Source organism: Flagellimonas taeanensis, assembly GCF_003584105.1.
Taxonomy (GTDB): domain Bacteria; phylum Bacteroidota; class Bacteroidia; order Flavobacteriales; family Flavobacteriaceae; genus Flagellimonas; species Flagellimonas taeanensis.
Map to the genome: position 1 here is coordinate 57,672 of NZ_QXFO01000028.1, position 185,610 is coordinate 243,281.

The 185,610-nt window shown below is 45.1% G+C and carries 188 protein-coding genes; 90 read left to right on the plus strand and 98 right to left on the minus strand.

Annotation, left to right across the window (positions count from 1 at the left end):
* Positions 1-85 precede the first annotated feature (85 nt).
* Genes D2V93_RS17605 through uvrA form a run of 3 tightly spaced genes read right to left on the minus strand, consistent with a single transcriptional unit; the run spans position 86 to position 6,501 of the window.
* Complete coding sequence (locus D2V93_RS17605; RefSeq protein WP_182850024.1) at positions 86-2,890, minus strand: gluzincin family metallopeptidase; 2,805 nt, start codon at positions 2,888-2,890, stop codon at positions 86-88.
* A gap of 44 nt (positions 2,891-2,934) precedes the next feature.
* On the minus strand, positions 2,935-3,621 hold the full coding sequence (locus D2V93_RS17610) for an LOG family protein (protein ID WP_119620359.1): 687 nt from the start codon (positions 3,619-3,621) through the stop codon (positions 2,935-2,937).
* Positions 3,622-3,639: 18 nt separating this feature from the next.
* Positions 3,640-6,501 (minus strand): excinuclease ABC subunit UvrA, encoded by a 2,862-nt coding sequence (gene uvrA / locus D2V93_RS17615; RefSeq protein ID WP_119620360.1) that lies wholly within the window; start codon positions 6,499-6,501, stop codon positions 3,640-3,642.
* Between the two features lie 179 nt (positions 6,502-6,680).
* On the opposite strand from uvrA, the gene D2V93_RS17620 reads away from it, so the two are divergent.
* Positions 6,681-7,202, plus strand: coding sequence for a hypothetical protein (locus D2V93_RS17620; RefSeq protein ID WP_119620361.1), 522 nt, complete (start codon positions 6,681-6,683; stop codon positions 7,200-7,202).
* Positions 7,203-7,300: 98 nt separating this feature from the next.
* Here D2V93_RS17620 and D2V93_RS17625 read toward each other — a convergent pair whose 3' ends face one another.
* Together D2V93_RS17625 and D2V93_RS17630 are read right to left on the minus strand one after the other, a co-directional pair.
* Positions 7,301-8,074 (minus strand): TIGR03915 family putative DNA repair protein, encoded by a 774-nt coding sequence (locus D2V93_RS17625; RefSeq protein WP_119620362.1) that lies wholly within the window; start codon positions 8,072-8,074, stop codon positions 7,301-7,303.
* Between the two features lie 111 nt (positions 8,075-8,185).
* Entirely contained in the window at positions 8,186-9,448 is a 1,263-nt protein-coding gene (locus tag D2V93_RS17630) for a putative DNA modification/repair radical SAM protein (RefSeq protein WP_119620363.1), read from the minus strand.
* 147 nt (positions 9,449-9,595) lie between these two features.
* Here D2V93_RS17630 and D2V93_RS17635 point away from each other — a divergent pair, with 147 nt between their 5' ends.
* Positions 9,596-10,348 carry an XRE family transcriptional regulator gene (locus D2V93_RS17635; RefSeq protein ID WP_072881704.1) on the plus strand — a complete coding sequence of 251 codons (753 nt, stop codon included), beginning with the start codon at positions 9,596-9,598 and terminating at the stop codon, positions 10,346-10,348.
* A gap of 4 nt (positions 10,349-10,352) precedes the next feature.
* Here the strand turns inward: D2V93_RS17635 and D2V93_RS17640 are convergent, their stop codons facing one another.
* From D2V93_RS17640 to D2V93_RS17655, 4 genes are read right to left on the minus strand one after another with little or no spacing between them, the layout of a single operon-like run.
* On the minus strand, positions 10,353-11,348 hold the full coding sequence (locus D2V93_RS17640) for an SMP-30/gluconolactonase/LRE family protein (RefSeq protein WP_119620364.1): 996 nt from the start codon (positions 11,346-11,348) through the stop codon (positions 10,353-10,355).
* Positions 11,349-11,354: 6 nt separating this feature from the next.
* Positions 11,355-12,311: an ATP-grasp domain-containing protein gene (locus D2V93_RS17645; RefSeq protein ID WP_119620365.1), complete on the minus strand. Its 957-nt coding sequence runs from the start codon at positions 12,309-12,311 to the stop codon at positions 11,355-11,357.
* Between the two features lie 10 nt (positions 12,312-12,321).
* Positions 12,322-14,004: a gamma-glutamyltransferase gene (ggt, locus tag D2V93_RS17650; RefSeq protein ID WP_119620366.1), complete on the minus strand. Its 1,683-nt coding sequence runs from the start codon at positions 14,002-14,004 to the stop codon at positions 12,322-12,324.
* Positions 13,992-14,585, minus strand: a complete 594-nt coding sequence (locus D2V93_RS17655) for an acyl carrier protein phosphodiesterase (protein WP_119620367.1) — start codon at positions 14,583-14,585, stop codon at positions 13,992-13,994. The genes ggt and D2V93_RS17655 overlap by 13 nt, the downstream gene beginning before the upstream one ends.
* Before the next feature lie 91 nt (positions 14,586-14,676).
* Here D2V93_RS17655 and glmM point away from each other — a divergent pair, with 91 nt between their 5' ends.
* Positions 14,677-16,068, plus strand: a complete 1,392-nt coding sequence (gene glmM, locus D2V93_RS17660) for a phosphoglucosamine mutase (RefSeq protein WP_119620368.1) — start codon at positions 14,677-14,679, stop codon at positions 16,066-16,068.
* Here the strand turns inward: glmM and D2V93_RS17665 are convergent.
* From D2V93_RS17665 to D2V93_RS17675, 3 genes are all read right to left on the minus strand, one after another.
* The gene (locus D2V93_RS17665; RefSeq protein WP_119620369.1) at positions 16,065-16,577 is read right to left on the minus strand and encodes a YybH family protein; all 513 of its coding nucleotides are present in this window, start codon (positions 16,575-16,577) and stop codon (positions 16,065-16,067) included. The two genes, glmM and D2V93_RS17665, sit on opposite strands and share 4 nt — an antisense overlap.
* A gap of 79 nt (positions 16,578-16,656) precedes the next feature.
* On the minus strand, positions 16,657-17,640 hold the full coding sequence (locus tag D2V93_RS17670) for a sterol desaturase family protein (protein WP_072881720.1): 984 nt from the start codon (positions 17,638-17,640) through the stop codon (positions 16,657-16,659).
* A gap of 116 nt (positions 17,641-17,756) precedes the next feature.
* Positions 17,757-18,653 (minus strand): lysophospholipid acyltransferase family protein, encoded by an 897-nt coding sequence (locus D2V93_RS17675; protein ID WP_072881722.1) that lies wholly within the window; start codon positions 18,651-18,653, stop codon positions 17,757-17,759.
* A gap of 52 nt (positions 18,654-18,705) precedes the next feature.
* On the opposite strand from D2V93_RS17675, the gene D2V93_RS17680 reads away from it, so the two are divergent.
* Positions 18,706-19,356 (plus strand): rhomboid family intramembrane serine protease, encoded by a 651-nt coding sequence (locus D2V93_RS17680; protein WP_072881732.1) that lies wholly within the window; start codon positions 18,706-18,708, stop codon positions 19,354-19,356.
* 58 nt (positions 19,357-19,414) lie between these two features.
* Here D2V93_RS17680 and D2V93_RS17685 read toward each other — a convergent pair whose 3' ends face one another.
* Together D2V93_RS17685 and D2V93_RS17690 are read right to left on the minus strand one after the other, a co-directional pair.
* Entirely contained in the window at positions 19,415-20,530 is a 1,116-nt protein-coding gene (locus D2V93_RS17685) for a TlpA disulfide reductase family protein (protein ID WP_119620370.1), read from the minus strand.
* A 104-nt stretch (positions 20,531-20,634) separates the two neighbouring features.
* The gene (locus D2V93_RS17690) at positions 20,635-21,135 is read right to left on the minus strand and encodes a hypothetical protein (RefSeq protein ID WP_072881736.1); all 501 of its coding nucleotides are present in this window, start codon (positions 21,133-21,135) and stop codon (positions 20,635-20,637) included.
* 102 nt (positions 21,136-21,237) lie between these two features.
* Here D2V93_RS17690 and D2V93_RS17695 point away from each other — a divergent pair, with 102 nt between their 5' ends.
* Positions 21,238-24,132 carry an FAD-binding and (Fe-S)-binding domain-containing protein gene (locus D2V93_RS17695; protein WP_182850019.1) on the plus strand — a complete coding sequence of 965 codons (2,895 nt, stop codon included), beginning with the start codon at positions 21,238-21,240 and terminating at the stop codon, positions 24,130-24,132.
* Here the strand turns inward: D2V93_RS17695 and D2V93_RS17700 are convergent.
* Complete coding sequence (locus D2V93_RS17700) at positions 24,103-25,020, minus strand: UDP-2,3-diacylglucosamine diphosphatase (RefSeq protein ID WP_119620372.1); 918 nt, start codon at positions 25,018-25,020, stop codon at positions 24,103-24,105. The two genes, D2V93_RS17695 and D2V93_RS17700, sit on opposite strands and share 30 nt — an antisense overlap.
* Positions 25,021-25,214: 194 nt before the next feature.
* On the opposite strand from D2V93_RS17700, the gene aroC reads away from it, so the two are divergent.
* The 3 genes from aroC (at position 25,215) to D2V93_RS17715 (ending at position 28,911) form a co-directional block, all read left to right on the plus strand.
* Positions 25,215-26,279 (plus strand): chorismate synthase, encoded by a 1,065-nt coding sequence (gene aroC, locus D2V93_RS17705; protein WP_119620373.1) that lies wholly within the window; start codon positions 25,215-25,217, stop codon positions 26,277-26,279.
* A 56-nt stretch (positions 26,280-26,335) separates the two neighbouring features.
* A complete protein-coding gene (locus D2V93_RS17710; protein ID WP_119620374.1) occupies positions 26,336-27,655 on the plus strand; it encodes a dicarboxylate/amino acid:cation symporter in 1,320 nt (439 codons plus the stop codon).
* 83 nt (positions 27,656-27,738) lie between these two features.
* Positions 27,739-28,911 (plus strand): flavohemoglobin expression-modulating QEGLA motif protein, encoded by a 1,173-nt coding sequence (locus D2V93_RS17715; RefSeq protein ID WP_119620375.1) that lies wholly within the window; start codon positions 27,739-27,741, stop codon positions 28,909-28,911.
* A gap of 125 nt (positions 28,912-29,036) precedes the next feature.
* Here the strand turns inward: D2V93_RS17715 and D2V93_RS17720 are convergent, their stop codons facing one another.
* From D2V93_RS17720 to D2V93_RS17755, 7 genes are all read right to left on the minus strand, one after another.
* Complete coding sequence (locus D2V93_RS17720) at positions 29,037-29,444, minus strand: thiol-disulfide oxidoreductase DCC family protein (protein WP_072882066.1); 408 nt, start codon at positions 29,442-29,444, stop codon at positions 29,037-29,039.
* A 191-nt stretch (positions 29,445-29,635) separates the two neighbouring features.
* Positions 29,636-30,370 (minus strand): DUF2268 domain-containing putative Zn-dependent protease, encoded by a 735-nt coding sequence (locus tag D2V93_RS17725; RefSeq protein WP_119620376.1) that lies wholly within the window; start codon positions 30,368-30,370, stop codon positions 29,636-29,638.
* Positions 30,371-30,593: 223 nt separating this feature from the next.
* Complete coding sequence (locus D2V93_RS17730) at positions 30,594-32,048, minus strand: Gfo/Idh/MocA family protein (RefSeq protein WP_119620377.1); 1,455 nt, start codon at positions 32,046-32,048, stop codon at positions 30,594-30,596.
* Positions 32,049-32,201: 153 nt separating this feature from the next.
* Entirely contained in the window at positions 32,202-32,567 is a 366-nt protein-coding gene (locus tag D2V93_RS17740) for a VOC family protein (protein WP_119620379.1), read from the minus strand.
* 7 nt (positions 32,568-32,574) lie between these two features.
* Entirely contained in the window at positions 32,575-33,108 is a 534-nt protein-coding gene (locus D2V93_RS17745; RefSeq protein ID WP_119620521.1) for a dihydrofolate reductase family protein, read from the minus strand.
* Between the two features lie 69 nt (positions 33,109-33,177).
* Positions 33,178-33,915, minus strand: coding sequence for a helix-turn-helix domain-containing protein (locus D2V93_RS17750; protein WP_119620380.1), 738 nt, complete (start codon positions 33,913-33,915; stop codon positions 33,178-33,180).
* 161 nt (positions 33,916-34,076) lie between these two features.
* Positions 34,077-36,248, minus strand: coding sequence for an endonuclease MutS2 (locus D2V93_RS17755; protein WP_119620381.1), 2,172 nt, complete (start codon positions 36,246-36,248; stop codon positions 34,077-34,079).
* Between the two features lie 228 nt (positions 36,249-36,476).
* Here D2V93_RS17755 and D2V93_RS17760 point away from each other — a divergent pair, with 228 nt between their 5' ends.
* Complete coding sequence (locus D2V93_RS17760) at positions 36,477-37,142, plus strand: uracil-DNA glycosylase (protein WP_119620382.1); 666 nt, start codon at positions 36,477-36,479, stop codon at positions 37,140-37,142.
* A gap of 2 nt (positions 37,143-37,144) precedes the next feature.
* On the opposite strand, the gene D2V93_RS17765 is transcribed toward D2V93_RS17760, so the two are convergent.
* The 5 genes from D2V93_RS17765 to D2V93_RS17785 all read right to left on the minus strand — a co-directional run bounded on the left by D2V93_RS17765 (position 37,145) and on the right by D2V93_RS17785 (position 41,288).
* Entirely contained in the window at positions 37,145-37,993 is an 849-nt protein-coding gene (locus tag D2V93_RS17765; protein WP_119620383.1) for a substrate-binding domain-containing protein, read from the minus strand.
* 44 nt (positions 37,994-38,037) lie between these two features.
* Positions 38,038-38,922 (minus strand): nucleoside phosphorylase, encoded by an 885-nt coding sequence (locus D2V93_RS17770; RefSeq protein WP_119620384.1) that lies wholly within the window; start codon positions 38,920-38,922, stop codon positions 38,038-38,040.
* A 4-nt stretch (positions 38,923-38,926) separates the two neighbouring features.
* Entirely contained in the window at positions 38,927-39,859 is a 933-nt protein-coding gene (locus tag D2V93_RS17775) for a DUF1835 domain-containing protein (RefSeq protein WP_072881766.1), read from the minus strand.
* Between the two features lie 143 nt (positions 39,860-40,002).
* Entirely contained in the window at positions 40,003-40,332 is a 330-nt protein-coding gene (locus D2V93_RS17780; protein ID WP_072882068.1) for a translation initiation factor, read from the minus strand.
* A gap of 5 nt (positions 40,333-40,337) precedes the next feature.
* Complete coding sequence (locus D2V93_RS17785; RefSeq protein WP_119620385.1) at positions 40,338-41,288, minus strand: isopenicillin N synthase family dioxygenase; 951 nt, start codon at positions 41,286-41,288, stop codon at positions 40,338-40,340.
* Positions 41,289-41,398: 110 nt separating this feature from the next.
* Between D2V93_RS17785 and D2V93_RS17790 the strand changes: the two genes are divergently transcribed.
* The 3 genes from D2V93_RS17790 to D2V93_RS17800 all read left to right on the plus strand — a co-directional run bounded on the left by D2V93_RS17790 (position 41,399) and on the right by D2V93_RS17800 (position 44,753).
* On the plus strand, positions 41,399-43,375 hold the full coding sequence (locus D2V93_RS17790) for an alpha-ketoacid dehydrogenase subunit alpha/beta (RefSeq protein ID WP_119620386.1): 1,977 nt from the start codon (positions 41,399-41,401) through the stop codon (positions 43,373-43,375).
* Between the two features lie 89 nt (positions 43,376-43,464).
* Positions 43,465-43,950, plus strand: a complete 486-nt coding sequence (locus D2V93_RS17795) for a lipocalin-like domain-containing protein (protein ID WP_072881773.1) — start codon at positions 43,465-43,467, stop codon at positions 43,948-43,950.
* Positions 43,951-44,060: 110 nt separating this feature from the next.
* Positions 44,061-44,753, plus strand: coding sequence for a YiaD family glycine zipper/OmpA-like lipoprotein (locus D2V93_RS17800; protein WP_119620387.1), 693 nt, complete (start codon positions 44,061-44,063; stop codon positions 44,751-44,753).
* Between the two features lie 86 nt (positions 44,754-44,839).
* On the opposite strand, the gene D2V93_RS17805 is transcribed toward D2V93_RS17800, so the two are convergent.
* On the minus strand, positions 44,840-45,757 hold the full coding sequence (locus D2V93_RS17805; protein ID WP_147377430.1) for a hypothetical protein: 918 nt from the start codon (positions 45,755-45,757) through the stop codon (positions 44,840-44,842).
* 279 nt (positions 45,758-46,036) lie between these two features.
* On the opposite strand from D2V93_RS17805, the gene D2V93_RS17810 reads away from it, so the two are divergent.
* From D2V93_RS17810 to D2V93_RS17825, 4 genes are all read left to right on the plus strand, one after another.
* A complete protein-coding gene (locus D2V93_RS17810) occupies positions 46,037-46,369 on the plus strand; it encodes a hypothetical protein (RefSeq protein WP_072881777.1) in 333 nt (110 codons plus the stop codon).
* A gap of 115 nt (positions 46,370-46,484) precedes the next feature.
* Positions 46,485-47,402: an EamA family transporter gene (locus tag D2V93_RS17815; protein ID WP_072881779.1), complete on the plus strand. Its 918-nt coding sequence runs from the start codon at positions 46,485-46,487 to the stop codon at positions 47,400-47,402.
* Between the two features lie 67 nt (positions 47,403-47,469).
* A complete protein-coding gene (locus D2V93_RS17820) occupies positions 47,470-48,030 on the plus strand; it encodes a DUF4251 domain-containing protein (protein ID WP_147377431.1) in 561 nt (186 codons plus the stop codon).
* Positions 48,031-48,165: 135 nt separating this feature from the next.
* Positions 48,166-49,365 (plus strand): PQQ-dependent sugar dehydrogenase, encoded by a 1,200-nt coding sequence (locus tag D2V93_RS17825; RefSeq protein ID WP_119620390.1) that lies wholly within the window; start codon positions 48,166-48,168, stop codon positions 49,363-49,365.
* 7 nt (positions 49,366-49,372) lie between these two features.
* On the opposite strand, the gene D2V93_RS18565 is transcribed toward D2V93_RS17825, so the two are convergent.
* Entirely contained in the window at positions 49,373-49,615 is a 243-nt protein-coding gene (locus D2V93_RS18565; RefSeq protein WP_143070728.1) for a hypothetical protein, read from the minus strand.
* Between the two features lie 663 nt (positions 49,616-50,278).
* Between D2V93_RS18565 and D2V93_RS17835 the strand changes: the two genes are divergently transcribed.
* From D2V93_RS17835 to D2V93_RS17850, 4 genes are read left to right on the plus strand one after another with little or no spacing between them, the layout of a single operon-like run.
* Complete coding sequence (locus tag D2V93_RS17835) at positions 50,279-50,740, plus strand: hypothetical protein (protein WP_220473649.1); 462 nt, start codon at positions 50,279-50,281, stop codon at positions 50,738-50,740.
* The gene (locus D2V93_RS17840) at positions 50,737-52,050 is read left to right on the plus strand and encodes a nucleoside 2-deoxyribosyltransferase (protein ID WP_119620393.1); all 1,314 of its coding nucleotides are present in this window, start codon (positions 50,737-50,739) and stop codon (positions 52,048-52,050) included. The genes D2V93_RS17835 and D2V93_RS17840 overlap by 4 nt, the downstream gene beginning before the upstream one ends.
* A complete protein-coding gene (locus D2V93_RS17845) occupies positions 52,043-52,660 on the plus strand; it encodes a 7-cyano-7-deazaguanine synthase (protein WP_119620394.1) in 618 nt (205 codons plus the stop codon). Before D2V93_RS17840 ends, D2V93_RS17845 begins: the two co-directional genes overlap by 8 nt.
* Positions 52,661-53,320, plus strand: coding sequence for an HhH-GDP family DNA glycosylase (locus D2V93_RS17850; RefSeq protein ID WP_119620395.1), 660 nt, complete (start codon positions 52,661-52,663; stop codon positions 53,318-53,320).
* Between the two features lie 5 nt (positions 53,321-53,325).
* Here the strand turns inward: D2V93_RS17850 and D2V93_RS17855 are convergent, their stop codons facing one another.
* On the minus strand, positions 53,326-53,946 hold the full coding sequence (locus D2V93_RS17855; RefSeq protein WP_119620522.1) for a JAB domain-containing protein: 621 nt from the start codon (positions 53,944-53,946) through the stop codon (positions 53,326-53,328).
* A 374-nt stretch (positions 53,947-54,320) separates the two neighbouring features.
* On the opposite strand from D2V93_RS17855, the gene D2V93_RS17865 reads away from it, so the two are divergent.
* The 20 genes from D2V93_RS17865 to D2V93_RS17960 all read left to right on the plus strand — a co-directional run bounded on the left by D2V93_RS17865 (position 54,321) and on the right by D2V93_RS17960 (position 75,842).
* The gene (locus D2V93_RS17865; RefSeq protein WP_072881807.1) at positions 54,321-54,866 is read left to right on the plus strand and encodes a carboxymuconolactone decarboxylase family protein; all 546 of its coding nucleotides are present in this window, start codon (positions 54,321-54,323) and stop codon (positions 54,864-54,866) included.
* A 37-nt stretch (positions 54,867-54,903) separates the two neighbouring features.
* Complete coding sequence (locus tag D2V93_RS17870) at positions 54,904-55,167, plus strand: hypothetical protein (RefSeq protein WP_220473650.1); 264 nt, start codon at positions 54,904-54,906, stop codon at positions 55,165-55,167.
* A gap of 3 nt (positions 55,168-55,170) precedes the next feature.
* A complete protein-coding gene (locus D2V93_RS17875) occupies positions 55,171-55,362 on the plus strand; it encodes a hypothetical protein (RefSeq protein WP_119620398.1) in 192 nt (63 codons plus the stop codon).
* A gap of 59 nt (positions 55,363-55,421) precedes the next feature.
* Positions 55,422-55,838, plus strand: coding sequence for a nuclear transport factor 2 family protein (locus D2V93_RS17880; RefSeq protein WP_119620399.1), 417 nt, complete (start codon positions 55,422-55,424; stop codon positions 55,836-55,838).
* Between the two features lie 159 nt (positions 55,839-55,997).
* Complete coding sequence (locus tag D2V93_RS17885) at positions 55,998-56,879, plus strand: helix-turn-helix domain-containing protein (RefSeq protein WP_072881814.1); 882 nt, start codon at positions 55,998-56,000, stop codon at positions 56,877-56,879.
* An 84-nt stretch (positions 56,880-56,963) separates the two neighbouring features.
* Complete coding sequence (locus tag D2V93_RS17890) at positions 56,964-57,287, plus strand: ArsR/SmtB family transcription factor (RefSeq protein WP_119620400.1); 324 nt, start codon at positions 56,964-56,966, stop codon at positions 57,285-57,287.
* Positions 57,288-57,289: 2 nt separating this feature from the next.
* Entirely contained in the window at positions 57,290-57,757 is a 468-nt protein-coding gene (locus D2V93_RS17895) for an SRPBCC domain-containing protein (RefSeq protein WP_119620401.1), read from the plus strand.
* Positions 57,758-57,824: 67 nt separating this feature from the next.
* The gene (locus D2V93_RS17900) at positions 57,825-58,202 is read left to right on the plus strand and encodes a DoxX family protein (RefSeq protein WP_072881820.1); all 378 of its coding nucleotides are present in this window, start codon (positions 57,825-57,827) and stop codon (positions 58,200-58,202) included.
* Between the two features lie 11 nt (positions 58,203-58,213).
* The gene (locus tag D2V93_RS17905; RefSeq protein ID WP_119620402.1) at positions 58,214-58,795 is read left to right on the plus strand and encodes a YdeI/OmpD-associated family protein; all 582 of its coding nucleotides are present in this window, start codon (positions 58,214-58,216) and stop codon (positions 58,793-58,795) included.
* Positions 58,796-58,807: 12 nt separating this feature from the next.
* Positions 58,808-59,431, plus strand: a complete 624-nt coding sequence (locus D2V93_RS17910; protein ID WP_119620403.1) for a YdeI/OmpD-associated family protein — start codon at positions 58,808-58,810, stop codon at positions 59,429-59,431.
* 119 nt (positions 59,432-59,550) lie between these two features.
* Entirely contained in the window at positions 59,551-64,659 is a 5,109-nt protein-coding gene (locus tag D2V93_RS17915) for a BspA family leucine-rich repeat surface protein (RefSeq protein ID WP_119620404.1), read from the plus strand.
* Positions 64,656-65,351, plus strand: a complete 696-nt coding sequence (locus D2V93_RS17920; protein WP_119620405.1) for a hypothetical protein — start codon at positions 64,656-64,658, stop codon at positions 65,349-65,351. The genes D2V93_RS17915 and D2V93_RS17920 overlap by 4 nt, the downstream gene beginning before the upstream one ends.
* Positions 65,352-65,410: 59 nt before the next feature.
* The gene (locus D2V93_RS17925) at positions 65,411-66,688 is read left to right on the plus strand and encodes an aminotransferase class V-fold PLP-dependent enzyme (RefSeq protein ID WP_119620406.1); all 1,278 of its coding nucleotides are present in this window, start codon (positions 65,411-65,413) and stop codon (positions 66,686-66,688) included.
* 51 nt (positions 66,689-66,739) lie between these two features.
* On the plus strand, positions 66,740-68,752 hold the full coding sequence (locus D2V93_RS17930) for a M13 family metallopeptidase (protein ID WP_119620407.1): 2,013 nt from the start codon (positions 66,740-66,742) through the stop codon (positions 68,750-68,752).
* Positions 68,753-68,883: 131 nt separating this feature from the next.
* Entirely contained in the window at positions 68,884-69,486 is a 603-nt protein-coding gene (locus D2V93_RS17935; RefSeq protein ID WP_119620408.1) for a YkgJ family cysteine cluster protein, read from the plus strand.
* 157 nt (positions 69,487-69,643) lie between these two features.
* Positions 69,644-70,072 carry an FKBP-type peptidyl-prolyl cis-trans isomerase gene (locus tag D2V93_RS17940; RefSeq protein ID WP_119620409.1) on the plus strand — a complete coding sequence of 143 codons (429 nt, stop codon included), beginning with the start codon at positions 69,644-69,646 and terminating at the stop codon, positions 70,070-70,072.
* A 291-nt stretch (positions 70,073-70,363) separates the two neighbouring features.
* Positions 70,364-71,422 carry a DNA (cytosine-5-)-methyltransferase gene (dcm, locus tag D2V93_RS17945; RefSeq protein WP_119620410.1) on the plus strand — a complete coding sequence of 353 codons (1,059 nt, stop codon included), beginning with the start codon at positions 70,364-70,366 and terminating at the stop codon, positions 71,420-71,422.
* Entirely contained in the window at positions 71,422-74,109 is a 2,688-nt protein-coding gene (locus D2V93_RS17950) for an EcoRII N-terminal effector-binding domain-containing protein (protein ID WP_119620411.1), read from the plus strand. The genes dcm and D2V93_RS17950 overlap by 1 nt, the downstream gene beginning before the upstream one ends.
* A gap of 6 nt (positions 74,110-74,115) precedes the next feature.
* On the plus strand, positions 74,116-74,850 hold the full coding sequence (locus D2V93_RS17955; RefSeq protein ID WP_119620412.1) for a hypothetical protein: 735 nt from the start codon (positions 74,116-74,118) through the stop codon (positions 74,848-74,850).
* Positions 74,851-74,852: 2 nt separating this feature from the next.
* On the plus strand, positions 74,853-75,842 hold the full coding sequence (locus D2V93_RS17960; RefSeq protein ID WP_119620413.1) for a ComEC/Rec2 family competence protein: 990 nt from the start codon (positions 74,853-74,855) through the stop codon (positions 75,840-75,842).
* Between the two features lie 158 nt (positions 75,843-76,000).
* Here D2V93_RS17960 and D2V93_RS17965 read toward each other — a convergent pair whose 3' ends face one another.
* From D2V93_RS17965 to D2V93_RS17975, 3 genes are all read right to left on the minus strand, one after another.
* A complete protein-coding gene (locus D2V93_RS17965; RefSeq protein ID WP_182850020.1) occupies positions 76,001-76,762 on the minus strand; it encodes a universal stress protein in 762 nt (253 codons plus the stop codon).
* A 137-nt stretch (positions 76,763-76,899) separates the two neighbouring features.
* Positions 76,900-78,270, minus strand: a complete 1,371-nt coding sequence (locus tag D2V93_RS17970; protein WP_119620415.1) for an aldehyde dehydrogenase — start codon at positions 78,268-78,270, stop codon at positions 76,900-76,902.
* Positions 78,271-78,521: 251 nt separating this feature from the next.
* Positions 78,522-79,313: a hypothetical protein gene (locus D2V93_RS17975; RefSeq protein ID WP_119620416.1), complete on the minus strand. Its 792-nt coding sequence runs from the start codon at positions 79,311-79,313 to the stop codon at positions 78,522-78,524.
* A gap of 160 nt (positions 79,314-79,473) precedes the next feature.
* Between D2V93_RS17975 and D2V93_RS18725 the strand changes: the two genes are divergently transcribed.
* Positions 79,474-79,617: a hypothetical protein gene (locus D2V93_RS18725; protein WP_182850021.1), complete on the plus strand. Its 144-nt coding sequence runs from the start codon at positions 79,474-79,476 to the stop codon at positions 79,615-79,617.
* 11 nt (positions 79,618-79,628) lie between these two features.
* Here D2V93_RS18725 and D2V93_RS17980 read toward each other — a convergent pair whose 3' ends face one another.
* From D2V93_RS17980 to D2V93_RS18010, 7 genes are read right to left on the minus strand one after another with little or no spacing between them, the layout of a single operon-like run.
* Positions 79,629-80,222, minus strand: a complete 594-nt coding sequence (locus D2V93_RS17980) for a nucleotidyltransferase family protein (protein ID WP_119620417.1) — start codon at positions 80,220-80,222, stop codon at positions 79,629-79,631.
* A gap of 1 nt (position 80,223) precedes the next feature.
* Positions 80,224-81,225, minus strand: a complete 1,002-nt coding sequence (locus tag D2V93_RS17985) for an XdhC family protein (RefSeq protein ID WP_119620418.1) — start codon at positions 81,223-81,225, stop codon at positions 80,224-80,226.
* Complete coding sequence (locus tag D2V93_RS17990; protein ID WP_119620419.1) at positions 81,226-82,422, minus strand: molybdopterin molybdotransferase MoeA; 1,197 nt, start codon at positions 82,420-82,422, stop codon at positions 81,226-81,228.
* Entirely contained in the window at positions 82,419-83,477 is a 1,059-nt protein-coding gene (locus D2V93_RS17995; RefSeq protein ID WP_119620420.1) for a HesA/MoeB/ThiF family protein, read from the minus strand. Before D2V93_RS17995 ends, D2V93_RS17990 begins: the two co-directional genes overlap by 4 nt.
* Complete coding sequence (locus tag D2V93_RS18000) at positions 83,467-84,072, minus strand: NTP transferase domain-containing protein (protein WP_119620421.1); 606 nt, start codon at positions 84,070-84,072, stop codon at positions 83,467-83,469. Before D2V93_RS18000 ends, D2V93_RS17995 begins: the two co-directional genes overlap by 11 nt.
* 4 nt (positions 84,073-84,076) lie before the next feature.
* Positions 84,077-85,063 (minus strand): GTP 3',8-cyclase MoaA, encoded by a 987-nt coding sequence (gene moaA / locus D2V93_RS18005; RefSeq protein WP_119620524.1) that lies wholly within the window; start codon positions 85,061-85,063, stop codon positions 84,077-84,079.
* A gap of 48 nt (positions 85,064-85,111) precedes the next feature.
* On the minus strand, positions 85,112-85,366 hold the full coding sequence (locus D2V93_RS18010; RefSeq protein WP_072881863.1) for a MoaD/ThiS family protein: 255 nt from the start codon (positions 85,364-85,366) through the stop codon (positions 85,112-85,114).
* Between the two features lie 214 nt (positions 85,367-85,580).
* Between D2V93_RS18010 and D2V93_RS18015 the strand changes: the two genes are divergently transcribed.
* Both D2V93_RS18015 and D2V93_RS18020 read left to right on the plus strand, forming a co-directional pair.
* The gene (locus D2V93_RS18015; RefSeq protein WP_119620422.1) at positions 85,581-86,663 is read left to right on the plus strand and encodes a vWA domain-containing protein; all 1,083 of its coding nucleotides are present in this window, start codon (positions 85,581-85,583) and stop codon (positions 86,661-86,663) included.
* 116 nt (positions 86,664-86,779) lie between these two features.
* A complete protein-coding gene (locus tag D2V93_RS18020; RefSeq protein ID WP_245978301.1) occupies positions 86,780-87,679 on the plus strand; it encodes a 3-keto-disaccharide hydrolase in 900 nt (299 codons plus the stop codon).
* Positions 87,680-87,734: 55 nt separating this feature from the next.
* Here the strand turns inward: D2V93_RS18020 and D2V93_RS18025 are convergent, their stop codons facing one another.
* The 5 genes from D2V93_RS18025 to D2V93_RS18045 form a co-directional block, all read right to left on the minus strand.
* A complete protein-coding gene (locus D2V93_RS18025; RefSeq protein WP_119620424.1) occupies positions 87,735-88,346 on the minus strand; it encodes a 3-keto-disaccharide hydrolase in 612 nt (203 codons plus the stop codon).
* Between the two features lie 313 nt (positions 88,347-88,659).
* Positions 88,660-90,105, minus strand: a complete 1,446-nt coding sequence (locus D2V93_RS18030; RefSeq protein ID WP_119620425.1) for a M14 family zinc carboxypeptidase — start codon at positions 90,103-90,105, stop codon at positions 88,660-88,662.
* Positions 90,106-90,243: 138 nt separating this feature from the next.
* Positions 90,244-90,903, minus strand: coding sequence for a peptidoglycan recognition protein family protein (locus D2V93_RS18035; RefSeq protein ID WP_072881873.1), 660 nt, complete (start codon positions 90,901-90,903; stop codon positions 90,244-90,246).
* Positions 90,900-91,334: a 3D domain-containing protein gene (locus D2V93_RS18040; RefSeq protein WP_245750704.1), complete on the minus strand. Its 435-nt coding sequence runs from the start codon at positions 91,332-91,334 to the stop codon at positions 90,900-90,902. The genes D2V93_RS18035 and D2V93_RS18040 overlap by 4 nt, the downstream gene beginning before the upstream one ends.
* Before the next feature lie 40 nt (positions 91,335-91,374).
* Positions 91,375-92,247 carry a pirin family protein gene (locus D2V93_RS18045; RefSeq protein ID WP_119620426.1) on the minus strand — a complete coding sequence of 291 codons (873 nt, stop codon included), beginning with the start codon at positions 92,245-92,247 and terminating at the stop codon, positions 91,375-91,377.
* A gap of 51 nt (positions 92,248-92,298) precedes the next feature.
* Between D2V93_RS18045 and D2V93_RS18050 the strand changes: the two genes are divergently transcribed.
* Positions 92,299-93,633, plus strand: coding sequence for a serine hydrolase domain-containing protein (locus tag D2V93_RS18050; protein WP_119620427.1), 1,335 nt, complete (start codon positions 92,299-92,301; stop codon positions 93,631-93,633).
* Positions 93,634-94,420: 787 nt separating this feature from the next.
* Here the strand turns inward: D2V93_RS18050 and D2V93_RS18060 are convergent.
* A complete protein-coding gene (locus D2V93_RS18060) occupies positions 94,421-95,263 on the minus strand; it encodes a 1,4-dihydroxy-2-naphthoyl-CoA synthase (RefSeq protein ID WP_119620429.1) in 843 nt (280 codons plus the stop codon).
* A gap of 304 nt (positions 95,264-95,567) precedes the next feature.
* On the opposite strand from D2V93_RS18060, the gene D2V93_RS18070 reads away from it, so the two are divergent.
* The 6 genes from D2V93_RS18070 (at position 95,568) to D2V93_RS18095 (ending at position 101,111) form a co-directional block, all read left to right on the plus strand.
* Positions 95,568-96,149 (plus strand): porin family protein, encoded by a 582-nt coding sequence (locus D2V93_RS18070; protein WP_119620431.1) that lies wholly within the window; start codon positions 95,568-95,570, stop codon positions 96,147-96,149.
* A 144-nt stretch (positions 96,150-96,293) separates the two neighbouring features.
* The gene (locus tag D2V93_RS18075) at positions 96,294-96,623 is read left to right on the plus strand and encodes an ArsR/SmtB family transcription factor (protein WP_119620432.1); all 330 of its coding nucleotides are present in this window, start codon (positions 96,294-96,296) and stop codon (positions 96,621-96,623) included.
* 16 nt (positions 96,624-96,639) lie between these two features.
* Positions 96,640-97,248, plus strand: a complete 609-nt coding sequence (locus D2V93_RS18080; RefSeq protein WP_119620433.1) for an arsenate-mycothiol transferase ArsC — start codon at positions 96,640-96,642, stop codon at positions 97,246-97,248.
* A gap of 113 nt (positions 97,249-97,361) precedes the next feature.
* Entirely contained in the window at positions 97,362-99,116 is a 1,755-nt protein-coding gene (locus D2V93_RS18085) for a serine hydrolase (protein ID WP_119620434.1), read from the plus strand.
* 67 nt (positions 99,117-99,183) lie between these two features.
* Positions 99,184-100,071, plus strand: a complete 888-nt coding sequence (locus tag D2V93_RS18090; protein ID WP_119620435.1) for a carbon-nitrogen hydrolase — start codon at positions 99,184-99,186, stop codon at positions 100,069-100,071.
* Positions 100,071-101,111: an agmatine deiminase family protein gene (locus D2V93_RS18095; RefSeq protein ID WP_119620436.1), complete on the plus strand. Its 1,041-nt coding sequence runs from the start codon at positions 100,071-100,073 to the stop codon at positions 101,109-101,111. The genes D2V93_RS18090 and D2V93_RS18095 overlap by 1 nt, the downstream gene beginning before the upstream one ends.
* Before the next feature lie 52 nt (positions 101,112-101,163).
* Here the strand turns inward: D2V93_RS18095 and D2V93_RS18100 are convergent, their stop codons facing one another.
* Both D2V93_RS18100 and D2V93_RS18105 read right to left on the minus strand, forming a co-directional pair.
* Entirely contained in the window at positions 101,164-102,402 is a 1,239-nt protein-coding gene (locus D2V93_RS18100) for a glycosyltransferase (RefSeq protein ID WP_119620437.1), read from the minus strand.
* A gap of 112 nt (positions 102,403-102,514) precedes the next feature.
* Entirely contained in the window at positions 102,515-104,026 is a 1,512-nt protein-coding gene (locus D2V93_RS18105) for a DEAD/DEAH box helicase (protein WP_072882070.1), read from the minus strand.
* Positions 104,027-104,272: 246 nt separating this feature from the next.
* Between D2V93_RS18105 and D2V93_RS18110 the strand changes: the two genes are divergently transcribed.
* Positions 104,273-105,136 (plus strand): sigma-70 family RNA polymerase sigma factor, encoded by an 864-nt coding sequence (locus D2V93_RS18110; protein ID WP_119620438.1) that lies wholly within the window; start codon positions 104,273-104,275, stop codon positions 105,134-105,136.
* 399 nt (positions 105,137-105,535) lie between these two features.
* Here the strand turns inward: D2V93_RS18110 and D2V93_RS18115 are convergent, their stop codons facing one another.
* Entirely contained in the window at positions 105,536-105,889 is a 354-nt protein-coding gene (locus D2V93_RS18115) for a hypothetical protein (RefSeq protein ID WP_072881899.1), read from the minus strand.
* A 12-nt stretch (positions 105,890-105,901) separates the two neighbouring features.
* Positions 105,902-106,681, minus strand: coding sequence for a hypothetical protein (locus tag D2V93_RS18120; RefSeq protein ID WP_147377432.1), 780 nt, complete (start codon positions 106,679-106,681; stop codon positions 105,902-105,904).
* Between the two features lie 131 nt (positions 106,682-106,812).
* Here D2V93_RS18120 and D2V93_RS18125 point away from each other — a divergent pair, with 131 nt between their 5' ends.
* The gene (locus D2V93_RS18125; protein WP_119620440.1) at positions 106,813-108,096 is read left to right on the plus strand and encodes a dipeptidase; all 1,284 of its coding nucleotides are present in this window, start codon (positions 106,813-106,815) and stop codon (positions 108,094-108,096) included.
* Positions 108,097-108,099: 3 nt separating this feature from the next.
* On the opposite strand, the gene D2V93_RS18130 is transcribed toward D2V93_RS18125, so the two are convergent.
* The 3 genes from D2V93_RS18130 to D2V93_RS18140 form a co-directional block, all read right to left on the minus strand.
* On the minus strand, positions 108,100-108,510 hold the full coding sequence (locus D2V93_RS18130; protein WP_072881906.1) for an acyl-CoA thioesterase: 411 nt from the start codon (positions 108,508-108,510) through the stop codon (positions 108,100-108,102).
* A 167-nt stretch (positions 108,511-108,677) separates the two neighbouring features.
* On the minus strand, positions 108,678-109,577 hold the full coding sequence (locus D2V93_RS18135) for a DUF72 domain-containing protein (RefSeq protein WP_119620441.1): 900 nt from the start codon (positions 109,575-109,577) through the stop codon (positions 108,678-108,680).
* 42 nt (positions 109,578-109,619) lie between these two features.
* Positions 109,620-110,384 carry a 3-keto-disaccharide hydrolase gene (locus D2V93_RS18140; RefSeq protein WP_119620442.1) on the minus strand — a complete coding sequence of 255 codons (765 nt, stop codon included), beginning with the start codon at positions 110,382-110,384 and terminating at the stop codon, positions 109,620-109,622.
* A 165-nt stretch (positions 110,385-110,549) separates the two neighbouring features.
* On the opposite strand from D2V93_RS18140, the gene D2V93_RS18145 reads away from it, so the two are divergent.
* Positions 110,550-110,963 (plus strand): glyoxalase, encoded by a 414-nt coding sequence (locus D2V93_RS18145; RefSeq protein ID WP_119620443.1) that lies wholly within the window; start codon positions 110,550-110,552, stop codon positions 110,961-110,963.
* Here the strand turns inward: D2V93_RS18145 and D2V93_RS18150 are convergent.
* Positions 110,952-111,632, minus strand: coding sequence for a DUF2461 domain-containing protein (locus D2V93_RS18150; protein ID WP_119620444.1), 681 nt, complete (start codon positions 111,630-111,632; stop codon positions 110,952-110,954). The genes D2V93_RS18145 and D2V93_RS18150 overlap by 12 nt on opposite strands.
* Before the next feature lie 92 nt (positions 111,633-111,724).
* Between D2V93_RS18150 and epsC the strand changes: the two genes are divergently transcribed.
* From epsC to D2V93_RS18165, 3 genes are all read left to right on the plus strand, one after another.
* Positions 111,725-112,516 carry a serine O-acetyltransferase EpsC gene (epsC, locus tag D2V93_RS18155; protein ID WP_119620445.1) on the plus strand — a complete coding sequence of 264 codons (792 nt, stop codon included), beginning with the start codon at positions 111,725-111,727 and terminating at the stop codon, positions 112,514-112,516.
* Positions 112,509-113,393 carry a cysteine synthase CysM gene (gene cysM, locus D2V93_RS18160; protein WP_119620446.1) on the plus strand — a complete coding sequence of 295 codons (885 nt, stop codon included), beginning with the start codon at positions 112,509-112,511 and terminating at the stop codon, positions 113,391-113,393. Before epsC ends, cysM begins: the two co-directional genes overlap by 8 nt.
* 153 nt (positions 113,394-113,546) lie before the next feature.
* Positions 113,547-114,029 carry a hypothetical protein gene (locus D2V93_RS18165; protein WP_072881921.1) on the plus strand — a complete coding sequence of 161 codons (483 nt, stop codon included), beginning with the start codon at positions 113,547-113,549 and terminating at the stop codon, positions 114,027-114,029.
* A 9-nt stretch (positions 114,030-114,038) separates the two neighbouring features.
* Here D2V93_RS18165 and D2V93_RS18170 read toward each other — a convergent pair whose 3' ends face one another.
* The 4 genes from D2V93_RS18170 to D2V93_RS18185 form a co-directional block, all read right to left on the minus strand.
* Positions 114,039-115,508 (minus strand): magnesium chelatase, encoded by a 1,470-nt coding sequence (locus D2V93_RS18170; protein ID WP_119620447.1) that lies wholly within the window; start codon positions 115,506-115,508, stop codon positions 114,039-114,041.
* 7 nt (positions 115,509-115,515) lie between these two features.
* Positions 115,516-116,682 carry a vWA domain-containing protein gene (locus D2V93_RS18175; protein WP_119620448.1) on the minus strand — a complete coding sequence of 389 codons (1,167 nt, stop codon included), beginning with the start codon at positions 116,680-116,682 and terminating at the stop codon, positions 115,516-115,518.
* 119 nt (positions 116,683-116,801) lie between these two features.
* Entirely contained in the window at positions 116,802-117,650 is an 849-nt protein-coding gene (locus tag D2V93_RS18180; protein WP_119620449.1) for a DUF4249 domain-containing protein, read from the minus strand.
* A 3-nt stretch (positions 117,651-117,653) separates the two neighbouring features.
* A complete protein-coding gene (locus D2V93_RS18185) occupies positions 117,654-120,056 on the minus strand; it encodes a TonB-dependent receptor (RefSeq protein WP_119620450.1) in 2,403 nt (800 codons plus the stop codon).
* Between the two features lie 183 nt (positions 120,057-120,239).
* Here D2V93_RS18185 and D2V93_RS18190 point away from each other — a divergent pair, with 183 nt between their 5' ends.
* The 6 genes from D2V93_RS18190 to D2V93_RS18210 all read left to right on the plus strand — a co-directional run bounded on the left by D2V93_RS18190 (position 120,240) and on the right by D2V93_RS18210 (position 124,042).
* Positions 120,240-120,782 carry an RNA polymerase sigma factor gene (locus D2V93_RS18190; protein WP_245750703.1) on the plus strand — a complete coding sequence of 181 codons (543 nt, stop codon included), beginning with the start codon at positions 120,240-120,242 and terminating at the stop codon, positions 120,780-120,782.
* Positions 120,782-121,321, plus strand: coding sequence for a hypothetical protein (locus D2V93_RS18195; protein ID WP_119620451.1), 540 nt, complete (start codon positions 120,782-120,784; stop codon positions 121,319-121,321). Before D2V93_RS18190 ends, D2V93_RS18195 begins: the two co-directional genes overlap by 1 nt.
* Complete coding sequence (locus D2V93_RS18200) at positions 121,305-122,390, plus strand: hypothetical protein (RefSeq protein ID WP_182850022.1); 1,086 nt, start codon at positions 121,305-121,307, stop codon at positions 122,388-122,390. Before D2V93_RS18195 ends, D2V93_RS18200 begins: the two co-directional genes overlap by 17 nt.
* A 75-nt stretch (positions 122,391-122,465) precedes the next feature.
* A complete protein-coding gene (locus D2V93_RS18205; protein ID WP_090336597.1) occupies positions 122,466-123,131 on the plus strand; it encodes a hypothetical protein in 666 nt (221 codons plus the stop codon).
* A complete protein-coding gene (locus D2V93_RS18730; RefSeq protein WP_177190079.1) occupies positions 123,131-123,274 on the plus strand; it encodes a hypothetical protein in 144 nt (47 codons plus the stop codon). Before D2V93_RS18205 ends, D2V93_RS18730 begins: the two co-directional genes overlap by 1 nt.
* Positions 123,275-123,319: 45 nt before the next feature.
* Entirely contained in the window at positions 123,320-124,042 is a 723-nt protein-coding gene (locus D2V93_RS18210; RefSeq protein ID WP_119620453.1) for a head GIN domain-containing protein, read from the plus strand.
* 13 nt (positions 124,043-124,055) lie between these two features.
* Here D2V93_RS18210 and hisIE read toward each other — a convergent pair whose 3' ends face one another.
* The 23 genes from hisIE to D2V93_RS18325 all read right to left on the minus strand — a co-directional run bounded on the left by hisIE (position 124,056) and on the right by D2V93_RS18325 (position 144,367).
* Positions 124,056-124,652, minus strand: a complete 597-nt coding sequence (hisIE, locus tag D2V93_RS18215; RefSeq protein ID WP_119620454.1) for a bifunctional phosphoribosyl-AMP cyclohydrolase/phosphoribosyl-ATP diphosphatase HisIE — start codon at positions 124,650-124,652, stop codon at positions 124,056-124,058.
* 80 nt (positions 124,653-124,732) lie between these two features.
* Positions 124,733-125,488, minus strand: coding sequence for an imidazole glycerol phosphate synthase subunit HisF (hisF, locus tag D2V93_RS18220; protein WP_072881942.1), 756 nt, complete (start codon positions 125,486-125,488; stop codon positions 124,733-124,735).
* A gap of 151 nt (positions 125,489-125,639) precedes the next feature.
* Entirely contained in the window at positions 125,640-125,948 is a 309-nt protein-coding gene (locus D2V93_RS18225; protein WP_417935375.1) for a GIY-YIG nuclease family protein, read from the minus strand.
* A gap of 4 nt (positions 125,949-125,952) precedes the next feature.
* Positions 125,953-126,468, minus strand: a complete 516-nt coding sequence (locus D2V93_RS18230; RefSeq protein WP_119620456.1) for a DinB family protein — start codon at positions 126,466-126,468, stop codon at positions 125,953-125,955.
* Positions 126,461-127,192, minus strand: coding sequence for a 1-(5-phosphoribosyl)-5-[(5-phosphoribosylamino)methylideneamino]imidazole-4-carboxamide isomerase (gene hisA / locus D2V93_RS18235; RefSeq protein ID WP_119620458.1), 732 nt, complete (start codon positions 127,190-127,192; stop codon positions 126,461-126,463). The genes D2V93_RS18230 and hisA overlap by 8 nt, the downstream gene beginning before the upstream one ends.
* A gap of 3 nt (positions 127,193-127,195) precedes the next feature.
* On the minus strand, positions 127,196-127,612 hold the full coding sequence (locus D2V93_RS18240; RefSeq protein ID WP_119620459.1) for a GNAT family N-acetyltransferase: 417 nt from the start codon (positions 127,610-127,612) through the stop codon (positions 127,196-127,198).
* On the minus strand, positions 127,613-128,197 hold the full coding sequence (gene hisH, locus D2V93_RS18245; protein WP_119620460.1) for an imidazole glycerol phosphate synthase subunit HisH: 585 nt from the start codon (positions 128,195-128,197) through the stop codon (positions 127,613-127,615).
* Between the two features lie 48 nt (positions 128,198-128,245).
* Positions 128,246-128,599 (minus strand): four helix bundle protein, encoded by a 354-nt coding sequence (locus D2V93_RS18250; protein ID WP_119620462.1) that lies wholly within the window; start codon positions 128,597-128,599, stop codon positions 128,246-128,248.
* Between the two features lie 35 nt (positions 128,600-128,634).
* Entirely contained in the window at positions 128,635-129,771 is a 1,137-nt protein-coding gene (gene hisB / locus D2V93_RS18255) for a bifunctional histidinol-phosphatase/imidazoleglycerol-phosphate dehydratase HisB (RefSeq protein ID WP_119620463.1), read from the minus strand.
* Between the two features lie 2 nt (positions 129,772-129,773).
* Positions 129,774-130,820 carry a histidinol-phosphate transaminase gene (hisC, locus tag D2V93_RS18260; protein ID WP_119620465.1) on the minus strand — a complete coding sequence of 349 codons (1,047 nt, stop codon included), beginning with the start codon at positions 130,818-130,820 and terminating at the stop codon, positions 129,774-129,776.
* 34 nt (positions 130,821-130,854) lie between these two features.
* Complete coding sequence (gene hisD / locus D2V93_RS18265) at positions 130,855-132,144, minus strand: histidinol dehydrogenase (RefSeq protein ID WP_119620466.1); 1,290 nt, start codon at positions 132,142-132,144, stop codon at positions 130,855-130,857.
* 1 nt (position 132,145) lies between these two features.
* The gene (locus D2V93_RS18270) at positions 132,146-132,577 is read right to left on the minus strand and encodes a GNAT family N-acetyltransferase (protein WP_119620526.1); all 432 of its coding nucleotides are present in this window, start codon (positions 132,575-132,577) and stop codon (positions 132,146-132,148) included.
* A gap of 6 nt (positions 132,578-132,583) precedes the next feature.
* The gene (hisG, locus tag D2V93_RS18275; protein WP_119620468.1) at positions 132,584-133,441 is read right to left on the minus strand and encodes an ATP phosphoribosyltransferase; all 858 of its coding nucleotides are present in this window, start codon (positions 133,439-133,441) and stop codon (positions 132,584-132,586) included.
* A gap of 203 nt (positions 133,442-133,644) precedes the next feature.
* On the minus strand, positions 133,645-134,460 hold the full coding sequence (locus D2V93_RS18280; RefSeq protein ID WP_072881954.1) for a prohibitin family protein: 816 nt from the start codon (positions 134,458-134,460) through the stop codon (positions 133,645-133,647).
* Between the two features lie 11 nt (positions 134,461-134,471).
* Positions 134,472-136,502 carry a VWA domain-containing protein gene (locus D2V93_RS18285; protein ID WP_119620469.1) on the minus strand — a complete coding sequence of 677 codons (2,031 nt, stop codon included), beginning with the start codon at positions 136,500-136,502 and terminating at the stop codon, positions 134,472-134,474.
* A gap of 5 nt (positions 136,503-136,507) precedes the next feature.
* Entirely contained in the window at positions 136,508-137,257 is a 750-nt protein-coding gene (gene fabG, locus D2V93_RS18290) for a 3-oxoacyl-[acyl-carrier-protein] reductase (RefSeq protein WP_072881957.1), read from the minus strand.
* A gap of 196 nt (positions 137,258-137,453) precedes the next feature.
* Positions 137,454-138,326, minus strand: coding sequence for a succinate--CoA ligase subunit alpha (sucD, locus tag D2V93_RS18295; protein ID WP_072881959.1), 873 nt, complete (start codon positions 138,324-138,326; stop codon positions 137,454-137,456).
* 61 nt (positions 138,327-138,387) lie between these two features.
* On the minus strand, positions 138,388-139,323 hold the full coding sequence (locus tag D2V93_RS18300) for a UDP-3-O-(3-hydroxymyristoyl)glucosamine N-acyltransferase (protein WP_119620470.1): 936 nt from the start codon (positions 139,321-139,323) through the stop codon (positions 138,388-138,390).
* Positions 139,324-139,326: 3 nt separating this feature from the next.
* Positions 139,327-139,893, minus strand: a complete 567-nt coding sequence (gene efp, locus D2V93_RS18305) for an elongation factor P (protein WP_072881962.1) — start codon at positions 139,891-139,893, stop codon at positions 139,327-139,329.
* Between the two features lie 4 nt (positions 139,894-139,897).
* Positions 139,898-140,683 carry an acyl-ACP--UDP-N-acetylglucosamine O-acyltransferase gene (lpxA, locus tag D2V93_RS18310; protein WP_108425573.1) on the minus strand — a complete coding sequence of 262 codons (786 nt, stop codon included), beginning with the start codon at positions 140,681-140,683 and terminating at the stop codon, positions 139,898-139,900.
* Positions 140,684-142,096 (minus strand): bifunctional UDP-3-O-[3-hydroxymyristoyl] N-acetylglucosamine deacetylase/3-hydroxyacyl-ACP dehydratase, encoded by a 1,413-nt coding sequence (locus D2V93_RS18315; RefSeq protein WP_072882073.1) that lies wholly within the window; start codon positions 142,094-142,096, stop codon positions 140,684-140,686.
* Positions 142,077-143,117 (minus strand): UDP-3-O-(3-hydroxymyristoyl)glucosamine N-acyltransferase, encoded by a 1,041-nt coding sequence (lpxD, locus tag D2V93_RS18320; protein WP_072881964.1) that lies wholly within the window; start codon positions 143,115-143,117, stop codon positions 142,077-142,079. The genes D2V93_RS18315 and lpxD overlap by 20 nt, the downstream gene beginning before the upstream one ends.
* Positions 143,118-143,140: 23 nt before the next feature.
* A complete protein-coding gene (locus D2V93_RS18325; RefSeq protein WP_119620472.1) occupies positions 143,141-144,367 on the minus strand; it encodes an HD domain-containing protein in 1,227 nt (408 codons plus the stop codon).
* A 36-nt stretch (positions 144,368-144,403) separates the two neighbouring features.
* Between D2V93_RS18325 and porX the strand changes: the two genes are divergently transcribed.
* From porX to D2V93_RS18350, 5 genes are all read left to right on the plus strand, one after another.
* Positions 144,404-145,948: a T9SS response regulator signal transducer PorX gene (gene porX, locus D2V93_RS18330; protein WP_072881967.1), complete on the plus strand. Its 1,545-nt coding sequence runs from the start codon at positions 144,404-144,406 to the stop codon at positions 145,946-145,948.
* 7 nt (positions 145,949-145,955) lie between these two features.
* Positions 145,956-146,372: a tRNA (adenosine(37)-N6)-threonylcarbamoyltransferase complex ATPase subunit type 1 TsaE gene (gene tsaE / locus D2V93_RS18335; RefSeq protein WP_119620473.1), complete on the plus strand. Its 417-nt coding sequence runs from the start codon at positions 145,956-145,958 to the stop codon at positions 146,370-146,372.
* A 484-nt stretch (positions 146,373-146,856) separates the two neighbouring features.
* Positions 146,857-147,318, plus strand: a complete 462-nt coding sequence (locus D2V93_RS18340) for a hypothetical protein (protein ID WP_245750702.1) — start codon at positions 146,857-146,859, stop codon at positions 147,316-147,318.
* A gap of 43 nt (positions 147,319-147,361) precedes the next feature.
* Positions 147,362-148,561: an alanine dehydrogenase gene (locus D2V93_RS18345; RefSeq protein WP_072881972.1), complete on the plus strand. Its 1,200-nt coding sequence runs from the start codon at positions 147,362-147,364 to the stop codon at positions 148,559-148,561.
* Between the two features lie 6 nt (positions 148,562-148,567).
* Complete coding sequence (locus tag D2V93_RS18350) at positions 148,568-148,942, plus strand: DUF4258 domain-containing protein (protein ID WP_119620474.1); 375 nt, start codon at positions 148,568-148,570, stop codon at positions 148,940-148,942.
* Here D2V93_RS18350 and D2V93_RS18355 read toward each other — a convergent pair.
* Positions 148,939-150,111: a proline dehydrogenase family protein gene (locus D2V93_RS18355; protein WP_119620475.1), complete on the minus strand. Its 1,173-nt coding sequence runs from the start codon at positions 150,109-150,111 to the stop codon at positions 148,939-148,941. The two genes, D2V93_RS18350 and D2V93_RS18355, sit on opposite strands and share 4 nt — an antisense overlap.
* A gap of 91 nt (positions 150,112-150,202) precedes the next feature.
* Between D2V93_RS18355 and aroB the strand changes: the two genes are divergently transcribed.
* Positions 150,203-151,258, plus strand: coding sequence for a 3-dehydroquinate synthase (aroB, locus tag D2V93_RS18360; RefSeq protein WP_119620477.1), 1,056 nt, complete (start codon positions 150,203-150,205; stop codon positions 151,256-151,258).
* A gap of 94 nt (positions 151,259-151,352) precedes the next feature.
* Positions 151,353-151,691, plus strand: a complete 339-nt coding sequence (locus tag D2V93_RS18365; RefSeq protein WP_119620479.1) for a hypothetical protein — start codon at positions 151,353-151,355, stop codon at positions 151,689-151,691.
* A 1-nt stretch (position 151,692) separates the two neighbouring features.
* Here the strand turns inward: D2V93_RS18365 and D2V93_RS18370 are convergent, their stop codons facing one another.
* The 3 genes from D2V93_RS18370 to D2V93_RS18380 form a co-directional block, all read right to left on the minus strand.
* Positions 151,693-152,211 carry a DinB family protein gene (locus D2V93_RS18370; RefSeq protein ID WP_119620480.1) on the minus strand — a complete coding sequence of 173 codons (519 nt, stop codon included), beginning with the start codon at positions 152,209-152,211 and terminating at the stop codon, positions 151,693-151,695.
* An 18-nt stretch (positions 152,212-152,229) separates the two neighbouring features.
* Entirely contained in the window at positions 152,230-152,709 is a 480-nt protein-coding gene (locus tag D2V93_RS18375) for an Lrp/AsnC family transcriptional regulator (RefSeq protein ID WP_072881995.1), read from the minus strand.
* 100 nt (positions 152,710-152,809) lie between these two features.
* Complete coding sequence (locus D2V93_RS18380; protein WP_119620482.1) at positions 152,810-153,913, minus strand: M14 family metallopeptidase; 1,104 nt, start codon at positions 153,911-153,913, stop codon at positions 152,810-152,812.
* A gap of 280 nt (positions 153,914-154,193) precedes the next feature.
* Between D2V93_RS18380 and D2V93_RS18385 the strand changes: the two genes are divergently transcribed.
* Together D2V93_RS18385 and D2V93_RS18390 are read left to right on the plus strand one after the other, a co-directional pair.
* The gene (locus D2V93_RS18385) at positions 154,194-154,586 is read left to right on the plus strand and encodes a helix-turn-helix transcriptional regulator (RefSeq protein ID WP_119620483.1); all 393 of its coding nucleotides are present in this window, start codon (positions 154,194-154,196) and stop codon (positions 154,584-154,586) included.
* 31 nt (positions 154,587-154,617) lie between these two features.
* Positions 154,618-154,995 (plus strand): DNA topoisomerase IV, encoded by a 378-nt coding sequence (locus D2V93_RS18390; protein ID WP_119620484.1) that lies wholly within the window; start codon positions 154,618-154,620, stop codon positions 154,993-154,995.
* A gap of 12 nt (positions 154,996-155,007) precedes the next feature.
* Here D2V93_RS18390 and D2V93_RS18395 read toward each other — a convergent pair whose 3' ends face one another.
* From D2V93_RS18395 to D2V93_RS18420, 7 genes are all read right to left on the minus strand, one after another.
* Positions 155,008-155,964 carry a sterol desaturase family protein gene (locus D2V93_RS18395; RefSeq protein ID WP_072882003.1) on the minus strand — a complete coding sequence of 319 codons (957 nt, stop codon included), beginning with the start codon at positions 155,962-155,964 and terminating at the stop codon, positions 155,008-155,010.
* Positions 155,965-156,034: 70 nt separating this feature from the next.
* Positions 156,035-158,662 carry a DNA gyrase/topoisomerase IV subunit A gene (locus D2V93_RS18400; RefSeq protein ID WP_119620485.1) on the minus strand — a complete coding sequence of 876 codons (2,628 nt, stop codon included), beginning with the start codon at positions 158,660-158,662 and terminating at the stop codon, positions 156,035-156,037.
* Positions 158,663-158,687: 25 nt separating this feature from the next.
* Positions 158,688-160,547 carry a DNA topoisomerase IV subunit B gene (locus D2V93_RS18405; RefSeq protein ID WP_119620486.1) on the minus strand — a complete coding sequence of 620 codons (1,860 nt, stop codon included), beginning with the start codon at positions 160,545-160,547 and terminating at the stop codon, positions 158,688-158,690.
* Positions 160,548-160,653: 106 nt separating this feature from the next.
* Positions 160,654-161,556, minus strand: a complete 903-nt coding sequence (locus D2V93_RS18410) for a DMT family transporter (protein WP_119620488.1) — start codon at positions 161,554-161,556, stop codon at positions 160,654-160,656.
* Between the two features lie 67 nt (positions 161,557-161,623).
* Positions 161,624-162,718, minus strand: coding sequence for a redox-regulated ATPase YchF (ychF, locus tag D2V93_RS18415; RefSeq protein WP_072882010.1), 1,095 nt, complete (start codon positions 162,716-162,718; stop codon positions 161,624-161,626).
* A gap of 55 nt (positions 162,719-162,773) precedes the next feature.
* Positions 162,774-162,902, minus strand: coding sequence for a hypothetical protein (locus D2V93_RS18915; RefSeq protein WP_256621109.1), 129 nt, complete (start codon positions 162,900-162,902; stop codon positions 162,774-162,776).
* 51 nt (positions 162,903-162,953) lie between these two features.
* Positions 162,954-163,307 (minus strand): 4Fe-4S dicluster domain-containing protein, encoded by a 354-nt coding sequence (locus D2V93_RS18420; RefSeq protein WP_119620489.1) that lies wholly within the window; start codon positions 163,305-163,307, stop codon positions 162,954-162,956.
* Between the two features lie 97 nt (positions 163,308-163,404).
* On the opposite strand from D2V93_RS18420, the gene D2V93_RS18425 reads away from it, so the two are divergent.
* The 8 genes from D2V93_RS18425 to D2V93_RS18460 all read left to right on the plus strand — a co-directional run bounded on the left by D2V93_RS18425 (position 163,405) and on the right by D2V93_RS18460 (position 171,009).
* The gene (locus D2V93_RS18425) at positions 163,405-164,430 is read left to right on the plus strand and encodes an acyl-CoA reductase (protein ID WP_245978303.1); all 1,026 of its coding nucleotides are present in this window, start codon (positions 163,405-163,407) and stop codon (positions 164,428-164,430) included.
* A 71-nt stretch (positions 164,431-164,501) separates the two neighbouring features.
* Positions 164,502-165,566, plus strand: a complete 1,065-nt coding sequence (gene serC, locus D2V93_RS18430) for a 3-phosphoserine/phosphohydroxythreonine transaminase (RefSeq protein WP_072882074.1) — start codon at positions 164,502-164,504, stop codon at positions 165,564-165,566.
* A gap of 6 nt (positions 165,567-165,572) precedes the next feature.
* Positions 165,573-166,526 carry a D-2-hydroxyacid dehydrogenase gene (locus D2V93_RS18435; protein ID WP_119620492.1) on the plus strand — a complete coding sequence of 318 codons (954 nt, stop codon included), beginning with the start codon at positions 165,573-165,575 and terminating at the stop codon, positions 166,524-166,526.
* 78 nt (positions 166,527-166,604) lie between these two features.
* Positions 166,605-167,246: a DUF937 domain-containing protein gene (locus D2V93_RS18440; protein ID WP_119620493.1), complete on the plus strand. Its 642-nt coding sequence runs from the start codon at positions 166,605-166,607 to the stop codon at positions 167,244-167,246.
* Between the two features lie 70 nt (positions 167,247-167,316).
* Complete coding sequence (locus D2V93_RS18445; RefSeq protein WP_119620495.1) at positions 167,317-167,775, plus strand: DUF6146 family protein; 459 nt, start codon at positions 167,317-167,319, stop codon at positions 167,773-167,775.
* 32 nt (positions 167,776-167,807) lie between these two features.
* Complete coding sequence (locus tag D2V93_RS18450) at positions 167,808-168,323, plus strand: DUF6787 family protein (protein WP_182850023.1); 516 nt, start codon at positions 167,808-167,810, stop codon at positions 168,321-168,323.
* A gap of 53 nt (positions 168,324-168,376) precedes the next feature.
* Positions 168,377-168,712 carry a hypothetical protein gene (locus tag D2V93_RS18455; RefSeq protein WP_119620496.1) on the plus strand — a complete coding sequence of 112 codons (336 nt, stop codon included), beginning with the start codon at positions 168,377-168,379 and terminating at the stop codon, positions 168,710-168,712.
* 44 nt (positions 168,713-168,756) lie between these two features.
* On the plus strand, positions 168,757-171,009 hold the full coding sequence (locus tag D2V93_RS18460) for a TonB-dependent receptor (RefSeq protein WP_245978305.1): 2,253 nt from the start codon (positions 168,757-168,759) through the stop codon (positions 171,007-171,009).
* 36 nt (positions 171,010-171,045) lie between these two features.
* Here the strand turns inward: D2V93_RS18460 and D2V93_RS18465 are convergent, their stop codons facing one another.
* The 3 genes from D2V93_RS18465 to msrA are packed head-to-tail and all read right to left on the minus strand — an operon-like array spanning position 171,046 to position 172,544.
* Positions 171,046-171,351, minus strand: a complete 306-nt coding sequence (locus tag D2V93_RS18465; protein ID WP_072882028.1) for a hypothetical protein — start codon at positions 171,349-171,351, stop codon at positions 171,046-171,048.
* Between the two features lie 42 nt (positions 171,352-171,393).
* A complete protein-coding gene (folE, locus tag D2V93_RS18470) occupies positions 171,394-171,993 on the minus strand; it encodes a GTP cyclohydrolase I FolE (protein ID WP_072882030.1) in 600 nt (199 codons plus the stop codon).
* Positions 171,993-172,544: a peptide-methionine (S)-S-oxide reductase MsrA gene (msrA, locus tag D2V93_RS18475; RefSeq protein ID WP_119620499.1), complete on the minus strand. Its 552-nt coding sequence runs from the start codon at positions 172,542-172,544 to the stop codon at positions 171,993-171,995. The genes folE and msrA overlap by 1 nt, the downstream gene beginning before the upstream one ends.
* Before the next feature lie 159 nt (positions 172,545-172,703).
* On the opposite strand from msrA, the gene D2V93_RS18480 reads away from it, so the two are divergent.
* Entirely contained in the window at positions 172,704-173,372 is a 669-nt protein-coding gene (locus D2V93_RS18480; protein WP_119620500.1) for an ABC transporter ATP-binding protein, read from the plus strand.
* A gap of 1 nt (position 173,373) precedes the next feature.
* Positions 173,374-174,138, plus strand: coding sequence for a TIGR02757 family protein (locus tag D2V93_RS18485; RefSeq protein WP_119620501.1), 765 nt, complete (start codon positions 173,374-173,376; stop codon positions 174,136-174,138).
* 70 nt (positions 174,139-174,208) lie between these two features.
* Here the strand turns inward: D2V93_RS18485 and D2V93_RS18490 are convergent, their stop codons facing one another.
* Positions 174,209-175,024 (minus strand): hypothetical protein, encoded by an 816-nt coding sequence (locus D2V93_RS18490; RefSeq protein ID WP_119620502.1) that lies wholly within the window; start codon positions 175,022-175,024, stop codon positions 174,209-174,211.
* Between the two features lie 77 nt (positions 175,025-175,101).
* On the minus strand, positions 175,102-176,241 hold the full coding sequence (locus D2V93_RS18495; protein ID WP_119620504.1) for a Gfo/Idh/MocA family protein: 1,140 nt from the start codon (positions 176,239-176,241) through the stop codon (positions 175,102-175,104).
* 147 nt (positions 176,242-176,388) lie between these two features.
* On the opposite strand from D2V93_RS18495, the gene D2V93_RS18500 reads away from it, so the two are divergent.
* The 8 genes from D2V93_RS18500 (at position 176,389) to D2V93_RS18535 (ending at position 184,403) form a co-directional block, all read left to right on the plus strand.
* The gene (locus D2V93_RS18500) at positions 176,389-177,873 is read left to right on the plus strand and encodes a S10 family peptidase (protein ID WP_072882042.1); all 1,485 of its coding nucleotides are present in this window, start codon (positions 176,389-176,391) and stop codon (positions 177,871-177,873) included.
* Positions 177,874-178,004: 131 nt separating this feature from the next.
* Positions 178,005-178,673: an SGNH/GDSL hydrolase family protein gene (locus D2V93_RS18505; RefSeq protein ID WP_245978307.1), complete on the plus strand. Its 669-nt coding sequence runs from the start codon at positions 178,005-178,007 to the stop codon at positions 178,671-178,673.
* Positions 178,670-179,062, plus strand: coding sequence for a hypothetical protein (locus D2V93_RS18510; RefSeq protein WP_119620507.1), 393 nt, complete (start codon positions 178,670-178,672; stop codon positions 179,060-179,062). Before D2V93_RS18505 ends, D2V93_RS18510 begins: the two co-directional genes overlap by 4 nt.
* A gap of 42 nt (positions 179,063-179,104) precedes the next feature.
* Positions 179,105-180,112, plus strand: coding sequence for a glycosyltransferase (locus tag D2V93_RS18515; RefSeq protein ID WP_119620509.1), 1,008 nt, complete (start codon positions 179,105-179,107; stop codon positions 180,110-180,112).
* A 127-nt stretch (positions 180,113-180,239) separates the two neighbouring features.
* Entirely contained in the window at positions 180,240-182,162 is a 1,923-nt protein-coding gene (locus D2V93_RS18520) for a BatA domain-containing protein (protein ID WP_245978309.1), read from the plus strand.
* On the plus strand, positions 182,159-183,424 hold the full coding sequence (locus D2V93_RS18525) for a dihydroorotase (RefSeq protein WP_119620512.1): 1,266 nt from the start codon (positions 182,159-182,161) through the stop codon (positions 183,422-183,424). The genes D2V93_RS18520 and D2V93_RS18525 overlap by 4 nt, the downstream gene beginning before the upstream one ends.
* Positions 183,411-183,734 (plus strand): DUF4870 domain-containing protein, encoded by a 324-nt coding sequence (locus D2V93_RS18530; protein ID WP_119620513.1) that lies wholly within the window; start codon positions 183,411-183,413, stop codon positions 183,732-183,734. Before D2V93_RS18525 ends, D2V93_RS18530 begins: the two co-directional genes overlap by 14 nt.
* A 9-nt stretch (positions 183,735-183,743) precedes the next feature.
* Positions 183,744-184,403: an alpha/beta hydrolase gene (locus D2V93_RS18535; protein WP_119620515.1), complete on the plus strand. Its 660-nt coding sequence runs from the start codon at positions 183,744-183,746 to the stop codon at positions 184,401-184,403.
* 481 nt (positions 184,404-184,884) lie between these two features.
* Here D2V93_RS18535 and D2V93_RS18920 read toward each other — a convergent pair whose 3' ends face one another.
* On the minus strand, positions 184,885-185,010 hold the full coding sequence (locus D2V93_RS18920) for a hypothetical protein (RefSeq protein WP_262696655.1): 126 nt from the start codon (positions 185,008-185,010) through the stop codon (positions 184,885-184,887).
* Between D2V93_RS18920 and D2V93_RS18545 the strand changes: the two genes are divergently transcribed.
* Positions 185,009-185,610: Ig-like domain-containing protein (locus tag D2V93_RS18545; RefSeq protein ID WP_147377373.1), on the plus strand; the 602-nt coding region annotated here is incomplete at its 3' end. The two genes, D2V93_RS18920 and D2V93_RS18545, sit on opposite strands and share 2 nt — an antisense overlap.

The window sequence follows — 185,610 nt, forward strand, 5'->3', positions numbered from 1 at the left end:
CAATTTGACAAAAAATAAATCAAAATAAAACGTAATAATCAGAAAAACATGCTTTTTGCTTCATGTAATTGTGAATGTGATAAAATCAGAACCATTTCCTGGTAAATAGCCCGGTGAGTGTCCGAGGACTAATGGTGACCACAAATCGTATCCGCTGGCCATAATTGTCTTGCCCAATTTCCCAACCTCTATTGGAATAGATGGGAAAGTAAAGCTCAAAATAATCGGTGACCAAGTTGAGACGTACCCCCGAGTCGTATAAAAAACGGGTGCTGTCTCCCTTGCTCTTGATGAACCCTAAGTCCCCGTACGCTTCCACCCATCTCCATATGTTGGTACTGGCATTGGTGGTCGCTATCCAATCGTTGGCGAAGGGATTTTCCAATTTGGATTTGAACCCTCCTTCTGAAATGATGATCTGCTGACTGTAGATCCCGGAACTTTCGGAACGACCCAAATAGGAAAGATCGTACATATAATCGGTAGGGCGGTCAAGGGCAAAGCTGAAAAAGTCGGATTCGGTCTTGTTCCTCAAGAATTTTCCGGCGTAGAACCTAAGGTTGAACTGCCGGTTGCTGTGGAACAATTTTCTATACTCCATTTCAAAGGCCAGTTTGGTGAAATCGCTGGAATGTTGTGCATCCACAAACCACGAAGTGTAGTTGAGGATGTTATTGTCCACATCCACAAACCGGACGTTCATTACATTATAATCCGGATTTGTATCGATTTCCCCAATCAGATTATCATCAATGTTCCTAAAAACGTTTCTATACCTGAACGTCAAATACTGCCTGCGGTTGGACAGGAGATCATTGGGCCGCCATCCAAAACTTATGGCAGGAGTCAGTGTTGAAAAGCGAGAATTCTGCTGGAAATGGGAGGTGGATCCCGAAATGGAGTAATCGGTATAGAACAGTCCTGTTTTTTTATGGTATTTGCGGTACTTGAAACTGGCCTTGCCCACCAAGGTACGCTCCAAAAAGGAATAGGTAGGCGAAATGTCATACTGGAAAGGCCGTTCCAGAAACGTTTTGTTGTAGAGGCGCATCCCTGGTGTCACCCCATCATAAATATTGAAATTGGCAATAGGGACATAGAAGATCTGATTGTAATAGGGGTCTTCGGTATCCTTGAAAAACTGGAATTTCAATTTTTTGTTGCTGGAGAAGAAACCGTTCAGGGTCTTCCAATTGTCTCTCTGGTTGAATTCCGGGATTTTTTGGTCATAGTTGAGCACCAATCGGTCCTCACCGTTTCGGGGTATGGTGACCGTTTTTGTCGTATCGATATCGGTGAACCAATATTGGGAAACCACGGAATCATTTTGAAGGCCAAAAAGGGAGATGGGGACATTGGTTCCCTTCTTGTTCTTAAGTACCAACGTGATGGAATCATCGGTCTTTCGTAATTTTTTGATCTTGAAATCAATCTTTTTGTCCGTGGATACATACTCATCAAAAAACCAATCGATGTCCTTATCCGCATATTTTTCCAGGGTCTCCCTAAAATCTTGCGCTGTGACACCCTGTTTCAACCGATGGTTTTGGTAAAAATCAAGGATGCTACTGTCCACTTTTGTTTCATTCAAGTAGGCCGATAGATAGGACATTCCAAGTCCGGCCTTATAGCCATTGGCTATCTTTTCGTTGAATTTGATAAGGGAATCGTTCCTTGTGGTCAAGGCCTGGTCTATGTTCTTTCGGGCAGACAGCATGCTGAAGAGGGCATATTGCTCATTGAAGTCCATTTGGGCCAAATGGAAGTTTTTGACGCCCCAGATCCTGGAGAGTTTACCGATAAGTTTCTGATCGGGATAGTGTTCTTCCACATATTTGATCATGAGGTAATATCCAATGGCATCATTGACCCATCGTTCCTGTCTAGGGTCCAAGTAGAGGGTTTCCTCCAGATAATTGCGGATGGCCGTTTTCAGGAACTTCATCTCAAACTGGAACTGCTCTTCGTAGGGCCTTATAAAAGAGGGGAGCTGTCCTATGCCATACAAAGGGGACTTATTGTAGTCAAAATCACTTACCAAAAGGTTTTCATGTGGATATTCCCCCAAATTCTCATAGAGGAACCGGGCTATTCTATCAATGGAAATCCCTTGTGATATTTCATCATACTTATTGGACTCAATATCGGTGATCACGGTTAGGGGAGCGGTGACATGTTTGGTAAAGGTCTCTTCCAAGGTAAGTATGATCTCACAGCTTTTCCTATTGTCCCCAAAGAGTTGGGTATGCTGCCCACCAGGAAACCTTGAAACGTTGGATTGCCTGTAATTGGAGGCCAAGAACAACTTTTCGGGATAGGTCATGTTGATGGAGGTCTGTACAACGTCCGTGTAGATATCGTCCAGGTTCATGTTGTCGTACAATCTCCAATCCTCGCCATCAAAAACGGCGGGGGTAAGATACCAATCCTTCAGGTTGTACCCGCCATTCGGGGTGTAACCGTAGGAGGTGAATTTTGACGAGGGAAGTTTTACGGTATAGGTAAAAAACAGTTGTATGGATTCCCCGGGGCGTAGGATTTCAGCCAGGTTTACGGCAATAAGATCCCTGTTTTCGACCCTTTTCCAATCCAATCCTCCGTAGTTGTCATCCACCAGGGTCTTGATGGTGGTCTGTCCCCTTTCCCTATCCTTGGCCAAATGGAGACCCCTGTTGAACTCTTCTGCAAAACGCTTGGCAAGGGCCGTGTTCTTGTTGGAATAAGCATGGTTCCAGTCGTTGAAATAGAGCGTGGTGAGCCCTTTGTCGGAACGGTTCACATAAGTGAAATGCTGGCGTATCCTGATTTGCTGCGTCCGGCCATCCAAGGTGGCCACGATCTCATTTTTATGCTGTCCCCAAACAGGGGCGCACAGGATGAGCAACAGCAAAGGAAACCGTAAAAGGAACCGTTGGATAATCAAATGGATATGGATTAAAAGTTGGGACTAAGATTGCGGCCTTTGTAGAAGGCATCGATGATCTCCACCACCTCGTCCTCGGTGTCCACCAATTGGATAAGGTCCAGATCTCTGGGGCTAATGTTTCCAGCCTTCAGCATGGTGTTCTTGATCCAATCGAGAAGGCCTTTCCAAAAATCGGTGCCCACCAATATAATGGGAAAGGTATGTATTTTATGGGTCTGGATCAGGGTAATGGCTTCAAAAAGTTCATCCAAGGTGCCGAAGCCCCCCGGCATCACCACAAAACCTTGTGAATATTTGACGAACATGACCTTACGGACAAAAAAATAATCAAAATCCAGGCTTTTGTCCTCATCGATGAACGGATTGTCGTGCTGCTCAAAAGGAAGGTCGATGTTCAGCCCCACGGATGTTCCCCCGGCCAGATTGGCCCCTTTGTTTCCTGCTTCCATAATTCCAGGGCCACCACCGGTGATGACGCCATAACCCGCTTCGGCAATTCGTTGGGCAATCTTCACAGCAAGATCGTAATAGTGGTTGCCTTCCCGTACCCGTGCAGAACCAAAAATGGATACGCAGGGACCTATGACACTCATTTTCTCAAATCCGTTGACAAATTCGCCCATAATCTTGAATATGGCCCACGAATCGTTCGTCTTGATTTCATTCCATCCCTTGGAGTGTTGTTCTTTTCTCATTTGTTCAAGTTATATTTTTTAGACCGCCTTGGCAATCTTTTCTTTTGTGTTTTCCAGTTCCTTCTTCAAAAACTTGGCCGTATAGCTTTTTTTGTCCTTGGCCACTTCCTCTGGGGTTCCTATGGCGACCACCATACCGCCGCCCCGGCCTCCTTCGTAGCCAATGTCTATGATATGGTCCATCATTTTGATGACATCCATGTTGTGCTCTATCACCAAGATGGTATTTCCTTTGTCCACCAACTGGTTGAGCACTTCCATAAGCACCCTGATATCTTCAAAATGCAGCCCTGTGGTAGGTTCGTCCAAGATGTAAAAGGTGTTTCCAGTGTCGCGTTTGGAAAGTTCTGTGGCCAGCTTCACCCGTTGTGCCTCACCTCCGGAAAGGGTGGTGGACTGCTGTCCCAATGAGATATAGCCCAATCCGACATCTTTGATGGTCTTCAATTTTCGATGGATTTTAGGGATATTCTCAAAGAAATCGACCGCTTCGTTGATGGTCATTTCCAGTACATCGGAAATGGATTTTCCTTTGTATCGGATTTCTAGGGTCTCCCTGTTGAACCGTTTGCCATTGCAGGTCTCACATTCGACATACACATCGGGAAGAAAGTTCATTTCGATGACCTTCAATCCACCGCCCTGGCAAGTTTCGCAACGCCCTCCGGCCACATTGAAGCTAAAACGTCCAGGTTTGTACCCGCGGATGGTCGCTTCGGTGGTCTTGGCAAACAGGGTCCGGATCTCGCTGAAAACCCCGGTGTAGGTCGCCGGGTTAGATCGCGGTGTTCGTCCAATGGGGGACTGGTTGATGTCGATGACCTTGTCGATATGCTGTAGTCCGGTAATTTTTTTATAGGGCATTGGTTTTTTTACGCCGTTGAAATAATGGGCGTTCATGATAGGGTAGAGGGTCTCGTTCACCAAGGTGGACTTTCCGCTGCCCGATACGCCCGTTACGCCGATGAGTTTTCCCAAAGGGAACTCCACGGTGACATCCTTCAGGTTGTTTCCCGAACAGCCCGAAAGGACAATTTTTTTGCCCGTTCCCTTTCTTCTCGTTTGGGGCACTGGGATTTCCAGTTCGCCCGTGATGTATTGGGCGGTCAAGGTGTGATGGTCCTTCAGTTCGGATGGTTTTCCTTCAGAAATGATTTCCCCGCCATGTTTTCCGGCCTTTGGACCGATATCGATCACATGGTCGGCACGTTCGATCATGTCCCGATCATGTTCCACAACAATCACGGAATTCCCAATGTCCCTGAGCGATTCCAAGGAATGGATCAAGCGTTCGTTGTCCCTTTGGTGAAGACCGATACTGGGCTCGTCCAAAATATAGAGCACGCCCACCAATTGGGAGCCTATCTGCGTGGCCAAGCGGATACGCTGTGCCTCGCCTCCGGATAGGGATTTGGAGCTTCGGTTCAGGGAAAGATAATCCAGTCCCACATCCAACAAAAAACCGATCCGGGCCTTGATCTCCTTGATGATTTCCTCCGCGATTATCTTTTGGTTGCCCTCAAGGGTCTCTTCCAAATTCTTGAAAAAAGTGGCCAGTTCGGTAATGTCCATTTGGGCCAGTTCGGCAATGTTCTTTTCACCCACTTTAAAATAGAGGGATTCCTTGCGCAAACGGGCACCTTCGCAGGTGGGACACTTCACTTTGTCCATGTAGTCCTTCGCCCATCGTTTTATGGACGTGGAGCTAGCTTCTTCAAATTGGGTCTTGATGAAGTTGGAAATACCCTCATAATCAATCTTGTACTGCCTTTTTACGCCTAGGGATTTGGAATCGACCTCAAAACTTTCCTTCCCCCCGTTGAGGATAACGTTCATGGCCTCCTCTGGGATTTTTTCGATGGCGTCCGATAGGTCAAAACCATACCGCTGCCCAATGGTCTCCAACTGTTTGAAGGCCCAGGATTTCTTGTATTCGCCAAGCGGGGCAAGTCCACCCGCCTTGATGGACAATTTGGGGTTGGGGATGATCTTCCGTTCGTTCACCTCGTAGATATGGCCCAGACCACTGCAATCGGGGCACATGCCCTTGGGCGAGTTGAACGAAAAGGTGTTGGGTTCCGGTGTGGGATACGAAATACCCGTGGAGGGACACATCAGGTCACGGCTAAAATAACGGGGTACTTTCTCTCCCTCTTCCAATACCATCAATACGTTTTCGCCACTGTACATGGCCGTGTTGATGGTTTCCGAAAGGCGTTTGTGGAAATCTTCACTGTCCGATACCATGAGCCGGTCGATCACGATCTCGATGTCGTGGGTCTTGTAGCGGTCCACTTTCATGCCCTTGGTGATGTCCATGATCTCACCGTCCACCCGCACTTTTACGAAACCTTGCTTTGCAATCTGTTCAAAAAGCTCGCGGTAATGGCCTTTTCTCGATTTGATTACCGGGGCCAGCACATTTATTTTTTTATCGAGGTAGGATTCAATGATAAGCTCCTTGATCTGCTCATCGCTATAGCTCACCATTTTCTCGCCCGTGTTGTAGCTGTAGGCATCCCCGGCACGTGCAAACAACAGTCGGAGAAAATCGTACACCTCCGTGATGGTGCCCACGGTGGACCGTGGCGATTTGGAGGTGGTCTTCTGCTCTATGGCGATCACGGGTGAAAGACCATCTATCTTATCCACATCGGGGCGTTCCAGCCCGCCCAAGAACTGTCGGGCATAGGCCGAAAAAGTCTCAATATAGCGTCGTTGGCCCTCGGCATATATGGTATCGAAGGCCAGGGAGGATTTTCCACTGCCCGATAGTCCGGTAATTACTACGAGTTTTTCACGCGGAATGGTGACGTCGATATTTTTCAGGTTATGCACCCGGGCACCTTTGACCTCAATATGTTCTTCGTAGTGGATCATAAATTCATAGCAAAGCTTCAAAAGTAGCGATTTGGGATGTAAAAAAGAAAGGGGTTGGATTTTCGTTATTGTTAATTGATGGTGTATTTTTGAATTTGTAAACCGTCATTTCGACCGGATGGGAGAAATCTAGATTTCTCAGTCGCAAAGCTTCATCGAAATGGCATTAATTGCACTACATGAAACTACTGGGCATTGGCTCTCGCATAGGCCATCCTGAACACGGAAAAGGGGTGGTGACCAACGTATCATCCAAGTATTATTGGGTCACTTTTTTGGAAAGCGGACTGGAAACCATTGACCTTGATGCCGATTTTGAGGTGATCGAGGCGGTGGAGGACGAAGTGGACACCGTCAGTTTTTTTGAGGTGGAACGTTCCTTGGTCAAGATTCTAGAGAAATGGAGCGATACCCATGAGAAAGTGGCCATTGCCGATAAGTGGAAGGGTGGAAAATTGATTTTGGACCCTGGGGATGCCACCCAGAACAAGGAAATGCCCATCGATACCTTTTTCCACAAGATCGTGATGGTGCGCGACCGTATCCGTGTGATGGAACAAAAGATCAACAGCAGTACTCTGGACGATCAGGATAAAATTGATCTACAGCAATACATCACCCGCATTTATGGCAGTTTGACCAGTTTTAATGTGCTCTTTAAAAACAAGAGCGACCATTTTGTGGGGGAGAAGGGGAAGTGAAGTCACACCGCCTCCTTTTTCCCATCACCCTTCGACTTCGCTCAGGGCTCCATATAACCCATCTCGGCTAAAGGTTAGCCACGTAGGGATTACGTTGCCTAACTTGCTTTCTTTTCAGAAAGGTACTTCCAATACCGTTTGGGCACATGTTGCGTATGCAATTTGGGGTTGATTCGGGACTTGATGCCCGTGCTTTTGAAATAATCGTTCCAAAGGGTCTGGTAATCGTATTCCTCGCTCAGGAAAGCATCACTTTTGTGGATTTTGTTGAAATGCACTTCCCGTAGGTTCAGAGATACCATTTCCACATGGTTCAGGTCGTAATAGATGCCATATTTACGCTTCACGTCATAAATGAGCCATTGCTGGTCCGCATAGCGGTCCCGAAAATGCTTGGAAATGAGGGGCAGCACATCAAAATCGGGTTCTATGTTCGCAAAATAGATGTTGTCCTTCGTCAACTGGAATCGCACAAAGGCCTCCATGCGGTGTTTTTCCCGACCCACCTTCCGTGCCAATTGGCTGATGTGCAACACCGTACTGTCCGAATAGTCCAGATACTTGCCGGTCTGGGTACGCATCAGTTTTTGGATGTAGGTGTACAGCATCATTTCCACCCCTTCGGTTTCACTCAGAAAAGCAAAATACACATTGGAAATGGCATTGTGGCTTTTGCCCTTGATACCGTTCCATACCCGTTGAGCCTTTTCCACATGGGTGAAAATGGTCTCCGTGTCCGAGAAAAGTCTATTTTGGCACTGACCGTTCCTTTGGATGTCGGCCACATTGATCTTCTCGTCAAAAGCGACAAACACAGCTGTGAGAAATCCGTTGAAGCTGCCGTCATAAATTAAGGTTGTTGAAGCATTCATAACGTTTGAATTTTGTTTTTGCTGTCATTTCCAACGAATGCGAGTAATCTAGATTTCTCAGTCGTGAACTCTTCCGAAATGACATGATTGTTTATTGTCAACTGTTCATAGTTAATTGAACAATGACAATTGGTTACTGTACTGGTTCCTGAACTTGCCGGACGAAGTCTGCAAGATCATCCCCTTGATTTTCTCCGCATCCAGATCACGGCGTTCCCAATGGCGGGAATCACATACCATGAAATACTGGGCGCGGTTGAGGGCCACTCCGATTTTTTTGAGATGGTCCCAGTTCAACCTTCGAAATTTTCGAGCTTTCATTATTTTTTCCACGGATTGCATGCCTATACCGGGTATGCGAGCCAGGAGACGTTTATCTGCCATGTTTACATCTACCGGAAAATGGTGTAGGTTGCGCAACGCCCACGAAAGTTTGGGATCTACGTCCATATCCAGATTGGGGTGTTCCTTGTTCAAAATCTCGTTCACAGCAAAGCCGTAAAAACGCAAGAGCCAATCGGTCTGGTACAATCGATTTTCCCGAAGCATGGGCACCTGGGAACCAATGGCCGGCAAACGGACATCATCCGCAACGGGTACATAACCGGAATAATACACCCTTCGCATTTGATAGGTCTTGTAATAATAAGTGGCGGAGTACATGATGTCCTTGTCGGTTTCCCCGGAAGCGCCCACGATCATTTGGGTGCTTTGCCCGGCCGGGGCATATTTTGGGGTGCTTTTGATAATCTTTCGTTCGGTTTGGAAGCGCACAATCTCATTCTTTACCTTGAGCATGGGCTTGGTGAAATCCTCATGCTTTTTATCTGGGGCCAAGAGTTTCAGGCCAGAAATTGTGGGTACTTCAATGTTGACGGAAAGGCGGTCCGCGTACAATCCTGCTTCATACATGAGTTCATCACTCGCCCCAGGAATAGATTTTAAATGGATATAACCGTTGAAATTTTCCTCTTCCCGCAGTTTTTTGGCCACCGCTACCAAACGCTCCATGGTATAATCCGCATTTTTAAAGATGCCGGAACTCAAGAACAATCCCTCGATATAGTTTCTCCGATAAAAATTGATGGTCAGATCCACCACTTCCTGGATCTTAAAAGCCGCTCGCTTGATGTCGTTGCTTTTGCGGGTAACGCAATACGCACAATCATAGATGCAATGGTTGGTCAGCAAGATTTTCAATAAGGAAATACAACGTCCGTCTTCGGTGTAGCTATGGCAAATACCCATTTTGGAAGCATTGCCCAGACCCTTTGCTTTATTGGTCCGGTCACTACCGCTACTGGCGCATGACACGTCATATTTGGCCGCATCGGCCAGAATGTTCAGTTTTTCCCGTATTCTGTCAAAATCCATAACTTGGAAATATTCCAATCAAAAATATGGAAATATTCCAATAAATGGAAATAATCCATAAAAAGTTTTGGAAATAATCCAAAAAGGCTATATTTGGATGATATTGTCAGCTTGACTGTACTCAATCTGACTCTAATGACCTCTGCCATGGAAAACGAACTGACACTGAAACGATTTACGGACATCCGAAGGGAGCTGGGGTACACGCAGGCCGAGTTTGCCGAATTGTTGGGCGTGAAGAACACTACGGCCGATATTGAACGGGGGAGGACGAAACTATCGGGAAAGGTGGTCTCGGAATTGTTGAAACAGTTCAAGATCAACCCCATGTGGTTGTTCGGGGAGAGTGACCAAAAATACTTGGACACCTCTAGGACCAGTGTGATTCCCAAGGTGGTCACCGTGGACAATTCCGACCAAGACAACATGGTCCTGGTGAACGCCAAGGCTGCTGCGGGCTATCCCCAGAATATTACCGATACGAGCTGGTACCGACAGTTGCCCGCTTTTGATATGCCCATACCCGAATTCCGAAATGCCACTTACAGGGGGTTTCAGGTGGAAGGGGACAGTATGTTGCCCAATCTAAGACCCAACGACTGGGTATTGGCGCGTGCCATTGAACATATTGACCACGTGAGCCCCAATAAAATGTATGTGGTGGTGCTCCAAGATTCCGTAATGGTCAAGAAAATAGAGCGGAGACCCAATTCCAACAACATCACTTTGGTTTCTTTGAACGAGACTTATCCTCCCTACGAGATCAAGCCGTTTCAGATCCAAGAAATTTGGGAGGTGAGCAGCAAATTGACCTTCAATGTGGACGCTACCACGGAAACTGGCCTGTTAAAGCAGTTACAGCAGTCCATGGAGGAATTAAAACGGCAAATTGCCAAGTAGCATTTCAGAACCCGTTCCCCACAGTTTTGGTCTGGATTCTCATCAGAAAATTATGGGCGGTCATATAGAGCACGGAACCATTGTTTCCCCATGCGCAATTGGCCGTCCGCTGCCCCGTTTCAATGCGTCCCAAAAGCTTTCCTTCGGAGGTGATGATCAGAACACCGCCCGGCCCCGTGGAAAAAATAGTTCCATCCTTTGCAACCTTGAGACCATCCAAAGAACCTACCAGTCCTTCTTTCCGTAGTTCAGTGGCGTCAAAGAAAATAGTCCCCTCATCCAATGACCCATCATTTTGGACGTTGTATGCCATAATGTAGGGCGCGTTGCCATCCGATTGGTTCACATAGAGTATTTTTTCGTCAGGAGAAAGCGCAAGCCCATTTGGGCGTGAAAGATTGCCGACCACCATGTCAACTTTGCCCTCAACATTGACTTTGAAGACACCAAATGCATCAATTTCCCGAGATTTGGAATTTTCCTGCTCTGGCAGTCCATAGGGAGGGTCTGTAAAATAATAGATGCCTTTGGAGGTCTGTACAATGTCATTTGGGCTATTGAAACGCTTTCCATTCCATTTGTCGGCCACCGTTACTTTTCCGCCAAAGGATAATGGCATCCGGGATATTCTTCGGTCGCCGTGTTCGCAGGCGACCAACTCCCCTTCGTTATTGATGATAAGTCCATTGCTGCCGGGTTCCCTACTGTATGGCAAAATACCCGTGTAGCCAGAAGGTTCTAAAAATTGCGTAATCCCTTCCTTCTCATCCCATTTAAAAATGGTGTTTTGCGGAGCATCTGAAAAGAGGAGGAATCCACCTTCCTTGACCCAAACGGGACCTTCGGACCATATAAAGCCCTCGGCGAGCACCTCTATTTTTGCCTCTTTGTCCAGATAATCATAAAAAGAATCATCCAAAGCGATGAGCTTACCAGTAGTTTTCTGTTGGGCGGAACACCCTAAGCCAATACTTAATAACAGAAGTGTTAATTTTTTCATTTTGAATCAGTTATCATTATGTGTTATTCCAATAGCTTTGATTTGAATGGACAGACAGGTGTCCTTTATGGTCTTGGCCAACTTTTGTGCAGCTGATGGATTACGTCGAAACCACAGCTCGGGCTCAAAAATCTCCAATTCGGCCAGGGCCCAATTCCCCTCATTGTCCCGGAACATATCCACCCGAGCATAAACGGGAAGTTCGGGAGCAGCCCCGACCACTTTTTCAGCAAAAGCAATTTGTTCCTTGGACGGTGTATATTCGTGGACGCTGCCGCCAAAATCGTCCTGCACCCGAAAATCGCCAGGTTTGGCAATTTTAAGCACGGCATGTGTGAACTCCCCATGGAACAGCATCATTGAAATTTCCCCTTCGGAAACGATGTTCTCTTGAAATTCCTGGAGCATCATGGCTTCTTCGGAAATCAATTGTCCAAATAGGTCTTCGTACTTTGAAATCTCATTCGTATTAATCTTGTACGTATGTCGAGCGGCACCGGACACACAAGGTTTCAATATGAATTGGTCCTTCCTGAACCCGTGACCATGCACCGCTGTGGAAAAAAGGGCCTGCAATGTGGTTTGGGTCCCCTTTTCCACAAAGATAGTCTTGGGAATGGTGATGCCCGCCCTAGAAAGGTCTTGGAGGTAGTGTTTGTCTATGTTCCATGTGATCAATTCTTTGGAATTGATGAACCGGGTCAGTTTGGAAGTGTTTTCAAACCATTTTGAAAATTCAGGGAATCGGTCAAAATAGTCCCAAGTGGTGCGGAAGAGGGCCAATTTGGTGGAGGACCAATCAAAATGGGCATCATCCCACGATTTTCGGACGACCTTCAAACCTTCTGCTTGCAAGGCCTCCACAACCAAACGATCTTCCAAGAGCACGTTGTCTATATAAGGGCTCCTTTTCTCGGGGGAGATGTACCTTGGGTCTGTCAACACAACAATATCGAATAGCATAGGGCAGAGATTAAAAACCGATTGCTTTGTCATCACCCCGTTTGTCGGCCCCACCTTCCAGTTTGCCATCGGGCAATACACGTATGGCATCCACTTTGCCAATAATGGGGGTGCGTTCCTCGTTGATGATGTATCCTTTGGATTTTAGCTCGGATATGAGTTCCTCGGAAAAGCCTTCAGGCTCAAAAACGACTGCATCGGGCAACCATTGATGATGAAAACGGGCCGCATTTACGGCATCCTGCATGCTCAGGTTGAATTCATATACGTTCAAAATGGTCTGGGCCACCGCAGTGATGATGGTGGAACCTCCAGGGGTTCCTACAACCATGTACAGTTTCCCTCCTTTTTCTACAATGGTAGGTGTCATACTACTCAACATCCTTTTTTCCGGGGCAATGCTGTTCGCTTCGGCACCGACCAGTCCGAACATATTGGGCACACCGGGTTTGGCACTAAAATCGTCCATTTCATTGTTCAAAAAGAAACCGAGCTCGGCACAATAGAGTTTGGAACCATAGCCGCCGTTCAAGGTGGTGGTGGCAGAAATGGCGTTGCCCTCACTGTCCACGATGGAGTAGTGGGTGGTTTCGGAACTTTCGATGATCTCCACTTCACCATGGCTCACATCGGATGACAACGTTGCTTTGTCAAAGGAAAAATCGGCCATACGTCCTTGCAGGTAGGCATCATCTAGAAGGACATCATAGGGAATATCGACAAAGTCGGGGTCGCCCAAAAAGTAATTCCGATCCGCGTAGGCACGACGGGACGCCTCGGTGAACAGTTGGATGGTCTTGGCGGAATTGTGTCCAAATTTGGACACTTTGTAAGGCTCCATCATCTTGAAAATCTGGTTGATGGTGACGCCTCCGCTACTTGGGGGACTCATGGATATCACATGGAGGTCCTTGTAATCGAACTCGATGGGATTTCTCCACTTGGCCTCATATCGTGAAAGGTCTTCCTCGGTGATATAGCCGCCATTTTCCTGCACAAAGGCGGCCAGTTTTTGGGCCACCTCACCTTTGTAGAAACCATCTTTTCCTTTTTCCATGATGATTTCCAAGGTTTGGGCCAATTCGGGATATTTTATGGTGTCCCCAGCCTTGAAAGGGCCTGCAAACTTGGTACTGTCGCCATTTGCCTTGATGAAACTTTCCCGATAGCCTTCCAATCGTTTAGCCTGTTTTTCGGTGACGATTACCCCTTTTTTGGCCAAGGCAATAATGGGCTGCATGATTTCGGATAGGGGCAGGGCGCCAAACTTTTTGTGTACTTCCATGACGCCGGCCACGGTGCCGGGCACCCCAACAGCGGTACCACCCGAGGTGCTCATATCGGGGATGACATTGCCCAACGAATCCAGGTACATGTCCTTGTGGGCCGCCATGGGTGCTTTCTCCCGATAATCGATGCCACCTACCTCGCCGTTGCTCTTTCGGTAGACCATAAAGCCACCACCGCCCAAATTTCCGGCAAATGGGAAGGAAACGGCCAAGGCCAGTTCTGTGGCTACCATGGCATCAAAGACATTGCCTCCTTTTTTCATGATGTCCACCCCGATTTGGGAAGCTTCTTCTCTGGCCGAGACCACCATGGCTTTTTCCGTGACAAGTCCCGTAGGTTCGGCAGGCTTTTGTTTGCAATGGATGAACAAGGCCAAAGGAAGGAGCAGTATCAGTCTTCGCATAGGGAGTTAAATTTTTGACGGGAAAAGGTAATCAATTCTTCAAAAAAAGCGGTGAACTCGTTTTCAAAATCCGTGTAGTGTTCCTCAAGATCGAAAATGGCAAAATTCATCTTGGACTTGTTCTGGGTCCTTCGGTTCATCCCGTTGAGCACCCTGCCGATACCGTCAAGGTTGGCATAATCCAAGAGCCAGTTGTCCGCGATCATATAGGGCATCATCCGCTTGGTGGCCACGGGAAGCAGCTCGTAATTTTCTTCCAACAGGTCATAGAACCGGTCCACATATTCTTCCAGGGGAACATTGGAATAATCGCTCCAGTTCTTGGCCAGGAAATGGTCGTAAAAGATGTCCACGATCACCATGCTATAATGGCTGTAGTTCTTGTGCAACCGTTTGCTGCTCTGTCTAGTAATGGGATGGGCGTCCGTGAAAGTGTCAATTTCCCGATGTAGCAAGATGCCCTTTTGGATCTTATCGGGAAAATGTTTGTAGCGGTTCCCACGGATATGGTCGGCAAAAAAATTGCCCAAAGTGATCTCCTTGTCATCAAAGGAAAGGTAAATATGTGCCAAGAAGTTCATCGGGGCAAAATCCTTTTGTGTCGAAATTTACAAATTCAAAACATGGAATAGGGGATGCTGGGTTATATTTGCACAAACTTTTTTAACAATTATGACACTGATCAAATCTATTTCTGGAATTAGAGGAACCATAGGCGGAAAAACAAACGATAACCTGACCCCATTGGACGCCGTGAAGTTTGCGGCAGCATATGGGAGCTGGTTGAAGGACTATTCCAAGAAGGAGAAATTGAACGTTGTCATAGGCAGGGATGCGCGTTTGTCGGGCGAGATGATCCAAAATTTGGTAGTGTCCACCTTGGTGGGACTGGGGATTGATGTAGTGGACCTTGGGTTATCCACCACCCCTACAGTGGAGATAGCCGTTCCTTTGGAAAAGGCCGATGGAGGTATTATCCTGACCGCCAGTCACAATCCAAAGCAATGGAACGCCCTGAAACTGCTCAATGAGCGTGGTGAGTTTTTGGATGCGGCCCAAGGAGCCAAGATTTTGGAACTTGCCGAAAGAGAGGATTTTGATTTTGCAGTGGTCGATGACCTTGGAAAAATAACCACAAACGATTCCTACATCGATATCCATATTGATGAAGTACTGGAACTTCCCTTGGTGGATGCCGATGTGATCAGGGGCAAGGGATTCAAGGTGGTCGTGGACGGGGTCAACTCCACAGGAGGCATTGCCATTCCCAAATTACTGCAAGAACTTGGGGTGGAAGTGGTGAAACTCTACTGTGATCCCACAGGCCATTTTCCACACAATCCAGAACCCTTGAAAGAGCATTTGGGGGACATCTGCAAAAAAGTAGTGGAAGAAAAAGCCGATTTTGGTATCGTGGTGGACCCGGATGTGGACCGCTTGGCCTTTATCAGCAACGATGGGGAAATGTTCGGTGAGGAATACACCTTAGTGGCCTGTGCCGATTACGTACTGGGCAAGACCAAGGGCAACACGGTGTCCAACCTGTCCTCTTCACGCGCCCTTCGCGACATTACCGAAAAGCATGGAGCAACTTATGAGGCTGCCGCTGTGGGCGAAGTGAACGTAGTCGCCAAAATGAAGGCGAGTAATGCCATTATTGGCGGTGAGGGCAATGGCGGTATCATTTACCCAGAGAGCCACTATGGGCGCGATGCCTTGGTGGGCACGGCCCTTTTCTTGATGTTGATGGCCGAACGAGGCGGTACCGTGGCAGAGCTACGGGCGAGCTACCCCAGCTATTTTATGGGCAAAAAGAAGATAGAGCTTACCCCCGAACTGGATGTGGATGCCCTTCTTGAGGCCATGCATGACAAATATAAGGGAGAGCAGGTTTCCACCATTGACGGGGTAAAAATCGATTTTCCAGAAAATTGGGTACATCTTCGCAAATCCAACACAGAACCTATCATTCGAATTTATACAGAGGCCAAATCGCAAAAAGAAGCGGATGCCTTGGCGGACCGTATCATTGCTGAAATCAAGGAAGTGGCGGGATTGAACTAGTTCTCGATCAGTTCATATCGGATTTTTTGGGAATTGAATTCCTCATGGGAAATGGAAGCGTGCTTGTCCGAGTCCAACCAGATTTTCCATGAACCGTTTTCTTTGCGTAGCCCTACATTGAATTCCCCATAGCCCCTTATCACAAGGTCATCATCATTGTTGCCTTTGGAACTGAACCGATAATACCCATTTTGGTAGGCCAGTTCACCATTTTGGTCCACGGAAGTGGAAAGGATGACAAAGGCGATACCAACCCGGTTGGTGGCCACAAAATCCGCAAAATTTTCCAGATAGCTTTCGCCGGTCTTGATTTCACCTTGCTCCATGATGACCCGTATGATGTCTTTCGTGTGGATGGATTTCAATTTTTCTGGGTCCGATTCGTCATAGGCTTCCATGAAAGGGAGCCATACGTCTTTTTTGATTTCTTCAAGGATTTCGTCTGTGGCCTGCCCGAAGGAAAATAAGCTAAGGCAGCATAAAACTGCTGTGAGGATTGACTGCTTCATTTTTTGATGATTTGAATGCTGCTGAAGATATAAAATAACTTGAAGTCTGCTTGCAGGATATATAAAAAATGTAGTTGGCTCACATGGACTCCAAATAACTTTTCCGGGCCACTTTGGCGGTCTTGTGTTCGCCGGTATGGTTCCATCCAGGGGGCATTATAAGGTAGAGGAACTTGTTTGCAAGTCCCGGAGCCCTCCACACATCTTTGGCCAAAGCCACGATTTCACCAAAGTAGACATCCATGAAGTTCCCCGAGTCCATCTCCCGTGTTATACCGTATTCTATTTTTATGTCGTGTTTCTCCTCTTGATAGGTTTTGAACACTCGGTCCCAAATGTTCAATAAATTACAAAAATTGGTGTCCATGTAGAGTGGGTTCTTGGCATGGTGAACCCGATGGTGGGAAGGGGTGAGGATAATTTTGTTCAAAAAGCCCAACCGACCATTTTTCAACAGGTTTTCCCCTACATGTATAAAAGCACCATAGGTGCCATCAATGAACATGATCAAAAACAACAACTCAGGGTGTACGCCCAAAAGGATACAGATGGTGGTCCGGATGGTATCGGCATAGGGTGCTTCCAAGAAGAAATGGGCATGGGTCACGGACAGGTTCATGTCTTCAGGGGCATGATGGGTAGAGTGCAGGCACCAGAACAGACGCACTTTGTGACCCAAGTAATGATAGACAAAATGCCCGAGTTCCCATACTACGTAACCATAAACGATCCAATACCACTTCATCGTGGTCTGGAACGGAGCGTACTGTTGAAACAGGCCAATGCATAGGGCAACCATGGCAATGGCAATAAATCGCCCTATAAATCGATTGAAAACATAGATCAAAAAATTCACCTTATACACCTTTGTCTGGGGTTTTTTATAAATCAATCCCAAAATGAGTTCAAGGATGATGAGCAAGGGAATAATAGGATAGATCAAGGAGACAATACCCTCATAAGTGGTAAAAGAGGAGAAATCGCCAGACCTAAGGATTTCAAGGGCTTGAGATATACCCAGAAAGCCTATGATCTCATCGAAAAGTGTCTGTAGGAATTCCATTTGAGTTTGTTCAATTGGTACAGAAAATAGAAAAATAAGGAAAAATTTAAATAAAAATTTCGACCAATGGCAATCCTGGCTCTATTTATACCTTCAAAAAGATGTTTTGAGGAAATTTATGGATTTTGAAAAGCCTTAGGCACCTTGTTCCTATGCTTCCACCGTTTGTGGGTCCAGAAATAATATTCTGGGGCCTCCTGTATGGATTCCTCTACATGCTTTAGAAAAGATTCGGTAATCTTATAATCTTCCACCTCTGTAGGGTTTTCAGTAAGGACAATAAATGTGCTTCTGTAGAGTCCCCTGCCCGTTTTCCTCACTTTGAGATATACAGGGACAAAATCGTTGGCCTTGCAGATTTCCTCACCTCCCACATGCACCGGAACCGTGATGCCCATAAATTTTGTCCAGTGGCGCGCACGTTGGACCATGGGGGATTGGTCACTGATGATCCCCACCATCATCAATTCCCTACTTTCCTTTGCCGCTTTCAACAATTTTTTGCTTTCCTTGGTCGCAATCAATGTTGTGCCGTACTTGCTCCTGATGCCACGGACCAATCTGTCAAAATATTTGTTCTGGATTTTTTGGTAGATGCCATAGCCCTTCGATGTTATTCTGGTGTTTAGGGACAATACCCATTCCCAACTGGCATAATGTGGCAACATTATCATAGTGTTCTTTCCTTCCGCTTCAAGATTTTGGAGCACTTCTATATTTGTGTAACTGAAGCGTCTTTGCATTTCTTCGGTGCTGATGCCCAAGGTCTTTATCATTTCCAAAAAGATATCGCACATATGGCGAAAGAATTTTTTTTCGATAGCCAAGCGTTCGGCCTTTGATTTTTCGGGAAAAACGAGCGCTAAGTTATTGCGCACTACTTTTTTACGGTATCCGATGACATAGTACAGCAATAGGTAAACACCATCTGAGATTGTGTACAAAATTGGGAAAGGTAGTCTGGAGACCAACCAGAGCAATGGGTAAACGAGGATATATACGGCCAACTGCATAAGCGATTCTTGTGTGCAAATATAGCTATATTTGAAACCAAACTTTTATTGCATGTACAATTTACATATTGCCACGATTGCCATAATAGCCATCAATGTAATAGTGTCCCTGCGGGGATTCAGCGATGCCGCTTTTTTTGATAGGTATAAGTTCAGCATTGGGGGCATACAGGCAGGGCAACGGGAGCGGATGGCCACATCCGGGTTTTTACACGTGGATATTTCCCATCTTTTTTTCAATATGTTCACCCTGTATTTTTTTGCCAATGTGGTCATCAGTTGGTTTGGCCCGGGCAAATTTTTGATCATTTATTTTGTCAGTTTGATGGGGGGGAGCCTATTGGCCCTGTTTTTTCACAAGAACGAACCTTTTTATAGTGCGGTGGGGGCCAGTGGCGCCGTTACAGGTATTTTGTATGCCGCTATTTTATTGAACCCTGATATGCAATTGGGTATTATGTTCATCCCTATTCCACTGCCGGCCTACGTATTGGGTATTGGGTACCTGTTGTATTCCATTTATGGGATGAAGAGCCGATTGGGAAATATTGGACACACGGCACATTTTGGCGGGGCCATTGGCGGATATGCCACCACCTTGTTGTTCAAGCCTGAACTGTTCGTCACGGACACACTGATTGTTGTACTATTGGCCATCCCTATAATCATACTTTTTGTATTGGAGAAAATGGGGAAGATTTGATCCAAAAGAAAAGCCCGGACACAATGCCGGGCTTTTCTTTTTTACTATTTGTGTTGGCCTAATTCAGCAGTTCGGCCACTTTTTGTTCAAGGGCAGGTCCCCTCAGGTCCTTGGCCACGATCACACCGTTCTCATCCAACAAAAAAGCAGCTGGTATGGCGTTGATGTTGTAGAGCCTCGCTATAGGGTCTTGAAAACGCTGAAGATTGGAAATATGGTTCCAGGCCAGCCCATCGGCCTCAATGGCACCTTTCCAGTCTTCGGCACGGGTATCCAAGGAAACCCCGATGATATTGAATCCTTTGTCTTTATACTTTTCGTAAACGGAGACAATGTTTGGATTTTCAGCTCGACAAGGTTTGCACCAAGCGGCCCAAAAATCCACCAATGTAAGTTTGGATTTATCCGTGACCTGGCTCAGGGCCAACATATTCCCAGTAGGCGTTGGCGCCGAAAAGTCAGGGGCCGTGGAGCCAACCTCGGTGGATTTCATTTTGTCCAACTGTTCCTTGATCTTTTTGCCGGGCTCGGTGGCCTTCATTTCTGGGGAAAGACCTTCAAAAAGTGATTTTACCTCATCCAAGGGAAGGGCCTTGCTCGCCATTAGGTTGCCGATGATCAACACAGAGATCAGTGCATTGGGATTGTTCTTTGCATAGTCCACGTTGAAGTTTTTAGCCTCTTCCTGGAACTCCATGAACTCTTCACGTAGGGAGGTAACAGTGGCCGTATCCATTTTTTGGGCCGCATCACGCATATCGTTCTGCATGGACATGGCCCTTTCGGACAATTTTCTCGATTCATCCAAAAAATCCATGAACAATTCGTTCTGCTCGGTTCCCTTCAATTTGGCATAGTTCAGACTATCTTTTTGAAATTCCATTTCGATGGTGCCATTTTCCAACACCACAGGAATGTTTCCGCGGTTGGATTCCATAAATATGTAGTGCAATTTGGGCTCGACTTGGTTCCCCGTAAAGATGAACTTGCCATTTTCCACTGTCGCGGTATCTACCTCCACCAACTGGTTAAGGGTGTCCGTAGTCTTTAGAAATACCTTGATGCCATTCTCAGGTTCACCGGTGATCGTTCCGCTCAAGGTGTATCCTTTGGGGTCTGAGTTGCAAGCTGTCAAAAACAGTATCCCAAGGGCGATCGCAAATATTTTTTTCATGTGTTGCTATTTAAGCTGCTAAGGTATTCATTCCTTATGGCATAAAAAAACCCTTGGTACTTCTATGAAGCGCCAAGGGACTATAATTTAATGGATTTGTTGTATTAGAACTGGTATCTTATACCCAATGCAATGTCAAAATCAAAATCATTGTCGAACCCGTCGTAGCCCACAAGGCCCAGTTCGGGTCTGAAATCCAGGGATAAGAGTAGGGGAATGTCAAAATTGTACTCAATACCGATGTTACCGGCGGCAAATACAAACAGACCATCATAATCATCATCAAAGTCTGGATCTGGATGGTCAAAATCAACACTGCCCAATCCACCACCTACGCCATAGTACCAATTAAAGTCTCCGTCCAATGGACGTACCCACTGGTACACGCCGGTCAATTTGAACGCATCAAAATGGCGGCTGTCGCGCCAACCGAGATCAAATTCCGCTCGATTGGAAGCGCCTATGGCCTTCTGATAGGAAATTTCGGCACCAAAACCGTCGCTGTCACCCAATCGGAGACCTAGGGCATGGTTGGAAATTTCCTGCGCACTCATGGATGCTGTTACAAATAAAAAAAGCGCTGCAAATAATGTGGTAATCTTCATGTGTTTCTCTTTTAAGTTAAAAATTAGAGATAGTTTTGTAGTTACATTTACGTTTGAAAAACTGATTTAGTTCCCGAAAACCATTCCAAATTGAATAAAAAAATGTTAAAAGACCTTGCCGATGGGTTGCAAGGTGACCTCTTGACCGATGATTTAAGCAGGGCCCTATATGCGACCGACGCCTCTGTTTATCGCAAATTGCCGATTGCGGTGGCCTATCCTAAAAATGTAGCGGATATCAAACTGCTGATCACTTTTGCCAATAAAAATAAGTTGGGGCTTATTCCAAGAACGGCCGGTACATCCTTGGCGGGCCAATGCGTTGGAGAAGGCATTGTTGTCGATGTCAGCCGTGAGTTCACCAAGATCATCGCATTTGATAAAGAAAAGAAACAAGTGACCGTGCAGCCTGGTGTGGTACGGGATGAACTGAACCAATACCTTAAGCCCTTCGGTCTGTTTTTTGGGCCCAATACCTCAACGTCCAACCGATGTATGATCGGGGGCATGGTGGGCAACAACTCTTCGGGCACCACATCCATACAATATGGGGTCACAAGGGACAAAGTGGTATCCATGCACTGTGTCTTGTCGGATGGCAGCGAAGCTTTCTTTGGGGCTGTTTCAAGGACTGAATTTGAAAAGAAGAAATCGGAACGCACCTTGGAAGGAAAGATCTACGCAACCTTGTTTGAGGAGCTTTCCAATGAGGCGACCCAAAAGAACATAGAAACGGAGTTTCCCAAACCCAGCATACACCGAAGGAACACAGGATATGCCGTAGATGAACTCCTTAAGAACGATATATTCGGAAATGGCCAGGAAAACTTCAACCTGTGCAAACTATTGTCCGGGAGTGAGGGGACTTTGGCCTTTACCACGGAGGTGACCCTGCAACTGGATGACTTACCTCCTTCCTTTTCGGCCATGGTTGCCACACATTACAGAACGTTGGAAGAGTGTCTAATGGATGTTGCGCCAGTGATGCAGCACAATCTCCATACCTGTGAAATGATGGACAAGGTGATCCTGGACTGTACCAAGAACAACAGGGCACAGTTGGTCAACCGTTTTTTTGTGGACGGAGATCCTGCTGCGATTTTGATGTTGGAAGTACGGTCCCATTCCGAAGAAGACCTTCAGCAACAATTGGAAGGACTGTTGGGCACCATAGAAAAATCGGGGCAGAGCTACGCCAACCCCGTGCTTTATGGAGATGACATCAACAAGGCCATAGAACTACGCAAAGCAGGACTTGGATTGTTGGGCAACATGGTCGGGGACCGAAAGGCCGTGGCCTGTATTGAGGATACAGCGGTAGCCTTGGAAGACCTGAAGGATTTTATTGGGGAGTTTTCCCAGATCATGAAGGGATACCACCAAGATGCGGTGTACTATGCCCATGCCGGGGCAGGGGAGTTGCATTTGCGTCCCATCCTCAACCTCAAAAAGTCGGAAGATGTGGTCCTGTTCCGTTCCATCACTACCGATGTGGCCAAACTCACCAAAAAATACAACGGCAGTTTCAGCGGTGAACATGGTGACGGTATTGTCCGGGCCGAGTTTATCCCGTTGATGATCGGAGAGGAGAATTATGCCTTGTTGAAAAGGGTGAAAGCCCTTTTTGACCCCAATTACATCTTCAATCCCGGAAAAATAGTGAATGCCTTCCCCATGGACGAATCCTTGCGTTACGTCGTGGACCGAAAAGAACCCGAGATCAAGACCTTGATGGATTTTTCGGATAGCGAGGGAATCCTAAAAGCGGCCGAGAAATGCAACGGAAGTGGGGACTGTAGAAAGAGCCACCACATGAACGGGGCGATGTGCCCCAGCTATCAGGCCACCAAAAATGAAAAGGACACCACAAGGGGGCGGGCCAATGCGCTCCGTGAGTTTTTGACCCATTCCGAAAAAGCCAATCAGTTTGACCATCAGGAACTCAAGCAGGTTTTTGACCTCTGCCTCAGCTGTAAGGCCTGTGCCAGTGAATGCCCCAGCAATGTGGACATAGCGGCACTGAAAGCGGAATTCCTCTACCAATACCAAGAGACGAACGGATACCCGCTTCGGAGCAAGTTGTTTGCCCATAATACACGTTTGAATGCCTTGGGGAGCAAAGTTCCGTGGTTGACCAATGCTATATATGATTCAAGCTTTTTGGGTGGATTGGCGAAAAAAATGTCGGGCGTGGCTCCGGAAAGAAACCTCCCCAAAGTGTACCGTTTCAATTTTGAAAACCATCTGAACAAGTTCAAGGGACGACCAACCAAAAAGAAAGTGGTGCTCTATGTGGACGAGTTTGTAAAATATTTGGATGTGGAAGTGGGCAGGGATGCCATAGAACTGCTCTGTAAATTGGGCTATGATGTGGAATTGTTCCATGCCGAAAGTGGTAGGACCTATCTCTCCAAAGGATTTTTGAAAGAGGCGAAAAGATTGGTGGACAAGAACATGGAAAAGCTAAAGCCATATTTGGATGATGGTGTTGTCCTAGTGGGACTCGAACCTTCCGCTATCCTTTCTTTTAGGGACGAATACCAGCGTTTGCACGACGATAAGGAACTGTTGAAAAAATTGGCCGTCAATTCACTATTGATTGAAGAGTTTCTGGCCTTGGAGATTGCTGCCGGGCGCATTACATCGGAAAGTTTCACAACCGAAGAGCGCACGGTCAAGATCCATAACCATTGCCACCAAAAAGCATTGAGCAACCAAAAAGTGACTTTTGACGTCTTGAACTTGCCCAAAAACTACAAGGTTTCCATTATTGCATCAGGTTGTTGCGGTATGGCCGGGTCGTTCGGGTATGAAAAGGAGCATTATGGGACCAGTATGCAAGTGGGGAACCTGAAATTGTTCCCAGCGGTCGCCAAAAGCGCCGAGGATACCATTATTGCGGCCAACGGCACCAGTTGTAGGCATCAGATTAAGGATGGCACCAAACGGGAGGCGCAGCACCCAGTCTCAATCCTGAGAGAGGCCTTGGTTGTCTAAGGTCTTTGTGTTTGGGGTTTCCTCTGCATCGTCGAGGTATTCTTCGGTCACGTCTTCCACATCCACTTCCTTGTCGGTTATGGAAGCGATGAGTTCGTTCATGTCCATTTCCTTGAGGTCTTCGTCCACAAAGAAAGGGGAGAGCCTATCATGGTTATAGTGGTAAATTTTCCAACGCTTGAACGAATACTCCAGTGCGGTCAGGTTTTCCACCCAATCCCCAGAGTTCAGGTAGGTGCAGCTCCCGTTCTTGTTCTCGTAGATTTCTTTTTTGGGTTGATGGATATGGCCGCAAATGACATAGTCATATCCATTTTCGATGGCAAGATCCGCAGCGGTCTTCTCAAAATTGTTAATGTATTTCACGGCACTTTTCACGCTGTTCTTGATGCGTTTGGACAAGGAATATTTTTCCCTTCCCATTTTCACCAACCACCAGTTCACGAAGCTGTTGATCACAATGAGCAGGTCATATCCATATCCGCCCAGCTTGGCGAGCCACTTGGCATTTTGGATGGACACGTCGAACACGTCCCCGTGGAATATCCATGCTTTTTTTCCATCCAGGTTGAGGACCAACTTGTTGGAAATCTTAAAATTGCCCATTGAAGTATCACTGAACTTACGGAGCATTTCATCATGATTTCCAGTGATATAGTACACTTCCGTACCCCTTGAGGCCATACCGATGATCTTTCGCAGCACTTTGAGGTGGGAGGGAGGGAAATACCGTTTGCTGAACTGCCAAATATCAATAATGTCCCCGTTTAAAATGAGTTTTTTTGGCTGTATACTGTTCAGGTAAGCAATGAGTTCGTCGGCGTGACAACCGTAGGTCCCAAGGTGGACATCGGAAATCACGGCCAATTCTATCTTCCTTTTTTTCAATCGTATAGGGTTTGACTGCAAATTAAAACAGTAGGTATAAACTTAAAATCAAATCCAAATCATCAATACATAACATTATTGTTAAAAAATCATCAATCACCATTGGAAAATGTTACAATAACATTAAGTGCATTGGGGGTTTTTGAATTAGGCTTACAACATCTACCTTTGTACTTCATACAACTTTGGTATAAATGGCGGGAAATTCTTTTGGACAACTCTTTAGGCTCACCACCTTTGGTGAATCGCACGGAAAGGCACTTGGGGGCGTAATCGATGGTTGTCCTGCCGGAATAGCATTGGACCTGGAACAGATCCAAGCAGAACTGGATAGAAGAAAGCCCGGACAATCTGCCATTGTGACCCAACGGAAGGAGCCCGATACCGTGGAGATCTACTCCGGTATCTTTGAAGGAAAGACGACGGGAACCCCCATCGGTTTTGCCATCCACAACACCAACCAAAAATCTCAGGATTATTCGCATATCAAGGACTCTTACCGACCTTCACATGCCGATTATGTGTACGACCAAAAATACGGCTTCCGTGATTACCGTGGAGGGGGCAGGAGCTCGGCCAGGGAAACGGCAAGCAGGGTCGTGGCGGGGGCCATTGCAAAGCAATTCTTGGGCAATATCCAAATTAATGCCTTTGTGTCCCAAGTGGGTGAAATGAAATTGAACAAACCCTACCAAGAACTTGATTTTTCCAAGATCGAGTCCAATCCTGTCCGCTGCCCAGATCCGGAAATGGCCCAGCAGATGGAAGCTTACATCAAGGCCATAAAAAAAGAAGGGGATACCATTGGCGGGGTAATCACCTGTGTGGTGCAAAATGTACCGGTCGGTCTTGGGGAACCGGTTTTTGACAAGCTCCATGCCCGTTTGGGAGAAGCCATGCTGTCCATCAATGCCGTGAAAGGGTTTGAGTATGGCAGTGGTTTTGAAGGAGTGAAAATGAAGGGAAGTCAGCATAACGATGCCTACAACATGGACGGGACCACCCAGACCAATCGGAGTGGGGGAATCCAAGGGGGCATCAGCAATGGAATGGACATCTATTTCAACGTGGCCTTCAAGCCGGTAGCGACCGTGCTCCAATCCTATGAGACCATCAACAAGGAAGGGGAGAAGGTAACGGCGCAGGGCAAGGGAAGACACGATCCCTGTGTGGTGCCAAGGGCTGTCCCTATTGTGGAGGCCATGGCCGCTTTGGTCCTTGCCGATTACGCCCTTTTGGCGCGTACCAACAAAATCTGAGGGCATTTTAGGGAGTTTCCGATCAAAATAGTATCTTCCTCTCCTAAAAATCACTTATGCGTAAATTAGAATTGCACTGGCAAATCCTTATTGGGATGCTTTTGGGTATTCTTTTCGGGTTTGCAATGACCTATGTGGATTGGGGCAAGGATTTTGTTTCCGATTGGATCCAACCACTGGGTACCATCTTCGTAAAATTGCTCAAACTCATTGCCATTCCCCTTATCGTGGCATCCCTCGTAAAAGGCATCTCCGATCTCAAGGACATTTCAAAATTCAGGAATATAGGGCTGCGTACCATCGGCATCTATATCATTACCACTGTTTTCGCCATCACCATTGGGCTGGTACTGGTCAATTTGATGCAACCCGGTAATGGGATTTCACAAGAGACCGTGGAAAAACTTACCGATACCTATGCTGGCGATGCCGGTGTGACTTCAAAAATTGAAGAAGCATCACGGCAGAAGGGCAGTGGCCCCCTACAATTTATAGAGGACATGGTGCCCGATAATGCCTTTGCGGCCATGAGCGACAACGGTTTGATGCTCCAGGTCATCTTTTTTACCATCTTTTTGGGCATTTCCATGTTGCTGATAGGAGAGGAAAAATCAAAACCGCTAAAGGACTTTTTTGATTCTATGAACGAAGTGGTGCTCAAAATGGTAGATCTCATCATGCTCACTGCCCCGTATGCTGTTTTTGCCCTCTTGGCAGGTGTTGTGGTCTCTTCCAGCGACCCCGATCTCTTGTTGGCCTTGTTGAAGTATGCCTTGGTGGTGGTACTTGGCTTGGCATTGATGATCATTTTTTATGGCATTCTGGTATCCGTCTTCACCAAGAAAAACCCATTTTGGTTCTTGAAAGAGATGAGTCCGGCCCAATTATTGGCCTTTTCTACCAGTTCCAGTGCGGCGACATTGCCCGTGACCATGGAGAGGGTGGAAGAGCACATTGGTGTTGACAAGGAAGTGTCCAGTTTTGTATTGCCCGTCGGGGCGACCATCAACATGGACGGTACCAGTCTTTACCAAGGTGTGGCAGCGGTCTTCATTTCTCAGGCTTTGGGCTTTGATCTTACCTTTGCTGACCAATTGACCATAGTACTTACCGCGCTATTGGCCTCTATTGGATCGGCAGCGGTGCCCGGCGCGGGCATGGTGATGTTGGTCATCGTGCTGGAATCCATCGGTTTTCCTTCGGACAAACTGGCCATTGGTCTGGCGCTGATCTTTGCGGTGGACCGACCTTTGGACATGTGCCGGACCATCGTGAACGTTACGGGTGATGCCACGGTTTCCATGCTGGTGGCCAAATCTGTAGGCAAGCTAGGAGAACCTAAGGTAAAGAACTGGGACGATAACCTAAAAAAGTAGCCAACCCTTAGTGCACATGATCGGTGAAGGAACAGTCAAAGGGGTGTTCCCGAAAAAGTACATGCATTTGAAAAAGATAAGGTATGATCGGTGAAAAACAACCGGAACAACTGGTGCAACAATATCCTTATGTGTTCGAAATAGACGCCAACCTGGACCGGTTGGTGCGGAAGATAGAGTTGCTGAGTTACATCAATCCGCAGAACATTGAAAAGGAAAAGCAGCGTTTTTTTGCTTCAAAATATACCGTGGAGCCAGAGTTCAAGTATCCCAAGCTCAAGTTCGACCCCTATAAGTTGCACCGCCTGTTCTTTTCCCAACGCCTGGAACGAATAGGGGACGACCGCCTCCGCAAACTCTACCAAGATATCATCTACTACTACGCCAACATGGTGCAGTGTATCGAGACCATAGGAAAGGGCAAGAATTTCTATTACAATTCGCTTCGGGTCTATGGGACCCCTACCGAAAAAGACGTACAAAATGCCCGATTCATCCTTCATTTTGCCGATGAACCAGTGGTTTCCGACATGGAAAAGGTATTCTCGGCCGAAGAGGCCCGCAGGTATTTTGAGGGTTTTGTGCAGCAGTATAATTTTCCGCTGAACATCAGGTATTCTACCAATATTGCGGCAGAGGCCATGGTGAGCAACAGTACCCAATCACTGTTGATCAAAAAGAACACCAAGTTCAGTAAGAACCAACTGCTCACCCTTGCCAACCACGAAATCGGCGTGCATTTGGTGACCACCTACAATGGCCTGCAACAGCCCCTGAAGATTTTTTCCAACGGCTTGCCCAAAAATGTGGAAACCCAGGAAGGATTGGCAGTTTTCAGTGAGTACATGGGCGGGGCGCTGACCCTGAAACGCCTCAAGGAGATAGCTTACCGGGTGCTTGCAGCCGATAGTTTGATCAAAGGCTACTCCTTTGCCGATACGTTCGACCTGATCCACGGGCAGTACAAACTGAACCGGGACGATGCCTTTACCATCACGCTTCGCGTGCACCGGGGCGGGGGCTTTACCAAGGATCGCTTATACCTCAGCGGACTTCGAAAGATATACAAGCGCTACCAAAGGGAGGAATCCATGGATACCTTACTAACGGGCAAGGTGGCCTTGGAGTATGAGGAGACCATCAACTACCTGAAAGAGCTGGGATTGGCGCACCCCTTGACGCATAAAAGTTATTCGTTCGACCAGAAATTGAACACAAACAAGACCTTGGATTTTATCTTGAACAATTTGAAATAACAGGGTTTTCGATACATTTTCCATCCACCTTGTTTCGGGAAAACACTCGAACTGACAAACGATGCTATTATGTTGTCACTTTGAGTGATTTTCGAAGAAAATCGTACCGAGAAGTAGTTGAAGCATTACCCCAAAAACTTGGCCCTCAATTCAGGGGTGGGGACCATGCAGGCCTCTTTTTTTCCAAACCATTTGTAACGATTACGCGCCACAAAGTCATACACCACATCCCGGATGGATTTCGGTATCCAACTGAAGACGGAGGATAGTTTCCAGAGGCCACCTAGGTCTTGTGCGATTTCCAGGGCAGCGTCGGATTTGGTAAAATAGGCCACACCGGGCTCAATCAGGATGATGGAATCCACTTGGCTGGTGTCGATGCCCCGTTCGCGGACGAGTTGTTGCCCAATCTCACTTTGTAACGAGGCATAGCGGAACAGGTCCTTTTTGTCCCGTTTGATCACAAACAGCACACTATTGTTGCAGAGGTTGCAGACCCCATCGAACAAAATGATTTTGTTGTTTTCTTTCATACCGTTATTCCTGCAAAAGTGGGAATCTTTTTTATCATTGGTGTGTCTGTCATTTTGTGCAAACAATGCCACAAGAAATCCAAATGGGATTTCTCAATTGTCGTTGCCCTCCTCATTTCGAAATGACATTTGGTTTACAAAGATAAACCAGATTGGGATGAAAGCCTAGTATTGGATTTATAGGGTTTTTGCTAAAAGCCGGCCATTTTCCATATTTCATCAGGAGTATCATTGCTTAACTCAATAATACTTTTGCCTGAATTGGACATGGCCTTTCGGATGATATAATTTCCGGTTCGGTATCCTACGGATTGCCTTCCGTCAGGGTGCTCGAACATCCAATGCTGGTAGTTGGCATCTTCCGGAAGCGCCAGGATTTCCTTTGTCCATTGCTCTGCAACCGTGGCTTCTGGAGGGCTATCCGCTTCCATGGACTGATGGGTATATTCTTCGGAAAACACCACGGCCAAGCCTTCGTTCACCGCGGCAATGGGTATTCCTGGACCAAAAACGTTGTCCTGAATGGCCCAACCTCGGGATAAATGGTGAAATTCGTGAAAAATAGTATGCTTCAATGCGGTTTGGGATGCTACGGTCACACCTCCTGGGAATTTCTCCGAGATTTGTATGGCAACTAAGGGTGGGGAATTGGTATCTGTACGTCCGGTGACCCCGCCGACCACATCAAGGTCCCAATCCACAATTTCGACGGTCACTGTAATGCTATCAGTTAGTTGGGGTAAAAGTGTACGCACTTCATTTTCGGAATTTGAGATGATATTTTGTATCAACTCCTTTTGTTCATTTGAAAATGTTTTTTCTTCCTCCATAAAAGTAATGGTGGCACCTTTTGGCTGCAATGGACTAGTACAACTATTGATAAATAGAAGCCCAAGACAAAGAATAACGATTTTGATTGATTTCATTTTATGATATGCTTTCTTTGGAGACTTCCCAAGATTGAAAATGTTACAATAGGGTTCAAAAACCGCCCAGGTTCGTATCCTTGTCCAGTCGAAATTTCTTTTTCAATCGGAACTTCAGATTTCTCAATCTTCACTTCGTTTTTCATTTCGAAATGACCCTTTATAAAATAAAAAAGGGTCGCTTTGGCGACCCTTCAAATTCAGTTGGTTCGTTACAAGTACATTATACTTCCCATCCTTCACGATAGGTTCGGGTAACAAATTGGTTGGCGTCTTCAAAATTGGTGATCTTCATGTTCTCTCCGTCCCACAACAGTTTTTTACGGCCATAGAATTCAAAGTTGCCCTCAGCATTCGGTCTGCGCAACATATAACTGCGGATGGCCAAGTTGCCCATCAAAACGGTCTCCGTCATAGGCCCGGCATAGTCAAAGGAGGAGGTGAGATCCAAATGTTCCTGACTGCCAAAACCAGCTTTACAGGCATCCACCCATTTACGTTGGTGGCCATATTCGGGCTCTGGCATGTCCTCCACCTCGGGGCCGAACTCTGTAGTACCGTTGTTCAGATAGAGTTTGGGTGTCAATGGTGAACTGTCATTGATATTGGTGGAGATCACACCGTTTTCCCCATGGATCAGCACACCATTGTAGCTGCCTGGTCCACCAATATCACTGTCTGCTGGAATGATTTCTGGGTGGGAGGGACGTATGCCCCCATCGCTCCAAGTCATGATCAAAGGTGCTCCTGTTTTTTCGGTCGCTTCGTAGTTCAAGGTAATGAACGATGTGGCCGGACAGCCTTCTGGATGGTAATCGGGGTTCCACATTTGGGAGAACACTGTTCCAACACTGCATTCTGCAGCTGTAGGATAGCCCAGTTTCAAGGTTCTGTAGGGAATGTCCACCAAATGGCACCCCACATCGCCCAAGGCCCCAGTTCCATAGTCCCACCAGCCACGCCAGTTGAACGGATGAAGGTTAGGGATATAGGGCTTTTCGGGGGCAGGGCCCAACCAAAGGTCCCAGAACAAATCTTCAGGCTTGCCTTCGGGATTGGGTTCGGGCATGGCGTAGCCTTGTGGCCACACAGGGCGGTTGGTCCAAATTTCCACTTTGGTGATCCGTCCCAATGCTCCGGAATCGACCCATTTTTGCACCAAGCCCAACAACGGGTTGGACCCTCCTTGGTTGCCCATTTGGGTCACTGCTTTTTTGTCCCTCGCCATCTGGGTCAAGATGCGCGCTTCGCGGATGTTGTGGGTGAGGGGTTTCTGGACATAGACGTGCTTGCCGCGCTGCATGGCATAGGCCGCTGCAGGTCCATGTACGTGGTCCGGGGTACTGATGGTCACCGCGTCGATATCTTTTTCCTTATCGAGCATTTCACGATAATCGTTGTACAATTTGGCCTTGGGGAAACGTTCCACAGATTGTTTGGCCGACCCGGAAAAATCCACATCGCAAAGGGCCACTACGCGTTCGCGCCCGTTCACGGACGCATTGGCGATATCGCTGGCACCTTTACCGCCCGCACCGATTGCAGCTAGGTTCAAACGATCACTGGGGGCCAAAAAGCCCGGCCCACCCAACACGTGGCGGGGTACGATAAAGATACTGGAAGCCATTGCAGTGTTCTTCACAAAGTTTCTTCTACTTGAGGATGATTTTTTTTTCATTTTTGTTTACGTTGTTTTGGTCGTGAATTGCCAAACAAGATAGGAAAAAAATGGAAGGAGTTGGTTTCGGGTTGGGATGGGATAACAAAATGATAAAGGAGATGCTATTTTTCAAACTTATTTTAGCATAGGTCACAAATCCAACCCTCCGTCTCACTTCTTCTGCAAATTGAACACTGTTCCCGCAGGGTCCTGTATCCAATGCATATCATCCGGGAGTTCCTCTAGCTCGTCACAGGTTTCCACGCCCTTGGATTCCAGATAGTTCGTTGCTTCTTGTACATCGGGAACCGTCAGTTGCAACCAAGTCTCCGAATGGGTATAGTTGTCCACGCAGTCCAGCCATATGACGTTGTTGCCGAACTTCACTTCGTGTGTCCTGGAAACTGTTGGGTTGGTTATTGGTTTTTCCGCCACCTCCAACTTCAGTATATCCTTGTAAAAGGCAACTGTTTTTTCGTATTTGCTTTTGGGTATTTTTATGGCAATGTTGATTCCTGCTTCAAATTTTGTGTTCATGTTGCTTTTATTTTTTTCGTTTGTAATGCAATTGGACCAGCCCCGTGTCGAATGTTCTTGTACCCACGAGTTCAAGTATTTGTTCGGGTCTTCCGTCCTTAAAAAGGCGTGTGCCTTGTCCCAATAATATAGGAATGATGGATATGGTGAACTCATCGACCAAGTCGTGTTTCAATAATTCCGTGATCACTTCCGCGCCACCATCACAATAGATGTTTTTTCCATTTTCAGATTGAAGCCTTTTGACCAATCTGGCCAAGTCGCCTGTGTAAAATGTGGTTCTGCCCACGCTCGGTCTTTCGGTCCTTGTGATGACATATACATCCCTTTCGCCATTGTCGTAATGGGAAGCGCCTATTTCGCTGACCACATAGTCATAGGTTTTCCTGCCGATGATCAAGGTGTCTATGGTATCCGTGAACTTGGTGTATCCATAATCCTCACCCTCTTTTTCCACAATTTTCAAAAAACTAAGGTCGTCATTGGGTTTTGCAATGTATCCGTCCAAACTTGTTGCAATGAAAAGTGATAATTTTCGCATGTTCATTTTTTTTGTTTTTGCAAAACTAGTTGTGGACGATGGTGGCCACTTTGTAAGAATGCGACATTTTTAAAGTTGTGACGGGATCCGTCCTGTTTTTTGTTTGATTTCATTGGTTAGGTGTGAATGGTCATAGTAACCACATTCAAATGCTATGTCCAACAAACTTCTGCCTTTCCTTGGAGATTTAATTAAGTTTAATGCCTTTTGAAATCGAACTATACTCGAATACTCTTTCGGGGTTAATCCAATTGAATCCTTAAATATTCTTTCCAATTGCCTTACTGAAATGTTGCTGCTCTTGGATAATTCTTCAATGGATAAACTTCCCATTGAGTTTTGTATATGTTTAAGCAAGGGGGCTATTCTGTGCTTTTTACTGTTCTTTCTTCCAATAAAAAATTGGTTCAGGTAATCTGTATGGTTTTCACCGTTAAATTTGTCCTTGTCAAAAGAAAGGTTTTGATCAAATAGAACAGTCTGATTTTTTAAATCATTTAATGAAACATAGGAGTAAAAGGATGAAAATGCGGAAGGTTTAAGGCAGACTCCGATAAGGTGCGTATGCTCATCCATAAAACTCTCTTTGAAAGTTGTCATTGCACCAACTAGGTATGTTTTCCCATGTTCCATCGTTACGGAACCATTGTCGGTAATGCAACTGTCCCCAAGATTCATCACTAGGCCTGGACAACCGTCGGGAAATATGCGTTCCCAAACACGGTCATTTTCTTCACCCTTCAGTTCCCAAAATGAATGAATATGGCTTCTTAGCTGATTACACGGGTTTGTTTCTTTGTATTTCATTTGTTTGAATGACTACCAGTGTTAAAGATAGGACTCGTTACACAAATGATGATAATCAGTAACGAGGGACGTTGGAAAAAATAGAAAACCATTGATTTCCAATAAATTATAGATGTTAAAAAAACAAAAGAGATTCCACGTCAAGTGTGGAATAAAAGCATTTACCTCTTCGCCTCCACCAGTTCCAACTGCTCCACGCCCACATTGGTGGTAAACATTCCGTAGTTCACCACGGCCTTGCCCTTTTCCAGACTATCGATACTGCCCACGGCCTTGCCGTCCATCAAACGGACGCGGTCGCCCACCTTAAAGACAGGTCGGGGTTTGTTCTTTTCGGCTTGGACCTCTTTTTTCTTTTTCTCCTTTTTCTCCACCCGAACTTTTTGGATTTTCTGCTCCAGTTCTTGGGCCACCTGTTGCTGTTGTTCCTGCTTTTCCTTCGCTTTTTTGGCCGTGGTCTTTTTTCGCTTGCTGTTCTCGGTTTCCACGATCCGGAGCAGTTCCGAGATCAACGGTCGTTTTTTATTGTCGATGAAATAGCGTTCCGCAATGGTGTTCACCTTGTTGCCCAACTGGATCATCCGCTGGTTGTGGTCATATAGTTCCTGATAGCTCTCCAGCTTTGACTTGATCTTGGTGTTGAGTTGTTCCAGGCGTTCGGATTCTTCACGGGCCTTGGTTTCTTCTTCTTTAAGTTTGGAGCCGGTCTCCACCATTTTGCTACGCTCTTTTTGCAGTTTGGCTATGGTGGCATCAAACCGGACTTTCCCCCGCTCAATCTTCTTCTTTGCCTTGTTGATCAAGGAGTAGGGGATACCGTTCTTCTGCGCCACCTCAAACGTAAAGGAGCTTCCCGCTTCGCCCAGCACCAGTTGGAATGTGGGCTCCAGGGTCTTGGCATTGAAGAGCATGTTCGCATTGGTGGCATGGGGCAGCTCATTGGCCAGTGCCTTCAGGTTGGCATAGTGGGTGGTGATCACCCCATAGGCCCCACGCTCATAGAACACTTCCAAAAAGGCTTCCGCCAAGGCACCGCCCAGTTCGGGATCACTTCCGGTGCCAAATTCATCGATAAGGAACAGGGTCTCATCATTGCACTTTTTCAGGAACTGGTTCATGTTCTTTAACCGATAACTGTACGTACTCAGATGATTTTCAATGGATTGATTGTCCCCAATATCGGTCAAAATCTTTTCGAACAGACAGACCGAGCTACGTTCGTGCACGGGAATGAGCATACCGCTCTGCAACATCACCTGCAAGAGGCCAATGGTCTTCAGGGTGATGCTTTTTCCCCCGGCATTGGGACCAGAGATCACGATAATGCGGTTCTCCTTGTGCAGTTTGATGGTCTGCGGCCACGTTTTTTGCTGCTTTCTTTTATTGGAAAGGTAGAGCAAAGGGTGGTAGGCATCCCTTAGGAACAGTTCCCGCTCCCCGTTCATTTCTGGTAAAACGGCATTCATGTCCGAGGCGTATTTGGCCTTGGCCGCCGTGATGTCCGTGTCCACCAAATAGACCTGATAGGCTTTCAACAGATCCAAATAAGGCCTGATCTGGCCTGTCAACTGGTTCAATATTCGTTGGATTTCCTCTTTTTCCTCAAATTCCAGATTGTTCAGTTCACGGGCATAGGTCAGAGTCGCTTCGGGAACAATGTAAACGATACTGCCTGTTTTTGAGGCACCCATGACACTGCCTTTCACTTTTTTTCGGTGCATGGCCTTCACGGCCAAGACCCTTCGGTTTTCCATGACGGATTCCCGGATCTCGTCCAGATAATCCAGGGACTGACAACGGGCCAGTGCGGCACCGAAACTTTGGTTGATCTTCCCCCTGACCTCATTGATCTGGCTACGGATCTGCCTCAAATCCGTGGAGGCCGAATCTTTGATCTCGCCAAACTTGTCGATAACCGCATCAATGGCTTCTGAAATCTCCGAATTGGGTTCCAGTCCTTCCGATTTTTGAGAGAGCAATGGATAGTACTCCTTGAATTTTTTCAGAAATTTTTGATGGATGGTCACGGTTTTGCAAATGTTCCCGATTTTTCGGAAACCCATGATCTCCAGGGTGCTGTTGTCTATCTTCAACAGCCCAAGTTCCGGGTTGATCTGGTCAAAGCCGTGGTTAGGGATGCGATTGTCGTTGGTAAAAGAGGCAAGGTACTCAGAAGTTTGTCCCAAAACGTCCATCAACTCCTCCCTGTCATCGATAGGGACAATGTGCAGGGCATGTTCTTTGCCGAGTTCTGTGTTGCAGCGGGCCGATATTTGGTTCAAGACCGTTGGAAATTCGAGGTCTTGTAGTGTTTTGGGGTGAATGTTGCGCATCTTTTTCCGTTAGCAGGACAAATATAGGATTTTGCGGTTTTTGTTCTGCCCGTAAAAAGTAAAACCATGGCAATGCGTACATTTGACAATATGTACAATCCTTATTCAAAAAGATAGGCAATGAGAAACGACCATACCTTAATTTATGTGATTGCGGGGGTCATCCTGATTCATTTTATCGTTGGGATTGGCTATTTGATCTATAAATTGACCAAAAAGAAATAACATATGGATGTTGCCATTGAGCCCAGTTGGAAGGTTCATTTACATCAAGAGTTTGAAAAACCCTATTTTCAACAATTGACCCAATTTGTGAAGCAAGAATATCAGCAATACTCCTGTTACCCAAAGGGTAAGGATATTTTTGCCGCTTTTGACCATTGCCCGTTCAATGACACGAAAGTGGTCATCATCGGGCAAGATCCCTACCACGGTCCCGGCCAGGCAAACGGCCTCTGCTTTTCCGTAAAAGATGGTATTCCCCATCCACCTTCCTTGGTCAATATTTTCAAGGAAATCAAGACGGATGTGGAAAAGCCCTATCCGAAGAGCGGCAACTTGGAGCGCTGGGCCGACCAAGGGGTGCTCTTGCTGAACGCTACCTTGACCGTGAGGGCACATCAGGCCGGAAGCCACCAGAACAAGGGATGGGAAACGTTCACGGATGCAGTCATCCGAACGGTGTCTGAACACTTGGACGGGGTTGTTTTTCTGCTTTGGGGTGGTTTTGCCAAAAAGAAATCAGCCTTGGTCGATCAACGAAAACACCATATCCTGGCCTCCGGCCACCCCTCGCCCTTGAGCGCCAACCGTGGACTCTGGTTCGGGAACCGGCATTTTAGCAAAACGAACCAATTGTTGGCACAAATGGGGAAGACAGCCATTGAGTGGTAACCTTATTCCCAAAGAAACCGTGAGGGCTCTTTGATTTCTTCAACCAAATTGAGATGGAATAGGCGTGATTGGATCTCGTCCAAGGTCCTTGAAGTCATTTGTTGCTGCCCCCAGGTAGTTTTTCCGAGCCACTCCTGAATATCTTCCAATTGTTGTCCATATCGATTGGAAAGGGTCCTATCGATACTCGGGATTTCTTTGAATTCCAACGTATAGGTGTTGATGATTTCCAGAATGTGACCTAGAATCCCTCTGTTGTCTTTCAGAAACGAATCAGTGGCCGCAATCACAAAACAGGGCCAAGGGGTAGGGCAGTCGCCCAATCTTTTAAAGGTTCTATTGTCCACTAAGGGTTTTGTGGTGAAATGTTCCCACATGAAATAGGCATTGGAGCCTTCGGTCAGGTTTTTCACGGCACCGTCCAAGTTGTCCACGATTTCAAATTGGAGTTGTCCAGGGTCCCAACCTTGGTTTTGGGCATTGATGTAGGCCATCAAATGGCTTCCGCTCCCCATTCGGCTTATGGCCACCTTGTCATGCTGTACTGAAGCTATGGATGTCCTTTCACTGTCCGCCGCCACATGGATGCCCCAGAGCAGGGGAGACGAGACAAATTCTTGGACAATCTTGCTCGGGTTTCCTTGCGATATGCTCTTGATAATGCCCTCCGTTAGAATGATGGCCATATCGGTCTCGCCGGCATCCAATAGTTGGCACATTTTTCCGGTACCTTCGGGGACATCCGTCCAATTGAGCAAAATGCCCCTGTCCTCAAAAGCCCCATCTTCCATGGCCAAGTGCCAAGGCAGGTTAAAATGCTCTGGTACCCCAATGATGTTCACGTTCTTCATCTCTTTGTTTTGATAAGACAAAAATAAGTGTTCCACACGGTATTTTATACCGATGGATCATTCACTAGCCTTTCCAAGGCGAATTTGATCAAGGAGTCGATGGTCTTGCCGCCATCCGTGGAGAACTCCCCTGTGGCCCGGTTGGCCAAAATGGCGTTCAACGACACCGCTTTGTGCCCCATCAATTTGGCAAGTCCATAGATACCTGCAGTTTCCATTTCCAGATTGGTGATTTGTTGGCCTTCAAAGGAAAATGAAGTCAGTTTGTCCTGAAAATCAGACACTTTTGGAGCTAACCGAAGTATTCTTCCCTGTGGCCCATAAAACCCTGAATTGGTGACTGTTATCCCTGAATAAACATCAGGCGAAACAAACACTTTTCTCAAATGCGCATCGGAGTCCACAACATAGGGTATGATATGGTGTCCGCCCCAATCCAAATGCTTGATGAGTGCCTTTTCCATAGCCCTGTTTCTATGGCTGCTGTCTTCATAAAAATGTAGTAGCCCATCAAGACCAATGGCCGAAGTACTCATCAGGAATGAATCAATGGGAATTTCAGGACGGATGGTACCCGATGTACCAATCCGTATGATACCAAGTTGTTTTTTTTCGTTTTTGACCTGTCTTGAAGGAAAATCGATATTGGCCAGAGCATCCAATTCATTCAGTACAATGTCGATATTGTCCGTACCAATGCCCGTGGAAATCACTGTGAGGCGTTTCCTAGACAAGTGTCCTGTATGGGCCAGAAATTCGCGCTTTCCTTTTCGTATTTCGATGCTATCGAAATATTTGGAAACTTCGTGAACGCGTTCAGGGTCACCGACGGTGATGATGGTTTCCGCAATATCCTCTGGCAAGAGATTGAGATGATAAATGCTGCCATCAGGGTTCAGAATAAGCTCTGAGCTTCCTAATGAGGACATCCACTTAGAGTTTTAAGATGCGGTTTGTGTCGGTATTGTACAAGAAGTTATACTTTAATGAACCACCTAAATATAATTGACTATCACGTATTTGGGAGTAATAATTTGATTTGTTCTCCAAGACTTCCTTCCCTTTTTTTGTCAACTTTACAGGATTGAAAGAATTGAAGAGCGGTTTCAAGGAGGTGATGATTCTATCGTATTGTGTATCCCCAAAACCATAATATCCTTGGTCTGACAATAACTGACCCATCAAGTCGCCCCTTGATTCCGGTTTTTTGGTCACAGCTGTTTTCAAAACGTGGTTTTCCAGTTCGTTGAGGCCATTTTTAATGGTGGGGAATCGCTTCAGGTGGGTTTTTAGGGCGTCGTTCAGATACTCAAATTGAAAATCATTATTGGCAATCTGGTTTTCCAAACGTATGGGGTTGTCACTGCAATAGAGTTGCCAGATGTAATCCGCATACTCGATATCATCTTGGGAAAGCACGGTACGACTTTCATACAACTGCAGCAATCTTTCATCACTGAGTTCATTGAGTCCGTACAATTTGCCACTTTCATCTTCTTTACCGCTGCATACCAATGAAATTTCTGCGTGCCTTCTGTGTTCTTTCAGCCAACTCAGGACGGCCAACATGTTTATTTGACAGAAAAGATCGTATTCAAACCACAAAACGATGTGGTCCTGTTGTTTGTGGTTACATAATGAACGATATTCCTTGAGCGTCTTTTCAACGAACCAGGACTTGGAAATTTTGTAGTTTTTGTTGAGAAATTCAAACCGGGTCTTCCAGAAAGATTCGCTCCCCACAGCGCAAAGGGTCTTGCCCTCACATAGCATTTCCCTCCATGTGATGATGTCTCCCTTTAACGGCAAGGACTGCAATCTGGACGTGAAACTGTCCCCGTTGGTAATGTGCAACAGTGATTTCATTTTCAACTTTAGTTTTTGTTGGTTAGGAGGAATAAAATTAAAACTTAAACCAAGAACACAAAAATTTTTTCACAAAACATTGGTTTTCAGTATCTAATTTTAACACGCAAGAGCCAAGTAATTTCATTTTCGGGAAATTTCCATCATCCCCCGACCCGTTTCACCGAAAAACCATTCTCTTTCAGGAACGCCATGATCTTGTCCCTGTAATCCCCTTGGATAATAATCGTATCGTTCTTAAAACTGCCCCCAACTCCCAAGAAGGTTTTCAGGTCTTTGGCCAGTTTCTTAAAATCACTTTCGGCGCCATTGTAGCCTTCCAGTATGGTAATGGGCTTACCCTTACGCTTTTCATATTTACAGATAATGGGGTCGTCCTGCAACCAATAGGATGGGCCATCATTGCCTTTTTCGGGTTCCTCTTCGGGCACGTGGTCGGGAAAAAGATTCTTGAGCTGGTCTTGTAGATCCACAGACATTATTTTTTTACCAATCCCAATTCAATCAGCCTTTCGTGCAAAAAATCTCCTGCAGTAATGTCCTCATAAGCTTTGGGGTGTTTGTCATCAATACAGTTTTCCAAGCAGTTCAATGGCATTTCACTGATGGGATGCATAAAGAACGGAATGGAGTACCTGGAAGTGCCCCATAGCTCCCGTGGCGGGTTCACCACTTGGTGGATCGTTGATTTCAGTTTGTTGTTGGACAGTCGGGAGAGCATATCGCCTACATTGATCATCAATTGGTCGGGTCTGGCGATGGCGTCAACCCATTCCCCTTGGTGATTTTGCACCTGCAACCCTTTTCCATGGGCGCCCATAAGCAGGGTGATCAGGTTGATGTCACCGTGCGCTGCCGCCCTGACCGCATTTTTGGGCTCCGTAGTGATGGGAGGGTAGTGGATAGGCCTCAAGATGGAGTTCCCGTTCTTGATGAAGTCATCAAAATAGGTTTCCTCAAGGTCTAGGTGCAGGGCCAGTGCCCTCAACACATATTTGGCCGTTTTTTCCAGCATTTGATAGGTCTCCTTGCCAACGGCGTTGAATTTAGGGAGTTCCTTCACCATCACATTGGCCGGATACTCGGCTTCCAGTTTTGGGTTGTCCTCCACATATTGGCCAAAATGCCAAAACTCCTTCAGGTCACCCTCTTTTTTGCCTTTGGCATGCTCCTTTCCAAAGGAAGTGTACCCTCTTTGCCCTCCAATGCCCTCAATTTCATATTTGTCCTTTACCTCTTGGGGCAGTTGGAAGAATTTTTTGATTTCGGAATAGAGGTCGTCCACCAGTTCATCGGATAAAAAATGTCCACTGAGGGCGACAAAGCCGATGCCCTCAAAAGCGGCGCCTATTTCCTCGACAAACTTTTCCTTTCGGGCCGGGTCCCCAGAGATAAAATCCTCTAGGTCTACACTTGGAATCGCACTCATATCTAAATGGTTTGTAATAAGGTCAAAAGTAATGAATATTGCCGAAGATTTTTGAAGTTTACAGAAAGATGGGGGCGTTTTACTACTTTTAGGCCGTTGAATTTTATCACATGAGGTATCATATTGGCGATCTGGACCAACAGAAATTACTAGACCTGTACACTGGGATGCTCAAGCCCCGAATGATCGAGGAAAAGATGTTGATTCTTTTGCGACAGGGCAAGGTTTCCAAATGGTTCAGCGGCATCGGCCAAGAAGCCATTTCCGTGGGCGTGACCCAAGCCCTGAAAGGGGACGAATATATTTTGCCCATGCACCGCAACCTTGGGGTCTTCACCTCAAGAAACATCCCCTTGAACCGATTGTTTGCGCAATGGCAGGGAAAGCAGAGCGGTTTCACCAATGGCAGGGACCGTAGTTTCCATTTCGGAACCCAGGAATATAAGATTGTGGGCATGATTTCCCACTTGGGCCCCCAATTGGGGGTGGCCGACGGCATTGCCCTGGCCGATATGCTTCGGCGCAAGAAAAGGGTGACGGCTGTTTTTACAGGCGAAGGGGCGACCAGCGAAGGCGATTTCCATGAAGCGCTCAATGTGGCATCGGTATGGAACCTGCCTGTGTTGTTCTGTATCGAAAACAATGGCTATGGGCTTTCCACGCCCACCAACGAGCAATATAACTGTGAGAATTTGGCCGATAGGGCCAAAGGGTATGGTATGGAGTCCCGCATCATTGATGGCAACAATATTTTGGAAGTGTATGCTAAGGTAGACGAGATCTGCAAGGCCATCCGAAAAAGGCCAAGACCCATACTTTTGGAGTTCAAGACCTTTCGAATGCGTGGGCACGAGGAGGCCAGTGGTACCAAATATGTTCCGGAGAAGTTGATGAAGGAATGGGGCAAGAAAGATCCCATTGCCAATTATGAAGCCTTTTTATTGGAAAAAGGACTGCTATCCGAAGAAAAAATAAACCAGCTAAAAGCCAGTATCTCAGAAGAAATCGATGAAAATTTGAAACTTGCTTTTGATGAACCAACGATTTCGTTTAATGAAACCAAAGAATTAGGTGATGTTTATCAATCATTTGATTATCAAGAAATAAAACCTAAAGAGGAGAGGAAAAATATTCGTTTTGTGGATGCCATTTCGGAAGGACTGGAGCAATCCATGTACCGCCATAATGAATTGATACTAATGGGGCAGGACATTGCCGATTATGGTGGCGTTTTCAAGATTACGGAAGGTTTTGTGTCCAAGTTTGGAAAGAGCAGGGTTCGGAACACACCCATCTGCGAATCCGTCATTGTTTCTGCGGCGATGGGGCTTTCCATCAATGGCATGAAAGCTGTGGTGGAAATGCAGTTTGCCGATTTTGTGAGTTCCGGCTTTAACCCCATTGTGAACTATTTGGCCAAATCACATTACCGCTGGAACGAAAAAGCGGATGTGGTGATCCGCATGCCCTGCGGTGCGGGAGTAGGGGCAGGACCTTTCCATTCCCAGACCAACGAGGCTTGGTTCACGAAGACCCCCGGGCTCAAAGTGGTCTATCCCGCTTTTCCAGAGGATGCGAAAGGTTTACTGAACACGGCTATCAACGACCCCAATCCCGTGCTGTTCTTTGAACACAAGGGATTGTACCGAAGTGTGTACGGAGAGGTGTCTTCCGATTATTACACGCTGCCCTTTGGTAAGGCCAATTGGGTAAGGAAAGGGGGGACCATTTCCGTGGTCACCTACGGTGCCGGGGTGCATTGGGCCATCGAAGTATTGGAAAAACATCCCGAAATCGATGCAGATCTCTTAGATTTGCGGACACTTCAACCTCTGGATTTTGACGCCATCAAGGCTTCTTTGAAAAAAACGGGCAAACTGATCATTTTGCAAGAAGACACCCTTTTTGGGGGTATTGCGAGTGACATTTCTGCCATGGTCATGGAAGAATGTTTTGAGTATCTGGATGCCCCTGTAAAGCGAATTGGTAGTATGGAGACCCCGGTCCCCTTTGCAAAGGAACTGGAAGCAAACTACCTGCCCAAGAAGCGGTTCGAGGCTGCTTTATTGGAATTGTATGCGTATTGATTTGCAATATTTTAACCATTTTTTGATGGAGAAAACAACTTTATATTGACCCATTTCGTATCTTTTATTGAACATTAACTTTAAATCTTATGGTAAAACGATCATTATTATTCGTCGCAATAGCAAGCATTTTGCTTGTTTCGTGCTCAGTATCCAAAAGTGCCCGATCTCAAAGAGATATTTTCAGCGGTACTTGGAATTTGGACAATGTGTACTACGAAAACAACTCAGGCAATTTCAAGTCGGTCATCTTCAACGACGCAGAGGACATCTGCTTCGAGGACAGTGAGTGGTTCTTTAGGGACAACAACAGCACGGGAAGGTACACCATCAAACAGAGTTCCCTATGCCAAGGTGGCGACCGTTTCTTCAGATGGTCTGTGGTGGAGCCCACAGCCAATTATTCCAGCCAATTACAATTCAAGTTCATCGATGAAAACCGAAAGGATATTTCAGGAGGTTATGGGTATCGATTGAACATCGTAAGCCTAACAGAACAGGCCATGACCCTCAAATCCAACGTATCGGTGGACGGACAGCCCGTGACCGTAGTCTATGAATTCTCAAGAAAATAAAACAATATGAAACCGGCATGACCAAAATACTCTTTAGGGACATAGTGCAATGATTATTTTGGTCATCAAAGGTTCCATGTGACCATTGAAAAAACAATAAAAATAAACACATGAAAAATATCCTATTAAAAAGTACAACCGCATTCTTGGCCCTGAGCCTTATTTTGAGCTGTGATGCCGTAAAAAATGCAAATAATACCCAAAAAGGTGCTGCTATTGGCGCTGGTGGTGGTGCCGTCATTGGTGGTATCATTGGGAACAATGTAGGAAAAGGAAATACGGCCCTTGGCGCCATTATCGGTGCCGTGGTCGGTGGTGCGGCCGGTGGCTACATCGGTAACCGAATGGACCGTCAGGCCGAGCGTATCGAGGAAGAAATCCCTGGTGCAGAAGTGCAGCGGGTGGGAGAGGGCATCAACGTGACCTTCAGCGGAGAAAACGGAGTCTATTTCGATACCAACAAATCTGACATCAAAGGGGCTTCTGCCACTACATTGGACAAATTGGCCGGAATTTTCAAGGAATATCCAAAGACCAACATTCTGGTGGAAGGCCACACGGATTCTGATGGTGCCGCAGAATACAATTTGGGGCTTTCACAACGTAGGGCCCAAGCAGTAACCAATTATTTGGTGAGCAAGGGCATCTCCAGCGGTCGTTTTACCACTAAATGGTACGGTGAGGAGCAGCCTATTGAAAGTAATGATACGGCAGCCGGCAAAGCCAAGAACAGACGAGTGGAGTTGGCCATCGTTGCCAGTGAGGAACTGAAACAAGAGGCCTACGAGAAGACGGATAATTAAGCTAGTGACTAGTTAATTTAAAAAAGCGGCCCAAACTAGGGCCGCTTTTTTCGTTTCAAGCTTCAAGATAACATATTAAGTGGCTTTTACGGTCTCTTATACAGGTAATTAAACCTCCATTCCTCATAGCCGTAGCGAGGAAGGCCAATTGATTTTCTATTTCTGTTCAGCACTTCTACGGGCGGCAAACGTTCATCCATGCCCCTGAAAGTACCATAAAACCGGGATTGGTCAAGCGATTTCATCATGGTCAATTTATCAGCTACTGCGCCGTAGGTTTTGGGGTCACAAGTTCCTTTTTTCACGAACTCCAATAATTTGGGCAAAAAGTAGTGCTCCATGACAGAATCTTTCATGTGCAGTAAAATAGGATCCATCATTACTCTTTCTTCAGCCGTTGAGTGCCCAATGAGTTCTTTGCCCGGATAACCATATTTTTCAAAAATGACTTTTAGTGCCCTGCCGTTGGAAATGTCTATTGAATCCTGCTTTTCTAAGTTTTCCATATAACTCTTCCCCCTATACAACTGATCGGAACGTTTCATCTGTCGTATTTGCTCCCTTAGATCCATGTTTATGGTCGCTTCATACGTTTTTCGCATTTGCATGAACCTGAGACTGTCCAAACCGGATTCCAAGGCAATTGATGATAGAATGCTATCTTTTTTTATCTGCCTCCATGTAAGGCCATGTTCGGAGACCAGATTTTGAAGGTTTTCATATGCAATTTCCTTGTTCCCTACTTTGTAGGCGGAAGCGGTATATGTTTCCAACTCGTAGTAAATGTACATGTTTATCGGTTCCATTTTTTGGAACAATCCATGCAACAGCTCAAAGGATTGCCTGTAATTTCTGGTCAAAAACAGACTGTCTGCCTTGTAGACGACCTCATAATACCCGGATGACAGGTAATCTTCCGTATTCTCTTGTTCAACAGGACTGTTTTGCCCACTCACAAACTGGATGCACAACAGAACCAGACATGTTTGTAGTTTGAAGTTCATTTTTTTTTTGTGTATCAACTAACGGCGATGAAATGCCGATCAATTGAAGGATTGTTTAAAAAATGGGGGGAATGCTTTGAACTACAATATATGCATTTTCTCAACAAGATTGATTTTCACACAACGCTTCTCCAATTTTCCTGATTTCACCACTAAATCCTTTCCTACATTAGGATTTGGCCAACAAACCATTAAATGAAAGTTAATCCCAATCCAACTATCCCAGTTATTTCGTAACTTAATAGTCGTTACCGACTTCCAATCCCAAAACACGCAACCATGGACCCTATCAGTGAAAACAGCACATACCAAAAGCAGGAATTGCTGATCCGCATGGAACGGAACCACGAGGTCATACAGCGGTTGTCCAAAAAGTTGTGCTCCTACACCTGTGAACCCAAATGTCCCTCCAGTTTTGAGAAATACAATGACTTAAAGCGGAACTTCAAGCTGTTTGAAAAATACCAAAAGAACATTATGGATCTGATCCATAGAAAAAAGGCCGGTGCCGTTCAAGGGCTTGAAAGAGAGGTCCAACTCCACCTGAAGCGCTTCAGGGAATTGGAAGCGGATATCGCCTCATACCTTCTGGACACCTTGGAACATTCCTGATTTTTACTTTTTCGTTAAAAAGAAACCGGTCGTTTTTAATGTAAAAGATGCCCTCCAAGTATTTTTTACTCTTACAAACATGCGTAATATTGCAGGGCCATAAACTTGTGTTGGAATGGGAAAATCCTCTAAATCCGTCTTGGTTATCCTTGCTTTTTTTGCCATCTACGTGATATGGGGGTCCACCTATCTTCTGAACAAGGTAGCCGTGCAAGAACTGGAGCCCTTCATGTTGGCTTCGTGCCGTTTCACCACTGCTGGAATCTTGATCTTTATCTTGGCCAAGATCATGGGGATTCCCCTAAAGATCACCAAAAAGCAGCTATGGAACACCATCATTGCAGGCATCCTTTTTCTCAGTTTTGGGAACGGGGTAGTGGTGTGGGCCCTTAAATATGTGGACAGTGGGTTTGCTGCTTTGGAGATTTCCGCCCAACCGCTCATCATCTTATTGCTGATGCGGGTGCTCCAGGGAAAAAAGATACAGCCTATGTCCGTCATCGGTGTAATCCTGGGCATCGTGGGTATCTATTTGTTGGTGAGCCAGAAACAGATCATCGCCAAGGAAGAATCCATCATCGGCATGGTCATGATTTTCTTTTGTATGCTGAGCTGGGCCTACGGTAGTCTTTTTGTGGCCAAAGCGGACCTGCCCAACAACTATTTTGTGAACACCGGTTACCAAATGTTCACAGCGGGAATCACCTTGGCCCTGATGAGCTTGGCATTCGGCGAAAGTTGGTCGGCACCACTAAATTGGAGTGGGGGAGTACAGCTCTCCATGGTCTTGCTGATCGTTTTTGGGAGTATTTTGGCCTTCACCTCTTTCAATTATTTGTTGAAGGCGGTTTCCCCGGAAAAAGTGGCCACGTCCACCTACGTCAACCCCATTGTGGCCCTCTTGTTGGGCTGGTATTTTTTGGACGAACAGATCACGGCCCAATCCATTGTGGCCGCGACCATCCTGCTCACGGGTGTCTATTTTATCAACACCAAAAAGACACTCGCCATTTTTGAGCGGTTCAAACGTTAATGTTTCTGAAGGGTTCTGGGAAATCAACCCAAAAATCCGTATTTTCAACAAGGCTAATGATTTGAATATGAAAACTCGGATAACGTACGGTTTTGCCCTTTTGATGCTGTTTGCCATGGCTTGTGCCTCAGGACCAAGATCCCAGGCCACCCCGGCCGAGTTGGCAGCTTTTGAAAAAATGATCTCCGATAAAAGTTTTCAGATTGATGCAGGTTGGGCGCAACCCATGGCCAGCCAAGGTCTGAACAGCATTGCCAATGCAGGTTTGTTGCCGCGTGGGAGTTCTGCCAGCAGAATTGACATCGCCGGTTCAGGAGGATACTTGCGGATAGTGGGCGACAGTGTGATGGCCGACCTTCCCTATTTTGGGGAACGCCAGATGGGAGGGGCCTACAACCCACAGAAAGGCGGTATCCAGTTCAATGGCATTCCTAAAGAATTCACCATCGAACCGAACAAAAAAGGAGATGGAAAAACCCTGCGCTTCAATATCTCCCAAAATCAGGAGGGATACAGGGTAATAGCCCAAATCTACCCCTCTAATTATACCACCATCACTATTGCCAGCACCCACCGAACCACCATTTGGTATCAGGGAACCGTTTCTGAATATGAACGGGATAAGTGAGTAGGTCCAAAGTACATGTGTCAGACTTCAGACATCTGACCTCTGATTTCTGACTTCCGATACCGAACTTCTTCCTCTTTCCATCATTTTGTTTTAGCTTTATGGGTTTAGAAACCAAAACACCCATTCATTCCAATGAAGATGAACCATTTGCCCAAAAGCTCCATTTTTTTACTGATGCTTTCCCTAGCCGTGCTTTCCTGCAATGGCAAAAAGAAGGGGGACAACGAAGAAAATGCCAATGAAAAGACACAACAAGAAACGGACACCGCACAGTATGAGGCCTCCTTGCCCTTGGAGCGCCTAAAACTTCCCGAAGGCTTCCGAATAGAAGTCTTTGCCGAAGGCATTGATGGCGCCCGTTCCATGGCCATGGGTGACAATGGGACCCTTTTTGTGGGCACCCGAAACGAGAACAAGGTCTATGCGCTCCGTGATGAGGACGGCGATTTCAGGGCCGAGAAAATATATGAAGTGGACTCCGATCTGGAGCAGCCCAATGGAGTGGCCTTCAAGGACGGTGCCCTATACGTAGGTGCGGTGAGCCGTTTGTTCAAATACCCCAACATTGAGCAACAATTGGCCAGCCCACCCGAACCCGAACTGATCTATGACGATTATCCCACAGAATTCCACCACGGATGGAAATATATCGCCTTTGGCCCCGATAACAAACTCTACGTTCCCGTGGGCGCCCCCTGCAACATCTGCGACCGCACCAATGAGGATGAGCGTTTTGGCACCATTACCCGAATGGATGCCGACGGCAGCAACCGAGAGATTGTGGCCCGCGGAGTGCGGAACACCGTCGGCTTTACATGGCACCCGGACACCAAAGAACTTTGGTTTACCGATAACGGCAGGGATATGATGGGTGATGATGTTCCCCCTTGTGAGCTCAATCGTCTCACCGAGGTGGGCCAGCACTTTGGCTATCCATTTTGCCATGGGGGCACCATCAAAGATCCCGAATTTGGCGACAAGCGTCCTTGTTCGGACTTTGTGGCTCCCGTGCAGGCCTTGGGCGCGCACGTAGCACCCTTGGCTGTGAAGTTTGATACGGGTTCCATGTTCCCTGAAAGCTACAAGGGGCATGCCTTTATTGCGGAACACGGTTCTTGGAACCGCTCGTCCAAATCTGGCTATCGGGTCGCTTTGGTGAAACTGGACAACAACAAGGCGGTGAGCTATGAACCTTTCATTGAAGGATGGTTGGACGAGGAGACCCAAGAAGCTTTCGGGCGCCCTGTGGACCTGTTGTTTTTAAAAGACGGATCCCTATTGATCTCCGATGATGTGGGCGACGCCATTTACCGCGTTACCTACAAGGGCTAGATCCTGCTCATAAAAAATGACCTAAGTACTTGGGAAGTGGCCTTTCCTCCATTTTCCAAGTACTTTTTTGATTGTCCCTGTCCGAAACCTCCAAAAAAATATGGGTAGTTGCATGGTCACCCTTCGAGACGATGCGTTCGAGGCTATAGGTCAGGTCTCCATCCTGAAAGACATACTCGGCCTTGTCCAAACTGGGACTTTCCGTACACTTCCCGTTCCGGATGACCAAACAGGGCCTTTGCAAGATCATTTTGGGCTTTTGCCAACAGAGATATCGGATTTCACCGTCAGTGTGCTCGTCTACCCTGATGGTGTAATGCTGGTTATGGCACAGGATCAAAAAGCGTTTTATGCTCGGGTCTTGGGAAAGAATGGCTCAGTAGGTTTAAGTTTGGTTTGGGCATTAATTGAAACGGCCCTTGCCGCCCAGTATTGTGCTAGATCTTGTTTCTTTTCCACCAGCGGGCCCCATGAAGAAATCCCAACATATAAACGATAACGGCAATAAGCACCAAACTGATTTTCTGTAAGAGGTTTATGGTTTCCAGAGTCGTCATTTTCTTAAGTTTTGGGCTAAACTATAGGATGCGTAGGATTTTTACGCATCCAATTGACGGATGCTGGTTTTTAATTGACGGATAGGGGAGTTGGGTTGATGGATGAAGGAAATTCGGTGTGCAGGTTTTTCTTTTTTTGAAGTTAGGGGTGATATGGAACGGCAGCAAGAAAGACTTAAAAAGTAGCCGTGGTAAATGTCCTCATCAAGACCACAGGGCTACCGGAACTGTATATGCCTTAAAATTATAATTTGTTGTTGCATAGTGTTTGAAGGGGAAGGCCGAAGGGTCTTCCCTTTTTATGTTTTGTGGAAAACCCCCAGTTTTTTTAAGGTTTTTCCTTAATGAAGTTTTCTTTGAATTTAATACTTTTAAAAGGAGTTAGATTTACTTTCACGAAACTTCCCCCACCAAATAAATTATTAAATACTAAAAATATGGGTAGTACAGGTACAGGCCGTTTTACCGATTATTCTGGTGAAAAACCGGAAAGCGGAGATGGAAAGACTGGTGGTTCTAGTGAAGAGAACAGGTGTGAAAAAGCATTTAGTGCGATGCTTGAAGAAATTGAAAGATGCACATATTTTACTGAAAATGAAGATGTCCCAAAAGTTGGTGAAATCGTCACAATCAGTTTTGACAATCGACCAGTGGCCATCTCAGAGAGAGGTCTTGTCATTGGGTATTTGCCAACTAAATTCAATTACATTAAAATGTGTATGGATGATAGATATTCCTATTCCGGAAGAGTAGTTAGTTCTTCTAACGAGTTGGTTGCAGCAGTAACGGTTGATGTCCAACCTGACAACAAAGAATGAGTCAGAAAATATGTGTTTTAGGAGATATTGTCACGGATATCACTTTACCCCAAGATGGAAATGACACAAAGCTACGATTGGGTGGAATAATCCACTGTGTTAGAAGCTTATGGGCATTGGATTTGAAATATGACGTAAAATTTGCAGCTCCTGCATATCTCTCCGATTCCATCTTGAAATATTGTTCACATCATGGAGTAGTTAAAGCAGATCAAATAGGTGTAGTCAAAGGGTCTCCATATAATTTTCTTATTGGTAGTGTTAAGGAAACTGGAAATCAGAATTATAACTTTATCTTAAAAGATGAAGTCAAGATTGATTACATTCCAGATGAGCTAGATTCATTAAACAATGGGTACGATGATATTCTTTTAGTGTCAGGAAATTTTGAAATCGATTTGATTTTGGAAAAAATTGACACATCCCCAAGCATACATATTGACTTAAGCAACAATATTGAGAACTTTAGTAAGCTAAAAAGCATTTGTTGTCAAACTATTTTTTTATCGACATCATCAAGTCTTTTTCTAGAGAATTTTAAAGATTTCAAAGATTTTTCTAAAAGGTTCGAAAAGCACTGTAAAGTTCTAGTACTTAAAGAGAATAGAGGAGGGTCAAGAATTTATGATTTTGAAAATTCTGAGGTATATCAAATTCCTGCTATAACACAACCGATAGTGCATTCTGTTGGTGTAGGTGATGTTTTTGATGCATGTTTTGTGGCAAAATATCGGGAGCTGGGAATCGAAAAAGCTTCATATCTTGCTTCTTGGGTTGCTTCGGAATATGCCATAACAACATATCCAGATGATTTCAAAAATGGTGTAAAACGAGTGTTAGGTACTAATATTGATGATATTGTAACCATGGGTGGATGCGTATTGCCATGGGAAAAAAGAGCATTGCTTGATATTTATATTGCTGCACCAGACTTTGATTATATAGATACATCTAAGATTGATTTATTGGTAGAATGTCTTAAATATCATAATTTCAATCCAAGAAGGCCTGTTAAAGAAAATGGACAATTATCTATTGCCGACGATAAGCAAAAAAGAAGACATATTTATTCGAAAGACATTTCCTTATTGAATAAATGTAAGCTTTTAATTGCCGTTTACCTTAATGATGATCCTGGGACAATGATTGAATTGGGATATGCAAAAGCCAAAGGTATACCGTGTTTGGTATTCGACCCGTTTAATAAGGCTTACAATTGCATGTTGACGGAAATGCCAAATACTGTTTCAAGTGAATTGGACGTTATAATTTCAGAAGTATTCAACTGTTTATCTAAAGTCAATGCGTGAGAAGGTAATCTTATTGGCTTCTGGAGGATTGGATTCGACAACAATGGCGTTTTGGCTGCTACAGAATAAGATTGATTTCATCCCTGTATTCATTAATTATGGGCAACATTGTGCAGATACAGAGTTAAGTACGTTAAAAAATGTTCTGCCGAACGAGTACAAAGGAAAAATAGAAATTATAGATGTGAATGGAGTATATAAATATTCAAGAAGTAGATTCATTAAAAAAGCCAATTTATGGGAAGATAATATTACTGCTGATGATCTTTATATTCCATATAGGAATATTTTAATTCTTACTTTAGGCGCTTCTTTTGCACAATCTCTAAACATTGACCGGTTATATTCAGCCTTTATAAATAGTAATCATGCAAAGGAAATAGATTGCTCAAAGGATTTTTTTTTAAAAATGGAAGATATGTTAGGAGAGTATGGTTCAGTCAAAATGGAAATGCCCTTTTTAGAAATGTCCAAATTCGAAGTGGCCAAGTTGGGAATTGAATTAAATGCTCCAATAGGTAAAACCTTTTCATGTCAAGCTTCACCATATATTCCATGTGGAGCATGTCCCAATTGTGTAGATAGGCTAGAAGCATTAAAAAATTTATAGATGGCAGTGCAGACAATAGAATCAGCGAGATATTTAGTCCAATACATCAAGTCTGTTGAAGATTTAAAGCTAACCTTTGGAAAGACAAAACTTTCATATAATCACATCGGAGCCTTATTCACTGATATTGTTTTACAAGCGGGATTAAATTATGAAACCGTTGTAAAACCTAGAGTTAATAAGGTTTTGATTGAATATCCTCAAGCCACGAATCTCTCAAGTTTTAAATCCATAATAGATACCCATGGTTTAAGAAATGTGATTAATTGGAAGCATGAAACAAAAATAGAACGTTTTCATACTCTTATTGATTTTTGTGTAAATCGAGGTATAAATGACTGCTATGATTTGAAATCTTTCTTAAAAGAAAATGATAATAGGATTCTCTTTTTATCAATAAAAGGATTAGGACCTAAAACTCTTGATTACACCATGAAATTGCTTCAATTTGATACTATTGCAGTGGATAGGCACATTATTGGTTTCATTGAATTAGCAGGTCTAAAGCATACAAGTTATGATTACACAAAAAAAACGGTAGAATTTGCTGCTGATCTTTTGAATATTCCACGATCGACACTCGATCAAACAATATGGAATTACATGTCATCAAGAAGAGGTGTCTCAGACTCGTCTTCCCAATTAAGAATGACATTTTAGTGTTCTCACACCCCCCCAATCACCTTTAAACTCAACCCCGTATGCTTTTTAATGTCGGCATCTGACATGCCGCTTGCTTTTAAAGACTTCGCAATACTAATTGCCTTTTCCTTTTCTGCCCGTTTCCGTTCTGTTTCCAATTTAAAGGCCTCCAGTTCCTGCTTTTCGGGGCCCATGATCTCAAACAGGCCACTTTTGCGCAGTTCGTCCATCACGCCCTGGTCCTCAAAACTGGTGTAGTCGGTCTCGGTGATCACCAAATGGTCCAGCACTTCTATCTGGAGCAGTTTGCCCGCCTTTAGCATATGGTCGGTAAAGAGGATATCGGCATCCGTTCCCTTGAGGTTGCCGCTGGGGTGGTTGTGCACCAAGATGAGCTGGGAGGCCAGTTTGTAGATGGCCATGCGGAACACATCGGGCGGGTCGGCGTTCACCCGGTTGTGCGCACCAAGGCCAATGAGCTCCACAAACAGCACTTTGTTGGCATGGTTGAGGCCCACCACCCAAAAATGCTCTTGGTTGCGGCGTATCTTGTTCTCCCGCAGCAACACCTGTTGCATGATCGCATAAATGTCCGTGGAGTTCAGCACTTTGATCCGTTGTTCTTTGGTAAGCCGTACGTTCATGGGTAGGTGTTTGTAAATTTTGGGTCGGGGAAAGGTAGTCCAAGCTTTTGAAAAAAACAACAATGGACGTGGGGTATACAAAAACCGTCCCCACAAATCGCAAGGGACGGTTTTAGACGGCAACAATATCTTTCGCGATGCCATTCAATTTCTGCACCTGGGCCTCAAAGTTTTTGAAGTTTTGGCATGCACGGGAAAAAAGAAAATGTTTGGAGTGATGGTGGGGTGAAGGACAGGGCCAAACCTTGGTTTTTTTCGGAATAGGGCCATTTCGGGAAAAATGTCCAAGAGGATGTGAAGTTTGTCCATTTTATCCCAGCGGGCCGCACCGCAACTTTGTGCCATCAATTATTTACTAATTAAAAAACAAAATCATGACACGTTTACAAGCACTAGATCCAAAGGAGGCCACCGGACAAGCAAAGGAGTTGTTCAACGGCATCCAGAGCAAATTGGGAATGGTTCCCAACATGATGCGCACCATGGGGAATTCCCCAGCCGTGTTGCAAGGGTACCTCAACCTAAGCGACGCACTGGGCAAAGGTTCCTTGGGTGGTCGATTGGGCGAACTGATCGCCTTGGCCGTGGCCGAATCCAACAGTTGCAATTACTGTTTGTCCGCCCATTCCTTTATCGGGGAGAAATTGGTCCTCATTGATTCCGATTCCCTGCACATGGCCCGCGAGGGGAGAAACAAGGACCCAAAAATTGCCGCAGCACTGTTTTTTGCCCAAACCTTGGTGGAAAAACGTGGAAGGGTAGGTTCCGAAGATGTTGACACCGTTAAAGCTGCTGGCTATACCGACGGCGAAGTGGGTGAGATCGTGGCACATGTGGCCTTGAACGTTTTTACCAACTATTTCAACAACACCGCCAACACCGATATCGATTTTCCGGTAGTGGAAGCGGAAACCGTTTGATCCAGTAATTACAGTCCAATCCAAAATCATGAAAACAATGAAACAATTATTTCTATTGGCAATAGCCCTGGTGTGGGGAATTGTCGCACAAGCCCAAGTTGATCCCGTTGGCAAGGATGGCGTAGCCATTGGCGGGTATGATGTGGTATCCTATTTCTCTGGCGAGGCCAAACAGGGCAACAAAACCTATGCCGCCAAGCATGATGGGGTAACCTATTACTTTGCCAGCAAGGCCAACAAGGCCAAATTTGCCCAATCGCCCAGCATGTACCTGCCCCAGTTTGACGGGTATTGTGCCTAGGGTGTGGGTGAAAAGCAGGCCAAGTTTCCCATTAACCCAGAAACGTTTGATGTGATCGATGGTAAACTCTATCTGTTTTTCAATGGCGATTTCAATGGGGAACCTTTTAACACCTTACCCGATTGGAGTGCACGAACTTCCGAATTGAAGAAAGCGGCCCACGCCAATTGGCCAAAAATCAGGGACAGTAAATAATCCATCAAGGGCAGGTTGAGTTTGCAGCTTGCCCTTTTTTCATCTTAAAAACTAACACAATGGCACTAGAACAAAAATTTCCGTTACCTCCCTTTACCGAGGAAACGGCCCGAGAAAAAGTACAGTTGGCCGAAGATGCCTGGAACAGCCAAGATCCGGAGAAAGTATCCAAAGCCTACACCGTGGAAACGGAGTGGCGCAACCGCTCCCAATTTGTGAACGGTAGGGAAGAAGTGGTCGCTTTTTTGTCCGACAAGTGGAAAAAGGAAAAAAACTATAAATTACGAAAGGAATTGTGGGCCTTCACCGACAACAGAATAGCGGTTCGTTTTGAATACGAATACCAAAATGCCCAAGGTGCTTGGTTCCGCGCCTATGGAAATGAGAATTGGGAGTTCAACGAGCACGGCCTTATGCAAAAACGTTACGCCAGCATCAACGACTTGCAGATAACCGAAGCCGAAAGACGACTTTAATAAATCAATGTTTGTCAGGTCGAGCCTGCCTTTGTCGGCAGACAGGCGCAGTCGACACCTCATTTTTGAGCTGTTGAGATTAATGATTTCTCGATAGCTCCTTCGACTGCGCTCAGGAAGACAGCTCGAAGTGACATATTCAATTCACAAAATCAAAAAATGGACGTATTCAACACCAATACACTCATCAACGAACAGACCGGAAACCTTGCGTTTAAACTTTCCAATTTTGAAGACGATTGCCAGTTCTGTTCCCTAAAACGATTCAATTACTATTCCCTGATCTGGGTGAAAAAGGGGAGTGGAACGGCCAAAATAGATTTTACGGAGTCCGATTTTACGGCGGATACGCTATTTGCCATAACTCCCTACCAACCCTTCAGTCTAATGGAAAAGGAAAAAATAGAGGGTGTGGTGCTGCATTTTCATCCTGATTTTTTCTGTATCCATAAACACCAGGAACAAGTGGCCTGCAATGGGGTGCTGTTCAACAATATTTACAGACCACCCTATTTTTGTGTGGACGATGACATCCGCAGCAATTTTGAAATGGTGCTGGAACAGATGCGTACCGAAGTACAAAAAGCGGAGTTGGCCCAATATGAATTGTTGGTGTCCTACCTGAAAATATTCCTGATCATTGCATCACGGGCCAAAGCCAAACAACAACCGGAATCCCTAAAAGACGCTCCAGATGAAAAAGAGCCGTTCATCATCCAAAACCTGAAGGACCTTATTGAAACGCACTTTAAAACCAAGCATTCGGCAGGGGAGTATGCGGATCTATTGAACATCAGCCCCAAAACGCTTGCGAAGATTACCAAAAACCATTTCAACAAGACCATGACCAATCTCATCTCTGAACGTATCATTATTGAAGCCAAGCGGGAACTGTACCTCACCAACAAATCCGTTAAGGAGATCGCTTTTGATCTTGGGTACGATGATGAACACTATTTCAGCCGTTTTTTTAAGAACAATGCAGATATTTCACCCAAGGTGTATCGTGATACTGTGGGTTTTGCAAGGGCCATGGCTTGATTCTTAAGCCACTTAAAGTTTTTTTGTGATTTTTTTGCGCAGTCAAATAACTGCACATATATTTGCAGTCAAATAGCTGCATAAATGGAATTGCGTAGAGATGTTTTTCAGGCCATTGCCGACCCCACCCGGAGGGCCATTATTGCCATGGTGGCGCTGAATGCCATGACACCGGGGGCCATAGCCGCAAAGTTCGACTCGTCCCGGCAAACGATTTCCAAGCACATACAGATTCTTACCGAATGTGAACTACTGACCCAAGAACAGCAGGGGAGGGAGATCCATTACCATTTCAATCCCATAAAAATGAAGGAGATAGCCGATTTCATCGCACCCTTCCGTGATATGTGGGACGATAGGTTCAACACCTTGGAGGCCATCATGAAAAAACAACCCCCTAAAAACTGAGTATGGAACGAAAAACAAAAGTCCACGCTGAGGACGGAAAACAGGAAATCTGGATCACGAGGGAATTTGAACTCCCGTTGGAATCCCTTTTTAGAGCCTATGAAGACCCAGAAATCGTATCGCAATGGATGGGCACCCATGTTCTTAAGCTCGAAAGCAAAAGGCATGGCAGCTATCAGTTCGAGACTACCGACCCCATGGGGAACAAACACCGGTTCAACGGTACCATCCATGAATTTGTGCCCAACCAGAAGATCACCCGGACCTTTGAAATGGAAAATGCACAATTTCCCGTACAATTGGAATTTTTGCAATTTGAATCCCTCACCAATACAACAAGCAAACTTTCCATACACATGGTCTATAAATCGGTGGAAGACCGGGACAGAATGTTGAAACTGCCCTTTGCCCAAGGAATCAGCATGGCGCACGACCGCTTACAAAAGATAATGACGGGTGGTGTCAGGTGATGTTTTTCTGTCACATTGAGCGCAGTCGAAAGGAAAAAGAACACAATCCATAAATCAATACAAAACCATGACAAAACGAAACAAAATCATTTATTGGGTGGCCACCATTTGGTTGGCCTTGGGGATGGTCTCTACAGGAATCGTACAATTGATGGGTATGGACGAAGAGGTCCAAATGATGGAACATTTGGGCTATCCCATCTACTTTCTGACCATCATCGGAATCTGGAAACTTTTAGGTGTTGTGGCCATTTTGGCCCCCAAGTTTCCTGTGCTCAAAGAATGGGCATACGCCGGGTTTGTCTTCACCATGACCGGGGCCATTTTTTCCCATTTGGCGGTAGGCGATGGGGGCGTTGATTTTTTCGGTCCATCACTTTTGTTGGTGTTGACCGGAATTTCTTGGTATTTTAGACCTATTGGCAGAAAGATCACCGCAGCATAAAACCCATCATCATGAACCCCAAAGTGGATTTTTTCTTTGAAAAACCTTCCCAATGGCAAGAGGCCTATCGACAGTTGCGCAAAATTGTTCTGGACACGGGCCTCACCGAGGAACTCAAATGGGGCGTACCCTGCTATACCTTTCAGGGCAGCAATGTTGTCTTGATCCACGGTTTCAAGGAATATTGCGCATTGTTGTTCCATAAAGGGGTCCTGCTGAAGGATACCGAGGACATGCTCATCCAGCAGACCAAAAATGTACAATCGGCCCGCCAGATCAGGTTCACCGATGTCAAGGAGATCGTGGACAGAAAAAAAGCACTGACGGCCTATATCCATGAGGCCATTGAAGTGGAAAAAGCTGGTCTGGAAGTAAAGATGAAGAAAACCTCCGAATTTGACATGCCGGAAGAGCTTCAGGACAGGTTGGACAGTGATGCCGATTTCAAAGAGGCCTTCGAAGCCTTGACACCGGGGCGACAACGCGGGTACATGCTCCATATTTCCCAGGCCAAGCAATCCAAGACCCGCCTATCAAGGATTGAGAAGTCCATTCCCAATATCTTTGAGGGAAAAGGATATAACGAAACGTGAACCGTAGCCAATATGAACCCAGAAATTGATGCCTATTTACAAGAAGGCTGTGGCCGCTGCCCCTTGGGCGGCACCCCTGAATGCAAGGTGCACAGTTGGACAGCGGAGTTGAAATACCTGCGTAGGCTGGTGTTGGAGTGCGGACTTACCGAAGAACAGAAGTGGGGCGTGCCCACCTATACCCACAATGGCACCAACTTGGTCATGGTGGCTGCTTTTAAGGACAACTGTACCCTGAGTTTTTTTAAAGGGGCATTGCTGAAGGACGATCATCAGATCTTGGAAAAACCAGGGGAGAACACCCAATCGGGCAGGGTGATTCGGTTCACCGATGTGGCGCAGATCGCCCAACTGGAATCTGTGTTGAAAAACTACATCTTTGAAGCCATCGAAGTGAAAAGAGCAGGCTTGAAGGTACAACTGAAGTCGATTTCGGATTACGACATCCCGAAAGAGTTCCAACAACGATTGGAGGAAGACCCCGAACTGAAAGAAGCCTTTGAAAACCTCACCCCAGGTAGACAAAAGGGATATCTGCTCTATTTTTCCGGGGCCAAACAATCCAAGACCCGGGAAGACCGCATCGAAAAATACATCCCCAAGATTATGAAGGGTTTGGGGTTTCATGATAGATAACCCATAGTCCTAGACTTTGATCCTTAGAGGTTTATTGTGGGGGAAATAACACATGATATCGATTTGATTTTGCAATTCTATCGTATAAGAAGTATGTTAGCAATACCATACTTGATTTTATGAAAAACCTATACCTCACGTTTTATTTTATTTTATTTAGTTTTTCATTAACTGCGCAAACAGGATTCGTAACAACATGGAAAACAGACAATCCAGGAATTTCAGAACAAAATCAGGTCACAATTCCAACATATGCCTCGGAAACATACAATTACAATGTGGATTGGGGAGATGGCACATCAGATTTGGGGGTCACAGGCGAAATCACCCACACCTATAACACTTCTGGGGAGTATGGAGTTACAATAACAGGTCAATTTCCAGGGATCTCTTTTGGGAACTCTAGTGATACAGATCGGCAAAAACTATTGGAGGTTGGCCAATGGGGTTCAATTCAATGGAAAAATTTTCAGGGGGCATTTAGAGGTTGTGAAAATCTTCAGATATCGGCCACCGATACACCCGACCTAAGCCAAGTTACCAGTTTCAGATATGCTTTCTCCGGATGTACAAGCATGATTGGACATAGCAGTATGAATCTTTGGGATATGTCCAATGCTGTCAATCTAAATGCGATGTTCTATGCGGCATCTTCATTTAATGCTGATATTGGGGATTGGGACCTTGCAAATGCAGAAGATATTACAGAAATGTTTAGGTCCGCATCATCATTCAATCAAAATATTGGCAACTGGAGATTCCCCAAGGTAACCAGTCTTGCATGGATGTTTGACCGCGCTACCAATTTTAATGGTAATATAAGTGATTGGGATGTAAGCAATATTACTGCCATGGTCTTTACATTTGAAAATGCCAAGTCGTTTAATCAAAATATTTCCGATTGGGATACTAGCAATGTCACAAATATGGAATACATGTTCCGGTATGCTTGGGCCTTTAATCAAGATATTTCAGGCTGGAACGTCTCCAATGTGATGTCCATGACAGGCATGTTCAACAATGCCATATCCTTCGATCAAGATTTGGGATTTTGGGACATCCAAAGTTCCATAAGTCTTTCAAACATGTTCAACCAAGTCGGTCTTTCAACAAAAAACTACGACAACATTCTATCAGGTTGGGCATCATTACCTAACCTGCAGACCGGTATTGTGTTCAATGCTGGTCTCAGTCAATATTGTGCCGGGGAAACATCTCGCCAATTATTGATGGATAATTTCGGTTGGCAGATTGTTGATGAAGGGATGTCTTGTCCTGAACCCTTATCAATCAATGAGGTTTTGTTAATAGATGCCTTGCAGGATAATGTACTTTACTCGCTCAGGGAGAATGCATTGATCAACCAAAATTCATTGGTCAACAATCTATTGAATTTTGAAGTGGTAGCTACTGATGATGTTGGTAGCGTGCATATTGAATTACAGGACACCCAAAACACTTCAAAGATTTCCAATGATGCCCCGTATACCTTGTTCGGGAGCAATGGTACCGATTATTCGGGACAGGAACTCGCACTGGGAACATACACTCTGATCGCCACACCCTATAGTGGAGAAAATCTTACAGGTATAGCGGGCACTCCATATATCTTACATTTTAAAATTCTGAATAGGGTACAACAGCCATTCATCACAACATGGAAAACTGACGCCCCCGGTTCTTTACTTAATAATACAATCAGAATAGCAACACTCCCAGGCGAACATTATTATTATGATGTGGATTGGGGAGATGGATATATATCCGAAGGTTATTCCGGTAGTACAAACCATACCTATAGTGAATCTGGAACATATACTATTAAGATATCCGGAAATTTTCCGGGGATTGTTTTTAACGGGAACAACTATGGTTCGAAATTGATTTCCATAGACCAATGGGGGGACTTGGATTGGGTCACCATGAAAGATGCCTTTGTGGGTTGTACCAATTTGGATATTTTGGCCACTGATGTTCCTGATTTATCCAATGTAAAAGATATGTCAAGAATGTTCTTTAACTGTTCCAAGTTAAATGGGAATGACAGCATTGGAAATTGGGACACAGGGCATGTCACGGATATGAACAATATGTTCAAAGGAGCTCAAAGTTTCAACCAAAACATATCCAATTGGCAAGTAACCAATGTATCCAATATGGCAAGCATGTTTGAGGGGGCCACCGTATTCGATCAAGATTTAGGGGAATGGGAGGTTACCAATGTCTCCAACATGCAGAACATGTTTGCCACAAGTGGTTTTTCCAACAGCAATTATGAGGCAACGTTAATGGGATGGGGCCAATTATCATCATTGCAGTACAATGTTAAACTTGGGGCCCAACAAAACACCTATTGTATCTCAAGGAAAGCACATGAGTATTTGTCCGAAAATTTCGGGTGGATTATTCATGATGGAGGTTTGGCCTTGAATTGTGCCATTAATGGGCAAATGCCATTTTTGACCACATGGAAGACAAACAATTTTGGTGCCACCAATGGTAACCAAATTACCATTTACACGGATACTAGGTTCGTCGGCAGCAATTATACGGTAGAATGGGGCGATGGCACCAAAGATATAAATGTCCAGGGTGAGATTGTGCATACGTATGCAGACCCAGGCATTTATAGGGTTGCTATTTATGACCACTTTTTGGGGATGTATTTTAACAATGCCGGTAGCATGAGGGTCAGGGACGATGATAAGATATTGTCCATAGACCAATGGGGGGACATACAATGGGAGGCCATTCATCTTGCCTTTGCAGGTTGTAGATATTTGGATATGAAAGCGACCGATATCCCTGATTTATCCAAAGGACCAAGCCTATTCGGAATGTTTACGGAATGCCCATCCTTTATAGGAAATGAATCCATTAGCAACTGGGATGTATCATTAACTAACAGTATTGCCTATATGTTCAAAAATACAGTGCTCTTTAATCAACCCCTGGACAAATGGGACACTGGGAATGTAACGAACATGGAATATATGTTTGACGGGGCATCATCCTTTAATCAAGATGTGAGCAATTGGAATGTCTCCAATGTAAATCATATGATGGACATGTTCAACAATTCTGATTTCTCCGATGAGAACTACAACAAGGCATTGAGCGCTTGGGCTCAATCCCCTTCATTGAAACGGGATGTACGATTGGGTGCGCCACAAAACCAATATTGTGATGCGGCCATGGACCGATATGATTTAATTAAGGACTATGGTTGGATAATCACAGATTTAGGGAGATCATCTGGTTGTACGATCTATCATCCTGACGAGTATTTTGTCACGACTTGGAAAACTGATAATCCAGGGATTTCAACAAACAACCAAATTACCATTCCCACATATCCTGGAACATTCTACAATTATATTGTGGATTGGGGAGATGGTACTTCCGACAGCAATGTGAATGGAGAAATAACCCACACCTATGCTGAACCGGGAACTTATCAAGTTGCAATTGCAGGTGTTTTCCCAAGAATTTATTTCAATGAGCTTGTATTAAGCGGTCCTATTGTAAATGACAGCGATAAAATTATTTCTATTGACCAATGGGGTGCCATCAATTGGAACTCTATGGAATTGGCCTTTGCCGGCTGCAAAAAATTGGATGTATTGGCAACCGATACCCCAGATTTTGAAAATGTGTTCAGCATGACCGGCATGTTCGCCAACTGTGAATCCTTATTGGGGAATGAGTCCTTTACCCAATGGGATGTTGGCAATGTTTATTACATGGGTTCATTGTTCAAAAATGCATTATTATTCGATGCCAATATTGGATATTGGGATGTTTCAAAGGTGATTTCTATGGAAAGTGTTTTTGACGGAGCATTTTCATTTAGCCAAAATATTGGGAATTGGAATATGGCCAATGTTTACAATACTCAATTTATGTTTAGGGATGCTTCTTCCTTTAACCAAGATATCGGGGCATGGAACATGAGCAATTTAACGGTCATGAATGGTATGTTCATGGGTGCCACTTCTTTTAATCAAGATATTGGTAATTGGAACGTATCGAATGTGGTAATGATGGCAGCGTTGTTCCAAGGTGCAATTTCCTTTGACCAAGACCTTTCCAATTGGCAAGTTTCAAATGTAAATAATCTGAGCTCCACATTTGAAGGGGCAACATCCTTTGATCAAAACTTAGAAAGCTGGAACGTGGGCAACGTAGTAAATATGGCAGGTATGTTTAAAGATACGGGGCTGTCTTTGGCAAACTATGACAAAACACTGATCGGCTGGAGCAGTTTGCCCAGTCTTCGAAACAATGTGGTTTTGGATGCAGGTAATAGTCAATATTGTGACGCGGAAATTGCTCGACAGTCAATTATGGAAATCTATGGATGGAACATATCGGATCTTGGAAAGTCACCAAATTGTAACGTGGACAACGATAATGATGGTGTTCTGGACCAATACGATTACTGCTTGAATACCACCCAAGGGGTAGAGGTTAATGCAAATGGATGTGAAATTTTAGCTTATGATGCAATACAGGTAAGTGTTTTCACCCCAAGTTGTTTGGGCAGTTCTGATGGTGCGATTGAAGTATACATGGCATCTTCCGGATATCAACTGAATATAAGCGTGGAAGGCAACAATTATTCAAATACATTCAATGGAATTGTCTCGGGCCAATCGTTTACGATTCCCAATCTAGCAGTGGGTCAATATTCAGTAGTGGTTTACATTCCTGAAATCCAATATGAGCAAATGTACGGGGTAATGGTTTACGAATTGGGAAGTGTTTCCGGCAAGCGTACAGAATTGGACAAGAAAACAGGCACCGCTTCATATATCGTGTATGGCAGTTTACAATATAAAGTGACAGTAAATGGGGAAATGCAGATCTTTAATTTTTCCAACACTTTAGAGAACACGATACAATTGAGCCAACTTAAAGGATATACTGCCGTTTCCATTACCGGAATCAATGATTGCCAAGGAAACATTACGGATTCTTTTTACATGAATGACGGTATTATGGTTTATCCCACCATAACCACAGGAGATTTGAATATTTTAAGTGAAGTCGGGAAACTAAACATGGAAGTCTACAATATGTCCGGTCAGTTGGTGGAAGCCTTTCCAAATTTGGAGTTTACTGCCGGTGATGAAAAACTAGAGATAAATTCTTTAAAATCTGGCATTTATTTGGTTAGAATCTTTGGTATGGGAAAGGATGAAACTATTAAAATCATAAAAAAGTGAAGATTCAAAAGGTTACGGTCATTTTGGGCCATTTAATTTTAGCTTTTCTTTTTTCCTGTGACGGAGGTTCAGCAGATATCCCACCGGAACAAGTTGATGTAGTGCCTGAAAAAGTGATTGGTTCATTACCGGTGAACGGAGAGCCTTGTTCTGAGTACGAGGATGTAACCGGTAACAACTCTAAGGTATCTATTTTGTTTAGATGGAGCATTGCGCAAACGGCAAAGAGTTACGAGCTTATCGTATATGAAGGGGCAATAGAAGTTCTTAGAAAAAGTGTGACAACGTCCGAAACGAAAATAGAATTGGACAGAGGTAAAACCTTTACATGGCAAGTAATCTCAAAGAATGGGACGGCAGAATCCGTAAGTAGCACCTATTCTTTTACCAGTCCGGGGGTACCAGATGGAAACTTTGCCCCTTATGCCGCGGACATTGATATTGAATTTAACAATATTGTTCAGCAAATGTCGATATCATGGAAATGCAATGACGAAGATGGCGATACATTGATCTATAATGTCAAAATAGTTCAGGAACATACAGGTGAAGTCCGTTATGAAAGTTTGACCGAAACTACATTGGAGCCAATTCAATACATACCAGAAACTACATATAGTATAGAAATTCAAGCAATTGACCCTTTTGGAAATTTTTCCGTTTCAAAAGTAGGTGGAGAAACCCCTGAATAGACTTAGACTGGCACATATCGGTATTATTCCATATTTTAGGAGGACCAACCCAAACCGATATGGAACAGCGAAGAAAATTTTTGAAACAAGGAACCATGGCCATGTTGTCCATGCCCTTGTTGTCCTTTGACCCCCAAAAAAAGTGGTCCATTGAACCCCTCGAAAATACCACTGCCACGGACGAGGCCTATTGGAAAATGGTCCGAAAACAATTTCCACTGAAAGAAGGGCAGACCTATTTCAACAACGGTACCATGGGCCCAACATCGGGCTACGTGCTGGACAAAATGTTCGACCACATGATGCACTGGAACGTGGAGGCCGCAACCGTGGACTATAAGAACGGTTCGGGCCCCGAACTGCTGACCGGCTACTTTCCCTACGAGGAACTCCGAACCAAATTGGCAAAAATTGTCAATTGTGATTTTAAGGAAATCTCCTTGACGCAAAATGCCACTTTTGGGATGAACTACGTGGGTATGGGCCTCGACCTGAAGAAAGGGGACGAGCTGCTCAATACCAACCAAGAACACGGAGGAGGTTTTGGGGCCTGGCAACTCTTGGCCAAACGCAAAGGCTGTGTGTACAAGCAGGCCACTATGCCAGAACCGGCCAATGACCCACAGGCCATTGTGGATGCCATTTTTAAGGAAGTGACCCCAAAGACCAAGGTCATCGCCATACCGCATATCGTTTCTGGGTTCGGGACAGTGATGCCCGTAAAACAAATCTGTGCCGAGGCCAGAAAACGGGGCATTTTTACCGTTCTGGACGGTGCGCAGTGCGTGGGCCATGTGAAAGTGGACGTGAAGGACATCGGTTGTGATGCGTATTATTCCAGTCTGCACAAATGGCTATTGGCTCCGGCCGGTAGCGGTTTGTTGTATATCAATAAGGATGTGGTGGGCGATATCTGGACCACCATTGCCAGCTACAACTGGGACAACCAGGACGATCACGGATTTCGGTTGATGCAGAACGGAACGGGCAATGCCGGGCTCATGGCGGGCTATGATGCCGCTGTGGATTTCTTCAACACCATTGGCCACGATGTTTGGATCGGTAGGATCAAGGAACTGGGCATGCACCTTCGGGATGGGCTGAAACAAATGAAACACGTAACTATCTTTTCATCCACCAATGAAGAACTGGCAGCCGGAATCACCACCTATGGAGTGGAAGGCATCTCAGGGCCAGAACTTCAAAAAACCATGTGGGAGCGTGAAAAGTTGCAACCCCGATCGGTAGGTGACAAGATGGTCCGTCATTCCGTGCATATTTACAATTCAAAAGAAGAAATAGACCGGGCTTTGGAAGTTGTGGGAAGCTTGGGTTAGTTTTAAATTGAACAATCTGAAATACAAATATTTACATATTCTTGCAATCATATGAAAAACCTCTCTTTAACTGTACTGCTTGTATTGCTCCTGGCCTCCTGTAAAAAAGAAGAAAAGCCTACCGAATCCCCCAAAATAGCCTATACCGGAATCACAGAATCCATTAGACCGGGCGATAATTTCTTTATGCGCGTGAACAAGATCTGGTATGATTCCATCCAGATTGCCGAAGATCAGGTAGGGGTGGGTTCCTATAGTTTTTTGAACATTCCACAGAAAAAATTACTTCAAAATATTTTGGAAGAAGTTTCCGCCACGGAACATGAGGCAGGAACCGTAGAGCAAAAGGTGGGCGATTTTTATGCTTCGGGCATGGATACGGCCCAAATCAACAAAAGGGGGTATGAGCCCATTAAACCCATCCTTGAAAAAATTGATGGGATTGCCGACACAAAGGCCCTCATGGATTTTGTGACCAGCGAGATGCAATCCGGCAACAATTCGTTCATAGCCCTCAGGGTGGGACCGGACAACAAGAACAGCAGTGTGAACATCCTCCATGTCGGACAATCGGGACTGGGACTTCCGGACAGGGACTATTATTTTAAGACCGATTCCTCCACCGTGGGCATCCAAAAGGCCTATCGGAAATACCTAGCCACCCTGTTCGAGCTTACGGACCAAGAAAATGCGACCGAAAAGGCGGAAGCGGTATATGCCATTGAAAAACAGTTGGCTGAGGTCCACAAGACCCGTATTGAACGAAGGGACATTCAGGCCAACTACCACAAACTTTCGGTGGCGGACCTCACCAAGAGCAATCCGAACATCCATTGGGCAACACTGTTGGAGCAGCTTCAGATGGAAGCCGATTCCATGAATGTGCAGCAACCCACTTACTATAATCAACTGGACAAAATGCTGGTGACTGTTCCGCTGGAAGACTGGAAAACCTATCTCAAGGCCCACTCCCTGGACAATTATGCAGGTTTTCTGAGCACGCCCTTTGAAATGGCGGTTTTTGAGTACAACAAAATATTGTTGGGACAATCGGAACAACAACCACGTGCCCAGTTGATGGTGCAGCAGGTGGACCGCATGCTCGGTTTTGCGCTGGGGCAACTCTACGTAAAGCGCTATTTTGACGAAGAGGACAAGAAAAGGGTGTCCGACTTGGTGGACAACCTTCAAAAAGCCTTTGAGAACCGGATGTCGCAACTCGACTGGATGAGCGACAGCACCAAGGCCAAGGCCAAGGAAAAACTGTATGCCATCACCAAAAAAGTAGGCTATCCGGATGTTTGGAGGGAATATGATGTGATTATGGAACGGGACAAATATTTCGAGAATGTGGTGGCACTGCGCAAAAATGCCTACGAGTATGCCACCAAGGACCTGAACAAAGCACCCAACAAAGAAGATTGGGGTACCACACCCTCAACGGTGACGGCCTATTACCGGGCATCACACAACGAAATCGTCTTCCCGGCCGGGATACTCCAATTTCCCTATTTTGATAAGGAGGCGGACGATGCGGTGAACTATGGCGGCATCGGGATGGTGATCGGCCACGAGCTCACCCATGCCTTTGATGACAACGGGTCCCAATACGATAAGGACGGAAACCTCAAAAATTGGTGGACGCAGGACGACCTGGAAAAATTCAAGGCGAAGACCCAACAGCTCATAGACCGTTACAGCACCTTTACCGTGCTGGACACCGTGCATGTGAAAGGAGCGATGACCATTGGGGAGAATACGGCGGACAATGGCGGTATTGCCATTGCCTACGACGCCTTCAAAATGACCGAACAGGGGCAGGACACTACCCGAATTGGGGGCTACACGCCCGATGAACGCTTTTTCATGTCCATTGCCCGCATATGGAGGGTAAAGGTCAGGGACGAGTTCATGCGGAATTATGTGAACACCAATTCCCATTCCCCTGCCATTTGGCGGGTGAACGGCCCTTTGATGAACTTTACGCCCTTCTACGAAACGTTTGACCTTCAACCAGAGGATAAAAACTACAAACCTGAGGAAGAACGCATCAAGATTTGGTAAAGATAAAATTGTTTAAATCATTTTATTTCAATTAATTAAATGTAAAATTGAATATGCTTGCTGAGCCCTGATTTTTTCAAAAGATTTTTGAATTACGTGTCCAAATTAGATATACCTTCGACAAAAAATTTGTGACGTTAGAGCAGAAGGTCCGAAGGGTCGAGGAGCTATTCGGGCAATTGGAAAAGGAAACCGCCCAGTTTCAGCAGAAGTCTGGTTTGGGCTGTGTTTCGGGCTGTGGAAAATGTTGTAACTACCCTCAAATAGAGGCCTCTCCCTTGGAGTTTTTACCTTGGGCCTTCCATCTTTTTTTGCAGGGCGAAGCGGAGGCCACCTTGGACACCTTGAACGGGAACCAAAACCCCACCTGTTTTTTGTTTGAACCCCTTTCCGTGGTGGACCAGGGCCACTGTGGCACCTATCAGTATCGGGGGCTCATCTGTCGTTTGTTTGGCTTTGCGGCCACCCGCGACAAATATGGCAGCCTGCGCTTGGCCACCTGCAAGATCATTCGGGAGGGCCAGGCCGAACAGTACCGCACCGTTTCGGAGGCCATTACCAAAGGATTGTATGTCCCCGTTTTCACGGATTACTACATGCAACTTAACCAGATTGACTACCAAATGGGCACCAAAATGCTGCCCGTGAACAAGGCACTCAAGGTGGCCTTGGAAGAAGTGCTCCAATACTACACCTACAGGCCCCTTCCCAATGCAGGGAAGTGGTGTGTTTAGCTATTTGGTGTTTTATGCCGTTGTAGGGCACAGCCCGTTCCTCAAAATTTTCTTAAAAGTTACGCTTTTGGGAAAAGCAATGTCCATCTCTTTCGTTGAACCATTTTGTACCCTATATATTTGCAACGATTTGATTATAAATGTATAAAACAAAATTATGAGCAAAGTAAAGGAAAACGACACTGTGAAGGTGCATTACACGGGCAAACTGGTCAATGGACAGGTTTTTGACAGTTCATTGGAAAGGGAACCCTTGGAAGTGGCCTTGGGGCAGGGTCAACTTATCCCTGGATTTGAAAAAGGACTGATAGACATGACCGTGAATGAAAAGAAGACCATCACCATAGACAAGGAGGAAGCGTATGGCGAGGTGAATGAGCAGCTTTTTCAGAAAATCTCCAAATCGCAGTTGCTGGACGACCTGAAGCCCGAAGTGGGCATGGGCTTGGTGGGTGCCAATGCCGAGGGACAACAGCAACAGTTCCGCGTTGCCAAAGTGGAAGAAAACGACATTATCCTGGATGCCAACCATCCGTTGGCGGGCCAAGACCTGGTGTTTGACCTTGAGGTGGTAGCGATACTTTAAGCGTAGCCATCATATAAAGAACAAAGACGCCCCGTCACCACGATGGGGCGTTTTTTTTGGTCCAAACATTCGCAAATTGTGCAACTTGAGATTTGGCTAAAGCGAAAGTTTGCACTTCACTTTCTGAAAAATTTATTCTAAATCTTCTTTTAAAATATAATGGAATACATTTTACACGACCCGAGGTAGGAGGGGAGGGAAATGTGTGTGGAATGAAAGATGTAATAAATATATAATAACTAACACAAGATTTACTTTTTTACTTGTCTTAAATTATTAAATTCGGTGCATATGGATTTTATAGATTTATACGCTGGAATTGGAGGAATAAGATTCGCTTTTGAAGCCCACGGAAATGAATGTGTTTTTTCTTCCGAATGGAATAATTATTCACAAATAACGTACAATGCTTTTCATGGTGAGATTCCTTTTGGAAACATACATGATATTGAAGATATAGAAAATGAAATTCCTGACCATCATTTATTGACTGCTGGATTTCCGTGTCAACCTTTTTCTTTAGCAGGAGTTTCTAAAAAAAATAGTCTAGGAAGATTACATGGATTTGATGACCCTACCCAAGGAACTGAATTTTTTAAAGTCAAAGAGATTTTACGTATCAAGCAACCTGAAATTTTCCTTTTGGAGAATGTGAAAAATCTCAGAAGTCATGATCAAGGGAGAACATTTCAAACAATATGTGAATCTTTAACCGATGTTGGTTATACTTTTTCATCAAGGATTATTGATGCCGCACATTGGGTGCCCCAACACAGGGAAAGAATATATATAATTGGATTTAGAAATAATTTAGGTATAACAGAAGGACAAATAGAGGCTTTATTTCCTGAACCTCCTCAACAAAGGATTTATGAGTTAACTGACATTATTATACCTGAAAATGAGATTAGAGAATTATATGGAGATAGATATACATTGGGAATAGGAACTTGGAACGCCTTACAAAGACATCGAGATAGGCATCAAAATAGAGGCAATGGTTTTGGTTTTAATATGATTCGCCAACCATTTGCTAATCAAATAACAAGAACAATGTCTGCTAGATATTATAAGGATGGAGCGGAAATTTTATTAGAACAAGAGGGTGGTATTCCAAGAAGAATTACTCCATTAGAAGCATGTATGCTTCAAGGGTTTCCTGAACAATGTTATCGTTATTTTAATGGCGAAATTGAACAACCAGTTTCAGATGGACAGATTTACAAGCAATTTGGAAATTCTGTTGCAGTTCCAGTATTAACTGCAATCGCTGAAAACATGACTGCTTTTGTAGAACAAAATCACCTTATAGAACATAATCATGGAAATTTAGTTGTCAACGGTAATTAATGAAGAGTATTTCTGAAATATTAGAATTAATAAATCAATCCGAAGAAACATTTATTAAAATTGTTTCTGCTAACGATGCCGGATTAACAGGTGGACACCAAGCAGGAATTTATTTGCCAAAAAATTCAATTTCTATATTCTTTGATAAACCAGGAATCAAAGGATCAAACAAAGAAAAATTCATCAATATTCATTGGGATGATGGCTCAGTATCTAAAAGTAGAGTAATTTATTATGGAAAAGGGACAAGAAATGAATACAGAATTACAAGACTTGATAAAAAGTTAGAACTAAATAATCTCTTTGTTTTATTAAAAATCGATGATATTAATTTTGAGGGTCTATTAATTGAAGAATCCCATTCGAAAGACTTCTTGAATCAGCTTGATTTGCAAGAGGATGATATAACTAAAGGGTTGACGATATCAAAATCATCACTTTTGGTTGAGGAACAAATTGAAATAGATTTTAATGATGATGAAGATTTTAAAGAAAAGCATTTTAAACCAAAGGCACATATATTAACACTTTTAGGTGAAGAGCTTATAAAAAGCCCAGTGATGGCTATTTATGAATTAATAAAAAACTCTTATGACGCTGATGCTAAAACGGTCAATGTATACTTTCGTGAAATAGAAAATGTTGATGAAGGGGCAATTATAGTTGAAGATGATGGAACTGGTCTGACTGAGGATGTAATTGAGAATGTCTGGTTAGAACCAGGTTCTGATTTTAGAAAACCTGTAGATAAAGTAACTGGTTTCAGACAAATCATAAGATCACCTTTATTCAAGAGAGTCCCTATGGGGGAAAAAGGAATTGGTCGATTTGCTGTTCACAAACTAAGTAGAAAAATTTTGCTTATTACGAGGCCACAAATTATTGAGGTTGACGATGAAACGAAAGAAATTACAAAAAACGAATTAGCAGATTATGAAATTCAACTTTATATTAATTGGTCGGAATTTACTCAGTCTAAACATTTAAAAGATATACCTGTTAAATGGAAAGTCAAAAAGAATCCTGAAGAATTTAGGTTCAAGGAGAAAAGCGGCACTTATATCCATCTTAGTGGTTTAAAAGAATCTTGGAACAGGGGAATGTCTAGATCTCTCAAGAAGAGTACCCTGTCAATGCTTTCTCCAAAAAATAATGATAGCCTATTTAAAATAAATTTGGAATTCGGTAATAATTGGCTTTCAAATTTCCCTTCAACTAGTGAAGTTCTTAATCAGGCACCCTACAAAATGACAGCTTTACTGGACAAAAATTATAATTTGACATTTGAGTATGTTTTTAGATTAGATAATAATTCAGATATCGGAAAAAGGGAAATTCTAAATAGCCCTAATTACAATAAATGTGTAAAGGGACTTATAAGGCCCTTTATGAGGCAATATTTTGAAGAGAAAGAATTAGATGAGGATTCAATTAATATAGAACTTGAAAAATATGATAAGGGTATAATTCCTTTTGGTGACCTCATGATAGAATTTTACTCGTATGATTTAGATTCTGCCTCCTTAAAAGACATCTCATCCAACTTTGGATTAGTAAAATCAGTTTTAAAGGAACATTCAGGGGTTAAAGTTTTCAAAGATGATTTAAGAGTATACAACTATGGAGAACCCGGAAATGATTGGTTAGGACTTGATTTAAAAAGAGTTAATGAGAAGAAATGGTTTTCAAACAATCAGAATATTGGTTATGTATATCTTAATTCGGAAGAATCTAGTACACTAATTGAAAAAACAAATAGAGAGGGTTTCGTAGATAGTTTCAATTATGATCAATTTGTGATATTGATTGAATGGATACTAATACAGTTTAGGGAAGAAAGGTCTAAGGATCGAGACGTTTGGTTAAAGTACAACAAGAAAAGTAGTTCAGGGTCTTTTGAGGATAGTGTAAATTCTTTTAAGGCGTTAATAGAAGCTACTGATTTGGATAATGAATCTAAGAAACGAAAGTTATTGGCGCAGGCCGATAAAATCAATAAAGAGTTTCAGGAGAAGCAAGATACACTATTGTTACCAGCTGGTGTTGGTTTAACTGCATCAGTGGCTTTACATGAAATTGACAAACTAGTTCCAAGAATGGAAGAAACGGTAAAATCCATTCCATTAAATAAAGAGGTCATAACCAATCAGGTTTTTGAACTTAAGGAATATTTATCTGGTATTCTTTCGATGCTTAAAAAAGGAGGAGATTCTGAGATTACTATAAAAGATTCTATTTATCAGGCTTTAAATAATTATGAAACAAAGCTAGAATTAAGAAAAATTAGGCACACAGTTGATATTGAAAATGACAGTTTGGTAATAATATGTGATAGACGGTATTTTATTACTATGTTAATGAACTTAATTGATAATAGCATCTATTGGCTAGATAGTATTTATTCCGATAATAAAGGAATTTATATATCTGTATTTAAAGTAGAGGAATCTGTCCATGTCATTTTTGCTGATAATGGCCCTGGTTTTTCGGATAGTCCAGAAGAAGTTGTAAAGCCATTTCATTCAAGAAAAAAGGGAGGGATAGGTCTTGGATTATACATAATTGATACCCTTATGGTAAAATATGGCAAACTTCTTATACATAATGAAATTCCATCCTATGTTTCAAATAGAATACCTCAAGAATATAATGGGGCTGTAATCGAATTAGTATTTAGTAAAAAATAAAGAGTCATGACTTCATTTGGAACTCAAATAGCAATTGTAGATGATAAACCTAATGAAGTAATAGAGATTCAAAGAAATCTGCAAAAAAGAAATGTTGGATATACTTTTTATGACGCTACTCCGGATAAAAGGTCATATCCTGATAGCCCAATTGAAACTTTAGATACAATATTTTTAGATTTACATTATGGTGAGAGGGGGGTAAGGGATTTTGATGAATATCAACCTGCAAATTGGATAAATAAACTTGTTCCTGAAAATCATAAATATTTTCTTGTAGCGTGGACATTAGACACAGATGATTTTGTTAAAGTTTTGAATGTATTGTCCCAATTAAATAAAACCCCTTATGCTTTTTTTGCTGCTCAAAAGAATAGATACCAACAGGGAGATACGTATGATATAGAGAAATTGTTTTCAGATATTGAGAGAACTCAGAAAGATATAAAAATCACCAATACTGTTAAAGGTCAAATAATAGCAATAGAGGAAGACAAAGTTGTTGTAAAATGCAGAGTTTCAGAAGATAAACCTATTTTTCAGGTTAGAAGGTTTGATATGGATTTATTTAAAAATGGTAGTTTAATACCAGAATTAAATTCATTTATTAAAATTCAAATAACCACAGAACCAGGTATCAGAACAATAGAGTTTTTCAAAACTAATGAAGATATGAGAGGTGATTTTGAAGTAGATGATTTTTTCAAAGATTTCAATGACCCTAAATTATTTGGAGGATAATTATGAAAATTACCTTCAAAGATGTTGGTCAAGGAGACTCTATTTTATTAGAATGGAATCATGGCGGTATTGATAGAATTGGTGTCATTGACTGTAGTAAAAAAGGGAAGACTAATCCTGTTTTAGATCACATTAGAACTAATAACTACAGGCAGATTGAATTTTTAATCTTATCTCACCCACATGCTGATCACTATTCTGGAATGTATGAGTTGCTTAATTATTGTGTTAAGAATAGTATTGGAATTTGTAGCTTTTATCATACTTCTATAGGAATTGGTATAAACTATTGGAAATATTTTGAACTAGAGACTAAAGACACTGAATTATTTGGCAAATTAATGAGACTTGTTGTCCAGTTGAGCCAAAAGAAAATTATGGAAATCAAATATCTAAATTTAGATACCCGTATAGACTTATTTCCAGACGCGTATCTGCACTGTATATCACCATCACATGCTGAATTATTGGAGTGCCAAAAAATTATGGAGTTTGATCCCGCAACACACAAAAAGGAGCAAAGTTCAGCAGCAAATTATCTTTCAACAATTTTCAAGTTAAAAATAGAAGATAGCTATGCATTATTGACTTCTGATGCAGAAATACTTGCATTTCATACTATTTCTCAAAAAAGAGGAGAACTTTTTGAAGATGATAAACTTATTTTGTCACAGATGTCTCATCATGGGTCTCATAAAAACTATGATAACAATTTTTGGGGCAATGTATTAAAAATTGAGTATTCTCCAGCTGTTGCTTCTGCAGGAAAAAATGATAAGTATAAACATCCTCATATAGAAACATTGCAAGCATTTGAAAAGCATAAATACAGTATTCACTGTACTTCTAATTTATATGGAATGACTAAGTATATTGAATTAATGAGTGAAATAAGTAGTATAAGTAATAAGATGGATACCTTTAGCGAAGAAGCTGAAGAATATTATGTTTTTGGTGATAAAGAGTTTACTTGGGATGAATTAATTAAGTAATCAGCTTTATGAATTTTGGTCGAAACCGATATTTATGGCTGGGAAACAAATTAAATGTAGGCCTGCGCTGAAAGGAATTCATAAACGCTACGCGTTTGTACTATAATTTACATTATGTAAAATAGTAAATCAGAAAACCCACTATCCCTCATCATCCGCTACGCCAAAATCATCAACGGGATCTTGGCTTTGTGCAGCACTTCCCGCACCGCATTCCTTTGGAACGCAAAGGTTCGGCTCGGTCCCTTGGGCATGCACAGCAATTGCGTCTGCGTCCGGTTCACATAACTGATCAGCGCATCCAAGGCCGTCGCACTTTGGGTAAACACATACGGAATGGTCCGTTGCCACGGATATGCCGGCTGTTCCGTTTCCCCGGTCTGCGGGTTAATGTCGAACAAACGCACGGCACTCTGGTTGTCCTTCTTCAGGTCCATGATGATATGTTTCACCTTTTCGTTCAGGTTTCGGCCAAATACCCCCAAATGCAGCTCATCAAAAGAGCCCAACCGTTGGCCTTCGCCAAAAATAAAAATGTTGGTGGCATTCGTCTGGTCGATCACAAATTCGGTGATACTCTCCCCCAAGATGCCCATTCTGTTCCGCCGCTTGCCCATCACCAGCACATCGGGCTTTACCAGGGCCAGATAATCCCGGATGCGGTGCTTCACATTCCCGTATTCCAATCTGTGGCCAATGGGTATGCGTTCCTCGTGCTTCTGGAGCTGTGCAATCAGTGTTTTGATCTCCGAAAGCGCATCCGCTGTGGTCTGCCCCGCGGATTTCACATGGAAAACCTCCAAAGTGCCGCCCATCCGCTTCGTGAGTTGCACCGCATTGTACAGCACCAGCTCTGGGTTGTCCATCAGGTCCAATAAAACCGAAACACGATAACCTGGGGTGTTTTGCTGGGTTTCCATAGCGTTCATTTTAGGGATTACATTCCTTAAGTTAACGTCAAATCCACTAGCAATCAGCTATTTAACATTTCGTTGACAGAAAAATACTGACTTCTCAAAATCAGGGGGTCAAAATTGGGAAAGGCGCAGTTTTTCCCCTAGAAAAGATGCTTGAATTTTTTCACCCAACGGATGGGAATCTTGTACGGGGCGTAGCGCAATGGCACATCCAGCCATGTGCCCCGCCTTACCACGGATTTGCTGTGAGAGAACAGGTCAAAGGAATGCTTGCCGTGGTACCCGCCTATGCCGGAGCTGCCGACACCGCCAAAGGGCAGGTTCTTGTTGCTGATGTGCACCACCGTATCGTTGATGGTCCCACCCCCGAACGGATATTGCGCCATCAGCTGCTTTTGGAACTTCTTGCGCTTGGAAAACAGGTAGAACGCCAAAGGTTTTTCATATCGGGACAGGTTTTGGTGCAGCTCTTCTTCGGTTTCATAGGAAATGATGGGCAGAATGGGCCCAAAGATCTCCCCTTGCATCAAAGGGCTCCCCCAATCGGGTTCGTCCACCAAAGTGGGCTCCACATACTGCTCTTCATCATCACAGGTACCTCCAAAAAGAATCTGCTGTCCTTGAAGCATCGCTTTAAGTCCCTGATAGTGTTTTGCCGTGGTAATGCGTGCAAAATCAGCGGATTGCTTGATATTCTGACCGTAAAACGCAGTGATTTGGGCCTTCAGGGCCTCCACCAAGGCTTCTTTTTGGGTCTTGTGGACCAATATATAATCGGGCGCGATGCAGGTCTGCCCCGCATTGATGAACTTGCCCCATGCTATCCGCTTTGCGGCAAGGGACACGTTGGCCGAACCGTCCACGATACAGGGATTTTTTCCGCCGAGCTCCAAGGTGACCGGGGTCAGGTGTTCCGCCGCGGCTTTGTAAACGATCTTGCCCACCTGAGTGCTGCCCGTGAAAAAAATGTACTCCCATTTTTCGGCCAAGAGCTGGGTGGACACCTCCACTCCCCCTTCCACCACGGCCACATATTCCGGCGGGAACACTTTTTGGATGATGGATGCGATGATCGCGGATGTATGTGGACTGAGTTCGGATGGTTTCAGCACAGCGGTGTTGCCAGCGGCCAAGGCTCCGATCAAAGGGGCAATGGTAAGCATGAAGGGATAGTTCCATGGGGCCATGATCAATGCCTTTCCGTAGGGTTCGGGCTGGATCCATTCGCTGGAGGGAAAATTGGTCCACGAGGGGGCCACTGGGGTCGGTCGGCCCCACTCCTCCACGTTTTGGATGGCATGTTTCAGTTCGGCAAGGACCAACTGTGTTTCCGTAGCCAGGCTCTCGAACCTCGGTTTTTTGAAATCGGCATAAATGGCATCGCAAATGGCATCTTCCTGTGCCAGGATTTCCTGTCGCAACCGTTTCAGGTATGCTTTTCGGAACTGGATGTCCTTGGTCTGCTGAGTGGCAAAAAAGGCGTTCTGGGACTGTACCAACTGCTGGATCATAGGCGGTTCTTAGATTCCCTTAAATATAAACGAAACCGCCACAAAAAGAAAAGCACCGATTTAAAATCGGTGCTTTCGTATTATTTAGGTCCGTGGTGGGTTTCGATTGAAATCGGTCAGTTCGAGTGATTTTTCGAAAGAAAAATTGTATCGAGAACCAGGATCTCAAGTCCAAAACCGGTTCTCGATACAAAATTCCCTTGGAATTTCACTCGAACTGACGGTTTTATCCCAAACGGATTATTGTTCAACTATTGCAAAGTTATGACCTCAGTGGCCCCATTGGGATAGATCAGCGTGGCCTTGTCGTCACATTCGCCATTGCCAAAGTCCACGGTCACGGCCAGTCCGTTCTTGGAAACCACCATGCTGCCACTGGTCACATATTCGCAGGGTGAGGTCACCTGAAGGTCTTCCAAGGTTTCCACCGCATAAACATCTTCATCGATTTGTACGGTCCAGTTTCCGGAAAGCGTGAAGGTGACGCTGCTCAGGTCCTCACTGAATGCAATACCAAAGGTTTTTTCTCCGGTCTCACTGATGGTGCTGCCGTCTTCCATTTCGATGGTCATGTCGCTGGTCACAGTGAACGAAACCGAATTTTGGTCGGTACTGGTGTTCACCACAAAGGTCCGGGTACCGTTGATCTTGATGGTCCCTACGTAAAAATCAGTAAAAGTCGCCGTGAAGGAGGCACTCCCCTCTCCCACTGCGTAGGTCACGGCTACAGTACCGTCCACATTTTCGGTCCCGTTGAGCACACAGTTGTTAAAAGTGGCCACAAACCCGGTTTCGGTGTATTCGGCAGTGTAGCAGTCATTTTCCCTTGCCGTGAAGGATTTGGCGGTGTTGCCCACATACAGTTCTGCAAGGGCACTATCGGCGGCCCCCGCAATGTCGTCTGTCATTAAAATGGTCTGTAGTTCTGCAGAGGTCATTGTTTCGCCATCACCGGACATACTGTCCTCACTACAGGATTGAAAAGCAATAAGGACCATGCCCAAAAAGGCAATGGCTTGAATTTTTTGTGCAAGTCTGTTCATGGGTAACTTTAGTTAAGCGTTTACGGTAGTCTAAACGGCAAACGGCCCTGTTTTAGTGCATGTGACGAATAGAGATCGATGAAAGGTTAATTTTACGATAATGTTCTGATTGTCAAAATAAAAAAGGGGTAACTTTCGTTTAGGAACAAATTTTATTTCCATGCAATACCTGAACAAACAGATCGAGGCGATGGTCAAGCGGAAAAAATCCGATTCTTTGGTGAAAAAGCAGATTTCCTGTGGTATTTTCCAAGATTTGGAGACCGTTGACAAAGATTTGAAGAAGACAGAAAACAAGGATTAAGATTCCGTTTTTCAATGGTTTGATGCGTATAATCGATGGTAGGTTTCCATCGTGTCAACATCTATTTCCTTACCCTCAGGATCCATTCCCTTGGCCTGATCAGCATATTTTTTGATGACTTGTTTGGCCCCAAAGTCTTGGTCCAATCCGGAAAGTTCAACAATCAAAGAGGACTTGAAAATAGCAGGGACCCCCATTTTTTTTCCATAAGATGTAGCTACAATGGCGTGTTCCCCATTGTTGAACCCACGTACCAGTTTCTGTAAGTAATCTGCATCCAAAAAAGGTTGGTCTCCTAGCATGATGAGCACGCCGTCCATGGTCTTGCAGAGATTTAGGATATGCCCCACTCCTACCGAAATGGAACTGCCCATTCCCTGTTCCCAATCTGGATTGACGATGGTTTCCACCTGACTCGGAATGCGCTGTTCGATCATATCGGATTTGGCCCCCAAGACCACCACTACGGTTTCTGATACCTGGGTCGCCTGTTGGATGGCATGTCCCAAAAGGGTGGTGTCCGCCCACGGCAAAAGCTGTTTCGTCTCCCCTCCCATACGTGTGGAGGTCCCTGCGGCCAAAATCAGAATGGGTATGGAAGCCATATCAGCTGTGTATTTTTCCTTCCTTATGCTTGAGCGGCTGCGGTTTGATCTTGTTGATGGTGGACAAGATCTCGGCGAGAATGGAGATGGAAATCTCCTGCGGTGTTTCTGCGCCAATGTCGATTCCTGCGGGGCCATGGAGCCGTTCCAAAAAGGATTCGGAAATATCTGGGCAGCGTTCCAAGAGCTCACCGAAGAGTTTTTCCTTTCGTTTCGCAGGTCCCAACAATCCGATATAGGCTCCCCGTTCTTCTTTGAGCGCCATCACAAATTGCAGGTCCTTTACAAAACTGTGCGTCATGATCACCACGGCCGTTTGGTCATCCAAATTATATGTGAACGATTCTGGTTCCATTTGGATGAGTTTGTGGATCCCAGGGAAATCCCTTTCGGTCTTTTCTTCCCTCGGATTGGCCACCACGGTCACTTCCCAGCCAGTCAGGGATGCATATTGGCACAACTGTACCGCATCATGCTCCGCGCCGATGATCAGCAGTCGGAAACAGGGGTCCATCTCTTGGTGGAAGCTCAAAAGTCCTTCCACTTGTCTTTTTTTGGGACTCGATATATCCCAAGTCGTATCGCCAAAATGGAAAACGGTGCGGTAATTCGGGGCTTCGCTGTGCTCCTTTTGGAAATAGGAAGTGGTCTGAAAAGCAGCTCTGGCCTCGATACACTTCCAAAAATGTTCAAGGAAGTCTGTATTCGGGGCGAAGGGTTCCAAAAGAATGTACAGAATGCCCTCACAGCCCAATCGGTACCTACCATCATAGGTCATTACTTTGGGCATGTCCGACGAAAACACGGATTGCGCTTGGTACAAGACCTCTTTTTCCACACACCCACCACTAACGGCCCCAACCATGTCGCCATTTTCAAAGATGAGCATACGCACACCCGGCCTGCGGTAGGATGAGCCATCCAAGGCCGCAACGGTTGCCAAAACGGCACGTTCCTGTCGTTTCTCGTATTGCTGGATGATGCTTTTTAACTCGTGTGTCATCTATAGGATATTTCTAATGGGCACAAAGGGCACCAGACTGTTCTCGGCCAATGTTCCTTGGGGCTCTATCTGTATAAAACCATCCCATTGGGCGAGTCCCGTCAAATCCCCTGAACCTGTGGTGGAAATGGGGGATGCCATGGGCTTTCCCTCCCTCCATTCGACCTTCACACCCACAAAAAGGGTCAGATCGGTGGTGTTGGTATAGGGCTCCCCTAAAAATACGGTAAATTTTGGTGTTTCCACACTCAATACCTTATGGAGCCAAGGCATGAAGTATACGTGGTACCCGACAAAGGTAGAGACTGGATTTCCCGGGAATGAAAATATACAGGTTTTCTTTTCATTGTGCCGTCCAAACCAAAAAGGTTTTCCGGGACGCTGCAATACCTTGTGAAAGATTTTTTCCACGCCCAGTTCGTCAAAGGCGGATGGAAGAAAATCGTATTTTCCTTTGGAAACGCCGCCGCTCAGCAATAGCACGTCATATTTGGAAATCCAGTCACTGAGTCCTTTTTTGATACGGGACCGGTCGTCCACAAGATGAAATACGTCCGCGTCGATCTTTTCATTTTCCAGTAATGCCTTTAGCGAATAGGCATTCGATTTTCTGATTTGGTAGGGCAATGGGGTCTCGCTTACTTCCACCAGTTCGTTTCCTGTGGAGACCACGGCGACTTTTGGATGTTTTTTTACAAGGACCGCAGCTTTGCCCACTGAGGCGAGAACACCTATCTCGGCTGCGGTTATTTTTAGGCCAGGCGTGAGCAATACATCCTCTTTGGACATATCACTTCCCTGGTAATGGATATCCTGCCCTTTTTGGATGGCTCTGTCAATGCGAAAACTATGGTCCTGTTGGGAAGTGTGCTCATACATCACCACGGTATCGGTGTTCTTGGGCACTATGGCACCCGTCATCACCTCGATGCAGGAGTTGAGATCTTTCAACACCAATTGTGGACTGCCGGCTTGTGCGGTTCCCTCGATGGGGAATGCGTGTTCAGTTGACCGATGGGCATCAAACCGAATGGCTATCCCATCCTTGGTGGCCCTGTCAAAAGGAGGAAAATCCCGATCCGCCACAATGGTCTCGGCCAATATCCGTCCTTGTGATGCAGATAATGCAACTTCTTCATTTTCAACAAAAAGAGTGGTTTCAAGTACTTTTCGGTATGCCTCTTGGTATGAAATCATGAAAAAAAAAGGGTCATCAGTTTGTTCATTCCCCCCGATACGGTTATGAATGTACTATCAGGGTATTGTTTTTGTAATTGTGCGGCAGCGATTTCGCTTCGCTGACCTGATTGACAGATGACGTAGATTTTTCCGGATTTTGTAGGTTTGGGGACCAACAGTCGCTCCATAGGAACATTGATGGCCTCTTTGAGATGGTTTTCGTTAAATTCTTGGGGCGTTCGGACATCCAACAGAATGGTATCCGCATCCAAAATCGATTGAAAATCTTCGGCAGTGATCGTTGCCACCGTAAAACAATCCAAAGGATCATAAGAATCTTGGAGTGCTTCGACCTTCGAGTGCAATGGGTTTCGCTTGAAACCAATTTTTGAGAATTGTTGGGCAAGACCATCGAACAACAACAACTTCCCGGACAGCACTTCCCCCACTCCCGTCAATACCTTTACGGCCTCCAATGCCTGAAGTGTACCGATGATTCCGGGCACAACGCCCAGAACGCCATTTTCATTGCAATTGGGCACTTCTTCTGGCCCCGGCATGTTTGGGTATAGACAGCGATACGTAGGGCCGTCCTTGTAGTTGAAAACGCTCACATGACCTTCGAAGCCGTGCAATGCCCCATAAACAAAAGGTTTGCCCAAAAGGACACAGGTATCGTTGATGAGATAGCGGGTAGGGAAATTGTCCGTGGCATCCACCACCAGATCATACTGCTTGAAGGTTTCCAAGGCATTTTCCCTGATCAAAAAAGTATCGTGCAGATTGAAATGTGTATTGGAGTTTTGTGATTTCAATGCTTCATGGACCACTTCCAATTTCAATCGGCCCAAATCCTTTTCTGTATAGAGCACCTGTCGCTGTAGGTTGTGCAGTTCCACCACATCTTGGTCCATGAGGCCCAAGGTCCCTACTCCCATGGCATTGAGGTATTGCAGTACAGGTAGGCCCAACCCTCCCAGACCTACGACCAAGACCTTACTGCTTGCCAACTTTTGCTGGCCTTCGGGTCCAAAATCCTTCAATTGGGTCTGTCGGGTGTACCTATGATCCATGAGTCTGCAATTTGGATTTCGCAAATTCATACTCCTCCAATGAATTGGCATTGTACAATACTTCATCCTGTTCGGGATGGACCAGTGCAATATCAGAATTGATCAAAAATTTTCTGGGGCAAGAACTTTCCGTAGTCTTGAGATAGGTTTTGGCCTCCCCTAGCCCATTGGGTTCCCAGATGGCCACCAAGGGTTCCGGAAGCCCTGTTTCACATGTAGCAAATGAAGTGGCCTTTTTGTTGGGGTCCCTATTGTCCATCAATTGCCGGAGGGCATTTTTGTCGATAAGGGGCAAATCGCAGGCCAGCACCAACCAGGCCACATCAGGATGTTGGGTATGGGCGCTGAGTATTCCATTGAAAGGGCCGCGGTGTTCGTCATTGTCCACGATGGTCTTGAAACTTTCGGGAATATCCTGTTGTTGTTCTTTACGTACACTGAGATAGACCTGATCACAGACTTCGCCCAAAAGGGTGTACAAATATTCCTGCTGGGGCACTTTGTGGTAGGTGAGCCAGCCTTTGTCTGCCCCCATTCGGGTGCTCTTTCCCCCTGCAAGGACCAATCCGTACACTATGGGTGCTTTGTTTTCCATCCTTTTATCCTCCTATTGAAGTCATTGAACTGTCAAAAACCGTAGCCGAATGTTCCTCTTGGGCCTCAAAACCAGTCTTGAACCGTTTTGAAATGGCACCAAGAATAGCTTCCCGGATATTTTCCTCACTATTATGTTCACGGACCAACTTCCGCAGATTGGTCACTGGTTTTCCGTAAAGACAGGTGACCACATCCCCAGTTGCCGTGATCCGCAACCTGTTGCAGGTTCCGCAAAACGTTCTGCTGAAAGAAGGAATGATCCCAAAAGTGCCCGCATGCCCATCTATTTTATAATTGATGGACGTGGATGTTTTTGGGGATTCCAATTTGGTGTAATGGGGATAGGTTTCCGCAATGTGGTCCAGAATGGCCTTGTAGTTCCATTTAATGTCACTGAAGTTTTTGGAACCTCCGTTGAACGGCATTTCCTCCAAAAATCGGACAGAAACGTCATAATATTTCATCACATCCAGAATGGGGACGATATCCTGTTCGTTCTGTCCTTCAAGCACGATGAAATTGATGCGTACATTAAAGCCTTCGGTGATCAGCCGGATAAGGTTTTCATGGACCGTATCGAACTGTTTCCTTCTTGTGATCCGCTCAAAGGTTTCCCTATTGATGGAATCGAGGCTCACATTAATGTTAGTGATTCCCAGTTCTTTGAGTTCGTCAATATGGGGTCCAATCAAAGTGGCATTGGTGGTCACGGAAATATCTTTTAGTCCTTCCAATTGCGACAAATGCCGCATCAGCTCCATCAAATCCTTCCGTACAAAGGGTTCCCCTCCGGTAATCCGAATCTTATCAATGCCCTGGGACACCAATATTTCGCTCACTTGCTTCAGTTCGGCAATGGAGAGCAACGTATCGGTCTTTGCAAAATCGATACCCTCGGAAGGCATACAGTAATTGCACCGGAGATTGCACCGATCGGTCACTGCCAGTCTTAAATAGTTTATGTTCCGTCCGTGATTGTCTATCAGCATATTTCCAATTTCCTTCTTGGCACTGTTAAGGTAGCCATTTTCCAATAATTAACCGCCACTTACTGGGGGAATCAAGGCTATTTCGTCGTAGGAATTGATGATTTCATGGTCCTCTGCATAATTGTGGTTCACCGCGACGGCCATGGACGACAATTTATTGAGTTCCGGGTAAGTTCCCGATAAGAATGTCTTCAATTCCCCAACGGTCTTTGGTATTTTCTTTCCTGTCACACTGGACGTGGGAACCGATAATGTGGGACTGCCCACGATGTCCTTTGCGATTCCGAACAAAAGTATTGTCATATATCAACCTATTAGTCTGTTAGTGTTCTTTGGTTAGATAGGTCGGTATGGATTATTAGTTTGTTTGGATGAAATTACCAAAAAATAAGCGGAACGTTCCCATTTTAACAAGGGCACTATCTTTTTAACTTTTCTTTAATTCAAATCTGCTGCGCGAACATACTTTTCGATAAAATTGAGCGTTGTGCATGAAGAACCTTAACTTCTTTTGAAAATGAAAAACACACTTCAATATTTCTTGCTTTTTTCCCTTACGCTTATCCTTTTCTCTTGTGGCAACGCCGATGATGATGTAAGCTTTGACTTCAACGACAATGAATTGGGAATTGGCAAGGAACCTGATGATTGTCTGGGTTTCGATGATAATGAACTCCTGTTGTCCATCCAAGATGAATTCACGACCCTACCGGGCAAGGTTTCCATCCTGTTCAAGGTTTCCGACCTACAGGGAAACCCCATCTCTGGGTTGACCGCAGACCAGTTCACCATATATGAGCAAGGTAGGAACGATGATTGTTTCAACCTCATCTCCGCTTCGGAATCGCAGGCCAGGATTTCGCCAAATTCACAAGTGTTTAACAACACTACCCTTTTGGTATTGGATTTGAGCAACAGTGTCTTGGAGAGTAGTTTGGAGGAATTGAAGGCCGCTTCCATCAGTTTCATCAACAATGTAATGCCTTCGCCCGCAACTGAGTCCTTCCAAATGGCCATTTATTGGTTTGACGGGGAAGATGAGCTTCACCTGTTGAACCCCTTGTCCTTTTCTGCTGAAGAACTGACCGCTGCCATTGAGGGGATCACGCCCGACATCAGCAACGACCCCTCCACGGACCTCTATGGAGCGGTCATTAAATCCACTGCCAAGGCCAAGGAATTGCTGAACCAAAATTCGGATGTCATCGGTGCCTCTTCAGTGGTTCTTTTTACCGATGGAACGGACCAAGCGTCTCGATACAGGGAATCGGATGCCCTCAAGGCCGTAAGGGAAGCTGATAGGAACATTTCCTATTTCACGATTGGTCTGGGCGCCGAAATCGACACGGAAGTGCTTACCGAAATCGGGAAGACTGCCAGTGTATTTGCCGCTAACAAGGAAGAACTGGAAATCACCTTCAACCAGATATCCCAGCGTGTGGCCGAGCAGGCTAACAGCTTCTACCTGTTCGAGTACTGTACGCCCAAAAGGGACGGCAGTGGGGAAAGCAACCTTGTTATCCAACTCACCGATGGTAGTCTACAAGGTGCCGTACAGACCAAGTTCAATGCCAAGGGCTTTATCGGGGGATGTGAATAGCCGATTTTTCATGCGTTTGTTTCTTTGGATAAATCCTTATCTTGGGCATCCATTAAACTGAACAAATTATGACATTCTTTAAAAATTCTTTGCGTATTCTTATATGTACCTTGATCATGGGCGTAACATTCAGCCTACATTCCCAAAAGTCATATCCTTTGGAAGGTCGATGGGACTTGGAGATGGATTTTATGGGAAAGACCGCCCCATCATGGTTGGAAATAAGACACTCAGGGAATGCGACTTTGATCGGGCGTTTTGTATTTGCCTTTGGAAGCGCAAGACCCATAGCTGAGGTCAAGACCTATGGGGACAACAAATTCACCTTTAGCATTCCCAACCAATGGGAGCCCAAGGGAAGTGATATGATCTTTCATGGGGAATTGACGGATGGAAAACTGAAGGGTACCCTGATCTATACCGATGGTTCCGTTCTCAACTGGACCGGGGTGAAAGCACCTAAATTGGCATACACGGAAAATCCGAAGTGGGACAAGCCCCTCAATATTTTCAATGGAAAGGACCTGACCGGATGGCATGTGGATGGCGAAAAGAACCAATGGGTCGTAAAGGATGGTATCTTGACAAGCCCGGAATCAGGTTCCAACCTCATCACGGACGAAAAATTCGAGGATTTTAAACTGCATGTAGAATTCCGCTACCCCAAAGGAAGCAATAGTGGTATCTACCTTCGCGGCCGGTATGAGCTCCAAATAGAGGACGACAAGGGATTGGACCCTATGGACATTTATATTGGAGGCGTGTATGGTTTCTTGGAGCCCAATGAGAATGCGGCCAAGGATGCGGGAGAATGGCAGACGTACGACATTACCCTGATCGGCAGAAGGGTCACTGTGGCCTTGAACGGCAAGACCGTGATCACTGACGCTACCATTCCTGGAATCACAGGTGGAGCATTGGACAGCAAGGAAGGGGAACCTGGACCGTTCATGATCCAAGGAGACCACGGACCCATTGAATATAGAAGCTTTGTGGTCACCCCCAGAAAAAAATAACACAAAACTGTTATCAAGCAAAAGCCCGATACTAAAAGTATCGGGCTTTATTCTTTTATTCGACTTCCGCAGGTTTGATCTTGATGTTTCTCCATTTCACCCGGATGCCGCCGCCATCGTGTATCTGAAGGGCAATGGCACCTTCGCCCTTACCGATTATCTCATCGGTTAGGTGTACCATTTCCACCCCGTTCAACCAAGTGATCACATCTGGACCGTTCACACGTATCTTAAGTGTGTTCCACTCCCCTTCCTTCAATACTTTTTCCTTTTCCGGTTCTGGTTGGATGAGCCAACCTCGACCGTAGGATTCATAAATACCGCCCGTATGCAGCCCTGAGGGAGCCACTTCCACTTGCCAGCCACTTACTTTGGTCCCTTCAAAAGTGGAACGTATAAAAACCCCACTGTTGCCATCGGCCTCTTGTTTGAATTCCAAGGTAAGCTCAAAATCTTTATAGAAATCCTTGGTGGACAAGTAGCCATATTCGGCCTTTGGACCACTCTCACAGATAAGTTCGCCATTTTCAACAAACCATTTTTCATCGCCGTGCTTGACCCAACCGTCCAAATTTTCGCCATTGAACAGGTCTTTGGTGGGTGTTTGGGCCCAACCCGCTTGAAGGGCCATAACAGATACAATTGTAGATAAGATCAGTTTTTTCATAAGTTTAGATAATTAAGGAAAGGTAAGTTATATAAATCCTTGTAAAACAATTAAAAATATAGGGTTTTTAGCCCAACGGTTGTTCCATATATACCAACGACAACCCAATTCGTCTTAACGACAACAAAAAAAATACACATTTAAATGCTATGGACCTTGTAAAAGAAATCATTCAGAACAGCGCTATAGGTCCTCTTCATAGTACCTTTAAAGGAATAGTGGTAGCATTGTTCATCAGTATTGTTTCCTCTTTATTGATTATGCTGACCTTGTTGATCTTACATGGGTCAACGCTCACTTTTCATTATGGCTATTAGCGATAGATCAATCCATTTCCAAAATTTTGTTCTTCAATGGGCCTGGACAGATCCAATAAGGAACCATTGATGACGGCATGCGTAAGCTTACCCTCCTTTTCCAAAAAGAAAGTCGGATTAGCCCCGGGCCACAGTCCAAATGGTCGCAATTCAAAATCCTGATCCACCAAGAACAAAGGGGCATCCGTAAAGGCCTTTTTTTCGGGCAGGGCAGTTTTGACATAGGCAACGCCCTCTTTCAACAATGCCAATGGCTTGGTGATGTTGCTTGTTGTGATCAATTTCGGGGGTACAATTTTATACCCTGTGGCATCAAAGGTCTCGTAGCCATAAAAAGTGGAAAGATCGCCTTGGTCACCCACGGAACCTCTATAATAAAAATCGTCATGTCCGTTCAGATCCACTTCGTTCCTGAAAATGCCCAAGTCGATGATATAGTCCTTCCCCAAAAGTTCGTAGGTGGCGTTCTCTATCTTCAGGTCGAACAATTGTCGGTCATTATGGGGGATTTTCTCGTAATCCTCCACGGGAATATCCTTGTAACTGCCCTTGGCAATGGTGTACAATGCGGATAGAATGGACACATAGTTCAGTTTACGGATTTCCTGCTTCTCCGGGTCATTGGTAAAGCCCCCGGATTCGATGAGGATGAGACTGGTGCCCCATTTGGCAATGTTGTCCCCAAAGGCCCTTGGTTCAAAATCGTCGCTGTACCTTCCCACCTGCCCCGGTGCATAATTTTGGATGATCTTGTTCATGTAAACAATTACCTTCATCGCATTGGCCCGTACTTCGTTGATGTCCTTTTCATAGTTATAGGCCGTTGCCAAATAGGAAATGGTAGCCGGTTTTGCCGTTAGTTTGGCATTGTAATACTTGCTTTGGTCGTGCAGGTTGAACCCAAAACTGGCATCCAGACTGTCGCGGATACGCTTGAGTACCTGCCCTTCGGGTGATTGCAGCCGCAATGCATCCCTATTGATGTCGATGCCCAAGGCATTTCTTCGTTGGAAGGTCTCCGCCCCATCGGGGTTTACCATAGGTAAAAAATGGAGCTTCAATTGGGACAGGATGACCTCTTTTTCTTCCTTGAAATCTGGTGCATCCAAAAAATGGAGGATGTCAAAAATCGCCTGAGTGGCCGTAGGCTCATCCCCATGCATCTGCGACCATAGGAAAATATTTTCACTACCCGTTCCCACACTGATCAACTGGAGGTCGCGTCCCTGAATGGACTCCCCCACTTTCTGCACTTCAAACTTGGGATTGGCCTTGATCTTTTGGATCAGGGGTTGGATATCACTGTGCTTGATGCGCCTTTTCCCAAGTGAAGGTTCCTTGAACTCCTCATAGGTTTCATATAGTTTGGAGGTCAGTGCATCTTGTGCGTAGACCGATAACGATAAGAGGGCGATTGCCAGTGATAGGATGTTCTTGATCATAGTTCGTTATCAAATTAAAGATTACAGCCCCGTAATTTATATATAGTACGGGGGGTTATTGAGTTACTAAGTTATTGAGATATTGATTTGTTGCATATGGCTAAATAACCTAATAACCATCACAATTACATTGTCTTCCTAACTTTTAGGAACAGGTTTAAAGTTATATTTTTTAGTGGCTTTCCGTACTTTCTCCATGAAATCCATCCCAGGGTCGGTCTTTGTGGTACGGTATCCATCGTCCACTTCCAACCAGAGCGGGTGTCCTTCAAATTGGGTATACTCTTGATGACCGATGACATATTCGATATCGTATTTGGAAGCCAGGTATTCCACAAGGAAAATATTGGCCTTCACTTGTTTCTTGGTCAATGGAAGTTTTTCTCCCCCTCCCACATTTTCAATTCCAATGGCACAGTGGTTCAAGCCGATGGTGTGTCGTGCCATGGTGGTTTCGGGCATCAATCGGTAAATGGTCCCGTCCCGGTCCACCAAAAAATGGGAAGAGACATTGAGACCGCTCACATTTTCCAGATCGGGCCTCCAAGTGGGCAATGTGGACCTGTTGAACGCCTGGAAGGATTTCTCCAAAGAGGGAATCGATGTCCAGTGCAACACCACCATTTTGGGAACTATCTGGGTGGAATCATTTTCCAGTCCATAGCGTTGGGCCATATATTCCTCTGTGAGCTCAATACGTTGGTCATCAAAAATGATAGGGATGTCCACGATGTTTTTTTGGGAGCCACAGGCCCCTAATAGCAGTGTTGATAATGCAATCAGTCCAATTTTTTTCATTCAAAAGTGTTTAAAGTAATAATGGTGGTATCCAAGGGAACGGCATAGCAGATCATCAGTTTCTTCCTGCCCCATTCCCTAGCTTTTTTTATATCCTTTCCCATATATATATCTATCCGGTTCCGCCACCGCCAATGCATTTTGTCCTTGACGTAGAACGTATCCGGAAAGGTATCGATTTTCACCATGGTATTGTGCGTCAACCCCAGTTTGATGAGATCCCTGGACACGGCAATGCTCTTCATCCCCGGTTTTAGGGTATCGCCCCAAGCGGCCACGGAAGGGTTGATGCTGTCCGTTTGCCAGAACACGGAATTGTATGCCGAAGCCGTGACCTGGTGCCCGTACCATTGGTGTGTGGCCGGTTGCGGAGTTTCTGGCTCTTTGGCACAGGAAACGACAATCATACAACTAAGGAGTATTTTTTTCAATTGGTTCGGTATTGTACCTAAAGGTACATATTATTGTGGTTTAGGACGGTAGCGGTACATAGGTGTCGTCGTTTTCCATCATGGGAAACGTTCTGTCCGCCCATGCTTTTTTGGCCTGCTCGATCTTCTCTTGGCTGGATAACACAAAATTCCAATAAATGAACCGCTCTTCCGGAAAGGCCTCTCCTCCGAACAACAACAAATGGGTGTTGGGTTCCAGGATGATGTTACAGGTATCCTCCACTTTGGAAACCAGAATGTTCCCTTCTTCCACTGTTTCACCACAGGCCTTGATGCTTCCCTCCACGATGCAGATGCCTATCTCCCCTCTCAGGTTGCCGTTGACGTTCAACGTGTATTCGTCCGTGTTCTTGATTTCGACCATAAAAAGATCTGAATGTACAGGAACAGGTGATTTTTTTCCATAGCCCTCCCCCGCAATCAAAGTGAATTCCGCAGTGGCATCGACCCATTTGGGAAGGTCTTTGCCCTCAATATGGTGGAATTGGGGTTCCATATCTTCCAATTCCTTGGGCAGGGCCACCCAAATCTGATACCCATGGGCGGTAAAAGTGTTCCCGTTTCGGAGGTCTGGAGGTGTACGCTCGGTATGGGTCACCCCTTTTCCCGCTGTCATCCAGTTCACGGACCCTGGGCTTATGCGCTGATGGGTGCCCAGACCATCCTCGTGCATGATTTCGCCCTCCAGCATAAAAGTGAGGGTGGACAGCCCCATGTGCGGATGCTGGTTCACATCCATGTATTTTGAGGGTCCCAATTGTGTTGGCCCCATATGATCTATAAAGATGAAGGGACCAATCATCCGTTTTTTTCGAAACGGGATGAGACGCCCCACCAAAAAGTCACCGATATCCCTGCTGCGTTCTTCGATGATCAACCCGATGTTGGACATATGTTTAATGTTTATATTTAGGAGCAGAAAGTTACAAATACATCCAAAACCATGAAACTACTGAAGCGTGTTTTGCTGCTCCTTGTCCTGATTATAGGAGTGGTCGTCTATCTGAATTACCCCAAACTGAACATTATCTCCGGTTATGCGGCCAAAAATGTGGCTTCGGGGGTCTATGTGGCCCACCGTTCCGCGGCAAGCATGAACCAATTTGACAACAAGGCCCCCTTGATAGAACTGGCTTCCACCGAACTGGACGAAAGCAAGGAAGCGGCCTCTTCCACGGTCTATGGACTGATGAAACGCACCGCGGTGTACCGTGATGGCCTGGGGGCCGTGTTGGTGAATGACGATTATGATCCTACAAAGCTCACCATTCGTCCCCATCGGAGCAAAACAATGGACACTATCCCCTACCCCTACGGACAGGCGGACCCCTTGGACACCATTTTGCCAGAAGTGGACATGGATCTGATCAACAAAGCGGTGGCCATGGCCTTCGCCGACCCGGAAACGCAGAAAACCCGAACCTTTCTCATATTGTACAAGGGACATTTGATCGCGGAGCGGTATATCGATGGGTTTGATAAGGATACCCCTATTTTAGGTTGGTCCATGACAAAGAGTGTGTTGGCCACTTGTTTCGGGATCTTGGAACACCAAGGGAAACTGGAGATGGATTGGCCGGCCCCCATAGCCGAATGGAAGGATGACGAGCGCAAGAACATCACCTTGGACCACCTGCTCCGTATGCAGAGCGGACTGGAATGGGACGAGGACTACAGCACCATTTCCGATGTGACCCGCATGTTGTTCCTTGACAGTGACATGACCCAGGCCCAAAAGGACAAGAAGGCCATAGCGGAACCTACGGAAATCTGGAACTACTCTTCTGGCACCAGCAACCTGCTCTCGGGAATCCTCCGCCAGCAGTTCAGGAGCCATCAGGAGTACTTGGATTTTCCCTACGAGACCCTTGTCGACAGGATTGGGATGCAGTCCATGGTCCTTGAGGCCGACATCGCCGGTAATTATGTAGGCTCGTCCTATGCTTGGGCCAGTACGCGTGATTGGGCCCGTTTTGGACAATTGTACCTCAATAAGGGCAATTGGAACGGCGAACAGGTCTTCGCCCCGGAATGGGTGGACTATATCACTACGCCCACCATCCATTCAAATGGCACCTATGGTGCCCACTTTTGGCTGAATGCCGAAGGGAAATATCCCGATGTACCCAAAGACCTCTTTAGTTGCAATGGCTTTGAGGGGCAGCATGTGTTCATAATTCCTTCCAAGGATTTGGTGGTGGTACGGACCGGATTGGCCGAAGAGCCTTATTTCGATGTGAACGGAGTGCTGTCAAACATCGTGAAAGCCGTACCGTAAATCGAGATGATACCTTGAAAATGGAAACTAACCACAACAAAGGAACAGTTCACAACATTAATTTCATTTGCGGGAACACTGGTGGTACATTTACGATGTAATTAATTCTGAAAGTAATTTTTTCATTTTCATATAGTGTTCTCGTAAAAGAGTCTTGACCCACGTGGCAAGGCTCTTTTTGGTTTTGGACCAATTGAAATTGGCCAATGAACAATAAACAGTCAACAATGTACAATTGTTTCTTGCCCATTGGAAACTGTATTACGCAATCCTATTATTCCATTCAAGCGGTCTATGTTCTATTCTCTTCGGTCCATTGACACAAATCGTCGGTCCATTGACACAAATCGCACGAATAACTTGTCATTCTGAGCAGAGCGAAGAATCTCTTCACTGTGGATTCAAAACAGAAAAAGGACAAGGTGTATTTCACAAAAGCGCTGGATTACCACAACTAAGGGAAACTTCACAACATTAATTTCATTTGTGGGTATATCGGTGGTACATTTACCGTGTAATTAATTCTGAAAGTAATTTTTTCATTTTCATATAGTGTTCTCGTAAAAGAGTCTTGACCCATGTGGCAAGGCTCTTTTTGGTTTTGGACCTTTCTGGAATGCACTGCTTCCATACGAAAATCTAAAAATCTAACCATCCAACTGTTCAAGTCTTCTAGTCTATGTTCCATTCTTTATGGTCTCCATTGACACAAATCGTACGAATAACTTGTCATTCTGAGCAGAGCGAAGAATCTTTATTAAATGAACAATAATCAATGAACGTTGAACTACGGAATCCACTTGTCCTTGCCGAAATCGGGCTTGCGCTTTTCCAAAAAGGCATTACGGCCTTCCTTGGCCTCGTCGGTCATGTAGGCCAAACGGGTCGCTTCCCCGGCAAAGACCTGCTGCCCCACCATCCCATCATCGGTAAGGTTCATGGCAAATTTCAACATTTTGATGGAAGTCGGTGACTTGGCCAAGATTTCCTGTGCCCATTGGTAAGCAGTGTCCTCCAGTTCGTCATGTGGGATCACGGCGTTCACCATGCCCATTTCATAGGCTTCCTGCGCCGAATAGTTTCGGCCCAAAAAGAAAATCTCCCGGGCCTTTTTCTGCCCCACCATCTTGGCGAGATAGGCCGAACCGTATCCTCCATCAAAACTGGTGACATCAGCATCGGTCTGTTTAAAAATGGCATGTTCCTTACTGGCCAGGGTCATATCGCACACCACATGCAAGCTATGCCCTCCCCCAACAGCCCAACCGGGCACTACGGCAATGACCACTTTGGGCATAAAACGGATCAGGCGTTGCACTTCCAGGATGTTCAGGCGGTGATAGCCGTCCTCGCCCACATAACCTTGGTGCCCACGGGCTTTTTGGTCACCCCCGCTACAGAAGGCCCATTTGCCATCCTTGGACGAAGGTCCCTCGCCGGAGAGCAATACCACGCCGATGCTGGTGTCCTCCTGCGCATCGTAAAAGGCTTTGTACAGTTCGCTGGTGGTCTTGGGCCGGAAGGCATTGCGTATATCGGGGCGGTTAAAGGCGATACGGGCCACGCCATTACATTTTTTATAGGTGATGTCCTCGAATTCCATGGCGGTCTGCCAGTTGGGTGATTCCATAGGTGTGTGTTTTGTTGGAATACAAAATAAAGGAAAATCTGCCTTATATGGTTTTTACAGGGTGCAGTAACTGCAATTCCATCTGTGCCAACATTTTAGGATTGATGGAAAAGAAGAAACATTTACAAGGAACTTTCCGATGTAGATTTATCAAAGCCCAGACAGACCACCTGGGCTTTTGTTTACCATTAACGGAATTTAAGACATTGGATTTTTAGCGTCAAAATTTCTATGGTTTGCATCAATCTACCCCGAGGCTTCACTATACATTCGTGACAGTTTAAAACCCAAAAATCTCATTATCATGAAAAAATTAATGATGTTAGGTGTGTTGTTTATCGGACTCACCTCTTATGCCCAGAATACGAACAATGTACAATTAGGTGTACGCGGTGGTGCCAACTTTGCCACTGTGGCGGGGGACAATTTTGATAGCCCGGACTCTAGGACCTCTTTCTACTTGGGTCTGTTGGCTGAAGCTCCTTTGTCCGACCACGTATCCTTGCAACCTGAGGTCTACTACTCTGCCCAGGGTTTTGATATTACGGATGAACCCGACACCCCAGATGCGCAATTTCAGGTAGATTACATCCAAGTACCGGTACTTTTGAAATTTTATATTGCTGATGGCCTGAATATTCAGGCAGGACCACAATTTGGTTTTAAGGTAAATGAGGAAATTGATTTTAATCCCGGAGAGGATTCTGGTGATTTTGATTCCGATTCCATCAATAGCTTTGACTTTCAAGGAGCGGCTGGCGTTGAATATAAATTTCCTTCAGGATTCTTCATCCAAGGACGATATTCCTATGGTTTTTCCGAGATGATCGAGGATGTTGACATCCATAACTCTGTATTTTCTGCAGGACTTGGGTTCATGTTCTAGGGAAACGGCCCATTACTGAAAAAAGAAAATCAAAAGCTCCATCTACCCTAGTATGATGGAGCTTTTTTGTGCAATACATCTTCCTATACTGTTAAATTTTGTGGAGCCACTAATTAATCGTAATATTGCGATTAAGTAAAACGCATGGGAACGTCCAAGACTGAAATTTTCACAGACCAACAGAATGAGATAGCCCTACTGGCAAAGGTTTTGGGCCATCCGGCCCGAGTGGCCATACTACAGCATCTTTTTAAGATGGATTCTTGTGTGTGTGGAGATTTGGTGCAGGAAATAGGATTGGCCCAACCCACTATTTCACAACATTTGAAAGAATTGAAACTTTTGGGCCTCATCAAGGGAAATGTGGAGGGGACCAGCGTATGCTACTGTATCGATGTGGAGAATTGGTCAAAAATGAAGGAAACCATGCATGGCTTTTTGAATCAGGACCTCCCCAAAACGGATTGCTGTTGAACCTAACATGAAAACTATGGCATTGTTCCCAAAACTGGAAGAATTTGTATCCAATTTGCACTTGGACTCCCTCACTGAAGAAAGAAAATTGACCCTTCAGCCTTTGGTTGATTTTGTCCAACAAAACGTAAACGAGGAAGTACGCATCAATTTTATCTGCACCCATAACTCTCGTCGGAGCCATTTGTCCCAGATTTGGGCGCAGGCATTAGCCCATCATTTTGGGCTGAAAAATGTACAGTGTTATTCCGGCGGTACCGAGGTAACTGCCCTTTATCCCATGGTGGCCGAGACACTTCGGAGCACCGGTTTTGAAGTCCAGCCCCTTTCGGAGGGGAACAACCCAGTGTACTACATCAAGTATTCGGATAGCACACATCCGGTAATCGGGTTTTCCAAGAAGCTGGACCATGGCTTTAACCCAGGGTCGGGATTTGCGGCCGTCATGACCTGCGATTCCGCCAACGAAGCCTGCCCTTTTGTTCCTGGAGCCAAAAAAAGGATCCCGATCACGTATGAAGATCCAAAAGTATTTGATGACACACCGCAACAAGCTGAAAAATATAATGAAAGAAGTAGGCAAATTGCCTCGGAAATGTACTACGTTTTCAGCCTGATCCAATAAATTGCGCTCCATAGAGTTGATTCTTAGCGGTATGACATAAAGGTGACATCCAAATGTCGTGGTGCTGACAACATGGGCCAGTTACCTTTGTCCAGAATCAAAGACATAAAAGCATGAGCAGCACATCATCAATTGGAGAACGGTTAAAATATCAGAGAAAGAGCAAGGGATATTCCCAAGAGGAGCTCGCCCAAAGGACCAATGTCACCGTACGGACCATTCAACGTATTGAGGGAGAGGAAGTATCACCCCACCTGAACACGGTAAAACTCTTGGCCGCCGCCTTGGAGGTCGAGGTAAGCGACCTTCTCCCCTTGCATGACCCCAAAGAAGAGACCCTGAAGAAGAAATGGCTTTTGCTCATGCATGCCACGCCCTTGTTGGGCATATTCCTTCCGTTGTTCAATGTGTTGGTGCCCCTTTTTCTCTGGATCCACAAACGGGAGGACAACCCCATTTATAACGAGCACGGTATCAAAGTGGTCAACTTCCAGATTACCACCCTGCTTTTTGCCGTCTTGTCATTCATCAGTTTGCTCACCATAGAAAAATGGGGGTTCTTCATTTTCATTTCCGTGGTTCCCATCTGTATCGGAATTATGATCTTCAATATCATTTATGTACTACAAACGGATAAGTGTTTCTATCCATTTTCCATTCCTTTTTTAAGATTGAAAAAGAGGAAGGCCCTTGGATTGATACTTTTGATCGGTCTGTTGGTCATCTCCAGTTGTTCACAACCACGTCCAGAAACCATTGAGCGGTTGGACGGATCGTTGATCACCAAGGACTCAATTACCCATAAGATTTACCAGCTGATGGCCGATGCTGAAATATACGGAATGGCCATATCCATATTCAATGACAACCAACCCGTGTACCAAAGGGTTTTCGGGTACAAGGATTATCCCAATAAAGAAGTGTTGACAGATTCCACCAACATCTATGGTGCCTCTTTCAGCAAGGCGGTTTTTGGGATCTTGGTGATGAAATTGGTGGAAGACGGGGTAATTGACCTGGACACTCCATTGGAATCTTATTTGCCCCAAAGAATTTACGAATATGCCCCACAGACCCGTTGGCATGATGATTTTTCCGACTTGAAGGAAGATTCACTCTATCCTAAGATCACGGCAAGGATGTGCTTGGACCATACCACTGGATTTAAAAACTACAGATGGTTTGAGGACGATCAAAAATTAAAGGTGAACTGGGAACCAGGGACCAAATTTGGCTATAGTGGGGAAGGTTTGATCTATCTGCAGGTGGTTTTGGAGAAACTGACCGGGGAAGGATTGGAACAGTTGGTCCAAGAGCATATTTTCCAACCTCTGGGTATGGAAAACTCGGCCTATGAATGGAAGGATCGGTTTAATAAAGACTTTGCCCTTGGGCACAATGAAAAAGGGGAATCACTTAAAAAAGACAAGGACAATGAGCCAAGGGGTGCAGGAACATTGGAAACCACAGCAGAAGACTACACCAAGTTTTTATCGGCGGTCCTCAATCAAAGATTGATCAGCAAGGCTTCTTATGATCAGATTTTTAGTCCGCACATCAGGATCAGGTCCAAAAAACAGTTTGATGAGGGGGAGAGTACCATTACCGACAAATATGACAACATCAACTTGGGTTACGGACTGGGCTGGGGTTATTTTGAAACGCCCTATGGAAAAGCAGTGTTCAAAGAAGGCCATGGAAGTGGGTTTGTGCACCATTCCGTACTTTTTCCGGAATCGGGCAAAGGGATTATGATCATGACCAATTTTGAACGGGGAAACAGCATTTTCAAAGAGTTGCTCGAAGTCACCCTGCAAGATGTTTACACGCCGTGGGAATGGGAAAACTATATTCCATACAATAAATAAGGGTCGTTTTTTGAAAACAATAAAACTATCTTTACATTGGTTTTTTAAGAACGTTTGAACATTGATTATGGGAAAGAATACCTACACCGTTTCGGTGATCCAATTGAATTTGAACAATACCCCCGAGAACAATTTGAAAAAATGCACGGATTGGGTCAGAAAAGCAGCCGCCAAAGGCGCTGAGATCATTTCGCTGCCCGAACTCTATAGCAGCCATTATTTCTGTCAGAGCGAGGACACGGAAAATTTTTCCCTTGCCGAACCTTTGTACAGCACCTCTTTCAATGCATTCAGTGCCTTGGCCAAGGAGTTGGGCGTGGTCATCATCGTGCCCTTTTTTGAAAAGCGGATGGCCGGGGTGTACCACAATAGCGCCTATATTATTGATGCTGATGGATCGGAAGCAGGATTGTACCGAAAAATGCACATTCCGGACGACCCCCATTTTTATGAAAAATTCTATTTCACCCCAGGGGATTTGGGTTTTAAGACCATTCCCACCCAAAAAGGGAAAGTGGGGACGCTCATCTGTTGGGACCAATGGTATCCGGAAGCGGCCCGTTTGACGGCCCTCCAAGGTGCCGAAATCCTCTTCTACCCCACAGCCATAGGCTGGCATCCAAAAGAAAAAGAGGAGTTTGGGGAAAAACAACATGGTGCCTGGATGAACGTCATGAAGGGACATGCCGTGGCCAATGGGGTCTATGTGGCAGCGGCCAACCGGATCGGACTGGAAAAATACCTGCCCGGCACGGATGGGATTGAGTTTTGGGGTTCCTCCTTCATTTGTGGACCACAGGGCGAAATACTGGCCCAGGCCTCTCCGGACCAAGAAGAAATACTATTGGCCGAGGTCGATTTGAGCTTACAGGAAAACGTGCGTCAAAATTGGCCTTTCCTACGGGATAGACGAATCGACATGTATGGGGCCATCACCAAAAGAGCTATTGACTAATGGCGGCAGCATCGTGGCGATTTCCCGCTGAATGGGAGAAACAACAGGGCATTTTACTGTGCTTTCCACACAATGGCAATGATTGGCCCGGTAAGTACGGAGCCATTCAATGGGCCTTTGTGGAGTTCATCAAGAAAGTGGCCACCTTTGAAGAGGTATTACTCGTAGTGGCTTCGGAAAAGCTCAAGGACAAGGTCCACGAAATGCTCAAATTGGCACATGTGGACACCGATAGGGTATCTTTCATTGTCCACAAGACCAACCGCAGTTGGATGAGGGACTCCGGCCCCATCATTGTAAAGAACGGAGCGCAACGAAAGGCATTGAACTTCAATTTCAATGGTTGGGCCAAATATTCCAATTACAAACTGGACAGACATGTCCCGCAGAAGGTATCCGACTTTTTGAACGTTCCTTTGGAACAGGTGACCTACAAAGGGAACCCCGTTGTGCTTGAAGGTGGGGCCATTGATGTGAATGGAAAAGGAACGCTGATCACTTCCGAAGAATGTCTTCTAGATCCCAAAATCCAAGTTAGAAACCAAGGATTTACCAAGGAGGATTACGAAACAATATTCAAAGAATATCTGGGGGTCACCAATACCATTTGGCTGGGAGATGGTATCAAAGGGGACGACACCCATGGACATATCGACGATTTAGCTCGATTTGTGGACGCAGAAACCATTGTCACCGTTGTGGAATCGGACACATCCGACGCCAACTATGCACCACTTCAGGACAACCTTAGACGATTGGAAAATGCAGTCTTGGAAAATGGAAAGAAACCCAGATTGGTAACGCTTCCCATGCCCAAACGGATTGATTTCGAGGGAATAACGCTTCCAGCAAGCTATGCTAATTTCTTGATTTTGAACAAGGCCGTGCTGGTGCCCACTTTCAATGATGCTCGCGACCGCGACGCCTTGAACATTTTGACAAGTGTCTTTCCAGACCGGGAGGTCATCGGCATCAGTGCCATAGACCTTATATGGGGATTCGGGACCTTACATTGCTTGAGCCAGCAGATACCGGAATAATAAAACCAATTAAACCAGATCAAAGAACAGGCATCAGTGGTGCATATGCTCTTTATCTTTTGCTTTTCTCCTCTATCCATTTGGCCAAGTACTTTGTACTGGTCAAAGTTTCATGGTGCAACAATCGTCCTATGAAATTTCGGTCACGGTGTTGGTTCAGCTGCTCCCCCACTTCATCGAAATGTATCTTTAGTTGGGGTCGAAGGGTTTCTTTTTGGTATAAGGTGTTGATCATTACGGTTCCATTGGTTTGGGCAGTGGTCCATTGCTCTCGGTGCTGATACAACTCCACCGCTGCTCTTGCAAAAGCGGACCAATCATCCGTAACGGTTCCGTTCCAAGGTAGTCCTATGTGCATACCTTCCGAACCGATGGGGGTTGTGATGCTCGGAGTTCCGTGAATCATAGCGTCCAATAATTTGCCTTTGATGCCGGCTCCAAACCGTAAAGGAGCCAAAAGCAGTCGATGCTTTTGGAGAACATTGCTCACATTTTCGGCCCAGCCCACCACATGAAATCCTGTTTTGGGGTCGTGCAGCTCTCTGATATGTTGCGATAGGTAAGCACCATAAATGTAGAGATTGGCTTTGGGCAGTTCCTTTCGGATCAGTGGCCAGATAGTGTTTTTCAACACGCTAATGGAATCCACATTGGGCGCATGTTTTCCGTTGCCAATGCAGACAAAATCGCTCCGCTCTTCAAAACTTGGCCATTGTTGAACAGTTTCCTGAGAAATGCGATCCACCAGAAAAGGTAGATGGAACAATAGGGCCTTGGGAATGGCCAGTTCCTGTTGCAGGAGATGCATTTCATAAGGGGAGATCATCAGGGTGATGTCACTCCGATAGATACTACTTGCCTCCCGAAGGGTCATCGGATGGTTTTTCCATTGGTCCAACGAGAACTCCCAACCTTTCTTCACAGCCTCTTCCCTAGCCTTTCGCAAGGAGTGAAGGTCTTCGGTGTTCAGTATACGTAGGGCCTTGGGTGCAAATTCAGCGACCCGCCAGCCAAACTGCTCTTCCACCATAAAGCGGTCAAAAATCACGGTATCTGGCCTCAGATTGACCAAAAAATCGTCAAAACTGGAATGGTTCAGTACAATGGCAGCCTCTGTAATGCCCAAATCGTTCAGATCCAGGCTAAATTCGGTTTTTGCCGCAGTGGAGACAAAAGTGATCTCATACCCAAAGGAGATGAAAGTTTCCAGCAATTGCAGCATGCGGCAACCGGCCGCTGTGGTCTTCGGTTCTGGCCAAACATGGCCGATGACGAGAAGTTTTTTTGCCATACAAAGGACTTTCGCTACAATTCCAAAATTTAAGTTGTCTTTGTTTGGACACGAATTGTACTCAATTCAAACAAATCCAAATAACCCAATAACAGAACAACCCAATGATTACCTACATCCTTGCGGCAAATTTCTGGGAGATACTGGAACGCAGTTTCCGCTCATAGTCTTCCTCCAGCCACTCTTTGTAGTTTTTGGTGTTGTTCATGATGCAATAGGAGTACTGCTTTACCCGATAGGCGATCTCATCCTTGAGCTCTTTGGCCAACAATCGGGCATCGAACACATCTTCGCTGTTCTCCACACAGATCTGGGCATGTTGCTCTATGCTACGCTCCAAAACCAATTTCGATTTTTTCCCTTCGGCAAATACTTTTTTATATTCTTCCTTGATGTCAAAGGTGATGTTGTCGGACTTGCTGAATTTTGCCCGAAGTTCATCGGGCATCTCATAAACAAAATCACGTTCAATGTCCTCATCGTTCTTGATGTTCTCCAGATAAAAATCAGGGAAATGGAAAATCTCCTGCCAGTCCACTGGCGAATCCCACGGTCCGAAGCGGGCAATGTTGTTTCCCATGTCCACCACATTGAACTCATCCTTGTCTGGCAATATCCTAGATCCCCTTCCGATCATCTGAAAATAGAGGGTGAGCGATCTTGTGGCCCGGTTCAGGATGATGGATTGCACCGTAGGTTCATCAAAGCCCGTGGTGAGGATGCTCACCGAGGTCAGGATGGCATCCGGGGTTTCTGCGAACCAGTCCAAGATCTCCCGTCGCTCGTTTGCAGTGTTCTTGTTGTCCAGGTGACGGATATTGTACCCTGCCTTTTTGAAGGTTTCGTACACATACAAAGAGGTATTGATCCCATTGTTAAAGATCAATGTCTTGGTACCTTTTGCGATTTCCTCGTAAGCGGACAGCAGTTTGCCCAACATACTGTGGTTTCCATAGAATTCATCAGAGGATTTTACCGTGTAGTCCCCGTGAATGCCCAGTTTGAGGGTTTTGAGGCTCACATCATAATTGTACAGTTTGGCCTTGGCCAAAAAGTTCTTTTCAATCAATGATTTTATGGACTCCCCAATGATCAAGTGCTTGTAATGGTCCTTCATGGGGAGCTTGATGTTGGAGCTCAATGGTGTTGCGGTCACCCCGAGGATGGTAGATCCTTCGAAGTACTTGAACAGTTTCCGGAAGGAATTGTAGTGTGCTTCATCGATGATGACGAGCCCAATATTGTCAATTTTCACCTTTTCCTCCTGCAGCCTGTTGTTCAGGGTCTCTACCATGGCCACAAAGCACATATAGTCCGCTTGGTCCTGGAGTTCCTTGACCTCGCTGTTGATGATCTTGTTCGCCACACCGAAACCGTGGAGCATTTGGGAGGTCTGTTTGCTCAGCTCTATCCTGTGGGTCAGCACCATTACCTTTTTTCCGGTATTCTGGATGAACCTTCGGGTAATTTCGGAAAACACTACCGTTTTACCCCCGCCCGTGGGCAATTGGTACAGGATATTGGTCCCTTCCGGGAGTTCTTCCAAGTGCTTGAAGATCTTGCGCAGGTCTTCTTGCTGGTAATCGTACAGTGTTTTCGTGTTGACTTGTTTCTTTACCTCCAAAGGAAAATAGGTTATGATGGGTTCCAAATTAAAAAACCCTACAAAATTAGGGGTTTTTTGGGCTTCTGGGAAGATATGACCTTGCTTTTCTATCAAGATACTATCAACAATTGGTTTTGAAAGGTGATTTTGCCCCATTCATCATTTTGGGTATAACATTTTGATAACAATAACATATACGGTTTGGAAAATAGGGCATAAAAATGTATACTGTAAGCTTATAACACTAAGAAACCATATACAGGAATGAGGCAGCTAAAAATCATCAAACAGGTCACCAACCGGGAATCCAAATCACTGGACAAATACTTACAGGATATCAGTAAGATTGATTTGATAACTGCTCAGGAAGAGGTGGAACTCGCACAAAAAATCAGGGCCGGGGACCAATTGGCCTTGGAAAAGCTGACCAATGCAAACCTCCGTTTTGTGGTATCCGTGGCAAAGCAATACCAGAACCAAGGACTCAAGCTGCCCGATTTGATCAACGAGGGAAATGTGGGCCTGGTGAAAGCGGCCAAGCGGTTTGATGAGACCAGGGGCTTCAAGTTCATTTCGTATGCGGTTTGGTGGATTAGGCAGTCCATCCTTCAGGCCCTTGCAGAGCAATCAAGGGTGGTCCGACTTCCCCTGAACAAAATTGGCTCCATCAACAAGATCAAAAAAACCTTCTCCTATCTGGAACAGGCCCATGAACGGCCTCCATCCGCAGAGGAAATTGCCAAGGAACTGGACATGACCGTTACAGAGGTCCAACAATCCTTGAAAAATACAGGAAGGCACGTGTCCATGGATGCCCCTCTTAAGGAAGGGGAAACCTCCAACCTCTACGATGTGCTCAGGGCCGGGGATTCCCCAAAACCGGACAAAGGACTGATGCACCAGTCCCTAAACACGGAAATCAACCGAGCTTTGGATACCCTCTCCCCCCGCGAGGCCGATGTGGTCCGATTGTATTACGGCATCGGAAACCAGCCTTCCATGACGCTGGAGGAGATCGGGATTACTTTTGACCTGACCCGAGAACGTGTGAGGCAGATACGGGAAAAGGCCATCCGGAAATTGAGGCATGCCTCCAAGAGCAAGATTTTAAAATCCTATTTGGGGTGACCATAAATAGAAAAGGGGATGCGAAATAGCATCCCCTTTTCCATGATATCACATAAACACTTATGGGTGGCTCAATTGATTGATATCAGAATCAACGAGCATTTCGTTCAAATCCCTAATAAAGTTAATGTAGGCGGTGTTTTCTTGGTTGTAATTTTTCATAGATCAACATTTGGGGTTAGTCAATTATAAATAATCAAGTTCGGCAAGTTCATTGATGCTCAGGATTTCGTTGAGTTCTTGAAGGAATGCCAAGTATTCTTCTCCGTAGGTGTCGTATAACATCGCTGTCGTTGGTTTATGTTTGGGTCTTTGGTTATAACGTGAATCTAGCTCAAAGATTATGGTTCGACAACAAATTGTGGCGAAATACGGGACAATGGTTGTGAAATTCCATTTTCATTTTGTTTCCAAAATATCCAGTGCCACTTCAAAGTCAAGATCGGGATCTACCTTGCTGGGCCTGATGTTGAATTCGTCATAGATAAAGCAAAGGTTCATGGGCAGTCTTCTGCGCTCGCTCTCTGTGATCAATCCCAACTTGGACAAAAGGGCACATTTGACCTCAAAGGCCTTATTGCTTATTTTAGGGTCTTCATGGGTCTCCAGTTCGGTGAGGAACGGGATTTCCTTCTTGTCCCCCACTTCCAACATTTCGTCCATGAGCATCAATCGGCACTCCAGATCTTTGGTGTGTTGGAACAAAGGGTAGAAAACACTTTGCAAGTAGGTTGGAAGTCCGTTTTCTATCATGGTGTTTGGTTTTTAAATGGTTCTGAGCACCTGCATTTCGAAGTCCACTTGTTCCTCCACACTTGGGAATTCTGCCAAGAACTGATTGTATAGGAACGAAAGGTGTTTCATGTCCTTGTCCGTTCTGCAAAGGATAGCCATTTGCTGGGCGGTTTCCAAAAGACCAAAGGTCTTCATCATCCGGAGGCTAGGAACCACTTTTTGACAAGCTAGGTCCAAGGATGCGTGGTCCTCATTCTTGATGTGTATATGTGCACCGCCAATGAACTCCAGTACATTTTGACGGAACATCCGCACCAATTCTTCCATAAGGTCCATTTGGCCCATGCACTCCTCCAAAACAGATTTAAGGCTTATGCTATGGTTAGCTTCTGGTTCGAGGCTTTTTTCTATGGTCTGAAAATATGCTGGCATAGGGTTTCCTGTATTCTTCATGTTGCTTTCTTGGCTTTGGGCCAATGTCCTAAGTGCTTTTAACAGTTCCCGCTGCTCGTTGTTCAATGGGGTGTTTTCCAAAGCATCGATCAATTTCATAATGGTAGGCTGCTTTTGGGGTACTTTTTGTCGGTCCGCAGGGTTTCCTCCCAAGCCTTGAATGCCAGCTCTTTGGCAAATTTCTTCAAGCTGTTTGATTTCGCTCACGCCAAAGACTTTGTCCTCTAGGCCATGTTTGAATATTTCAAAGGATTTTTTCAGTTCACCGGCCTCAACCGTGCCCAGTTCCTCATAAGAAAAAGAGCTCAATCCTATTTCCAGTTTTTCCAAGTATGAAAGCAGTTCTCGTGTTCCCAAAATTGTACGGGTAAAAAAGTTAATATTCCATACTAAAAATCTGGATAAAACCAAGGGATCACAATTTATTGTTCCGTAGGATTCGGATTTTGTTGTCAAATTGCGTTATTTGTAGGTGTAAAAAACCGACCATGAAACACTTTTATCTTTTCTGTAGCCTACTCCTATTCATTTCCTGTGGGGAAAAGCAATCCAAAAAAGTTGAAACCTTGGAAGAAAAAGCACAACGCATCCATGATTCCGTCATTACCATTGACACGCATGATGATATCAACATCAACAATTTCACGGACAGTATCAACTACACTCAGCGACTGGACACCCAAGTGAATCTTCCCAAAATGGAGGAAGGCGGATTGGATGTGGCTTGGCTGATTGTTTATACAGGCCAGGATTCACTGAACGCCGAAGGCTATGCCAAGGCATCCGAAAATGCGATTTCCAAGTTTGAGGCCATCCACAGGCTGTGTGAGGAGATTGCCCCAGACCAAATAGAACTGGCCCTGAATTCTGCCGATGTGAGACGAATCGTTGCCGCCGGGAAAAAAGTGGCCATGATTGGGGTTGAAAATGCCTATCCGATTGGAGAGGATATGTCCAAATTTGAAGAATACCATAAACGAGGCGCACGTTATATTTCGTTGGCACACAACGGGCACAGCCAGTTCAGCGATTCCAACACCGGCGAGCAGGACAGCATTTGGCTGCACAATGGACTCAGTGAGCTGGGCAAGCAGGCGGTTGCCGAAATGAACCGATTGGGGATCATGATCGATATTTCCCATCCTTCCAAAGCGGCCATGCTACAGATGGTGGAGCTTTCCAAGGCCCCTATCATAGCTTCCCACTCCTCTGCGCGGGCGTTGTGCGGGCATAGCCGAAACCTGGACGACGAACAGCTCTTGATGCTCAAGGAGAACGGAGGCGTGGTCCAAACAGTGGCCTTTAGTTCTTACCTGAACACGGAAAAACATGAGGCGCGTGCCGAATATATGAAGGGCGTGTACCAAAAAGTGGCCGATTCCCTTGGAATAGCATGGTACGAACGTTCGCAGTTTGCTTCGTTGACACCGGAACAGCGTCAGGTATTTTTTGACAATTATGGCAAAATACGGCAGATCGGAGAGGAACTGGCCCAAAAGGATCCGAACACTCCGCCAGCTGTAAATGTTTCCGACTTCGTGGACCATATCGACTACATCGTGAAGTTGATCGGGATAGACCATGTCGGTATCAGTTCCGATTTTGACGGAGGTGGTGGTATTGAAGGCTGGTCAGATGCTTCGGAGACCTTCAACGTGACCTTGGAATTGGTGAAACGCGGCTATTCTGAAGAGGACATTGCCAAATTATGGGGCGAAAACCTGTTGCGTGTTCTGGACGAAGTTCAGGCTGTGGCCAAGACCATCAACTAGGGGTCAGGAATTTTCCTCCTTTTCCTTTTTGGCCAATCGGTCCTTTACGTACTCGATTTTGGTCTTGCCATGGGGCTTTGGGTTTCCCTTTTCATCGAGGTTCACCATGATGATGTTGTCCACGGTGACAATGCTTTCGTGCGTCATTTTGTTCCTGACCTCACAGTTCAGGGATATGGAAGTGATTCCGAATTTGATCACGTCGATGCCTATTTCAATGATATCGCCCTCCACGGCGGTGCTCATAAAATTGATTTCGGACATATATTTGGTGACCACTTTCTTGTTTTCCAACTGAATGATGCTGTACAGGGCAGCTTCCTCATCTACCCAAGCCAGGACCCTACCGCCAAAAAGAGTTCCATTGGCGTTCAAATCTTCTGGTTTTACCCATTTCCTTGTATGAAATCGCATGGTTGAAACTTTTTAAAATTCAGCACAAAGGTAGCGCAATATCATAAAGGTTTTCTTCGGCGAGGCAGTGAATTTTCCGTATTTGCCAATTTGAAACATTTCAGTATCAGGGAGTACGGAGTCGATAAAAATGGAAGCTCCAAATCTCAAAATTGATGATTCAGCGATCATCCGAATAAGTCGCCCAAGGTATTCAAGGTGTTTTTGGGGATATGCAGGTCGCACCCCAGTGCCGGATTGAGCCGTTTGATGAAGTAGGCCGAGAGCAAAGGTGATTCCAGTTCCATATTTTGGTGGACAAAAAAGTGGATGTTCTTCAATCCTTGTGATTTCCATATGACGAGACGTTCCACCCAATCGTCCAACCGTGGAAAATCGGATTCGTGATTGGCTCCCACATATCGAATAAAGGCCTCGTTGTTGGTGAGACGCATGTGCATCAGGTCCCTCCGGCCAGCCGTATCCACAAGCACATTGGCAATGTTGTTCTCTTCCAACAAGTGGTAAAGTTCCTGTGCCACTTTTTCATCATTGAACCAATCCGTATGCCTGAATTCCAGGGCCAAGGGAAATTCTTTGGGCCAATATTCCACAAAGCGCACTACCCTATCCCAGTTTTTGGGTCCAAAATTGTTGTGCATCTGCAAAAAAATGGTGCCGAGTTTTTCTTTTAGCAAGGAAGTGACCTCCAAATAATGGTCTACGACGGCATATACTTGCTCGTTGAGTCGACGAAGGTGGCTCACTTCATTGGTCATTTTGGGGAAGAACTTAAAGTCTTCCGGGGTCTTTTCATACCATTTTTCATAGGTGTCTGGAGGAAAAATACGGTAGAAGGTAGCGTTGAGTTCAATACAATTGAACTGGGAGGAATAGTAGGCCAACTCGTCCTTGGTGCCCCTAGGGTAAAAATTCTTCAGGTCCTGTCGGTTCCATTTCGCGCAGCCCACATAGACCTGGGTATCGCCATCCTCTTTATATTTTGAAAGAAGGGCCGCCGTGTCAGCGTGGTCTTGCGGGATAGTGAAATCAATAAGCTCGGGATGGTCTACCTTTCCGAATTTCATAATGACAAAAATTTGGATATTAAGTGGTCTATATCAAGTTTGCTATAGCTGTCGGATCTTTATGTTCCGGAACCAGGCTTCAAAATACCAATCCTGAAGGGCTATCTTTCCTTGCGTATTTTTTCCAAATTCCGGATGGTTCTTGAAATGGGTAGCGGCCACTTTTTCTTGCCATTCCGGCGTGGTAAAGTCTTGGACAGCCGTAAGTGTCCCGTTCAGGTAGAACTCCACTTTCCCATCCACCTGCTTGATGCGTGTTTGGTTCCATTGCCCAGATTTGGTGTCGGCCTCATTTTCTTGTGGCGAAAACGCATAGAGACAACCTGATTTCTTGACCGCTACATCATGGTCCATGTGGTCGGGATCCAGGATCTGATATTCTGGCCCGCTTTGCCAAGCTGCACCCAACTCTGGTTTTTCCTGCACATTGATGAAGATGCCACTATTGCCCCGGCCAGAGATTTTCCATTCCAAGATGAGTTCATAGTTTTCATAGACCTTGTCCGTGACCAAGTCCCCTTGCTGTTTGCTTTCGTCCTTGGCATTGCAATAGAGCTCCCCGTTTTTGACTTCCCAGGCCAAATCGGCACCCGGTGCATTGTATAGGTGCCAGCCGTTCAAGGTTTTGCCATCAAACAGCAGTTCCCAACCCTGCTCTTTTTCGATGTCTAGCAGCTGGTTGTGCGTTTCATTCTCCAGGGCCATTTTCTTGGTATGCCACGTTTGGGGTTCCTGTTTCTGTTTTTCATTTTTACAGGCCGTGATCAAAAGAATGGAAATGACCGGGGCAAGAAATTTTATGCGCATGTTTTTTTGGTTTTCGATTGTTTTGGTTCTGGCTAAAGATACTCAAATTGGATACTTCTCATTCAAAATTAGCCCAAATGATGCTGTTCATAACATCGTTGACAACTATTGTGGATTGAAAAAGTGTCGGCTTTTTGAATACGTAACTTTATTAAAACTTCTGCCATGGATTCACGATCCAAGAGTCTTTTGGACATTCGTCCGGACGTTAAACAGTCGCATTTCAATAGTGAAATGGGTTTTGATGAACGTTTTCAGAACCAAACTTTACGGCCTGTGATCAAAATTCAGAACGATTTGCTGATCGAAGCTTTCAAGAACTATGTGGGAAAGCACAAAGGTGTTTTTTATGATCTCCCCCTTGAAAAAAAATTACAGTACATCGAAAGGGCCATTCAAAAGGACATCAAATTCAGGAACTCGCTCAAAGGGATGATCATTGGTCAGTTCACCGTTGAGGAGTACCGGGATTATATCTCCAATTCCTCGGCACTGAACAAGCGGATGATGAACATGGTCATCGAACGGTTAAAAGACCAAGTGCAACTTTTGGACCACGAAGCCCTTTTACAGCACTGATTCCCCGTTCAAATTGGTGGTGAGGATATTGCTCATCAGGTCAAAATAGGGCCGGATGGCACGATAGGATTTGTCCACTTCCTCCAAAAAAGAACCCGACAACACTTCCTTGTCCGTAAAATTGCGGACAAAGATGAACTGCTTGAGCTTGATGAGGTCGATGTCGGGGTGTTCCTTGTCAAAGCCTTTGGGCATGGTCTTTAAGGCATCTCCCTGGATCTCTCCCCAAATGGATTTTAATGTTTTTTGGTTGATGGTCTTTCTGAACTCTTCGGCATCCATTTGTAGTTCTTTTCTGATCCTGAACAAGTCTTCCTTGTTCGGGTCCCAAAATCCGGTGGCCAGAAAAGACCCGTCTGGTTTCAGGTGAATGTAATACCCACCCCTCAAATGGGCGCCCAATCTGGAAAAGGATGCGGCCAAATGGGTTTTGTAGGGTGTTTTGTCCTTGGAGAAACGCACATCACGGTATATGCGGAACATTTTCATTTTCTCGATTTCATCATGGTGGCTCAACTTGTCCTTGACCGCTTCAAAAAAGGATTTCACCGCTGTTTCATGGGATTTGAAAGTAGTCTTGTTTGCTTCGAACCACTCCTTGTTGTTGTTCTTTTCCATTTCCTTCAAAAAACTGAAAGTCGCTTTGGAAACCGTAGTATTACCGACCATATTTTGATAAAATGTTATTTTTAAACTAAAGTTAGTTTTTTCTATCTGCCTATGGTAAGGATTTATCTAATTTTAAGACTAGAAAGAGCAGTATGGACAAGAATAAAATAATTTCGGAACTGAACAGGCACAAAAAATTGCCCTATCTGGATTTCAGATTGAAGCAAGAGACCGAAGATTTCACAGATACGCTTTTTTATACCCTATTCGATTCCAACACCCCCGTGGCGGTAAATTTGGAGCTGTTGGAAAAAAAGTTCAACGGCTTATTGGACATGGCCTGTTGGGAACTTGAAAGACCCAACAATGAATTATGGGACGAATATGTTTCCCACTTGCCCGAGATTTTGGAAAAACTCAACTTGGATGCCGAGGCGATTCTGAACTGTGATCCTGCTTCTCTGTCCCTACGGGAAATCTATATGGCCTACCCAGGGTTTTATGCCATTGCCATCTACCGCTTGGCCCATGAACTTTATGTTCAAGGCGTGCCTTTGATTCCCAGGTTGATGACCGAGTACGCGCATAGACAGACCGGTGTGGACATTAACCCCGGAGCCAAGATTGGAAGGTCGTTTTTCATCGATCATGCCACAGGTGTGGTCATTGGGGAAACGGCAATCATTCACGATAATGTAAAAATATACCAAGGGGTAACACTTGGAGCCCTTTATGTGGCCAAAAATCTGGAGAAGACGAAAAGGCATCCCACCATTAAGAACAATGTCACCATCTATGCCAATGCTACCATTTTGGGAGGTGATACAGTAGTGGGCGAAAACTCCATTATCGGGGGAAATGCCTGGATTACATCTTCGGTGCCCCCCAACTCAACAGTTTATCATACCCCCGAAATCAAAATAAAGACAATACCCAATGTCTAAAACCATTCTAGACCTTATAGGCAACACTCCTTTGGTGGAGGCCAAAGTATTGAACACCAATCCCAACGTAAAAGTACTATTCAAGCTCGAGGGCAACAATCCTGGGGGAAGCGTCAAGGACCGACCTGCTTACAATATGATTAAAAGCGGACTGGAACGAGGGGATTTTTCCAAGGATTCCAAATTGATCGAGGCCACCAGTGGTAATACCGGCATTGGTCTGGCCATGATCGCCAGTCTTTTTGGATTGGACATTGAATTGGTGATGCCTGAAAATTCAACCAAAGAAAGGGTGCAGACCATGCGTGCCTATGGCGCGAAAGTAACCTTGACCCCTGCTGATGTGGGCATTGAAGGAGCCCGCGATTATGCGGAGGCCAAAGTGACGAATGAAGGGTATATCATGATGAACCAATTCTCCAATGAAGACAATTGGAAGGCCCACTACAAAACCACAGGTCCTGAAATTTGGCGGGACACTGATGGGCAAATTACCCATTTTGTATCAAGTATGGGGACCACGGGGACCATTATGGGGACCTCTACTTATTTAAAGGAGAAAAATAAGGATATCCAGATTGTGGGCGTGCAGCCTACGGACGATTCCAAAATCCCTGGGATTCGTAAATGGCCAGAAGAATATCTCCCAAAAATATTTGACCCCAAAAAAGTGGACACGGTCATGGAGGTCAGTGAAGCGGATGCTACCCTAATGGCCAAGAAACTGGCCAAGGAAGAAGGCATTTTTGCAGGGATGAGCAGCGGTGGAGCCGCTACTGTGGCCTTCAGGCTGGCGGAAACCCTGAATAGCGGAACCATTGTTTCCATAGTGTGCGACCGTGGGGACCGATACCTTTCCTCTGACCTTTTCGATTAAGATTGACCACATTTTTGATATCAAATATTCGGGGTTTTATATCAGATTTTTCTGATTATCCAACATTGCCAACGGTTCATCGATCTGTTTAAAATAATCTCATTTCAAACCCCGTTCTTTATATCAAATTAGAGTCCCAAATCTCTGTTTGATATGAATACACTTTCAAAAATCATTACCTGGAAAAGAAACATACTGGCCTCCTTGGCCGTTTTGTTGGTTTTGATCGTATTGGACTTTTACGGTGTCTATACCAATAAGTTCTATTTTCTAAAAGCGGACAACTACATATTTCCCGTTTTGGCGTCGGTGCATCTACTATACCTCTATGTGGTGTGGTTCAAAATTTCTGAAGGTGAGCTTCCCGATCCCAAAATGCGAAACATTGAATATGTGCTGTACGCCATCATGATCGTGTATGTGTTCAAGATCTATGATAGCGCCCAAGTCCTTGGCTCAGTGAAGTATTACGAAGAGCATGTCATCCCTGCAACTTTCAAACCTGTGGCAACCCTCACTTTGGTCCTGTACAGTATCTTGCCCATATTGACGATATATACCTTCTGGCTCAGAAAAAGGTATGTCGGGGTGTACAACTTTGAGAATTACAATGACAACCTCAATATTTGGCAATAAGCAAGCCTTTTATAGCCCTCGAATATAGCTTCCGTACATATCCTTGAATTGAAAACCTTGAACAAACCGGTGTTTGCTCAATTTGTTGTACGCCACCAAGCCCCAAAGCAACACCTCTTTCAAGAAATAGGAATCCTCTTTGGAAATTTCGGGCCGGTATTCTTTTATCAAATTGTTAAGTGGTGCAATGGAGTCCAATTTGGTTCGGTAAGCGGCATCTGGGTCATCATCCAAAAGATCGAACCCCTCCCCTTCAAAAAACCAATGGATTAACTCATCGTATTCTGTTTGCGCATCTTTGCGTTGAAGCTTGTCTATCTTGGGAAAATGGTCGGAGAAAAGTGATTTTATAGCTTCCTCGATCAAGGTTTCGGCAACAAAGCCGGCTCCCTCCTGCTCTCCTTCGTATACCAATTCAATTTTTCCGGTAATGGACGGGATGACACCCATGAAATCGCTCAAGCGGACCACGGTTTGGGTATCTCCGGCCAACACGGCCCTGCGCTCGGCTGTGCTCAACAGGTTTTCAAAAGCAGTGATGCTCATACGGGCACTCACGCCACTTTTCGCATCCACATATTCACTTTTTCTTGCTTCAAAACTGATCTGCTCCAACACATCCATGGCAATCTCCGGGACGTAAATCTTGTCTGATTGTCGTTGGTCCAACTTTGCTTCTTGTTTGGTGATTTTTTTGGCAATGCCCACACTTTCGGGATAATGCGTCAAAATCTGCGAACCGATCCTATCCTTCAATGGAGTCACGATACTGCCCCTGTTGGTATAATCTTCAGGGTTGGCTGTAAACACAAATTGAATATCCAAATGAAGCCTCAACTTAAAGCCGCGGATTTGAATATCGCCTTCCTGTAAAATATTAAACAAAGCCACTTGGATCCTTGCTTGCAGATCAGGCAATTCATTAATCACAAAAATGCAGCGGTTGGCCCTGGGGATCATTCCAAAATGGATCACTCGGTCATCCGCATAGGAAAGGCGAAGGTTGGCCGCCTTTATGGGATCCACATCCCCGATCAGATCGGCCACGGTAACATCGGGGGTTGCCAATTTTTCAAAGAAGCGCTCATCCCTATGAATCCAGGAAATAAGTGTTTCATCCTTTTTTTCTTTGATCAGCTCAATGGCATATCGCGAAATGGGGTTCAACGGATCATCATGGATTTCGGAACCTTCCACAACGGGCATCCATTCGTCCAACAGTTGTACCATCAAACGGGCCAAACGGGTCTTGGCCTGCCCTCGGAGCCCCAACAGGTTGATGTTGTGTCGCGACAAAATCGCTCGTTCCAACTCTGGGATTACAGAGTTTTCATAGCCCCAAACCCCTTCAAAAACTTCTTCTTTCTTGGAGATTTTGGACAACAGGTTTTTACGCAATTCATCCTTGATGCTTTTGCTCTTGTACCCGGCCAATTTTAATTCTCCTAATGTCTTTATTTTGGTATGATCCAATTTCATATGGTCTTTATCCTTTAATTCTTCGTTTTCTGTTCTGTTCGTAATCTTCAAAAATCATTTCGCCCAATCCTTTCAATCCGGTATAGAAGGCCTTGCCTTTGTTCGCTTTGGTAAATTCTCGGACAAACTGCATCAGGTAAGGGTCTTCAGCGATCATGAAAGTGGTAATGGGGATATGTAGTTTTCGGGCCTGTTGTGCCATGGTATAACATTTCTCCACGATATATTCATCCAGCCCCACACTGTTCTTGTAATAGTTTCCATCGGGAAGCCGAATACAGGAAGGTTTACCGTCCGTAATCATAAAAATCTGCTTATTGGTGTTCCTTTTTCTACGGAGTATATCCATGGCCAATTGCAATCCTGCAACGGTATTGGTATGGTAGGGCCCCACACGCAAATAAGGTAGATCTTTTATGGGAATGGGCCAGGCATCGTTTCCAAAAACCAGAATATCCAAGGTGTCCTTTGGGTAACGGGTCGTGATCAATTCAGCGAGTGCCATAGCCACTTTTTTGGCGGGAGTGATGCGATCTTCTCCATACAAGATCATGCTGTGGCTGATATCGATCATGAGCACGGTGCTCATTTGGGCCTTGTACTGGGTATCTTCTACCACCAAATCCTCCTCACTCATGGAAAAGGTGTCCAAACCGTGGTTCACCTGGGCATTCTTCAAACTTTCGGTCATAGAAATATGTTCCAAGGAGTCTCCGAACCGATATTCCCGAAACTCTCCCGTATGCTCGTCTCCCCTGCCCGATTTTCCTGTGCGATGGTTACCAGAGCCGCTGCGTTTGATCTTGCCGAAGATTTGATCTAAGGCACGTTGGCGCAACATGCGTTCCAATTTGGCCGTCATGGATAAGCCTCCGCCTGCCGGACTTTCATCGCCCTCTTCCCCATCTTCACCGCCCTTTTCACCATCCAAATCAAATTCTTCACGAATGTATCCCTTGGCCTTGAGGTCTTCTATAAAATCGTCGATGGTGTAATCGTCATCGGTAAGCTCATATTCCTTGTCCAGCTCGCGGAGCCAATCCAGAGCTTCCTCTACATCACCTGAAGTGTGGGTAATCAATTCCTGAAAAATCTCGAAGAGTTTTTCGAACGGGGTTTGGTCCGGAGCTTCGTAAGTGGTAAAACGAAATCCTTTTCTTGTGTTCATAGCCATCACATAAAATTAAGACATTTCTATGTAAAGGCCGTTCCTTTAGAAAAAACTTAACGCAAGGCCAAAAAAAAAGCGCCGGGCCCTAGAAACCCGACGCTCTGGCATCAAACCAACCTAAATTATTCTTCCACAAAGGTGTAACTGGCCTTTACCACTTGGGTCAACCTGAAGTATCCATAGGCGTAGTTTTCAGGATGGGTCTCATTGATACAGTTGCCCCTTACGGTTACGGGGGTAGATTCAAAAAGACCAGTGCCGCCCAATTGTTCGACCAAAATTTTGATGTAGTCATAATAGGGGCGTGAAATCCCATACATTTCAATGTGCAATACATCGCCAGGCTGAAAAGGATCGATATGTTCATCTTCATCCTCCTCGATCTCGTACCACCAATCAATCTCATTTCCGTTCAAGAATCTATCTTCGCCCACTTCCAGGGCGGGCAGCAGATCGCCTTCCCGCTGAAATCTGAAGAGATAGTTGTTGCCTTCCTCTTCGGGATCGGTGAAAACGATGTGGACTTCAAGTTCCTCGTCATTGAATCCTTCCTCCCGGTTTTGAAAAATGTCGGTAATATCGGTCACTGGCGTCATGGTCTCTGTAGCGGTATAGACCTCCCCGTCGTGCTCGATGCGTAAGGTATAGGATTGTGCCAATACAGGTTCAAAAGTGGTGGAAAGATATTCTCCATTGCCTTGGTCTGCAAAGACAAAAACATCACCGCTCGTATCATTGGTCACCACCACGGATGCACCAGTAACTTCTGTGATGGTACCCGTGTTAAAAAAAGGAGTGGATTCGCTCAAACGGATGGTCTGTTGGTTGCCCGCGGTCCCTTTTTCCCAATCCAAGGATGCCTCCACCACCAATCGTGTGGGACCATTTTGGACCTCTACATCCACCACGTCCACGCACGAAGCAAAAGCAATGACGATAATAACCAGTATGATTTTTTTAAATGTTTTCATTGTTTAGAATTTAAAGTTGTAGGTCAATGAGGGTACAATGCCAAAAATAGCTGTCCGGGTAGCTTGGTTGGCGCCGGTCTCCAGATTTTGACCGAAGGAAATTGAAGCCGCATTTTTTCGGTTGTAGAGGTTATAGATGCTAAGCACCCATTCTCCTTTAAAACGTTTGTTCTGATATTTCCGAGGTTTGTAGTTCACGGAAACGTCCATCCGGTGATAGGCAGGCAAACGGTCTGAATTTCTTGGCGCATAGGTGGCTATGGACAGGTCTTCGTATACATATTGCCCATTCGGATAGGTTACCGGCCTTCCTGTTTGAAAAACCAAATTGGTCCCAAAACTCCATTGATCATTCAGTTGATAAGCACCAGAAATGGAAATATCGTGGGTCCTGTCAAAAGCGGAATTGTACCAGTCGCCATCATTGATGCCCGGACCACCGGCGGTTCCTCCCAAGGTCCTTTGTTCAGACTTGGAAAGGGTGTAGGCGATCCATCCGGTGAAGTTGCCCTCATTCTTTCGCAACAACAGTTCCAATCCGTAGGCCCTCATTTCGCCGTTCAAAATCTCAGTTTCTATGGTATTCTGGCCAATGAGGTCCGACCCGTCTATATAATCGATTCGGTTGTCCACGGTCTTATAATAGGTCTCAACTTCCAAGGAGTATACCTTATCCAAAAAATTGCGGAAATAGCCCAAGGCATATTGGTTGGACAATTGTGGCTTGATAAAAGGGCCACTGGGTGTCCATACATCCAATGGGGTCACCGATGAAGTGTTCGATAGCAAGTGGATGTACTGTGCTGTTCGGGAATAACCGGCCTTGATGGACGAATCCTCATTGAGAAGATAGGCCAAGGAAACCCGGGGCTCAAGATTGCCGAAAGTCTTGATGGTCTCACTTTTGGCATACTCCTTTTCCCCAATGGCCTCACCCCGTTCGTAAATGTCCAACAGGGAATTGTATACCACGGGCTGGCCGTTCGCGTATTCGGAAATGGGTTGTCCACCCAAGCGAGAAAAGGCACTGTACCGCATACCATACTGTAGGGTCAGGCTGGGGGTCAGTTTATGCTCTGCATTGATATAGATGCCACTTTCCAATGCCCTTTTCTGGTCCAGTTTCAACGGATTTACGGGAGATGTATCGGCTGTTGGGTTCACTTCCCCTGGATCAAAATCGTAATAGATACCATTCGCCCCAAAATCCAGGTTGAAGGCATCGCTCAAATAATATTTGAAATCATATTTAAGGTTGTAATTGGTGATGGAAGAGACCCATTCAAATTCATCCTGGGCAAATTCCAGATCATAGTCATATCGGCTCCAAATAGCGGAAAGGTTGGAGAACAAACGGTCATTGAAGATATGGTTCCAACGGAGGTTGCCCGAAGCATTACCATAACTACTGTCAAAACTGTTCCCCAATTTAAAGGCATCCCGACCAAAATAACCACTCAGAAATAGTTTGTTGTTAGGATTGATCGCATAATTGGTCTTGAGGTTCAAATCGTAAAAACTGACACTGTTGTCCTCCCCTGCGGCTTTGAGCAATAGGTCTACATAGGAACGGCGACCGGCAATCAAAAAGGAGCCTTTTTCGCCAAAAAGGGGTCCCTCGGCCGTCAGCCTGCTGGAGATGACCCCGATACCACCTGTGAGGGCAAAGTTTTTATTGTTGCCGTCCTTTTGACGGATGTCCAATACTGAGGAGACCCTGCCCCCAAAGCGTGCTGGAATACCTCCTTTGTACAGTTTCACATCCTTGATGGCATCGGCATTGAACACCGAAAAGAAACCGAACATGTGCGAAGTGTTGTAAATGATGGCCTCATCGAGCAGTACCAGGTTTTGGTCCTGTGCGCCTCCCCTAACGTGAAAACCTCCTGTGCCTTCCCCGTTATTGGTGACGCCGGGCAACATCTGCAGGGATTTCAGCACATCCACTTCCCCGAGTACTACGGGCATCTGCTTAACCGTGCCCATGTTCATCTTCACCACACTCATTTCGGGTTTGCCCAAAAGGGCCCGTTCCGGCTCATCTGCGGTGACGACCACTTCATCCAGTTCGGTGGAGAATTCCGAGACTTCCACATCATTTTTCAAGTCCCTATCCAGATTGATCTTCATGTTGACCTCATTGTAGCCCATGTAAGAAATCCTCAGGATATATTCCCCTGCCGGAGCCGTGATGGAATAAAAACCATATTCATTGGTTATTCCACCGATCGTGGTCCCTCCCAAGAGCACCGAAGCCCCAAAAAGGGTTTCCCCATTGCTTTTGTCGGTAATGGTCCCGCTTACGGTGTAACTGTCCTGCGCCATGGCCTGTGCACAGCCCAAAAGGAAAAGCAACAACCAAACGGTGCTTTTGGCCGTCTGGCCCAATTGCGTTCTTCTGTTCATTTTTTGAAGTTTTGATGATTGTATTGTTTTATGTTCACCACCATAGACAATTCAAGAAATGAAGGGTTGCACCCATTTCTTTTTTTTGATCATTTTTAAAGTATTTGATATTTTTTTACGCTCAGGTGCAACCTTTTACTTTTGCATTTGTCTTTAGCTCAAACAAGGCATCAACCTAAGCCATTGGAAACAGACATCCGTTTTACGCATAGATCCATAGTGGAACAGTGCAAAGCAGGAAATGCCAGCTCGCAATATGAGCTGTATTCCCGCTATGTGGATGCCATGTACAATGTGGGCCTTCGGTTTTTGGGAAATACTGAAGATGCTGAGGATATAGTGCAGGATAGTTTTGTAGAAGCCTTTAAGAACCTGGACCACTTTAAGTATGAAAGTAGTTTTGGCGCTTGGCTCAAGCGGATTGTCATCAATAAAAGCATCAACCATCTGAAAGCAAAGCGTATCTCTGTAGTACCCATGGAAGCCCACGAGTTTCATTTGGCAGATGAGGAAGAACCTGTAGAGGCCGAGGCAACGGATATTTTGAAAGTGAAAAAGGGCATTGCCCAACTCCCGGATGGTTACCGGGAGATCATCAATCTGTATTTGATTGAAGGATATGACCACGTGGAGATCGGGGAGATCTTGGGTATTTCTACCAGTACTTCCAAATCCCAATACCACAGGGCCAAGAAAAAATTATTGGAAATCATCAATGAACTGTAATGGACAATTTTGAAAGACATATCAGGCACAATGCAGGTCAATTTGACGAGCACAAAGCGGACAGGGCCAAAATGTGGGCCAAGATCGCAGCTGACCTGAAGCAGGAAGAACCCAAAGTGATTTCGCTTTGGAGAAGACCCGTGTTCCGCATTGCCGCTTCCGTTTTGCTCTTGGTGGGCCTCACTTCATTTATCTGGCTGATGGGATTGGGACAAGGAGCGGACCACAACCAATATGCTTCCGAAGAATTGATGGAAATAGACATGTATTACAAAGACCTGGTCTCCTATCAAGTCCAGTTGGTGAAGAACAATCCCAGACTAACCGATGAAGACAAGACAGAATTCCTGTCATTTATGGACGAGTTGGATGCAGAATACGATGTCCTCAAAAAAGAGATGCAAAAGAACCTAGACAACGAGCAGGTGCTGGAAGCCATTGTGGGCAATTACAAAAAACGCATCGAGCTCATTGAGAATTTATTGCGGCAATTGAACGATTCTAAAAAAGTGGATGATGATTATGGGTATACATTGTAAAAAAGTGCTGTGGATGGTACTGATGCTGTTTTTGGCGTATGAGGGAAAAGCACAGGAAAAGGTATATAAGACCATTGAGAAGAGTTTTCCGTTGACAGGGTCCGGAGAGTTTCATTTGGAGAACAAATACGGGAATGTGACCTTGAAGGGATGGGACCAGAACAAGGTCACCGTGACGGTTTTGATCACGGTCAACCATCGCAAGAAGGAAAATGCCGAAGACCTGTTGCGGCGCATCAACCCCGAGATGAAATCAAGCAACGGCCACGTTTCCATTGTTTCCGAAATATCCAATAAAAATACAGGCTGGTTTGCCGACTTTTTCAATCGGAACAATCCTATCGATTTTGACCGCAGCCATGTGCAGATCGATTATGAGGTGCATCTCCCCGCAAAGGCAGGGTTAAAGATCACCAACCGTTTTGGGGATGTGGTCCTGGAAAATTGTAACGGCCCCTTAACTGCTCTGATAGAGCATGGCGATCTATGGATCGGGGAAAATTTGAACAAGGCAAACATTGTCTTGAAGTACGGAAAACTTAGGGCAAAAGACCTGAACTATGCCGATTTAGATCTAAAGAACGGCGAACTGGACATGGAAAATTCCAAGAGTCTGCGCCTGCGCAGTGATGGGACGGATATCAACATCCACTCAGTGGGTTCATTGGAAATCTATTCCAACAAGGACAATATTTCGGTGAACGAGGCGGGCACTTTGTACGGGAGCATGGAATTCACCACCTTCAAATTGGACCGATTGGCAAAAGAAGTGGATATGAAGATGAAGATTGTGGATTTTCAGGTATATGGCATCACCAACCCATCAGCAGAAATATCGATAGAGCAAGAATCTGCGGATATCACGCTGTCGGTCGCTAATTTTTCCCATCGTTTCACAGCTACTTTGGAGGAAGGGATGGTTCGCTTGCCCAAGTCCTTTGAGAACGTCAATTCGGAAATGTTGGACAAGGGACGTAGGCTTCGAAAGATTGAAGCTACCTATGGATCGGAGAAAAAAGGAAGTATTAGTATACATGGACAAAAAGGAATTGTAACACTGAACGATTAAAAAATACTCATTGGTGCAACCTTTTTGCAATTACATTGTCTTTAGAAAAAAAATCAATCAAAAAATCGCATGCACATGATCAATCAAAAAACGACATTGTCCTTATTTTTTCTGTTCTTGGGCTTACTGGCCTTTGCCCAAGACGATGATGGCGAGTATATCACTTTCAACGACCGCAAAAATGTGGTGCACGGGGTCTATCTGGGCCTCTCCACCTATTTTGGTGAAATTGAGGGAGAGAACACCTACATCGGAGGGTTGAAAGTGGCCTATGTGGCCAACCGACAGTTTGAGGTCGGTTTCATGGCCAATATTCTCTATTCCGAACAGAACATTTTCAATCCACGAACTATCAACAATGATGATATAGTTGCCGTATATGGCGGATTGCATTTGGAACCCATTCTTTTTGGAAAGTCAAGGGTGAGTCTATCATTTCCGCTATTGATCGGTGGTGGTGGCATGGGCTATGTGGACCATGACGCCGTGCGAAGGGATGAAAATGTGGACCTTGACGATGATGATATCGATATCATATTCGTATTGGAACCAGGTATGAATGTTCTGTTCAATGTGTCCCGATATGTCCAATTGGAAGCAGGGGTGCGCTACAGAATGTCCAGTAAAATTGGCCTCGCACAAAGCCCCATAGAGCGGATCAATGGTTTTTCAGGAGGAATCGGGGTGAAATTAGGAGTTTTCAACATGGGGCGTAACCGATATCGAAAACAACTGGACTGATGGGAAATTTCAATCGCTTCCACCATCCGATCAATACATTACGGGTCTATTCAAAGAACGAACAGGTATTTACCCAGAATGAAAAGAAGGACTGGTCGGCCATTCCATTTCAATGGGTCTCTATCCCATTTATCAATCGTTAGTATTTCTTTCATACATTTTATTACATCAATCAAAAATCGAACAAAATGAAAACACGAATCAGTGCTTTACTGCTCATTGGGCTATTGACCTTTTTTTCTTCCTGTGACTATGACACTATCCATGCCCATGGCGAGGTGACCTCTGTGTACCATGACATAGAGGGATATACTAGGTTGAGGATTTCCGATGCATTCCAAGTTTATGTCCATTTTTCCGAGGTTGAGGAAGAAATCCGTATTGCGGCCAATGACAATCTACATGAAAAAATTGTGGTCGAAAAAGACGGGGACGAATTGGTCATCCGGTTGAAAAGCCATACTTCAATAAAAGGCAAGGCCGTTATGAACGCGTATATTACCACCACAAATCTTTCCGCGTTTCGTCTTGGCGGGGCGTCCAGATTGACCTTGGAAAATGTATGGGATGTGCAGGACGGTAAAATTGGGGTTTCCGGCGCCTCTGATTTCAAAGGGGAGGTGGTTGCTGACCGATTGGAGGTGGACCTTGATGGGGCTTCGTCCATCGATGTGACCGGAAGCATTTCATTTTTGGATGCTGAGCTTTCCGGAAGCAGCGATTTACTGGATTTTGGTCTGGACATTTCCAATTTGGACATTGACCTTTCGGGTGCCAGTACCGCATTTCTCTCCGTGGAAGAAACCATTAGGGTGAAGGCCTCCGGTGCCAGTACACTGAACTACAAGGGAGATGCCACCATACTGAAAAGTGAGCTGTCCGGGTCTTCCCATATCACCAAAAAAGATTGAATCGCTGGCCTGGTCAGTGTCTCTTCTCCAAGATATTGACCACGTCGTCGAGTTTGAAGTTTTTGGCCTTCAGCAAGATCAGATAGTGGAACAATAGATCTGCACTTTCGTTCAGGAAAAGGTCGTCGTTGGTGTCCTTGGCCTCAATCACGGTTTCCACGGCTTCCTCCCCTACTTTTTGGGCTATTTTGTTGATGCCTTTTCGGAACAATGATGCCACGTAGCTATCTGGATTGTCGGGGTCATTTTTTCGGGATTCAATAATATTTTCCAAGGTTGATAAAAAGCCGTACCCTTGGGCATTCTCCTCGGCCCAACAGGTATCGGTGCCTTTATGGCAGGTGGGTCCAACGGGATCCACAGTAACCAAAAGGGTGTCGTTATCACAATCCACTTTTATATCGACCAGATTCAGGAAATTTCCACTCTCTTCACCCTTGGTCCAAAGCCGTTGTTTGGAACGACTGAAAAAGGTCACTTTTCCCGTTTTCTGGGTAGTATCGAATGCTTCTTGGTTCATATAGCCCAGCATGAGCACATTCTTGGTCTTCGCATCTTGAATGATGGCAGGTACAAGACCTTCTGGATTTTTGGTAAAGTCAATTTTCATACTATGGTTGTTTTTGAATCTATCATATCTTGACAACTCCTTCGACTGCGCTCAGGATGACAGTTTGATATGACAATCAATTATATTCTAACAGGAATCCCTTCCTTTTTCAATTCGTTCTTTAGATCTTGTATTTCAATCTCCTTGAAATGGAACACACTAGCGGCCAAGGCAGCATCCGCTTTTCCTTCCACAAAGGTATCGGTAAAATGGGAAATGGTCCCGGCACCCCCTGATGCAATGATGGGAATATTCACCAAATCGGACAATTGCGCCAATGCCTCATTGGCAAACCCATTTTTGGTGCCATCGTGGTCCATGGAGGTGAACAAAATCTCTCCAGCTCCCCGCTCCTCCACTTCTTTGGCCCAATCGAATAGATTGATTTCGGTTGGAACTTTACCGCCCACCAAATGTACTTTCCAAGTGCCGTCAATCTGTTTGGCATCGATGGCGACCACAATGCATTGCGAACCAAATTTAGCCACCAATTCGTTGATGAGTTCAGGTCTTTTTACCGCTGATGAGTTGATGGAGACCTTATCGGCGCCATTCTTCAATAAAATGTCCACATCTTCCACGGAAGAGATGCCGCCACCTACCGTGAACGGAATGTTGATGGTTTCCGCCACATGATAGACCAGTTCTGCCAAAGTCTTACGTTTTTCCTCTGTGGCCGAAATATCCAAAAAGACGAGTTCGTCCGCCCCTTCTTGGGCATAAATGGCAGCTAGTTCCACAGGATCTCCGGCATCACGAAGGTCCACAAAATTGACACCTTTCACGGTGCGTCCGTCTTTGATGTCTAAACAAGGAATAATACGTTTTGTAAGCATTTTTCTTTTCTATAATCCAGAGTTATCACAATGGTTTTCCTACGTTGACTTTATATGTAATGAGATGCCGAAACAAGTTCGGCATGACGTTTTCTTCGAAAACTATCTTTGAATGTCAATCGTCACCCTGAACTTGTTTCAGGGTCTCACTTTAGTAATCCAATGTTCGTAATGTTGGATTTTGTTCTTTAATCAAATTAATTTTCCAATCGCGATGCCAGTTCTTCAATTGTTTTTCCCTTGCAATTGCTTGATCGATATCCGAGAAAACTTCAAAATACACCAAATCTGTCAGATTGTACTTTTTAGTAAACTTTGAACCACTTCCTTCTTGGTGTTCCACTACCCTATTGGCTAAATTTGAAGTCACCCCAATATAAAATGTTGTTCTGTACGTATTGGTCATGATGTAAACAAAACTTTGTTCCATTCCTATGCGATGCCGAAACAAGCTCGGCATGACGTTATTGGTTCTTCACATTCAAATCCACCCCATCATAAAAGCCCAAATCGGTGTTTTCCAACAGTTTGGTCCAAAGGGCAATCTGCCCCGTGTGGTAGGACAGGTGTTCCGTCACATGGATGATGTTTCCCACCCCGGAAAAATTAAATCCCTGTACGGAACGTTTCCGGAGCAATTCCTGTAATGGAGCCTCATAAAAAGTCCTTTTCGCCTCTTCCACGGTCTCACTGAGTTTTTTGAACAATTCCTCTTTAGTATATCCGGAGGCGGTGGAAAATTCTTCATCCCGCTTGCGGTTGTCCTCTTCATTTTTGATGGAAGCTATCCCGTATTGGGTAATATTGCCACATAAATGCAGTATCAAATTTCCAATGCTGTTGCTGGACTCGTTCGGTTTTTTCCAAATTTTGTCCTCGGGCAATTTATCGAGACAGATTTTGATCATGCGAAGGCTTTCGTTCATACGGTACCCCGCATTCCAAACCAATTCTTCCCGAAGTTGTTGTTCTTTATCCATGTCCAAGAATGTATTGTTCCAATTGTTTCAAGCTGATTCTGTTTTCATAAATGGCCTTACCAATAATGGTGCCCTCACAGCCGATTTCGGCAAGCTTGGGAAGTTCATCGTAGGTAGAAATGCCTCCACTGGCTACTAATTTCAATCCCGTTGCGGTTTGGGCCAGAATTTTTCGGTATAGATCGAAAGAAGGTCCTTGCAACATCCCATCTTTGCTGATATCGGTACAAATGACATATTGAATGCCTTCTTTTTGATAAGATTGTATAAAAGGTACTAGATCCTGCTCGGATTCTTCCTGCCAACCTGAAACTGCCACTTTTTCACTGTTGGCATCGGCTCCCAAAATAATTTTATCGGAACCATAGGTCTCCAGCCAACCCAAGAAAGTTTCTTTTTCCTTCACCGCAATACTGCCCCCAGTGATTTGGGAAGCACCACTCTCAAAGGCAATTTTTAAGTCTTCGTTCGATTTTAGACCTCCGCCAAAATCAATTTTAAGGCTAGTTTGGGAAGCAATGGTTTCCAAAACTCTGTGGTTGACAATGTGCTTGGATTTAGCCCCATCCAAATCTACCAAATGAAGGTGTTTGATGCCATGCGCTTCAAACTGTTTGGCAACTTCCAACGGATTTTCATTATAGACTTTTTTAGTGCCGTAATCCCCTTTGGAAAGACGGACACATTTCCCCTCGATAATGTCTATGGCTGGAATCAATCTCATACGTTAATCATATTTGGCGCGGTCGATGGCCAACCACATTTCCGAATTTCCTACTCTTTCAAAACCAAACGCCTCATATAACGTGTGGGCATCCTTGGTTTTAAGGGCCACCGTTTTTACAGTTTGCACATCCGGTCTGTCCATGATGTGCTTGATCAGCATTTTGCCCAATCCCCGACCTTTGTAGGGGTCAAAGATTACCACATCCATCAGGTAGGCGAATACCACGGAATCGGTCAATAATCTGGCAAAACCTATCTGCTCGTCATCGGAGTTGAAAAGTCCAAAGCAAATGCTGTTGTCAATGGTTCGCTTGGTTTCTTCCGGGCTTCTGTACCCACCCCAGTAGGTGCCCTTGATTTCTTTATGGACTTTTTCGATGTCCAATTTTTGTTTGTCTTCAGAAATGTAAAATTCCATCTAAATAACCGTTAGAAAATTATTCAAAATAGTGCTGCCTATATCGCTGCTCTTTTCAGGATGAAACTGTACCCCGTAGAAGTTTTCTTTTTGAAGGGCCGCACTGTATTCCAATCCATATTCAGAACTGGCAATGGTTTCCTGGCCCAATGGGGCATAAAAACTGTGCACCAAATAGATATAGGACTTATCGGGAATTCCTTTGAACAAATCCGTTTTTAAATCTGTTATTTGGTTCCAACCGATTTGTGGCACTTTCACTTGGTTGGAAAATTTCTTCACATCAAGATCAAAAATGCCAAGCCCCTCTGTGTTTCCTTCCTCGGAGGAACGGCACATGAGCTGCATGCCCAGACAAATGCCCAAAACGGGTTGTTTTAATGTTGGGATGATGGTATCCAATCCACTTGACCTCAATTTGGCCATGGCCGAACTGGCCTCTCCCACTCCTGGAAAAATCACCTTGTCCGCTTCTTGGATTTCCTTGGCATCATGGGACAGTAGAGCATCATATCCCAACCGTTTAATGGCAAAGATGATGCTTTGGATGTTTCCAGCGCCATAATCAATGATCACTATCTTCATAAAGAACAAAGTTTGATGTACGAAGTACGAAGTTGTTTACCTATACTATTACTTACCATTGGTTCTTGCTGTTTTTATGGAAGAAACTATGATGGCCAAAATTTCACTTGCCTCTGAATGAAGTGATTTGATTTCAGCAATTTGATTTTCACTTACTTCAGCCAATAGTTCCAAGAAGTACATGCTTTCATCTATTTCTTCCTCAACTATTTTGAGCTTGTTGATGAAATCCGCCCTTGATTTTGCCCGTTGGGAAGCCCTATAATTTGCACCAACGGAACTGGAACACCTGATCAATTGATTCACGTAGGCATTAAATTCCCTGGACTTTGGAAAATTTGAACATAATTTCCAAACATCAATGGCAAAATTTTTAGTTCTATCTTTTAAGTCCTTCTTCAATGGCTTTCGTACTTTTAATTTCGTACTTCATATTTTTACAGCATTCCTTTTGTTGATGGCAATACCATTTTCTCCACATCCCGTTTTACTGCCATTTTGATGGATTTGGCAAAAGCTTTGAATATGGCCTCTATCTTATGGTGTTCATTCGTCCCTTCTGCTTTGATGTTCAGATTGGCCTTGGCCCCATCCGTAAAAGATTTGAAAAAATGATAAAACATTTCCGTAGGCATTTCACCAATCTTTTCCCTTTTGAACTCCGCATCCCAAACCAGCCAATTCCTTCCTCCAAAATCTATGGCGACTTGGGCCAGGCAATCATCCATAGGCAAACAAAACCCGTAGCGTTCGATACCCAATTTCTTGCCCAAGGCTTTGGCAAACACTTCGCCCAAAGCAATAGCGGTATCCTCAATGGTATGGTGTTCGTCCACCTCAAGATCACCATCAACTTTAATGGTTAGGTCCATTTGTCCGTGGCGCGCCAATTGGTCCAACATGTGATCAAAAAAGGCCAATCCGGTTTGGATATCACTTTTTCCGGTTCCATCCAGATTCAATTTGATCTGAATATCCGTTTCGTTGGTTTTTCTATGGATTTCAGCAACTCGATTCTCCAACTTCAAAAATTCATAGATCTTTTCCCAATCGTTGCTTTCCAGAGCAATATAGGGATTCAACTCTTCTCGTTTTACCGTAATCTCACCTGTTCCCAAATGGGTTTCATCATTGATATAGATGCCTTTTGCCCCTAGGTTTTTGGCCAATTCCACATCGGTCAAGCGATCCCCGATCACAAAGGAATTGGCAAGGTCATACTCCTCCGAAAAATAGGCGGTAAGCATTCCCGTCCCAGGTTTTCGGGTCGGGGCATTGTCCTTTGCAAAGGTCTTGTCGATAAAGACATTATCAAAAACGACCCCTTCCGCTTCAAATGAATTGACGATGAAATTCTGTACGGGCCAAAAAGTGTTTTCCGGAAAAATATCGGTCCCCAATCCGTCTTGGTTGGTGATCATCACCAGTTCATAATCCAGTTCTTTTGCAATTTTCCCTAAAAAAGTGAATGCCTTTGGATAGAAAATCAATTTTTCAAAGGAATCAATTTGTTCATCAATGGTTTCCTTGATAATGGTTCCATCACGATCAATGAATAATACTTTTTTGCCCATAGTTATAATTGCTTTAAAATGGCTATCAATGCTTTGTTTTCGGTTGGTGTACCTACCGTAAACCGCAGCGTGTTTTCGCACAAAGGCTGGGTGCTTCGGTTCCGTACCACGACTTGTTTTTCCAGTAATTGTTGATAACGCTTATCGGCATTATCAACTTTGGCCAATATAAAATTGGCATCGGAAGGGTATATTTTCTCCACAAAGTCCAAGTTTTGTAGAGCTTGCTCCAAATTGGAACGCTCTTCCAAAATTTGAACCACCTCCTGTTGCACGGCATCTTCATTCAGAATCCGTTGCAATGCTTTTTGTTGGGTCAACTGATTGACGTTATAAGGTGGCTTGATTTTGTTCAATATGGCAATAATCTCTTCCGAAGCGTAACATACTCCCAAACGAATTCCAGCCAAGCCGTAGGCTTTGGACAATGTTTGGGTTACAATCAAGTTGGGGTATTTTTTCAAGTCTTTCAACCAACTTTCTTGTTCGGAAAAATCGATATAGGCCTCATCAATGACTACCAATCCATGAAAGGATTCCAAAAGTTTCTCCACACTTTCCCTTTTAAAGGAATTTCCGGTGGGATTATTGGGCGAGCAGATGAAAATGAGCTTGGTTTTTTTGTCCACCTTGTCCAGAATAGCGGGAACATCGGGTTCAAAATCAATGGTCAACAAAACTTCCCTGTTTTCCACTGCATTGATCCCTGCCAGTACCTTATACATGCCATACGTAGGTGGCAAAGTGATCACATTGTCCTGATTGGGTTCACAGAAAGCCCTATAAACCAAATCTAATACCTCGTCGCTGCCATTACCCAAAAGCATGTTTTCTTCAGAAACACCCTTCTGCTTTGCTAAAAGTGCCTTTAGGCTTCTTTGGTAAGGATCGGGATACCGATTGACCCCATTCTCGAAGGGATTTTCATTGGCATCCAAAAAAATCATGGTGGACCCATCGGAAACGTATTCGTCTCGGGCCGAAGAATACGGTTTTAGGGCCTTTACGGATTCCCTAACGATGTTGTTTATGTTGAAGGTTTTAGTCATATCATTGAGGTCTCGACTGCGCTCGACCTGACATTTAGTTTGATTTTATAGTATTTAGGCGAAGGGTCACCGCATTTTTATGGGCCTGTAATCCTTCCGCTTCTGCCATCAATTCTATGGAAGGGCCAATGGCTTCCATTCCCTCTTTGGATATTTTTTGAAAGGTCATGCTCTTCATAAAACTGTCCAGGTTTACACCACTATACTGTTTGGCGTAGCCATTGGTCGGAAGTGTGTGATTGGTGCCTGAAGCATAGTCACCGGCACTTTCAGGGGTATAATTGCCTACGAATACTGATCCAGCGTTTTGGATCTTTTGAAGGTAAAAATCCTCATTTTCCACACAGACAATAAAATGTTCAGGGCCATATTCATTGATTAAATCGATGGCGGTTTGATCGTCTTTTACCGAGATCAACTTGCTGTTTTGGATTGATTTTTCTGCAATAGCTGCTCTTGGCAGTTGTTTTATTTGAGATTCGATTTCCTTTTCAACAGCATCAATCAATTTTTCGGAAGTGGAAACCAAAATTACTTGGCTATCGGTGCCATGCTCTGCTTGGCTCAACAAATCGGAGGCTACAAAAGTTGCATTGGCAGAATCGTCTGCGACGACGAGAAGCTCGCTCGGTCCGGCCGGCATGTCGATTGCGACTCCGTGTTTAGTGGCCAATTGTTTGGCAACGGTAACATATTGGTTGCCTGGCCCGAATATTTTGTACACATTGGGAATGGTTTCTGTTCCGAATGTCAATGCCGCAACGGCTTGAATGCCACCTACCTTAAAGATTTTGGTTACCCCACAAAGTTGAGCGGCGAACAAAATGGTCGGGTTTACGTTCCCATTTTTATCAGGAGGCGTACACAATACAATCTCTGAACACCCCGCCAACTTAGCAGGTATGGCCAACATCAAAATAGTGGAAAACAGCGGTGCCGTACCTCCGGGAATGTAAAGCCCCACTTTTTGGATGGGTCTTTTTTCTTGCCAACACAATACCCCTGGTATGGTTTCCATTTCCACTTTGACCGTTTTTTGGGCAGCATGGAATTTTTCAATATTGGATTTGGCCAAGGAAATGGCCTTTTTCAAATCGTTTGAAACCGAATTGGATGCTATTTGGATTTCATCATCGGTCACCAAAAGGGAGTCCAATTGCACATGGTCAAACTGGTCTGTATATTTTTTGATGGCCCCATCTCCATTTGCCTGTACCTCCTCAAAAATGGACTCAACGATTTTTTCAATATCAGCCACCGTTTGGGTAGGTCGTTTAAGAATCTTGGACCAATCTTCTTTATTTGGATGATAAATTTTGTTCATTTCAATATATTTTGATCAAGTGTATGCCCAAGGCTTCGTACCCCTGATTTTCCCAGAATTTTTTGCCTCTTACATTTTTGGCGTAGCAGTTCACTTCGGCACGTTCACAGCCAATTTCCTTGGCATAATCGTTCAGAAAAGCTAACATCAGTTCACCGATACCCTTCCCTTGATATTGGGGAGAAACGATTACATTATCAGGTTCAACATGTTTGCCTGCATAGAGTTTGTTCAATACCCATACCCCGCAAATGCCAATCAGTTGCTCTTGGTCATACACCCCGATGCATTTGTATCCCATCGGAATCATTTCGGTTAGGCGGTTTTGCAGTACTTCCATGGGAATACGTTCGCCGTTCAACAGAAAAGCCAATGGAAGAATGGTATAAAGCTTTTCCGTTGGAATCCAGTCTATAGTGAATTGAGGTTCCATCACTGATTACATTACCATTTTTTCGATCGGACAGACCAAAATGCCCTCGGCACCTGCTTGTTTCAAGGCGTCGATAACTTCCCAAAAGGTATCTCTGGTAATCACGGAGTGTACGGAGCTCCAACCTTCTTCGGCCAAGGGCAGTACCGTGGGGCTACGCATCCCTGGTAAAATGGAAATGATCTGGTCCAACTTATCATTTGGGGCATTAAGCAGGATGTATTTGTTATGCCTAGCCTGGAGTACCGATTGGATCCTGAACCGGATTTTCTTCAAGATTTCCCTTCGTTCTTCGGAAATCGTAGGGGAAACAGCCAATACGGCCTCACTTTGCAAAATGACCTCTACTTCCTTCAAATTATTTTTGAACAAGGTGCTGCCACTGGAAACAATATCACAGATTCCATAGGCCAAACCTATGTTGGGTGCAATCTCCACCGATCCATTGATCAGGTGCAGATCGGCAGTGACCCCTTTGGATTTTAGGTATTCGTTGACGGTATTGGGATAAGAAGTAGCAATTTTCTTGCCTTCAAAATCCTTCACCGAATTATACTTTACCCCTTTTGGAACAGCCAGTGAAACCCTGCATTTGGAAAAATTCAACTTTTCTGCCACGGCAATATCTTTTCCTTTTTCCACCAATACATTTTCTCCTATGATGGCAATGTCCACTACCCCATCCCTTAAATATTGTGGAATGTCCCCGTTCCGCAAATAGAAAACTTCCAACGGAAAGTTTCTGGCAGTGGCCTTTAGTTGGTCCTTTCCATTGTCGATGGAAATACCACAATCCTTCAAGATCTGAAGGGAGTCCTCGTTCAAGCGACCGCTTTTTTGTACAGCAATCCGAATTTTTGTCATTAGTTCAACGATTATGTTCAAAAAACCAAATGGGCATAAAAACAAAACCCGCTTGATTTCTCAAACGGGTTAGAATATATTTTATATACAACAATACACTTCTATCTCGCTTGAGGGCAAGTATAAAAATGGTGATGATGTACGTTATTGTTACTCATTATGTGTCAAATGTAGAACATATTTTTTTATCAAAAAAGAGGAATTTAGTTATTTCCCAAAATTAGCGGTAGTCCGTCATTGCCCGATCCCACTACGACCACTTTGGTGTTTGGGGATTGTGCCAACATTAAAGTAGCTTCAATTCCCTTGTCCTGAAGGATCTTATCTGTCAAGGAGGCACTCAAAATCCTGTTGGCATCTGCCTTACCTTGGGCTTCAATACGAACTTTTTCCGCTTCTTTTTGTGCGGTCACCAATCGAAATTCGTATTCCAGCGATTCCTGTTCCTGCTTCAACTTTCGCTCAATGGCATCCTTAATGGTGGGCGGTAGGGTCACGTCCCTTACCAATACTTCATTAAGTTGAATGTATTGACCCGCAACAATTTTCTGGGTCTCCTCAAAAATTTCCTGTTGAATGGCGTCCCGCTTGCTGGAATAGAGTTGTTCGGGTGTATATCGTCCCACTACACTTCGGGCAGCTGAGCGGATAGCTGGCAGTAGCACACGTTCTATGTACTGTTCGCTTTTCTCTTGGTGCAATTTCCCCAACTCGCTGTATTTGGGTTGGAACCACACAGAGGCTTCCAATTTGATGTCCAATCCATTGGAGGACAGTACATTCATTTTTTCAAGCTGTTCCTGCTGCCTCACTTCATAGACAAATACCTTGTTCCATGGAGCCACAATGTGGAAACCTTCGTCAAGTGGAGGCTCATCCGTGACCACCCCTCCTCCAAATGTCTTGTACAGAACCCCGGCTTCACCGGAACCTATGGTCACTGCGGATTTTGAAATGAATATGATGAGAACGATGATGCCTGCAATGGCAGGTAATGCAATCTTTGGTAATTTATCCATGAGTTTGTTGTTTACATTAATCCGTTATATTTTCTGATGAACCACTCTGCTGCGAGGACAAGTACCATCAATCCGAGTAAAATACGGAAATCTATCAAAGATACTATATTCTCCCTGTTCTTTTGGACGGGCAAAAACTGTTGGGATGATGTCAAGTCCTCCATCAATTCCTCCACATTATCCGTATAGTACAATTTTCCATTGGTTTTTTCTGCCAAACGGCCCAATTTTTTATAATCTGCGGAGGTAAGTTGCTTTTCGGGATCAAAATCAAGAATTCGAAAAACCCCTGAGCGTTTGTGGTTTTCACCTTCCACTGTGACCGTATATCGATATTCCCCCGATGCCAAATCGCTCAGGTCCACTTCGTAATAGGTATTTTTCAACAACATGGGCGATTCGCGGGAGAAACCGCTGTCCGTTCCCTCAATCTGGATGGATATACGGGCATTGGGGTCAAACTGATAACCTTCATCAAAATAAGAGGCCCTGATCTTGGCCATGCTCGCATTTTCAAACACGAGTGCATGGTCCACATCCAGCCTGCTCCGTTGGTCATTGGAGGTCAAATAGACCATTAGGGTTCCCATAAAATCATCAAATTTTTGGAAGTCCTGATCATTCCGATAGGTCTGCGCACGCCATCGCCAAATATTTTCACCGAACAACACAGCCTCCCTTTGCTTTCCTTCGGTAAGGATGGAAAACAGAGGCTTGTCCAAGTCTACCCCTCGGATCTGTTGGTACATGATGGTCTCCCCGCTTTTTCTCAATTCAATATCCCCAAGGTTGCCTACCAATGGTGGAAAGCCGTCTACGTTGAAATCCCCAAGGCCAAAAATTCCGAAGGCATTGTTCAAAATGGGCAAGATTTCCTCGGATTGGCTATTATCGACCAAAAAACTTTGCTGGGCCCCATTCAAAAAATTCCAATCTGTTTTACTGCCCGTTATGGTGAAATAATTGGTTTTTGAATTTTCCAGAAAAGCATATACGGGTCTGAAATTCCTATTGGGTTGGTACAAAATCAGAATATCTGCTTCTTCCAACTCTTGGGCAGTCCCAGTGGGTTTGGTGATGGAGACCGATCGTTGCTCATTGGCCTCAATGGATTTTTTCAGCGCCCCGATGTCCGGGTGGGGCATATCCGAAAGAATCACCACATTGGTTTTTTCATCGATTACCTCAATGGCCGCTTCTTTTACGTTGTTGGCCGTGTTCTTTTCATTTTCCAAGGCATCCACTTCGACCTTGATGGTCTTTATCCCCACGCTTTGGGCCTCAACTAGTGTGTTCAGGGTTTGGCTGTTCTTCAGGGCATCCAGTTCCACCCGTTGTTGATGGACCCTGTTTCCATTTATGGAAACGGTCACTGTTTTGGAAACTGCAGCCGAACCTTGGTAGCGAATAGTGGTTTCTACAGGAAACTTGTTTTTTAGAAATGCATAGGTGTTGGTATTGATGAGCCCTACGGAAATATCCTCATGCTGGGTGGTATCACCGACCACAATGGGGTTTACGGATAGATTTCCACCCAAATTGAGGTGTTCATAATCCCTTCCCAATGTCTGGTTGCCATCCGTGATCAATACGACCGCATTGGTTCCGTTCAAAAAAAGCTCATTGGCCGTGGTAAGGGCCTTGGAAATATCAGTGTTCCTTTGGTTGAACACAATGGAATCGGTCTGGTCTACAGCATTGCCAAAACCAAACGCTTGAATGGAAAAACGATCTTCGAGCTGTGGATTTCCCTTGATCATTCCCACCATTTCCGAAAGACCTCTCTCGGTAGTGGCCTCGTTCATGGAAGTGGAATGGTCTACTAGAAGGATCAAGTTCGCTTTCTCCAGATAATAATCATTGTCGACGAACTTGGGGTTGATCAAAAGTAAAAGGCCGCAAAACAAGGCAATGAACCTCAATGCGGCCAATATGATCTTGAGCGGACCTTTTTTGGGGTTCCTATAATAGTATTGAAAAAATACAATGCCGAGCGCGATGATCGCAGCAAGAACAATAAGGAACACCGTACGCAGCTCCATTCATTCTAGGTTAGCATGCCACCATCCACGTTCAGCACCTGTCCGGTAACATAGTCGGAAAGATCGGACGCCAAGTAGAGACAGGCATTTGCTACATCTTCGGGGGAGCCACCTCTTTTCAACGGAATGGCATCCCTCCAGCCTTGGACTGTTTTCTCGTCCAGTTTCTCGGTCATTTCGGTCTCAATGAAACCTGGCGCAATGGCATTGCAACGGATGTTCCGAGATCCGAGTTCGAGTGCCACGGATTTGGTGAACCCGATCATACCCGCTTTTGAAGCGGCGTAGTTGGTCTGTCCGGCATTGCCCTTCACCCCCACCACACTGCTCATGTTGATGATGGATCCCTTGCGTTGTTTCAGCATGGTTCGCTGAACGGCCTTGGTCATATTGAAAACAGATTTCAGGTTGATCTCGATCACGGAATCAAAATCCTCTTCGCCCATGCGCATCAACAAATTGTCCTTGGTGATGCCCGCATTGTTGATCAATACATCGATGCGTCCATCAAAATCTTCCAGAACCTGGGCCACAAGGGCTTCGGAATCCGCATAACTGGCAGCGTTGCTCTTGTATGCCTTCGCCTTTACGCCCATGCCCGTGAGTTCTTTTTCCAATTCCAAGGCAGGTGCCTCGCTGGAGCTGTAGGTGAAGGCCACATTGGCCCCGTGCTTTGCAAAAACTTCGGCGATTCCTCTTCCGATTCCCCGGCTTGCTCCGGTAATGATGACATTTTTCCCTTCCAAAAGTTTCATCTCTTGCTATTTATTTGTTTTAAGTGGTCAGATGCTATTTGCCAATCAACATTTTGGTTTGTTTCCAGAATGGTCATGGCCAGTTTCACATAACGATTGTGTTAGAACCGTTGTCCGCCAAATATAATGGTTGTTTTACGTTTAGACGAAAAAAAATCCCGCATTGAACGGGATTTATATAGGATTTAACGGTTGGTTATCCAACCACTTCTTTTACTTTGGCTCCGATTTCCGCGGGGGAATCCACTACATGGATGCCACATTCGCGCATGATTCTTTTCTTGGCTTGGGCAGTGTCGTCGCTTCCACCAACAATGGCTCCTGCGTGCCCCATGGTACGTCCAGCTGGTGCAGTTTCCCCTGCAATAAATCCAACAATGGGTTTCTTACTGCCACTTTCCTTGTACCATCTAGCGGCCTCCGCTTCCAGTTGTCCTCCAATTTCCCCGATCATGACCACACATTCGGTCTCAGGATCGTTGATCAAAAGCTCCACAGCTTTTTTGGTCGTGGTCCCGATGATGGGATCTCCACCGATACCAATGGCGGTGGTAATGCCCAAACCTTGGCGCACTACTTGGTCCGCAGCTTCGTAGGTAAGGGTACCTGACTTGGATACGATACCCACTTTCCCTTTTTTGAAGACAAATCCGGGCATGATACCCACTTTGGCCTCTCCAGGGGTAATGACACCTGGACAGTTGGGACCGATGAGTGTACAGTCCATACCTTTTATATAGTCATTGGCCTTTACCATGTCGGCAACAGGGATACCTTCAGTAATGGTAATGATCACTTTGATACCTGCACTGGCAGCTTCCATGATGGCGTCCGCAGCAAATGCGGGTGGTACAAAAATAATTGTGGTGTCGGCACCTACTTCCTTAACGGCATCCTCCACTGTATTGAAAACGGGTTTGCCCAAGTGTTCTTGGCCACCTTTTCCTGGGGTGACCCCACCGACCACATTGGTCCCATATTCGATCATTTGCTCGGCATGGAAGGTCCCTTCGCTACCGGTAAATCCTTGTACAATTATTTTGGAATCTTTGTTTACTAAGACGCTCATAGGTTTAACTTAATAATAGGTGCAAAAATACGGTTTGCTATGGTTTTAATCTATCGATTTTTTAATTCTTTTTGAGTTTTTGAAGGATTTCTGGAATCATTTTCACAGAGGCCATTTGCTTGAGCTTTTCGCGTGCTTCCTCGGCAGGACTTCCAAAATAGGTCTTCCCTCCTTCCAATGATTTTGCCACTCCGGTCTGGGCTAAGATGACGGCTTTTTTTCCAATGGTAACACCGCTGGTGATCCCAACCTGTCCCCAAAGGGTGACCTCGTCCTCGATTACCACACATCCTGCAATACCCACATGAGATGCAATGAGGCATTTTTTTCCGATGACGGTGTCGTGGCCTACCTGGATTTGGTTATCCAGTTTAGACCCTTCCTTGATGGTCGTTGCTGCGGTCACCCCCCTGTCTATGGTACAAGAAGCCCCAATATCCACGTTGCTTTCAATAATAACGGTTCCACCGGATAATAATTTGTCAAACCCCTCAGGTCTATTTTTATAGTAGAAGGCATCAGCTCCCATAACAGTATTTGCATGAATGGTCACGTTGTCCCCGATTACGCAGCCATCATAAATGGTGACATTGGGATGGATGACGCAATTCTTGCCAATCTTCACATGGTTGCCAATAAAGGCCCCTGGTTGGATGACGGTGCCCTCGCCTATTTCCGCACTTTCCGAAACGTTGCTGTTTGCCCTTTCGAAAGGTTTGAAGTGCTTGGTCAATTTGTTGAAATCCCTAAATGGATCATCGGAGACCAAAAGTGCCTTGCCTTCGGGGCATTCCACCTCTTTGTTGATGAGCACTACGGTGGCCCTGGACTGCAAGGCCTTGTCATAATATTTGGGATGGTCCACAAACACTATGTCGCCTTCTTCCACCACGTGGATCTCGTTCATCCCCAAAACGGGAAATGTTTCGTCCCCGATAAATTCGGATCCTATGATCTTGGCAATCTCCTTTAATGAATGGGTCCTGGGAAATTTCATTCCCTATTCTTTAGCACGTTCCAGATAAGCACCCTTCTCGGTGTCGATCTTGATCTTGTCCCCTTCGTTGATGAAAAGTGGCACATTGATCCTGGCCCCGGTCTCCACTGTAGCAGGTTTTGTGGCATTGGTCGCCGTGTTGCCCTTCACACCTGGCTCGGTATGGGTCACTTCCAAAATCACACTGGCTGGCATTTCCACGGACAGCGGACTGTTATCCTCAGCATTGAAGATAATGGTTACTACCTCCCCTTCTTTCAGCAAATCAGGTGCATCAAGGGAATCCTTTGGCAAAGAGATTTGGTTGTAGTCCTCCGTGTTCATAAAATGAAAGGTATCGCCCTCAGGATATAAGTATTGGTAGGTACGTGTCTCTACCCTTACATCCTCTATTTTATGTCCTGCGGAAAAGGTATTGTCAATTACTTTTCCCGTGGTCACACTTTTTAGTTTTGTACGCACAAAGGCTGGTCCTTTGCCCGGTTTCACATGAAGAAACTCGATGATCTTGAAGATATCGTGGTTGTATCGGATGCACAACCCTTTTCGTATATCAGAAGTATTTGCCATATATTTAATTTGTACTGAAATAGCCTTTCATGATGCCCCTTTGCGAGTCTTTGATGAATTGTAAGATCTCATCACGCTCTGGGGTGGCCTCCATTTCTGCTTCTATAATGGATGCCGCTTGTGAATTGTTGTAGTTTTTTTGATAAAGAATCCTGTAGATATTTTGGATTTCCCTGATCTTGTCCGCTTCAAAACCTCTTCTTCTCAGACCAATGGAGTTGATCCCCACATAGGACAGAGGCTCTCTTGCCGCCTTCACATAGGGTGGCACATCTTTTCTAACCAAAGACCCTCCTGTTACAAAGGCATGGTTGCCAATGGATACAAATTGGTGTACGGCTACCATTCCGGCCAAAACTACGTTGGTACCGATCGTGACATGTCCTGCCAAAGTGGAGTTGTTGCTGAAAATGCAGCCATCACCTACTACGCAGTCATGGGCCACGTGACAATAGGCCATGATAAGACAGTTGTTGCCTATCACGGTTTTCATGCGGTCCGAGGTGCCTTTATTGATGGTGGCACACTCCCTGATCGTGGTATTGTCGCCAATATGTACCGTGGTCTCCTCTCCTTGATATTTGAGGTCTTGCGGCATGGCCGATATTATGGCACCCGGAAAAATATTGCAGTTTTTACCAATCCGTGCGCCTTCCATGATGGTTACGTTGGAACCGATCCAAGTACCCTCTCCAATGGTCACATTGTTATGGATTGTGGTAAAGGGTTCTATGACCACATTTTTGGCAATCTTGGCCCCTGGGTGAACATATGCTAAAGGTTGGTTCATCTACGAGTCTGTGTTTTTTGTTTTAACGATCTGAGCCATTAGCTCGGCCTCAGATACCAATCTCCCATTGGCATAGGCATAGGCCTGCATGTGACAGATGCCCCTACGGATAGGGGAAATCAAATCGCATTTAAATATTAAGGTATCTCCGGGAACCACCTGCTGCTTGAACTTTACATTGTCGATCTTCATGAAGAAGGTCAAGTAGTTTTCAGGATCTGGCACCGTGCTCAGCACAAGGATACCACCGGTCTGCGCCATGGCCTCCACTTGAAGGACACCAGGCATTACAGGGGCTCCGGGAAAGTGTCCCACGAAGAAAGGTTCGTTCATGGTCACGTTCTTTACGCCCACCACATGGGAGTCAGAAAGTTCCAATATCTTATCCACCAACAAGAAAGGTGGTCTGTGGGGCAGCATGTTCATGATCTGGGTGACATCCATCAATGGAGTCTGATTCAGATCATAAGTGGGTACTTTGTTTCTTTTTTCGATCTTGATGATTTTAGAAAGTTTCTTTGCAAACTGGGTGTTCACAAAGTGGCCAGGTTTGTTCGCGATGACCTTTCCTCTTATCCGGGAACCCACCAAAGCCAAATCACCCATCACATCCAACAGTTTGTGGCGTGCGGCCTCGTTGGGATAATGTAGGGTAAGGTTGTCCAAAATGCCATTGGGCTTTACGGACAGTTTTTTCTTGTCAAAAGCCTTTTCCAGTTTTTTCATGGTGGATTCGGATATTTCCTTGTCCACATATACGATGGCATTATTGAGGTCACCTCCCTTGATAAGGCCATGCTCCAACAGCATTTCCAACTCATGCAGGAAGCTAAAGGTCCTAGCCTCGGCTATTTCCTCTTTGAAGTCGCTCATTTTTTCCAATGTGGCATTCTGGGTGCCCAAGACTTTGGTCCCAAAATCGACCATGGTGGTTATCTGGTACTCATCGGATGGGATGACGGTGATCTCACTGCCGGTGCTCTCGTCCTTGTACGAGATGACATCTTTTACAATGTATTCTTCCCTCTCTTCTTCCTGTTCAACAATACCGGCCTCTTCCAGCGCCTTCACAAAGAATTTTGAAGAACCGTCCATGATCGGCGGTTCTGGAGCATCCAGTTCGATAAGGACATTGTCTATATCCAATCCCACCAAAGCTGCGAGTACATGCTCCGAAGTATGGATCTTTACCCCATTTTTTTCCAAATTGGTGCCACGTTGTGTATTCACTACATAATTGGCATCGGCCTCAATGATGGGTTCGCCTTCCAGATCTATCCTCTTGAATGCAAATCCATGGTTTTCCTTTGCGGGTAAAAAACTCATGGTCACATCCTCCCCCGTGTGCAAGCCTACGCCCTGTAGGGTCACTTTCTTTGCAATGGTGCGTTGTTTATTGCTTGTTTTGCTCACCTTCAACCTTTTTTTCTATGTTGGAGATTTGATTTACCAGCTTGGGCAAATTCTTAAAATGTACATATGATTTGTTGAAGTCCCCATAACTAAGGGCCGGCGACCCTTGGAGTACTTCATCATTCTTCACGTTTCTTCCTATTCCCGATTGGGCCTGTATCTTCACCCTATCACCTATGGTGATGTGACCTACAATGCCTACTTGCCCTCCAATGAGACAATTCCTTCCAATTTTTGTGGAACCCGCTATACCTGTTTGAGCGGCAATGGCAGTGTGTTCCCCTATTTCAACATTATGGGCTATCTGTATCTGGTTGTCAAGCTTCACTCCTCTCCTTAATATGGTGGAGCCCAATGTAGCCCTGTCAATCGTGGTTCCTGCGCCTACATCGACATTGTCCTCCAGGATCACGTTACCGGTCTGGGGAACCTTGCTATACTCCCCATCGGCATTTGGGGTGAACCCAAATCCATCGGCCCCGATGATCACTCCACTGTGGATGACACAATTGTTCCCGATCAAGGATTCCGAATAGATCTTCGCCCCGGCAAAGACCACGACGTTGTTGCCTATGGTCACATTGTCACCTATATATACATTAGGATATATCTTTACATTGTCCCCGATCTTCACATTGTCACCCAAATAGGAGAAAGCACCCAGGTAAAAACCTTCACCATAAACCGCGCTTTCAGACACAAAGGCAGGATTTTCTATCCCAACTTTGTTGTTCTTCTTTACTTGGTTGTAATATTCCAATAATTTGGAAAAAGACTTGTAGGCATCTTCCACTTTGATCAAGGTGGTAGACAGGGTCTGTTCTGGAACGAAGTCTTTGTTCACAATGGTTATGGATGCCTTTGTGGAATAGATGTAAGAGGTGTACTTTGGGTTGGCCAAAAAGGTCAACGACCCCTTTTCCCCTTCTTCGATCTTGGATAATTTATGGACAGCGATTTGAGGATTTCCCTCAACTTCCCCCTCTAGGATTCCGGCAATTTGGGTAGCTGTAAATTTCATTTGTGCAAAAGTAACAAAATTTGTCAAACAGCTTCCTTCGGGTAGCAGCTGTAATATTTAGTAACTGTTTTGGAAAGTGCCTTCAAGCTGAGCTGATCGGATTCTTTGAGCACATCGGTTATTCTTCCACTCTTTTTGAGAATGTAAATGGCCTGTTGCTCCACGCTATAGGCCTTGTTCGATATTTCTCCTTCAAATACAAAGTTGGAGGCTTCTTCGAGTGAAAGATCGTGTTTTTGGATGATTCTTTCCAATTTTCCGTTCAATTTTTCTGCATTCGATGGACGGTTTTTGATCTTGATGTGCAATAGTTTCCTGTTCAGCAGCATCTGGCACATTTTGGAAAGCACAAAATCATCATGGGACTGCCATGATTTTAGAGCGCCCAGTATGTCCACGTCGTCCAACTGGGCAAATTTTTCAAGAATCTCTGTATTGAAGGTAATGGCTCCTTCCTGTCTTAGGAAAAACAACAATGATTGGCTCGCAGATAGTTCTTCGCCCTTGGCGAGCAGGATCTTGGCACGTTGCATGACCCGTATCAACAATTGCTCGGCCGCCAGACCTGTCTTGTGGAGATATACTTGCCAGTACATGAACCTTCGGGCCATGAGGAACTTCTCCACGGCATAAATTCCCTTCTCCTCTACCACCAGATTACCATTGGCCACATTGAGCATGGAAATGAGACGCTCGGAATTGATGTTGCCTTCGGTGACCCCTGAATAGAAACTGTCCCTTTTGAGGTAATCCAAACGATCCATGTCCAATTGGCTCGAAACCAACTGGTTCATAAAGGGTTTGGGATATTCGCCCATAAAGATGGAAATGGCGGTTTCCAATTGACCATCGAACTCATCATTGAGGACCTTCATGAAATGTAGGGATAGTTTTTCATGGCTTAGGTCTTTTGCCATTACCCCTTCCAGTGCATGGGAAAATGGCCCGTGACCCATGTCATGTAGCAGTATGGCACAGAGTAGTCCGTTCTCTTCCTCCTCAGTGATCTCAACGTTTTTCATCTTCAGGACCTGAATTGCCCGTGTCATCAAGTGCATGCTTCCCAAGGCATGATGGAACCGGGTATGGTGGGCCCCTGGATAGACCAAGTAGGATAGGCCCATTTGGGATATTCTCCGCAACCTTTGAAAATAAGGATGGGCAATGAGTCTAAAAATTAGTTCGTTGGGAGTTCCAATAAAACCGTAAATTGGATCGTTAAAAACGTTAAGCTTATTGGTTTTTACCAAGGATTTTTGTTTTTATCCCACAAAGATAATCACTATATGAACAAGATTACAATTCTTTGGGTAGATGATGAGATCGATCTACTCAAACCACATATACTCTTTTTGGAAGACAAGGGCTACGAAGTGGTCACCAGCCAAAGTGGACAGGATGCCCTGGAGGAAATCAGGGAACAATTTTTCGATATTGTTTTTCTGGATGAGAACATGCCGGGCATATCCGGTCTGGAAACCTTGAACGAGATCAAAAAGTATGATGTATCCATTCCCGTGGTCATGATCACCAAGAGCGAGGAGGAATATATCATGGATGAGGCCATTGGGTCCAAGATAGCGGATTACCTGATCAAGCCGGTGAATCCCAACCAAATTCTGCTCTCCCTGAAGAAAAGCTTGGACAACTCCCGTTTGATCTCGGAAAAGACGACCTCGAATTACCAACAGGAATTCCGGAAGATAGCCATGGACCTTTCCATGGTTAACTCTCATGAGGAATGGGTGGAGCTATACAAGAAATTGATCTATTGGGAGCTGCAACTGGAGCATATAGAGGATACCGGGATGTTCGAGATTTTGGAATCGCAAAAAGTAGAGGCCAATTCCCAGTTTGGCAAATTTGTGGACAAAAATTACAAAAGCTGGTTCAAGAACGGAGATGCTCCTATTATGTCGCACACTCTTTTCCGAAACAAGGTGCAACCTGAACTGAAAGGGGGCAAAACCTTGATGGTGGTCATAGACAACCTTCGCTATGACCAATGGATGGCCTTCGAGGAAATACTTTCCGCACATTACAAGAAGAAACAGGAATGTGCCTATTTCAGCATTCTTCCCACAGCCACGCAATATGCCCGAAATGCCCTTTTTTCGGGTCTCATGCCCTTGGAGATGGAAAAACAGTATCCCAATTGGTGGAAAAACGACACGGATGATGGAGGAAAAAACCTTTTTGAAGCCGAATTCCTAGGAGCCCAGTTGAAACGCTTGGGGCTTGATCTGAAATGGGAATACCACAAAATCAATAATTTGAAACAAGGCAAGCAACTGGCCCAGAACTTCAAATCCCAAAAGGAAAACGACCTCACGGTGGTGGTCTATAATTTTGTGGACATGCTGTCCCATTCCAAGACCGAAATGGAGGTAGTGAAAGAGCTTGCCTCCAATGATAAGGCCTACCGTTCCCTGACCTTGAGTTGGTTCAAGAACTCCCCCCTGTTGGAAATCATACAACAGGCACAGACATTGGGCATGAAACTTATCCTGACCACTGACCACGGGACCATCAATGTGAAACAACCCTCAAAAGTGATCGGGGATAGGGAAACCAGCCTGAACTTGCGCTACAAAACAGGAAAAAGCCTTACTTATGAGGAAAAGGAAGTGCTGGCCACCAAGAGCCCACAGGAAATACATCTGCCCAATATTAACCTGAGCAGCAGTTTCATCTTTGCGAAAAACGACCTTTTCTTTGCCTATCCCAACAACTTCAACCATTATGTAAGCTATTATCGAAATACCTATCAACATGGTGGGGTTTCCTTGGAAGAAATGATCGTCCCTTTTGTAGTTTTGGAAGCAAAATGATGGAATAGTGAAGAAAACTTTTCAATTGAATGAAATTCGGGAAGTGGCCAAAGAAATCATTAAGAGCACTCCCGGAAACGTCCTCTGCTTTTACGGTGAAATGGGCGTTGGGAAAACCACATTGGTCAAGGCCATAGTGAAAGAGCTTGGTGTTGCTGGCGAGGCCAACAGCCCTACCTTTGGATTGGTCAACGAATATCGGGACGCCAACGATAAGCTCATCGCCCACCACTTTGATTTTTATAGATTGAACGAAGAAACCGAGGCACTCGATATGGGCTTCGAGGACTACCTTGCGCAAGGGGTCTGGGTGTTCATTGAGTGGCCAGAAAAAATAGAGTCGTTGATTCCTGAAGGCGCTGTGGGCGTATTCTTGCACTTTGTCGATGAAAACACACGCTCAATCGAGTTAAATATTTCTTAACAACTCGTTCGTCTATCTTCAAACGAATTATTGTACAGGGCAACCATTATTCGATAAAAGGAATGTTTTTTGCGTTAAAAAACCAATTTTATCGATGAAGCGTAGGTCAGGTTGAAATATTTTCCTACATTTGTTCTGTGAATGAATTCATTTATTAACCAAAAACTCTTTTACGATGAACACTAAAAAAGTTTTTTTTGGATTACTTGCTGTTGCCTTTTTGGCGATGACCGCTGTCTCAACAAATGTTAAAAAATTCGACGGTGATCAAACAGTTAGTATTGATAGGAAAGATATCAAGAAATTGTAGTATTCTTTTTTATTAGAACCAAATAATAGTCCCTTTCAAAAATGAAAGGGATTATTTTTTATACAATATTCCTTCGTTTTTTCTGTTATGAAATCAATGAAGGATAAATTTACGGTTAGAAAGAAGTTTATTATTGAAGGGGTTCTGTCATTACTAATAGCAGTTACCCCGTTGATGTTTTATTTCTATAAGTATTTGCCACTCGAAGAAACATGGAGTTTTTTGGGCATTGAATTTACGGCCAATGGTTTCAACGATGTGAGTGATGCTTTTTATTATTACTTCAATAAGATTGTCCCCCTTCTACTGCTTATTATTTGGTTCATAACTTCAAGAAATTGGTGGTACCATGCCATTCTTATACCCATAGCCATGTACAGCTTTCAATTCTTCAATGTGCTGAATTATGAAAATAGCAAGTTGGATGAAAACGAAATCCTATACGTTGTTGCCGTAACCATGGTAGTGGTGCCCATTGTATATTTTATAAGGGTCAAATTGGTGGACAAACATGTGCACGGCATCGATTTGGAGGCGATGGACACCGAACTCCAGATATTGAAGGAAAAAGAGGAATTGAGAAAGGAAAGGGAGAAACTCGAACAACGGCAAAAGACCCTTTCAAAAAAAATGTAAATTTGTTAAATACCCGATGGTATGCTGAACAGATTTACTGCTTATGAACCAGCCTTCTTCCCCTTTTAGCAAACAGCAATTGCTGCCCCAAGAAGAAACTTTGGAAATCCTCAAACAAAAGGGTGAACTTTTTATAGGAATACCCAGGGAAAACCAATACCAAGAGAAAAGGGTCTGTCTTACCCCCGATGCCGTAAATGCCATCACAGCGCATGGACACCGGGTGCTTATGGAATCCGGGGCCGGGGATGGTGCCAATTTCTCGGATATCGACTATACCAATGCCGGAGCAGAGATCACAAGGGATACCAAAAAAGTGTTTTCGTGTTCTATCATCCTCAAAGTAGAGCCCCCCACCCTATCGGAAATCGATTTGATGAACCCACAGACCATAGTCATTTCCGCATTACAGATAAAAACCCAGCGAAAGGAATATTTTGAGGTCTTGGCCAGAAAAAGGCTTACTGCCATCGCCTTTGAATTTATACGGGACGATGACGGCAATTATCCGGCCGTGCGCTCCCTGAGCGAGATTGCTGGCATATCCTCCATCCTTATTGCTTCGGAATTGATGGCCGCCACGGGCAAGGGCAATGGCTTGATGTTCGGGAACATCAGCGGGGTACCGCCCGTGGAAGTAGTGATCATTGGAGCGGGGACCGTTGGGGAATTCGCGGCCCGGTCCGCTTTGGGACTTGGTGCCAACATCAAGGTGTTCGACAATTCCATCAGCAAACTGAGAAATTTGCAGACCAATCTGAACCGAACGGTCTATACCTCTACCATTCAGCCCAAGAACCTGATAAAGTCCTTGAAACGCTGCGATGTGGCCATTGGCGCCACACGGGGCAAGGACCGCTCTCCCGTCGTGGTGAGCACTTCCATGGTAGAAAATATGAAAAAAGGCGCAGTGATCATAGATGTGAGCATAGATATGGGCGGTTGTTTTGAAACCTCGGAGGTGACCACGCACACCAAACCCACTTTTGAAAAATATGGCGTCATCCATTACGGAGTGCCCAATATCCCGTCCCGTTATCCGCGGACCTCTTCCATATCCATCAGCAATATTTTTACACCTTATTTACTCAAAATCGGTGAGGATGGGGGCTTGGAACACTCGCTACGGTTCGATAAGGGCCTACGCAGTGGCCTATACATGTACCACGGTATCCTGACCAATAAATCGGTGGGTGAATGGTTTGGACTGAGCTATAACGATATTAACTTTCTTATTTTTTAAATACGCATGGGATTTTTAAGGCGATTGGGATGGTACATGGTTGGACTCTCCATTGGAATTGTGTTTTTGGTTTTCTTCTTGAAGAAAAAATCCGGAGGTGAAGGCATGGATTTTTGCTATTTTCCCAACTGTAGGGTGTTGAAGGACATGCATTCCAAGCCCATCTCCTTTGGAGAGGCCGTTCCACAAGAATATAGGGACACCCTGATGGTCAAATCCATTTTGGCCGATGGGAATGTGGATTTTGGAAAGAGTGACACCGAGGCAGAGCCCTGTAAAGTCTATTATGTTTCAAAAAAGATTGCGGACCAGAATATGGAACTACAGGTCAGAAACTGTCAGGAAGAACTGATTGTTGAAAAAACAGCCCTTCTGAACTAATCCTCCAATTTCCTTCGTTTCCGTTCTTTTTGTAACAATGCCAACTCCCTAGAAGTTTGCCCGGCGACCGAGGTGTTTTCCTCCGCTCTTCGTATCAGATAAGGCATTACATCGCGAACGGGCCCATATGGCACATACTTCACCGCATTGTATCCCAGTGCGGCCAAATTGTAGGTAATATGGTCGCTCATCCCGAACAGTTGGCCAAACCAAACATTGTTATCCGAAGGCTTAATGCTTTTTTCTTGCATTTTTGAAATCAGTTTGAGGCAGCTCTGCTCGTTGTGGGTCCCCGCAAAAAGTACAAACCGGTCCAAATTTTCCATCATGTAGTTGATTGCGGTATCAAAGTTTTCATCGGTCTCTTTTTTGGAGGCGCAGATGGGGGTTGGGTATTCTTTTTCCTTGGCCCTGTCGTTCTCTTTTTCCATATAGGCACCCCTGACCACTTTGGCCCCAATGCAGAATTGTTCCGAAGCGGCAATGTCCCTTAGTTTTTGGATGTAATCCAATCGGTCCCAACGATACATTTGAAAGGTATTGAACACAATGGCCTTCTCCTTGTTATACTTGCGCATCATTTCCAGTACCAGGTCATCGGCGGCATCCTGCATCCAACTTTCTTCTGCATCGATGAGCAGGGACACGTCCAGATCATGGGCTTTTTTGCAGACTCTGTCAAACCGGTTCACCAACCTGCCCCATTCCGCTGTTTCTTTGTCGTTCAATGCAATACCGGCACTTACTTTTTCGAACAGCTTGAAACGACCAAAACCAGTAGGCTTGAACACCGCAAAGGGAATGGCGTCCTTTTCCTTGACAAAATCGAGGACTTCCAAGGTCTTTTCCATGGCAAAGTCGAACTGGTTGTCCACCTCCTTGCCCTCGGCGGAATAATCGAGGATGGAACTGACCCCCTTTTCATACATTTTATCGATGATAGGAAGGCAGTCCTCTTCGTTCACCCCACCACAAAAATGGTCAAAAACTGTGGCCCGGATCAGGCCTTCAACAGGCAGATGGGCCTTTATGGCAAAATTGGTCACCGCAGTGCCTATGCGCACCAGGGGTTCATTGGCTATCATCTTAAAAAGGAAGTAGGCGCGCTCCAATTGGGAGTCGGTCTTCAGCTCAAAAGCTATTGCGGTATTCTCAAAATTCGGCAACATTATTTGTAATCTATTTAAGATCCAAATATAAGTACGGAATCTATAACCTTTTCTATAAAAATAGTCTTTATTTAGTGGCGAAATTGAAATTATGGAATCGGTCAAATCACAAACTTACGAAGTACATATCGGGGAGTTGGCGCAAGCGGCCCTGAACCAACATATTGCCAAAAAAAACTATTCCAAGATCTTTGTCCTGGTCGACACCAACACCAAGAAACATTGTTTGCCAGCGTTCAAGAAAATGTTCAGTGTGCCCATCGATTCCATTTTTGAAATCGAACCTGGGGAAGAGAACAAACATATCCACACCTGTCTTCAGGTTTGGGAGTTCCTGTCCAATTTTGATGGAGATCGAAAGAGTCTCCTGATCAACCTTGGCGGTGGGGTGCTCACCGATCTTGGGGGGTTTGTGGCATCCACATTCAAAAGGGGCATCGATTTTATTAACATCCCCACTACCCTGCTTTCCATGGTGGATGCATCCATTGGCGGCAAAAACGGCGTTGATCTAGGGGCCTTGAAGAACCAAATAGGGGTCATCAACCAACCCCAAATGGTGCTGGTGTTTCCTGAATTTTTAAAAACGTTGGAACCAAGACAGGTAACGAGCGGTTATGCGGAAATGCTTAAGCATGGACTCATCAGGGATGCTGCCTACTGGGCCGATTTAAAGGAGAAAAACAACTTTTTGGAAGCTTCCAACATTCAAAGATCCATAGCGATCAAAAACGATGTGGTATTGATCGACCCTACTGAAAAAGGATTGCGCAAGATCTTGAATTTTGGCCACACCTTAGGGCATGCCATTGAATCCTATTGCCTTGAAAACCCTAATAAGAAGACCCTTCTGCACGGAGAAGCCATCGCCATCGGCATGATCTTGGAAGGCTACATATCCCATGAACTCAAGGGATTGCCAAAATTGTCACTTGAAGAGATCAAGGAAACTTTTTTGAAATACTTTGAAAAGGTGGACTTTAGCAAGGATGATATTGATGCCATTTTGAAACTTTTGAAGTACGACAAAAAAAACTCCCACGGAGATATCAATTTTGTGCTCCTCCAATCCATCGGTGATGCGATCACGGATATCAAAGTGCCCGAAGAACTCTTCCAAAAAGCGTTCGACTACTACGGGGAATGAGGCTTACATATACTGTTTTTTTCAGTTTGCAACTCTCTTGGTTGCCCGTGTGCAAAAAATCATAGTTTAGGTCAGAATAAAACAACTGACCATTATGAAACGAATATTGATCGACTACAAAAAGTTGGACCACAAAGTGGCCGCAACCTTGATTGACTCTTACCCTGATGGCTATGGGGACGATGACATCCTGACCATAAAAAAACCTAATGGAGAAATCCTGGAAGCTGTGGAAGTGAGGACGGATGACACTATTTATCTTGTGAAAATAAGCAAGAGCCTATCCAATTTCATGGCCAACTTTGAAGAAACCATGGAAAAGGAATTGGACAGGGATTTTGACCTTGAGCCTGTTCCAGATTTCGAAGAAGGATCTTTCCGTGATCTGGTCTCAGAATCCGATGACCTAGACAACAATGGTCTTTTAAATTGAGCTAAACCAAATATCGCTCCTTTATAATCCGCAGATGGTGGGCTTGGTGCCCGCAGATAATAAAACCCATTGCCCCCACACTCATGGGAGAGCCACTGGCAACACCTTTGAGTTTCAGCACATCTTCATCAAATGATCTGAAAAGAGTAATGGTGGAATCCCGAACAGCCTTGTATTCTGCCATCAAATCTGGTATTGTTCTGACGCCAGCATTGGAATAGGGCACAAATAAATCCTGGTCAAAACCCGGCAAGTCGGCCTTGTCGTTTCTCGCAAAGCGCAACGCCCGGTACTGAAAAATTCTTTCGGCATCCAGGATGTGCATCAAAACCTCTGCCAAGGTCCATTTGCCTTCTGCATAGAAAAAGGAAAGCCTGTCTTCTGGAATTTGCTCCATAAGGGACAAAAATTCCTCTTCCCCGTTCACCAATACATCCATTAGAGAAACTTCCCCTAACGCCGTGATATAGGTATGATAATAAGGATTGTAGTCAGAAGTGGGCAACTCTGAAAGAAGCATCGTACTGTTGGGAGTGTGTTAGAGTTCGTTGAAGATCGTGTGCATCAAACGCTTTTTGTCGTTGATGCTCTCTTCCAACGAAATCATGGTTTCCGTTCTGCTGATACCGTCTATGTCATCGATCTTGAAGATGATGTTCTTGGCATGGGTGGTATCCTTGGCCCTGATCTTACAGAAAATATTGAATTTTCCTGTAGTGATGTGCGCAACGGTAACGTATGGAATCTGGTTGAGCCTTTCCAGCACAAACTTGGTCTGATGGGTCTTTTCTAGAAAAATGCCCACATATGCTATAAAGGAATAGCCCAGTTTCACATAGTCCAAGGTAAGCGAAGAACCTCGAATGATTCCAGCTTCTTCCATTTTTTTCACCCTAACGTGGACCGTACCCGCCGAAATCAACAACTTTTTGGCAATGTCGGTAAAGGGTGTACGGGTGTTGTCTATCAACATGTCCAATATCTGGTGGTCAACTTCGTCTAGCTTAACTTTATTCATTATCTTGAAATTTTCAGCAAAATTAGTGAAATAAGAAAATTTGCGTAATAAAAATGGTTCTTTTTTAAATAAAATGCAAGAATGCTCAGTGAATAGTTGCTTATTTCTTGGTTTGAAGCAGTAAATTAACAATCATTCTGTCCGAAATCCCTGAAGCAAAATCCTTGGAATCAACACATTCTAGGTTTTTGTGTCCGTAAAACCCTTCAAGAGGTCCCGTTTCAACGATTTCAGGTTCAAAAATGATTTTTTCCCCTTCCAGCACTTCCTTATACCGAATTCCGACCACTTGTTCGTCCAATTCCGGGTTTAGGGTGCTTGGATTTTTCACCAAAACATCAAAAAAAAGTTTATCGTTCTCGGGAATCTTGAAATAATCCTCGGAACTGAAATCAGCTATCTTGTCCAGGGCAATGGTTCGCAAAGCTTCAACGAGGGCCAAGAAAATGTATTCCCGGGTTTTTTCCCTCTCATAGTCCCCTGGAAAATGCCCGGCCTCGAACAGAATGGTGGGTGTGCCCGTCATCTGAAAGGCGTCGCCCACGCAATTGTCATTAAACCCGTCATCGTATCTTCCCACCTGCCCCGGAATGAGCCTTTGGAGCAAGGTGTCCATGGCCACAATGATCTTCATGGCAGTCTCACGGGTGGGAGTCACATCCCGCTCTTCATTGCTTGCAGGGGACAAAAAGGATACTGTGGCAGGCTTGTCCGTGGCGCCTGCACTGAAAAGTGTTCGTTGGTCGTGAAGGTTGAAACAATAATGAGGTTGGAATTCTTCAAAGAGCTGTCGTAGGGCTTTGCTTTCTGGCTGGGTGAGCATCTTTGCGTCCCTATTAAGGTCAACCCCGTTCTTATTCGCTCGGGTATATGCCTTGGCACCATCTGGATTGAGCATGGGAACGATCATAAGTGTACAGTTCTCCAATATGTGTTCTGCGAGAGAATCATCCGATTGCAGGTAATTGACCATGTCCCAGACCGCCTTTGTGGTCGTGGACTCGTTACCGTGCATTTGGGACCACATCAAAACCTTTCTGTGCCCACTTCCAATTTTAAATGCATAAAGAGTTTTCCCGTCCACAGAATTTCCAAATGCTATAAGAGGAACGGGCAATTTAGAAAAACAGGTTTTCTCCAACATCTCTTGGGTGATATACCTTCCTGTTATGGAGGGTTCTTTGTATGCGGAATGATCGATCACTTCACTTTCTATTTGACCACAAAAATAGCTATGTATTATTTTACAATTGTAACTCACTTGGAATTTAAATGTTTACATATGTAGTAACTAGAATTCAATGGATTGGCCGATATATTACATTTGTAACGCATTTTAAATTGTAATAATGTATTTATTTTATTATCAGTAACATAGTATTATTTATTTAATGTATTTGTTTTGATTATAGATAAGGTAATTAAAAGTTTCTACAGATTTTTAAAATCTGATTTGTACATTTGAAACAAGTAAATTTACATTTGTGGATGAAGAGATAATTTCCCGGATTCAAACCGTCATTGCCCACTACGGTTTGTCGGTTTCTGCTTTTGCCGATGAGATCGGGGTGCAGCGTTCCAGCATTTCACATTTGCTCAGCGGCAGGAACAAGCCTAGTTTGGATTTTGTGATGAAACTGGTGAACGCCTACCCTGAGGTAAACCTGTATTGGTTGTTAAAGGGTGAAGGTGGTTTTCCAGAAAGTACATCTACAATAGCGGAAAGCCACAAAACTGCTGAGCCTGAAGAAAAGGTAGCGGCTCAATCGGCTGATGCTCCATCACCAATTAAGGAAGTCGCTCACAATCCCCCACACACCATTGTCCTGCTTTTTGAGGATGGGACATTTCAAACCTATAAAGGCAAAAAAGATTGACCCATTCGAGTTCTTTCCGTTTCTTTGTGTTATGGTAAAATATCTCTTTTCTGGACTGGCCCTATTGTTATTTTTTGCTTGCGGAGAAGCCCCACAGCGCAACTGCACCGATTTCAAAACTGGCACGTTCACCTTTACCGCCACCATCAACGGGGAGGAAAAGACAACCACCTTTCATAGGACTTTGGATATTGAAGTGGACGAGTTTGAGGGCAAAAAGGATTCTTCCTCCATCCGATGGATCAACGACTGTGAGTATGTCCTAAAGAATTTGGACCCAAAGAACAAGGCAGAGGAAAAATCCGTCCATATCAAAATTCTGAGCACTACGGAGTCCTCCTATACTTTTGAATACGGTGTTGTCGGGGATACAAAGAAATTCAAGGGCACTGCCCACAAAATCCAATAAGGTTAAACGAATCTAATTCGGTCGCTGGAACAGAAGTTCTGGGTTGGCTTCCTTATGTTTTTTGGACATCCGTTGTTGCTGTTTCACGGTAAGGGTGCTCCCATCATGGCTCCAACCCGGGGGACCAAAAATATACATGAGTTTGTGCGATAGCTTATCCGCTTTTTTCACGTCGTTCCAAATATCCTTGTACTCGTGGGTCAATATAACCATTGGATTATAGGAGTCCGGGGAATGGATCACCCCGTATTTTACATCGATATCATCGTCAAGTTCTTTCCATGTACCGAACATCTTATCGAAAATACTGAGAAAACCACCGTGGTTCTTGTCCAAGTATTCCACATTCTGGGCGTGGTGCACCTGGTGCATGGTGTGTGTGTTCATGAACTTTTCCAAAAAGCCCAATTTTGGCACATAGACGGAATGTAACTGGAACTGCCACAATGCTTCGATCCCCAGGCAGACCACTACCATTTCGGGCGGAAAACCTATCGCGGGCAACCATGCATAGAAAAAGGGTTTGTAAAGAATGGTGAACCATCCGTTCCTAACAGCTGTCCCCAAATTGAAATTATCAGAAGAATGGTGTACGATGTGCGCCGCCCAGAGAATCCTTATCTCATGGTTGGCCCTGTGGAACCAGTAATAGGTGAAATCATCGGCTAGTTGACAGATGATCCAAACATACCAAGCGTAGCCAAAAGACTGATAGCCCAAAAAATTGGCCCTCACCCCATTCACTAAAGGATTGCAAAGTTCGTAGACGCCTTCGAAAAGGGCTATGGCAAAAGCCACTTTGAACAGTGGGCCCAAAATGGCGGACCCTACTCCCATGAAGCCGCTGGCGGCCAAATCTTTCCAATTGTAAATGTGGTCGTCCCCATGTGCCTTGCTGTATGTCAATTCCAATAAAATAAAGGCAATAAATACGGGTACGCCGTATACCAGCGGGTTAGTGAAATCCATAAAGAGGTTTTAAGCTGTCTGTTTTAGATGTGTATGTGTAACTCTTGTGACAAAATAGGTAGAAAAAGCGTCAAAACAAAGAGGTTTGGTCAGAACTGTCATTCTTTGTCGCAATATCATCATCAGGGTTGTCAATAGATTCTTCATCCACTACCTCCATATCTTCTGCTTTGATCTCTTCAGGCTCTTCAAAAGGCAATGGATCCATTATGTTGATGTTCTTCACTTTTTCGGTGGTCAATTGATTGCCCAATGCTTTGATTCCCTTTATCGATATAAAATCCTCCACATTCACCTCTAGGCTGGGTTTGGCATCTTTACCTCGTGGTTTCGCAAACTCAACTTCCAGGACAGGTCTCCATTCCGTGGTCACCAGCTCCATAAAGGATTTTGGATGTTCCGAGATGACCAATTCTTCCTTGTTGGGACTTTCCACCAAAAATCGTTTGAGATAGTAACGTTCTTTTTCACCATCATAATGGACAACGGAAATGGGTTTTTTCGGGTTCCATTTTTCCAGAACCACCATACTGTCGCTGAAACGGGTGAGCAAATCGGGCGGTATGGTCTTCACCGTGCCCTTTTGATCAATGACCAGTAATAGGTCATCGCCCTTGAATTCTCCGAGCAGTTCTCCTCTTCCGTCCACGTTCAATCGGCTGACAATATCATCGAACCAAATCTTTCTGGGTTTTAGTGTGGATACTCCTTTTTCTTTCAATTCGATGCGTTTGACCGGGTATTTGGTGACCAAATTGCCCTTTGATGCCCTTCCCTTGATGAGTACATCTGCAAAATCCAGATCCCATTTCAACTTTTTTATGCTACCTGACTGGCGTAGCAATACGGTGACCACTTCAGCTTCTCCATTGGGGTTCGCGGAAAAGTATAGCACTTCGGACAAGGCGTTCTCGCTTGCCAAGGGGTACATTTTGTCTCGGGTGATGCTGGTGACATTGAACCTTTTGATATAACTGGGGCCGCCCTTGCCCTCTTTGTAGATCATATTGTACACTGTGCGCTTATCCTTTTTCTTGAAAACGGCCACATGGATGATGTTCTTGCCCACGAATACCTTGGAATCCACTTTGGTGACCATCATCTCCCCTTTTTCGGTAAAGACAATCACATCGTCAATATCGCTGCAATCCGCCACATACTCGTCCCGTTTCAAGGAAGTTCCTATAAATCCTTCCTCCCGGTTCACATAAAGTTTGGTGCTCCTGATGACCACTTTGGTGGCCTCGATATCATCAAAGATCCTGATTTCCGATTTACGTTCCCTACCATCCCCATATTTCTTCTTGAGTTCCTTGAAGTAATCGATGGCAAACTCCACTAAATGTTCCAAATGGTGCTTGGTCTGCGCTATTTTTTCTTCCAGGCTATCGATGAGCTGTTGGGCCTTTTCCAAGTCAAATTTGGAAATCCGCTTGATCCGGATCTCGGTCAATCGGACAATGTCCTCCTCGGTCACTGCTCTTTTGAGGTGCGTGGTGTATGGTTTCAGACCTTTGTCGATGGCCGAAATCACGCCTTCCCAAGTTTCTTCTTCTTCAATGTCCCGATAAATCCTGTTCTCGATGAAAATCCGCTCGAGGGATGCAAAGTGCCACTGCTCTTCCAGTTCATCCAGCTGTATTTCAAGTTCTGCTTTAAGTAGTTCCACGGTATTGTCGGTAGAGCGTTCAAGCATTTCCTTGACCCCGATGAACAGGGGTTTGTTGTCCTCGATGATACAGCCCAAAGGTGATATGGAAGACTCACATGCCGTAAAGGCATACAGGGCATCAATGGTCTTATCGGGTGACAATCCTGGGGGAAGATGGACCAATATCTCCACTTCTGCCGCCGTATTGTCCTCTATTTTCTTGATTTTGATCTTGCCCTTTTCGTTGGCCTTCAGTATGGAATCGATCAAACTGGATGTATTGGTCCCGTAAGGTATTTCATTGATGACCAAGGTATTCTTATCCAAGGTGGATATTTTGGCCCTCACCCGAACCTTTCCTCCCCTCATGCCATCGTTGTAGTTGGTGACATCAATGATTCCGGCAGTTGGGAAATCGGGATATAAGGTAAACCGTTGTCCTTTTAGGTGTTTTATGGACGCATCGATCAGTTCAATAAAGTTGTGTGGCAATATTTTTGTCGAAAGCCCTACGGCTATTCCCTCGGCTCCTTGCGCCAATAACAAAGGAAATTTTACAGGAAGGTTAACGGGCTCCTTTTTTCTTCCATCGTAGGAAAGTTGCCATTCCGTGATCTTGGGACTGTAAATGACCTCTAGGGCAAACTTGGAAAGCCTTGCCTCGATATAACGGGGTGCTGCCGCCCCATCCCCGGTCAGGATATTTCCCCAGTTCCCTTGGGTGTCAATCAGCAAGTCCTTTTGGCCAATCTGCACCATGGCATCGGCAATACTGGCATCACCATGGGGATGGTATTGCATGGTGTGTCCCACCACATTGGCCACTTTGTTGTATCTCCCATCGTCCAGTTCCTTGAGGGAATGCATGATCCTACGCTGTACAGGCTTGAAACCATCTTCGATGGCGGGCACTGCTCGTTCCAGTATCACATAGGAGGCATAGTCCAAGAACCAGTCTTTGTACATGCCCGTTACCTTCACCAAGCTGTCCTGGGAATTATCGGGGTTCCCTAAGCCTTCATCGTTCAATTCTTCGTTCTCTTCCATTTAGAAGGGTGTGCATTTATTTGTTCTATAGTTGGTTTTCTTCAATCAAGTCAAGTTCCACTTTAAGGTTGTTTATGATGAATTCCTGTCTGTCCGGAGTGTTTTTTCCCATATAGAACTCCAAAAGGTTGTCTATGCTCATCGCCTTGTCGAGCATTACAGGTTCCAGACGGATATTGTCACCAATAAAATGCTTGAACTCATCAGGAGAAATTTCGCCCAATCCCTTGAACCTCGTGATTTCCGGTTTCCCCGTCAATTTTGTGATGGCATTCCTTTTCTCCTCTTCACTATAGCAGTAGATGGTCTCCTTTTTGTTCCGGACCCTGAAAAGTGGGGTCTGCAAAATGTACAGGTGATTTTCCTTGATCAATTCCGGAAAAAACTGGAGGAAGAACGTGATCAGTAGCAATCTGATGTGCATCCCGTCCACATCGGCATCCGTGGCGATCACGATATTGTTGTATCTCAGGTCTTCCATGGATTCCTCAATGTTCAGTGCGGCCTGTAGCAGATTGAACTCTTCGTTCTCGTACACGATTTTTTTGGACATGCCATAGGAATTCAACGGTTTGCCACGAAGACTGAAAACGGCTTGGGTGTTCACGTCCCTTGATTTGGTAATGGATCCGGATGCGGAATCACCCTCGGTGATAAAAAGGGTGCTCTCCAATCGTCGGTCACTTTTCATATCTTGAAGGTGGACACGGCAATCCCGTAACTTTTTGTTGTGCAGACTGGCCTTTTTGGCGCGTTCCCTTGCCAATTTCCGAATGCCCGAAAGTTCTTTGCGCTCCCGTTCCGCTTGAACGATTTTGCGCTGAAGGGCTTCCGCTGTCTGTGGATTCTTGTGTAGGTAATTGTCCAGATAGGTGCCCAAAAAGTCGTTGATATAGGTGCGGACCGTGGGCAGGTCACCGCCCATGTCGGTGGAACCCAGTTTGGTCTTGGTCTGACTTTCGAACACCGGCTCCATTACTTTAATGGAAATAGCAGAAATGATGGACTTCCGAATATCCGAAGCATCATAATTCTTGCCATAAAAATCGCGGATGGTCTTCACCACGGCTTCCCTGAACGCCGCCTGGTGCGTTCCTCCCTGAGTGGTATGCTGCCCGTTCACAAAGGAATGGTACTCCTCACTGTACTGGGTCTTGCTATGGGTCATGGCCACTTCGATATCCTCCCCTTTTAGGTGAATGATCGGATAGAGGAAATCGTCCTCGTTGTTATTGTCCTCCAATAGATCCTTCAATCCGTTTTCGGACTGGTACTTTTCCCCATTGAACATAATGGTGAGTCCAGGATTGAGGTACACATAATTTTTGAGCATGCGTTCCACATACTCGTTTCTATACTTGTAATTTTTGAAAATGGTATCGTCCGGAGTAAAACTGATCTTGGTGCCCCTTCTTCTGGAGGTTTCTTCCAAAAGTTCTTCGTTGACCAGGTTTCCGATCTGGAATTCCGCAGACTTGGATTGACCATCCCTGTTGGATTCCACCTTGAAAAAGGAAGAGAGGGCATTGACTGCCTTGGTACCTACCCCATTCAATCCGACAGATTTCTTAAAGGCACGGGTATCGTATTTGCCCCCGGTGTTCATTTTGGAGACCACATCCACCACTTTTCCCAAGGGAATGCCACGGCCATAGTCCCGCACATTCACCAAATTGTCCTTTATGGTAATCTCGATGGTTTTTCCTGCACCCATGACAAATTCATCGATACAGTTGTCTATCACTTCTTTGAGCAATATGTAGATGCCATCATCGGCGGACGACCCATCGCCCAACTTACCAATGTACATACCGGGTCGCATACGAATATGCTCCTTCCAATCCAGGGAACGGATATTATCCTCTGTATACTGGGTTTCTGCCATGAATCTATAAGGGTTAATCCTTGCTAATATAAAATTTAGGGGCAAAAATTAAGACGAAGAACCAAGAAAGTAATCAACAATGAAAGTATTCAATTGTTAATATACATCAAGCTTTAGCCCTCTTTTTTTGCTGTATGGAAAGATAGGTGATACCAAAAATCACCACTAACATTCCAAGTAATTGCCAATAGGTCAATTGTTCATTCAAAAATACAAAAGCTAACAGAATTGTAGAAACTGGACCCAGACTCCCTAATATCGAAAAATTGGAAGCCCCCAATCGTTCAATGGAAGCCGATACCAAAAAAGAAGGGATCAGTGTGGCCAAAATGGCCATGGCAACTCCATAGAGGTATACTGGCAGAGGATAGTTGAACATTCCCCATTCCCCGGCAATAAGATAGTGAACTACGATACAAGATGTTGAAACGACCATGGCGTAGCAGGTAAACCGCAACATACCAAATTTGGGAATCAGCCAGCCGCTTCCTACCAAATATGAGGCATAGGTAATGGCACTCAACAACACCAAAAAGCCACCCCATAAAACCCCATTTCCTGCAATGTCCAATTCGTTCCAGAACGTGATGACCACTCCAATATAGGTGATGAGGATGGCCACGGATTGCACCTTGGTGATTTTTTGTTTGAAGAACAACCAGGATAGAAATACCACAATGGTGGGATATACAAACAAAATGATCCGCTCCAAGCCAGCCTTGATGTAATTCAGCCCCAAAAAATCAAAATAGCTGGCCAAGTAATAGCCCACAAAACCAAAAAGGAACAACCAAGCATAATCCTTTGGTTTAATTTGGACGGATGGTCTTTTCTTTCGGATCAGAAAAAGGATGATGAGATAAAACGGAAGCGAAAAGAGCATTCGGAACAAGAGCAGATCCAAGGTGTCCACATGGTATTCGTAGGCCAGTTTGACCATAACGGCCTTGGAGGAAAAGAGAATCACCCCAAAAATCCCGTAGAGAATACCCAAGCCTTTGTTTGACATGTATCAAAGCTATGCTTGGTCCAAATTTTTAGCGAATGGAAATGGATGGAATTACAACGGTCAGTGCTTACACATTGAACCTAAAGTGCATGATATCACCGTCTTTCACAATGTATTCCTTGCCCTCTACCCGCATACGGCCAGCTTCCTTTACTTTGGATTCACTGCCATACTTGATATAGTCATCATACGAAATGACCTCGGCACGGATAAAGCCTTTTTCAAAGTCGGTATGGATTACCCCTGCGGCTTGAGGAGCAGTTGCCCCAACGGGAATGGTCCAAGCACGAACCTCCTTCACCCCTGCAGTGAAATAGGTTTCCAGGTCCAACAATTTATAGGCACCCCGGATCAATTTGGCAGAACCAGGTTCTGTAAGGCCTAAATCTTCCAAGAACATCTGGCGCTCTTCGTAGGTTTCCAATTCGGTGATATCAGCCTCGGTCCCTACAGCCAAAAAGATGACTTCGGCATTTTCATTGGCCACAGCTTCCTTTACTTTTTCCACGTAGGCATTCCCATCTACAGCAGAACCTTCATCTACATTGCACACGTACATGACGGGTTTGTCGGTGATCAATTGCATGGGTCTGACGTATTCAGCACGATCTTCTTCACTGATCTGTATGGCACGGACCGAAGTTCCAGCTTCCAGTCCTTGTTTGATGGCGTTGAGCACAGCTTCTTCCTTTTGGGCTTCCTTGTTTCCGGTCTTGGCAGCCCTTTTCACTTTTTCCAGCTTTTTGTCCACGCTTTCCAAATCCTTCAACTGGAGTTCCATATCGATGGTCTCCTTATCACGGATAGGGTTCACGGAACCATCCACATGGACAATATTGTCATTGTCAAAACAACGTAATACGTGCAGAATGGCATCGGTTTCGCGAATGTTTCCCAAAAATTGGTTGCCCAATCCTTCCCCTTTGCTGGCCCCTTTCACCAATCCGGCAATGTCCACAATCTCTACCGTTGCAGGAACTACTCTCTCGGGATGGACCAACTCCTCCAGCTTCTCCAAACGCTGGTCGGGCACGTTCACCACGCCAATGTTGGGTTCTATGGTGCAAAATGGGAAGTTGGCACTTTGTGCTTTTGCATTGGAAAGGCAATTGAACAAAGTTGATTTTCCTACGTTGGGCAATCCTACAATACCGGCTTTCATTGGATACTATCTATTTTAAGGCTGCAAATATAAGTTGAAGTTTTGGTATAGGACCTTAAAATCCTTTCAGTAAAAGATAGATGCCGATACCGAACAGGGCAATGATCCCCAGAATGGCCACCAAGGACAGGATGCACCCTGCCTGTTTCCAAATTCCGCCGTACTCTTTTTCTGTTTCTTCCATAAAAAAACCCGAACCTTGAAGATTCGGGCTAATTTACAAGTTTTTTATTGCTTATCCGTTCGGGTGCATAAAACGCTGCTTGCCCAAGAGTTCCTCTTCGCTTTCCACATGATCCTCATCGGGCACACAGCAATCTACTGGGCAGACCGCGGCACATTGGGGTTCCTCATGGAAGCCTTTGCACTCCGTGCATTTGTCGGGAACTATATAATATATTTCATCGCTGACGGGCTCTTGCACCTCTTCGGCGTTGATTGCCTTTCCATTGGGCAGGACCACATCCCCTTCCAAGGAAGTGCCATCACTGTACCTCCATTCGTCAGCTCCCTCGTAAATTGCGGTATTAGGACATTCCGGCTCACAAGCACCACAATTTATACATTCATCTGTTATAATTATTGCCATAATTTTCCTTTCCTTTTGGGTTGATTCTTTTCAGCATGCTTACTTTTGACAAAAATAAACCCTAGTAATTTAGTGTACAAATATAATGACACCGTATATGGAAACCATCCAAGCTTTTGTTAAACTCGGAAAACACCTAACGGATTTTTGTGAAAAATGTTATCGCGGTGAGGGATATTTGGATGCCGATTTCAGCGAAACCGTGACAAGGGCCGGGCAGATGAACGGTTGGTTCACCAAGGAAAATATCCTATATGCACTGGAGCAGTGGGGAGCTTTGTTGACCGAAGAAAACACTACGGATTGGCTATCGCGATACCCTATCAAAGAAACGGCTTCACCGAAAATGGTGGGCATTGTGATGGCCGGAAACATTCCGCTGGTAGGGTTCCACGATTTTTTGTGCGTGTTGCTTTCAGGAAACAACGTATTGGCCAAACTGTCGTCCAACGACAAAGTACTGTTGCCCTACCTTGCACATTATTTGATACAACAAGAACCCTCGTTGGCCACTCGAATTAAGTTTACGGACGGAAAAATGGAAGGTTTTGATGCCGTCATAGCTACTGGAAGCAACAATACCAGCCGTTATTTTGAATATTATTTTGGGAAAAAACCGAACATCATCCGAAAGAACAGAAATTCGGTCGCCATATTGACGGGAAAGGAATCTGCTGAAGAACTCACAGCTTTGGGCGAGGATATTTTCAGATACTACGGTCTGGGTTGTAGAAATGTGTCCAAGATATATGTGCCAAAAGACTATGATTTTGATTCTTTTTTCAACGCTATTTTCACATATAAGGATATCATCGATCAGCACAAGTATGCCAATAATTATGATTACAATAAGGCGGTATACCTGATGAGCGATTTCAAGATCCTGGACAATGGGTTTTTGATATTGAAGGAAGATGATGGACAAGCCTCCCCCATTTCGGTACTTTTTTATGCCTATTATGATTCGGAAGATACGCTGAAACGGGAGTTGAACACTCAAGAAGAACAGATTCAATGCATTGTTTCGGGAAATGGCAGCATCGGTTTTGGGCAGACCCAAAAGCCAAGCCTTTACGACTATGCCGACGGTGTGGACACCATGGATTTTCTTTTGCAACTTTAAGAGAATCCTAACTCCTAGATTCGTTTTTTGATCCAAGTTTTTTTTAGACCTTTACCCCTTAAACCATGGAAATGAAAAAGCACAACTTTAGCGCAGGCCCTTGCATTTTGCCCAAAGAGGTAATGCAAAAGGCATCCGAGGCCGTTCTGGAACTGGATGGCATCGGTCTTTCACTCATTGAGATCTCGCACCGCAGCAAGGAATTTGTGTCCATAATGGACAAAGCCCGTTCCTTGGCCTTGGAACTCTTGGGTCTTGAGGGAAAAGGGTATCAGGCCCTCTTTTTACATGGTGGTGCCAGCCTACAGTTTTTAATGACGGCCTATAATCTTTTGGACAAAAAAGCGGGCTATGTAAACACCGGCACCTGGAGCCAAAAGGCCATCAAAGAGGCACGTTTGCTAGGCGATGTGGTGGAAGTCGCTTCCTCACAGGAGCACAATTTCAACTATATCCCAAAGGGATATTCCGTGCCTTCGGATCTTGATTACCTGCACCTAACCTCCAACAATACTATTTTTGGTACACAGATAAAGGAATTTCCCGAAACGAATGTGCCGTTGGTCTGCGATATGAGCTCGGACATTTTTTCACGCCAGCTCGATTTTTCCAAATTTGACCTGATCTATGCTGGGGCCCAAAAGAACATGGGTCCTGCTGGAGCCACTTTGGTAGTGGTGAAGGAAGATATTTTGGGCAAAGTGTCCCGAAAAATACCCTCCATGTTGGATTATTCCATCCATGTGAAGCAAGAGAGTATGTTCAACACGCCTCCCGTTTTTGCAGTCTATGTGTCCATGTTGACGATGCAGTGGCTCAAGGACCTCGGCGGAATTGCCGCCATTGAGGAAATCAACGAGCGCAAGGCCAACCTGATCTATTCGGAGATTGAACTCAACCCTGTATTTTCTGGGTTTGCGGCCAAGGAAGACCGTTCCCTTATGAATGCAACCTTCAATATTACCGACGATGCGTTGAAGGACACTTTCGATACGATGTGCAAAGAAGCTGGAATTAGTGGAATCAATGGGCATCGATCTGTGGGCGGTTATCGGGCTTCCATGTACAACGCCCTTCCCATGGAAAGCGTTGGGGTCTTGGTGGATATCATGAGCGAATTGGAAAAGAAAGGATAGTTTTAAATGGTAAGAATTTTAGCCAATGATGGCTTGGCCCAATCGGGAATCGATTTGCTGAAAAGCGAAGGTTTTGAAGTCCTTACTACAAGGGTCGCCCAAGAACAACTGGCCAACTTTATCAACAAAAATCAAATCACCGGTCTTTTGGTGCGCAGTGCCACAGAGGTGGATAAGAAGACCATGAATGCCTGCCCTGGCCTGAAGTTAATCGGACGTGGTGGTGTGGGTATGGACAATATTGATGTGAAGCATGCCGAGTCCAAGGGAATCCATGTCATCAATACCCCTGAAGCCTCTTCAGAATCAGTGGCCGAACTGGTATTTGGGCACCTGTTCAACGGGATCAGGTTCCTACACGATTCCAACCGGAATATGCCCTTGGATGGGGACAGCATGTTCAAACAGCTGAAAAAAAGCTATTCAGGAGGCGTTGAACTACGGGGTAAAACGTTGGGTATTATCGGTTTTGGGAAAATTGGACAAGCAACGGCCAAAATGGCATTGGCATTGGGCATGAAGGTCCTTTTTACTGACCATCATGTGGCCAAGACCACATTGGAAGTCCCTTTCTATGACGGACGGTCCATAAAATTCGACCTGGAAGCGGTGGATTTGGATGCCGTGCTGAAACAATCCGATTTTGTGAGCATACACGTGCCCGCACAGGAAAAATACATCATCGGGAAAAAGGAACTTGCCCAAATGAAACATGGGGCTGGAATCATCAATACCTCACGTGGAGGTGTACTGGACGAAGTGGCCCTGGTGGATGCCTTGGACAGTGGACACCTATCATTTGCCGGGTTGGATGTCTATGAATCCGAACCAAAGCCAGAGATCAAGATCTTGATGAATCCCAAAATATCCCTTTCGCCACATATCGGAGCCTCTACCATTGAGGCGCAGCAGCGCATTGGGGTGGAATTGGCCCAACAGATTATCAAATTGCTAAAATAGCGGCTTTTTACCATCTGATCGGAACTTCAAAACCCAGTTTTTTGTACATTGTCCTTCTAACCTTAACGTAAAGAAAAAATGTCAGGATTATTGGATTTATTGAATAGCCCTATGGGCAGACAAATGATCAGCGGGGTTGCCAACCAAACAGGACAATCGGAAAGCAAGACAGCTGATGTGTTGAGCATGGCTATGCCCCTTTTGATGGGTGCCATGAAAAAGAATACCTCAACACCTGGTGGAGCACAGGGATTGATGGATGCCCTCTCCTCCAGACACGACGGCAGTATCTTGAACGATCTTGGTGGACTTTTTGGAGGTGGTGTGGACCAAAGCGTGATGAACGATGGCGCAGGGATACTTGGCCATGTGTTTGGCGCAAAGCAACCACAGGTGGAAAATGCCTTAAGTAGCAAATCTGGTTTGGATGCCGGTACCATATCCCAGATATTGAAGATTGCAGCCCCTATCCTATTGGGGTATTTGGGCCAACAGACCCGCCAGCAAAAAGTGAACAGTCCCGATGGCCTCAATGGTCTTTTGGGAGGTTTGCTGGGCGGAAACAAAAAGGCAGCAAAACAGCAATCCCTTATCGAAACCTTTTTGGATTCCGATGGTGATGGTAGCGTCATAGACGATTTGGCCGGGATGGTACTGAACAGCGGTGGATCTAAGAAAAGTGGTCTAGGCGGCCTATTGGGTGGTTTATTTGGAAAATAATCGCTTAAATCAACATTATTTAACAGGGCCATTTGAGTTTTCAAATGGCTTTTTTTTGTATCTTAACCTTATGAAAAAGAGAATTTTATCCCATTTTATAGCAGTGGTTTCCGGAGTATTTCTATTGATATCCTGCACGGCCCAAAAAGAAGTCTTGGACATTTCCAGTGAGGAGCAGGCAGTGTTCGACTCTGCTGAAGAGGAACCTGTAGAAATCAAGGATGAGAAAACGGAATATGAGATCATCATCATTGAACCCGGGTTTTATACCTGGCTGCAGTCCATAGCAAGGCCTGAAGGCTATTATTCCCAAAGTTTTTTGGAAAGCCGTAACGCCATTATGGTCATCAATTGGAACCAACGGGTGTTGCAGCCCTCCATGTACAATCCCAATCTGTACGAAATGCAGATCAATTACGACCCCAATATCGATTATGGCTATGAGGTCAACTACAAGCTCTACAATTACTTTGTGTATTTCCAACGAAAATACAACCAACGCTTAGGCCCTTTCTTTCCTAGGATTTAATGTGTTATTTTTGTGCCAACTATTTCTAGGCAATGGAAAAATTGAAAAAGCGTTGGGAAATCCAGAAAAACTGGCAGTTGCTTTTCCCAGTTCTTGGCGTTCTCTTGACCGTTTTCGCCGCTTTTCTCATCTCCAAGGATTCCCCTAAGTGGTTTGGTGTGGAAAACACTACAATTGGATGGTTCACTATCATAGTTTTTTGTACCGTACTGTCCCTTTGTTTGGTCCGTTTTTTCTTATGGTGTTTCAAAAAACTGGAGCACAAGTGGAAAGTGACCTACAAGTGGGAAATGATCGCCATTTTCATTGTTTTTGCCATCACCGGTTCCCTCTCAGGCAAATTGGCCGGTCCACTGGTGGAATTGTTGGGTCTGGGGCGTGAAATGACACATCCCGCTTTGTATTGGACAGCACGGATTGTCCTTATTCTTCCCATTTATAAAATAATCTTGGTCATCGTGGGTTGGCTCTTCGGGCAGTTCCGATTCTTTTTGGAATTCGAGAAAAAAATGCTCAGGCGTATGGGTTTGGGCTTTTTGCTCCCATAGTTTATGTTTTTTTTAACACGGATTGTGCAAAGCGGTTGGTTACTTTGTTCTGTATGACCTCGTTCCTCCATAAACGCATTGGTATTATTGTTTCCCTGATCATGTCCGTGGCCATTTTGGCCCCTTCCATGATAAAATTGGGGCATGCCTTGCATGGACACAATTCGGAGAAAAAATGTGTGTCCTACGGAACAAATCATATCCACAGTTCAGATTTTGACTGTGATTTTCATGATTTTACACTGGCATCCAAAGTTTTGTTCTCCTCCCAGTTTGTATATACACCTGTGGAGGTCCCTAAAATTGTGTATTCCAGTACCTACCTTTCCACTGTTTTTGAATCTTGTTCAGCGAAGCATTTTGCTTCAAGGGCGCCCCCATCGGCATAGCGTCTGACATCCATACTGAATTTCAAAAACTTTATCATCCAAAAATGAAACAATTTTATATTTCAATGCTTTTGGCATTGACACCTCTATTGATATGCGCACAAAATACATTAACGGGCAAAATAACAGATTCGGAAAACAATGGGCCCTTGGAACAGGTGTCCGTTTACTTTCCCCAATTGGAAAAAGGGACGGTCACCGATATAAATGGGGATTTTACCCTCAGGGGACTTCCCGAAGGATCGTACAAATTGGTCGTTGCCTATCTGGGTTATGAAACCTATTCCACCTCTTTTCAAATCACTTCCGGGTCAAACCAATTTGATTATCAGATGCAGCCATCGGCCATAGAAATCGATGAAGTGGTCCTCTCCACCCCTTTCCACAAATTGGAACGCGAAAATGTGATGAAGGTGGAGCAAAAATCCATCGCGGAGCTCAAAAGCAATGGGGCCATTACGCTTGCCGATGGAATCACCAATATTCCCGGGGTCTCTTCCGTTTCCACGGGTATGGGCATCGGAAAGCCCGTCATCCGGGGTCTGAGTTTTAATCGGGTGGTTGTCTATACCCAAGGGGTGCGCTTGGAAAACCAGCAGTTTGGCGGAGAACATGGTCTGGGCATCAACGATGCCGGGATATCCAGCGTGGAGGTCATTAAGGGGCCCGCTTCGCTATTGTATGGTTCGGATGCCTTGGGAGGCGTGCTTTATCTGAATCCAGAAAGTTTTGAACTGCCCGGACAGACCTCGGGTGATGTCAACCTGAACTATTTTACCAATACCTTGGGCTATGGGGCCAATGCAGGTTTCAAGACTTCAGGGGAGAGATTCAAATTTTTGGCACGTGGGGCCTACGCCTCCAACGCCGATTATGAAACAGGGGACGGAACCAGTGTCACCAATTCAAGATTCAATGAAGCCGACTTCAAAACAGGCCTTGCTTACCAAGCCACCCAATTCAAATCAGAGCTCCGCTACAACTACAATGCCTCAAAACTTGGTATTCCTGAAGAAATAGGGGTCCAGAACAATGATCGGGACCCGCTTTTGCCCAACCAAGAGATCTCCACGCACATCATCAGTTCCAAGAACAACTTTTTCTTTAAGAAATCGAGTCTGGAAGCCACGTTTGGGTATACATTCAATGATCGGAAAGAATTTGAGGAACACCATCATGAAGAAGAGGGTGAAGAACACGAGGAAGAGGAAGGAGAAGAAGGTCCTGCACTGCATATGGAACTCAGTACCTTCAATTACAACATCCAATTCAATCCGCAATGGGGCAAAATGACCACTATTTTTGGAATCCAGGGCATGCACCAAAAAAATGAAAATTTTGGGGAAGAAGTATTGATTCCGGATGCCATTACCAATGACTTTGGAATTTTGGCCACTTCACATATCCACTTCGAACATAGTGATCTGCAATTAGGATTACGGTATGACCTCCGTTCCATCAACGGAGAAGAAAGTGGTGTGGTCGGCGATGAAACCTACATTGGTGCCTTGGATAGGAATTTTAACAGTTTCAATGCCTCAGCAGGGATTCGCATGGACCTTACGCCAAATATCATAGGTCGATTCAATCTTGCCACTGGGTTCAGGGCCCCTAACCTATCGGAACTGACCTCCAATGGTCTGCACAGTGGTGCCAACCGTGTGGAGATTGGGAATGCTGATCTAAAAAGTGAGCAGAACTTTCAGGTAGATGTAGCACTGGAATATAACAACAAACATTTCGAATCCTATATCAATGCCTTTTACAATGGAGTAAGCGATTTTATTTATTTACAACCTACGGGAGAGTTTAGGGAAGAAGACCCGATCTACGACTTTCAGCAACAGAATGCGACCCTATATGGAGGTGAATTCGGGTTCCATCTGCATCCCCACCCTTTGGATTGGCTCCATTTGGAGAGCAGTTACGACATCGTTTATGGACAGCTGGAGGATAAATCCAACCTACCATTGATTCCTGCCAACCGGTGGACCAACACCTTCCGGGTGGAATGGAAAAAAAGGGCTTCTCAGTACAGATGCTATGCATTCGTGACCCTTCAGACCCATTTTGACCAAAACAAGGTGGCTGATTTTGAGACCCCAACACCCCGATACAACCTTTTTAATATGGGCATTGGTGGGGATGTCAGGATTTTTGACCAAAAAATTGGGTATAAGATTAGTGGGAACAATCTTTTTGATAAGAACTACATCTCCCATTTGTCCCGTTTGAAGACCGATGGCATTGCCAACATGGGCAGGAACATCGCTTTTAACCTAAGCATTCCACTGTAGGTAGGTCAAAACAAAAAAAGGATAATTGCATTAAGATCAAAGGTCAATCTTTTTAGGTTGGCCTTTTTTCTTTGAAGCCAAGAGATAAGTATAGATCCAAGTCAACGTGAAGGTGGGGATCACATCCAGACCGGGGATAAGCTCCTCGGCAAAGGTAATCAAACCGGCAGCCTGTCCAACCCTGCCCTTGTACAGCCGTGTCATGAGCCATCCGGCCACCGGTGCCCAGATTACATCGGAGAACTCCCCTATACCCGGGATTGCGTAGGATATCATCCCGATACCATCGAACAACAACCCCAATAGAAGGTTGCGGTACTTATTATCTTTTTCTTCTGCCATAAAGGAAAAATAGGAATTCCCTTTGAATTGGAAAAATCCAGTTTAGGACAAATTTGCACTGATCAATTTCAGGAACTCGTTGCGTGTTTCTATTTTCTCGAACTGGCCCCTGAAACCAGAGGTTGTAGTAACCGAGTTTTGTTTTTGCACCCCGCGCATCATCATGCACATGTGCGAAGCTTCTATCACCACGGCAACCCCCTTGGGCTTTAACGTACTGTTGATGCACTCCAAGATATCATGGGTCAATCGTTCCTGGACCTGGAGCCTGCGGGCAAAAACATCCACCACTCTTGGAATCTTGCTAAGACCTACAATGTGGCCATTGGGAATGTAAGCCACATGGGCCTTCCCAAAGAATGGGAGCATATGGTGTTCACAAAGGGAATAGACCTCAATATCCTTGATGATGACCATATCATCATACTTTTCCGCGAACATGGCCCCTTTCAGGATCTCTGTGGCATCCTGCTTGTAGCCTTGCGTCAAGAAAAGCATAGCCTTTGCGGCACGCTCCGGCGTTTTCAGCAATCCTTCACGGGTCACGTCCTCACCAAGGTCGTCCATGATTTTGGAGAAGTGTTCCTTCACCTCATTGGTAATTTCTATGCTATATTCTTCTAGATATCTGTATGGTGCCATCAAGTGCTTTTTTGTGATAGTAGGGCATTCAGTTTTTTGATCTTTGGATCGATGATGAACTGGCAATACGGTTGTTGCCTGTGGTCGTTGTAATAGTTATGGTGTTCTTCCTCGGCCAGATAAAATGGTTTTTCTTCGGATATGGCGGTCACGATTGGCAATGCAAAGATGCCTTCTTTTTCCAAAAGGGCAATGAATTCCTCCGCAAGATACCGTTGCTCTTGGCTGGTATAAAAAATCTCGCTGCGGTATTGGGTGCCCACATCGTTTCCTTGCCGGTTCAGCGTGGTGGGGTCGTGCGTGGCAAAAAAGACCTCCAAAAGTTCTGTGTAAGAAATCTGGGCAGGATCAAAAGTAATCTTGATCGCTTCGGCATGTCCTGTCCTTCCCGTACAAATTTCGCGGTACGCCGGATTTTTGATGTTCCCACCTGTATAGCCTGGAACCACATCCTTTACGCCATTGAGCCGTTGAAAAACAGCTTCGGTACACCAAAAACAACCGCCAGCAAAAATGGCGGTCTCGACTGAATTATTTTTTTGTTCACTCATTATTAATCAAAGTTAAACAAAATAGCTGATTATAGGTCTATTTTGGAAATTAATTGTTTTCTCCTTAGTCGTTATAAATAGCCAAAACTTTATTTATAAAAATGTAATCTTTGTCCAATCAGCAGTAATCATTACTTTCACCCAGCGAAGTAGTTTTACATGATCAAGGCAACAAATATCCAGAAAAGTTATGGTGACCTCAAGGTGTTGAAAGGGGTCGATATCGAAATCCAAAAAGGGGAAGTGGTTTCCATTGTGGGAGCTTCCGGCGCAGGAAAAACCACTTTATTGCAGATTTTAGGCACTTTGGACTCCCCTACCAACAAAGGAGAAAGCACATTGTTGATCAACGATACCGATGTGAACCAATTGAACGACAAAAACCTGGCCCAATTCCGCAATGAGCATATCGGGTTCATTTTTCAGTTCCACCAACTGTTGCCAGAGTTCACTGCCCTGGAAAATGTCTGCATTCCTGCCTTTATCAAAAAAACGGCAAGAGCAGAGGCCGAAAAACGGGCCAAGGAGCTGTTGGATTTTTTGGGGTTGAAAAACCGCTATGAACATAAGCCAAATGCGCTTTCCGGAGGCGAACAGCAACGCGTTGCAGTGGCCCGATCTCTGATGAACAGCCCTTCTGTGGTGTTTGCGGATGAACCCAGTGGAAACCTGGACTCCGAAAGTGCGGACAACCTGCACAAACTGTTTTTTCAGCTTCGGGATGAATTTGGACAGACCTTTGTCCTGGTGACGCACAACCTTGAATTGGCCGATATGGCGGACCGAAAGCTCACCATGGTGGATGGCTTGATCGTTTCCAAAGACTGATATGACCAAAGCAGAGCTAAAGGATTTTTTGGATGCCAAAGTGTGGGAATACAACCATCCCAAATTTTTGGAGGATGACCCCTTGCAGGTCCCCCATCGGTTTATCCAAAAAGAAGATATCGAAATCAGTGCTTTTTTAACGGCTACCATCGCGTGGGGCAACCGTAAGAGCATCATTAACAATGCTTCCAGATTGATGGAACTGTTGGATAATGCGCCCTATGATTTTGTGCGGCATCATACCGAGGATGATCTGGGCAAACTGGCCCCTTTTGTACACCGCACCTTTAATGGATCCGATTTTGGTTACTTTGTAACCAGTCTAAAAAATATCTACACAAATCATGGCGGTCTGGAGGATGTTTTTACCCAACACCAAACAGCAGATTCCATGCAAGGAGCCATTTCCCATTTCAAGGAAGTATTTTTTGAACTGGTTCACGAACCACGGACGACAAAGCACATTTCCGACCCCAATAAAGGTTCTGCCGCAAAGCGCATCAATATGTTTCTACGTTGGATGGTGCGAGACAATTCCACGGGAGTGGATTTTGGATTATGGAAAGGGATCGATCCCGCCAAACTCTCCTGCCCTTTGGATGTGCACTCCGGCAATGTGGCACGGAAGCTAAAATTGCTCAAACGTAAACAGAATGATGCCAAAGCCCTTCAGGAATTGGACAAAAGTTTGCGAAAGCTCGATGCAACCGATCCTGTAAAATATGATTTTGCTCTCTTCGGCCTAGGGGTTTTCGAGAAGTTTTAAGCTATACTTTTTTAAAAAGAAAAGACCCACCGACATCTATCAGCAGGTCTTTTTTAAGAATTTGATTTTCTTATTTGGTGAACGGATAGGCTGTCCCTAAAATGGTGATGGTGGAATTGGTATAATCTACCTTGATATCCTTGATATCCGCAATGTCCACATCCAAAACACCGGATTCAATATTTCGTGGGAACAAGACAAAATGCAAGGGGTCTTCAACGGTCAAAGTGTAACCCAGCCCAGCAGAGCTCGTCCCGTTTTGCGACCCATCCAATAAATATTCATCGTCCCAGATATAAAGGGGTGTGTCGTTCCCCACTATCCATGTTCTTGTGGAATTTTCTTGGTATTCGATCACGGCACCGGTCTGTGTGGTGATTTTTCCATCTTCTATGACGACGCTGTACCTGAGATGACCGTCTTCATTTTCTCCCAAATTCGTCACCACATGGGTGCCCTCCACTTTGTATTCATTGTGATAATAGTTGGTAAAGGTGGCCGTGTGTTCACTATCGGGCTGCCCGTACCAATTCGTGGAAACAATGGTCACAATGCCTTTTCGGGTGACCCCGTCCTGCCCCAGTACCCCCGTTCCAAAATCTACGGTAATGGTCTTGGGAAATGTGGAAAGGTCCGCCGGGGATATGGTAATGTCCAGATTTTGGGAAGTGGTTTCGATGGATTTGGCCTGAGAATCGGTTGTCTCACTTTCAGCCGTCAATATAGCATCGCCATTGTTGTTCCCAACATCCTGAAATATTTTGCTAACCGTAACATACTCCACCAAAGCATCGATGGCAGATTCAGAGGAGGTCTCGTTTTTGACATCTTCTTTGTCACAGCTAAAGAAGAGAAGGGCCAATGCAGGTATCATCAGTTTTTTCATAATGGATAAGATTTGGAATTACAAATAACGCTAAAATCCTCATTATCCATACGTTCAGGCCGCTGATTTTTTTCTTTCTATCCGCCAAACCCAAAGCCAGGGGCCAAATCCAAAGGGATTTTTTGGCCTCCGTTCGCAATGGACTGGTAAATGGCCTCCACGATCATCATGTCCCGTTTGCCCATTTCACCTGGAGCTTTATTGGGCTCACCGAACAGTACATGTTTGGCAAAATCGTCCATTTGCAGTTTTTGCTGACTTTCGTGGGGAAATTTGAGTTCATCACCTTTGGAAGTGCGTCCACTCAAAGGGCCATAATTGTTGGCAGGCTGAAGCTGGAACCAACCTGATGTCCCGGAAACATACATGCTGTTGGCATTGAAGTTGTGGGAGGTGGAAATGTTGCCCACGGCCCCACTTGGGAATTCAAACTGGGCCATGATGGTCTCGTCCGTATCCTTAAAATACTCCGGGCGGGTACTGAATTCCTGTGCCGATACGGAAATGGGATTTTCACCTGTGCCATAAATGGCACTTTGCACAGCGTAGACGCCCATGTTCATCAAGGCACCACCCCCTGAAAGCGACTTGTTCAACCGCCATTGGTCCGGATTTCCCGTGGAGCGATAGGCCGCTTCTGCAGAAACAAATTGGATGTCTCCAAAGGTTTTTTCCTTCACAAACTCTTTTACTTGCTGCGTATAGGGTTCCGACTGCAATCGGTAGCCCATCCCCAATTTGACCCCAGCATCCGAACAAGCCTTGATGATGGCGTCGCACTCCTCGACATTGATACCCATAGGTTTTTCGCAGATGACGTGTTTTCCTGCCTTGGCAGCCCTAATGCAGAATTCCGCGTGCATGCTGTTCGGCAGCACCACATACACCACATCAATGGCTTCGTTATTGGCGATGTCGTCAAAATTTTGGTAATTGTAGATGTTCTTTGTGGGAATACCATACTTGTCGGCCCAAGCCTTCTCCTTTTCAGGTGTTCCTGTTACAATTCCCGCCAAATAGCAGTGTTGGGTATCCTGCAAAGCAGGGGCCAGTTGATAGGTGCTGTAACTGCCGAGCCCTACCAAGGCAATACCCAGCTTCTTTTTATCCTGATCGGCTCCCATGGCACAGGCAAAGGGGGCAGCAGAAAGTAGGGCGGCACCGCCCATTCCCTTTGCAATGACAGTGTTGAAATTCCTACGGGTGAGGGTCTTCATGTGTTGCGGTTTTGGTGATGGTATTAAAGGTAAACATTAGCTTCCAATTCTGCACTATCAGTTTCTTTTACGAATCTTTTAACAAATCGGGAAGTTTCAAAATATGTACTTTTAGCAACGTGTAATGATTCAACCTAAATTAAAAAAATGAAAAAACTTTATCTCTTTGGCATATGCCTGTATGCCGCTGTTTCTTTTGGTCAAGAACGAAAATTGCCCGTGGACACCACAGTGACCACACAACATGCGGTGACCATCAACGGAACCCGTATCAATTATACCGCAACAACGGGAACACAACCTGTTTGGGACGAGTTAGGAAAACCCATTGCGTCGCTGCACTACACCTATTATACCAAAAATGATGTAAAGGACCGTGCCGAACGTCCCTTGTTGATTTCTTTCAATGGAGGACCGGGTTCAGGTTCGGTGTGGATGCACTTGGCCTACACGGGGCCCCGTATCCTCAAGATTGATGATGAGGGATATCCTGTGCAGCCTTATGGTGCCAAGGAAAATCCCTATTCCGTCCTGGATGTGACCGATATTGTATATGTGAACCCGGCCAACACCGGATATTCCCGCACCATTCCCGAAACAGGGAAAGAAGTGGACCGCGAAAAGTTTTTTGGCATCAATGCAGATACCAAATATTTGGCGGAATGGCTGAACACCTTCGTGACACGAAACAACCGCTGGAGATCCCCAAAATATATTGTGGGGGAAAGTTATGGCGGTACCCGGGTAATGGGACTATCCTTGGCCTTGCAGAACCAGCAATGGATGTACCTGAACGGGGTGATCATGGTATCACCTGCGGATTATAAGGTTTTCCGTGACAACGATCCTGTTTCCAGTGCCTTGAACCTCCCTTATTTTACGGCCGCCGCATGGCACCACAAAGCACTGCCCTCCGCATTGCAGAGCAAGGACCTGTTGGAGATCTTGCCCGAAGCGGAGGCATTCACCATCAATGAACTCTTGCCCGCCATTGCCAAAGGAGGTTTTATTCCCGAGGCAGAACGCACCGCAATCGCAAAGAAAATGGCCTACTACTCCGGTTTGAACGAAAAAGATATTTTGGACCATAACTTGGATGTACCCACACAATTCTTCTGGAAAAATCTCTTGAAAGACGAAGGAGGCTACACTATTGGAAGATTGGACAGCCGTTATCTTGGGTTTGACAAACAGCTTTTTGGGTCGCGACCAGATTATGCCCCAGAATTGACCTCTTGGCTGCATAGCTTCACCCCTGCCATCAATTACTACCTTCAGGAAGAGTTGGGTTTCAAAACGGATATCAAATACAACATGTTTGGCCCTGTGCACCCTTGGAACAATGATGATGACAACGTAAGGGACAATCTTCGTCAGGCCATGGCACAGAACCCTTACCTGAACGTATTGGTGCAATCCGGGTATTATGACGGAGCTTGTACCTATTTTGCCGCAAAGTATACCATGTCCCAAGTGGACCCCAGCGGACGTATGAAAGACAGATTCGAGTTCAAGGGATACCGTTCCGGACACATGATGTACCTCAGGAAAGAGGACCTCAAAACGGCCAATGACGACATCCGCGCCTTCATCCTACGCACACAGGCCAATGGCAAGAGCGCGAAGTATTGATCCTTCGATTTTCACAAAATAAATGACCGAGCGGCGTGAAATAATTTTCACGCCGCTTTTTGTTTTTTTTGATAAAACCATACATTTAACAAAAAACAAAGATGTTGAGAACACAAACCTTAATTTGGACAATGGCCTCATTGCTAGGATTTTTGAACCCCATGAAAAGTACGGCCCAAGATTGGCCCAATCTGGAAAAGTATAGGGAGGCCAATGCCGCTTTGCCCGCACCTGCGGCTGATGAGGATAGAGTAGTCTTTATGGGCAACTCCATCACCGAGGGATGGTCGGGCGCAAATCCTGATTTTTTCAATGACAATCCTTATGTGAACCGTGGAATCAGTGGGCAGACCACACCCCAAATGGTGTTGCGCTTTCGGCAGGATGTCATCGACCTGAAACCTAAAATTGTGGTTATATTGGCGGGAACCAACGACATTGCAGGAAATACCGGCCCCATGACCTTAGCACAGATCAGGGACAACATCCTTTCCATGGTGCAACTGGCCAAAGCCAACGGCATATCCCCCATTGTTTGTTCGGTACTTCCAGCCTACGACTACCCATGGCGGCCCGGAAAAGAGCCCAACATCAAAATCCCAGAACTGAACGGTTTGATCAAGGAAATGGCAGCTCAGGAAGAAATCATGTACCTGGATTATTTTTCGGCCATGGCCGATGACCGCAATGGGCTTCCCAAAGAGTTGACCACGGATGAAGTGCACCTGACCAAGGCCGGATATGCCGAAATGGAAAAATTGGTACAGGAAGCCATCCTAACAACCCTTTCGAAAAAATGAACGATCTGGAATTCTTGAACGCATTTGATTCTGGAAACTTTCCTCCGAGTATGTTCGACCATGAAGCCCATTTGAGATTGGCTTGGATCAGCTTGAAACAGTATGGGGAGCAAGAAGCCATTGAGAAAGTATGCGAGGGCATCAAAAATTTTGATGTGCTCCATGGAGATGGCAGCAAGTTCCACACAACCCTTACAGTAGCCTCCATCAAAACGGTAAACCATTTTATGCAAAAATCCAAGGCTCATCATTTTGCGGATTTCATCCAGGAATTCCCCAGATTGAAAACTTCTTTCAAGGAACTGCTGGGCCAACATTATGGCTTTGAACTTCTTTCAGACCCAAAGGCAAAAGAAAAATACGTAGCACCAGATTTGCTTCCTTTTTGATGGTTCCATTGACCGACCATTGTTTTTCAGTTACTTTGTAAAATGCAACAAAACAAGGTCAGCATCATCATTCCTTTCAAGGACACGGCCCGTTTTTTGCCCGATTGTTTGGATTCCATTCTGGCCCAGACCTATGAAAATTGGGAAGTCTTGGCCGTAAATGATCATTCCAGCGACCTTGGTTTCCGCCTACTTTCCACTTATGCCCAAACAGATTCAAGAATCAAGGTATTTCATAACGAAGGAAATGGGATCATTCCTGCCTTGCGCACAGGATATGCAAAAAGTAGCGGTGGATTTGTGACGCGGATGGATTCCGATGACATCATGAAACCCAATAGGCTCAGGGTGATGGTGGAATCTTTGTTGAAAACAGGAGAAGGGCATGTTGCCGTGGGCCAAGTACGCTATTTTTCGGACAGGGGCATCAGCAATGGATACGACCGTTACGAGAAATGGCTGAACCAATTGACAGCGACTGGAAAGAATTATAGTGAAATCTACAAGGAATGTGTGATCCCCTCCCCTTGTTGGATGGCTCACCGAACCGATTTTGACCTATGTGGGGCCTTCAACCCCAATCGGTATCCAGAGGATTACGACCTCGCGTTCCGATTTTATGGACAAGGCCTGAAAGTCATTCCCTGTACTCACGAACTGCACCTGTGGAGGGATTATGATACCCGAACCTCGCGGACACACGAACATTATGCACAGAATTATTTTTTGGACATCAAGCTGCATTACTTCTTACAGTTGGATCATGACAAGAATCGACCGTTGGTCGTTTGGGGTGCTGGTTTCAAAGGGAAAGCGATTGCGAGGGGGCTCCAAAAAAAAGGTTTGGATTTTACGTGGCTGTGTGACAATCCCAAAAAGATTGGAAAACGGATCTATGGGAAGGAATTGGTGCATTTCTCTGCCCTAAAGGAGTTGGACCGTCCACAAAGCATTGTTACCGTAGCCAACGAAGAAGCCCAACAAGAGATCAGGGCCTTTTTTCAAAGCTTGGGGCTGCAACCCATGACGGATTATTTCTTCTTTTGTTGAATAAGAGTTATTGGGTTGTTCAGTTATTTGGTTATTGGACTTGAACTTGTCTCTTGAACTTTATACTTGACCTTGAGTTTGCCCCCGAACTATTTTAATCCCTATATTTGTCCAATCAAAGTTGGGAATGCAGTTTAAACATCCGGAAATTCTTTGGGCTCTTTTTCTTCTGGTCATTCCCGTCATCATCCACCTTTTTCAGTTACGCCGATTCACGAAAACCCCGTTCACCAACGTGGCCATGCTCCAAAAAGTAGTTTCGGAATCCCGAAAAAGCAATTCATTGAAGAAGTGGTTGCTATTGTTCACCCGTCTCCTGTTGTTGGCCGCCATCATCATCGCTTTTGCACAACCTTTTACCGCAATGGTGACCGCTCTGAAAGAAAAGGAAACCGTGGTCTATCTGGACGACTCCTTCAGCATGCAGGCCAAGGACAATGGGCTCACCCTTTTGGAAAAAGCGGTCCAGGACCTGATCAAAAATCTGGATGCGGAAACCAATTTCAGTTTTTTCACCAATGAAAGGACCTTTGCCGACATCCGTATAAAGGACATACAGAATATGCTGCTGTCGCTCTCCTATTCATCCAAACAACTTACTTTGGATGAGATCGACTTGAAGGCCAACACGCTTTTTTCCACCTCCAATGCCACTACAAAAAATCTAATCATTATTTCCGATTTTCAGCAAAGGATGATTTCCGATGGTGCTTCGATGGATTCGACCCAGAACACCTATTTGGTGCCATTGAGGGCCCGAGAAACTCAAAATGTGGCCATAGATTCCGTTTTTTTGGAAGATGGCACAACGGACCAAGAATCGTTGGGCGTGCTCCTATCCGGAGGGTCGGAAGATGGAAATCTGCCCATATCGCTCTATAATGGCCAGGACCTGATTGCCAAGACCGCCGCAAAGTTTTCGGCCAATGGAACGGCTAAAGTGGTCTTTTCCATTCCTTCGAACCAAGAAATCAATGGCAAATTATCCATTTTGGACAATGGCTTGGGGTACGATAACTCCTTTTATTTCAATATCAATGCAAAGGAGAAAATTAAAGTGGTTGCCGTAACGGGTTCGGACAGCGACTATTTGGACCGCCTCTACACCAATGATGAGTTTGAATTAAAAAAATTCACCTTGAACCAATTGGATTACAGTGTTTTAGATAGCAAAAACGTCGTGCTGCTGGATAACCTGAAGGCCATTCCCAACAACCTACAAAGCGTACTCCGCACCTTTAGGGACAATGGCGGCACATTGATCATTGCCCCTTCGTTGGAGAGTGATCTTTCTTCCTACAATACCCTACTTTCAAGTTTGGAAGCTACGCGCTACATGGACACGGTGACCGCAGCTTCCCAAGTGACCAGCATTGCTTACGGTCATCCACTGTACCATAATGTGTTTGAAAGTGAGGTCGCCAATTTCCAATACCCCACCGTGAAGGAACACTTCAAAATGCAATCACGGCTTCCCAAGATCCTATCGCTGGAGGGAGGTGATGCCTTTTTGTCGGGCAACGATGGACTTTATGTGTTTTCGGCTTCCTTGGAGCAGGAAAACTCCAATTTTAAAAACTCCCCATTGATTGTCCCCACCTTCTACAACATGGCCCATTCAAGCCTACAGGCACCCGGGTTGTACCATACTTTGGGAAGCAGTAGTTCCATTGACATAACCGCAAATCTGGGGAACGATGACATCCTTAAAGTTTCCAAGAAAGGATATGAGTTCATTCCCCTACAACAGGCATTCCCGAATCGGGTCAGGCTTATTTTTGACCAAAACCCGACCGAAGATGGCATTTATACCATACAACAGAATGGACGTTCCTTAAAAAATATCAGCTTCAATTATCCACGGAAAGAGAGCCAACTCCAATACTTGGATGTTGACAATCTGCCATATACGACCACCCAAGACTCCATAGCGTCCCTTTTTGACCGTTTGGAAGCGGACAGCAATATCACTGCTTATTGGAAATGGTTTGTTATTTTAGCGTTGCTTCTGGCGTTGATAGAGGTTATCATTCAAAAATTCGTTACATGAACATTCTGCTGAAGTCTGCAAAAATTGTTTGTCCGGAAAACAAGGACCTTCACTTGAAAAAGCGGGACATCCTCATCAAAAATGGGAATATCGAAAAGGTAGGCACTTCCATCGAAGCTCCCCCAAAAACCCAAATGGTCAACCTCAAGAACCTCCATGTATCGGTGGGATGGTTTGACAGTGGGGTGAGCTTTGGTGAGCCCGGTTTTGAGGAGCGTGAGACCATTGCCAACGGACTTCGAGTGGCTGCGAGCAGCGGTTTTACCGATATTTTGCTATACCCCAGTACCCATCCCGTGCCGGACACCAGCTCCGATGTGGTCTTTTTGAAGGAACGCGGACTGGGAAAACCCACTAACATACACCCGATGGGAGCGTTGACCAAAAACTCGGAAGGTGTGGACCTCGCCGAACTTTTTGACATGAAAAACGCTGGTGCGGTCGCCTTTTTTGACTTTAAAAAACAGGTTTCCAATCCCAATCTGCTCAAAATAGCTTTGCTATACGCCCAAAATTTTGATGGCCTGGTCTTTTCCTTTCCCCAGGATGGCAGCATCAAGGGAACAGGGGTCGCCCATGAGGGTGAAGTATCCACTACCCTTGGGTTGAAGGGCATTCCCGCCCTTGCCGAAGAACTTCAGGTTGCCCGTGATCTTTTTATTCTGGAATATACCGGAGGAAAGCTCCACATTCCGACCATTTCAACGGCAGGATCGGCGAAACTTATTGCCAATGCCAAAAAGAAAGGATTGGACGTCACCTGTAGCGTGGCCATCCACAATCTGTTCTTTTCGGATGAAGAGCTGAAAGGGTTCGACACCCACTTTAAAGTGTCCCCTCCCCTTCGCAGCAAGGCGGACAGTAAGGCCCTCATCAAAGGCTTGAAGGAAGGCACCATCGATTTGGTGACATCGGACCATGTCCCCATTGACATTGAACACAAACGCGTGGAGTTTGACAATGCCATGGACGGCACCCTTGGACTGGAATCAGCGTTTGGAAGCCTCAATCTACTGCTCGGCACAGAGGAGACCATCACCTTGATGACCAAAGGTCGCTCCCGATTTGGAATTGAAAATCCATCGTTCAAAGAAGGGGCCAAAGCCAATATCACCCTGTTCAACCCAGAAGAGACCTACACGTTTGGACCAAAACATATCCTGTCCACTTCCAAAAACAGTATGTTCTTGGGCGCGGAACTGAAGGGAAAAGTATATGGAACCATCAATAACGACCAAATCATCATCCATGAGCGGGATTGAGACCGGAAAAACAACGGCCATTGTGGCCTACATTACGATTGTAGGCTGTCTTATCGCCATCACCATGAATTTGGAGCCCAAAAACACCTTTGCCCGGTTCCATATCCGACAGGCCTTTGGCATCCACCTGCTTTTCCATGCGCTGGCCATATTGTTCACCTATTCGGGCCTGGCCTATGTATCAATCATAGCCTATATTGTCTATATGGTGCTATGGGTGCTGGGCTTCGTACAGGCGCTGAACGGAAAAACAAAGCCCTTGCCCGTGGTCGGACCCTATTTTCAAAAATGGTTCACATTCATTTCATAAAAAAAAACAATGTCCCCCACCCCGCTATCGCTCGAATATTTGATACGCCCCTCCCAACTGAAAACCGGAAAAATCCCGGCCATTTTCCTCTTCCACGGATATGGCAGCAATGAAGAAGATCTGTTTTCCTTTGCCCCGGAACTCCCCGAGGAATTGATGGTGATTTCGGTACGGGCACCGTACGATCTGGAGCCTTTTGGACATGCTTGGTATGCCATAAACTTTGATGCCGAGCAAGGAAAATGGAGCGACGACGTACAGGCAAGGGAATCCCGGGACAAAATCGTGAAGTTCATAGACGAGGCCATCGCCGCATATGATCTGGATGCGGAAAACATTACCCTTTTGGGCTTTAGCCAAGGGACCATCCTGAGCTATGCCGTAGCTCTTTCCTACCCAGAAAAGGTCAAGAACGTGATTGCCCTTAGCGGCTATATCAACGAAAAAATCCTAATGGACGGCTACGCCGAAAAAGATTTCAGCCATTTGGATTTTTATGTTTCCCACGGACAAGTAGACCAGGTCATTCCTTTGGAATGGGCGCAAAGAACCCCTGATTTTTTGGAGCAGCTGGGCATCGCCTACACCTATGAAGAATTCCCTATCGGTCATGGGGTCTCCCAGCAAAATTTCCTTTCCTTCCGGAAATGGCTGGTGGAGCGACTTTGATTTTCTAATCTCAAAAGTCTGATGTCGGATATCTGACGTCTGAAATCTGAATATTTATTCGTGTCAAATCAGATGTTAGAGCATGGAACAGAGAAAATAGACTTTGGTGATTCGGTTACTGGGTCATTCATAATGCTTGTCATTCTGAAAAACACGGAGTGTTTTCAGAATCCAATCCAAAACGGGATTATTGGATTGTTGGATTTACATCAAGATGTCAGTTCGAGTTTTTTCCAAAGGAAAAAGTATTGAGGACCCCTTCTTTGTCCAAGGCGATTGAATGTTGGGTCATCGGAAGTTTGGGCTTGATTCGAGTAATTCGTCACATTTGTGTCCACTCCATAGGAAACACCCCTAAAGTCCCCTCAAGGGGACAGTTGCCCATGATGGTCTCCCTATTCTATTATTGCTCATTGATTACTGTCCATTGTAGATTGGATTTTCCCTTCACTCTTCAACCCGAAACTCGGAACCAGAAACCCTACCCCATCAACCCAAATGTCCCATCCGTCAACCCAACAGGGGCATCCATCAGATCATGGCCAAAACTTTCCTTGGAACGCCCCATCTTGACCTGATATTCACCGTAAAACAAAATTTTGATCATGAAAAACTACATCAAAAAATTAGGTGTTGCCATCCTCGCCATGGCCCTGGTATGGTCCTGCGGAAAAGATGACGGCCCGACACCGCCCAAGAACGCAATGCCCGTGATCGCGGCACAGGAGTTCAATGCCTTCGAGGGCATAAGCGACACCGAAGTGTTCGGTACGGTGGTCGCCACCGATGCGGACAAGGATGCCCTTACCTTCACCATCAAGACCAACGACAATGCCCTCTTCGAGATCACCGCTGGCGGGGAACTGTCCCTGGCCACGGGCAAGGCACTGGACTTCGCCACCAAGGCACAGCACACCATCACCGTGGAGGTGAGCGATGGGACCGACGCAGCATCGGCCACCATCACCATCAAGGTGGTCAAGGAGGGTACGGACCCCAACAACACCGCCCCGGTGATCGATGCACAGGAGTTCACCGTGGCCGAGGACATCACCGACACTGCGACCATAGGCACCGTGGTGGCCACCGACGTGGATGGCGATGCGCTGAGCTTTAACATTGTGACCAACGACACCGACCTTTTTATGATCAGTGGCACGGGTGTGCTTACCCTGGCCACGGGCAAGGCACTGGACTTTGAGACCAA

Excerpts from the sequence above, each read along its gene's own strand:
- D2V93_RS17800 (WP_119620387.1), top strand. The coding sequence starts at position 44,061 with ATGAAAAATATCCTATTAAAAAGTACAACCGCATTCTTGGCCCTGAGC.
- D2V93_RS18185 (WP_119620450.1), bottom strand. The coding sequence starts at position 120,056 with ATGAACAGAAGAACGCAATTGGGCCAGACGGCCAAAAGCACCGTTTGG.
- D2V93_RS18090 (WP_119620435.1), top strand. The coding sequence starts at position 99,184 with ATGGGAAAGAATACCTACACCGTTTCGGTGATCCAATTGAATTTGAAC.
- D2V93_RS18195 (WP_119620451.1), top strand. The coding sequence starts at position 120,782 with ATGGACAATTTTGAAAGACATATCAGGCACAATGCAGGTCAATTTGAC.
- D2V93_RS18240 (WP_119620459.1), bottom strand. The coding sequence starts at position 127,612 with ATGGAATTTTACATTTCTGAAGACAAACAAAAATTGGACATCGAAAAA.
- D2V93_RS18070 (WP_119620431.1), top strand. The coding sequence starts at position 95,568 with ATGAAAAAATTAATGATGTTAGGTGTGTTGTTTATCGGACTCACCTCT.
- D2V93_RS18455 (WP_119620496.1), top strand. The coding sequence starts at position 168,377 with ATGACCTCGTTCCTCCATAAACGCATTGGTATTATTGTTTCCCTGATC.
- aroC (WP_119620373.1), top strand. The coding sequence starts at position 25,215 with ATGGCGGGAAATTCTTTTGGACAACTCTTTAGGCTCACCACCTTTGGT.
- D2V93_RS18450 (WP_182850023.1), top strand. The coding sequence starts at position 167,808 with ATGGAAAAATTGAAAAAGCGTTGGGAAATCCAGAAAAACTGGCAGTTG.
- D2V93_RS17680 (WP_072881732.1), top strand. The coding sequence starts at position 18,706 with ATGTACAATTTACATATTGCCACGATTGCCATAATAGCCATCAATGTA.
- D2V93_RS18115 (WP_072881899.1), bottom strand. The coding sequence starts at position 105,889 with ATGATAGAAAACGGACTTCCAACCTACTTGCAAAGTGTTTTCTACCCT.
- D2V93_RS17715 (WP_119620375.1), top strand. The coding sequence starts at position 27,739 with ATGATCGGTGAAAAACAACCGGAACAACTGGTGCAACAATATCCTTAT.
- D2V93_RS17865 (WP_072881807.1), top strand. The coding sequence starts at position 54,321 with ATGACACGTTTACAAGCACTAGATCCAAAGGAGGCCACCGGACAAGCA.
- D2V93_RS18400 (WP_119620485.1), bottom strand. The coding sequence starts at position 158,662 with ATGGAAGAGAACGAAGAATTGAACGATGAAGGCTTAGGGAACCCCGAT.
- D2V93_RS17755 (WP_119620381.1), bottom strand. The coding sequence starts at position 36,248 with ATGCGCAACATTCACCCCAAAACACTACAAGACCTCGAATTTCCAACG.
- D2V93_RS18145 (WP_119620443.1), top strand. The coding sequence starts at position 110,550 with ATGGATTCACGATCCAAGAGTCTTTTGGACATTCGTCCGGACGTTAAA.
- D2V93_RS18350 (WP_119620474.1), top strand. The coding sequence starts at position 148,568 with ATGGGATTTTTAAGGCGATTGGGATGGTACATGGTTGGACTCTCCATT.
- ggt (WP_119620366.1), bottom strand. The coding sequence starts at position 14,004 with ATGCGAAGACTGATACTGCTCCTTCCTTTGGCCTTGTTCATCCATTGC.
- D2V93_RS18445 (WP_119620495.1), top strand. The coding sequence starts at position 167,317 with ATGAAAAAGAGAATTTTATCCCATTTTATAGCAGTGGTTTCCGGAGTA.
- D2V93_RS18420 (WP_119620489.1), bottom strand. The coding sequence starts at position 163,307 with ATGGCAATAATTATAACAGATGAATGTATAAATTGTGGTGCTTGTGAG.
- D2V93_RS17730 (WP_119620377.1), bottom strand. The coding sequence starts at position 32,048 with ATGAAAAAAAAATCATCCTCAAGTAGAAGAAACTTTGTGAAGAACACT.
- D2V93_RS17675 (WP_072881722.1), bottom strand. The coding sequence starts at position 18,653 with ATGCAGTTGGCCGTATATATCCTCGTTTACCCATTGCTCTGGTTGGTC.
- D2V93_RS18520 (WP_245978309.1), top strand. The coding sequence starts at position 180,240 with ATGCAGTTTAAACATCCGGAAATTCTTTGGGCTCTTTTTCTTCTGGTC.
- D2V93_RS17960 (WP_119620413.1), top strand. The coding sequence starts at position 74,853 with ATGAAAATTACCTTCAAAGATGTTGGTCAAGGAGACTCTATTTTATTA.
- D2V93_RS17635 (WP_072881704.1), top strand. The coding sequence starts at position 9,596 with ATGGAAAACGAACTGACACTGAAACGATTTACGGACATCCGAAGGGAG.
- D2V93_RS18285 (WP_119620469.1), bottom strand. The coding sequence starts at position 136,502 with ATGGAGCTGCGTACGGTGTTCCTTATTGTTCTTGCTGCGATCATCGCG.
- D2V93_RS18030 (WP_119620425.1), bottom strand. The coding sequence starts at position 90,105 with ATGATCAAGAACATCCTATCACTGGCAATCGCCCTCTTATCGTTATCG.
- D2V93_RS18345 (WP_072881972.1), top strand. The coding sequence starts at position 147,362 with ATGAACCAGCCTTCTTCCCCTTTTAGCAAACAGCAATTGCTGCCCCAA.
- hisG (WP_119620468.1), bottom strand. The coding sequence starts at position 133,441 with ATGACAAAAATTCGGATTGCTGTACAAAAAAGCGGTCGCTTGAACGAG.
- D2V93_RS17620 (WP_119620361.1), top strand. The coding sequence starts at position 6,681 with ATGAAACTACTGGGCATTGGCTCTCGCATAGGCCATCCTGAACACGGA.
- hisF (WP_072881942.1), bottom strand. The coding sequence starts at position 125,488 with ATGCTTACAAAACGTATTATTCCTTGTTTAGACATCAAAGACGGACGC.
- D2V93_RS17630 (WP_119620363.1), bottom strand. The coding sequence starts at position 9,448 with ATGGATTTTGACAGAATACGGGAAAAACTGAACATTCTGGCCGATGCG.
- lpxA (WP_108425573.1), bottom strand. The coding sequence starts at position 140,683 with ATGAACCAACCTTTAGCATATGTTCACCCAGGGGCCAAGATTGCCAAA.
- D2V93_RS17710 (WP_119620374.1), top strand. The coding sequence starts at position 26,336 with ATGCGTAAATTAGAATTGCACTGGCAAATCCTTATTGGGATGCTTTTG.
- D2V93_RS17815 (WP_072881779.1), top strand. The coding sequence starts at position 46,485 with ATGGGAAAATCCTCTAAATCCGTCTTGGTTATCCTTGCTTTTTTTGCC.
- D2V93_RS18495 (WP_119620504.1), bottom strand. The coding sequence starts at position 176,241 with ATGAAGACCCTCACCCGTAGGAATTTCAACACTGTCATTGCAAAGGGA.
- D2V93_RS17625 (WP_119620362.1), bottom strand. The coding sequence starts at position 8,074 with ATGAATGCTTCAACAACCTTAATTTATGACGGCAGCTTCAACGGATTT.
- dcm (WP_119620410.1), top strand. The coding sequence starts at position 70,364 with ATGGATTTTATAGATTTATACGCTGGAATTGGAGGAATAAGATTCGCT.
- hisC (WP_119620465.1), bottom strand. The coding sequence starts at position 130,820 with ATGACTAAAACCTTCAACATAAACAACATCGTTAGGGAATCCGTAAAG.
- D2V93_RS17655 (WP_119620367.1), bottom strand. The coding sequence starts at position 14,585 with ATGAACTTCTTGGCACATATTTACCTTTCCTTTGATGACAAGGAGATC.
- glmM (WP_119620368.1), top strand. The coding sequence starts at position 14,677 with ATGACACTGATCAAATCTATTTCTGGAATTAGAGGAACCATAGGCGGA.
- D2V93_RS18460 (WP_245978305.1), top strand. The coding sequence starts at position 168,757 with ATGAAACAATTTTATATTTCAATGCTTTTGGCATTGACACCTCTATTG.
- D2V93_RS18170 (WP_119620447.1), bottom strand. The coding sequence starts at position 115,508 with ATGAAATTGGATCATACCAAAATAAAGACATTAGGAGAATTAAAATTG.
- fabG (WP_072881957.1), bottom strand. The coding sequence starts at position 137,257 with ATGAAACTTTTGGAAGGGAAAAATGTCATCATTACCGGAGCAAGCCGG.
- hisA (WP_119620458.1), bottom strand. The coding sequence starts at position 127,192 with ATGAGATTGATTCCAGCCATAGACATTATCGAGGGGAAATGTGTCCGT.
- D2V93_RS17805 (WP_147377430.1), bottom strand. The coding sequence starts at position 45,757 with ATGAACTTCAAACTACAAACATGTCTGGTTCTGTTGTGCATCCAGTTT.
- D2V93_RS18730 (WP_177190079.1), top strand. The coding sequence starts at position 123,131 with ATGGGAAATTTCAATCGCTTCCACCATCCGATCAATACATTACGGGTC.
- uvrA (WP_119620360.1), bottom strand. The coding sequence starts at position 6,501 with ATGATCCACTACGAAGAACATATTGAGGTCAAAGGTGCCCGGGTGCAT.
- D2V93_RS17785 (WP_119620385.1), bottom strand. The coding sequence starts at position 41,288 with ATGAGTGCGATTCCAAGTGTAGACCTAGAGGATTTTATCTCTGGGGAC.
- D2V93_RS17770 (WP_119620384.1), bottom strand. The coding sequence starts at position 38,922 with ATGTCCTCATTAGGAAGCTCAGAGCTTATTCTGAACCCTGATGGCAGC.
- D2V93_RS17950 (WP_119620411.1), top strand. The coding sequence starts at position 71,422 with ATGAAGAGTATTTCTGAAATATTAGAATTAATAAATCAATCCGAAGAA.
- D2V93_RS17760 (WP_119620382.1), top strand. The coding sequence starts at position 36,477 with ATGGATGTTGCCATTGAGCCCAGTTGGAAGGTTCATTTACATCAAGAG.
- D2V93_RS17725 (WP_119620376.1), bottom strand. The coding sequence starts at position 30,370 with ATGAAATCAATCAAAATCGTTATTCTTTGTCTTGGGCTTCTATTTATC.
- D2V93_RS17995 (WP_119620420.1), bottom strand. The coding sequence starts at position 83,477 with ATGGATCATAGGTACACCCGACAGACCCAATTGAAGGATTTTGGACCC.
- D2V93_RS17825 (WP_119620390.1), top strand. The coding sequence starts at position 48,166 with ATGAAGATGAACCATTTGCCCAAAAGCTCCATTTTTTTACTGATGCTT.
- D2V93_RS18725 (WP_182850021.1), top strand. The coding sequence starts at position 79,474 with ATGCAATACCTGAACAAACAGATCGAGGCGATGGTCAAGCGGAAAAAA.
- D2V93_RS17885 (WP_072881814.1), top strand. The coding sequence starts at position 55,998 with ATGGACGTATTCAACACCAATACACTCATCAACGAACAGACCGGAAAC.
- serC (WP_072882074.1), top strand. The coding sequence starts at position 164,502 with ATGAAAAAGCACAACTTTAGCGCAGGCCCTTGCATTTTGCCCAAAGAG.
- D2V93_RS17970 (WP_119620415.1), bottom strand. The coding sequence starts at position 78,270 with ATGATCCAGCAGTTGGTACAGTCCCAGAACGCCTTTTTTGCCACTCAG.
- D2V93_RS17880 (WP_119620399.1), top strand. The coding sequence starts at position 55,422 with ATGGCACTAGAACAAAAATTTCCGTTACCTCCCTTTACCGAGGAAACG.
- D2V93_RS18485 (WP_119620501.1), top strand. The coding sequence starts at position 173,374 with ATGACCAAAGCAGAGCTAAAGGATTTTTTGGATGCCAAAGTGTGGGAA.
- hisH (WP_119620460.1), bottom strand. The coding sequence starts at position 128,197 with ATGAAGATAGTGATCATTGATTATGGCGCTGGAAACATCCAAAGCATC.
- D2V93_RS17980 (WP_119620417.1), bottom strand. The coding sequence starts at position 80,222 with ATGGCTTCCATACCCATTCTGATTTTGGCCGCAGGGACCTCCACACGT.
- D2V93_RS18500 (WP_072882042.1), top strand. The coding sequence starts at position 176,389 with ATGAAAAAACTTTATCTCTTTGGCATATGCCTGTATGCCGCTGTTTCT.
- D2V93_RS18050 (WP_119620427.1), top strand. The coding sequence starts at position 92,299 with ATGAAACTACTGAAGCGTGTTTTGCTGCTCCTTGTCCTGATTATAGGA.
- D2V93_RS17890 (WP_119620400.1), top strand. The coding sequence starts at position 56,964 with ATGGAATTGCGTAGAGATGTTTTTCAGGCCATTGCCGACCCCACCCGG.
- D2V93_RS17790 (WP_119620386.1), top strand. The coding sequence starts at position 41,399 with ATGAGGTATCATATTGGCGATCTGGACCAACAGAAATTACTAGACCTG.
- D2V93_RS17850 (WP_119620395.1), top strand. The coding sequence starts at position 52,661 with ATGGCAGTGCAGACAATAGAATCAGCGAGATATTTAGTCCAATACATC.
- aroB (WP_119620477.1), top strand. The coding sequence starts at position 150,203 with ATGGAATCGGTCAAATCACAAACTTACGAAGTACATATCGGGGAGTTG.
- D2V93_RS17750 (WP_119620380.1), bottom strand. The coding sequence starts at position 33,915 with ATGAAATACAAAGAAACAAACCCGTGTAATCAGCTAAGAAGCCATATT.
- D2V93_RS17690 (WP_072881736.1), bottom strand. The coding sequence starts at position 21,135 with ATGAAGATTACCACATTATTTGCAGCGCTTTTTTTATTTGTAACAGCA.
- D2V93_RS17855 (WP_119620522.1), bottom strand. The coding sequence starts at position 53,946 with ATGAACGTACGGCTTACCAAAGAACAACGGATCAAAGTGCTGAACTCC.
- D2V93_RS17695 (WP_182850019.1), top strand. The coding sequence starts at position 21,238 with ATGTTAAAAGACCTTGCCGATGGGTTGCAAGGTGACCTCTTGACCGAT.
- D2V93_RS17820 (WP_147377431.1), top strand. The coding sequence starts at position 47,470 with ATGAAAACTCGGATAACGTACGGTTTTGCCCTTTTGATGCTGTTTGCC.
- folE (WP_072882030.1), bottom strand. The coding sequence starts at position 171,993 with ATGGCACCATACAGATATCTAGAAGAATATAGCATAGAAATTACCAAT.
- moaA (WP_119620524.1), bottom strand. The coding sequence starts at position 85,063 with ATGCTGATAGACAATCACGGACGGAACATAAACTATTTAAGACTGGCA.
- D2V93_RS18505 (WP_245978307.1), top strand. The coding sequence starts at position 178,005 with ATGGCCTCATTGCTAGGATTTTTGAACCCCATGAAAAGTACGGCCCAA.
- D2V93_RS18130 (WP_072881906.1), bottom strand. The coding sequence starts at position 108,510 with ATGCGATTTCATACAAGGAAATGGGTAAAACCAGAAGATTTGAACGCC.
- D2V93_RS17720 (WP_072882066.1), bottom strand. The coding sequence starts at position 29,444 with ATGAAAGAAAACAACAAAATCATTTTGTTCGATGGGGTCTGCAACCTC.
- lpxD (WP_072881964.1), bottom strand. The coding sequence starts at position 143,117 with ATGAAATTTACAGCTACCCAAATTGCCGGAATCCTAGAGGGGGAAGTT.
- D2V93_RS17685 (WP_119620370.1), bottom strand. The coding sequence starts at position 20,530 with ATGAAAAAAATATTTGCGATCGCCCTTGGGATACTGTTTTTGACAGCT.
- D2V93_RS18075 (WP_119620432.1), top strand. The coding sequence starts at position 96,294 with ATGGGAACGTCCAAGACTGAAATTTTCACAGACCAACAGAATGAGATA.
- hisIE (WP_119620454.1), bottom strand. The coding sequence starts at position 124,652 with ATGAAAATTGACTTTACCAAAAATCCAGAAGGTCTTGTACCTGCCATC.
- D2V93_RS18225 (WP_417935375.1), bottom strand. The coding sequence starts at position 125,948 with ATGCCGAGCTTGTTTCGGCATCGCATAGGAATGGAACAAAGTTTTGTT.
- porX (WP_072881967.1), top strand. The coding sequence starts at position 144,404 with ATGAACAAGATTACAATTCTTTGGGTAGATGATGAGATCGATCTACTC.
- D2V93_RS17985 (WP_119620418.1), bottom strand. The coding sequence starts at position 81,225 with ATGACACACGAGTTAAAAAGCATCATCCAGCAATACGAGAAACGACAG.
- D2V93_RS17740 (WP_119620379.1), bottom strand. The coding sequence starts at position 32,567 with ATGAACACAAAATTTGAAGCAGGAATCAACATTGCCATAAAAATACCC.
- D2V93_RS17925 (WP_119620406.1), top strand. The coding sequence starts at position 65,411 with ATGGAACAGCGAAGAAAATTTTTGAAACAAGGAACCATGGCCATGTTG.
- D2V93_RS17840 (WP_119620393.1), top strand. The coding sequence starts at position 50,737 with ATGAGTCAGAAAATATGTGTTTTAGGAGATATTGTCACGGATATCACT.
- D2V93_RS17900 (WP_072881820.1), top strand. The coding sequence starts at position 57,825 with ATGACAAAACGAAACAAAATCATTTATTGGGTGGCCACCATTTGGTTG.
- D2V93_RS18210 (WP_119620453.1), top strand. The coding sequence starts at position 123,320 with ATGAAAACACGAATCAGTGCTTTACTGCTCATTGGGCTATTGACCTTT.
- D2V93_RS18085 (WP_119620434.1), top strand. The coding sequence starts at position 97,362 with ATGAGCAGCACATCATCAATTGGAGAACGGTTAAAATATCAGAGAAAG.
- D2V93_RS18200 (WP_182850022.1), top strand. The coding sequence starts at position 121,305 with ATGGGTATACATTGTAAAAAAGTGCTGTGGATGGTACTGATGCTGTTT.
- D2V93_RS17895 (WP_119620401.1), top strand. The coding sequence starts at position 57,290 with ATGGAACGAAAAACAAAAGTCCACGCTGAGGACGGAAAACAGGAAATC.
- D2V93_RS17910 (WP_119620403.1), top strand. The coding sequence starts at position 58,808 with ATGAACCCAGAAATTGATGCCTATTTACAAGAAGGCTGTGGCCGCTGC.
- D2V93_RS18060 (WP_119620429.1), bottom strand. The coding sequence starts at position 95,263 with ATGGAATCACCCAACTGGCAGACCGCCATGGAATTCGAGGACATCACC.
- sucD (WP_072881959.1), bottom strand. The coding sequence starts at position 138,326 with ATGAGCGTCTTAGTAAACAAAGATTCCAAAATAATTGTACAAGGATTT.
- D2V93_RS18515 (WP_119620509.1), top strand. The coding sequence starts at position 179,105 with ATGCAACAAAACAAGGTCAGCATCATCATTCCTTTCAAGGACACGGCC.
- D2V93_RS17990 (WP_119620419.1), bottom strand. The coding sequence starts at position 82,422 with ATGATTTCATACCAAGAGGCATACCGAAAAGTACTTGAAACCACTCTT.
- ychF (WP_072882010.1), bottom strand. The coding sequence starts at position 162,718 with ATGAAAGCCGGTATTGTAGGATTGCCCAACGTAGGAAAATCAACTTTG.
- D2V93_RS17870 (WP_220473650.1), top strand. The coding sequence starts at position 54,904 with ATGAAACAATTATTTCTATTGGCAATAGCCCTGGTGTGGGGAATTGTC.
- D2V93_RS18010 (WP_072881863.1), bottom strand. The coding sequence starts at position 85,366 with ATGACAATACTTTTGTTCGGAATCGCAAAGGACATCGTGGGCAGTCCC.
- D2V93_RS17845 (WP_119620394.1), top strand. The coding sequence starts at position 52,043 with ATGCGTGAGAAGGTAATCTTATTGGCTTCTGGAGGATTGGATTCGACA.
- D2V93_RS18915 (WP_256621109.1), bottom strand. The coding sequence starts at position 162,902 with ATGGAAGAAACAGAAAAAGAGTACGGCGGAATTTGGAAACAGGCAGGG.
- D2V93_RS18100 (WP_119620437.1), bottom strand. The coding sequence starts at position 102,402 with ATGGCAAAAAAACTTCTCGTCATCGGCCATGTTTGGCCAGAACCGAAG.
- D2V93_RS18565 (WP_143070728.1), bottom strand. The coding sequence starts at position 49,615 with ATGATCTTGCAAAGGCCCTGTTTGGTCATCCGGAACGGGAAGTGTACG.
- D2V93_RS18230 (WP_119620456.1), bottom strand. The coding sequence starts at position 126,468 with ATGGATAAAGAACAACAACTTCGGGAAGAATTGGTTTGGAATGCGGGG.
- hisD (WP_119620466.1), bottom strand. The coding sequence starts at position 132,144 with ATGAACAAAATTTATCATCCAAATAAAGAAGATTGGTCCAAGATTCTT.
- D2V93_RS18015 (WP_119620422.1), top strand. The coding sequence starts at position 85,581 with ATGAAAAACACACTTCAATATTTCTTGCTTTTTTCCCTTACGCTTATC.
- D2V93_RS18205 (WP_090336597.1), top strand. The coding sequence starts at position 122,466 with ATGATCAATCAAAAAACGACATTGTCCTTATTTTTTCTGTTCTTGGGC.
- D2V93_RS17640 (WP_119620364.1), bottom strand. The coding sequence starts at position 11,348 with ATGAAAAAATTAACACTTCTGTTATTAAGTATTGGCTTAGGGTGTTCC.
- D2V93_RS18110 (WP_119620438.1), top strand. The coding sequence starts at position 104,273 with ATGAGGCAGCTAAAAATCATCAAACAGGTCACCAACCGGGAATCCAAA.
- D2V93_RS17645 (WP_119620365.1), bottom strand. The coding sequence starts at position 12,311 with ATGCTATTCGATATTGTTGTGTTGACAGACCCAAGGTACATCTCCCCC.
- D2V93_RS18370 (WP_119620480.1), bottom strand. The coding sequence starts at position 152,211 with ATGCTTCTTTCAGAGTTGCCCACTTCTGACTACAATCCTTATTATCAT.
- D2V93_RS18375 (WP_072881995.1), bottom strand. The coding sequence starts at position 152,709 with ATGAATAAAGTTAAGCTAGACGAAGTTGACCACCAGATATTGGACATG.
- hisB (WP_119620463.1), bottom strand. The coding sequence starts at position 129,771 with ATGGGCAAAAAAGTATTATTCATTGATCGTGATGGAACCATTATCAAG.
- D2V93_RS18510 (WP_119620507.1), top strand. The coding sequence starts at position 178,670 with ATGAACGATCTGGAATTCTTGAACGCATTTGATTCTGGAAACTTTCCT.
- D2V93_RS18035 (WP_072881873.1), bottom strand. The coding sequence starts at position 90,903 with ATGAAAAAAATTGGACTGATTGCATTATCAACACTGCTATTAGGGGCC.
- D2V93_RS18340 (WP_245750702.1), top strand. The coding sequence starts at position 146,857 with ATGTTTTATTTCTATAAGTATTTGCCACTCGAAGAAACATGGAGTTTT.
- D2V93_RS18135 (WP_119620441.1), bottom strand. The coding sequence starts at position 109,577 with ATGAAATTCGGAAAGGTAGACCATCCCGAGCTTATTGATTTCACTATC.
- D2V93_RS18280 (WP_072881954.1), bottom strand. The coding sequence starts at position 134,460 with ATGGATAAATTACCAAAGATTGCATTACCTGCCATTGCAGGCATCATC.
- D2V93_RS17670 (WP_072881720.1), bottom strand. The coding sequence starts at position 17,640 with ATGGAATTCCTACAGACACTTTTCGATGAGATCATAGGCTTTCTGGGT.
- D2V93_RS18525 (WP_119620512.1), top strand. The coding sequence starts at position 182,159 with ATGAACATTCTGCTGAAGTCTGCAAAAATTGTTTGTCCGGAAAACAAG.
- D2V93_RS18165 (WP_072881921.1), top strand. The coding sequence starts at position 113,547 with ATGAATACACTTTCAAAAATCATTACCTGGAAAAGAAACATACTGGCC.
- D2V93_RS18425 (WP_245978303.1), top strand. The coding sequence starts at position 163,405 with ATGGAAACCATCCAAGCTTTTGTTAAACTCGGAAAACACCTAACGGAT.
- msrA (WP_119620499.1), bottom strand. The coding sequence starts at position 172,544 with ATGAGTGAACAAAAAAATAATTCAGTCGAGACCGCCATTTTTGCTGGC.
- D2V93_RS18080 (WP_119620433.1), top strand. The coding sequence starts at position 96,640 with ATGGCATTGTTCCCAAAACTGGAAGAATTTGTATCCAATTTGCACTTG.
- D2V93_RS18270 (WP_119620526.1), bottom strand. The coding sequence starts at position 132,577 with ATGGAACCTCAATTCACTATAGACTGGATTCCAACGGAAAAGCTTTAT.
- D2V93_RS18175 (WP_119620448.1), bottom strand. The coding sequence starts at position 116,682 with ATGGCTATGAACACAAGAAAAGGATTTCGTTTTACCACTTACGAAGCT.
- D2V93_RS17795 (WP_072881773.1), top strand. The coding sequence starts at position 43,465 with ATGGTAAAACGATCATTATTATTCGTCGCAATAGCAAGCATTTTGCTT.
- D2V93_RS18465 (WP_072882028.1), bottom strand. The coding sequence starts at position 171,351 with ATGGCAGAAGAAAAAGATAATAAGTACCGCAACCTTCTATTGGGGTTG.
- D2V93_RS17745 (WP_119620521.1), bottom strand. The coding sequence starts at position 33,108 with ATGCGAAAATTATCACTTTTCATTGCAACAAGTTTGGACGGATACATT.
- D2V93_RS18365 (WP_119620479.1), top strand. The coding sequence starts at position 151,353 with ATGAAACGAATATTGATCGACTACAAAAAGTTGGACCACAAAGTGGCC.
- D2V93_RS17810 (WP_072881777.1), top strand. The coding sequence starts at position 46,037 with ATGGACCCTATCAGTGAAAACAGCACATACCAAAAGCAGGAATTGCTG.
- D2V93_RS17955 (WP_119620412.1), top strand. The coding sequence starts at position 74,116 with ATGACTTCATTTGGAACTCAAATAGCAATTGTAGATGATAAACCTAAT.
- D2V93_RS18490 (WP_119620502.1), bottom strand. The coding sequence starts at position 175,024 with ATGAAAAAACTGATGATACCTGCATTGGCCCTTCTCTTCTTTAGCTGT.
- D2V93_RS18045 (WP_119620426.1), bottom strand. The coding sequence starts at position 92,247 with ATGTCCAACATCGGGTTGATCATCGAAGAACGCAGCAGGGATATCGGT.
- D2V93_RS18535 (WP_119620515.1), top strand. The coding sequence starts at position 183,744 with ATGTCCCCCACCCCGCTATCGCTCGAATATTTGATACGCCCCTCCCAA.
- D2V93_RS18405 (WP_119620486.1), bottom strand. The coding sequence starts at position 160,547 with ATGGCAGAAACCCAGTATACAGAGGATAATATCCGTTCCCTGGATTGG.
- D2V93_RS17610 (WP_119620359.1), bottom strand. The coding sequence starts at position 3,621 with ATGAGAAAAGAACAACACTCCAAGGGATGGAATGAAATCAAGACGAAC.
- D2V93_RS18410 (WP_119620488.1), bottom strand. The coding sequence starts at position 161,556 with ATGTCAAACAAAGGCTTGGGTATTCTCTACGGGATTTTTGGGGTGATT.
- D2V93_RS18025 (WP_119620424.1), bottom strand. The coding sequence starts at position 88,346 with ATGAAAAAACTGATCTTATCTACAATTGTATCTGTTATGGCCCTTCAA.
- D2V93_RS18000 (WP_119620421.1), bottom strand. The coding sequence starts at position 84,072 with ATGGAAAACAAAGCACCCATAGTGTACGGATTGGTCCTTGCAGGGGGA.
- D2V93_RS18390 (WP_119620484.1), top strand. The coding sequence starts at position 154,618 with ATGGTAAAATATCTCTTTTCTGGACTGGCCCTATTGTTATTTTTTGCT.
- D2V93_RS17965 (WP_182850020.1), bottom strand. The coding sequence starts at position 76,762 with ATGGAAACCCAGCAAAACACCCCAGGTTATCGTGTTTCGGTTTTATTG.
- D2V93_RS17765 (WP_119620383.1), bottom strand. The coding sequence starts at position 37,993 with ATGAAGAACGTGAACATCATTGGGGTACCAGAGCATTTTAACCTGCCT.
- D2V93_RS18355 (WP_119620475.1), bottom strand. The coding sequence starts at position 150,111 with ATGTTGCCGAATTTTGAGAATACCGCAATAGCTTTTGAGCTGAAGACC.
- D2V93_RS17940 (WP_119620409.1), top strand. The coding sequence starts at position 69,644 with ATGAGCAAAGTAAAGGAAAACGACACTGTGAAGGTGCATTACACGGGC.
- D2V93_RS18125 (WP_119620440.1), top strand. The coding sequence starts at position 106,813 with ATGAAACACTTTTATCTTTTCTGTAGCCTACTCCTATTCATTTCCTGT.
- D2V93_RS17975 (WP_119620416.1), bottom strand. The coding sequence starts at position 79,313 with ATGAACAGACTTGCACAAAAAATTCAAGCCATTGCCTTTTTGGGCATG.
- cysM (WP_119620446.1), top strand. The coding sequence starts at position 112,509 with ATGTCTAAAACCATTCTAGACCTTATAGGCAACACTCCTTTGGTGGAG.
- D2V93_RS18180 (WP_119620449.1), bottom strand. The coding sequence starts at position 117,650 with ATGAAAACATTTAAAAAAATCATACTGGTTATTATCGTCATTGCTTTT.
- D2V93_RS17665 (WP_119620369.1), bottom strand. The coding sequence starts at position 16,577 with ATGAAGCAGTCAATCCTCACAGCAGTTTTATGCTGCCTTAGCTTATTT.
- D2V93_RS17775 (WP_072881766.1), bottom strand. The coding sequence starts at position 39,859 with ATGAAATCACTGTTGCACATTACCAACGGGGACAGTTTCACGTCCAGA.
- D2V93_RS18300 (WP_119620470.1), bottom strand. The coding sequence starts at position 139,323 with ATGAAATTTCCCAGGACCCATTCATTAAAGGAGATTGCCAAGATCATA.
- D2V93_RS18480 (WP_119620500.1), top strand. The coding sequence starts at position 172,704 with ATGATCAAGGCAACAAATATCCAGAAAAGTTATGGTGACCTCAAGGTG.
- epsC (WP_119620445.1), top strand. The coding sequence starts at position 111,725 with ATGGACAAGAATAAAATAATTTCGGAACTGAACAGGCACAAAAAATTG.
- efp (WP_072881962.1), bottom strand. The coding sequence starts at position 139,893 with ATGGCAAATACTTCTGATATACGAAAAGGGTTGTGCATCCGATACAAC.
- D2V93_RS18140 (WP_119620442.1), bottom strand. The coding sequence starts at position 110,384 with ATGCGCATAAAATTTCTTGCCCCGGTCATTTCCATTCTTTTGATCACG.
- D2V93_RS18435 (WP_119620492.1), top strand. The coding sequence starts at position 165,573 with ATGGTAAGAATTTTAGCCAATGATGGCTTGGCCCAATCGGGAATCGAT.
- D2V93_RS17930 (WP_119620407.1), top strand. The coding sequence starts at position 66,740 with ATGAAAAACCTCTCTTTAACTGTACTGCTTGTATTGCTCCTGGCCTCC.
- D2V93_RS18020 (WP_245978301.1), top strand. The coding sequence starts at position 86,780 with ATGGGCGTAACATTCAGCCTACATTCCCAAAAGTCATATCCTTTGGAA.
- D2V93_RS18530 (WP_119620513.1), top strand. The coding sequence starts at position 183,411 with ATGAGCGGGATTGAGACCGGAAAAACAACGGCCATTGTGGCCTACATT.
- D2V93_RS18920 (WP_262696655.1), bottom strand. The coding sequence starts at position 185,010 with ATGATCAAAATTTTGTTTTACGGTGAATATCAGGTCAAGATGGGGCGT.
- D2V93_RS18395 (WP_072882003.1), bottom strand. The coding sequence starts at position 155,964 with ATGGATTTCACTAACCCGCTGGTATACGGCGTACCCGTATTTATTGCC.
- D2V93_RS18440 (WP_119620493.1), top strand. The coding sequence starts at position 166,605 with ATGTCAGGATTATTGGATTTATTGAATAGCCCTATGGGCAGACAAATG.
- D2V93_RS18095 (WP_119620436.1), top strand. The coding sequence starts at position 100,071 with ATGGCGGCAGCATCGTGGCGATTTCCCGCTGAATGGGAGAAACAACAG.
- D2V93_RS18150 (WP_119620444.1), bottom strand. The coding sequence starts at position 111,632 with ATGGTCGGTAATACTACGGTTTCCAAAGCGACTTTCAGTTTTTTGAAG.
- D2V93_RS17905 (WP_119620402.1), top strand. The coding sequence starts at position 58,214 with ATGAACCCCAAAGTGGATTTTTTCTTTGAAAAACCTTCCCAATGGCAA.
- D2V93_RS17915 (WP_119620404.1), top strand. The coding sequence starts at position 59,551 with ATGAAAAACCTATACCTCACGTTTTATTTTATTTTATTTAGTTTTTCA.